The sequence below is a fragment of the Gardnerella bivia genome, assembly GCF_049262715.1.
In the GTDB taxonomy this organism is placed as follows: Bacteria; Actinomycetota; Actinomycetes; order Actinomycetales; family Bifidobacteriaceae; genus Bifidobacterium; species Bifidobacterium vaginale_A.
Genome location: NZ_CP058399.1, coordinates 346,029 through 576,714 on the forward strand (window position 1 = coordinate 346,029; position 230,686 = coordinate 576,714).

Here is a 230,686-nt window from a genome sequence, read left to right on the forward strand (position 1 = left end):
GCTGAAACAGTGAGCAAGTTGTTGCAGCACGCAACTTTAGTTGAGAATGCAAAAAATCGCGACTATAAGAAAATATTTATGCTTTTTACAAAGTATCCAACTTCTTACAATCCTCGTCATGCTAAAACAAGCATCAACTTCGTAGACGCACAAACAATGTTTTTTAACTGATTACTCAACAATAGTTACGTAACTATAGTTACACGCAATAGTTATGCGACTATATCGCGTAAACCGTAATCGCACGTTATCGTGGCAAAAATTGCAAAAATCGCAAAATCTGCCACGATAACTCGTTTTTGTATTTTATAAGTCCTGTAACGCAATTCTTTTATCTTCTGCAGACTGCTTAGATGACTTATCATCTTTCTTAAGAGAATGCGCATAGCGAATAAGACTTCTTGCAATAAATAACACTAATACGCATATAGCAAATACAATAAGAATGTCAATTATCGGACCAAATAATGCATAGCTCATGATTCATCCTTTCTTTTTCTATATTCATTTATGAGTGTTCGAGCTGTGTCAACATCGTATTTATCGTCAATAGCAAGACTCTTTACTAAAAGAACGAACGTGTCTTCTGGTTCATTGTCGCTTATGCGCAGTTTTTCAATGAGCCTGTTAAGCATGATTCTCATCGTTGGGTAAGAGACTTGATACATTTGCGACATTTCTTTTAACGATCCAGACGATAATACAAAGTTCTTTATAAACGACATGTCTTCGTCTGTGAGATTAGCCATCCATCTTGGAATATGATCCATATCACCCCTTTCTTCAGCCTATAAACTTTAATTAAATTAAACTTTTATTAAAAATATTAAAGTCACTGTATGATTTTGTCAAGAATAAGCATGAGAAATATGATACAAAGCGACATTTTTATGTCGCCAAAATTGTCGCTTTGTCGCCAGCGCAAATAATAGAGATACGCAATAAATGGCGAGAAATCAACATTTATGATAACCTCATAAAAATAACGCGACATTTTTATGTCGCCAATGGGTACAAAATTTAGTCATTTTGCTTAGCATTAAGAACGTTCAATAAGTTTATAATTTCATCGAGTACGCTTGAAAATGTTATTCCTTTCGTATAGCTATATTTTTTCGAATAATTTTGCCACTGCCGATTTTGCCTTATTCACAGTAGCACTTCCAGTGTTTGCTTAACTTTATTGGATATATTCATTTTTGTTGCATACTCATGAAGTTTTATAAGATCTTTCCCGTTATACTTACTATAAGCTTGAAGAGTTTTAACAAAGAGTTCAGAATCAATGCTGTTTCTGTTTATTATAAAATCACAAATAATACGTTCAAAATCATAGACACGTACTTCATTCCCCATTGGGGTAGCCGTTTTAGTAACGCCTAACTTGCTATACAATCTTGAAACCCAATGAATAGCTAAATTTGAGGGTGGATTATTAAAACGATATCCTCTAGGAACGCTTACTTCAAAATGTTGTGGAATTTCATCTGTAAAACCTTGAAGATAAAGAGCTGAAACATAAGAGAATACGGCCTGTGGATAACGATATTGAAAGAAGTAATATTCGTCATAATCACCATTGGAAGAGAGAAAAATCCCCCTTTCAATTCGATTAAGAACACCTTCGTCTTTCAAACGAGTTAAATATATAGTTGGAATATCTAATGTTTTACAATCCTTGTATGTAATTATTCCATGATTATTATCTAAATAGTTAAGGAGTATCTCTTTGTTTGACACAATAGCCTCACTTCTGTTGCTTTCATACTAATATTTTATATTTTTTGTAGTGTAAAAGCAACAAAGAATTGCAACGCTATATTTTTTTTAAGCACGTTATCGTGGCAAAAATTGCAAAATTAGCAAAAACTGCCACGATAACTCCATAAGTACGTCTCTACTTAAAAATAATTCCAAAACGGAAATATCCTTAAATATTGATTGTTGGAAACATACAAACTGCTAATAGTAAAAGTTTTTAAAAGTTTTCTAAAAGCACTATCGTTAAAAATAGGTACGCCTATTTGTGTAGATAAAATCTGCACGTTAGTATGTTGATAATTTACAAAACAAGAATCACGAGTAGGTGCTTATTATGACTAATCCTTTGCGCGGTATACGAGAAGAGGATATTGTTGAGTACTTTAAAGCGCATAATCTTTCAGTTGGTAAAACGTATGTGCTTACTATGAAGTACGACCCTTGGTGGAAAGATTTAATCAAACTATTTTTATTACCTCGATTATTCTATGTAGCGCAAAGCGTTGATGCGCGTATTGTTGCCGCCACTGATAATGAGTTTATTGTTGTTAATCCGAATGCCATTTTAGGCTCGGGCAATCTAGCTAAATTAGACGATAAGCATCTTCATCGCATTACGTGGAATCAACTCACTAATTTTGAAGTTATAAATAAGCCAACAACTCAAATAATTCGCTTTACTGTCAATAGTAAAACCGAAGAATGGAGTGTGCCAACGGAAAGTGCTAGCGTATGGCACTTTAATGTGTACAATCTTGATAATTTGAGAAAAACAATACAATCGCACATCTCTTGATAAGTGGATTCCCAAACAAGATACCATATATTGTATGAACACTACTTACGCAATTGTTGATAATGACACGCTTGTATTGCGATATATGCAACTTCTTCTAAAAAGTCGTTTGCCTGAAAACTTTGTTTGTGCATGGATGTGTTCTTCTGCAAAACAAGCTATTCATCGTTGCGTTACAGAAAATACTCCTGACGTACTTTTAGTAGATATGTCAATGAGGGAAATGAGTGGCGTTGATGTAATTAAAGCAATTCGCGAGCGCAATAGCAATATTGTTTTAATTGGCATTACTTCCTACATGTTAGATGAATACGTATTGCAAGTTGCTAAGTCGGGTGGTCAAGCGTTAATACATAAAGACAATTTATCAGACGTAGTTGCAGCTATACAATCGCGCACAACAAGCTATGGGTGTCCAGAATTGCCACAATATATTGACTATTTTCACACTCCGCAAGAATCATTTAATATGATTTCTCAACTTCCGAAGACTTCAGTTTTGTCTCCTCAAGAATCGGAAATTATGCGCTTGTGCAAACAGGGGTATTCTACGAAAGAGATTGCAGATCAGCTTAATGTGAAAGTTTCAACAGTCAACACGCATTTACGGCGTATTTATGGAAAACTTCACGTCCGAAGTCGAATGCAGGCGCTTGCTGCGCTCGCAAAATATTCGCATGACATATAACGTGTAAGAAATTAACGTGTAAAAGTAGGTAGTTATGAAATTATTAACGCGTATGATCAATTTTTTGCCGCATGATGCTTGGCAGAAAATTGGAATTGGTGCAATCATAAGTTGTACTTTGATTCTTGAAATTTGTTTCTATAATAATCTTCATTACTACTCTAATTGTCATGCAATTGCGGTTGAAATAGTATGGATTGTAATCTGCTTATGCATTGCAATATGGCCTCGTAAAGCATCTTTTATTGTGCTTATTTGGATGCCGTTGGTAATTATTGCGCCAAATATCAACTATTCATCTATGATGCTTACCATATTGATTTGTTTGGCAATTGCTGTAATTACTCAACCTTGGTACACAGCGCTTTCTTCTTGCGGGGTATCTTCATGGTTATTTATTATATGCGATTTTCAAAACGCTTATGTGTTGGGGTGGTGGCTTCTTATCACTCTTATTTCTAGCGCAATTGTAAAATACTATATTTCTACTATTCACCAGCAACAGGAACAGTTATTTGCACAGCGTTACAACGTTTTTCAAAAATATACCACTATTGCAGCAATTCGCATGCACGATGAAGTAACTAATGAGCTTTCCAGCATTATGATAATGGCACAACAATCTATTGAACCTCAAACAACTCATGACCAAGAGAATGAAAATTCGCGAGAGATTCTTCAACGTGCTACTACAACTGTTCATAGAGCACGTAATATTATTTCTCTTCTTGACAATGCTGCAACTGCAAGCACTGGCGATGTTATGCAATCGACTACATGTTATAAAGATTTTTGCACAGGCTTACGTGTTTTATTTGACTGTGAACAAAAGTCATTTGAAAAGCTTGGTTATATTGGTTCCATTGATTTGAGTAGTGATTTAGCTGCTGAAGATTCTAGGTCAATCCATTTGCCTTTTGAAGAATGTGCTCAAATTGAATATATTTGCAGAGAACTGCTTGCGAACGTAAAAAAGCATGCTGCAAAGCCTAAAGAATACGCTATGAATGTAATGCTTAATGACCATGAATGTCATATTACGTGTATAAATAGTGCGCAACGCGGTATTCTTGCTAACTTGCAATTAGGATATGGACTGCGTTTTCATAAGATGCTTGCGGAACAAGTTGGCGGAACTTTTAAAGTTATTGAAGATGGCGATTCGTGGATTATTAATGTACACGTTCCACTTCATGTAGAGAAATAGCCATTGTGCAAGAATAACTTATTGTACTTTCTTGCGCTTTAATCGAGTACTTAGATCTATTTCAATCGAGTATTTGGATGCGTTCTTGCGAAACAGATTCAAGCAAGCGGTTAATCTGTGATGCAAAATTCTGTTTTGTTGCTATGTTATAAGAGTTATCGTGGCAAAAATTGCAAAAATCGCAAAATCCGCCACTACAACATGCGTCATGTTTACAACGTTAATCAACTATTACAGTGCGCACATTCAATGATTAAAACCAAAATCACACATTTTAATATATTAAATATATTTGATTGATATTTACAGCAAAACAATACTCATAACAGCAAAACAACAATTCTAGATACATAAGGCATCGTTTTATGATTTTATTGACATCAATATAAATGCAATAGTAAAATTTTCAGTGTGTTGTTTAGTTGCACCGTAAAGATGCATGCAACTAGCGCTTTGCTAGTTTCTTTTATCAGTACGTGCTAAATATTAAAATTTTATGATATTTTTTATTCTTTTATGAAGGAGGTAAATAATGAATTCGTTAAAGGACATTTGTAAACGCAAGTATGCGTGGTTATTATTTATTCCACTTGACGCAATATGCATACTTACTCTTGCATATAGATATTTTATTAACACATCGAACGCGTATATTTTATATGCCGGTCTTGCATGGACGAGTGTAGTAAATCTTGTATTGTTGGCTTGTGTTATTGCATTTTGTCGCGAGCGCAAACGCTGGATAATGTCAATAATATTAGTAGCACTTTTTGTTATATCTACGCTTATTTGCATGTATGCACAATCATTAGCAGAACTACTACAAGTTCCTATGACAAATTATGCATATTATCCAGGCTCTGAAGTAAATACAATTCTCATATGCTTGAATTTTTGCGTACATAGCGTATTGGTTATGATTCTTTCTTTTGCTCAGCGCGAGCGCGTTATGTAATTATTTTGCAGAGTTAATTGAAGACTCTTTGCGCGCAACGTCAAGCGCTTTGTTGAATGCGTCACTAGTCCAACTTGCTCCAGCAACAACCGAAATATGCAAATCTTTTAGCGGCTTCCCAACGATTTTGCTAGAAATCACCTTAGAGAAAGCGTCCATATGCTTTTTTGAAACAGGCGTAAAAGGGTGAGGCGTGATTTCAACGCTGCTCACATTACCGCTTGCAATATTTAGATTCACGTCAAAACTGTCTTCTGCAACTGGACCATATGTAGCTTTGATTTTATATTCGCCATCTTTGTAATTACCAGTGTCGATTTTAGGCTGATTTTGAGGATTTTGAGGATTTTGCTGGTTCTGCTGATTTTTAGAATCAGCAGAATCCTCAATTTGCGCAGAAGATTGAGATTGTTGAGCTCCAGAATCATACTTTCCAGAAGGATTACCACCATCGTCCGCGCTTTGACCAGAATTTCCAGCAAACTCATCGTTCATTGGCACAGCATTAGGCTCACCGCAAGCAGAAAACATAGCAGATGACGCAGCTATAGCCGCAAGCGTAGCCACAGTTTTTGCAACTTTTTTAGTTTTCAACTCATTGCGTGAAACATCGTGAAACGTGTTATCTGAAACCATAAAACATCGCCTTCAAATCTTGTATATTTTAAAACTTCGCGCAACTAATCATCTAAATTCGCTAATTTAGGCGACTTAGTCGGATCATGACTTTGTAAAACTTCAGCAACACTTTCATCAACATGAGCACTTGTAAAAGCAGGCTTTCCACCAATCTCCTCGTACGTTTTGCGCGCATCATCATTATTCCAACGCTCACCAACAAGAACACCGTGATTGAGCATAATTTCTCGATCTGCACATTGAGCTACCAAAGAATCGTGAGTTACAACAATAATAGTCGTTCCCTGATTGTGTAGTTGTTTAAACAATTCGAGCACAATCTGCTCATTTTTTTCATCCAAATTACCAGTTGGCTCATCCGCAAGAAGTAACTTCGGGCAGTTGATAAGTGCGCGAGCAACACAAACACGCTGTTGCTCACCACCTGAAAGTTGGCTTGGCAAATGATGAGCGCGATCCTTCAAACCAACTCGATCCAAAGCATCCAAAGCTTCAGCTTCGTCAACAACAGAATGATAATATTGCGCAACCATAACGTTTTCAACAGCCGTTAAATGCGGAACAAGATAAAACTTTTGAAACACAAGTCCAATTACATTTTTACGAACGTCTGCAAGTTGTCCAGAATTAAGATCTTCAAGTTTTCTACCTTGTAAAGACACAGAGCCTTTAGAAGGAGAATCCATGCATCCAATAATGTTCATTAAAGTAGTTTTTCCAGATCCGCTAGATCCAACAATTGAAAGCCACTGCCCTTCCGGAACAGTAAGTGACAAATCGTCAACAGCGCGAAGAGATCCATAAATCTTGGAAATATGATCCAAAGTCAAAAGCATTTTTGGCTTAAGACAAGTACTTTCCAGCTTATTTTCTATATTCTGTGTCATATTAAATCCTTATTCTGTGTCATATTAAATCCTCAACTAAACTCACTAAAATTCTCAATTCAAACCTTGAATAATTTAAAAAGATTTTGCTTAAAACTATTCTTCTCGAAGAACAATCGCAGGATCAATTTTCGAAGCCTTCAAAACAGGAGGCAAAGCAGCAACACAAGATGCAATTACACTAAAAGTAACGGAAAACATAACTAACCACCAATTCACACTCAAATCTCTGGAGAATACCATCCTCGCAAGCAATCGCGCAAACACATAACCTACTGCAGTACCTGCAATTCCGCCAATAAAGCCATATAATCCAGACTCCATAGTGAACTCAAAGCAAATACTTCTCTCACTCGCACCCAAAGCTTTACGCAAACCAATCTCATTTCGCCTCTGCTGCACAATCGAAGATATAGTAGTGCTCACACCAACCATCATCAAAACAAGCACAACTAGCGAAACTATGCAAAACAGGCTACGAAGCATCGTAATAATTCCAGTGTCAGCAGCAGTGACTTTAGTAACTTGCTGAGCGCGCACACGCATAGAAGTCATATCGTTGATACTTCTCACAACAGCATCAACGCTAGGAGCAGAAGACGAGTAAGCAATTACATCTGCTCCGCGCTTAACACCAGTAAGAGTATTCACATCCGCATTAAGAGCATACAACATAGAATCTTCAGCTCCGCCAGTATCCAAGATGCCACAAACACGGAAAGTTGTGCCGTTAGTATCCATAATATCCGTTGAAACTCTGCCTTCAACAAGTTTTTGTTGAGATGAATTTTGCGCAGAATTATTCGCAGACTGAGTTGTAGATTGACCCGTAGATTGACCTGCAGATTTACTTGAAGACTTATCAGAAGACCTATCAGAAGACTTATCAGAAGACCTATCAGAAGACTTATCATCATGCTTGTCTGCAGGCTTATGAGAGCCAACAGTATTATCAGTAGATCTATACGCAATCGAAATACGAGATCCTATTTTCAATCCCATAGCGTGAGCTACGTCACGCCCAACCATCACATTTCCACTACTAGGCCAAGCGCCGTCAACATTCCAATGCTTATTTAATGACTTCACTAAACGAACATCAACACCAGCAAGCACATACGGAGCTGCATTGATTCGCACATTTTCATAGCGATACGTAGCAAAACGCATAACACCTTTTGCGAGAACCATATCATTCGTATGTAAAACCATTGCACGATCAATACCGTTTTTCCACTCACCATCAATTGGCGTTACGATAATATTCGCTCCATAGGCACGCATTTCGTCACTCATCTGTTGAGGTACAACCAAGCAGATTGCAGCCAAACAAAACAGAGTAGCAGCACCAACAAGAGTTGCAATAACAGCCATTAAAGCACGCGATTTACGGCGAAATACCGCGCTAAATAGCATTGTGATAAACATCGTATTATTTGACGTCATATAAGATTTACCTGCCATGAAGCACCTCCGCAGGACGCACGCTTAAAATCGAACGAATCGATGAGCCTGCAGCTACAAGAACAGTTAGCGCGAGCAACACAAACACAAGCACGAAAACCATTGGTCGGAACGAAATCGCAGAGCTAAACACAGTAAAACCAATAATCTGAGCTACTGAAAAACCAAAAATCATACCGAGCAATGCTCCGCCGAACGCAATAACAGCAGTTTCCATAAGCATAAGACGCATAACAGCACCATCTCGAGCACCCAATGCTTTGAGCAATGCAAGCTCTCCAGAACGCTCCGAGATAGAAGCTGCCATAAGATTTGCTACAGCAACTGCAGCAGCAATCAAACTTAATGCAGTCATCAAAACCATAACAGCACGAGTTTTATTAAGCACGTTTCCTTGCAACGCTGCGACTTGACGAACCTGCTTTGCTACAGCTTCCGGAATAACCTCTTCAATTTGGTAAGTAATAGAACTCGGGTAAGCCGTGCAATACCAAGTTTCCCACTCTTCCTGACTTAAAGCTGCCGGATTCTTAGCAGCTTTACGCGCTAAATCATTCTCAGGAGTAGTAAGTGCCTTTACTTCAATCGAATCAACCATATTCGGCTTATTTGCAAGGTTTTGAGCGTCAATAGAATTTGCGTAAATTGCGTTATCGTCATCATCGCCAGATTCATAAACGCCCACAACGCGCAACGAAACATGGCGCCCTGAGCGAAGCAAACGCAAACTCTGACCAAGTTTTACACGTAAACGCTCAGCTAATTTAAAACCAACCATTGCCTCAGATTGATTATCTTTTGCCCATCTGCCTGAACGTATCTTCCACCACGAGCGCAATCCTTTAACACCTACAACTGTTGTTTCACCAGAAGCGAGCGAAAGCTTGCGATTAAACCAAGTTCCAATAATCGGAATTACTAAATTAGAAGAAGATTTAGATTCCAAATCTGCATGAACTCTTATTTTCGGCGCAAAATTTGTGATATTAAATGCCCAGAAAATCATTTTAATTTTCGCAGCATCCGATTCTTTCAAAAAGCAGTTGACTCTTGGCTTTCTGCAACAGATAGACTACGTAAAGAAGAATTCGTCCGCTCTCTAGAAGCATACAAATCATTCACTACAGCGTTAGATTTTGGCTGAACAACAATATTTGAACCATATGAGCTAAGCTCTGCGTTAATTTTATCTCCAACATCGTAAACAACACTAAGCATGGCAACACTCACGCATGCGCTTAAGCAAACTACAAGCGCGATTAGAACGCGTTTTTTTAATTGTCGCACAAGAGATCGAGCAACCATGCGTATCATAAACATTTAAAGTTGCTCCTTACTTAAAATGCGAGCTAAGCGCATCTAAATCAGCAGTATGAATAGTGATTTTGCCGTGCGAAGCTTTATACGGGAAAGGAATAGGATTACAGCCACCCTTAAATCCAATTGTCGCTAAGTTAATTGCTACATCGCATTTGCGGCAAATAATTTTACCGTCTTTCTCGTAATATCCTGCATCTCCGCAATTTTCACAAGCATCCAATCCAACTCCGTACGCTCCACCATTCTTTTTAATAATAATAAAGCGCATAATAGTTCCATCTTTCGCTTTGTATTGGAAGCGATGAAGGTGGCCATCAGAAATTTGCACGAAGTTTATAGTTGCAATTCCATCATGCAATTCGTACGGTTCAGGAGGAGTCAAAGTTGGTTTAACATTCATAAGAGATACGCCAAAAGTAAGCGTAAGTATTACAGTAACAGCAGCCAGAAACGCCGCGAGCGCAGACTTTCGAGATTTCCTCTTAAATGCTCGTTTTACGCGCATCTGTGCAGCATTTTCTCCAACTGTTGCCGTCTTAAAACCGATTATGACAGAAGCAGCAGCAGGAATTAAAAACACGCAAATTTGCGCAATAATCATCATGTGAGCATTGTTAATAAGCCAAACAAGCACACTGAAAGAAAAATCATCTATGTAAAGAAGAATACTTCCTTGCATGATTTGCAAAAGTGACGTTACGTGCTGAACAAGCAAAATAATCATGCTAATCACAATTGCAATTTTGAATGAAATCGCGTTAGACGTAACTCGCAATGAACGCACCATAAGACTTAAACAAATAGCTACAATAACACCAAGAACAAATCCAAGAGCACGAAGTAGCATATCGGAAGTAAAAGGCGGAGTACTTGAATCTACGAAAATCGTAAGCTGCAAAATCACGTCTGGAAGAGCATAAAATACAGTAAATGCTAATGAAATCGCGCCAATCGCATTACTTATATGCATTACAATAGGGCGCTCACGCCAGTTTTCAACAGTTTTATGTGAGCAAACTACAACAACAATAGCTGCAACATCTATTGGAACTGCAATGCATAATGCAGGCATGTTAATAAAATTGCGCTGATTTATTACTACGCTCGCGCGAAGAATAGCAAAAATAAGTGCAGCAACTGTGCCTAAAGATAACCCATATAATCTCCATCGCGCGCTTATAGGCTTATCTTTTCCTTCTCCAACACTAAGTGAGGAATTTAATCCCATTGTAAGTAAAGCAAGAGGGAGCAGCCCAGGCAGCACTGCAACAAACAGTCTGAGCATAACTCCCTCCTTTGCTATTATTTACAATCTATAATTCAATAATTGATAACAATATAATTCAATAATTGATGACAATTACCAACTATTGCTTACTGTTACCAATAATTACTAGCAATTAGTAATTATTACTACCATTGACGAGGAGTGTACTTCCAATCATCGAATGTTGCTTTGATTGGCTCAGTCCAGAATCTACCGGTCACACCTGTAGCAGGATCAACGTGCAACATCCAACCCTTCTTTTCTGGAGATTCAATTGAAAGAACGAGCTTATAGTTACCAGCCTTGTCAAGCTTAACGTTTGCACCATAGTGAGGACCGTCAGAAGCATTCATTTGCATGAAAGTACCTTTACCTGCTGACTCTCCACTAGACTTGTCAACAATCTCATAATTCACAGTCAAATCTGGAATAAACTCGCCTTTACCGTAGCCAAGCTTAGTACCTTCCTTATTTGCGTGAATATCTGCCTCAAGATGGAAACTAGCCTCTGAAGCTTTCAAGCCCATTCCTGCAGGTACCATATCAACTGGTTGGAAATACACTGCACCGATAGTAAGAGGACCAATGTTTTGATCTTGATGAGGTCCAACTGGGACTTCTTCAAAGCCTTTATCTTCACCTTTATCGTCAGCTTTCTGCTCAGAAGACGCTGGCTTATCAGCACTCTTAGCAGAATTACCATTAGAGCCGCAACCGCAAAGCGCGAGCATACCAGCAAGCATTAAAGCTGCTATTGTAATTATCTTGCTATTTTTCATATTTAGCCTTTTCTTTTATTTTTATTTAACCAGCATCTAACCTTTTTATTTAACCTTTAATCGGATAATATTCGGCTGATTTTGATTATTAACTTTCTTATTACTTTCTTATTAACTTTTATTTTCACTATGCGTGTGATTTGCCGATAATGATCCCGTAGCATTTTGCGAAGAAACAACATGTAATGATTTCTCATCGCAAGAAGAACTGCAAGAAGAACCACGTGAAGAATCATCTTCGGACGCCTGTTTTGGATTTTTCTCCATACACTGTTTACGACTGCGCACAATAGAAGCACACAGCAACGCAATAACAACTATTGCGGCAATAACTTGTGCAACAATAGTTTCAACATATGGATAGAATCCAAGCCAATCGTTAGTTGGCAAGCCTTGAATATACATACCAGCAAGAGCGTCTCCTTCTATTAACGCATGCACTCCACCACCTGCAAAAATCACCACTAACACAGACATAAGAGCACTTGTTCCTGTGAAAAATGGTCGGATTGGAATGCGTACTGACGCGAAACGAATTAACAAGAATATTACAACTAATACCAATGCAGCAGATACGAATCCTCCCCAAATCGTAGAATCAGCTCCATTTGATACAGCAAAAATTGCTTGATAAAAAATTACAGTTTCTGCGCCTTCTCTAAATACAGCTAGAAAACTAAGCAATGCAAGAGAAATCAGACTACCAGAAGATACAGCAGATGTAGTTTGCTCACGAATATAAGAGTTCCACGCTTGTACAGAAGATCTAGAAATCATCCAATTACTTGTATAAAGCAACATGAGCATAGCAAACAAAGCCACAACGCCCTCTGTAATCTCCTGCTGTGGACCAGAACCGTTGAATAGCAAGCCAAACAAACCTGCAACGACAAGAGAAGCAACGATACCAGCAATCAAACCTAAATAAATATACTTAACCATATTTTTGTAGCCTGATTTAATTAAGTAAGCAATAATTGCTGCAACCACTAGTAAAGCTTCTAATCCTTCGCGAAGTAAAATCACGAATGCTTGTCCAAAAGGACTTGTTATGAATTGCATTAAAGAATTAGCGTTAGAAGAAGTACCGCCATCAAGTTTTGCAGAATCTTCTACAAGCATTGCTTTAAGATCTCCAACAACTTTTTTAACTTGATTAACACTAGCGCTACCGTTCATAGATTGTCGGCACTCTTTGAATTGATATTCAACTGTAGAAACGCGACTTCCGCTAATCGCATTCATCACATTTTTTTCAAATCCAAGTTTTTCGTAATACTGATAATATGCATCGTTTATTAAATCTACAGCTTTAGCGACATCAGTTTTGTTGCCTTTTGCATGATCGTAAATTTTTAAAGACTTATCAAGAATAACGTTCATTTCAGACGCAACCTGACTCCAAGTCCTGCCATTTCGACCTAAATTCTTCTTTTTTGCAGCATCAAGTTTTTTACGTTCAGCTTTGATTTGCTCACTCAATTTTTTAGCATAAACATTCGGTTTATCTAGCTTAGGATTCGCATCAAGCTTTTTCGCAGTGTCTAAAATATTTGCATTCAAAGCATTTACGATTAAATCAATCTTAGAACCCTGATTTTGTTGATAAACTAACGTTTGAAGCTGTTGAAATTGATTAGACTGAGATTGTACTTTATCTTGCCCGATTGTATCTCTAACAACTGTAATAAAGTTTGAACCAACATAAACAGAATTATAAGCTGCCTGAAACCTTGTTGAAGCACCAGATATATTTCCGTCTTTGTATTCACTTTTGCCTTTGCTTAACTCATTATCAATTGCTTGAGAAACTGAAGTCCAAGTCGCATACGAACCTCCAGAACCTTCAGAACCTTCAGAACCTTCAGCAAAAGCAAAAGACGAAACGCTGGAACATGCACATAACATTACAGATATGCACAATATAACTAGCGCGAAAACTCCAGAATACCTCTGGCGCGATGTTATTGACGCGCGCATCGCATCTCCTCTCGAAGCTTCCCCTTAAAGCTCGTACAATCTATATCACTCACTCACAAAATTTCTGCGTCTAAAAGCACATACCCCTTATATGCACAGTCCCCAAACTAAACGCACATAATTTATAATATCGACATATCATTGATATTGATATAGCTAGAGAGAAAAAATATAACTAAATTGCAAAATGATAGTGATAATGAGAATTATCTTTCGTAATTGGAATCGTATTGAGAAAAACCAATGATTCCAACAAACTCATTGAACAATTCTCTCATTCTGTCAATAATACGAGTTTTCTTTTGAGCGCGAGCGCGAGCTGCAGAACCAAATCTGCTCATACGCGGCATAAGATCATTAATATCAGTTCCAAGCTCACTAACTTCGCCTGCGTTAAAAGACTTATACATGAATCTGCGAGTTTTAGAATCATTCAATCCCTCACTTTGTATCAATTCAGATAAATCATGATCGTATTTTTGCTGAACGTATTCTCTCCATCTATCAACAACACTCAGATTATTTTCACTGTCTATAAGATTATCTCCACTGTCCATAAGATCATTCCCATGCGATGCATGAACAGAACTTTCATCATAATTTGAATATTTTTTAGACTCAGAGTCAAGATCTTCACTATCTTTTCCATCAGTACTATTGATAGAATATTCGAATTTATTTATATTAGCTTCATTCTCATTTAATTGCGCTATAAAATCTTCAATAAGTTTCCTCTTACTACGCAATTGTGGGCTAGAATCAACTGCCGACTTGATAGATGCTAAAACATTTTTATCTTTGCAATGTTTGCTATGGTAACGTTCCACTAACATCAAAATGTAGTCAATATTTACTTCTACTTGGCGCACAAGCTCCATCTCAAACACAACATCGTCAGCAATGTCTGCAATCTCGCCTTTTTCCTCTTTGTTTTTCCATTCTTCATGCAAATCCTGGTAGTGTCCCAAGTAATCTTGCATATCGCGCTCTTTGATTATTTCGTTGCCTTCAAATTGATCGAAAGCTTTTAGCATGTTACGCAAGCGCAGAATATTACCAAAAAGCGATATAAACTCTTTCTGATTATCTTCTCCAACAATGTTAAAGCCTTGCAACGGATACTTTTCCATAAGCTCATTTACTAAATCACTGTATCCGCAACGCTCAATTCCTTTAGCATCAACATAACCGTTGTAAATCTGCTCAAACGTAGGGCATAGCACAACGCCTTGCGCATCTTTATCTCCAAAAAGACTTACAGCTTCGTCAACTTGATGGCTTAAATCTCTAAAGCACACAATGTTTCCGAATGTTTTAACAGAGTTTAAAATTCGATTTGTGCGAGAGAATGCTTGAATAAGCCCGTGCATGCGAAGATTTTTATCTACCCAAAGCGTGTTCAAAGTTGTTGCATCAAAACCAGTAAGGAACATGTTGACTACAATCAAAACGTCAATTTCCTTATTTTTCATACGAATTGAAACGTCTTTGTAATAGTTTTGGAATTTGTCATTTGACGTATCATACGCAGTATTAAACATTTCATTGTAGTCTTTTATTGCGCTTTCCAAGAATTCTTGCGAAGTCGCGTCTAACTTTGCCGTACTTTCGGAATTTTCTTCTCCAAGAGAACCCATGCCGTTGCCGTACGCCGAAGAATCTGATTCGCCCTCGTTTACTGCATAGCTGAAAATAGTTACTACTTTTAATCGCTCACTTGGTGGCAAGTTTTGCTGCTGCTTTTTGAACTCGTTGTAATACACTTTTGCAAGAGGAATGTCTGCAACAGCGAAGATTGAATTAAAACCGTTTACATCAACTTCTTCAGAAGATTTTTCAGCTTTAACAGTGTTATGCTTATCTGCAGCAAGTTCTTTAACATTAAGAATGCGCTTGTATTTGTAAGTTTTCTCATTTCTATACGTTTTTTGAGTAAAATGCTCAATAATGTATTGAACAACATTGCGCACGCGATCCGGATGCATAATTATCTCAGGACGATTAATATCTGCAACCAATTCGTCTGTTGCTTTTTCAAGCTCACTTGCCGTTTTTACAGTAGACACATATTCCACGCGGAATGGCAACACGTTTTTATCGTTAATTGCATTAATGATTGTGTACGCGTGCAAGCAAGAACCGAAAGTTTGCTCGGTTGTAGAAAGATGCGTAGCATCGGAACCAACAGCGTTCGCTTCAAAAATTGGAGTGCCAGTAAACCCAAAAAGCAAGCTATTTTTAAAGTGTTTTACAATATCCGCATGCATGCCACCAAACTGGCTTCTATGGCATTCGTCAAAAATAAACACTATGCGCTTTTTGTAAATTTCATGACTTGGGTTGCTGCTTATAAATTTACTAAGTTTTTGAATAGTTGTTATAATAAGCCTGCGTTCTTCTGTATTGTCTTCTAACTGTTTTGTAAGTACAGCTGTTGAAGTGTTACTATTTGCAGCTCCCTCTTCAAACCTGTCATATTCTTTCATCGTTTGATAGTCAAGGTCTTTACGGTCAACAACAAACAAAACTTTGTCAACAAGATTCTTGCCTTCTGCATCTTTTAAAGTTTTTACTAGCTGCGATGTTTTGAAACTAGTTAGCGTTTTACCAGATCCCGTAGTATGCCAAATATAACCGCCTTTTTGGCGCTCTGCTGCCGGCATTTTGCTTGCATTAGCAAACATGTATTTTACGCGATTCACTATGTTTTCTGCTGCAGTAATCTGGTATGGTCGCATAACCATCAAGCATTTGTCTGCATTAAACACGCAATATTTCGTAAGAACGTTAAGAATTACGTGCTTTGCAAAGAAGGTTTTAGCAAAATCGCATAAGTCGGAAATTATAGTGTTTTGAGCATCGGACCAATAGTTTGTAAATTCAAAACTGTTACTTGTTGTGCTTTTGCTAGATCCTTTACTTTTCTGCTCGTTGTAAGCATTATTGCGAGTTGAGTTAGAGTAATATTTTGTTTCAGTACCATTTGAGATTACGAAAATTTGCACGTATCCAAATAAACCGCTTCCAGCCCAGAATGAGTCGCGAGCATAACGGTTAATTTGATTGAACGCTTCTCTAATAGGCACACCTCTGCGCTTTAGCTCAATGTGAACCATTGGCAAGCCGTTTACTAGAATCGTCACATCGTAACGATTACTATAAGCAGGGCTTGTTGCAGTATTGTCGTTTGCATTGTCGTTTGCGCCATCAGCAGCATTAACAGCATACTGATTTATCACTTGCACAATATTCTTGTGAATATTTTCTTTGTCAATAATAGTAATGTTCTTATCTGTGCCGTCATCTTTTTTGAGTATTTTAACGTTATCTCGCTGAATAGTATCTGTTTTATCAACTATATTTTCAGTGCTGTTTGCAATATTTTCTTTGAAAAATCTTTCCCACTCACTGTCTGAAAAATGATAGTCGTTGAGCTTTTCGATTTGCACGCGAAGATTTGCTATAAGATCTTTCTCGTTGTGAATATGAGCATACTCGTATCCTTGGGATTGCAAAATGTTAATGAACTCTTCTTCGAGTTGTGCTTCGCTTTGATAGCTTCCGTCACTTCGCACACTCGGCGTAAACGTAGACATTACAGTGCTATCTTGATTCTCTAACACGATTTTCATTCTGCTTCCTTCTTTCTTCTCTCTTACTCACATTTTTTTAATTACGCACGCTTGAAGTTCAGGAGTTGATCTCGATAGTACTCGTATTGCTTGCGTCTGGCTTCAATTTCTGCAGGCAAACCTTGAGTTAAATCATTGCACAATGCGTCAAAGCGATCCAGAATTTGTACAATTTGACGCTGTACGTCAAGAGGAGGAACGGGGATTGTTACTTTACTCATTAATGCTTTAGATACATTAAATCGCGTAACACCGTTAGCAGTTCGCTTTATTTGAGAACGCAACGCGGTTGAACGAAACAGATACTTGGAAAAATAAGGATTCATTACACTTACGTCATTGAACCTAAAAGCAAAACAAAAACTGTTTAAATATACTTCTTCATTTAGGTGACAGGTAACAGCAGACGAAAAACCACATTCATCAGGAGTCTCAGATGAGCCAGTAAAAATTACATCACCATATTGTAAAACATTTTGCTTTTCACCATCAGAAACCTTAACAAAATCATTTGCAGAGAAATCTACAGCTGCATTACAATACACGTTTTTGTAAGTTATATAACGAGCATTTCCATCAACAAAATCATTCTTATTTTTACCAGTTAATCCGCCAAAGAACGAACCTAATTCTTTAAGATTCTTATACTCCACGCCATTAGGGCAGTAGCGTGAGATAAGCGAGTGTAAAGGATTGTTGTCGTCAAATGTAAGCAGAGCATCTCGATAATATTCGTATTGCTTTTTACGACTTGTAAGCTCTGCTGTAAGCTCTGCTGTAAGCTCTGCTGTAAGCTCCGTGAACGTGTCTAAAATCCGCACAATCTCCTCTTGCACTTCAAGAGGTGGAATGGGGATTGTTACATCATATACTTGTTTTAAATATAAACCTTTTTGTGCTGCACCATGAGCATTTGTACTCATATAATTTTGAATATTAGATGAGAGTAGAGAATGATACAAAAACTTTGGGAATACGATATCTATATTAGGTTTAATTACACATACGCTTCTTTGAAATAATGCTTTAATATCACTTTCAATAACAGCAACTCTTCCAATTGCTCCAACAATAGTCAACAAAACATCATTCTTAGATACATTAGTTCTTTTGTTCTCTACATCAAAAATTTCTTTGCTAACCCACTTAGATGATTTAACTGATATAAAACCATTATTTATATTTTGAGCAGATAATACAGGATATTCGCCTTCTGAAGATATGCCTTTAGGTAAATTATGCATTCCGTCAGAAATTTTTATAGCGACATCGCCAATCTTCTTATACTCCACACCGTTCGGACACAATTTGGCGATTAACTCCTCAAGTTTGCTAGTCATTGAGCTTCCTCGCTATTATCAGAATTAACGCTGCCAGCTTCAATCTCGCTTACAATTTTCTCAATTTGTTCGCGTAACTCTTGCTCGCGAGCGCAAATCGATGCAATTTGCGAGTTAAGCTCCGTAATATCAATCTTCTCGCGAGTATCTTCCGCTTCAACATATGTGGAAACAGAAAGATTATATTTATTGGATTCCACTTCTTCCAAAGATGCCACGTGCGCAATATGCTCCACATCTTTGCGAGAAGTGTACCACTGAACAATTTGCTCAATATTCTCATCCGAAAGCTTGTTGCTATTCGTTGACTTTACAAACTCTTTACTTGCGTCAACAAACAATATGGAAGTGTCGTTTTGCTTGTTTTTACGCAAAACCATAATGCATGTAGCAATCGAAGTGCCAAAGAATAAGTTGCTCGGAAGTTGAATCACACAATCAACAGCATTATGCTCAACTAAATATTGACGAATCTTCTGCTCAGCTCCGCCTCTATACATAATTCCAGGGAAGCAAACAATAGCAGCAGCACCATCTTCTGCCAAATGCGCCAAACAGTGCAACACAAACGCCATATCTGCCTTGCTTTTTGGAGCAAGAACTCCAGCTGGAGCAAAACGAGGGTCGTTAATCATCAACGGATTAGAATCCCCCTCCCAACTCGTGGAATAAGGCGGATTGGAAACCACTAGCTCAAACTTTTTATTAGCATCGATTTGCGGATTTATAAGCGTATCTCCGCAAGTAATCTCAAACTTGTTAAAATTCACATCGTGCAAAAACATGTTCATACGGCACAAGTTATAGCTAGTAACATTCTTTTCTTGACCATAAAAACCGCCATCAATGTTTTCAACGCCGAGAACTTTTTTCGCTTTTAGAAGAAGCGAGCCAGAACCGCACGCTGGGTCATACACGTCTGAAATGCTTGATTTTCCAGTAGTTCCAAGACGCGTCAGCAGCATTGAGACTTCTGCAGGCGTAAAGTATTCACCGCCAGACTTTCCAGCGTTAGAAGCGTACAAGCCCATCAAATACTCGTAAGCATCACCAAAAGCCTCAATCACGTTGTTGCTTACACTGCCAAGTTTCATCTCACTAATCACTTGCAATAACTTCACAAAACGCTTATTGCGACCTTCAACAGTATCTGCAAGCTTAATGTTATTCACATCATAATCTGAGAATAATCCCTTAAAATCGCCAGATGAATCAGTTCCTTGAGAAGAAGCTTCAATATTGCGGAACACGCGACTCAAAGTTTCGTTTAGATTACTATCTTGAGGAGCACGCTTCAACACATTACAAAACAGTTCGCTAGGAAGTATAAAGAAACCTTTAGCAGAAATCATTTCGCTTCGAATAGACTCAGCATCTTCATCACTTATTTTCGCATAATCAAAGTTTGGATCTCCGCCTTCAGATTCATGCTCGTTTTTATTGATATAATCGCATAAATTTTCGGAGATGTAGCGATAAAACATAGTGCACAATACGTATGCTTTGAAGTCCCAGCCATCAACGGAACCTCGCAAATCATCAGCAATTTTCCAAATCGTGCGATGCAGCTCAGCGCGTTCTTCTTCTTTGCGAGTGTCCATTTTACTACTCCCCATTTGTGCAAACGTATACGCAATAATTAACATACGCAATAATTAACATGCGCAACAATTAACATACGCAATAATTAACTAAGCGTTCTTTAATATTCTACTGTAAACTCGCACAATAAACATTAATAAACATTGCTAAACAATTCAGCATAACTAAACATAATTTTCTTCACTCAAGTATTTCATTCGCTTTTTTAGAAAGCGCATACCGAATAGGGCGCTCACCCACCGAATCAACCATTTCAAGCTCAATCAAACCGTTAAGCGCGCTAACAATCTTGTTTGCGATATTTTGTTTGCGCAATTTGGCTTATATACAAATAACGCATTTATTACAAAATGATTGCTTAGCTAACGTAACAATCTATTCTATACCGACATTTTGCCAAAATGAAGGCATAGCGTGCAAAAAATATTCATCTATACTGACATTTTTGCAAAACAGCACACAAATCCCACTTCGCAAATTTGAAAATTTTTTAATTTTGCGAAGTGAAAAAATATTCACACAAGCCACAGAATGTAATAAACACAAACCACTTCGCAACGCTACTTAAGCAGCCAATCAACGATGTTTTCGACACGAATTCCATCGTAATCATCATCTAAAGCCTTACTCAAAGTAATAACCAGCTTCTCATAATTATTCTGAATCTTGCGAAGCGGCTTTAACTCTCGCTCACGCACAGACTCATCCATCATGCTTTCAGTTACTTGAATATAAAGCTTTTCGGAAGAAGAAGTAGCAACAAAATCCACCTCCAAATTATCTATTTTGCCAATAGCAACATCATATCCGCGCCTTAAAAGCTCAAAGAACACAACATTTTCTAGCGCATGCCCTCTATCTCTATCCCTAAACCCGAGCAAATAATTACGCAACCCAATGTCAACAACGTAATATTTGCCAAGAGTGCGCAAATAATCCTTTCCTTTAATATCAAAGCGCTTAACATCGTAAAACATGTAAGATTCTTTTAACGCACCAATGTAAGCGGATATGGTTTGGGTTGCAGGTTTAGTGCCACGTACGCGCAAACCGCGAGAATTACTATCCGAAGAGTCAAAAATATTTTCCGAAGAAATCAGATTTTCCGAAGAAAGCGTATTGCACATAGAATTTAAAGACGTATTGTTCCCAATATTATCCGCCAAAAACATAATGATTTTTCTAAGAAGGTCTGCGTCTGTAATCTGTCTCTGCCCGCTACGCTTTGCACGCTCGAGTATATCGCGAACTACTACAGTGGAATAAATTCCATCCAACAAAATCATTGCACTACTCTGATCAAAACCTGATTCTAAAGCAATATCGCAAATTGCAGGCATACCACCGTAACGCATATAAGCTGCAAACAAGTCACCAAGCTCTACACTACCGCCATTCGCGCTCACCGCTCTTTTTTTCAAATCGCCAAGCGGAGACTTATATTCTTCAATGGAATAATTCTGAAAATCAACGAACTCTTTGAACGAAAGCGGATACATTTTCACTTCCACATACCGACCAGATAAATACGTTGAGTACTCCGAGGAAAGCAGGTACGCATTAGAGCCAGTTATGTAAATATCACAATCAAAATCTACGCGAAACGAGTTAATTGCATCTTCCCAACGATCTATACGCTGTAGCTCATCAAAGAAAAGATACGTTTTTTTAGGAGGCTTAATACTAGAGGATTCAATCTTGCTTTTAACGTAATTGTACAAGTCTTTGTAGCTCATATCTTGAAACTCGAGTGACTCAAAGTTTATAGATATAATTTGATTTTGCTCAATTCCTGAATTAAGCAGGTACGATTGCATGAGTTTAAGCAGAGTTGACTTACCACAGCGACGAATGCCGGTCACGACTTTTACAGGCTCTGTATCTTTGAAAGCTATAAGTTGATTAAGATAAATATCGCGATTTTTAATATTTTTGCCGACTATTGAATGGCGATTACTGCGCATTGAAATATTCGCGCTTCCAAGTAGCTGATTTTGCGAATTTACCATAATAAGCCTCTACTCCACCTAAAAATAGCAATTCTTAAAACAATGCTTATCTTGATTGCAAAGTCACAAAATTGCAAAATTATGGAATTGCAAGATTGCAAAATTACAAACTTTATGAGTTTTACAATCTTACGAATCTTATAAATATTATGACCTAAACTTTTATTTTCCACAAGTTTAAGTCATCAATAACCCAAACTTTTATTTTCCACAAGTTTAAGTCATCAATAACCTAACTTTGAGTCAAATCATTGCAAAGCGTGATAACGCATTAAGCAATGAGGCGATTAGATAGCATTATTAACCAAAAAAGTGTGCTGGGAATGCGCGCGTTTTTTTAACCGTGCAATTTGGCAGTATTACAGCAAACTCAGCTCTTGTAGTTTGCGCGATTTTTTGCAAATCATTTTCGGACGAAATAAATAAAGCTGTTGCGAGCGCATCTGCATAAGCAGTTGGATACTTACATGATTTTTCTGAAACATACGACCAGCTAGCTACGAGTTTTCCGGATGGGATACCGTCAATCGCGTTTAGAATATGATGCGCTAGCAGACTTTCATTACCACATGTAACGTTCCAACGTTTTCTAGCAATAGAGGATGCACACACAGATCCACTTTTTACATGCGCTACTCCAACAGCTTGTGTTGTATCAAAAGGATTTTCAAGAGCAACTTTTAATTCTTGATTTTCATCTCTTAAACTCACTCGCATATCTCCGCCGGCATCAATCAGCACATCTGCTTTATTTTGCAACGATTCTAAAATCATGCTCATAATTAAATCCACTAAATACCCTTTGCCGATTGCTCCAAAATCTAGCTGTATAGGATGATTTGTTTTAAGAGTAGTGCTATTTTTATCTCGAAAGATATTCGACCATTTCATAGGTAATACGCGCTTATAATTATCCCAATTATGCCAATCAGCTACGCGAGATACGCCAGATACGCCAGATACACAAGATACGCCAGCAGAATCTGTTTTAGCTCGCATATCACATTTATTTCGTGAAGTTTCAGGAAGAAATTGCACTGAATTATCGTAACCAAGTTCTAACAAATCAGCGCCAACACAAGCATCAAATGCTCCGTTAGTTGCATCATAAAAATCATCATAAAGATTAAATAATTCTAATGCCCAACACGGGAATCTAAACTCTCCACCATTTTTTGATTTTGCAATGGAAGATATAATCGAATCCTCACGAAACCTAGAGAACACGCGCTCATAATCGTCAATAAACAATCGCAGTTTATGCTGCAAGCTCGGGTTAATAGGCTCAGTACTATATAAAATAATCCCCGTACCAAGCGCTCGTTCAAACGCAATAACATGATTAAACTTAGCAGAATGCGCAAACTCCGTCATACTATCCCAAACTCCTAACGTATTAACTAAGCCACACACTTAAGCAAAGCCATATACATAATTACGCGCATAGAAATAAATTCCAATACTTAAACGAAATTCCAAACTCAATTAAATTCCAACACTTAAACAAACTTATGCACTTAATTAAAACATCAAACTTTAATCTATATAGCTACTTAATAGTAACTATAGTTTAGTAATCTAACCTATATTGCAATGAAACATCCAACTATTTATATATGTAAAACATCACATATTGATACACGCAAAACATATTGTTTTACACATAAAACAAACATATAAAAAGAAGACTCCAACCAACAAGTTGAAGTCTTCTAATATTTAAAATTGCGATAGCGTTTATAACTGCATCACTACGAGAATAGCAGCCAACGCAATATACACAATTATTCTATTTTTTTGAAAAAGATATAACTAATTATTTCTTCTAATAGCATTTTTATTCAAAATAACTAATCCAGCAATCATGCAGCACAGAGCAGCTAACACGATAAACACAAAAACAGTAGAATCTCCAGTTTTTGTCAAATACGATTTTTTGTATTTAGAAGACTTAGATGTATTTGTTTTATTTTGTTTATTGTTTTGCAAATTATATCCAGCTTCATTAGAAGATTGGCAAGAGTTTTTATCGTTGCAACAAATCTTGCAATTATCAGTGCAATTTTTACCGTCTAAACCATTTTCTCCTTGCGGACCTTGAAGACCCTGAAGACCTTGTAAGCCCTGCTCACCTTTTTCACCAGGGTCACCCTTATCGCCCTTCTCTCCAGGATCACCCTTGTCACCCTTATCTCCTTTATCACCTTTTAGAACACCTAAATCAAGATCTTTACCAGTTCCATCAGCGAAAGTAATATGTAATTCTTTCTTATCGCCATCCTGCTTAACCTCTATGTTTACTACAGGAACCGGGTGATCTATTTTAAATTTGAATATATAAATAGTGTTATTAGATGTGCCATATAAAACGTAGAATTTGTAATCACCATTTTTAAATGATGCAGAATTTATTCCAACACTGTTTCCAGTGGCACTACCGTTTGTAACTTTACCATCTGAATCCTTTATACTGTAGTTAATCCAGGTCAATGTACCTTTTTTAATTTCGAATCGGCTAGGATTTACACACACATTATTTTCAACTTTTTCGCAAGCAAAATGACCTATTGTTTCATCACCAATTCCATCTACATTTTTCCTAGTATAGTTATCTGCAAAAGCAGGACTTATTCCAACAGTTAAAGAAATCAACACTAATGCAACAGACAATATAGATGAAATTAAACTTACTCTCTTACTCATCTTTTGACCTCACTACTATGATATTCAAAAAACATGCAGCGGCAGGTTAAAAAAAAAACGTAAAAAGTCAATAACGCTTTATGTATCTTCACGTTTTATACACATTCTTATACATATTTCATATATACATGTGTACGATTTATTTAAATAAATTCAATATTTTTGCCGTAATTTTTTAAAAACAGACACTCAACAGACGCCAATACTTAAACAAAATTCCAAACTCAATTAAATTCCAAACAATTCCACCACTATTAAGTAAGTGATGCAATCATAAGCTCAACGTAAATGATTATTCTTAACTGCTTTAGCTAAATCACGATTCTGCCAACGCTGATGCAATGCACAATAGCCACCAAAAAGCACAAGCCAAATAAGTCCGCCGATTGCAGATCCGCGAGTATCGTCACTAATAAACAGCGTTATATAAACAAACGCAAAGAACGCAATCGTCAAAGAATCAAGCAACTTATAGTGCGGCATCAAGAAACCATTCTTCATAAAATCAGGGGATTTACGATACTTCATATGAGTCACCATAATCAAAATGTAAATCATGATTATTACAGCAGAAGAAGCAGAAGCGAACATTATAAACGCTCCGTGAACTCCTGGAATAGAATTTATAACAGGAGAAAGCAAAATTAAAGCAGAAGAGAATAATATTGCGCGAGCCGGAACCTTAGTTTTAGAAACTTTACTAAGCTTAGAAAGCAGTTGCGTTTGCGATTCTAACGCAATCTGATACATATGACGACCAGCAGAGTAAAGCAAAGAGTTAAGCGCAGAAGCAGCAGCAGTAATAACCACAAAGAAAACAAGCGCAGAAGCCCAATGTATTCCAGCATACTGGAACACCATAATGAATGGTGACATAAAAGTGCCTTCTGCATTCGTTGCCTTAAAACGCTGCCATGGAACAATAAGCATAATTGCCACTAGAGCACCAACGTAAAAAACAAGAATACGCGTGATTATCTCGTTTATAGCTTTAGGCAAAACTTTACGAGGATTCTTAGTTTCAGAAACAGTCACGCCTACAAACTCAATAAGCTGATACGCATAGAACACCATTTGGAAGCTCATTAAGAACGCAACCCATCCATTTGGCATAAGCGAAAAATTATTGAAAATATTATCTAAACCAACATGACCAGCAGGATTTATAACGCCACCGTGAATCTTTGTTGCAGGATAATGGTACCCAATTACAACCATCACAATTGCAGTAGCTATAAGTGCCACTATAAGCGTGATTTTAATCATTGAGAACCAAAATTCTGTTTCACCAAATAGTTTCACAGCTATTAAGTTAATAGAAACTAAAATTGCCAAAAATGCGACTTCTATTAACCATTTCCAATTACTCACATCAATATTAAAAGTTTGGAAGAATGTTACGCAATATGTACTAACAGCTGTGATTTCGCTCATTCCAATTAGTACTAACACCATCCAATACGACCATCCAGCAAAATTACCCCATCCTTTTCCAAGATGACGCGTAATAAAACTGATGAAAGTGTGCTGATTAGGATCTTTATACATAAGCTCGCCGATGGCACGCATCAGCAAGAACATAATAAAACCAACAATAATATAAACAAATACAATACTTGGACCTGTTAAACTAATGGATTTTCCAGAGCCAAGGAATAAGCCAGTACCAATCGTTCCACCTATAGCAATAAATTGCACATGGCGCTTTGTAAGACTTCGCTCCATTTTGTTACTAGACTCATCGCTTGCAGATTCGCTTGCGGATTCATCGCTTGCGGATTCGCTAGAAGATCTATAAGAATTAGATGAAGTATCAGACAAATTATTAGATGAAGTACCAGATAGAGTATTAGATGGAATATTATTTGTTTGCACGGCAGAAGATTCCATATTGTTAGAACCATCTTTTAAGCCACTATCGACCATACCGCTCATCAGCATAACTCCATTCTTTATTTACTCACGAAATTTTAATTTTATCGTCACCCTTAACTATTTTCTAAGAATATTCACTAAGACTTTTTGATAAAACTTCCAACAAAGACTTTTTACAAGACTTTTGGCATGGCTTCCAACAAGACTTTTGACAAGACTTCTAAGAACTGTACTATTCGTCAAAACCATCCACCAACTCAACACCATCACTCAACACTTTTAAGCGAGCTAACTGGATCAATTCGATCTAAAGCAGGATTAGTTGACAATTGAACTATTAAAGCGAATACAAGCGTAGCAAATCCTGCAATAAAGTAACTCAATGCAGATACTTCAACTTCAAAATACAAAGACGGCATACGTAAAGCACTAGTAAGCAAACTTGCAATAACTCTGCCTAAAGGCAAACCGACTAAAATTCCAATAATAGTTAAAGTAAGCATCTCTTTATGCACATAAGCATGCACTTCTCGCTTATAAAAACCTAGAACTTTTAAAGTTGCCATTTCACGAGTACGTTCAGAAATATTAGTACTTGCAAGCGTAAACAACACAGCTAAAGCTAAACCAGCAGCAAGTGTAACTATAAGACCAACTACAGCATTCATTAAATCAAAACTAAAATCACGCTTCATTCTAGTAATATTCATTACTGAAAGAACACCATCAAAATCAGCAAACTTTTCAGCATATTTTATTTTCGTATCGTCATCTCCGCGCAAACGAAGAAGAAAAGCATTTTGATTTAATTTCTCACTATCTTTAACTCCAAATATGCGCTTGTAACAATTAGAAGTCATATACAAGTTAGAACCAATAAGATTACGAACAATAGCTCTCACTGGCACTTTTGCACGCTTAAGAGAAACATTAGTTATAGAAATAACGCTGCCGCGAGAAATATCTAATGAAGCTGCAGCACTTTGAGAAAGTAATGGAGCATCATCGTTAAGCTCAATATTTTTCAAATTATTATCAACATCTTGCAACTTCACTATTTTAGACAAAGTATTTACATCTTTGACTACAATCATTTGAACGCTCTCAGAATCTTCAACACCACGATTCTTAGATTTATCATTTGACTTATCAGAATACGATTTAGAAATTTCTCCAGAACTCACGTACGCTGGAAGCATAGTTTCAATAAGATTTTTAGAATAATCTTCATCGACTATTTTCTTCATATTTGTAAATGAATCCGGAGCAGAAATAGAAATCATATCGTACTTGTAGATTCCATCATATTGTCTAATACCTAAAGTTGCTACAGTATCGTTCAACGCTAAAGCGCACAATATGAGTGCAGTGCAACCTGCAACTCCTCCAATAGTCATGCATAAGCGACCTTTGAAACGAGCCAGATTACGTATAGCTACTTTATTTAAGAAACTAAGTCGATTCCATATGAATGGCAATCTTTCAAGCAACACGCGAGCGCCAGCTTTTGGCGATTTTGGACGCAATAAAGATGCTGGAACTTGCTTTGTTTCTCTCCAACTCACAATTATTGTGCATATTGCAACAGGCACAACGAATGCGAGCACACACAAAGAGCCATATAACCAATCGTATCTGAGAGTTACTCCTGGAACTGTATACAAGCCACGCAAAATTTTAAGCAATAACGATGGTATAGCCAAAAAGCCCACAATATCGCCAATCCCACCGCCTATAAAGCAAGCAAAAATAGCGAAGAAAGCGTGTCTAGTAACAGCAGCTGAGCGTCCGTATCCCAAACTTAAATAAGTACCAATCAATCCTCGCTCTTCTTCAACCATTCGAGCCATAGCAGTTAAGCTCATCATCATAGCAACTACGAGAAAAACAGCAGGGAAAGCGTAACCGAGAGATTGTATTGATGCCACATCGGATCTCAAACTTGCATAACTACCATTCGATATTCGAGTAATAATATGCCATCTGGCTTGAGGAACTCTTTTTTCTACTTCTTTTTTAATATTTTCACGAATCTGATTACGACTATTTTCAATTATTGAATGAGGTGCGTTTTTAAGAGCAGGAATTTTAGCTATAGCTTTATTCACTTCCGCATTCGTATACTCATCAATTACTTGCTTGCGGCGCGCGCTTTCACGCTTTGTTTTCACAAAATCGTTGATCTGCTCAGATGCCTTTTCAACAATATTCCTATAAGATTGCGAAAAAGTATTAACTTTGTGAGATTCATTTAATTTCACAAATATTGACGTATACACACAATCCTTCGAATCTTTAGGCACATTATACGTAAAAACTTTATACCTTGAAGTTACAGAGCCACGAAAAGCTTTAGATTGATATCCGTTTGGATTATTCAAATCATCACTATCAAGAACGCTGCCTACAATACGCAACTTGTAATTTTCAGAAGATTTTTCATCCTTTTTTATATTCACTTTGATCATATTGCCAATATGCAATCCGCTATCATGCAAAAAACGTTGCGTCACAACAGCTTCAAAATCGCCTTTAGGCATATTCCCTTGTAACAAATGCAAGCGATTCATATTTTTATTAGCGTGATTATATTGAATAAGATTCGTTGCATACAAAGAAGTTTCATCATGCATCGGAAAAGTAGTAGCTTTCCAAGATTTTTCTGTATCTACTTCTTTTACACTAGGCAATTTACTAACTGAATCAACATCTTCTTTCGTTAATCCTAATGTAGACACAATCTGTAAATCATAAGAATTAAGCTTGTTATACATATCGTTAGCGCCAAGAAGCATATCGTTGCACCCAGCATAGATACCAGTCATAACAGCAACGCCGAGCATAGCTATAACAGCAAGCACGCAAAATCTCCGCCACTCGTGCAACCACATACGAACAGCGCTAATAAAGACTATTGGTAAAATCGAGTGAGTTCTTTTATTTTTATTAGATTTTTTACATTCACTTTTATTAGATTTTTTACATTCACTTTCGCGACTTGTGATCTTATCTTCTGATTTCTGATTTCGTTGACTCTCGCTACACATTGCATATCACCACTCAATATCTGCAATTGCAGTAGGATTTTCTTGCACAGTTTCACTTATTACTTTTCCAGAACGAAAACGCACGACTTTATGCGCCATCGGTGCAATTGCAGCATTATGCGTAATAATCAACACAGTCATGCCTTCTGTTTTGCAAATATCTTGCAATAATTGCAAAACTGCTTTACCTGTTTCATAGTCTAAAGCGCCAGTAGGTTCATCGCACAACAATAGTTTAGGCTTTTTTGCTAAAGCGCGAGCGATAGATACTCGCTGCTGTTCACCACCTGAAAGTTGAGAAGGAAAATTATTAAGTCTATTTTCCAAACCAACATCAATAAGAGTTTGAGCTGGATCAAAATGATTCGCACAAATTTGAGATGCTAGTTCAACATTTTCTAAAGCAGTCAAGTTTGGAACAAGATTATAAAATTGAAAAACAAATCCTATATCTTCACGACGATACTTAACTAAACCTCTAGCGTCGAGCTTAGTTATATCGCGATCGCCAACCATAACTTTACCGCTTGTTGCAGTATCCATTCCACCTAAAATATTTAGTGCAGTAGTTTTGCCAGCGCCTGATGCCCCAAGTATTACAGTAAGCTGACCTGCTTCAGCTGTAAAACTAGCATCGTCAAGAGCACGAACAGCACTAGAACCAGATGGATATTCCTTAACAACATGATCAAACGTTATATAAGACAATCTACCCTCGCTACTATTTAGTTATAAGTTATAAGTTATAAGTTTCAGTTTCAATTTCAATTTCAGTTTCAATTTCAATAATTTGAAAACATATTTTGCAAACAGTCAACCCACTACAATATTACTAAAATTATTGCACAAACACACTATTATAAGAATCAAAAATACTAATAAACAGTATGTAAACAGTATGAATTGCAATACTTTTAACGGAAAAGTGAAACTCCTCTGCGAGCCATGCAATAAGCATTACCAAGCCAAGTATGACGAGAGTTAGGCCACACAGCGCCCAATCGTGGAGCACCTTGACTCATCCAAATACTAGGAACACGACCATCTGTGCTTCTAGATCCTAAAAGATTAAAACCACTTTTATCTTCTAGCCAATCCGGATGCTGCGTAACAATTGCCAATCCTTCTTCAAGAGTAAGCGGCAAACGCTCATCCGAATCAATAAGTTTACGAGCTACATCTGGCTCTCTGTTCACATAAGAAGTACCAACATGCGGATCAATAGCAACATAAAACGGCCCTTCAGGAGGCTCAAATCCATCATGAGGTAGAAAACTAGCAATATCTCGAGGAGGCATAGTTGTAAAGCCTGCCATGCGATCAATACTTGTTCTAGAAATTAGCGATTCTGGAGAAACCAGTTCACGAGTAGGGACTAAAAGTATATTAGTTCCTAAATCACTTCGCTCAAGCGCACGCAACAAAGGTTGAGCTAGAGCACTAAAAGCAGCAGCACTGATATCTGCAACATCCGGATATCCAAGTGCCACTATTCGATCAAGCTGCTGCTGTATTTCTTCAGATGCTATTGACATAATTTACAGTTTACGCAAAATCTTTCACAATCGCGAGGCAAAAAATCTCATCAATCTATAAAATTGCGTTTCTTAGCAACAATTTCCGCCAATTGAACAGCATTCAAAGCAGCGCCTTTACGCAAATTATCGTTAGTAATAAATAGAGCTAATCCGCGTTTTCCTTCTACAGCTTGATCTTGACGAATTCGCCCAACATAACTTGCAGATTTCCCAGCAGCCAATTGTGAAGTAGGAATATCGTTAAGCTCAACTCCAGATGCATCTTTCAAAACTTCACGAGCCATATCGGGTGTCACATTATGCTCAAACTCAGCATTAACGCTCATACCGTGCCCTGTAAATACTCCAACGCGCACGCACGTGCAAGACGCAACTAGTTTTGGTAAGTGTAAGATTTTGCGACTTTCATTACGCAACTTTTGCTCTTCATCTGTTTCTTCTGAACCATCATCAACTATTGCACCAATAAACGGAACTACATTAAATGCAATTGTTCGAACGACTTTATTAGGCTCTGGGAACTCAATCGCACTTCCATCAAAAACTAATTTATCTGCACCTTGATCTAATGCAGCTTGAGCTTCATTCATCAATTGCAATACGCCAGCGCGACCTGCGCCTGAAACAGCTTGATAGGAAGACACTATTAAACACTTCAAACCAAAAGAATCAGAAAGTGGCTTCAACACGGGCATTAAAGCCATAGTTGTGCAATTAGGATTTGCGACTATCCCATTTTCAATCGTATCTAAATCTTCAGGATTTACTTCAGCAACTACCAAAGGAACATCATTATGCATACGCCATTGAGAAGAATTATCTATTACAATTGCACCAGCTTTAGCGAATTTAGGTGCCCAAATTTTTGAAGTGCCACCACCTGCAGAGAAAATAGCAATATCAATTCCACTCAAATCTGCTTTCTCTACGTCTTCTACAACAACATCCTTGCCGCGATATTTCAAAACAGTGCCTGCAGAATGCGCAGAAGCAATGAAACGCAAATCTTTTATAGGAAAATCACGCTCGTCAAGCACACGACGCATTACCATACCAACTTGACCGGTAGCACCCAATATCGCTAGATTAACGCCCGTTTCATTGATAATCGTCATCTTACTTCTCCTTATATTCTTTCTCTTTTAATAATGATTATGCAAATAATTTACGGCAATATATTGAAATTCACGAAAATATTAACGGCCACTTCCACCATAAACAACAGCTTCAATTTGATTAGCATCCAAACCGTATGCCGTATGCAAAGCACGAACCGCTTCATCTAATTGATCAACAGGAACAAGTGCAGCAATGCGAATTTCTGAAGTAGAAATCATAAGCGTATTTATTCCACTCTCACTCAATGCTGTAAAGAACGTTGCAGCAAGACCGGAATGAGTTTTCATTCCAACGCCAACAACTGCAACTTTGCCAACAGTAGGATCAACATCCATAGAAGTGAATTTAAGATCATCACGAGCTGCTTGTAAAACACTACGAACCGCTTCAAGAGATGAGCTAGGCGCAGAAAGAGAAATATCAGCTGTTCCTGTAGATGCGCTTGCTTGAGCAATCATATCAATATTCGCATTCGCTTTTGCAAGAGTTGTAAACACTTTTGCAGCCATTCCAGGAACATCAGGAATACCACGAACTGTAATCATAGATTCACTTCGATCGTGAGCAACCCCCGAAATAATAGGCGTTTCAACTCCCAAATCTGGAAATAAATCGCCCATAGTAGAACGAATATCCTGATTTACCATTATTACCGTCCTTATATTTAATTTCTCTTAATGTTATCAATTATTTTTATTCAAATTAGGCAAATTATTTAAATCAACATTATTAGGAACAATCAGAGTGCCATTTCTATGCGAGAACGAACTCCTAACATGAAGAGGCATGCCAAATCGCTGAGCATACTCTACACAGCGCAATGCAAGCACACGAGAACCACAAGAAGACATTTCTAACATGGAATCATAATCAATAACAGGAATACGTTTAGCAGTTGGAACAATACGAGGATCTGCTGTAAAAACGCCATCAACATCCGTATAAATTTCGCAAATATCAGCGCCTAAAGCAACAGCAAGCGCAACAGCAGATGTATCTGATCCACCTCGTCCAAGAGTAGTATCATCACCAACTTCACTAATTCCTTGAAATCCAGCAACAATCGCCACACTACCTTTACCTAACGCTCTTCGTACGCGATCTGGCTTTACTGCACGTATATGAGCAGCACCATATTGAGTATCTGTTATAAACCCTGCTTGAGAACCTGTGAAAGAGTAAGCATGAGAACCCTGAGCGTGTATTGCCATAGCAAGTAAACTCATAGAAATTCTTTCGCCTGCTGTCATAAGCATATCCATTTCGCGTGCAGGCGGATGAGCATTAACACTTAACGCTTGATCAATTAAATCGTCTGTTGTATCTCCCATTGCTGAAACAACAACTGCAACATCATGTCCTTCAGATTTAGTGTCGAGAATACGTTTAGCCACTCTTTTTATGGCATCAGTATCTGCCACGGAAGATCCACCATATTTTTGTACGATAAGTGCCAATTTTTAACTCCTTGACCTTTACGCCTGCAAAATACAATACATCAAGCATTTTGAAACGACTCTTTGATAGTCAGACTACCAACAATGCTCTATTTATTTTTCTAAAAATAAATACTTTATTTAATAAATTTCTAAAAATAACTAGGAAAGCCAACTAAAGATATAACTATAAAAAGAAAAATATAAAAACTATAAGAAAACTATAAAAAGAAATAGAAAACTAGAAAGAGATGACTAGAAAAAACAGTTGCACAAACAAAAAACATACAGTCGCACAAACAATCACACAATCACACAATCAATCAAACAGATTGTCTACCTGCAAAAGCGCGAGACAAAGTTATTTCATCTGCGTATTCTAAATCTCCACCAACAGGCAAACCACTTGCAAGCCTAGTAACACTTATTCCAAGCGGATCAAGCAATCTAGCTAAATATGTAACTGTAGCTTCGCCTTCAATATTTGGATCTAAAGCCAAAATAACTTCTTTAACACTAGGATCTTTAAGTCGTTCTAGCAATTGCGTAATATTCAAATCAGCAGGTCCAACATTTGCCATTGGATTTATTGCTCCGCCTAACACATGATAAACTCCAGAATACTCATGCGTACGCTCGATACTCATAATATCTTTTGGCTCTTCAACAACGCAAATTTTCGTATGATCTCTACGCGGATCTTCACATATCATGCAAGGACTTTTCTCACACACATTTCCACAAACATCGCAAAATCGCACACTTTGCTTTACATCATCAATTGCTTCAATTAAAGCTTGCACTTCGGAATCTGGTTCAGAAAGTATATAAAATGCTATTCTTTGAGCGCCTTTAGGTCCGATTCCCGGCAAATGCGAAAAAGCGTCTATAAGACGACCAATCGCGCCATCATAAGACGATGCATTGCGCAATTTTATTTCTCCTTAGAACGATTATTTTTGGAGGATTTCTTTTTAAGAAGATTTATTGGATTATGCGAATCTTCAGAAGAAAATTCACGAACTTCTTTAACTTCAAACATTTTTTCTATTCCCTCTTCATCAATTCCAGAAACGCTTTCCAATTGACGATCTTCTAATGAATATTCGTATAAATCATCTAAAGAAGAACTTGAATTTTGATTAACTGTATTAGACGAATCCGATTCTGAAGATTTTGAAGACTTTAAGGATTCTGTAGACTCTTTAGACTCTGCAGAGTATGCAGCGTATGCAGAGTCTTTCCCAATAGAATCACCAAACTTCATGTTTTTTCTATAGTTATTGCTATTTTCGCGATTCGCACTATTTTCGATGTTATCGCTTATGACACGAGTTTCGCGGCTTTCGTGATAATTATCCCCGCGAGAATAATTACTCTCCCGAGAATAATTGTTATTATTTAAATCTTCATTACTTGAGGCGTTATACGCATTATCATGATTCATGCTATTTACAGTATTTACGCCCAATACAGGCATAGATGAAACATTCTCCCAAGCATCATTTGAATCTAATATAGTTCTAATTTCTGCAGTATTATTAGATTCCGCCGATGCTGCATAGCCATCAGCTCTATGAAAATTTGATTCCAACTTTTCATCTTTTTGCTTAGTGTTATCGTGAACACTAAGAGATGAAGATCCAAATCCTGTAACAGAGCCAGCTCTACGCATAAGCACTTCGCGCTTAACTTGACTGAGTCTTTCTGAAGACATCTTAGTTACGACTTCTACAGTTTCTCCATCAGATGTAACAGAATCTGGAGCAATCATGCAATTTTCGCCAAACTCGCGTTTAACAGCATTCATTACAACAACGGGAACTTTTTGACCTTCATAAGGGTCAGTCGTACATATAGCGAGCGCAAAAGCATATTGACTTATAGGCTTATTAAATGTCAATACAAGTCTTTGCTTGTTATTAGCAGATTGCACAAGACGAACTTTAGTAACAAAATCCCTAGATACGTATTCTTTTACATCTTCAGGTAAAGATGCAACAACGCTATCCCACATCTCATCTGTACTTAATTGTTTCTTAGTAGGTTGAGTTGAAGAAACTTTAGGCTCAGACGCAATTTGTTTCCGCTGCTTTTGGACGAATCCACTTGGCTTTTTCTCCTGAATTTTATGCGAGTCTTTAGAGGATGAAAGACGATCTTCTTTTTCGCACAGCAAACGCGACATAAGAATTTCCAAATTCATACGAGGAGAAACAGCACTTGACATTTCGCTTAATGCAGAATTAGTCATTTGCGCCATTCGAGATAAATCAACAAGATCCAATTTTTCAGATTGGCGCTTTAATTGCGTCAATTCATCAGGCGCTAAATCATTCAACAATGAGGAAGTAGCTTTTACTCCAGCAGAAACTACAAGTAGCAAATCGCGCATTCTCCCTAGCAAATCTTCCACAAATTTACGAGAATCAAATCCGCTAACAATTACTCTACTTACTAAATCATAAAGTTTCGCACCATCATGATCTATTAAAGCATCTATTACTTCACCAATAAGTGAGCTAGGAGTAAAACCTAATAGCGCAACAGCAGAATCCAATGAAATTTTCCCATCTACCGCGCATAACATAAGCTGATCTAGAATCGAAAGAGTATCTCGCATAGACCCTCCGCCTGCTCGCATAGCTAGACGCAATACTCCAGGCTCTGATTCTATTTTCTCTTTCTTGCAAATTTCTTCCAAATAAGGACCCATTATCTCCGGAGGAACTAGCCTAAAAGGATAATGATGTGTGCGAGAACGTATAGTACCAATAACTTTATCTGGCTCAGTAGTTGCAAATATAAACATAACATGCTCAGGAGGTTCTTCAACGATCTTAAGTAGAGCGTTAAAACCTTGCGGAGTGACCATATGAGCTTCATCGAGTATAAAAATTTTATATCTATCTCTTGCTGGAGCAAAACCTGCACGTTCACGCAATTCACGAGCATCATCAACACCGTTATGGCTTGCAGCATCGATTTCTACAACATCTACAGACCCAGATCCGCCAGTAGCTAAATCTTTACAACTCTGGCATTCTCCACAAGGATGAGATGTAGGACCTTTTTCGCAATTTATGCAACGAGCCAAGATTCGAGCGGAGCTTGTTTTTCCACATCCTCTCGGGCCTGAAAACAAATATGCATGCGTAATTTTCCCTTGATCAAGCGCTCTACACAATGGAATAGTAACTTGATCTTGCCCTATAAGACCATCAAATGTGTCTGGACGATACCGTCTATACAATGCAAGAGCCATAACTAACCTACCGCCACCTGACTTTTAATAACCTACAACTATTCAAGACTAGCAGAATCCACCACCGTAAAACTCGTATGAAAATCAGAGTCTAAACAGAATCCAATCAGAATTTTAGATATCAACTCGACTAATCATCACATGAAACTAATCCAGCTTTTACTGTATCAACAATTTTAGGTATAAACGGTATTTTAGTTTGCACGCTCACAGTTATTGTCACATCATCATTTTCAGATTTACAAGATTCCATAGTTACATTATTCGCATTAACAATATTTTTAACAACATCGCACGCATCGCCTTCTAACTTTTGTAATACTTTTACTCCAGATAACACTGCAGAGGAAGAAACTGTGTGAACTCTATGCTTTTCAATCAATATATATCCAATATTTGCCGAAAGAATAAGCATTGAGCAGACGATGATAATCAACCCTACCCCCAAAATAGTCCCCGAACCATCATCTGCTCGATGCACCCATTTACTCAAACAAAGCTTAGCTAATTTACGCAATTTTCAACACTACTCCACGCACACCTGAGCTTATTTACTCTCTAGAACAGGGATCAAATAAGCAAAACACTACTCCATGCACACCTGGACTTATGAATACTGTTATTGAATGTTTTATAACCAAAAGCTACGGAAATATATTTAACTATTTAAGTAACAATTTGCTTAATATCACTGTGCACTACTGTTGGTAAAACATGCATAGGGTCTGGAATAACAGGACAACTTACTGAAATATCAACATTGTTACCATATTTTTTTAATTTCAAACTTGCGTCTGAACCAGCAACTCTATGAACAATATCTTCAAGAGAAGTACCATCATTATATGCAACTAAATGATAAGCAACTTGTCTTGCAGCATCATGACAATTCATTGAGCATACAACAGTTCTACCGACACCTAATAATATTAAAGCAACGACTATTGCTGCAGGTAAAACTACAGAAAACTCCGCAGTAACAGCTCCATAATCATAAGATCCAAAAAACATTTTCAACTTATTTTCTGCCAATATTCCCCCAAAAATAACGAATAACAGATTTTATTTAAGAAATATGCAATGCACGTTTTATTAAGTCATTTAACATATTTCTAACAGACTCAGATTTCAAAACAATAATCAGTAAAGCAGCAAAACCAGTTGCAGCAATAAGCACAACAGCATATTCAGCAGTAATAGCACCACTATCTTTTTTACTTAATTGTTTACTAAATCTATCTGAAAAATCGCATAATAATTCTTCAAAGCTATAGAACAACAAATTCATATGCGTACATGCAATTAAAAAGCATGAACGAATTACTTGCACAACCCCAACCATAGTTATAAACCTTTCTTCCTAAGCAGAATGAAATATTCTGATATGGATATCTTTACACATAAACTTGCGCTTACAAAGCAATTTAATTCAATGTGGTCAGAAGTTCATAACCCTTGGAAAATAAGGGAAATTCAAACAAAAAATAAAATTTTAAGAAATATTTCTAAATAAATAATAAAAATTTCAATTTCAAATTTGATTAAATATTATTGAATAAAAGATGCAACCGTTGGCAATATTCCTATGCAAATAAAAGCAGGTAAGAAACACAATCCAACCGGAAGTAATAATCTTACAGATAATTTAGCAGCTTCTTGTTTTGCAGCATTTTGCATAGTATATCCATAATTTTTTAATACAGCTTTTAATATTGGAAGCGATGGAATACCGTTATACCAAGATTCACGCAATGATTTTGACAACCATTTAGCTAAGAGAGGATAATCCGTATTTTTATAACTTAATAATTTATTACGTACAAGCATTGTGAAACCAAGAATTCTACAAACACTGAAATTAGAACGATCTCTGCAAACATTATTTTGTAAAACATATGTAGAAGACCATGATTCTTCCCAAGTACTACCTTTTTTAAGAGCGAACGCAACAGCACGCATCCACTCTCCATTACTTTCGAAAACAGAGCCAACAGCTTCTATTGCAAAAGGCAAAGAACTTCCACTTTCTAAAGCAACTATAATCATATGCAATCCGAGAACTGGACTCAGTTTTATAAAACTATTATTTTTTGTATAACTCATGCGAGAAGCAGATAAATCATTACTTGCACGATTTCCTAATGAAATACAATCAGATTTATAACTTACACATTGCCAAACAATAATACTTACAAGAAAAGCTATAAAAAGTAATTGATTACTAGCATTCATAAAATTCATCTAATCACCATTTTATTTATAAGATTTTCCTATCAAATGGGGCTAAACATACGTTGCAAATTACTCTATAAATTAACTTACGCGAAATGTTCAAACGTTCACAACACACAGCAACTAAACCGCTCACAATAGTCACTAAACCACTCACAATACAGCTTAAATTACTCAAAAAATACATGAAGATATTAGTCTTCATCGCACATCATATTTTTACGAGATTGATCTAACATAGTTTTAACCCAAATCACACCAATCGCATAACTTACAAGCCCTACTGAAAGCATTATGAAACCTCGCGAAGTTGTAAGAAGCAACTTCAACGGATTCGAACCCATCAATTCACCTGCAAACAATGTCAATAACGGAAGTGCGGTAAGTAAAGTTATAGTCGCTTCAGGCATAGCAAGTACTTCATTACGAAGTGCTTCAGCTCTGCGTTTATATCTATAAGAAGACGCTACTGCATCTACACAATCCAACATAGAGCAGCCAAGATTATTACTAAGTTTATAAGCTGCCATCAAAGATTGCGAAATCTTGTTTATATCATTTTCAATCTTATTATTACTTTTACGCTCATTATTATTTTTATTGCTATCAACAACACTATTTATATCGCTATTTTTATTGATATTTTTATAAATATCGCATGATCCACAACGCCAACGCAACCAATTAGCAATAATTTCTGCACTCATGCTCGTAAATTGATAAGATTTATTAACGCTTTTACAGGATCTGCTATCTTCACTAACTTTTGAAATATATGCAGAAAAAATTACATCACGAAAACTAGCTCCTGAAGCGAGTCCAGCAGATAAACTAGCTAAAGATTCTTCAATAAAATTAACTTTATCCATAAAATCACCACTTCTTAATCTTCCACTTTTGTGCAAAAACATTCCAACACTTACTCGGAGCTAAATAATGAGCTCCCGTACTTTTATCAACAGTCATGCACATAACGGGAATACCATGCAACACAACATTTTCAGAATTATTTTGCAAACCTAAACAACGCGAATAATCATCTGAACCGTTTGTAAGAACTCCAATTTCATGAATTATTCGCTTATTATTCATTCTTTCTACATGTATAACTACATCGAAAGCACCAGCAGCTAAAGCACACAAAGCTCTAGGCTGCAATCCAGCAAGCAATCCTAAAGACATAAGCCTTGCTGGAACTTTATACACATCATCTGCGTGCAATGTAGTCATGCCACCGTGATGACCTGACGTAAAAACTCTCAACAAATCAGCTATTTCTTCACCTCTGCACTCTCCAAGAACTATACGATCTGGCCTCATTCGTAAAGTCGCTTTTACAAGTTCAGGCAAACAAATTTCACCTTTACCTTCTACATTTGATTCACGCGTGCTCAAAGATACGTAATCACCTTTAAAACCGCATAATTCTCTGGTTTCTTCAACTGAAACTATTCGATCATTACTATCTGCTTCTGAAAGCAAAGCTCTCATTAAAGTAGTTTTCCCAGATCCAGTACTCCCAGTAATCAATATGTTCGCGCGCATGCGTACAAGCAATGAAAGGATATTTTTTACACTCAACGAATACATGCCTTTTTTATATAGCATGTCTAAATTGCACACGCCTTGAGATGGAAAACGTACTGCAATCACAGCACCCATTGATACGATAGGAGCTAAAACAGCATGTATTCTTATTCCAGATGCACTAGATACGTCTGCTATAGGACGCGCATCATCAAGCCTTTTACCTAGCTGAGCACAAATCCAAACAGCATATCTACGTAATACAGATGGATTATTCATTGGTATTCTAGGAATTTTTTCCTTTAACCCATCTCCATAATCTAACCAAATACGACCGTTTTCTGTAATTACCATATCCGTTAAACGCGGATCTATTACAAATTCTTGCAATATTCCAAAATCAATATCTCGAACGCAAGAAGATTGCGAAGACCCCACGCAAGAAGACCCCACGCAAGAAGACCTCACGCAAGAATCCCCAATATCAGAATCCCCAACATCAGAAGACTCCACAAAAGAAGACTTCACATCAGAATATTTCGAAAATCGCGAAGGAAAAGAAGAAAAACTTGAATTAAAATTACTATTTGTAATCTGATTTACTCGCTTATTCTTTTCTAATGCACAATTGCACATCTTAACATTGCCCAACTTATACTCCCCCGTATTTATATTTATTATCTACTCACTTACATGTAACTCAATCACACACAGCTCACACATAAATCACGCACAACTCACGCACAACTCACTTATTTGCGTTTATATTGCACACTTCCAACACCCAATTTGATAATTGCTCAATTATAAAACGCGAAGATTTTGGAATTTTACGAATACCATACCCTTCAATAATGTCTTCATGCAAACGCGAATCATATTTAATCGGGCCAATAACAGATTTAGACAAGTATTGCGAAGCTTCATCAATATCTACAGCACATAATTTAGGCGCTAATCCATGCGGCATAATACCAACTGTAATTGAATTTTCATTTATAAAATCAATATTGTTAAAACTATCGTCAGATTGCTGAGAAGAATATCTATACAAGCAATTTAATAAATATTCTTTAACAATAGAAATCTGATAATTATACGCACGCATACGAGCCATTCCTAAAACAGAAAGTTCGCTTGCATAAATTATTGGAGAAAAAACTAAACCCATAATAGTATTAAAAACATTAAACGAGCTTATTCCGGAACCAACATCAACAATCACAACATCATTACATTGAGCTAAACCACGAATAGACGCATCTAAAAGCCACGGCTTTAAAAGTGACGAATTACGTAACTCATCTTGAATTACGTCATCTTTATTTGTTGACAAATCAGCTTTGTTAATTTCACTCTCACACATACGCCATGGCGCATACGCAAGCACACCTACACCATTGCAATAAATAAGTTCATCTTTTAGCACAGAACCATCTAATCTACTTAGCGGAGCTTCAACTTCTTGCAACCTTCTACCATCATCTGATTCCAAGCCAAGTAAAACATCTAATCCACCATGTGAAACATCTGCATCAACAAGAGCAACAGAATATCCATATGAAGCTAAATTTTGAGCAATCATTGAAAGACTAGTACTCAATCCAACTCCATCACTCGCAGAAGATCCAACTATTACGTTAGAAGGCAATAATTCAGGAGAAAAATACTTATAATTTTTACCAAAAATCGCAATACTTGCAGAAGGGCGACTAACTTCTGACAAAGCAGTACGGTGACTAACACCTGACAACGCAGCAAAGCTATTCACGTCTGAATATTCAGAGAAGTGACTAACGCCTGACAATGCAGCATGACGACCTGTAGGCTCTGCATCTTTCGCAAATTGCAAATCATAAGAATTAGCTAAAGAATTACAAGATGCTACAACAGTGCAATCATCCTTATATTCGCCATCACGAAAATCACTTGCTCGCAAATCACCAACACTAGCTTCATAAGAACGCAATTCGCCAGCACGAGATTCGCCAACATAAGCCCCACCAGCACGCGAATCACAAGCATAATCCCCACTAGAGCGCAATTTATATTCAAAACGCGATGACAGCGAGCTTGCATGAGTATCAACTAAATCATTCATGCTCTTATTACAACGCGTTAAATCACATTACACAATATTTTTTAATCAATGTGGTCAGAAGTTCTTAAAATTGCAGACTTATCCACAAAAACAGAAGGATCATTAGCATGCTCTACAAGATAACGTTCAAGCAATTCGCCATAAATAGGCTTAGTTTTCAATGCATCTGAAACTAAAAGAGCAATAAGAGCAGAAGCAGCAACCGGCAACATGTGAATTAGCGTTCCAGACATTTCAACTGTAAGCAAAATTGAAGTGATAGGAGCTTTTACAGAAGCAGACAACGTTCCAGCCATTACACACACTGCAAATATTGATATGAATTTTGCATCGATTCCAAAGTTTCCGATTATAAACCTAGAACAAAAACCACCAGCGAGAGCACCTACAGCAAGAATAGGCATAAAAATACCGCCAGGAGCACCACAACCAAAACTCGTGGAAGTAAATAGCATTTTCGCTACAAACATTATAAAAAGTAGCCCAAAGCTAATCTTTCCATATTCAGAAATACGTACTAAATTAGATCCTCCGCCTAAAACTTCTGGAATAAAAAGACCAACAGGTATAGCTATAAGACAAGCAATTATCGTAGGCATCCACTTTGGCATATGTTTATATAAAGTTTGAAAACCTAATAATGAACGATTCATTAAAGAGCCAATAAATCCTGCAAAAATACCTAAAGGCAATATCCAAAAATGCAAAGATATAGGCAAATCAGGAATATTACCGAAATCCAATACTGGCTTCAAACCCAAACAAGTTTGAGCAACAAAATCAGCACATAGCGAAGCTACAGCAGCCGTAACAAGAACAGTAGAAGACAAACTATGTCTAACTTCTTCAAGAGCAAACATCAACCCTGAAAGAGGAGCACTAAAAGCGGCAGAAAGACCAGCAGCAGCACCAGCCGTAACCATATAATGCTCTTGCTCATCTGAATAAGAATCCTTCCCACGAAAAATTCGCGAAAACATTTGAGCACCGCAAGCACCAATTTGAATAGAAGGACCTTCTCTACCCAAAGAAAGACCAAGCAAAGAGCCAATAAAACCAGACACAAACCTCACTGGAAGAATTGCGTGCCATCGCATATCTAAACCGCGATTTTCATATCCAACGACTTGAGGAATACCACTTCCAGATGCCATTGTTTCTTTACGGCTCATCCAACCAATTAAAGCACCTATTATTAAAGCGCTTACAACAAGAATCAAAAATATGATTAACGCAATATTAAAATGTTGCTTTAAAATTTGCGTATAAATACAACGAGCAATATCAGTACCATATTCAATACCAACACGATACGTTACTACCAATATGCCTGAAATAACGCCAACAGCAACACCAGCACATACCATTTTCCAACGCAACTGCTTAAACGTTGAAAAAATTCGTGCAAAAAAATTGCATGCACAAAAGTCGCGCAACAAGCTAATCATATTCTTAAATTTCACGACTACTCGATTCTTGCATAAAAATTCAAAATCACACTCACTACTTACTAGTTACTACTAGCTACAAACAAAATTTGAAAAATTATTGCAATTACATGTTTATTTTCAAATCTAATTCCCAATATTAAACGATATTAATTAACACAAACATTGAGAAAAAGTATCCAATTGAAGCAGCAGCAAATGGCATAACAAGCTCATAAGAAAGCAGAAACACACCATCTTTTATTTTTTTATTTTGAATAAGATCCACACCTTCAAAAATTGCAGTAGAAAATGTTGAAAATCCGCCTAAAAATCCAACAAACATGACGAATACAAAATTTGAAAAATAAATTGAATAAAATACAGAAAAAACATTAAAAGCAACACCTAAAACAAACGAAGCAAAACAATTGATAATTAAGGTTGCGACAGGAACTTTGCTTTTAATTATAGAGGAAATTCCTTTAGTCAATGCAAATCTACAAACAGCACCAAAACCGGCAAAAAAGCAAGACAAAATAGTAAAAACAAGAACATACGAATAGTTGTTGTAGATCATTTACTTCACCACCTTTTCATCTATATACGCAAGATTTTTAGCACGCCTTTGTTTCACGCAACGCGCAATTCCACTACCAATCCAATTGCCAATAAAAACCATTAAAATACCTAAAATAAAAGAAACAATTATTCCTAAAATAGCAAATCCTGCTCGCGTAGTCACAGACGATACAGCGCCTTCAAAAGCAAAAGTAGACATAGTAGACAATCCGCCACAAAAACCTGTTCCCAATACGCATTTGTATAGATTTTGTTTCTCACGCGATACAGCAATAACAGATACAGATGCAACAAGCGCAAAAATAAAGCACGCAAGCATATTAGATAAAAAAGTTCCTAAAGTTAGCTTGCCAAATATAAGCGACTGACCATCGAGCGGATAAATCATGCGAGATATTGAAGACATGATTGAACGAACGAGAGCACCAGCCGCGCCGCCAATAAAAACTAGATAGTACAATTTTCTACTAGATTTGGAACTTTTTACACTGGAACTACTTACATCTGCGACATTCGAGTTGGAGCTATTTAAATCTACACCATTCGAATCTGAACCATTCGAATCTAAACTATTCGAATCTAAACTATTCGAATCTGAGACATTTACATTATTTAATTCGCTCATTTTATTTACTTTCGCTCCTTAAAACCACACACAAATCCCAATTCAAAATATACACTCGTCAACTAATCAACTAATCAACTAAGAGAACTAATCAACTAAGACAACTTAAGCCTCATAGCAAATTTTCATAGCAGATTTCTAAACATAAACCAAAACGACACTCCCATTTAGAAGTGCCGTTTCGATAACAATCATCAGATTTTAATAATAAAATTAAATAATCCAATAATTAAATAATCCATATCTTAGTAAATCAGTATTAAATAATTCATATCCTGAGTCAATATATATCAGTCAATCAAAGAATGAACACTAATAATATGATCTCTTTGAGGACCAGTGCCTATAGCCGAAATACGGCAATGCGACAAATCCTCTAAACGCTTCACATAACTTTGAGTATTTTCTGGCAAATCTTCAAATTTATGAATCTGAGAAATATCTTCGCTCCAACCTGGAAGCATTTCATAAACTGGCTTAGCAGCAGCGAACAAAGATTGGTCTACAGGCATTTCGTTCAATCTCTTAACAGTGCCATCAGCCAAAGTTACATCATATGCAACGCATACTGGAATATCTTTTAATCCAGTCAAAACATCAAGCTTAGTTAGAACAATATCCGTTAAACCATTAACCCTAGAAGCATAACGAGTTACAACAGAATCAAACCAGCCACATCTACGAGGACGTCCTGTAGTCACACCATATTCATGACCATGCTCACGCAACCAATCACCTTGCTCGTCTAAAAGCTCCGTAGGGAAAGGACCTTCACCAACACGAGTGATATATGCTTTCGCAACACCAATTACTCGAGTAATACGAGTAGGTCCTACTCCAGTACCTGTGCAAGCGCCACCTGCTGTAGGATTCGAAGAAGTAACAAATGGGTACGTACCGTGATCAACGTCAAGCATTGTAGCCTGTCCGCCTTCAAAAAGCACAGTCTTTCCTTCATCTAATGCATTATTAAGCACAAGAGAAGTATCTGCTACGTAAGGCTTCAAACGCTTACCAAGTTCCACAAGCTGAGCAGTAACTTCATCAATATCAATAGGATGCTGGTTATACAGCTTGATTAGCATTTGATTTTTTTGATGTAAGCTAGATTCAACTTTATCTCGCAAATGCTCAGCATTGAACAAATCATGTACGCGGATTCCAACTCTATTGATTTTATCTGCATAAGTAGGTCCAATACCGCGACCAGTAGTACCAATCTTATGTTTACCTAAGAAACGTTCTGTTACTTTATCGATCACGCGATGATACGGCGTAATAACATGAGCTTCTTCACTAACTAAAAGTCGAGAACAATCAACACCACGAGATTGTAAAGCATCAATCTCTTCAAAAAGAACTTCTGGGTCAACAACTACACCGTTACCGATTACAGGAGTAACATTCGGGCTAATAACACCACTAGGAAGTAAATGTAATGCGTAGGATTTATCTCCAACTACAACAGTGTGACCAGCATTATTTCCACCATTGAAACGCGCTACAAAATCCACTTTAGAGCCGATTAAATCTGTCGCTTTGCCTTTACCTTCGTCACCCCATTGAGCACCGATAAGCACAATTCCAGGCATGGAACACCTCCATAATGAGCTTTATAACAGCTCAATTCGCACAAACCCTACTCGACAAGACTAGCGCAACGGGCATACTGAATAATTAGCAAACTATTTCAAAGCTTTTCCAGCAGAGCCAAGTTGCACACACGCTTCAACAACTCTACTTGCCATTGCATTTTCCGCTTCTCTACCCCACGAACGAGGATCATAAAGCTTTTTAGCGCCAACTTCTCCATCTACTTTTAACACAGCATCATAATTTTGGAACATATGACCTGCAATCGCACGAGTAAAAGCATATTGCGTATCTGTATCAATATTCATCTTAACTACTCCATAGCGAACAGCTTGCGCAATTTCTTCAGGACTAGATCCAGATCCACCGTGAAACACAAGCAAAAATGGCTTCTTAGCATCTCCAAAACTACGTGAATCACAGTCTGACTTATACTTTTGATACACAGAATCTTGAATTTCTTCAAGCAATTGCGGACGCAATTTCACTACTCCAGGTTTATAAGCTCCATGCACATTGCCAAAAGTAAATGCAGACATATAAAGCCCACGCTCGCCTAAGCCCAATCTATTAACAACTTGAATAGCATCTTCCGGAGTGGAATATAAACGCTCATCTATATCTGCTCGATGACCATCTTCTTCGCCACCAACTGCACCGATTTCAATTTCGAGTACTGTATGAGCTTTTATAGAAGAATCCAATAGCTCTTGCGCTATATCTAAATTATGATTCAACGACACAGTTGAACCATCCCACATATGAGATTGAAAAATAGGCTCTTGACCGCGATTAACCTGATCTATTTCATGTGCAAGAAGTGGACGAATCCAATCATCTAAATATTGCTCTGCACAATGATCAGTATGAAGAGCAACAGTGATATTTGGATATTTAGATGCAACTTCATGAGCAAATGCAGCAAACGCAAGAGATCCAACAACGCGATTATTAACTGTATTGCCAGAAAAATAAGCAGAACCACCAACAGAAACTTGAATAATACCGTCAGATTCAGCCTCAGCAAAACCTTGAAGAGCAGCATTTAAAGTCTGACTACTAGTTACATTGATAGCAGGATACGCATACCCACCTTTACTAGCAGCATCAAGCATTTGCTTATAACGTTCAACAGTTGCAATAGTCATAGTTTTTATTATCGCTCTTAGTGCGCATATTCAGAGCGATCTGCAATAAGTTTATGACGCTTTTTAGATTCAGAAACTACAAATTTATGATACTCTCGAGCGACTGCTTGCTCTAATCCTGCATCCTGAGCAATAGCACATAAACGAGCAATCTGTTCATTTTCACGATTAGAATCGCATGGAGCAAATCCTGCTTGTGCTTTAATGCTACCAATACGATTAGTTAGAGCAAATCTTTCAGCTAACAAATAAATAACAGCGTTATCTATATTGTCAATCGATTGACGCAGTGCAATAATTCTTTGCGCGTAATCAGCTAAATCAGAATCATCTAAAGACGCACATACGTCAATCGAAGACTTATCAAATCTATGTTGAGACATCATTGACTCAGAAGAATCACACATATCTTAATTAAAAATTCTTAACTAACTAATTTAATCAAAATACGTTTGCAAGACCATCGTAGTTTCAGTACTAACAGGAACAGTACGATGAATCATGTTAATCAATTCTTCCAACTTGCCTGGTGTTGCAACACGAACCATAAGCATAAAGCTTGGGCTTCCAGTAATAGAGTAACAAGCTTCAATTCCAGATATATCTTGTAATTTTTCTGGAACAGTTGCTTCCTGCTCAAAATCTAACGGAGTAACTGTTACGAACGCGCTAATTGGCAAACCACGACGTTCATAATCGATCAAAGCTCTATATCCGGTAATAATACCCCTACGCTCAAGTTTTTGAACACGAGATTGAACAGCAGAAACAGATAATCCAGAAGCTTTAGCAAGACGAGTAAGTGTTGCTCGTCCATCATGTTCAAGAATATCAACAATGATCGCATCAGTAGAATCCATAGCAGAACTATTTTCGATTCTGTTAGAATTAGCAGTCATACGGCCTCCTCCATACTCACTCGGACGCTGGCCGGAATCGACACTACGCCACCTTGTAGTTCTTTCAGCTTACAGTATTTTTTAAGTAAAAAGAATAAAAAATTACTAAAAAAATCTATTTTTTAATAAAAATGCCAAATGTTTATACACCTAAACCTTTGTTTAGATTGCTACAACTCACTATTTATTGAGTTTATATGCTATATTTATAGGAAAGATTACTAATAATACTTAGTAATTCCGTAATTTTCCCATCTATATGCGTTATTTTGACAAACAGCCATATACATACAGATTGCGAATAATTCACAGCTTATACTAAAAATAATTAAATAAAATCGCATAAAGCAAATCGCATTAAAATGCAAAACAAAAAATAATTATCCATACGCCAGTAGCAAAAGGAGTTTATATGTCGACTTTGGCACAAAATGCTATATCTATACCAAGATCCGGCATTAGAGATGTATTTGATCGTGTAGAACAAATTCCAGATGCAATTTCCTTATGCTTAGGCGAACCCGGAGAAACAGCGTCACAACACATCGTAATAGCTGCATGCAAATCATTAAAAGAAGGCAAAACAAAATACACAGACGTTTTAGGAATACCAGAATTTAGAAAAGCTGCATCGTCATACACAAAACGTATTAAAGGTTTGACTTATGATGCAGACACAGAAATACAAGCAGTTGACGGAGCTACAGTCGGTTTATATTTAGCTACAAAAGCTCTTATAGACCCAGGAGATGAAGTAATTATCCCATCGCCATTCTTCACATCATATGAAACAGACGTATTGATGTGCGGAGCAACTCCTGTAACAGTTGCATTAAAACCAGAACATGGCATGCGCATAAACGCACAAGACATACTAAATGCAATTACACCACGCACACGCGCAATAATCATAAATTCTCCAGGAAATCCAACAGGCGCTGTAACAACGATTGAAGAACTAGAAGAAATCGCCAAAGTTTGCATAGAACATGATTTATGGGTAATTTCCGATGAAGTTTATCATCCATTCGTATTCTCAAATAATCCAGAAAGCGAAGTGAATTCAAAAACGGTAGCACCTTCCATAGCTTCAATAAAAGGAATGCGCGAAAGAACTATAGTAGTAGAAAGTTTATCTAAAACTTTTGCTATGACAGGTTGGAGAATAGGATACATTCTAGCTCCAGCGCAAGTAATAGAACAGACAAGCAAAATCGCAGAAATGATACATTCTTCAATAAACTCCACAGCACAATATGGAGCAGTAGCAGCATTAAATGGACCTTTAAATCACGTAAAAGAAATGCGAGAAGAGTATCGTTCTAAGCGAAATCTAGTTATGAAAGAACTAGCTGATTGCGATGCAGTAAACTTAATTGAGCCACAAGGAGCTTTCTACGCGTTTGTAGATATAAGACCTACAGGACTTAGTTCTAAAGAATTCAGCGATCGCTTGTTAGAAAAAGAGAAAGTCGCAGTTGTTCCAGGAGAAGCTTTTGGACTGGAAGGCAGCGGATTTGTGCGAGTATCATATGCAGGAAAACCTGAAGATATTTCAGAAGGCGTAAAACGATTGAAAAGATTTGCAATCGAAATGAAAGCAGAAAACAATCGATAAATCAGAAAACAAACAATAAAAAATACTAAAACCAATTAAAAAATAAAAAACTAAAACCAATTAAAACCAAAATTGCCCCCTGATTTCTTAAAACCAAGGGGCAATTTCAATATAATCGCAATTTTTAAGCAGCGCTTTGTGCTGTACCACCATTTGTAGAATTATTTGCTTGCTGCACAATCGCAGAAAGGAAATCGCGATTAGACGCAGTCTTCTTCAAACGAGGAACCAGAGTCTGATACGCTTGCTCAGGCTCAAGTCCGCCAAATAGGCGGCGCAAACGATAAATAATTGGCAATTCTTGAGCAGAAGTAATTAACTCTTCACGACGAGTACCGGAAGAATTGATATCAACTGCAGGGAAAAGTCGTTTATCTGCCAAATCGCGGCTCAAACGCAATTCCATATTTCCAGTACCCTTAAATTCTTCGAAAATAACTTCATCCATCTTAGAGCCTGTTTCAACAAGCGCTGAAGAAATAATCGTCAAAGAACCACCATTTTCAATATTTCTAGCTGCACCAAAGAACTTCTTAGGAGGATACAAAGCTTGAGCATCAACACCACCTGAAAGAATACGTCCGGAAGTAGGAGCTGCAATATTGTATGCACGAGCCAAACGAGTCATAGAATCAAGCAAAACTACAACATCTTGTCCAAGCTCAACTAAACGCTTAGCACGTTCAATAGCGAGCTCTGCAACTGTAGTATGGTCTGTTGCAGGACGATCAAAAGTAGAAGAAATAACTTCACCTTGAACAGTGCGCTCCATATCCGTCACTTCTTCAGGTCGCTCATCTACAAGAACAACCATCAAATGAACTTCAGGATTATTCACAGCAATTGCATTTGCAATATTTTGCAACGTGATTGTCTTACCAGCCTTTGGAGGTGAAACAATCAAACCACGCTGACCTTTACCAATAGGAGCAACTAAATCAATAATTCTGCCAAGAATACGATTTGGCGTAGTTTCCTGCTTCAAGCGCTCTTGAGGATACAAAGGCGTAAGCTTGGCGAATTGCGGACGCGTTTGAGCAGCCTCTACACTCAAACCGTTAATCGTATCAATACTTTGCAAAGGAACAAATTTTTGACGCTGGCTGCGGCGATCACCATCGCGAGGAGCGCGAATCGAGCCTTGAACTGCATCACCTTTACGTAAACCATACTTTTTGATTTGGCTCATAGATACGTAAACGTCATTAGGACCTGGCAAATATCCAGAAGTACGTATAAAAGCGTAAGACTCTAGAACATCAACAATACCTGCTACTGGAACAAGCTCTTCTTGAGGTTCAACACGACTAGATTGGCGATCTGCTTGCTCGCGCTGATCTCTTAAATCATGAGAATCGCGAACTTCACGATCACGAAGATCTTCATCTCTCTCAGAGCTACGATCTTCATCTCTTTCAGAACTACGATCCAAATTACGATCTACGTGAATTGACTGAGTATCGTCAAAATCACGCGTTCTGGCGCGCATACGGCGCTGGAAACGATCGCCTCTAGCAGAATCTTCACGCTGAGAAGAACGTTGACGGCGACTGTCAACATCATAATTAGAATCTGTTCTACTACCAGACTGAGCTTCGTCCAGTTCGTTAGGCAAAGTAGCTAAAATTTGATCTAAATCAACGACAGAACTATCTTTAGATGAAACTGTATCATCGTTTTTCTTAGAAATTCGCGCTAAATCACGATTTTCTTCACGATTCAAATTTTTAGATTCATCTCGAGAATCTATACGTGCATCTCTAGAAAATTCACGGCGACGACGTCCTTTAGCAGCTCTATCTCTAAAACGAGATCCATCAGAGGACGAAGACTCGTCAGAGCCGCGATTCACATCGCGAGTACTTGCATCATTCGAATCATTACTATGACGTTGCATACGATGAGCAGAATCAAAAGAACGATTTTCTTCAGATTTAGTATCTTCAGACTTTGCATCAGCACCACGAGTATCGTCAACACGACTTAAATAGCTATCACGAGCAAAATCATTACTATAAGATTGCTTAGAACGAATAGGATTTGCAGGTACACGCACAGTTACACCAGCAGGTGCTTCACCCCCATTGCGCGCTGCAGTCAGAGTGGAAACTAAATCTGACTTACGCATAGTAGAAGTACCACGCAACCCCATTTGCTTCGCAAGATCTTTCAGCTCAGATAGCTTCATATCTTCAAGATTTTGGCTTATTGCCACAATTATGCCTTTCCTCTACCCCACAGTTAGACCCTGAGGAGCGTTTTTACGGAAGATTACGGAAAAATCCGTTATGAATATAACGGCAGCCACATAAACAATGTGACTGACTCGTTAATATTTGTATGCTACTACATTCGTAAGACTCAAAACATTACGGCGTGGCAAGCTAAAAATTACATTTTACGCAATAGATAAAAATATATAAATTTAAACACAAAAACAAAGAAGAAAATACACAAAAACAACGAAAAACAAAATTAAACTAAAAGACAAACACAAGAACAAGTGCATCAAAATCACAACAAGATATCAAAAAAATGGCAACAGGCGCAAAATCAGCAACTGTTGCCATTCTAAATCTATAAAAATCAAGCCTTACTTTTTCTCGTGATAAGACTTTTCAGTATTTACAGACCACACATTTTCTTTTGACTTACGACCAGTTCGAATATTATCAACAGCTTCAATAGCAGTTGCCATAGAATGATCTTGATTGTTGTAACGATGCTGTCCATTACGTCCAACACAATACAAATTACCAAAACTATTCAAATATTCAACTAACTCTGGCATCTGTGCATAAGTATCAAAATATGCAGGATAAGCCTTAGGAACGCGCTCACGATGAGCATCAAGCACATCTTCCTCGCCGTCAATTACTTGCATACGAGTAAGCTCGTCAATAGCAGATTCACGAGCTTCATCATCGCTCATATTCCAGAAATCATCGCCTTCATTGCAGAAGTATTCAAGACCAATCCAAACAGTATTATCAACGTCACTGACAAGATATGGGCTCCAGTTGTTAAAGATTTGCAAACGACCAACTTTATAACCAGGATCTTGTACATAAATCCAACAATCCGGAACAATAGGAGGATTTCCAAGAGTAGGAATCGAAGTAGTATTACGCAAACGCATGTGCTTAACAAGCAAACCAACAGTCACAAAATCTCGATAAGGCAAGCCTGAAGCCACACGCTTCATTTCAGAAGGAACTTCAGCGTTTGCATCGCCTTGCGCACCTTGCTCAAGAGCTTCAACCAAATCCTTAATTGGCATAGATGAAATAAACTGATCTGCATGAATTTCACAACGCTCGCCATCAGAATTTTCAACTGTAACACTAGAAATATGGCCATTTTCTTGTGAGATAGCAACAACTTTCGCATCCGTACGAACAGTTACACCATTTTCACGCGCTTTACGCTCTACAGTTTCCCACAATTGACCAGGACCGAGCTTAGGATACCAAAATTCTTCAATTAAAGAAGTTTCAACTTCTTTCTTCTTGCCATTCTTTTTAGGCATAAGCTTCGAAAATGCATTCTTCAAAACTTCTACAATGCTCAAGCCTTTAACACGCTGAGCGCCCCAATCTGCAGAAATCTTGCTAGGATGCCTACCCCATAACTTCTCTGTATAGCCTTCAAAGAACATAGAGTAAAGCTTTTTACCAAAACGATTGATATAAAAATTCTCAAGATTAGTTTCTGGCAATTTGTGAATCATAGACCAAAGGTAACTAAAACCAACTTTCATAGTTAGCACAAAACCCATGGAACGCAATGTAGATGCAGAAAGAGAAATAGGATAGTCAAAGAAATGATGATTCCAAAAAATCCTAGAAACACGATGACGCTTTAACATAACCTCATCTTCAACTTCAGGATCTGGACCGCCTTCTTCCAAATCGTGATGACGACCAAGTTTTTTATCGTCATAAGAAGGAGCGCCTTGCAAAGGAAGCATATCGCGCCACCATTGCATAATTCGATCATCTTTGGAGAAGAAACGATGGCCACCAATATCCATACGGTTGCCATTGTATTTTACAGTACGAGAAATGCCGCCAAATTCTGTTGTGGATTCAAGAACAGTCACATCATAACGATTAGAACCACCATCTTTTACGAGTTCCCAAGCAGCTGTTAGGCCTGCAGGACCACCGCCAATTATTACAACGGATTCTTTTTTTGATTGCGTATCTGACACTTTTCCTCCATAATCAAGTATGTGCTTATCAAGTTTTAGAAAACTAACAACAAACCTCATGTGCGCAAATTTTTAACAAACGCTCATAAAGAGTATACACACACTGTAAGATAGTGAGATTGTATAAACTTTAATAGTACCGAACACTAAGCGAACTACAACAATCGCTCTAAGTTAAGCAATTGATTCAGGAATATCAATATCTGTTTTTTGCACTTCTTCAACATTCACATCTTTGAAAGTCACTATACGCACTGTTTTTACAAAACGAGTTGGTCTATAAACATCCCACACCCACGCGTCAGTAAGTTGTACATCAAAATAAACATCCTGACCAGCAGCGCAAGCCTTAAAATCAACCTTATTCGCTAAATAAAAACGTCGCTCAGTTTCCACAACATATGTAAATAATTTTATTACATCGCGATACTCTTTATACAAAGCAAGCTCTGCATCAGTTTCATAATTGTCAAGATCTTCAGCGCTCATTCACTTCACTCCCAGTTGTAGTGTTATTTACGCGACTCAAAGCAGAATTATCAAGCTTATTGTTTTCGCTTTCACTAATTTTATTATTTCGATTATCACTACTTTTATTATTCCACTTATTGCTATTGTGATTATTGCGATCTCTTCCTAAAAATCTCCACCAAGCTCGCTTAGATTGCTTCTTCGATTTAATAGAATTGTTTCCATCATTCGAGTAGTTTCCAACATTTCCATCATTTCCAACATTCCCAACATTCAAACTAACACTGTTGCTTTTAATCGAAGAAATATTAGAACTACTTTCATCCTTAGAAGAATCATCAAAACTTTCCGAATTGTGATCCAAAACACCATTAAATTTAGATTCTCCAGGCTTTTCAAATGAAGATGAAGTTTTAATAGGGACAGCAATAGAATGTTCATGAGCACTTAAAGCTTCACGAACTCCAGGATTTTCTTCAATAACATGCAGACCAAAGGCATCAAGCGAGCGAATAGCGTCATATTCATCTGCCAAAGTATCCATAACAACAAAATCTTGATACTTTTGATTATAAGAATCCCACAACGCATCACGCGCAGTACCTGTACGCATGAAACCTAAAGATTGATAAACAGAAAGAGAACGCGTATTAGTTGCAGGAACACCTACCCAGATTCTATGCATTCCAAGACCAACAGGCAATGACGCAAAACCATATGTCATAACGCGAGGCATCGCATCACGAGAATAACCGCGACCACGATAATCACGACCAAGAACAACCTGAATTCGCGCAGAACGAGCCCATCCATCAATATCGATCAAGAAAATCATTCCAATAATAGACGCAGACTTATTTTCTTCGTCATCTAAAACATCTGGCACAATCGCCCAAGCTATAGTAGGACGCGATTGAACATCTCCAGAAAAACGGCATTCATTGCATTCATTAGAAGAATCATTTGCAAAACAACTATTTTTCGACCATTGAACAGATCTTTCAACCCAAGCGTGCACCATAGTACGTTCAGATTGTGAATCTTTCCCTGTTATTAAAGCAGCTGAATCAAAAGCGTGCAAATCATCCATTCTAGACAAATCATCAAGCGTAGCAGGGCGAAGTTTAGCCATCTCACCGCGAATTTCTGGAATATCTATACTCACAGGAAGTGCACGTGAATCAAGCGACTCGCAAGCATCACTAATACTCAAATTCATTTCTTTCATATCCATATCTTCCATCTATTCCGACTATTCCCCAAAATCCCCTATCGAATCATAATAATCTTACTCTTATTCAAAACTATCTATTTGCAACTTCTACTATTATTCCAAACAGACCACACAAAATCTAACTGCTTCATCGCACTAAATAATTCATACCAACAAATAAATATACAACAAAAGGTTCTGCACGCTTACGAAATATCAACAATTATGAATAAAACGCAAACGTACAGAACCTATAAAATCAAGCTTTGATTTTAGCCATCACAATCTTAGTAACAGCCTTAGCATCAGCCTGACCTTTAGTAGCACGCATTACTGCTCCAATAATCGCACCCATCGGCTTCATATTGCCCGACTTAAGCTTTTCAACAACTTCAGGATCAGCAGCAAGAGCTGCATCAACAGCGGCTTCCAAAGCGCCGTCATCGTTCATAACCTTAAATCCGTGCTTATTAACAACTTCATCAGGCGTGCCCTCACCAGCCAAAACGCAAGCAACAGTTTGTTTTGCAAGCTTATCGTTAAGCTTACCGTCTGCAATCAAGCGCTCAACTTCAGCTACGTCTTTCGGAGTAATAGGCAATTCTTCCAAAGTTACTCCACGAGTGTTTGCTTCACGAGCAAGCTCTCCAAGCCACCACTTCTTAGCACCAGCTGCATTTGCACCAGCCTTAACGGTTTCTTCAACCAAATCAAGAGCATCAGCATTCAAAATATCTCGCATTTCAAGATCGCTAATACCCCATTCGCTTTGCAAACGGTTACGGCGCTCGCGAGGCATTTCCGGCATCTGCGCTTTAATGCGCTCAATATGCTCTTTTGTGATGTGAAGCATAACCAAATCTGGGTCTGGGAAGTAACGATAATCATCAGCATCCGACTTTACGCGACCGCCTGCAGTAGTTTGAGTTGCTTCATCCCAGTGACGAGTTTCTTGTAAGATCTCTCCGCCTTCGCTCAAAATAGCAGCCTGACGGCGAATCTCATATTGCAACGTTTTCTCAATTCCGCGGAACGTGTTTACATTCTTTGTTTCAGAACGCGTACCAAATGGATCCGTTGGCTTTGCGCGAAGAGAAACGTTCACGTCAGCGCGCATATTGCCCTGCTCCATACGAGCATGGGAAATGTTGAGAGCGCGAACAATATCGCGAATAGCGCGCATATAAGCACCAGCAATTTCTGGAGCGCGAGCGCCTGCACCCTCGATTGGCTTAGTAACAATCTCAATCAAAGGCACGCCTGCGCGATTGTAATCAACCAAAGAATGATTTGCGCCTTCAATACGTCCATCAGCACCGCCAACGTGCGTATTCTTACCAGCATCATCCTCAATGTGTGCGCGCTCAATAGGCACACGGAACACAGTTCCATCTTCAAGCTCTACATCTAGATAGCCATTACCGTTAGTAGGCTTATCGTACTGCGAAATTTGGTAATCGCGCGGCATATCTGGGTAGAAGTAGTTCTTACGAGCAAACTGGCTCCACTCAGCAATTTCGCAATGTAAAGCCAAACCGAGTTTAATCGCGTAATCAACTGCAGTCTTATTTACAACAGGCAAAGAGCCTGGAAGACCAAGACTTACAGGAGTCAATTGAGTATTTGGCTCACCACCAAAAGACACTTCCGCTGGGCAAAATAGCTTCGTGCGCGTGCACAACTCAACGTGCGTTTCCAAACCGAATACTGGATCGAATTGCTCCACAGCATCGGCATATTTCATAAGTTTTTCAGCCATGAGATATCCTTCTTATTTAAGCTTTACTTCACTTTACTTAGCCAATGAATCGAGCCAATTAGCTTTAAGCGAGCGCCAAATTGGGCCGCCCCATTTTTCTTGCAACGCCGCTTCCAATGCTGCAGCAGGCTTGTACATCTTCTCATCGTGGCATTGAGGAGCAATAATTTGAATACCTACAGGCAAACCATCATCGCTTAAGCCAGATGGAATACTCAATGCAGGAACGCCAGCCATGTTTGCAGGAATCGTAGCAATATCATTCATATACATTGAGAGCGGATCGTTCATCTTCTCGCCGAACTTAAATGCCGTTGTAGGGCTGGTTGGAGAAACGAGAACATCTACTTTATTAAACGCTTCTTCAAAATCGCGAATAATAAGAGTACGAACCTTCTGCGCAGAACCATACCATGCATCGTAATATCCTGCAGAAAGAGCGTAAGTGCCGAGAATAATACGACGCTTTACTTCGTCACCAAAACCAGCTTCACGAGTTGCTGCCATCATATTTGCAGCTGTTTGAGGCTTATCTGCCGGCGGCATTACGCGCAAACCGTAACGCATGCCATCATAACGAGCTAAGTTGGAGCTAACTTCTGAAGGCATAATAATGTAGTAAGCAGCCAAAGAGTAAGGGAAATGAGGGCAAGAAACTTCTGTTACTTCTGCTCCCATATCTTTAAGCAACTGAACAGCTTCATTAAAGCGCGCTTCAACGCCCGGCTGGAAACCGTCACCACTAAGTTCTTTAACAAGACCGACTTTCAAACCCTTCAAATCACGGCGAGCGCCCTCGCGTGCAGCCTGAGCCATTGGAGGAACAGGAGCAGGAATAGAAGTAGAATCACGTCTATCATTTCCGCCAATAACCTCTTGCAAAAGTGCAGAATCAAGAACTGTACGAGAAACAGGTCCAATCTGATCCAAGGAGCTTGCCATAGCAATAGCGCCAAAACGGCTAACTCCACCATACGTTGGCTTTGCGCCGACTGTTCCAGTTAAAGCACCTGGCTGACGAATTGAACCGCCAGTATCTGTACCTAAAGCAATAGGAGCTTCAAATGCTGCAACAGCAGCTGCAGAACCACCGCCAGAACCACCTGGAACGCGCTCAGTATCCCAAGGATTGCAAGTAGTTTGATAAGCAGAATGCTCAGTAGATGAGCCTTGAGCAAACTCATCCAAATTTGTCTTACCGAGAATTGGCATACCAGCTGCCTTTAATTTCTCGATAACAGTAGCATCGTAAGGAGGTATCCATCCTTCAAGAATCTTAGAAGCTGCAGTAGTAGGAATACCCTTAGTAACAATCATATCTTTGATTGCAATTGGCACACCTGCAAGCTCAGGCAATCCTTCAGTTTCACCCTTTGCATTCTTTTTATCAAAAGCATCTGCTTGATCAAGCGCAATATCTGCAGAAACATGTAAAAATGCTTTGATTTCTGGCTCAGCTGATTCAATTACTTGCAAATGAGCTTCAACAAGCTCACGGCTAGAAACTTCTTTATTTTTCACTGCCTCAGCCATTTGAGCAGCAGAAAGCTTTACTAAATCTTGAGTATTAGTCATGCTTTATTCCTCCCCTAAAATGCGAGGTGCTACAAACATGCCGGACTCACTTCTAGGAGCACCGGAAAGAGCTTCCTCTTGAGTCAAAGGTGTAGCAGGCTCATCTGGTCGCAAATACGCTTCAAGAGGTACTGGATTTGCAGTAGGAGGCACATCTTCGCCAGCAACTTCCTGCACTTTATTTATAGATTCTGCAATGACGTTTAATTCGCCTTGCAAGCGGCTAATTTCTTCGTCGCTAAGCGCAATCTGGGAAAGAACACCCAGATGCTCAATTTCTTCTCGTGTGAATGTAGGCATAGCCTTAACTATATGTGTGATGCGTGACCTTTCGAAGCATAAAAATAATAAATAACAGCAATATTATTTATGATTTTCAACTCTTTAATTCTTCTGATTATTTTTGTTAAGTTTCTAAACGCAAAAGTATATATGGTGAATAAAACCCAAACAATTTGATAGCAAAAACTACGAATATTGAAAATCAATGTGGACAACTATTTATAGTGCAATTTATACCCCTACAAATCTGTATAATCAAATAAATATACGAGCATAAAAGCAAATATTTAAAGATAATGCGTGGCAATAAATTACAAAATAAAATTATTAAATTCATTTTTAATAATTATTACAAAATATTATTTTCACCTTATGATTACAGCGATATTAACAGTATCATCTAATTATGATAGAAATACAAAATATAACTAAGCTATATAATGAGAAATGTGCGTTAGACAATGTTTCTTTTGTAGCAAAAAATGGCAGAGTTACAGGATTAATAGGGCCTAATGGATCCGGAAAGTCAACGTTAATACGATGCGCATTGGGACTTACAAATTTAACCAGCGGAAAAGTTCTCTTTGATGGCGTGGTTTATAAGAATCTTCAATCTCCAATTGAAACAGTTGGTTCTGTATTAGATATGAAAATTGAGGATTACAGCAAAAGCGCGATTAGTTACCTTAATAGAATTGCGGAAACTTACGGTATAGAAAAAAGTCGCGTATTAGAAGTTATTAATCTTGCAGGAATTGCATATATAAAAAATATGAAAATTAGAGCAATGTCAACAGGCATGCGTAAACGTTTATCAGTTGCAATAGCCCTTCTAGCAGACCCTCACAATCTTATACTAGATGAACCTTTCCATGGTTTAGATTCTGATGGCATCAACTGGATGAGGGATTTGTGCAAATATTATGCAAAAACAGGCGGATCTGTATTAGTAAGTTCAAACACAATAAGCGAAATTGCAAATGTAGCAGACGATATCGTAATCATCGCTCATGGAAATATCTTGCTACAAGATAACGTGAGGAACTTTGCTGAAAACTACTCACACTATTCAGCAATTCGAGTTATTACACCAGAGCCTAAAAAGCTTCTTTATATTATGCAGTCTCAACATAGAGAGTGTACTGTTACTAGAGTTGATAACAAAAATGACGATATCCAAGAAGGTGTAGCTTTCATAATATGCAATGCAGATATTACAGCTTTATCTAGAAGTTTTGCTAATCAACAATTAATCACATATCAAATAAATAGTGAAAGTCCCTCTTTAGAAGCTGCATACATTTCTATTACTAAAAATCACATGCAATATGTTTCTATTCCTAAAAGTGAATACGAAAATATAGCAGGTAATGTTGGAAATCAACCTATATATCAACAGCCACAGTACATTCAGCAATACGAACAACAATACCAACAAGCGTTACAGCAACAGTATTCACAAGCACAGTACAATCCGCCGAAATCATATTCATCTCAACCATATTCGCAGCAATCGCAATATAACACTCAGGGAGAAGTACGATGAATGCACAAACTATGAACCAAAATGCAATGAATATTAACCAAACGCAACCAGGAATGCAGACTTCTATATCTTCAAGAGGCATCACGCGCTACCATTTAACATTCTTTAACATACTTAAAGTTGAAATAATCAAACTATTATGCACGCAATTCACATGGTGGTGTACTGCATTATTTATACTGATTCCGTTAGCTTTAACATCATTTTTTTCATTTATCGTAAACGTATTTACAATGTACATAAATAAGGGCGATGGAATTTCATTATCATCAGTAATTTTTGAAGCAAATAGACAAAGTTGTTCAACGCGAAAGGAAAAAGTAAACGGCTTTTGGCGTTACTACAGCAATTGCAATATGGACCAGTACATCAATATCCTAAAAAATACTATTTCCGGAGTGTATATAATTATATCGCTGTCTGCAGTAGTAGTTTCTATTGCCTTCGCAGCAATTGCAGCATCTCGCGATCGCGAAAAAGAAATACTAAGCGGATTAGCTGTTGCTGTTCCGAAACGTGATTCCCTTATATTTGCAAAATTAGTTGCCGTAGTACTGTACGTATTTGTCATACAGATAATTTCTATGATCCCAGTAGGCGTAATATCTGCAATGACACTTTCAAGATATTACGTTACAAGCAGACTCGGTAGTCAAAATCCTTTCAACACATCTATTACAATTGTATTTCTTTCAGCAATATGCATGGCTTTATTTGCAATTATGGGTTACGGATTGGGGCTTATATTTAAGTCTTCAAGAATCATTACACCAGTATTTATAATCCCGCAAGCTTTAATACAAATGATAGTATCTTTTTATTTAACACTTTATGTTATTACCATGATTCAAGGTGAAAAGCTTGAAACATTCTTAAACCCTTATGCTCCGCAAAACCCACTTCACGAGCCTATCTTCAAAACAATAGTTAATTTAATAGGTATGATTCCGTTAAACGCTGCAAATAATTTTATATCTGCAGTGGCACTTCATACGACAGAATCAAATATTTATATTCCGAACGCTGGTTTATCATTCGTTTCTTTAATTGCTTGGGCAGCAATTTTATACGGCATCGGACACACTATAGAAAGAATGAGAAGTATCGTAAAATAACACAAAACCAGTTTTAGTATTTCAGCTGTTTTTGTTTTATAAGCATGCTAAGAAAACGCTTGCACTTTATTGTGCGAGCGTTTTTTAATGCCAGACACCTAGCTGCGCTCGCAGGAGCTTATACGAATGCAATCACTGACACTAATACAATCACCCATACGGATACAATCGTTGCACTTGCAAAAAATTTACGCGTTACACAATTTTGCAATTTAGCATGATTATTTTGTTAAGTTTCTAATTATGAAAAAGTATATATAACAAATAAAAAACAAACATTTAAATAATGAAAAAGTAAATATTGAAAATTTGACTATGAATAAATATTCAATAGATTTAATATATACGCAATTTTAATAGATTGAATTAAGCTGAATTAAATATTGCGAAAAGTAAAATCGGAATGTTTTCTAAGCAAATGTTTAAGATTAGTAACAAATGTTGTTAATCTTTAGAAAAATATCTAAATACGACTGTCAACACGCCAATAGCAACAATATAAATAACGCAAAATAATTCATTTATCAACGTTTTAAAATATAAACTTTAGTTAAAAAGAAATTTTCTGCAATAAGAGTTGTAACAAATGAATAAATAGCATAATATACAAAATGAAATATTTGTGAATTGCACATTAAAAACTATGCCAAAAGCAAAGAAGCGAAATTGACAAATGTTTCAAAAACCAATTATCTACAATCTAACGAAGGTTCGAATATGGTGAACTCAAAGTTCTATCGCAGTGTAGCGATGATGTTGCTCGCAGGAGCAACAATTATCCCACAGGGCTTGGCTCTTCCAGCAATGGCAGCTCCAGCCGAGACCCCAGAAAATGATTCTTGCGCAGTCAAAAAAGACGCCTTGAATGATTACCTTTGGGATCTGAAATACGATAAAACTAATATTCTAGCGCGTCACGGTGAGTCAATTGACAATAAATTCTCAAGCGATAGCTTCGACAAAGGCGGAGAATTTATTGTTGTTGAACATCAAAAGAAGAACATCACAAATACTACTTCTAATTTGTCGGTGACTTCTGCAAATAATGCTCGCGTATACCCAGGTGCTTTATTCCGCGCTGACCAGAATTTGATGGACAACGTGCCAACCTTAATCTCAGCAAATCGTGGCCCATTGACCTTAAGCGTTGATTTGCCAGGATTCCATGACGGAGAAAGCGTTGCAACAGTAAAGCGCCCAACCAAGAGCACTGTGACTTCAGCAGTAAACGACCTTGTATATAAGTGGAATGCTCAATACGCAGCAAGCCATCAAGTTGCAGCAAAAATGCAATATGACTCTGCAAGCGCACAAAGCATGAATCAACTTAAAGCAAAGTTCGGTGCTGATTTCGCAAAGATTGGCGTACCTCTGAAGATTGATTTTGATGCTGTACATAGAGGTGAAAAGCAAACTCAAATTGTAAACTTCAAGCAAACTTACTACAACGTAAGCGTAGATGCTCCAGATAGCCCATCTGATTTCTTCGCACCATGCACAAGCGCAGAAAGCTTAAAGAGACGCGGTATTGACGAAAAGCATCCACCAGTATACGTTTCTAACGTTGCTTACGGTCGTTCAATGTACGTAAAGTTTGACACTCGCAGCAAGAGCACTGACTTCCAAGCTGCAGTAGAAGCTGCTATTAAGGGCGTTGAAATTAAGCCAAATACTGAATTCCATCGCATTCTTCAAAAGACTTCTGTAACTGCAGTAATTCTTGGAGGTAGCGCAGACGGCGCAGCTAAGGTTATCACTGGAAACATTGATACACTTAAGGCTTTGATTCAGGAAGGTGCAAACCTGAGCACATCTAGCCCAGCAGTGCCAATTGCATACACTACTTCTTTCGTAAAAGATAACGAAGTAGCTACACTCCAATCCAACAGTGACTACATTGAAACGAAAGTTTCCTCTTACCGCGATGGTTATCTTACATTAGATCACCGTGGAGCTTACGTAGCTCGCTACTACATCTACTGGGACGAATATGGAACTGAAGTTGACGGCACACCGTACGTGCGTTCACGCGCTTGGGAAGGCAACGGAAAGTATCGTACTGCTCACTTCAACACCACTATTCAGTTCAAGGGCAATGTACGCAATCTTAGAATCAAGCTTGTAGAGAAAACCGGCTTGCTCTGGGAACCATGGCGCACTGTGTACGACCGTTCCGATTTGCCGCTCGTTCGTCAGCGCACAATCAAGAACTGGGGTACTACATTGTGGCCACGCGTTGCAGAAACCGTGAAAAACGACTGATTTATATCCTAAGAAGTTGCAGTTAGAACTGTAAAGTAGATAGATATAAGTTAATAATAAGTGAATATTGCTTAAGGGCTTTGTCTTGTGTATAAACTTGATAAAGCCCTTAATTATTAAACACTTAACTATTAAGCATCTAACTATAAACCCCTAATTATTAAGCACTTAATTATTAGATCCCTAACTACTATTAAGCCCCAACTACTATTAAGTCCCTAACTATAAAACCCCTAACTATAAAACCTTAACTATTAAGCATTTAACTATAAAATAAAACATTTGAAAATCGCATGTTTTAGCAGTAACATTCTCAAATATAACTTTACTCACACAAACATTTCATTAGCTTTTTTAGAAAGCTCATACCGAATAGGTCGTTCACCAATAGAATCAACCATTTCAAGCTCAACCAAACCATTAAGCGCGCTCACAATCTTTCTCTCACCAATCTGCTCACCAATTGCATTTCCAACATATTCGCTTAATTGCTTGCGAGTCATTGGAGTTGGATTATACGAAAAAAGCTTATTTTGCAACAAAATGGTCAGAACTTCACGCTGCACTTTAGAAATCGCTGTTTTTTTGGAAAACTCGAATAGCTTATCCATGCAGTAAATAATCTGTTTTAATTGCACACTAATATTGTCAAATACTTCGTTCTGTGCTTTTTCAATATATTCCAACATCGTACAGCAGAACATAGTTAAATCATTGCAATTAAACAGCTCCTGAGCTTTAGAAAAAGCAGCATAGTATCCAGATTTTTCTGCATAAATTATAGAGCTTAGGCTCAAAATTGTTGGCATCGAAAGCTGCTCGTGCAATTGCAAAGCAAGCAAAAACCGCCCAGTTCTGCCGTTTCCATCGTAAAACGGGTGCACGCTCTCAAAAGCATAGTGACACATGCACGCTTTAATAAGCGTTGGGACTTTGTTGCTATTCATCAAACTCAACATCTGCGTTAAATGATCTTGAATTTCCGCTTCCGTTGCATCGCCATCGTGCACTACATTATTTGCACCATCACGAATACTTACTTTCCCGCTCCTAAAAATCTCGCCATCTGGAATGTCTTTTGATTCTAATTCACCCTGCATAATACTGTTGTAGATTTTTCGTATATCTTGCAATGTTTGCGGAATTGAAGTGCTACTCTCCTTTGAATCCGCAACTGACTTTACATTCAAATCCGCAACAGATTCCGCAACAGATTCCGCAACAGACTTTTCTTTAGAATCTGCAAGCTCAAGAAAAAGCTTAGTAAATTCACTAAAACGCGTATGCTTGTTTTGCTCGCTCGCAGCGTCAAGCGCTTTGGAAAGCTCTTTTCTAGTGCTATGCACACCTTCAATAATGTTGGTATTTTGCACTTCTTTTGCAATAAGTTGCATTAAATACTCGCGCTGAGCAAACCGTGGTAACTCATTCCACGCTTTTTCAACCGCTTTTTCAGCATACGCAATATCATTCATGTGAGTTACAAGATCCGTTACGCACGTTGCAAAGATTTCATGCTTATCAAATACAATTCCGGAACGATACGTTGCAGGATTATCAATGCGCAATCGATATTCTTCTTCCGCAATATCACAAGGTTTTGCATTACTTTTAGACATTGCAACTATCTTGCGTATTGTTTTGTAATCCATAATGCGACTCCATTTACATTATTGCGTTTACATTATTGCGTTTACGTTATTAAAGATTTTGTAGTATTGGCTTGCAATATTTTTGTTTGCGCCATTTTGTTTGCGCCATTTGGCTTATACACAAATAACGCATTTATTACAAATTGATCGCATAGCTAATGTAAAAGTCTATTCTATACCGACATTTTCCCAAAATGAAGGCATAGCGCGCGAAAAATATTCATCTATACCGACATTTTGGCAAGAACGCACTATAGAAAAAACATTTCTGCAAAAACAAACGTCACGCCACTCGTTTCGGCGTAACATGATTTACGCGTTTTAATGCCAAGCAAATACCACTTCGCAAATTTGAAAATTTTTTAATTTTGCGAAGTGAGGTGATATTCACACGAGCCTCAAAACGCAATAAACAGAACGCGTTACAACCCAAAAAGCTTCAACAGCGCGCGGAACGTATCTTGACCATCATAGCAAGTTTCAACTAGGAACCCTCGCTCATTACTGTATTCTTTGAGACCGCGATAATAGTAATATTTCTTTTGATCCTCAATAATAAACGGCACAATATTATGCTTTAAGCATTCCTTAAAAGCAATCAAACGCCCAACTCTACCATTACCATCCTGAAATGGGTGTATCCGCTCAAATCTGTAATGAAAATCAACTATATCTTCTAGCTGCAAATAAGTTTTAGCAAGGTATTCTGCCAACAACTTGCTAATCTCCTCATGCACTTTTTTCGGATCGCAAGTTTGCACACCGCCTACAACATTCGCGCGCAACTTGTAATCACCCACACGAAACCAAGGTAGAAGCTCATCACTGGTTCCACGTTTAAGCAACAAATGTAAATGCTTAATCATGTCTTCACTAAGAGGCTCTTCAGCAACGTCAATACAGTAATCAATCGCGCGAAAATGATTCACTGTTTCAACAATGTCGTCAACCTTAATACTTGTGTTCTCTACTACGCCAACACTTGAATCCGCGCCATCAACTACACCATCCGCTTTTTCTTCGGAATCAATAGTATTAGTTTCAAAAATTCGCCTAGTTTGATCTTCACTCAGCTGGCTTCCTTCAATATGATTCGAGTTGTACGTCATACGAATTTGAAGCTCGTGATAAATTCCGCCTGGAATACGATACGCCTTTTCTTCCCTCAGCCTTTGCAAAATAGGGTTACTTGAGATTACGCAATACAATTCACTCGGATTACATTGTAAATAGTTGCTAATCTTCGCGATTACTAAATTTGATAGTTTTTCACCTTTTGAGATTTTTGCAATCGTACGAGAAGAAATATGCAACTCGGCTGCTAACTGCGATTTTTTAACGCCTTTTTCACGCAGCATGTTGTTCAATCCCGTGTAATCATACATTTTTAACGCTTCTCTTTCTGCCTCTTGCCTTGCTTTATGGAGATGAATTATTACGAATCTAAATACTAACGCACTAAAATCTTTACTTATTTTCCCATAATCAACATCAAAAGTAAAGATAATTGCGATTTTACGCACGCAAAAGTAAAGATTCGAAATTTAACGAATCCAGCATCGGCAACATCACACGTTCACTATTCAAGCAACACTAACGCTTGACGTTAGTAACGCAATACGTTACCATAGTTTTATGGAGACAAGAGAAAAGGAACTTAATGATTACCTATACGGCGGTCCATACCCAAAAGGTTATCCCACAGGATTAGAAAAAATCCTAAAAAGAAAGCTACAGATACTAAAGGCTGCATACAATTTACAAGACCTTAAAGCACTGCCAGGAAATCAGCTTGAGCCACTCAAAGGCAATCTACTTGGATACTGGAGCATCAGAGTAAATAAACAATACAGACTAATTTTCAAATGGAACGACAATACGAAAGAAGCTTACGATGTCTACTTCGACGACTACCACAGATGACTACTTGAGCACTCCAGGTGAAATTTTGCGCGAAGAATTTATGGAACCGCTTAAAATCAGCTCATACAAACTTGCTCACGCTATCGGCACATCGCAAACAGCTATTGGAGAGATTCTCAACGGCAAACGTGCAATCAGCGTAGCAATGGCATACAAGCTATCTAAAGCTTTTAGAACAACACCAGATTTCTGGCTCAACCTTCAACGCGACTACGACATTCTGCGATTTGACGAATCCAGCATAGGCAAGATACAGCCACTCGTTTCGGCGTAACGCCATGCGGATTCTACCTGCTTTAAGTGTCGATTTTTAGTTTCGATTGCTCATTAAGTTCAGGAGAATCAAAAATCCGTACACAAATTACATCTGTTTGACATGCGTAAATTTTATTTTCAAAGAATACGCTTTCAATGAAAGATGCCATGATTATTGTTTTGCAAACACCAGTCGATTCAGTAAAAGGTCTAAGTAATAAAAAAAGAGGGTTATCCCCCCAAAAAAGACTTAAACAACAAACAACAAAAGGGCTTTCAAACGCGAACACAATGTGTAAAACAATGCGAGCACGTTCAAAAGCCCTTAAACTAATTGCTAAACTATAGAAACCACTAACTAGCGACCATACTAACTAGCGAATCTTACGCAACAAGCCGCCAGCAGTAAGCAAGCCACCAGCAGTAGCGAACATTAACATAACAAACAATGTTAGAACAACATTAACACCAGTAATCGGCAAAGAATGCTTCCTATCCTTCTTGGTAGTAGCATCCTTCTTAACATTATTCTTAACTGTAATATTCGTCCAAGCAAGCTGATTACCCTCTTGATCAACAAGAACAACAGTATGCTTACCAGAGTAACCATCAGGGAACTTAGCATCGAACGATATAACACCATTCGCACCAGCCTTAACAGTCACATAATCACTACCATCAGCACCGCGCAAAAGCTTAGGAGTAGAGTATATAAACGCATAAGCGCGCACAGAACCCTTCTGCTTCAACTCATTATTGAAACTCTCATTGTCAACATGAACAACAACCCTATTAGTCACACCAGCGTTAGCAACATTATTATTCCCAACAACAATCTTATTCTTAACTTCATTCTTAAGATCATTCACACTCTTAGGAGCAGCAGGGACTTTAGGCGCAGACGGCATGGAATTCGAAGTATTAACAGTACCGCCATGTGGAGTAGGAACATCACCACTACCGCCACCATTGATATGATGCTGCTTAGGCTTGCAGAAACCAGGGCAATTCTCGAACTTAATATCCAAACCACTCTTCTTCAACTCTGCTATATTAGCATCGTTTTGCGCACTACTATTAACTGACAAATGAGTAAGATTAGATAAGTCTTTTAACGGAGCATAATTTTCAATACTATTGCAACAACCTATAGACACCCATGAAAGAATCTTAAGATTACTTAATGGAGCTATATTCTTTAAACTACATGCAGTTAGGTAAATAAAGTTCAGAACGCTTAAATTCTTAATAGGTGAAAGATCTGAAAGATTGTCAGAGCTTAGGGTCAAAGTTCGTAATTTAGTAAGATCTTTCAAAGGCGTAAGATCCGAAAAATCACCGCGCGCACCCAACCTTGTTAAGTTCGTGAGAGCATGCAAAGGCGTAAGATCCGAAAAATCACCAGATATATCCAACTCTGTTAAGTTCGTAAGATTCTTCAAAGGCTCAAGACTAGACACGTAAGACTCAGATAAAAACAATCTCTTTAATTTAGTAAACTTACTCACGAAAGAAAAATCTTTGATATTTTCAGCACGACCTAGCTCTAAAAAGCTTAAGTTCGTAAAACTAGAAATTACACTAGAATCACTACCAGTATATTCACTAATATGCAATTCGTCTAAATTCTTTTCACTTAAAGGTGAAAGATCTGAGAACTTACTTCCCCATACCTCTACATTCTTTAATTTAGTAAGATCCTTCAAAGGCTCAAGACTAGTAACACTCTTAGTTACACCGATATTTAAATCTTCAAGATCTTTAAAATTAGTCAACTTCGAAATATCAGAGATCTTACACCGACCATTTCCATCTTGTAAGTATAACTCTTGTAATTTAGTAAGACTCTTAATAGGATCAAGACTAGTAACGCTCTTAGTTGGAATACGTAATTTAGTTAATTTCGTAAGATCCTTCAAAGGAGAAAGATCAGATACTGAAGTTGTAGTACCAAGATAAATATCTATAGTCAACTCTTGTAATTTAGTAAGACTCTTAAGCGAATCAAGACTAGTAATACCACTTATTGTACTACCAGAGATATTAAGCTTAGTCAATTTAGTAAGTTTCCCAATCGACTTTAAGCTGTCGTCAGAGAAGGCGCCACCATCAAATTTAAGACTTTCAAGATTTATGAAATTCTCAATACCTGAAAAATCTGTACTAGTATTACTTTTATACGTTGTAAGATCTAAACTTTTCACTTGTTTAGCTTGACCATAAGTAACTTCAGTAGCAATGGAATTTTTGATAATTCCACTGCTTTTTAGTGAGTTAAGCACAGCGTACTTAAAATCTTGATTTTTAAACACAATGTTATCGTTATCATCATGCACACTATTCTCAGTATTACCACCGCCACTCGTGCTAGCAAAAGCAACTGGAGGAAGAGATGCAAAAGCAAAACCGCTAAGCAAAGTCACGGCAGCAACAAAAGCACCTATCGCTTTCTTATTTAGCATAATTTATCCTTTCTTCTCTCGCGCAAAAGCGCAAATACTATAAGACGAAACAAACTAGTAAAACAATGAAATTAAAACCAGAATGAATCAACACTTAGTAAAAAGAGTACCCCCCCCCCGTAGCCAAAATTAACAATATTCAACGTAAAAAATAGGGTTACTTCCCCAAAATCTAGCCATTCACGACCACACCAACGACCCCATTACACCCACACCAAAAAATAACATTCCAACTATAGAGAAACCGACAAAATAACCCAAAATAAACCAACAAAGACAACAACAAAATAATAAAAAAACAAAATAAAAACAGGAGCTTGGAATAGTCCAAACTCCTGTTTTCGTACCGGCTTTCGCTTTGAAAAAGCCTAAATCACATTAGCATTCGGAAGCACATTACCATCTTTATCAACATTGCAACTATGCTCCACTGCAATCGTAATATGATCAGAGTCAACGGAGAAGAAGCCGTCAGTCACATTAAAAACATGACGTTCTCCTTTTAAATCGTCAACTTTCACTAAACCGTGATCAATTAACGCAAGCACAGCCTCATGTCCAGGAAGTATACCCATCGAGCCATTCACAGAAGGAATAACCACAAACTTAGCTTCACCTTCCCACACAGGATGCCTGGCTGCCACTACACTAACGCGCAGCGTTTTTACTTGCTTATCTACCATAATCACGCACCAAACTCTTGCTGCATATCGTGCCAACGATGCTCAAGATCATCAATGCCACCAATACCGGAGAATGCCTGCTCAGGAATCTCATCGTAAACGCCATCGCAAATGCGAGTGAACGCTTCAATGGTTTCATCAGCTGGCACGTAAGAACCTGGGCGACCAGTGAACTTTTCAGCAACATAGAAGTTCTGACCAAGGAACTGCTCAATTTTACGAGCACGGCTCACAGTAGTCTTATCTTCCTCACCAAGCTCATCAATACCAATCAAAGCGATGATATCTTGCAGCTCCTTATTACGTTGCAAAATAGCTTTCACACGATTAGCGCAATCATAATGAGCTTGACCAACATAACGCGGATCAAGAATTCTAGAAGTAGAAGCCAAAGGATCTACAGCAGGGTAAATACCTTTAGCTGCAATATCACGCGAAAGCTCTGTAGTTGCATCCAAGTGAGTGAAGGTTGTTGCAGGTGCAGGATCAGTGTAATCGTCTGCAGGCACGTAAATAGCCTGAAGTGAAGTAATAGAATGACCGCGAGTAGAAGTAATACGCTCCTGCAACGCACCCATTTCATCAGCCAAGTTTGGCTGATAACCCACTGCGGAAGGCATACGACCAAGCAACGTAGAAACCTCTGAACCAGCCTGAGTAAAGCGGAAGATGTTATCAATAAACAGCAACACATCCTGATTCTGAACATCGCGGAAATACTCAGCCATAGTCAAAGCTGTTAAAGGCACGCGAAGACGAGTCCCAGGAGGCTCATCCATCTGACCGAAGACAAGTGCAGTTTTCTCCAAAACTCCAGCTTCAGCCATTTCGCCGATTAAATCGTTACCTTCACGAGTACGTTCACCAACGCCAGCAAACACGGAAACACCACCGTGATTCTGTGCAACGCGCTGAATCATTTCCTGAATCAACACAGTTTTACCAACGCCAGCACCGCCGAACAAACCAATTTTTCCGCCTTGCACATACGGCGTAAGCAAATCGATAACCTTAATACCTGTTTCAAACATTTGAGTCTTAGACTCAAGTTGATCGAAAGCAGGTGGGTTACGGTGAATTGGCCAACGCTCAGTAACTTCAATGTGCTCACCTGGCTTAGCATTCAAGATGTTGCCAGTTACATCGAACACATGGCCTTTAGTTACATCGCCAACAGGCACTGAAATAGGACCGCCTGTATCTCTTACTAAAGCACCACGAACCAAACCATCCGTAGGTTTCAAAGCCACTGCGCGCACAGTAGAATCACCAAGATGCTGTTCAACTTCCAAAGTAATCTCGTGAACAGTATCTCCCTCAGTGTTACCAACAGTCGCAATATCAACTTTGAGAGCATTATAAATATCCGGCAGATAGCCGACAGGGAACTCAACATCAATAACAGAACCTTGTACACGCGTTACGTGACCGGCTGTTGGGTCGACTTCCTTTTTAGCCTCTGGAGGTGCTGTGGTCTGATTTTCAGCCATTGCTCCTAATCCTCCTCATTATTCAGCGCATCCGCGCTGCCGATAATCTCGGTAAGTTCCTGCGTAATAGAAGCCTGACGAGAAGCATTGAGTTTCCTCGTCAAATCTTCAACCAAATTACGTGCGTTATCTGTAGCCGTATGCATAGCATTCTGGCGACTTGCAGTTTCTGAAGCAGCAGAAGTCAAAAGACACTCATGAATACGAGATTGAATATATTTTGGCAAAACAGCGTCCAAAACTTCGTCTGGGCTAGGCTCAAAGCAATATTCAACTGCATCATGATTACTACGACTTACTGCTTCTACACGAGCGTTCACTGCACCAGTAGAAGAAAGTGATGCTGATGGACCTGAAGCTGCCTCATAATCAGGACGGTGCATAGAAAATTCTTCGCCATCCTTTAATGGAACTAATTCCACAGGCAGCATGCGCAAAGTACGCACCTTTTGTCTGACCATATTGATGAACTCAGTGAAAACAATATATAGTTCAGAAACTCCACCATCATTTTCTGGCTTCATATAAGCATCCATTAAAGTATCAGAAATTTTTTCTGCAATAGTCACATCAGGATGATCCGTAGAACCTTCCCAAGTGCCTGCAACATCTCTATTACGATACTTGTAATATGTTGCTCCACGGCGTCCGTAAACGTATAGCTCAGCATGCTTACCTTCAGAATCTAATTTTGCAAGCAATGCTTCCGTCTCTCGAATAATTGAAGACGTAAAAGCACCAGCCATACCACGATCTGAAGTTAGCGCAAGCACAGCAACACGATTACCGCCACCTGTTTTACCAAAAATAGGATGCTTAACATTTTCCTCATGATGAGCCACCAGCGCCTGCACGGCATCGAAAATCGCATCACTATATGGCTTTGCGTTCAAAGCAATATCGCGAGATTTAGCAATATGTGATGACGCAATCATTTCCTGAGCTTTGAATATTTTACCCAAAGACTGTGTGGAAATAATCCTCGATTTCAATGCAAGTTGGGAAGACATATACTACTTCTCCCCAGACTCGTTAGAATCAGATTTACGCTTTTCAGACTTCTTAGCTATAAGCTGCTCTTTTTCAACAGGAGCAGGATTTTCAGCTGGCGGCAAAGAATCCTTCACGATCAAAGGCTTACCAGCAGAAGTCTTAAATGTTCTGCGGAAATCGTCAATAGCAGCATCAAGCTTAGACTCAGTTTCCTTAGTAAAATCTTCAGTATCGTGAATTACTTGCAAAATATCAGTTCCTTTATCAAGGTAATCTAATAATTCGCTTTCAAAACGCAAAACATCTTTTACAGGAATATCATCAAGCTTGCCATGCGTACCTGCCCATACAGAAACAACCTCTTGCTCCATAGAGCGAGGAGAGAACTGCTTCTGCTTAAGTAACTCAGTCAAACGAGCACCACGAGTAAGCTGAGCCTTGGAAGCTGCATCCAAATCTGAAGCAAACATTGCAAAGGATTCCAAAGACTTATAGCGAGCCAAGGAGATCTTCAGCATGCCAGAAACTTTCTTCAAAGCCTTTGCTTGAGCAGCACCACCAACACGGGAAACGGAAATACCGACATCGACTGCAGGACGCTGACCAGCATTAAACAAATCAGACTGCAAGAAGATTTGACCATCAGTAATAGAAATCACGTTGGTTGGAATGTATGCGGAAACATCGTTTGCCTTTGTTTCAATAATTGGCAAGCCTGTCATAGAACCGCCACCCAAATCATCGGATAGCTTAGCGCAACGTTCAAGTAAACGAGAGTGAAGATAGAAAACATCACCTGGATAAGCTTCACGCCCAGGTGGACGGCGCAAAAGCAAGGAAATTGAACGGTATGCTTCTGCTTGCTTCGACAAATCATCGAATACAATCAAAACATGTTTGCCGTTATACATCCAATGCTGACCAATAGCCGAACCAGTGTAAGGCGCAATATACTTAAAACCTGCAGAATCAGAAGCTGGGCTAGCAACAATCGTTGTATACTTCATAGCTCCTGCTTCTTCAAGGCTCTGACGTACAGCAGCAATAGTTGAACCCTTTTGTCCAATTGCCACATAGATGCAACGAACTTGTTTCTTCGGATCTCCAGTTTCCCAATTTGCACGCTGATTGATAATAGTATCAATAGCAATTGCAGTCTTACCTGTCTGGCGATCACCAATAATAAGCTGACGCTGACCGCGTCCTATTGGCGTCATAGCATCAATTGCCTTCAAACCTGTTGACAATGGTTCATCAACAGGGTGACGGTGAATCACATCTGGTGCTTGAGCTTCAAGAATACGACGCTCTTTGCACTCAATCGCACCCAATCCATCAATAGGAGCACCCAAAGGATCCACAGTACGACCAAGGTAAGCATCACCCACTGGTACGGATAACACCTCACCTGTGCGATATACTTCCTGCCCTTCTTCAATGCCAGTAAAATCGCCTAGTATAACTACGCCAATTTCATGAGCATCAAGATTGAACGCAAGACCAAGAGTATCGTTCTCGAACGTAAGCAACTCATTCGCCATGCAGCCGGACAATCCAGCTACGTGAGCAATGCCATCGCCAGCCGTAACAACATATCCAACTTCTTGAGTTGGCATATCTGTTGGCTTATACGAGTCAACGAACCCATCTAGAGCCTTGCGGATCAGGGCGGGATCAATAGATAGTTCCGCCATAATTCTCCTTATGTACATTATGTACTTGCGTGAAGCTATTCGCTCCAAGCTTTGGCTTTCAGCAAATTGTGAATATCACACAAATTTGCCATAAGCATTATTTAATTGCCTGAGTCCATGCACCATTGCGCGCTGAACGCTGTAATTGTTTCAGCTGCATCAACATGGTACGATCAGTTACTTTATCTCCGATGCAAATGCGCATACCACCAAGCACATTAGGATCTACAATTGGGTTAATGTAAGCACGGTGACCCAATTTCTTACTGTAAATCTCAATCAATCGCTTGATTTGTTTCTCGCTAAGAGGCTGTGCTGTGGTTACTGTCACTAATGTTTCTCCAGCTTCACGCTCGAAACCAGACCATGCACCACCAAAGCTACCTTTCTTACCGGTATCTTCTCCGCCATGCCATGTACCAACTAAGTAATGCATGATGCGTAACACAACTGGATGCGCTTTATCTCCTATAAGATCGTCAATAAGACGAGATTTATCTTCAGAAGATCTATTCGGATCAGTAATTGCATCAGAAAGCTCAGGATACTGATTAAGAGTGTCTACTAACAAAGACAACTCGTCGGCAATACGCTGTGCCTCGTCGTGCGCGTCCGTAATGGCTTGCACAAGCGAAGTACGAGATAAGCTCTCACTCACTCGCGATGCTTTTGCCTGCATCCTTTACCTCCCACTATTCATGATCTGAATTTTCTGTATTCTCAACTTCATCAATGACGTGGTCGAGAACTTGTGCGCTCACTTTTTCATCATCCAACTTCGATGCAAGAATCTTGCCTGCCAAGGCAGCGGCCAATACTGAAACCTCTCCTTGAAGACTAGACATAGCATGCTTATGCTGAGCTTCAATAGAACGCTGCGCTTCACTAATAATCTTCGCAGCATCATGTTCAGCACGCTGGCGAGCTTCATCAATAATCTTTGAAGCTTCTGAACGAGCTTGCTCTCGTGTTTTAGCAGCATCGGCTTGAGCCTGAGCTACTTGAGATTCAATATTTTCTTTAAGCTCATCTGCTTCACGCTGTGTTTCAGCAGCTTTAGCCATTCCGCCTTCAATTTTTTCTGCACGTTCATCGAAAATTGCTTGGAACTTTGGCATAACAAACTTGTAGAAGAATACGGCAAGAATCACCAAAATGATGAGCGACCACACGAGATCGTAAGCTTCAGGCAAGAACAATGCCAATTTACTATCTCCGGCTGCAAAAGCCATGGCTTGTCCTTTCTTTTTTATTACTTATGACGTTTTCACGTCTACACATAAAGTCTTTACTCAGGCGTTCATACCCATGATGTATGAAACGAATCCGAGCAAGCCCAAAACCTCAATGAAGGCCAAGCCTACGAACATGAACAACTGTACACGATTGCCAACCGCTGGCTGACGAGCTGTGGATTCCATAGCCTTAGATACTACAAAAGACATACCTAATGCTGGAGCGATAGTTGCAATAGCAAATCCAAGAATGCTGAGGTTACCAGTCAAACCTGCGAGAGCAACGATAGTATTCATTTTTATTCCTTTCTTTATAAACTGCTTACAGTAGTTAAACTGTTATCAGTTCAAAATTTATGCAATTTAACTTGATACAAGTTATGCGATTCATATTTTGTATAACTTAGGCAGCAGCAGCTGCGTTCTTTTCTTCCTCTTCCGGATAACTTTCCGAAACATAAACCGATGCAAGAACAGTGAAAATAAACGCCTGCAATCCTGCAACCAAAATCTCAAACACTGTAAATAATATTCCGCCAAGAAGCCACAATACTCCTCCTAATGCGAGAAGTTTATTGCTTGAATCTACAACATAAAAATTAGTAAAAACTAAGCAAGTAGCAACTAGTAAATGCCCTGCAACCATATTTGCAAACAGACGTATTGTAAGAGAAAGTGGTCTGACGATTATAAGTTCTATAAGTTGCAATGGCGAAAGAATGAAGTAAATAGGCCAAGGCACTCCAGCTGGGAATAACGCTTCACGGAAGAAGCGCAAAAATCCTTTTTCTCGTATACCAACATAAAGATATTGACATACAACCCACAATGCAAAAACCAATGGAGCAGCAATTGACGCAGTTGCAGCAATATTAAAACCTGGAATAACAGCGCACAAATTAAAGCAGAATATTGTTAAAAATAGCGTAGACATCATAGGAACGTAACGCTTGCCACGTTCTTCGCCAATCATCTCATAAACAATGTTGTATCGCACAAAATCCATGAGAGTTTCAACTAAACTCTGCCAACGAGATGGAACTAACCTTGCTCGCACAGCACTGATACCAAATACAAGCATGATTATGGTCATCATCAATAATCGCACTAAAATAATGCGATTCATTGCAAATGGAGTTCCTTGGAACAAAATTTCTGGAGGCAAAAAATCCTTAATATTAGGCAACTCTGGCTGACCTGACGCTATTACCATAGCATTGGTAAAGCCTCCAACGACTCCGCTCACTGACGCCTCCTGCTAGTTTGACGCACCTTATATAAAAACAAGCTGCACTTTTTGCAAATCCGTCTTTGCCAGGCGGCATGCATAAACCGAAAATACGGCTTCTGAATTCCGATTCTACTCGTGCTTTGTACATAACTTATACTCCCTGTAGTTTATCACATTTTAGACTTATGGTTTTTATTTATTTTCCGATAAAATACAAGAAAATATATAAATTTTTATAAGGATACGGTTAATTCACGTAAAAATTACCACTATATTTTTGAAAATTATTCATGCACATATGTTCACTTCTATGCCACAAACCGTACCCCTCCACGGTAAATATTTAACTCTTAAGTAAGCTACACGCGCTAACTGCAGACTTTAAAATTGGAAAAACACTTAATTTTATTAAGCATATGTTTATTAAAATATAAGACTATGTATAATTTGGTATGTTTTTGCAAAGAAACACGCCAAAAACTTGACAAATCTTAATTTGCACCTATTGTAGATAGAGCTGTTAAAAATAGCCGACGCGGGGTGGAGCAGCTCGGTAGCTCGCTGGGCTCATAACCCAGAGGTCCATGGTTCAAATCCATGCCCCGCTACTAAAAGCCAAGAATTAAGCAATTTTCTCACGATTTGCTAATGTTCTTGGCTTTTTTACTTTACTTAAATATTCCTCATTATCTCTTTACTGCAAATCTTCCATTACGCTAAAATCAAATCGAGAAGGAAAGGAATTAAGTTAATGAGGGGATTAAATACGTTTAATTCTGAGCAAAATTTAACGTTAGATTTATTGGAAACAAAAAAAACGTTGGACGTTAATGAAACTGCAAAAAAATTATCTGTTTCTACTGCAACTATAAGAAATTGGGTAAAACTAGGAAGAATTAAGAAAATAAATACATCAGGCAAAAAATTATTATTCGAAGAACACGAAGTAGAAAAACTTTTATCAGATATAATCACAGGGAAATCTGATAAATTAACCAAACGCAGAAATAAGAAGGCTATTAAAGGACTGAACCTTTACGCTGATTACATTGAAGATGACGGAAAAAATATCTTAATCGGCTCAGAACTAGTAAAGAAAGATTCTGCTTTATATACCTCCATACATAACACCCTACATACAGATACATATCCAAATCAAGATCAATATCCCGATCCATATCCCGAAAAAAATATAAGAATTCTTATAGCAACCTTAGCTTTGAAACTTTATTTACAGTCAGCAAAACTTCCATATATTTCATTGCAAGTCTTCATAGCACAAAATAAAAATGACTGCATATCTAAGCTATTGCGAGAATTATTGCACAACATCGACATCTCGCAATTAGGAACGTATCAGAACGTACCAACACCAACTTTCATACCATATCAAGATTTCCTGGGCTTTATATACATTTCAGTTAGCAGCATTTCATATAGAAAATCTACTGGCTCTTATTTCACACCAATAAATATCGTAAATAAATTACTTGATTCAGTAAAAGCATCTACACAGTTCAATAATGGAAATATTATTGATTTATGCTGCGGAACCGGAAACTTTCTTCTTGCATCGCTCAAAAGAGGTGCGTCAATAGAGCGTTTATACGGTAACGATATAGACGAAATCTCAGTTTCTATTGCGAAATTAAACCTTTGTATAAACGGAATAAACAATATAAATACACTAAATGAACATATTAGAAAAGTTGATTCTCTATTAAATAGAGATACGAGAAAATATGATCTCGTAATTGGCAATCCGCCTTGGGGATATGTTTATTCCGAAACTGAAATTAATAAACTTCTAAATAGTTACAAAACAGCATCAAAGAAAGGCTCTGAATCTTATGACTTATTCATGGAGTTATCTTTAAATATTATCAATCAAAATGGGCTAATAGCATATGTTTTGCCAGAAGCTATCTTAAATGTAAAAGCACATCAAAAAATAAGATGTTTCATAAAAAATACATCTTCTATAAAATTTGTTAGCTATATTGGCAATCCTTTTACAGGAGTAGCCTGCCCTTGCATACTTATTGTCTTAAAAAAGGATGGCGAAGGAAGTACTATAGGCTGCAATATTGAAACGAACAATTTAAGATTCACAATAAATAAGAACCGTGATCTATCAGAAGAATATTGGAATTTTGACCTTTCTGACGAAGATGTTGATTGCTTAGAAAAACTTACTAACGTAAAAAACGGATTTACACTGAAAAATCAAGCTGACTTTGCATTAGGCATTGTTACTGGAGCAAATAAAAAATATATTTCTAATACAAAAAACCCACAAAATGAGATGATACTTAAAGGAAGCAATCTACATAAATATTATTTTGACAATAGTAATAGCTACATCCATTTCGTTCCGAACACATTTCAACAAGTAGCTCCCATTGAAATGTATCGCGCAAAAGAAAAGCTAATTTATCGCTTTATATGCGAAGCTCCAGTTTTTTCTTACGATGCAAATCAAACATTATCTCTAAATAGTGCCAACATACTAATTCCTCACGTTACGGGGATTAGCATGAAGTATATTTTAGCAATACTAAATTCTAGAACAATAACTTATTGGTGTCGTAAAAAATATAATTCAGTAAAATTACTCAGATCACATATTGAAGAAATACCATTCCCAACACCTTCAAGCGAGGAACAAAATACAATTGTGAAGCTTGTAGATAATTTACTAAGCTTAGAAAATCATTGCACATTAGATAAAACAACTCTTTATAATGAGATCGAAGAGCATGTTATGAGATTATATAATCTTAATAACTCAGAAAAGGAGATAATAAACAGTTTTTCTAGTCAATTCGATTCTTTTCTAAAGTAGTAGATTTCTTTGCTAAAGTAGTAAATATTTTGACTCAAATTGCAACAACTAACAGAATTATCACTGTGACTAAAGTTACACAGTTTCGAGTAAGGTTCCGTACTTGAGTAAAGCTCAGAACTAAACTAAATTGACGGACTTGAGTAAAGCTCAGGATTTTAATAAAGTGCCTAATTCTACTAAACTGCCGGATTTAAATTACATAGCAGATCAACTAAACTGCCAAAATGCTATTCTTCTATTTTTGAAAACAGATCATATAATTCTTCATACGTAAGAACTCGTTTTAGATGATTCTCCATATGGTAATGTAGAGTCCCTTGATTCAAATGGAACTGTCCTTCTCCTTCATTACCACGATGTTGCTTATTGGAATATCCAGGGCACTTTAAAACCTCATCTTTTGTCATTGAAAATATCCGAATGCAATCTGCAAAGAATAGACCATAATAAAGAACCTGAAATTCTTTAGTTTTTACTTGTTGAATATTGCAATCAAAAGCAAATCCCTTTTCTACATCACTACTTTTCATTGAGCGATTAGCAAGGTTTGCTTTTTTACATTGGCTAATTACATTTGTATCTAGAATTTTATCGTCATTTTCTTTCATAACGGTTGAGAACTTTACTTCAACTCGTCCTTCTGTTTGAGAATATTTATCAAATGCAGAATCATGGGATTCAGACATGTTATAAAGATACTTAATCATTATTTCTGCTACTGTACCGAACCTGCGAGTTCTAAGAGCAAAAATACCATCTCTAAATTCCTTCAATTCTTCCGACTTATCCACTTGACTTTCCAATTTATCTTCCACTTTATCTTCCACCTTACTTTACACTTTCTCGGATTTCTACTTTACGATTTGTAGATGTTAGAGTTCGATTTTTACTTTACGATTTTAGATTTTAGATTTTAGATTACGATTTTTACTTTACGATTTTAGATTCAAAATCTTTTCCAATATATTGAAAACTACAATCGAATTCATATTTATTTTTTATTTACCAATATTTTGTTCTACATATCGCGCTAATAGTCAAAATTATTTCTAAAAACAAATTAAACACTTAAAAGCGCATATATCAATAAAGCAAAATAGACAAACGACGGCGAGCACGTTTCAAACGCTCATCATCCGCTGGAAGCATTGCAAAATACTCAAGCATTCTAGAGCGAACAGTATCAAAATCATTGCGATGCGTAGCAACTAGAAAATCAAGCAATCTGTCAAAAGCATCTTCAATATGGCCATCAATCATATCTACATCCGCTACAGCAAGCTGAGCATTAACATCATCAGGATTATCACCAGCAGATTTACGAACTTCAGCAACATTTGTATTCACGTTGCGCGCAAGCAATAAGGCTTTAGCATGCTCACGAGCAGCAAGAACATCATGAGGATCAGCTTCCATAACCTTAGCATATTCGCGAGCAGAACCCTCATAATCACCTTGTGCTGCAAGCTCATGCGCTTTTTCATGAGCAGGAGGAACTTTTTCAATAGAACTAGACTCAGACTTGCTTTCGCTTTCATTACTATCATCTAAAGTAGAATCATCTGAACTCTCTATAAAGGGAGCAGTTCCAGCAACTCCAGATTGTTCTGCAACCTGAACGAGTTTTGGCAAAATTACTGTGCAAATTTGTTGCATTTCCTCATCGCTTGGTAAACCATTCACAATTGGCATTGGTCTTCCGCCAACCAAACCATATATTGAAGGAAGCTCATGAGCGCGCAATGCCTGAACAATATTAGGACTTTCATCCGCGTCAATACGAGCTAATTGCATACGACCATCAAGAGAATTTACTGCATCAGCTAATTTTTGAGCTACTTCATAATAGCTTTCATCGCTATGCTGCCAAAGAAGAAGAACAATAGGGAAGCTAACAGAAGTTTGAACCATCGATTGGAACGATTGCTCATTTACATCAATAACGTATCCGCCAGCTTTTGGAGCAGATCCAGCATTATTTACAGAAGAAGATTCCGCTGCCCTAGCAGCTTGCTTAGCTTGAGCTTCAACACGACGCTTAACTGACTCTAAGTCTACTGCTCCAGCAAGGGAAAATACTCCAGGATTCATGTTCTGCGATTGTTCATTCGCCATATTATTTGCCTCATTTTCAATTCACAGTACTTATATCACAGTACTTATATCACACACTCACGCATAAAAGCGAGATAAAGTGAGATAAAATCTGGATAAGCGCTATAAAATCTCAATAATCTCAATAGACCTCAATAAAAATTCAATAAACCTAAATAACCTCAACAAACCTCAACAATCTAAAGTGCTTCTACTTTAATCGGCTGACGTTCAGCACCAACAGGAGTAATTTTCATATTTGATCCAGCGTGAGGAATAACCAAAGCAATAACATTAACGTATGTAACGCGCATCGTTGATTTTGCAGGAGAATCTCCAAAAAGCGCTTTTTCTTCATCTGAAGCAGGTCGCGATTCTCTTCCCTCTCCAGCTTTGCGAATCCACACAGAATCAATTCTTGCAACCACTAGATCATTGCCGTCAGTAGAACGCATAACGCTAATATCACCTAAAGCAGGCGAAAAAGTTTGCTCCTGAGTACCTTTATTACGCTCCATACCTTCCTGAACTGTTTTCGAAAGCTCGTTTAACTTTTGACGTAAATAATCATTTGAAAAACGGTTAGCAAACTTACTTTTATCTCCATGTTGCAAAACATCTGCATAAGCTACAACAGCATCTCGAGGGGTCATAACTAATCCAGAATCATTATCTTTGCCCATTGAAGATCCTATAGAAGGCACTGCAAACTTAGGTAGATGCACTCCTGGGAACAATCGCGAAACAGCCCATAATTTGTAATTTGCGCGAGCGCGATCCTGACGAAAAACTAGAAGACGCTTAGACTGCTGATCTTTAGTCGTTGTTGTAATAGTCATAATATCTCGCGGCCAAGCAGGATCTACAGGAATGATTGTTTGAGCGACTTCACGAGGAATAGTTGTTTTAGGATCTAATTTTCCTGTTTTACTAGCAACAGTAAGCTCACTGGTTCGCACAGCCAACTCAGGACCACTCAAATATGAATCTAAACCTTCTACTTTTTTCTCATCATTTGCACGCTCTAGAGCACGCAAAATTCCAAGACGTATGTCTTTCTCTTTAATCATCGTAACGTCAGGCTGCTCTTTTAAGACTTGACTTTCAACAGGCTTAGGAACTTGACCGTCACAAGCAGAAAGACTTAAAGTAACGCCAAAAACTAAAGAAGAAGTAATAATAGAAATAAAAGTTCTAATAATTGATTTACGCATAATATTTTTATCTATCTGCTTATTCTTGTGTTTATTATTATGCATATTCAACTACTCCCCATCATTTTCTGATGAATTGCGGTTTTTGAAGTTATTTTTACGAATCTTACGATATCTATCGTTGACTTGAGCCTTCTCTTGACGTGAACGCTTACGACCGTGCTCATTCTTATTTCCAATATTTCCGCCATTGCCGCGCAATCCGCTCAGCTGACGTTTTCTTCCGCGCGAACGCGAACTGCGAGATTTACCAGAATCATAATCGCTTATATCTTCACTAGTAGCATCACTAATTTCAGAATCAAAGTCACCATTGATCTGAGAATTGTGAGCATCTGAAGAATCCGAAATGTCACTAGAAACATCGCTATCATACGCATCTGACTCATACTCACCTAAATCACTAGCCTCCCGCACATTAGCATCTTCGCGATTTTCGCCATCAGAATCATTGATAACGCTACTACTACTTGACATAACACTTAAATCAGCATTATCAACTAATTTGCGAACAGCTTTATTACTTGAATCTCCATATGATTCCTGTGCTAAGCGAGCAAAATAAGATTGCAATTCATCTCTACTTATTACTGCTGTTTCATCTGTAAAATCAGAAGATTTAATATTTTCATAGCTTTCTTTTGACTTGCTTGTTGAAGACGAATTATCATCTCGAATAACTACTGAATACTTCTGCTCATTATTCTGATTTGAAATATTCTCTTTATTCTTCTTACGAGCATGAACACCATGACGAGCATGAGTTGAAGAAGACTTACGCTTATGATGCGAGCCAAATAATTCCGCGAACGTTCCAGCAAACGCTTCAATAATACTCACTTCTACACGTTTATTATTAGATTCTGCTTCCAAAAGCATAGAACGGCTTGCAATCAACCGCTTATTACGACGACGATGAGGCGACATAGCAAACACTGTTGCAGAAAGAGCCGCCATAATCAGCAACAACGCTCCTACGAAATAAAGAGGAGTGGCAAAATCTGGAATGGTATGCCTACGCCAACGCATTTCAACATATGCATTCTTCGCATTATCACCTAAATCAATAAGAAAAACTCGCCTAGCTAATTGCGAGCGCAACGCTGTAGACTGAGAGGAACTGCTGCCGGCATCATTTTTAGTTCCTTCTGAAATATTCAATCCATTCTCATCACGCTTACCAGATTCCGTATGCATATAAGCATCAGGGTGAGTTTGCACAAAATCAGAAAGATTAACAGATAATCGAGCCAACCCCAATTGACAAGTGCTTGAAGCCCATAAATCTGATTTATTAAAAGGCACACTTTGATTTGAATTAGTGTCAGAATTTACACCAGAATTAGAAGAACCGTCAGAATTAGAAGAACCGTTCAAAGAATTTTTATTCTCAGCAGAATCTTCTTTATCCAAAACAGGATCCTTTTTACCTTCTGCTTCTTGAGATACAGACGAAAGTCTATTCCAATCTTTCAAACCGGTAATTCTCGCAACAGGATATCCAGAAACCCATCCGTGCGCATCTTTAGCTAACGCAAGCGCAATACAAACTGGTTTCCTAGAACCTTCTACAGCAACGTCAATACGAACATGATTATCTACCATATTCATAACGCCAGGATCAGTTATAATATAACGCTTATCAATTATATGATCGTAAGCATTTATGATTGAATCTGGCTTCCAAATAGTTGAATTAAGCACTCCTAAAGCAATACTTATTATGGCAAGTATTACGAAAAGAGGAGTCACAATCCCACGCATAATTTTAGCGCGCATTGTTGTTCTTTGCATAGATCTCTTTTCTTTCATAAATAATCCCATAATTGCATATCGCTTCTATTAAATTGCATATCACTTCTATTCTACTAGCTTTTCTTATTAAGTGCATTTCTAGTTTTTTATATATCAAATCAACATAAATCAACATAAAACCAGAATAAAATCAACATCACGCGGTAGTCTGAACCTTATGAAAAAAACTAGTTTTATAAAAAAATCTTTTCTAGTACGCGCAACAGCAATTTTAAGCGCTATTATTATGTGCGCTGGATTAGCATCATGTGGCGATGAAGAAGGAAGTCAGTCTGACCCTAAAGCAGACGCAGCTGGAATGCACGTAATGTCCGGAGTGAGCGCAGAAGGCGAATTAGGCAAGATGCCTAAAGTAACATTTAATACTCCTTTTAATGTTGAGAAAAATTCATATGCAATTTTGCAACAAGGAAACGGCGCAAAAATTGAAGAAGGCGACCGAGTTTGCACTCAAGGAACAATTTATTCAGCAAAAGACGGCAAAGAATTGATGAGCACTTGGAAGAAAAAAGATTCTCAAGATTGCTCATTGGTAGTAAATAAAAACCAAACAAATCCTCAATATTATGCTCTTCTAAAGGGAAGAAAATTAAATAGCACAATCGCATTCGGCGTTAAAAGCGAGGGCAAAAATCCTTCTTATCTTATAGTTCTTACACTCGTCTCTAAGAGTAAACTATTAACTAAGGCTTCAGGTAAAAAAGTCACTGATATACCTAGCAATTTACCAAAAGTAACTCTTGATAAATCTGGAGCTCCATCATTAGATAAAAATAACTACGTTCCAGATGGCAAGCTTGTTTCTCAAACTTTGATTGAAGGAACTGGAAAAACAGTGACTGATAAAAGCACTGTCACTGCTCATTACAGCGGTTGGACTACAGACAAAGACGGCAAGCTAGTTCAGTTTGATTCATCTTGGAAACGAGGGGCACCTGCAGATTTCTCTTTAAATGGTCAAGTGATTTCTGGATGGACAAAAGGCTTAGCAGGAAAGAAAGTCGGATCGCAAGTGCTTCTTATCGTTCCTCCAGATGAAGGCTATGGAAAAGAAGATAAAAAGGATGCGAACGGAAAAGTAACAATTCCTGCAAACTCCACTCTTTACTTCGTTGTGGATATTCTTTACGCTTCCTGATTTTGTGACTTTAGATATTAAAGTAAATAAGTAAATAAGTAAAAAAGTAAATAATTAAATAAAAAATAAATTGAGGTACCTTAAAAGTTTTTGGTCTATAGATCAAAGTTTTTAAGATACCTCAATTTTTAACAATTAACAAACAATTAACGATTTAAATATCGCGATGCTTTTCAATTACGTAGCCAATTGCGTACATGATTACAGCCCAAGCAAGAACCACTAAACCGGACTGCCACCATGTGAAAACATATGCATTTGGTGGAAGCTGTACTCTCGTTCCTAAGAATTGATTCACAGCATTGGCTGGTAAAATCTGAATAAGTATTGAAGTCCACTTCGCGAAATTGCTTGTGAGCATAACGATGCTAACAACAGAAGGCAAAATCATCACGGCTCCAATAACGCACATAATTCCGCCAGCAGTTGACTTGCAAATCATGCCGAAACCGTACGCCATTGCTGCCACAAAAACCATGATTGCAGGAGAGCCGAGGAATAGCGTGATAGGCAATTCCCACGCGTTGCTTCCAGATAATCCAGAAACATTATCTCCTACAAAAGCTAATTCTGCAGCAGCCAAAGAAACTGTCATTGCAATAAGTTGCACTACAAAAACGTAGATTGCAACAGCAATAAACTTAGCAGTAAAGAACATACCCCTTTTAGGTACAGCAGTAAGAGAAGCCTGAATTGAAGTCGTAGAATGTTCCGCAGTTACAGCAAGCACTGCAAAAATTGCCAAAACAATCAAAGATACAGAAGCAAAGCTAATAACTAAGTGGAAAATGCTTTCTTGCGATGTAATAAGGTCACTTTTATCGCTTGGTCCAACAGTAACTACAGCGCTTGATCTGCTTTGACTTGTTCCATTTCTACCAGCGTCAACATTAGACAGTGATTTTTGCACAAGCGCGATAATAAAGCTAAAAATTACTGGCAAAGCAACTGTTAATGCCATGCACCACCACGTAGATGCAAGACCACGCAACTTAACAATCTCAGATTTAAGCGTGTGCATAAATGTAAGATGCAAGTGCTGAGCGTTCATACTACGGCCAGTTCTGTAAGAATTGTTCGTTTGATATTCAACAGCTTGTCCAATTTGCTCACTCATTTTGCGCTCCTTCCATTTACATATTGCATTCCAGATGAATATGTTGCATTTGGTAATGCTCTAGTCACATACTGTTCTTGACCGTGCGTAAGAGCTAAATATGCTTCCTCAAGCGATGCATGCTCTTGATTTAGCTGATATACCAAAATTTGATTATCTGCAATTTCGCGCGCAATCTGACTTAGCTCACATCCTGTTATTCTAAAAAGTTCGCCTTCTTGAACGTCTTGAGGCGTGCGATTATCTTGCAAAATCCTACATTCTGGATGATTTTGTGTAAGTACTTGCACTAGTTTTTCACCTTCTGGAGTCACAAGTCGCACAGCGTGCTGCGAATGTGCATCAACAAAATCTTGAACTGTTGTACGCTCCAAAATTTCGCCATGCGCAATAATCACAAGGTTATCTGCAGTAAGCGCGACTTCGCTCATTAAGTGCGAGCTAAGAAGTATTGCGCGACCTTGACTTGCGTAATACTTGCATAATTCACGAACCCACTTAACGCCTTCCGGATCTAATCCGTTAATTGGCTCATCCAAAATGAGATTGTGCGGATCAGCTAAAAGCGCTGCAGCAATCGAAAGACGTTGGCTCATGCCTAGCGAGAAAGATCCTGCTTTGCGGGTTTTTACGCTAGTTAAACCAGTAATATCAATCACTTCATCAACGCGCTTTTTTGATATCCCGTGAGTTAAAGCCAGTGAATACAGGTGATTGTAAGCAGTGCGACCCCTATGAGCAGACTTTGCGTCAAGAACTGCTCCGACTTCTGTCATCGGGGACGCGAGTTTTGTATAAGGTATGCCATCAATAAGAGAAGTTCCACTATTGGCATGAATAAGATTTAAAGCACAACGCATCGTTGTAGATTTACCAGCACCATTAGGACCTAAAAAGCCTGTAACTTTGCCATCTTCAGCTACGAAAGAAATGTCGTTAAGCGCTGTTTTCGCACCGAAACGCTTTGTAATATGTTGAAATTCTAACATAAATTAACAATACCACAAATAAAAAAAAAATACACATTTTATGCAAGCGTTTACAAGTACAGTCTATTGCATTTTGTAATGCGATTGTTTATTTGCGATTGTTTATTTATATTCGCTTGTTGTATCAGCAATTTATTGCTGCATGCTGTGCAATCCACGCGTGCATGGAAACTGCTGCAGCAGCGCCCGCATTTAGCGAGCGCACAGAACCGAATTGCGAAATATAAACAACGTCATCTGCCATTTCTAGCGCTTTTTTAGAAAGACCTGGACCTTCAGCGCCAAAAAGCATAAGGCAACGTTTAGGGAACTTGTAAGTTTCCATAGCAACAGCACCTGGAATAATATCGAGCGCTATAACACGCGCATCTTTAGCGTCTTGTTCCTGCAACCTTGCGATTTCTTCGGCTTCTTTATTGCCATCTGCTTGTGCAAGAAGCAAAAGTTGATGCGCTTCTTCTGCTTCTTTAAGAATGTTTTCTCGCCAATTATTTACTAGAGTTTCAATCGTTGGGCAACACTCAACATACTGATATAACTCTGTCATTAACGAGCCTTTACGATTCCATTTATGAGGACCTACTATATACACTTTTCGCGCGCTAAAAGCGTTTGCAGCGCGAACCATAGAACCAATATTGAAATCGTGAGTCCAATTTTCTACTGCTACTTCAAACTCGTTTCGACCTTTAGCGTCTAAGTCTGATTTAATTGCTTCCACTTTCCAGTATCGATAGCAATCTAAAACGTTACGCTGGTCACCTTCGTTTAATAATTCAGTGCTAAATCGCGCATCATAATTTGGCGATTCTGGATTATCTGGACGAGGCTCATCTGGATGCTCTTGAACCCATGGGCCAACACCTATAGGACGGAAAACTGGCTCATCTGAAGCTTTTGCAGCCAAAGTAATTGGGTTTGGTTCGTGCATGTAAAATTTCTGCTCCGTACTTACAACTAAAAACTAGTGGATTAGCGATTGTAATTCAATGTTTAACAATGCTTAACAACTACTCTTGGCAACCGTCTGTTGCACAATCTCCTGTACAACCTGCTTTGCAATGGCCGCCACAGCAATTATCTTTGCAACAAGGCTCAGTGCAACCATCATGCTCACAATCACCAGTGCACTTAACCTCACAATGGCCACCACAGCAATTATCGTTGCAGCAATCTTCATGAGCTGCATTTTCACGTAGTTCTTCTTCATCGAAAGCTTGAACAAATGCCATTTTAGTATTCTCCTCACTTATTGGATTTAGTAATTGAAGATGTCTATTGCCTTGATTATCCGCATCTACACCACCAATCAATGCAACTATAGCAAGAATTTGAGCACCTTGCTGCTTAACAATGCTAAAATCAAGACTTAATTCATTTCCGTGCCTTAAAGTCACAAGAGACGAAGTTTGAACATACGATTTTTCAGAAAGCCAAGAGTCAAGTAAAAGTACTCGTTTGCCTTTAATCGATGGACCTTTTGTTGAAGGGAAAACGAAATCCATAACAAATCCGTCTAGTTCAATTCCCTTACGTTCAGCCGCATGAATAAGAGCGAAAACCATTGGGACAGCAGCAGCTGTCAATGCGCCAACAGAGTCAACATCTTTGTCTAGCGAATATCCAGCACGCTCAATCGCATCAAAAAGAACATCTCCAACAAGCTTAGAGGCATGCTGAGCAAATGTAACAGAAAACAGCTCACTAAAAGGCTTTGCGCTCATATCTGCGCAAAGCATGCGTTTAAGTTCAGAACGTTCTTCCTGCAATTCCAACATCGTCACACTCCTTAGCTTTTTACTTAATAATATCTTAACGATCTTCTACCGATACTTCCGGTGCACTCAGCTCTTTAACATCAGCTTTATCTGAATCTATAAGATCTATTGAAGAAATCACTTTACTTTGATCTAATTTCTGAAGTTTACGAGCAGTTACTAACACTCTCGATTCCAGAGAAGAAGCAAATTTGTTATACGCTGCAACTGTTCTTGATAAAGATGTGCCAAGCTTTGAAGCATTTTCTCCAAGAACAGCAAAACGATCATATAACTCTCGAGATAAGTCAAATAACTCTTTCGCATCGTCTGTAAGACTCTGCTGCTGCCAAGCGTAAGCAACAGACTTAAGCACAGCCCACAAAGTAACAGGGGAAGTCAACGCTACTTTTTGAGCAAAAGCATCATCCATAAGAGTTGGATCTGCTTCAAGAGCAGCCTGAAGTAAAGCCTCATTAGGTATGAATGCAACTACAAAATCAGGTGCTGTTTCAAAAGCCTGCCAATATGCTTTAGCTCCTAATACCCTAACGTGCTCTCTCAAAGCCTTTGCATGTGCTTTCAATAACTCATTTCTACGAGCTAATTCTTCATCACTTGCGCTATCTGGAATTTCACATGCGCGCTGATACTCCGCATAAGGAACTTTTGCATCAACTGGAATTGTTTTTCCACCAGGCAAATACACAACCATATCTGGTCGCTGTGGTTCGCCATTCGCACCAGCAACAGCAACTTGCGTATCGAAATCAACATGCTCAAGCAAGCCTGCAGACTCAACAATATTCTTAAGCTGAGCTTCTCCCCAAGCACCACGCACTTTATTATTCCTCAAAGCAGCAGAAAGAGAACTTGTTTCACGGTCCAGTCTTATTTGCTGATCACTCAAGCCCTTAAGCTGAGTGTTCAGCGCACCCATTTCTTGTTTGCGTCCTTCTTCAATTTGAGTAACTTTATTTTTTAACGCTTCAAGATTTTCTTTTACAGGAGCCAACGCCTCTAAAACTTTGCCTTGTTCTTTCAAAGTCTTTTCTCGATTTAATCTTTCGCGTTCTTCTCGCTCTGCTCGCAATTGATCTTCACGATTAACGCGCACTTGTTCTGCTTGCTGAGCTTTAACAAGTTCAGACTCAACAAATTTCAATCTCTCTGCAAGCTGCTCTGCTTGAGTGCGATATTGTATAGCCTGATTGCCATTTTCTTGAGCTTGAGCACGCGCTTGATCCAGTTGCGCACGCAACTGATTAAATTCATTCTGGTTTATACCGCCTGAGTTTTGCGTTCCAGAGCCGTGCTTAACAATAGCAAGCACAATAACAGCAGTTATTGCAACAACAACTACCATTAAAATAAACATCACAATTATATCGAACATACGTTCTATTATGCACCTTGAGGTTGACTTCTAAACTTACCTCAACACGCTCCAACAACCACACGTAATCTACGTCATAAAGAAATAACGGATTTATTTAACAAGGTATTTCAACAACTTTATGGAAAATTACTTCTATTTACTGTTAGCGTTCAGCAAAACTCGAAAAATTAAGGGGGAAATCCACCTTTTTATTTCAAGTTATTTTTTAGTTCATTCTAAAAATATTTTTGAAAATAACCCAATATCTTTGTGTTTCAATTATTTTAGATATAAAAATAGCGTGCTGAATACTGGAAAATAATCCAATAAACAGCACGCTTTGTTCGATTTGACTACATTATTTGACTACATTAAATAATGCAGGCACTACGCAATTTTGAGAGCCACATGGTCGTCACTATCTACACAATCCGCAACTACGCGTGCACCATCATGCACTTTTCCAGAAAGCAGCAATCGAGCAAGCTGATCACCAATTTCCATTTGAACCAATCTACGCAACGGACGAGCACCGTAAACTGGATCATAGCCATGCTCTGCAAGCCAAGCGCGAGCAGAATCGCTCACATCCAAGCTAATACGGCGATCACTCAAGCGCGCAGCCACTTGACGAACTTGAATATCCACAATTCCACCAAGCTCTTCGCGGCTCAACGGATGGAACATAACAAGCTCATCCAAACGGTTAATGAACTCTGGCTTAAACTCAGCATGTACAGCATCCATAACAGCCTTACGCTTAGCTGCTTCATCCAAGCCTTCTTGCACAAGGAATTGCGAACCCAAGTTAGAAGTCATAATAAGAATCGTATTCTTAAAATCAACCGTTCTACCCTGTCCGTCAGTCAAACGACCATCGTCCAAAACCTGCAACAAAACGTCAAATACTTCCGGATGTGCCTTCTCAACTTCGTCAAAAAGCACTACAGAATACGGACGTCTACGCACAGCTTCAGTAAGCTGGCCGCCTTCCTCATAGCCAATGTAACCAGGAGCAGCACCGATAAGTCGCGAAACAGAAGACTTCTCCATATACTCGCTCATATCAATGCGAACCATTGCACGCTCGTCATCAAACAAGAAGTCAGCAAGAGCTTTCGCAAGCTCCGTCTTACCAACGCCAGTAGGACCCAAGAACAAGAACGAACCAGTCGGACGATTTGGATCTGCAATTCCAGCACGACTTCTGCGCACAGCATCCGATATAGCCTGAATTGCTTCACTTTGGCCAACCACACGCTTAGAAAGCTCCTTTTCCATGTTGAGCAGCTTCTCATTTTCGCCTTGCATCAAGCGACCAACAGGAATGCCAGTCCATTCGCTAACAACTCCAGCAATAGAATCAGAATCAACCTGATCTGGAACCATCGGCTCTTTCGCTTCACTCTTAGCATTAGCAGCCTCAGACTCCGCTTCTTCCAAAGCTTTTTGAATGCTTGGAATCTCACCATACAAAATACGGCTCGCTTGCTCCAAATTGCCTTCACGCGTAAACTTGTCTGCTTCTACGCGCTTAGCATCGAGTTGCGCACGCAAATCACCAACCTTGTTATGGCCAGCCTTTTCCGCATCCCAACGCGCTTTCAAACCAGAAAGCTTTTCACGAGAGTTAGCTAATTCTTCCTGCAACTTTTCTAAGCGTTCGCGCGCAGCAGCATCTTCCGCCTTCTTTAATTGCATTTCTTCCATTTCAAGACGCGTGACCTTGCGCTGCAATTCATCGATTTCTTCTGGCTGTGAATCAAGCTCCATACGCAAGTGAGCTGCCGCTTCATCCACCAAATCAATCGCCTTATCTGGAAGCTGTCTGCCAGTAATATAGCGGTTTGAAAGCGTTGCTGCAGCTACGATTGCATCGTCACTAATCGTCACCTTGTGGTGCGCTTCGTAACGTTGCTTAAGTCCACGCAAAATCGTCACCGTATCTTCAACAGACGGCTCGCCAACAAACACTTGCTGGAATCTGCGTTCAAGCGCCGAATCCTTTTCAATATGCTCGCGATACTCGTTAAGAGTAGTTGCTCCAACCAAGCGCAGCTCACCACGCGCAAGCATTGGCTTAAGCATATTTCCAGCATCCATTGAACCTTCTGCAGATCCTGCTCCAACAACAGTGTGAATTTCGTCAATAAACGTAATAATTTGACCGTCTGATTGCTGGATTTCCTTCAATACTGCCTTTAAACGTTCCTCAAACTCGCCACGATACTTCGAACCTGCAACCATCGAAGCTAAGTCAAGGCTTATAAGACGCTTGTTTTGCAAAGTCGTAGGCACATCTCCTGCAACAATTCGCTGAGCCAATCCTTCCACAACTGCAGTTTTGCCAACGCCCGGCTCGCCAATTAGCACAGGATTATTCTTCGTACGGCGAGAAAGAATCTGAATCACACGGCGAATCTCCTGGTCTCGTCCAATTACTGGGTCGAGCTTTCCTTCGCGAGCGCGCGCAGTCATATCAACCGAATACTTTTCAAGCGCTTTGTAGTTTCCTTCAGCATCCGTACTAGTGACTTTCGCACCACCACGCACAGTTGGCACAGCCTTTCGCAACGCATCTGCAGAAACGTTATACTTTTTGAAAATATCAGCAACAGCGTTTGGCGCACTCGCAACAATTCCAATAAGCATATGCTCAGTGGAAACGTATTCATCTGCCATTGCGTGCATTTCTTTTTCAGCCTGGCTTAGCGCAGCCAAAAGCTGGCGACTTGCATCTGGCTTAGTTGTAGTTGAGCCAGTAGATGAAGGCAATGCAACTAATGCGTTACGAATTTCAGCACCAATTTGTTGCGCATCCGCACCCGTTTGAGCAATAAGCGCGCGCACAACGCCTTGCTCTTGGCGAAGTAATGCATCTGCCAAATGCAAAGTGTCAACTTGCACATTGCCAGCTGCAGCCGCGCTTTGTACAGCATCGCTTAATGCATCTTGCGCTAAGGTTGTAAACTTTTGTTCCATATTTACCCCCCATTTACACCGCTATTCTGCGGATTTTAGGTGATTCTTATGCAATTTTTTCAATTACACTCAAATCACATTCTGTCAATTTCTAAAACTTGAGTCTACTACACTCAAGTTTTGAAATCAAGGGATAAATTAACATCACACACCTCAAACACACGTTGCACACTTAAGGTGAGATTACGACTTGTACGAATTTTTAATAGAATAACGACTGCAAATAATATATGATAGAAGCATGTTTTAGACATGTTACAGTCAAGATTATCCACAATAACAATGAGGCTATTATGAATAAGAAACTTTTCAAAACAATTACGAAGAAGATAATTATTGTCTTACTATGCTTTTCTGCTGTCATCACTGCATCAGTTACATTGTTTCTACTGTTTTGGCAACAGATGCCTAAGGAAATTAGTTATAAAGAAGCAAATTTTTCACATACCGTTGGAGCTGTTGCAATAAGCGACATGACTGACGGCAAAAAGACGAAAAAACGAGATGGATTCATAGTATTACTCAACAACGATGGCACTTCTCAAACTATTGCCACTTCTGCCATTGACTCTCCTGCAATATTGTGGAATACCGATGGTTTATATTTCGTAGACGCTAAATTTGACTATTTTCTTGCACAAAAAAGCAACGCGCGGATTGCAATTAAGCATCGCAAAAAAACGCCTGCACAAGCTGGCATTTTTGAAAATAATCAGCATGAAGTTATTAGCGTTCTTGATCGCGGTTTTACTCGCAGTCGTAAAAATAAACTCGAATTCAATAGTATTACACTTGGCAAACCGCAAAATACAGATATTATGCAATCACGTATATATGATGTATCTAGCGCTTGCGAGAGTGGCACGTACACCATTAGCCCCAGTGACAATGGAACCAATAGTTTTAATGGAACAAATGGATTTGTAATCAAAAAACTACAAGATTCAATGCCTGTCAAGCATATACTCAAAAATTCTAAAACTAAGGTACATAATTTTTCTACGATAAGAAACGACACATCTCCTTGCATTAACAACACCATCATTTCACTTGGGGACACAACTAAATATAAAAAAGACGATCCCGATTTCGCTTTCACCACATACGGCATCAATCAGTGGAATACACAATCAGGAAAATTCGATTTTATACCACTCACCTTGCAAAATAAGCGTATTGCCTATAACTATGGCGAGAAACACGATTTTGAAAATATTTCGTATGGGAATAGGACAATGCTCAATGATCACGAGCTCTTAGCACTCGACCAAGGCACAGGCGTATTGTACAAAATTAATATAACGACTGGTGAAACGCAAATTATATTCACAACTCCAGTAAATAATTCAAACAATTTCAATCCAACAAGATATTGGATGCAAGCTACTAAAAATACTATAGCAATTTTAGATAACGCAAATAGCGAAAAGACGCCACACGCTACGTTGTATTTTCTTAACAAAAAGAATTTCAAACTACAACAAACTGTGCATTTTGATAACACAACAAGCAATCTTCTTGCTGGAAAAGTAAGTGGCTGCAATTTCGGCGATTTTGCAATTAACCCACAAATGTAGAAGATTTAACGAACTACAGCAAACTACAATAAACTACAGTTTATGGAAAAACTTAGGGGTGTCTTACAAATAAGACACCCTTTCCTTTAACTCTTATTCACTTATTCACTTATTCGCTTATTCGCTCACAACAACGTTTCGCAAAGAACCAATGCCATCAACCGTAACTATTGCCTCATCTCCCGGCTGTAAAGAACCTGCAGCATACGGCGTTCCAGTCAAAATCACATCTCCAGGAAGCAAAGTTGTAAAGCTTGAAATAGCTGCGATTTGCTCAGGAATATTGTGAATCAATCTAGCAGTTGTACCTTGAGCTTCAGGAACATTCTCACCATTTAACTTAAACGAAATGCGCGCATCATTCCATGAAAGTTCCGTTGTAATCCAAGGCCCCAACGGGCAAGAAGTGTCAAATCCTTTTGCACGCGTCCACATGGGATCCTCTCCTGCGCAATCAGTAAGAGTAACGTCATTTACACAAGTAAAGCCAAGCACGTATTCCATTGCATGGTCAACGCTTACTCGGCGCGCAATTTTGCCAATCACGACTGCCACTTCTGGCTCAAAATTCATATTGTGATCGCCAGCAGGGATAACAATTGGATCGTCTGGACCAATCACGCTTGTACTCGGCTTCGAGAAAATCACCATATCTTGAGCGCTATGCAACACTTCAGAAGATGCAGACAATTCTTCATCAGAACGATTGTCATAATTTTTTGCCAATCCGAGCACTTTTGAAGGAATTACTGGTGAAAGTAAGCGTATTCCATCCGCATCCAGCGCGTAACGTTTACCTGTAGGCTTTACTCCTTGAGGACTTAACGGATGACCCTCGAGAGCTACTAAATAATCTTTACCATCAGTTTCGTCTTTTTGAACGAAAGCGTATTGCGGAACTTCATTATACGAAAAACGTGCAATTCTCATAGTTCAAGATTACGCAACACACTACACATTTCGCATCGCAATAACTCACTTGCATTCAACGTCACACATTCCACGTCACAAAAACGCGTCACAAAAACGCACGCTACAACAACTCACTATACAAAAGCGCGCGGGCCAAAAATTGCAGAACCAATTCTAACCATAGTTGAACCTTCGGCAATCGCCCACTCAAAATCGCCGGACATTCCCATTGAAAGCTCTAATTTTGTGTTGTCTTGCACAATATTTTCAATAGAATCCTGCGTAAGTTGTTCGCATACGCAATCTCGAATTTCTCGCAATTTTGCAAAACCGCTTCTCACTATTTTTTCATCGTCCACACGCGCTCCAAGCGTCATAAATCCGCGCAACTTAAGTGCTTGCAGGCTAGATATAGCGAGAGCTTCATCAATCGCACGTTCTGGCACACACCCCGATTTTGTAACTTCTCCAGAAACGTTCACTTCCAGCATAACATCTGTGCAAAGTCCCAAATTTTGTGCGCGAGTAGATATTTTTTGCGCAAGTTCTACACTATCAACCGACTGAATCCCATTTGCAAGTGGCAAGACTTTGTTTATTTTATTGCTTTGCAACTGACCGATTAAGTAGAGTGGAATCTCGCCATTCACACCAACATTTAATCCTTCTAAAGCAGCCACCGAGCGTAAGATTTCAGCTTTCGCAACTATTTCTTGCGGACGATTTTCCCCAATTACTCGCACTCCTGCTCTGAGCGCTGCCATAATCTCCCCAACATCTCGCGTTTTAGTTGCAGCAAGTAGCGTAACCGACTCAGATTTGCGCCCATAGTGCGATTCTGCTTGAGCGATAGCGTCTTGCACATTGTGCACACAATCGGCAATTTGACGCGCACGAACACAATCAACCTTAGTATTCGCTAAATCTTTTTGCGTCATATATGCCATTTATTGCCCCAATCTATATATCGTAAAAACAGTCACACTAATTGAGGAATTTTATCACTATATTTACGACGTGCAGCTTCTGCAGTAACTCCAAGTGCGCGACCTATCGTATTCCACGATTGACCATTTTTGCGACTTTTATATACAGCGTCATTTATTTCTTTTTCAATTGCATGACGGCGATAATTCAATCTGCTCAATTCGCGAGATGGATCCCAGCGAGAATCCGAAGTTGGATCTCCTGGATTTGGTTCCGATTTTGCTTCCATTTCCTTTGATATGAGTTCGCCATACTCAGCAAGATCTTTTTGCTCTTCTTTACTCAGTTCACTAAATTTCATTTCAACCCTTCCTTTTCTAAATAACCTTTTCTTGCTTTCATCGCATGAACTATAAGTTCTTGCGGAAATCCACGTCTTCTTGCTGTGCCAATCTCGTACCAAACTGCTCCAGAAACTCCCGGACCAACATACATTATTGTTGGTGGATCTCTATCATAATTAACATATACTGGTCCTCTGGATTCTCGATATGCATGAAGTATATCGTTTTCTGAAACTCCATGCTTCAAAGCTGATGGCAAAATAATTGGCTCTTCATATTGATCCATATACACAACATTACATGCCAATATATGTTGCCGTCAAATATTGGCAAATACTATCTGCAATCATATGTAGTGGAATATATTAGTCGAGGAAGGGCACGTATTTGTCATCTAAGTTTGCGCGAACAGAATCCCATGGCGTTTTTTCGCTTTTAAACAACGCGAGCGCATCCGATGCACTCATATCTACTGGCTGATTTTGGCGCGAAATTTTGTATCCCAAAAGATACATACAATAACCAATCATGCGCTCGGCACTCCAACCAGATTCTCTAAGAGCACCCACATCTAATGAATGCTTACTTTTTGCGAGTCGCTCACCTTGCGCGTTGTCAATAAGTGGCAAATGCGCAAATTGCGGACGCACGTAATGCATGCCTTGAGCAGCAAAGAATCCCGACTTTTCAAGCAACTCGCCAATCCAAATCTGCAACGCTGCAGAACGCAACAAATCGCGACCGCGCACAATATTATTTACTCCGCTCAAAACATCGTCAACAACAACAGCAAGCTGATAAGAAAAAACGCCATCCGCGCGGCGAATCACCATATCACCTAAATCACGCGCAATATTAAAGGATTGCGATCCAAAAATCGCATCTTCAAAATCAATATTTGCTTGGCTCGAATCATCCTGAGGCGCTGCAAGCCTTAAAGAATGTTGCTGATTATTTTGCAAACGCTTCTCGATTTGCGCCAAACCTTTCGCAGTTTTGCGAAGATTTCTGCACGTACCTGGATATCGTATAAATCCATCTCCTTCTTGAGGAGCAGCAATTGCACGAATATCGGAACGCGAGCAAAAACAAGGGTAGATTAACAAGTCACCATCACTATCGCGCAAAGATTCTAGCACTTCAAGAGCTTCTTGGTAGATTGCAGTTCGCTCATGCTGATACTCAGGCTCGCCAACCCAATCAAAACCAGCCCATTTTAGATCTTCAATAATTTGCTCACTCGCGCCTTCCGGCATTCGCGCAATATCAAGATCTTCCAAACGCAAAATCATGTGTCCACCTTGCGATTTTGCACAAAGCCACGCAGCCAACATTGCTACCATATTCCCAATATGCATACGCCCGGAAGGAGTCGGTGCGAAACGACCAATTGCAATAGTTGACTTAGAAAACATGATTTCGTCTTTCCTGATATCTTTCCTAATACCCTTCTTAATAAGCATAAACTTGCAAAATAAAAAGCGCGCAACGCATTCATACTAGCATTACGCGCTTCTTACAATCGCAATCAAAAACAATCAAAAACAAATGTTTTATACAAACAAGACCTTGTACATAAGCACACCCAGGATTGCGCCAGCAGTAGGAGCAACAACTGGAATCCACGCTTCACCCCAGCGAGAAGAGCCCTTGTGCGGGATTGGCAAAATTGCATGAAGCAAACGCGGCATAAGATCACGCGCAGGATTCAAAGCAGGACCAGTTGGGCCACCCATAGAAGTCACCAAACCCCAAACAACGAAGCCAACAACGATTGAAGCGCCAGCTAAATTCTTCTCACCCCATGGAGACTTAAGGCAACAAAGAGCTGCCAAAACAAGCACAAGCGTGCCAAAGAATTCGTTAAGGAAGTAATTAAGCTTGTTGTTATAAGCGTCCGTAGTGCAGAACGTACCAAGAATAGCTCCCGGCTCCTCAGTTTCGTTGTAGTGCGGCAAATAAGTTACGTACACAATAAGCTGGCCAACCAACGCACCCAGAAGCTGAGCTACAATATAAGGCGCAACATTTTGCCAAGGGAACATGCCATTTGCAGCCTGAGCAATTGTCATAGCAGGATTGATATGCGCTTCGGAAATTCCTCCGAACATTAGCACTGGGAACATCACGCCAAAACCATATCCCATGGCAATATTTAACCAACCAGCATGGTGTCCTTTAGTATTTTTTAATTCAACGTTTGCAACAGCACCGTTTCCAAAAATCATAAGAATAGCAGTGCCAATAAACTCTGCAGCCAACTTCGTCATAAACGAATATTGCATGGTCCTTCGATCCTTCTTACCTGTTTCAAACTCCGCACACGTAATCGCTCGCCAAAACTTAACGACTCATCGCTTAAGTATTGCTTAATAGCTTGTCGCTTAGCAACTCGCAATTGCGATTAGCACAGCATGGAACACAATACATCCTCATTTTCAAAGAAGCTAAGAAAATGAATTCCAACAATTATTCTTTGATAGTTTCCCTTATGCGCGCGACAGTCTGCACAAGCAGTAAAATCGCCCTCACATCAAAAGAGGCCCGCCATTTCGGCGAGCCTCTCATTCACAAAAACAATATCAGCGGTTTCATCTTCACAACAACATCGTTGCAACGGTTAAAGTCTAATGTTCCGTTCAACGTTCACGGATATTTTATCCATACACCTTTGTGGGTTTACCGCTCTATTTATTTGTTCTTGTATTTATTATTATGCTTTGCGTAGGGCACTTTGACAAGAACAAATAGCAATAAAATTTTATTTGTTAGATTATTGTCATAACTGTTAATTTTCATTCACAAAAATGACTTTATTGAATCATTTTGTTCATATAAAAGAGCACTATTGTTAAGTTGCGTTCACATTGAATAATTACCGGCGTGTCGCGCGAAGATAAATTACCTTCAATCCATCACATTTAAAGCGACACTCATTCGCATACATCCCTTCTAACGCATACAATTACGGATTATGGTACAGATTTTTGACGCTCCCTCGAAGGCGATTCTGCGCGGCCAAATTGCAGAACATATCGCCGAAGACGAAAAGGCAGAAAAACGTGAAGCTCGTGAGGGCGAGTTACCGTTGCCAAAAGATCGTTTCTTTGACCGCGAATTAAGCTGGTTAAAGTTCAATCGCCGCGTGCTTGAGTTAGCTCAAAACACTGATTTACCACTCCTTGAACGCGCAAACTTTGCCGCTATCTTCGCATCCAATCTTGATGAATTCTTTATGGTTAGAGTTGCCGGCTTAAAAAGGCGCATTGATTCCGGAATTGCTGTAACAGCTGCAAGTGGTTTAAGCCCTCGTCAGCAGTTGCGCGCGATTAGCGAAGTCACCCACCGCCGTCAAGATGAACATGCTCACTATGTAATCGACCACATTTTACCCGAGCTTGCTAAGCAGCGCATAGTTATGCTCAGTTGGGATAAGTTGACTAAGTCAGAGCAAGAAAGACTTTCAGATTACTACAAAAAGCAAGTATTCCCAGTCCTTACGCCACTTGCCGTTGACCCTGCACACCCATTCCCATACATTTCAGGTAAATCCATTAACTTGGCCGTTATTGTCGAAAATCCAAATTCTGGAAAATCACATTTTGCGCGCGTAAAAATTCCAGATAATTTAAACCGTCTTGTACCAGTTGACGATTTAACTGACGAAGAAGGCCGCGAAGAGCGCTACGGATTTATTACTATGGAGAAGCTGATTGCAGCACACTTGGAATCACTTTTCCCAGGCATGATTATTAAAGAAGCTCGTTCATTCCGCGTTACTCGCAATGAAGATATTGACGTTGAGGAAGACGATGCAGAAAATCTATTAAACGCAATGGAGAAGGAGCTCCTACGTAGACGATTCGGACCGCCTATTCGCTTGGAAATTTCAGATGAAGCTAGCCCATTCCTCTCTCAACTTCTTGCAAACCAATTGCGCGTAAGTCCTGAAGAAGTGTATCGCTTGCCTTCACCTCTTGACATGACAGTTCTTTTTGAATTACAGGCACTTGACCGACCAGATTTGAAGTATCGTCCGTTTATTCCAACTACAAATCGACAGATTGCAGAAGTTGAAACTAGCCACGCTCAAGATATTTTTGCTTCAATTCGCGAACATGATATTTTGCTACATCACCCATATGATTCCTTCTCTACGTCTGTGCAAGCGTTCTTAGCTCAAGCTGCAGCAGATCCGAAGGTTTTGGCAATTAAGCAGACTTTGTATCGCACATCTAGCAATTCTCCAATTATTGATGCACTAGTTGACGCAGCTCATGCTGGAAAGCAAGTACTTGCATTAGTTGAGATTAAGGCACGATTTGATGAGGACGCAAATATTGCTTGGGCTCGCAAGCTCGAACGCGCAGGCGTTCACGTTGTATACGGCATTGTTGGTTTGAAGACTCACTGCAAGCTTTCGCTTGTTGTCCGTCAAGAAGCAGAAGGATTACGCCGCTACTGCCACGTTGGTACAGGTAATTACAATCCTAAGACTGCTCGCCTTTACACAGATTTGGGATTGCTTACTTGCGATCCTGTAGTTGGTCAAGATTTAACTCGCTTGTTTAACCAGCTTTCAGGATATGCTCCAAAGTCAAGCTTCCATCGCTTGCTTGTTGCTCCTCGTACAGTTCGCACGGGTATTATTGCGCGAATTCAGCGCGAGGAAGCTGCAGCTCTTGCAGGCAAAGAAGCATGGATTAAGATTAAAGTCAATTCTGTAGTCGATGAGCAGACTATTGACGCGTTGTATCGCGCTTCACAAGCTGGAGTAAAAATCGATATTGTTGAACGAGGAATTTGCTCTCTTAAGCCTGGAATTGAAGGTTTGAGTGAGAATATTCGCGTTCGCTCCATTCTTGGAAGATTCCTTGAGCACAGCCGCATTTACGCGTTCGCTAATTCTTGCGGCCCTCAGATTGGTGATGGTCCTGCAAGTGGCCCAGAAGTGTGGATTGGCTCGGCTGATTTGATGCACCGCAATCTTGACCGCCGCGTTGAAACTTTGGTTCGAATTAGCGCACCAGATCAAGTTGAAGCATTGATTCAATACATTGATTTACAAATGGCTGATTCTACTGTTTCATGGTGGATGGATGGCGATGGCACATATACATTACATTCACGCGACAAAGAAGGCCGTCCGCTAGTAGACAGTCAAGCTTACTTGATTCGCACTCACACTCGTAAGCCTCGCGGTTCAAACTGAGCACAATAAACTAATAAACAATAAGCAAGAGTCAGATTCAGTAACATGTTTCTGGCTCTTGTTGTTTTTACTGCACCTTCTAATCTGGCTAAATATCAAGCGTTACAGCAATAGCCGAAATCTTTTACGTCACCATTTGCCAGTTTTAGGATGTTTTTTACGTCATTATTTGCCAGTTTTGGGAAGTTTTACACTGTGATCTTAGTGAAAATTTTAGGAAGTTTGGGTTATATAACAGAAATATCCGATTGACTCAGAGCACCAGCATCACAGTCATAAATGAAATCATCACAGTCACAGAAGTCAAAATGACTGTCATAAGTAGACACATCTCGGTCAAAATACGTAAAATCACCGTCAAAATATAGCCAATCACGTTCAAAATAGAAAAAATGACAGTCATACATACAAAAATCACTGTCATAGACGAGAAAAATGACAGTCACAGCACTTTTATCACAGTCATGACCGTGATATAATGACAGTGACGTATGGCAGAGGAAACAAACCAGCTAACAAAATATCAGCAAAACAATTACTAAAGAAACTTCCGAACCTAACTACAAAAACAAATTTAAGCATTAGAAAATCACGACTAACCACACATAACCACAGCTAATCAAGGAGCAAACAATGGCAATCGTAAACGAACAAATTAAAGACGCCATCGAACGCTTGCGCCTACAAAAAACAGATGACTCCAATTATGAAGCAAAAAGCTGTGACGTAAAGCTCAGCGTAAGTGTATGGGAAACAGTAAGCGCTTTTGCGAATACAAATGGCGGCACACTACTACTAGGACTAGATGAAAGCAATAATTTTTCTCCAACAAAAAACTTTGATATTAACAAAGTTCGCGATCAATTTATTGAAGGAATAGGCGATGGTGGCGCAAACGGAGCACGGCTAACATATCCTCCAAGATACAACTTAGAAAGAGTAATCGTAGACGATAATTCTCAAATTCTAGCCATAAAAATCTACGAAAACCCTGCCGATAAAAAGCCTTGCTACATTACAGCTAAAGGAGATAAAGGCGGGAGTTACAAGCGCGTTGACGATAAAGACATTCGAATGTCGAATGATGAAGTTTACGAAATAGAAAACGCGTTACGTCCAAGCGATATAGATTTGTCGATTGTTAAAGAAGCTACAAAATCTGATTTAAACAAAGATTTAGTCGAAAATCTTATAGCAAGACGAGCGAACTCCAAAGCTTTGCGCGGAACTACAACAGAAGATGAAAAACTTGCGCGTCTTAATATTACAGATAAGCAAGGGCGCGTACGAATGGCAGGACTTTTAACTCTTGGAAATTATCCACAGCAATTTTTCCCGCGATTATTTATTGACGTAACAGCTCACGCTGGAACAGAAAAATCTTCGACTGGAGTGCAACGTTTTATAGACCGCGAAGAATGCAGCGGAGCAATATCAGAAATGATTGAGGATGCAGTAAACGCGGTCATTAAAAATCTTCGAGTTAGCACATTTATTAACGGCGTTGAACGCATAGAAGAATCGGAGATTCCGCGCGAAGTTCTACGTGAAGCTATAGCTAATGCAGTAATTCACAGAGAATATCACGAATATTTTCAAGGTCAGCCTGTAAGCGTTGACATTTTCCCAGACAGGGTTGTTGTGACAAATCCTGGAGGATTATGGGGAGGAAAAACGCTTGATAACATTGACGATGGCGAATCGAAGTGCCGAAATGCCGCACTTATGCAATTGGCACAATACGCACCAATCGAAGCAAATAGAATTGGAGCAGGTGTAGTCGAAGGTCAAGGTAGCGGAATTGCGTTTATGATTAACGAAATGAAAGCGTGGTCGCTGCCAAAACCACAATTCATACCTAAACTTGGATCTTTTAGTGTGATTTTGCAACGCGCAAAAGCAAAACTTCCTAGCAACATAAATTACATAAATCAAGTAAATCGCTCTCAAATAACGGATTCTAACAAAAACTATGTTGACGAACACAATGGCACTGAACAAACAGTAGAAAATTACACACAAGTTGAACACACGCAATCGGAAAGCAAAAGGAATCCATTAAATGACGATATTTTGCTAACGCTTATACCTGTTGACTCTACAATAACAACTCCAGAATTAGCTGAACTAACTAAAAAGTCTCCAGAAACAATCAGACGACATTTGCGTAAGCTAATTGCAGAAAATAAAGTAAAAGCACTAGGAAAAGTAACAAGTAAGCAGCGTAAATATGCGAAAATCAGCAACTAATTTGCTCTAAGTCAATACTAAACTCCGCGCGCCCGCACGTCCACACGCGCCACTCACTTACACTAAATCTCAAGCGTTCCAGCTGCCAAATCGCCAGCCACAAACGGCATGAAATAAAATGGCATAGTCGCAATTTTCTGATTTGCGTCATAACCATAATTATTTTTAGAAACTTTTATTGCGAACTCAAACTTGTTATGCGTTGCAAACTTATTTAAAGAATTAAGTGTTCCTCTGCCTTTTTTAACATCAATCGGGAAAAGTTTGTTATTTGATTCAACTATAAATTCCAATTCTGAATCTGATTTTCCACGCCAATAAAACAGTTTTAAACCATTTGCGCTAAGTTCGTTTGCAACGTAATTTTCAAAGAAAATACCAGATAGTGTATTATCTCTTTCGTTTGAAATAAAAGATGCTGCATTCACTCCGCTTTGATACGAGAACATGCCAATATCGCACAAAAATAGTCGGAAATTGCTTTCATTCTCTTGCATAAGTGGCATAGTTACATGCTCTTTGAGTTGGAACGACTGATTAACAATATGAGTCATAAGCAGCCACTGAATAGACGTTGCAAAATCTCTAGTTCTACCGTCTTTTTTAATAAGACCAGCTGAAAAGTTTTTTGACTCCTTATTAAGCTCCCTAAAAATATTTTCAAATAGAAGCCGAGATCTTAAAATTGACTCACTGCTTGCCTGATACAATTCCATGTCCGCAAGATAATTGTCATACAGCGAGCGCAAAATCTCACGCGTTTCTAGTAAATCTTTGCGCTCAATATATGCTTCTACCGCTTCTGGCATGCCCCCAATTAGCAGATATTTATACACTTCATTTAACGCAAGATTGTGAATTTCTGTAGGCAGCGCTTGTTTAGAATCATAAGATTCACGCACCTTTGAATATAGAAGGCTGTTGTTATTTAGTAGAAATTCTCCAAAGGTCATTGGATAGATTGTTATCTGGTCGATTTTTCCTACAGGAAAAAGGAATTGGTCTTTTGCTGTTTTTTCAGCATTCTGCTTGCGAGATTCGCGATGCAATTTAATACGTACCATTGAGCCTGTTGCAATTACGCGAATTTTTCTAAAATCTTGGCAAAAATATTTAAGCGACGAAATAATGTTTGGACATTCTTGAATCTCGTCAAAAATCAGCAACGTGCTTTCATCTATAGGCTTTGAAAATCGCAAAGACAAATATTCTATAATCTTTTCTGCGTTTGCTGTGCTTTCGCAAAAGTTACGAACCTCATCTTCTTTTTTAAGATCGATGTAAATATAACTATTTTTATAATATTTTTCCGCAAACAGCTCTTTTACTAGATATGTTTTACCAACCTGGCGCGCACCCCATATAATTAGCGGCTTACGATTCGGCTTTATGTTCCAGGCGATTAATTTTTGTAATGCTAGTCGTTCCATGGCTTACTCTTTTTATTGTTGATATTACAACGATTATACCATTATTTGCCAGTTTTAGGATGTTTTTTACGTCATTATTTGCCAGTTTTGGGATGTTTTTTACGTCACCATTTGCCAGTTTTAGGATGTTTTTACACTGTGATTTTAGTGAAAATTTTAGGAAGTTTGGGTTATATAACAGAAATATCTGATTAGCCCAGAGTACCTGCATCACAGTCATGCCAATGATAAACGTAAAAGATTACGGCAAAACTAAAAGTTGCGAAAGAAAACAGCTAAAATAGTGAACATGAGTGCAGTAGCAACGCGATACGTTGAAGCAGCAGGCGGAATCATTTACCGCAAGCGCAATATAGATAGCGCAAACACGTGTGACTTCAAAAAAACAGGCAATCAAATAAGTGACGATGACTTTGAGCTTTGCCTAGTTTATCGTCCTAAATACGATGATTGGAGTTGGCCAAAAGGGAAAAACGAAGAAAACGAATCATATCGTCATACAGCAGTGCGCGAAGTTGGCGAAGAAACAGGCTATGCAGTAACACTTGGCCCTCATATTGCTCAAATCGAGTATCCTCTTGACCACGAAGGCAAGAAGCAATCTACCTCTAAAAGCAACAAAAACAGTAGCTCATCGCAGAATAATCAACCAACAGTAATTAAGCGAATTCACTACTGGATGATGCACGAAATAAACGAATCTACAGCATCAAAGAGATTGCCAGCATTCGGACCAATAAAGCCAGCAAAACGCACAGAAATCAGCAATGTTTTATGGCTAACTCCTTCAAAAGCTCGCAAAAAACTTACTCATGACAGTGACAGAGAAGTATTGGATGCTTTCTTAGAACGACTTCACACATGCAAAGCAAGATATAGCACTTTAATACTAGTAAGACACGGAAAAGCAGAATCTCGAAAGACTTGGCAAGGCAGCGAAGCAACTCGCCCAATTACACCTCTTGGATCAGCAGCATCTTACGCACTTGCGCGAGAGCTTGCTTGCTACGCGCCAAATAAGATACTTTCATCACCTTGGAAACGTTGCGTAGAAACAATTGGATTTTTTGCCAGCGATTGCTCAATGAAAATTGAAGAAATACCGGAGCTTACTGAAGATTATCACGAAAAAAATCCTCAAGATACACTTAACGTGCTTATAGACACAATAGCTCAACTTGTTCATTGTGATAAAAATGATAATTACGCAACAACAAACACAACAAGTACAACAAACACAGCTAACACAACAAGTACAACTGCAATGTGCCTGCACCGACCTATTATCGGCTCATTCTTTGAATATTTGCGAAAAATTACAAATCCTAAAGCACATAAGCGCATTCTAAGTATGCGATCTCCATACATGCCTACAGGAAGTGCAATAGTTTTGCATATTATCAACACTCCTAAAGGTGCTCGAATTATTGATATTGAAAGCGTGATGCCAATTGTCTACTAGCCTTCATTCACAATCAAGTTCCATTCATTCTAGCCGTTGCGCTTTTATGCCAAATCCAATAGGCGAAAATCGCCCAAGCAGACCTGCACAAATAGATCCTGCAATGCTTTCACAAATTGAAGGTGGCGCAGATCCACAAATCATCAATGAGATTAGCCATACTTCTGCTGCTGTTTTACTTAATCGCGTGCACAAAACTCAATCTCAAGAAATCGTTGAACGCGTGCTGAATTTGGTTGAAAATGAAGGTATTGACGTTATCGCAGATTTGTGGAGTAGCTGCGAAGCAGAGTCACTACCTGGAATGTTGTATAGACTATATTTATTGCGTATGTCACTTAGAAAACAGCGTGAATCGTATGCTGAATATTGGCATATAGGAGAACCTGAAACCACGAGTGCTTCTGCTATTACAGGTATAGATGAAACACCTACAGGAGAAGATATTGCTCGCCTTGCTGATTCCATTCTTTCAGGTGCATTTACAGGTGATTTCGCAATAGCGCTGCATCGAGCTTCTGCATTTACTTCGATCATTTCGCGTGGAATGCATAAATATGCAGAAAAACTATCAAATAATACAAAAAACTATCAATCTTCTAATAAAAATACGCAAAAAATAGCAAAAATTCTACATATCTCAGCAAATCTTCATACGCTTTCATGCAATTTCAAAAATGGCGCTGCGTTATGGAAAGCTGGAAAACTTGATTAAACTCACTCGGCGCGCTGAATAATAAAAACAGGTATACTCGAAATTGACGCTGGCTTGCGTTTAAGCCCCGGGCTCCATTTTTTGCCGCTACGAGCGGCGTTTGCGCCGACAGGCGCTTTCGTAAGTCAGCGTTTTAACTATTACTTTGTTTATATTTTCTTGAAAATTTCACGGCACGCCGATAGCTAACATGCCTAGCTTGTTTTAATCTAGAAGGTATGGATCTTCATGTTTTACATCATCCGCTGGTGGACCACAAGCTCACCGTTTTGCGTGATAAAAATACACCATCTAATATTTTCCGCGAGTTAGTTTCAGAGTTAGTAACTCTTGAAGCTTACGAAGCGACTCGTAATTTGGAAGTTAGCGATTACGAGATTGAAACTCCTATTTGCAAGATGACTGGCAAGCATTTAAATCGACCACGCCCAATGGTTGTGCCGGTTTTGAGAGCCGGACTTGGCATGCTCGATGGTATGACTCGCCTTCTTCCAACCGCTGAAGTTGGATTCCTCGGAATGAAGCGCGATGAGCAAACACTCGACATAATTACTTATGCAAATCGTTTGCCAGAAGACTTAACAGGTCGTCAATGCTTCCTTCTTGACCCAATGCTTGCAACCGGCGGTACTCTTATTGCCGCTACACATTACTTAGCAGAGCGCGGCGCTAAGGATGTTACTGCTATTAACATTTTGGCAGCTCCAGAAGGCTTAAAGCGTTTAGAGAAGGAGATTGATCCTTCTATTGACTTTAAGGTTGTTGTTTGCGCTGTTGACGAGAGTTTAAATGATAAAGCTTACATAGTTCCAGGCCTTGGAGATGCAGGCGATCGCTTATATGGCTTAATTGATTAATATTTGATACGTGTATAAAACGAAATCAAATCAAAACTAGTCAAAACAAATCAAAACTAGTCAGACGCTAAGCAAATTTATCAAAAACTAAAAACTAAAAAAACTAGTCAAAACTAGAAATAGCCTGCTGATTATCGCAATAATTTTGCAAAATTCAGCAGGCTTTTATATTAAGCATCAATGTTAAGCGAACACTCCGCAATGTTTCTCAAAACTCACACAAACAAACTCACACAAACAAACTCACATATGCAAACTCACATAGGCTGAGATTGCTCTTGAGCCATATCTTCAAACTTAGAGTTAATTCCACGAAAAGCAAGTTTAAATGTGTCTGTAGGGCCGTTACGATGCTTTGCCATAATAATATCGGCCTCACCTGGGCGTTCTTCCTTATTATAAAAATCAGGACGGTGTACTAAAAACACAACGTCTGCATCCTGCTCAATAGACCCAGATTCGCGCAAATCTGAAAGTTGAGGTTTTTTATCATTTCTCATTTCAGGTCCACGATTCAGCTGACTTAACGCAACAACCGGCACTTCAAGCTCTTTTGCTAATAACTTTAACGCTCGAGAAAAATCAGAAACCTCTTGCTGGCGGCTTTCCACGCGCTTGCCAGAACTCATCAGCTGCAAGTAGTCAATTACAACTAATTTCAAATCATTAGTCTGCTTTAGACGACGACATTTTGCACGAATTTCCATTAAACTCATATTAGGACTATCGTCAATAAATAATGGCGAATCCTTCATCATATCCCAAAAACTATTAAGCTTTGCCCATCGATCAGAAGTAATTTCTTCAGGATGACGTAAAGCAGTTAACGGTATATTTGTTTCAGCAGCAATAATACGTTGAGCTAACTCAATTTTGCTCATTTCCAAAGAGAAAATAATAGATGTCATATTATGATGCAACGCAGCAGAACGAGCAAAATCGACTCCGAGCGTAGACTTACCCATAGCAGGCCTACCAGCTACAACAATCATCTGCCCAGGTTGCAAACCTTGAGTTACGTTATCGATATCTCTAAACCCTGTAGGAATACCGCTAGATATGCCATTAGTTTGAAGATCATCAATCTGATTTAACGTAGTTTCTAACACAGAACCGATAGACACATAATCTTGATGAACTCGCCCAGTACTCATCTCATATACTTCTGCCTGAGCAAGATTAACAATATCTTCAGCAACAGAACCATTCGCAGAATAACCCATTTGAGCTATTTTTGTACCTGCTGTAATTACGTTACGCAAAATAGCGTTTTGATGCACTATATTCGCATAATATGTGGCGTTTGCAGCAGTAGGAACTGAAGCGACTAAACTGTGCAAATAATCTGCACCGCCAACCTTTTCCAAATCACCATTTTTCAGTAGTTCGTTGGCAACAAGAACGGAATCCACAGGCTGAGATGCAGAAAAAAGAGTGATAATCGCATCATAAATAGTCTGATGTTGAGGAAGATAAAAATCAGAAGTTTCTAGATCTTGCGAAACTTCACCTATAGCATCTTTACTCATAAGCATGCCGCCGAGAACAGCCATTTCAGCATCTGCATCGTGCGGAGGAATACGATCAAATACATTACGATTATCTGAGGATGAAGAATCCTGACTCATACTACTAACATACCTCACAATGCTGTTATTGAAAGCGATAGACACTTATTCGCAATTTACATTGCATATAAAGATACTATGCATTACTTTTTATAAAAACGAGTATAAACGTGTGCAAGTATTACGCGCGAGAAGCAAGCTATACATTTATTGACAAATAAAGATGTCTGAAATGCATAACACAAATTCCTGAAAAATACAAATAGAAGAAAAATTGAAAAAAGTTATTCGCAAGTTATACACACTTTTATCCCCAATATGTGGATAACTTCATTAGATATCCACATAGAAACGCCCAATATGTGGATAACTTCATTTTTTATCCACATTACACACTCCGTGCGTGTCGAAAAATTAAAACATATAAGACTTCCAATTAAAAACATTGAAAAATAAAAGCCACCGACTTCAACAAGAAATCGATGGCTATAACTTAATCTAATTAGATCTTTTATGCGCTTTGGCTTATATTCCAGACTATTTGCGCTTTCGACGACGACTGCGCGTCGAGCTCTCAGAACCAGCCCCAGAACCAGAGTTATCCGAATTATTAGAGCTATCAGATCTATTCGCATCAGAATCACTCACAGAAGAATCAACATCTTCACTAACTTCGTCATGCTTATCTGAGCTATCATCTAACGAATCAAGATTTACTGAATCCACACTATTAGCTGAAGAATCAACAGACGAATCAACAGACGAATCAACAGACGGATCTTCATCTAATTTGTTAGCAAAGTCAGATTCAAATTCACCAGATTCCAATTCACCAGATTCTATTGCATCTTCATTTGCTTTATTAGCATCAATATTTAACTCACTGATATCAGAATCAAGCACAGAATCCACTTTAGATTGCTCAAGTTCCGTAGAAGAACTTTCAGATGAAACATCATCCACGTCCAAAGAAACAGGCGTTAAAACCGCCATTTGAGTTTTGCCTTGAGTAGCATCTGAAACTTCAACAACAGCACCAGAACGAGCTTGAACTATAGAAGAAAAATCATAAGCGCGCTCGCCTTGATCTGCCAAATCAACACCTTTACGTTCTTTAGCTTCAGATATACGCCAACCAAATAGTTTTTCCAAAGCAAAAGCCAGTACTGCCGTAATAACTCCAGCATATAAAATTACAATGCAAATTAAGCAAATTTGCGCAACAAGCTGATGCCAATCTCCAACAACAAGAAGACCTTTGCCATCAGCAAACAATCCGACTGCAAGCAAACCAATAATTGCAGCAACGCCATTAACACTAACTACATGCAAAGCACCATCATAACGAGCAAAAACATGCGAGTAGGAAACTAATGACGTTACAACACCAACTAACACACCAAGTAAAAGCGCCCATAAAGGAGCAATAACATTAGCAGATGCAGAACTTGCAGCAAGACCAGCCATAACGCCAGAAGCCGAACCTAAAGCTGTAAAGCGCCCAAAACGTAAACGCTCAGTAACTCCCCATGCAAGCATTGAAGCAGAAGCTGTAATAGTTGAACTAATCCAAGAATAAACTGCAGCTCCAGGAACTCCCATAGAAGAACCAATCATTAAGCCAAGCCAGCCAAACCAAATGATAAAAATTCCAAGCATAATAAAAGGAACATTGTGAGGCTGTCGCGCTCCAACTAAAGACTCTTCACTCATAGAATTAGCATCAGATAACGAACCTTCAGAAATATCTTTTGTAAAGCTATCATGGGCAGCATGATTGCCATTAGAACGAGCAACATCATTCCACAATGCTTGCTCTAATTTTCCTTTACTATGATTTTTACTATTTGCTTCACTCTTTGCAGCAGAACTTGCATGAGAAGAAACAGAAAATACACCTTTTGCGTGAAGAATAAAACGCTTCAAAGGGAACTTCGCATGACCGCCAATAATAAACACGATTGCTAAAGCTGAAACAGCAGCAGCTAAATTAAGAGTTGAACCACCAGCAAAATCATGGATAGAAACTCCTAAAGCTTGCGAAATAGCGCCCTTAGCAGAAAGCAAACCACCGCCATACACCATATGCATAAGAGGAGAGAATACTAGTGTAATCCAGACTGCCACAAATATAAGCCAAATCGCATAACGAACACGACCTGCGAGCGCTCCAGTAATCAAAGAAACAGCTACAATAGCACACGCCAATCTAAAAGCTGCAGGGAGTTCATTTGCAATACCAGAGCCAACATCCATAGATGTAAATATCCCACTGTCTGACACCATGGAATCACGGAATAGCAGACCGCTCATAGGATCTCCAAAAATCCCACCCAACATATCTTTTCCCGCAAACGCAAGTGACCAACCCCATAACGTCCATACAATAGTTGTTACAGCGACTGCTCCAGCAGAAAGCATCATCATGTTAATCATAGAAGTTGCTTTCTCGCGCCCTCCGTAGAAAAGCGCAATACCAGGAGTAATAATAAATACCAATGCTGCAGCCAATAACGCTAACTGCGGATCTATTGCGGTCATATATCACCTCAATTATTTGATTTTATGCAACTTACAATTTTGTATTTAACATCTATATTTATTGTACCCGTAAAACAAACAGACAACTAAAATCTGAACATATTCACATATTCATGCAATAGTAACTTTGTCAAATTTGTCAAATTCGCCAAATTCATTACATTCGCAATACTCGTTATAGTCAGCAAATGCGCTAAATCGCCATACGCGTACAAAAATCGTTAATTCACAAAAGTATGCTCATGAAAAAATTTTATACTTAAAGCTACATAACAACATAAATATTACGAAAGTATTCCGTCTACAAAACTTTCTGGTTCAAACGGAGCTAAATCATCCGGTCCTTCACCTAAACCAACGAGTTTTACAGGCACACCAAGTTCTTTTTGAACGGAAATCACAATTCCACCTTTAGCAGAACCATCAAGTTTAGTTAAAACTACACCTGTTATACCGATAGCTTCAGCAAATACTTTGGCTTGAGCCATTCCATTTTGACCAGTAGTTGCATCAAGGACAAGCAATACTTCATCAACAGGAACAGTCTTCTCTATAACTCTGCGAATCTTCCCAAGCTCATCCATCAAGTTTGACTTATTTTGCAAACGACCAGCAGTATCCACTATCAACACGTCAACATTAGATTTACTAGCTTGCTCAGCTGCATCAAAAGCTACGGAAGCAGGGTCAGCACCATCTTTATAAGAACGAACAACAGGTACATTAACAGCACTTGCCCAAGTTGAAAGCTGATCTGCAGCAGCAGCACGGAACGTATCTGCAGCAGCGAGAATTACGGAATGATTCTCAGACACAAATAAACGAGCCAACTTCCCAGCTGTCGTAGTTTTACCCGTGCCATTAACTCCAACCATCATGATTACACTCGGATGATTAGAATCTGATTTATCAACATTCAAACGCCGATCAGTTTTCTCACCTACAAGTTCTAAAAGCCTTGAACGCAAAGATGACCGCACGTCATCAGGATTCGAAACTCCGGTAATCCGCGCATCTTTTCGCAAAGATTCCACAAGTTCTTCACTTGCTTGAGCTCCAACATCTGCTAAAAGTAAAGTATCTTCAACTTCTTCCCAATCAGATTCTGCAATATGATCTTTACTTAAAATCGTAAATAACGCGCGTCCAAAAGGATTTTTACTATTTGAAAGCCTAGCGCGCAAACGCTGAATACGAGAAGAAAGAGATTGAGGAAGATCCTTAGGCTTTTCCTCTATTTCATCACTTTCATCACTCGCGTAAGCTATACCTGATTCGTCACTTTCTTGAGGTTCACTAGATGCATTTAGAGTTTGGTATACATTGGATACATTGGATACACTAGATACATTGGATTCCTCAGACACCTGAGATTCACTAGTTACATTGGATTCCTCAGCTACATCAGTTTCGCTGCTAGAATCAGTTTCTTCAGGTTCACTAGGTTCTTCAGATTCACTACTAGAGCTACATAAATCGGATTCAGGAATAGATTGCGATTCGATGCTATCACGAACACTCTTGTTACTCACATTCTTTTTATTCTTCGAATAAAGTACATAAATAACAAAAATTACAATAAAAAGTGCTACTAAAATTGCAGGAATTACAAATTCACTAGAAAAAAGTGCAAACAAACTAACCAAATTAAACATATATTAAGCATATGAAACTAGAAGTGCATAGACAACATAAAATAATAATTTTTTTATTACTTTTTCACATTATAAACAATAATTTACTATATTAAACATTTGCTTAAAACGAATCATTTTGAGATTAAACAAGACTTAAACAGGATTAAAACAAGACTCAAACAAGACTCAAAACTTCACCTAGTTAAATGAGTTTTCTAAAATTAACTACTTATATACACTTATACGCTTATATACACTTATTGCTTAAAATAATTCACAGCATTAAAACAGTAAGGAGAAAAAATGGATTTTTGCACGAGCGACTTCGAGAAGAACAACACCGCAAAAACATATGACACAGACGCGTCAAGCCAAGCAAACAAATTACAAATTCACGTATATGGAGCAGATTGGTGTGGAGATTGCATCAGAGCTAAAGCTGCTCTTAACAGATATGGCGCTGAATTTGTATGGCACGATATTGAATCTGAAGAAGGTGCAGAAGAAAAAGCAATAGAAATTAGTGGTCAAAAACATATTCCTGTAGTAACTTTTCCAGATAACTCGTTTATGATTGAACCATCTGCAATACAAATTAAAGAAAAATTGGATTCCCTAAAATAAATGAAATAAACACAAAAACAGTAATAATCAAAGATTAAGTTTATAAGTTATATGTATTTTCAAATCAACACGCGGAAATTTTCTACATTTACTTAGTCTTTCAAATATAGTATACTTTTCATTTGTTGCCCCTTTAGCTCAATTGGCAGAGCAGCGTCCTTTTAAGTCGTGGGTTGTGGGTTCGAGTCCCACAGGGGGCACTTTGTGGAATCTTAAGCAAACATTTCATCGTGTTTCGCTTAAGATTTTTTGCTTATAATCACAAGTTTCATGCTATTTCACGGGCTATTTCACATCAGAACTAATAAAATTCTGCTTCACACGATCAAGCAATTATAAACACTTGAACAACACTACACTGTGAGCACAAAACAGTAAGCAATACGCAAAACACTAATCAATACACAAAAACACGCATAATAAAAATATTGACTTGCAATACCTGACTAAATATTTATCTAAATACTTAGTCAAATCAATTGCAAGCCAATATTGTCTATAAAACTTTAATTATTACAATGGTTAATTATTACAATGGTTAATTATTTACTTACTAACCTACTAACCGATCCACTTATTACTTATTGCGCAAGTTATACCACCACAACATGCCAATAATTCCCAACAAGCCAATCAGCTCTAAGCAAAGATTAAACCATCCTATTTTTCCTACACCAATAATTGTTAGTACAACAAATACCAAATATAGGATTATTTTACCTGCAATAATTAGAGCATTTTTCAATTTCTCACTCATTTGATACCTCCCATATTTGAGGTTTCAAGCAAACGCTTTTGCACGATTGCATAGAATATAAGAACAGGAACCATCACAATAACCATGCCAGCATATAAACGACCATAATTCGTAGATGCCTTCTGAGTTTGCATAAGATTTAACAAACCAACCTGAACAGTACGATTCTTACCAGTCATCAAAGTCATAGCAATAATATAATCATTCCAATAGCTTAAGAAGTTGAACAACATAGACATTGCGATTGCAGGCTTTGCCATAGGGAAGAATACACGAACCATAATCTTAAATTGTGAAGCACCATCAATCATTGCAGCTTCTTCATAAGCTTTAGGGATTGACGCAAAGTAATCTTGCAAAAGGAATATTGTAAACGGCAAAGACATTACAGCGTATACAAGAGCCAACACAAATATGTTGTCTAAGAAAATACCCTCTGGCAAAAATTCCATAACAAGCTTATCTGCTCCAACAAGCATTAAGAATATAGGAACAATGATGTAATTCGCGTTAATAAACAATCCGCATTGGACAGCTATTTTTAGCAAACGCTTACCAGGAAAGTTAAATCTAGCTAAAGCATACGAACATGGTAATGCAATAATCAAAACTAATATCATCGCTAATACTGTTACGATTACCGAAGTACCAAAGTACTGTCCTAAATGAGCATCTACGAAAGCATCCACATAATTTTGCCAATGTATACTTTTTGGCAAATCCCAAGGGCTTCCATAAAATTCACTTTTATCTTTGAACGAAGCAATAAACACCCAAATAGTTGGTATAGCAATACTTAACGCAGCTATAGTTAAAACTATTTGCCCAACAATTCGACTAAATCCCCACTTACTACCATTACCGCGACTTGCACGACTAATAAAAGACTTCATAATCCACACCTTCTTTAATGCTGGAGCACTTCACTCTTCGTAACCATGTTCACAATCATCGATACAACAAAGCTAAACACGAAGATAACTACTCCAATTGCCATACCGTAACCGTATGCAGAATTGCTATATGCTTGCGAATACATATACCCAAGCAAAACTTGCGATGCGTTATCAGGACCGCCATTGGTCAAAGCCATCACAAGAACGAAGCTCAAATTAACAGAGCTTAAGATAAAGAACGTCAGCGTTGTACGCAAATTCTGCCAAATAAGAGGAATTGTAATCGAGAATAATTGCCTTGTTTTACTAGCGCCATCAATACGCGCAGCCTCGTATACTTGCGGATCAATTCCAGCCATTGAAGACATATACATAACCATGTAATAGCCTAATGACTGCCACAACATAGCGAATCCAATAGAATAAATTACAATCCTCTGATTACCTAACCATACTTGTTGCAAAGAATCCAAATGGAACAAGCCAAGCAAACCATTTAATAAGCCATATTTCTGATCATAAATTGATGAGAAGATAGCTGCTACAACTACGATTGAAAGAACTGCAGGCACATATAAGATAAAGCGTATAAGACTACTACCTATAATACGATTTTGCATAAGTATTGCCGCAAAAATAACAGCTAACGGCAACGTAATCGAAGTGACTACCACCAATAGCAAAACCGTATTTTGGAATACGTGTACAAAATTCATATCTGTAAAAAGTTTTTGGAAATTGGCAAAACCAACAAATTTTTTATCGTCAGAGTACCCACTCCACTTATATACAGACATTCGGAAAATATTTATTGCAGGTATAAAAATGAATATTAACAATAGAATTGCTGTAGGCAACGAGCACAAAAGACCAAACCGCGCGCGTTTTTTGTCCAAATCAGTGGTCACACCTTTTTTAGTCAAGCTCCCCAACGATTGCTTAAGACTTAACATCATACGTTCCTTTTTTGTAAAAAATAGATAAAACTTTACTACACATACTGACAAGCAATCACAACAACTTTGTTATCCTTTGTAAGTCACTATTTATAAAGTCTGAATAATCAACATTATAAACGCATGAATCTAATCAATTTTCAAGTAAAGGCGAGCACCCACAGCGGTAACTGCCGAGTGCCCGCCTTATACTAGGTGAATTAAATTCACATGCTTAAACGGACGAACTTACTACTTTGCAGCAGCATTCAAAGCATTACTTGTATCATTAATTTGATCAATCCACTGCTTCAAAGTCTTTTGCTTGGATGCAATAGAATCAACCGTGTTATACAAATCTTCCTTAATGTTCTTACCTTCTACAGAAGCTGTAGTAGAGAATGAACCGGAAACAGCCTTAACATTAGGCTCATTGTATGCATCATAGAAGAGCTTCATATCTTCACTGACCTTTTCTGGCATACCCTTAATTGGCTGTACAGCACCGGTCTTAACGAAGATATCAGCAGCCTTGTCGGAATACAAGAACGCCATGAACTTCTTAGCTTCTTCCTTATGCTTTGCCTTAGAAGGAATCCAAACAGCTTCAATAGTGGTATTGATATAACGAGTTGCATCCTTGCTTAAGGTTGGAACTGGAGCGAAGCCCCACTTGAATCCATCCATACGAGGAGCATCCTTCATCTCATTAACAATCCAAGTTCCATTTGGCATGAACAGTGACTTTCCATCCAAAATAGACTGCTGATTCTTAGTGAAATCTTGTGCATTTGCATAACCTACGGTATTTGGATTCAAGTACTCAGTAACAAGCTTGTTGGCAATAGAAAGTACTTTCTGTGCCTTATCTGTCTTCCAAACATCCTTCTTATAAGTCATAACATCCTTGAAGAAGTCTGGACCGCCAACATCAGCGATGAGAGCGTTGAAGAATGCATCAAAGTATCCAGCTGTAGGATATGTGAACAGCGAGATACCCTTTGCTTTAGCTTCGTCACCAAGCTTGAACATTTCATCCCAAGTTGTTGGAACTTTCCAACCATTCTTTTCAAGCAAAGCCTTGTTGTACACTAAGCCAGATGGCGAGTAATACATAGGCATAAGGTACGTATCAGAATTTCCATAAGGGTTTGTATACAAACCAATCACACCATCAACAAGCTTCTCTTTAACAGTTTTGCTTTCTCCAGGAACTTTGATATCCAGAACGTCATTCAACTTCTCAAGAGCCTTATCCTTTAACAAAGTTTCTGTTAATCCAGAAGTAGAACCTTGACCAAGCTCAACGATATCAGGATAATTTCCAGCCTTCATACCTGGAGTGATTTCGTCTTCAATCTTCTTAGAAGTGACTAAATCAATCTTTACATTTGGATTAAGCTTCTCATATTCCTTTACAACATCTTTGTAAATCTGAGAACCGTATCCGCCTTCAAAAGCAGCGAACTTAAGTGTTACTTTACCGTTGGCACCAGTTGAACTACCGCCACCGCAAGCACCAACACCAAGTAACATCGCGCCAGCGCCCAATGCTGCAACAAGACGCGTTAGTTTGTTAAAACAAGACATTCTTGTAACCTCCTATTTATGCCGAAACGGTCTAGCAACCTTGCTTCAACTGATCGACGTTTTGTTATGTGCTTCCTCACACATCTTTAATTGTACACTATGTTTCCAAAAAAACAAATAAAATTTTCAAAAGTTTTAATAATCTTTAATATAAGGGCAAAAATAAGCATTCATAAAGGATGCCATTCGCGTACTAAATACGAAAAATACAAGATGTTATTCACAGCTTATGTATCCAATTATAAAAACGTATATAGTGTTGACCTATACTAAATATGGACATTATAGAATTTCTAAAACTACATATACGAAAAATAGTACAATGGACTGCTCGTTGATTATGTAAGCAGCCCATTATGTTATAAATATTTTTGCAAAAACAAGTAATAAAAACTACTAGTATTTTTTGCAACACGCTTAGATAAAGTTTAACTAAGTTTTATATAAATTTTAGATGATAGTCAGCTAAGTTTTATATAAGATTCACGTGAAACTTAGCTAAGACACACCTAAAGCTACCTAAGATTTAGCTAAAGCTCACATAAAACGAACCTAATATTTAGCTAAAACAGGATAGCAAGATTTAAGAGCAAAATATTGACGAATATCAGTTATACGAACTCGCAATGATGCAGCATAAATCGCACTGAAGCGAATAATTCTGCGATACCCTACAGACTCAACTTCACTAACGCAATGTTCTACACCATCTACATCAGTAATACTAATCTTTACTTTTTCAATATGCTGACCTCTTCTTATATCTTCTTCAAGAACAAGAGCATCTATTATTAAAGGATTAGAAAATTCAATAAACAACCCTATTGGCTTATTACAACAAAAAACTTCTTCTTGATTGCGATTAAGTAAAGCTTGAAGATCACCTTCGTAATCTGTAGGATTTTCTACACTAATCTTTACTTCTTTACTATCGCGCAAAGCTCGTTTATTAAAATCAGAAATCTTCTGACCAAACTCTTGTAAAACTTTAACATCAACGTCAGCAATCAATCCATGAGAATTTGGCGGAACATTCAACAAAAGTGTAGAATTACCTCCTACCGACTTACACCATATATCGAATAGTTCGTCAGCACTACGAACAGTATCATCATCACTTTCGTGATAAAACCATCCTTTACGAATAGATGTATCAACTTCTGCAGGATACCAACATAATGATCCTTCATAAGAATCCAACACTTTTATAGAACCTAAATCCTCATCAGTAGAAGAAAACTGTCGAGAAAACTCACCATCATCAGCTTTTTGAGATTTTGACGCAACTGTTTCAGCACTGCGCAATTCAGTAGGCAACACACTCCACTCATTAGCTCTAGCATGACCAGCCTCATTACCACACCATCTAACATCTGGCCCGCAAACGCTAATAACAGCTTCAGGTTGAAGCGCGCGAATAGTGTCATAAATACGCTGCCAATCATAAGCCTGCGTTTTGCCATTTTCACCTTCACCACAAGCACCATCAAGCCAAACAGAGAAAATAGGTCCATAACTAGTTAATAACTCTACAAGCTGATTTATGTAAAAATCGTTATACGCTTTACCAGTTCCATATGATTTTTCAGTTCTATCCCATGGTGAAAGATATATTCCAAATTTCATATGATGTTTGCGAGCAGATTCACTAACTTCACGAACTATATCACCTTTACCATTCTTAAATGGAGAATACTGTAACGTATGTTTTGTATATGCAGATGGCCACAAGCAGAATCCGTCATGATGTTTGCATGTAAGTATCACTCCTGTCATTCCAGCAGATTTCAAAGCATCAAGCCACTGATCTACATTGATCTTATCTGGATTAAATAAAGATGGATCCTCATGACCTAATCCCCATTCTCGATTAGTCATAGTATTCATGCCAAAATGTATAAAACCATACATTTCCATGCTCTGCCAAGCAATCTGTCGCGCAGTAGGTTTCACGTTTGCAAGATAATTTTTATTCATAATTACACCATTCTTATTCACATCAACGCAACATTACATTGAATAACAAATTGTACATATGTTAGCAAAGAGTAAATAAAAGTACACATTTTTAATTTTCAACTTTGATAAATGATAATAAGGGGCAGAAGACTGCTATAAGAGCAAATCTTCCACCCCTAGTAATCGCAAACTGATATTACGAAATATCAATTATTCAGTTATATCAGTTGTATTGCTTATGTTTAGTTTGCGCGAAGCTTACGCAGAGCACACGCAACAGCAAACGCTAACAAGCTAACAACAAGAACGCTCAAAACATTCACGCCAGTGTTAGTGAGGTTGCGTTTGGCTCTCTTAGACTCACTATTATTCTTAACTTGTTTCTTAACAGTATTCTTAACAGTGATATTAGTCCAAGCGATCTGTTTACCAGTTTCATCAACCAACACAACAGTATGCTTACCCGAATAATCAGATGGGAACAAAGCGTTAAACTCAGGCTTACCATCAACCATTCGAACAGTCACATACTTAGAACCATCAGTACTCTTAAGCAAACGAGGATTAGAGTAAATATACGCATAAGCGTAAACCACTCCATCACTCTTAAGTTTTTCAATAAACTCGTTATCTGAAATATTCAATATAACTTTGTTTGCAACACCTGCAGTAGCAACATTATTGTTACCAACAGTAAGAGTATTCTTCAACTCAGGTTCAAGACTTTTAACAGAGGAAGGCGCTGGAGCTGCTGGAGCAGAAGCCGCAGGAGCTGGAGCTGGAACTGGTGCCGGTGCTGGAGCTGGAGCCGGTGCCGGTGCTGGAGCTGGAACTGGTGCAGGAGCCGGAGTTACAGGACCAGGCTTAGGAGTCACAGGACCAGGCTTAGGAGCTGGAGGCACTACTGGAGCTGGAGGCACTACTGGCACTGGAGTCTTAGGAGCAGTAAGACGCAACTCAGCTGCAGAAGCAAAGGTATTCGCAGGATTTCCAGCAGAAGTAAGAACTGTTATGCGAACTTTCTTAACATTCTGAATATCTTCACCAAAATCAGCTTTCTGCCAAGAACCACCAGTCTTAAACTCGCCAGACTTTTCGACTATCGTATTATCAGCTTTAGTAATAGTGATCTTATATGACTTAATCTTTCCGTTAACACCACCACCAGTACGTGGCAAATAACGCAAACCATTGATAGTCATAGGCTTATTTAGCGTAAACTCAAACCAAGCAGTACCATCTTTAACAGCATTGCCACCCCAGACAGTGTGCCACCAGGTGCCAGGATCATCGTCATTCGCTAATTCTGCTGGACCTTCATTATCAGATCGCGGTTGATAGCTTCCAACTTCTATGCTATAAGCATTGCGAGCAACATCGTACTTATCGCTTGCATTATCAACTGGAGCATTAGACATAAATGTATCTAGAACATCAAGCATATTTACAGCTTGAGCAAAATCGTCAGAAGTTGCATCGCTCTTCTCGATAATTGCATGAATACGACTTAGTTGTTCAGCATAAGATTTTTGCACTTGAGCAATAAATTTCTCACACTTAGCATCCCACTTTTGCTTAATAGCATCGTACTTAGCTTTAGCTTGCTCGCGCGTTACAGCGTCAAGCTTCTCTTCTCTAATCTTGAGGTTATCGAGTATGAAATCTCTATAACCGCCAAAATTAGCTTCATCATTACTAGTAACACCGCTAGGCAAAGTCGCGTCTTTATCAGTAGAATAAATTCCAAACCACGTATCGCCATTTGCTCCACCAATAACAGTGAACGTATGGTGCTTCGTAGTTCCTTCTGCTTTTTCAAGAGAATTGCTACTCAATACACTTCCGTTGAACTCTCCTTCACCTGTAACAACAGCATATGTGCCTTTGCTTCCAGCTTGATAATCAAATTCAACTGTGTATTTATGGCCTGGCTTGAACTCAAAGTTTTGCGGAATCGTTCGATATAGCAAATTATCTCTGCCAACTAAACCATTGACTTTAACAGACCAATCGCCACCCAATACGTCATCAACTTTCTTTACATCCCATCCATGTTGAGTAAATGGTGCATGCTTTTCAGAAAGATGAATACGATTATCTTCAACACCTTCTGTGCCACCGATAACAAACGGCCAAATACCTTGCGCATTATGCTCAAAGTCATTGTCAAGTCCAGTTACTTCGCCTTTGTTATTGAACTTCAAACCAGTGTATTCATTTTCAACAACGCGAACATCATCGAAATAAGTATCTCCTTCGCCACTATGCTCAAGTTCCAAAGTAGTTTCACCACTTGCTGGAGCAGTAAAGAACACATACATGTTCTGGAAATAGCTGCTGCCATCAACCGTTGAAGAATTAGTATTATGAGAGTAAGCCTTCACATAATTCTTTGCAATACTGCGCATAGTTTCATTAGTCGCTAATACTTTATCTCCAGATCGCACAGTCATACGCGCAGCAGCAGAAGATCGATTATCAACACCAACATACAATGCGTAATGTTTTCCAGGCTTCAAATCAGTAATCTTCTGACTTACTTTTACTTTCCCACTAAGCTTAAGCATTGGATTACTAAATTGACTCTTAGCAATACTTGCTTTGCCAGCACCAACAGAGTTCCAATTCTTGCTTAATGATTCTTCACCGCCATTGAAGCCAGCATCTACAACATGCATGCCTTCACTCCAAGTTACATTCAATCGTTTTGCGTCCACAGAACCTTTGTAAATAACATATGGAGTTTCAGCTTTAGCGTTCAAAGTAACTTTACCGTTAGCAACATTCACAACAGTTCGATCAGTCTTACCAAGATCTGTCAACTTGTAAACAGTAACGTTTTGAAGATTCTCCCAGCCCTTAGGCAAAATCCAAGTAGTTGAACCACCCTTGGTATTCCAGTGATAAAGCTTTTGATCACTATCTTTTACAAGCTTTCCAGAATTTACATCCCAAAGCCATGGCAAAAGATAAGATTCTGTACCACCTTGACCGCTATCACCAGCAGAAACAGCTCCAGATGCAACTATCTTGTCGTTTAATTTGATAGTGCGATTGCGATACTCACTCGACTTTGAATTATTAGATTCACGAGAGATAACAAGCTTATTGCCATGAGCATCAGCAAGATCAATTTGCTCATTACTGTTATTAGTCTTAGGATCGCGCACGGAAGAAGCATCTAATGGGCTATTTACCCAACGAACTACTTTGAAATGCTGAATAAACTTAGTAGACAAATCATGCGTAAATAGATTCCGAATGTAAGCATCGTAATCATTACGACCTTGCCAGCCTTCGAAATCCTTCATATTGTAGCCGCCAAGCAACGGAGCATTAGCTGCGCCTTTATAGCTCGGGAAGTCACCTACCCAGCTATCTTTTTGATGGTTACGAAGGAAGCGCATAACTTGAGAGTTTTCTCCCTTCATCGTAGAGTTACCGTAAGTTAAATCAGCAGCCCAATGTTGGAATGTTGAATCATATTCGTTTCCAGCACCCCATTCTGTAGTCATTCGCCATTTGTTGTCGTTAATCATCTTCGACATCTTGCGAGTTTCCCAAGAATCTTCAGCACCGCTTGTTTGATTACCCCAAACGTCAAGATAAATGAAGTCCATATTATCTTTGACTTCTTTTTTCAGATCCCCAAAGCGATTCTTTCGAGAGTTGGAAGCCAAATCATAAATACCATCTATGCCAATACCTTGATCAAGCCAATTCCAGCCGTAACGAAGACTTCCACTTTTACCATTACGACGCACCATCTGCTCGCTAAAGGCTTTAGCTTCCGGATACATTTCTGAAGCATTAACATGCACGCCGAAACGAGCGCCATACTTCTTACCTTTTTCCATTAAGGTGTTCATATCCGAAGCGCCGCCAGCACGCTTGTTGATATCACCATAATCTGGGTGACCAGAATCATGGCCTTCATTGCCGTAACCCTTTAAGAGCACAGACTGACCAAGACCATCGGTATTAAGAGCAACTTTCTTAACATTATCAAGAGTTGTAAGGAATGGATTTTGTGCTTGGCTACCAAAGTTCATAGCAATTCGCCAAGCAACTAATTCAGGAACTTCTTCACACTTGTAAGGATTGTTCATAATATCGCGGTAAGCAATAGCGCCATCCTGCCAAGTGATTACACCATCGTTATTTTCATCGCCACTAATAACTACAGCAGACTTTGGCATATCCGTTTCGCCAACAGTGTACTTATTTCCTTTGCTATCAGAAACAATGCGATGATAATACCAAGGAGCGCTTGTTAAGCCAAACTGCGTTCCTTTAGATTCTTGCTTTGCAGATGCAATTACTCGAGTATTCTTAGAACCACCTTCAATTCCAGAATAAGCAACAGTTCCATTATGTTCAGAATTACTCCACAAACCAGCGCTTAGCTGATTATTAGAAACAAAGCCATACGTGTAATCGCCATTGTCTTTAAGAGTATACCCATCTGTAATTGCAAAAGTTTTATCTCCAGGAATCTGCGTATTTGACGACATACGAGCTCCTGTAAATGTAGCTCCTTCTTGAGAGCTGTTTACAGAAACTAGATTATTCTCAGGGAAGTAAAGCGTTTGAACTGGATTTTGTTCACCAGCTTTATTTTCAATCTTTGTAACATCAAAACGTAGCTGATTTTTCTCAACAGTTATTGTAACGCTAATTTTTGCATCAATATTATGACCTTCATCTTTAACGCTAAGAACATATTGAGCTTTAGTGTCGTTTACTTTCGTAAACTGAACATCTGAATCCTTTAACTTAACATTTGTACCGTTAATAGAAACAGTATGAATATTATTACTCTGAGCATCCATTACATGATTCTCAAGCTTTTTCATAGTGTAATAAGATACAGCAGGGAAATTCTTATGGAGCACAACGTCCATATCTTCAGTTTGCAATTTTTCAGTTTCAAATACTGAAGACTTTTTCAAAGTTATATTATTTAATTTAACATCTAAGCCATCGAGTTTAATCTCTTGCTTGAATTCATCATAGCCAGCTGCAACAATAGACAGCTTGTGTTTACCAAGCTCTAAACCAGAGAATTCAAATGCGCCATCGCTTTTAGTGCGAATAATTTTATCGTCTAATTGAACTCTTGCATCGCTGATTGCAGAAGAATTATCCCCAATGACTTTTCCGGAAATCTTATATGTTTGGCTAGGAGCATCTGGATCTTTAATTTCAACATCAGTTAGCTCACTCGACCAAGCACCAGCTTTCATAGCGAGTTTTTTAGAAAGATTATTTTTAATGCCGCTATAGTCAACAGTGAATGCAATTTGTTTATTAACAAGGAGAATAGCTTTACCTTCAGCCCAGTGAATGTTTATCTCAGTTTTCTCACCAGCTTTTGGAGCAGGTAATCTATTACCTTTAAACCAATCGCCGTTGCCGTTAGAATACGTCTGCCAGAACCATCCGCCAGAATCAAAACCTATAAATAAGCCATTTCCAGGATCTTTATAACCAAGATAGAATCCAAATCTATTCTTAGTTCCATCTTCTTTAGTTCTAATAGTTGTAGCAAAATTACCGGAATCTGCAAAATTGTATTCCTTATTGTTAATAGCTACAGCAGGGTATTTACTAGGGTTATTAGCAGCGTTACCATTCTTATCACTAGCTTTGAAGTGATACCACCCAGAATCCTTTTCTAAAACTTCGCCGCCTTTTTTCGTTTGAGGGTCTAATGACCACGCTAAAGCGGTTTGAGGTGTTTCAGAACTTGCAACAACCGCTTGCGAAGCAACAGAGTCATTAGCCCATGCAGGAATAGCAAAAGCAAAACTACCTGCCAACGGCATTATTGACAGTGTAGCTGCTACTGTGCCAGCCACCAATCGTTTCATACTTTTCCTTTTCTCAACTGTGAGAATTTTTGGGGATTAACCCAAATCTTGAACTCAAACTAACTTATAACTTTGCGCGCTCACCGCTGGGCGCGCTGTAATGACCAATAAAATATGACGAATATCAAAAATAGAAAAACCAATTATCTACTCGGAACTAACACCTCCTTTTGCTTTCTTGTATACACAACTAGCGCGCTACATTACGCTCTAAATCGAGTACACGAAACAGTGTAAAAGTAATTATATACCTAGTTTGCAAAAAGTAAAACGAAAATTAGTAATTATTTATATATATAGGAGGCATAGGTTTATTTTTCCTTGAAATATCAAGCATATTAAAATGATGCCCCCCCCCCCGTGAAAAAATAGTTATATCTGTTTTATTTACAATTTTTTGTAGAAAAACCAACATTTAACTATTATTTAATTGATACTACAAATATCCAATTCTTGTGTCACGTGACTTTACATTTTATAGCAATAAAAATATCTATTATATTCCCTTAAAATAAGGGCTTACACTAGTTGAAAATGCTTATCCTTTATGCTAATCTTACGAATCGTAAATTTATTTTACAAAAGCATGACAAATAATATAGTTAGCTTGACAACGCTGTTTTTAAAGCTAACCGTATCAAATAATCACGCTTAAAAGTTGCAATGCAGCAACTCGCAAAAAGGAAGAATATGAAAAACTCTATATGCAACAAGCGCCACGCTTACCGCATAAAAGCAATAATGGCAAGCTGCGTAACAATAGGATTGCTTGGCACATTCTTACAATCAACGAACGCAATCGCAAGCGAAATAATAAACCAAAAATCACCTGAAGAATCAACAATTCAAGCTTCAGCAGATTCGTCATTACAAACATGGCAAAATGAAAAAATAACGAATATGCAAGCTCGTAGCTACATAGCGGCATTACAACCACAAGGCTACGGTGACTTTGGAGAAAAATTCGAATCTACTGATGTAAACGATGGAACTGACGCAAAAATGGGATTGATAACATTCGACCTTTCTCATTACAGCAAAGCTCCAAAAAATGCACGCATCAGTCTCACATATTTAGGTACAGCAGGTCCAGCGAAACACAATGGAACCGATACTGTAAAAATCACTGCCGTTGACGACACTCAATGCACAAATAATGCAAGTTCTTGTTCAACATCTGAAGCAACATGGGCAAATAGACCACGATTTGATTCTTCAGATGGAAGAATTGTAATAGAATCCGCACCTTTTGAACTAAAAGAGCTACAATACAAAGACAATATGTCTGTGACATCTAGCGAAAACGTTCAACTAGATGTAACAAAAATAGTGCGTGATCAATTTGCTAAAAACAACAAGAAAATAACTTTTGCGCTTGGCGAAAGTAAGCATATTGACGTTCGATTTGCAAGCACAGAGTCAATCTCTCAGCTTAAAGGAATAACACAGTCCATGCAGCCAAATATGACTATTACACCTTCTCCAGAAGACTACACTCTCAGCGTAACTCTTCCTACAAAAACACACTACAAGCAAGGAGAAAAGCTAAATCTTGACGGATTAGAAGTTAGAAGAGTTAAAACTTCAGATCAAACTTCTAAAATACTTAGCAAAAATGACTACGAAATAATTGGCGCCGGCTTTGACGCGAATGATATTGGCGCGCATGAGATTACAATAATCGATAAAAATTACCCACAATCGCATATAAGCTTCAATATTTACACAACATATTCAAACGATAATCAAGATAAAAACACTGAACTTATATCAAAAAATGATGATCGCTTATGGTACAAACAGCCAGCGTCACAAACAAAGCTCTACCATGGGGAAGGCAGAGTTTCACAAGAAACAAACCTCTGGCAACAAACTACACTACCAGTTGGAAATGGTCGCATTGGCGGAAGTATCTACGGTGAAGTAGGTAAAGAAAGAATTACTTTTAACGAAGAAACTTTATGGACAGGCGGCCCAGGTTCGCACGGAACTTACATCGGTGGAAACGATGAATCAAAAGGTAAAAATGGCAAAACTCTACGCGATTTAAACAAACAGCTTGAAAATGGCGCACAAACAGTTAATCCAAGCTCATTAACAGGCGGATTTGACTCGCTACAGCAAGGAGCATACCAGAATTTTGGAAATATTTTTGTGGATTATGGATTTGAGAATAATACGTCATACAAAAATTACGAACGTGATTTGAACATATCTCAAGCGATAGCAAATGTAAAATTCACGCGCTCAAACACTGTGTATACAAGACAATATTTCGCATCACACTCAAATAATGTATTAGTTTCCCGTTTCAACGCTAGTGGCGAAAATAAGCTTAATCTGACTATTTCTTTCAACCCTAATAATGGATACAGTAAAAAAGATTCTTCTGTTAGCGCAAAAGGCGACACTATTATCGTTAAAGGCAGATTGGGAAATAACGGTCTTATTTACAACGCTCAAGCGAAAGTAGTTGTTGATTCCGGAACTATAAAAACAAGCAATGACGGTAAGCTAATTGTTTCCGGCGCAAATACTGTAACTATGTACACTTCAGCTGCAACAGATTACAAACAAGAGTATCCAAATTATCGCACTAAGGAAACTCCTGAACAAGTTGATTTAAGAGTGCATAACGCTGTGCAACTTGCAGCGAATAAAGGATTTGCCGAAATCAAGAAAGATCATATTAAGGATTATCAATCGTTCTATAATCGCTTAACTCTTAATATAAACAATCAAAAAAATAGCAAAGAATTCGGAACAATTCCTACAGATAAACTACTGGAAGCATATTCCAACAACATTGCAACTAAAGAGCAAAAAAGCGAATTAGAAGCCTTAATATACCAATATGGAAGATATTTAGCAATCGGATCTTCTCGCGAAGATAGCCAATTACCTGCAAATTTGCAAGGAATATGGTCGAGTTCTGCAATAGATAGTTCTCACAATACAGTTATTCCTTGGGGATCTGACTTCCATATGAACGTAAATTTGCAAATGAATTATTGGCCAACATATTCAGGTAATTTAGCTGAACTTTCTAAACCGCTAATAACTTATATCAAAGGCCTTGTTAAGCCAGGAAGACTAACTGCAAAAATTTACGCTGGAGCAGAAACCAAGAACGAAAACACTCCTATTGGTGACGGCGAAGGATTCATGGCACACACTGAAAACACTCCATACGGGTGGACTACGCCAGGCGAAGCTTTCTCATGGGGATGGAGCCCTGCAGCAGTACCTTGGATTTTGCAAAACGTGTATGACGCTTATGCATACAGCGGAAATCTTAATCAACTTAAAAACGACATATATCCTCTATTGAAAGAGGAATCGCATTTGTACTTGAACTACATGCTTCACAAATCTTCTCACAAAGCAAGCGATGGTAGTTTTAGACTCACAACAGGCGTTGCATATTCACCTGAACATGGGCCTGAAGGCACAGATGGAAACACGTACGAAAGTTCCCTAGTATGGCAGATGCTTAAAGACACAATTGACGCAGCTAATGCATTAAACGTAGATAAAGATTTAGTTGGAAATCTTGACGGTTGCTCTCCAGATAACTGGAAAAAGAATGATGACGGATCTTTTGTAAATGCTAATGCAAATCGCTCATGGTCATGCGCAAAAAGCCTACTGAAACCTATTGAAATTGGCAAGAGTGGTCAAATCAAAGAATGGTATAACGAAGGGGAAATTGGTAAGACTGAGGATGGAAGAAATATACCTGGATATCAAAATAATCACAGGCATATGTCACACATGCTCGGATTATTCCCTGGAGATCTTATAACAATTGACAACTCCCAATATATGCAAGCAGCCAAAAAGTCTATGACTTTGCGCGGAGATGACGCAACAGGCTGGGGAGTTGGACAAAGAATCAACTCTTGGGCTCGCACAGGAGATGGAAACCACGCTTATCGTCTTATTGAAAATCAAATTAGAAATGCGATGTATGCAAATCTTTTCGACGTTCACCCACCTTTCCAGATAGACGGTAATTTTGGAAATACTTCAGGTGTTAATGAGATGCTTATGCAATCAAACTCGACTTTCATTGACACTAACGGAAAATCTTATTCACGCTATGTAAATATTCTTCCTGCATTACCAGATGCTTGGGAAAATGGTAGCGTTAAAGGCTTAATTGCACGAGGAAACTTCCAAATTGATATTGCATGGTCTAATGGAAAAGCAGATTTAGTTTCCATAGTTTCACGCAATGGCGGTACTGTTGCAATAAAAATCACGAAGAGCAGTAGCGATATTGATAAGCTAGAAGTTCGTGAAATTGATTCAAAGAATGCTGACTCAATTTCACAAGGAACGAAAATTCCTTCCAAGATTGTTACTAACAAAAATGGAGAAAAACTTATAGTATTTTCTACCCTTAAAGGCAAAAAATATACAATTTCTAAAGGAAACGATGGTAAAAGAACTGAGCCTGTGACTCCTGCTCCTGAGCCTGGTCCTGTAACGCCTGAGCCACCTGCTCCGATTGTTCCTGCGCCAGCACCTCAACCACCAGCTCCAGCTCCAGTAGTACCACCAGCTCCAGCTCCGGTTGTTCCAGCTCCAGCTCCGGTTGTTCCAACGCCAACTCCAACTCCTGCTCCAGATAAGACTCCGGCTCCTGTTGCTCCTGCGGCTTCTGCTCCAGCAGCTCCAGCGCCTAAGTCTGTTAAAAGTCTTGAACCTGAGTTGAAGAATACTCTTACTGTTGGTAACAATAATGTTGCTACTGCAGGTGTTGCAAACAAAGTTATATTGAATATTTCAGATAACGAGTTTATTGAAAAACTTAAGAGCGATGGAGTGGTTTACGCTTATGCGTATATTTACTCTAATCCTCGTTTGCTTAAGAGTGCTGATGGTTCTAAGTATGTGACTGTTCGAATGGTTGATGGTAAGCCTGAGTTTGATGCTTTGTTCCCATCTGATTATTCGGGTAAGCATACTGTTGTGTTGGTTGATGAAACTGGTAAACAGATTGCTTGGACTAATATCACTGTTAAGAACACTGTTAAGAAACAAGTTAAGAATAATAGTGAGTCTAAGAGAGCCAAACGCAACCTCACTAACACTGGCGTGAATGTTGCAATTATGACATTATGCGCAACATTTATTTGCCTAATAGCTATAGGAATAAAAGCTTTACGATTAAAACAAAATCTATAAGCAAATATAAGCAAATATATAAAGAATATGGCGTAGTGCTTGGTTACAAAACATTACGCCATATTTATTTTTCATAAAATTATTTCAAAAACACACAAATATAGATTTCACATTATAAGCAAATTTCAACTTGCCCACACACTCGCATCTTGATCATCTTCATCAGGATTATAAGCAGCTTTAGAATACGTGTATTCGTCATCAACTACACCCGAATCAGCATCCGCGTTAATAGCAGCAAGAACGCCTTTATCTATCTTGTATTGTGGCAACACATTTTTGATGTAACTTGTTACAGCATCTTGCATAGAAACGTCATGCCCAACTCGTTCTGCCATAAACCAACGATGATCCAGCACTTCATGGAAGAATTGAGCAGGCTGGATTTGTGAACGAAACTCAGGCGGAATCATGCGAACTGTTGGCTCAAAAACTTCACGCATCCAATCAGTCGCAACAATTTCCAGTTCTTCTCCTTGCCTCCAAGTAGAAGTTCTGTAAGCATCTAAATCATTAAGCAAACGACGAGCTTGATTTTCTTGCACATCTAAGCCAGTCAATCGCAAAAGTTTACGAGATGCGTATCCTGCATCCACAACACGAGGACGAACTAATACACGTCTACCGTCTTCAGACGTTTTCATCTCAAGCTCATCAACATCGAAGCCTAATTCATTCAAACGATTAACACGTCTTTCAATACGCCACATTTCATCAGGACTAAATTTATCAACGTCCGTAAGCGTGCTCCAAAGAGAATGATACCTATCTACTAAACGATTTCCAATGCTAATTTCATCAACTTCCCCAGGCAACAACTGTCCGGAGCTCAAATCCATTAACTCACCAATAATATTTGTACGAGCTAAATCAATATCATATTCTCGTTGACCCGGAGTCAAACTACTGTGCAAGTCACCAGTTTCAGCATCAACCAAGAATGCAGAAAAAGCATCTGCATCTCTCAAGAACAAAACGTTAGAAAGTGAAACATCGCCCCAATAAAAGCCTGAAAGATGCAAACGAACCATCAAAACAGCGAGCGCATCAATAAGTCTTTCTGCAGTATCTGGACGCAAAGTTCTTGCAAACAGAGCGCGGTATGGAAGAGAAAACTTTAAGTGTCTTGTAACAAGCATTGCCTCAAGTGGTTCACCATTAGAATCTCTACGACCTGCAACCACAGCAATAGGCGTTACGGTTGGCAATTCAAGTTTACGTAAACGGCGGAGAAGCTCATATTCTCTTTCTGCTACTTGTCTTGTTATTTCCTTCATCGCGTAAACTTCATCGCCTACGTGCACAAATCTTACAACGTGTCTAGATATACCTCGAGGAAGATTTACAAATAAATCTTTTGGCCATTGAGAAAGCGGAAGTTCCCAAGGCAACATAAACATTCTAGGATTTGACACTGCAGAAGTAATTTTTAACGCTGAAGGCTCGCGTCTTGTAGGCTCTTCATCTTGAGCCGAAACCGAGGTTGCTTGAGCAGCACGCGGATCAATATAAGCAGCTTCGTTCCATTCCATATTGTCTAATCTACCCGTCAGTGTGAATGATAATGATACTTTATTTTGATTATTTACCAATAATCAACACAACTGCAATAATTTTCTAATGCTTAATATGATTTGCAAAGAAAATATCACTCTAAGAAGTGATGCGAAATGCGGGGTAGCGTTATGCAAACCCCGCATTAATCGCATTACATCAAACCGTGCAAGTTATGAGAATAACAATTAGTTCAAGCGCAACTCAGTAGATGGTGCAAACAAATGCATCTTTGCTGGGTCAATCTTAATCTTGACTGTATCTCCAACCTTTGGAAGAGCACGAGGATTAACGCGAATAGTCGTGAGCTTATTCTGATCAGACATCATCGTAGCTGCTTCAGCAGCAGATCCGTCAGTTACAATGTTTCCATAAATGTAGCCATCAGAACCGAGATCTTCAACGTTTACAACATTCAAGGAGAATGCGTTTGGATCATCGAATGTAGCCAAGCTTGCATCTTCTGGGCGGAAGCCAACTATAATTTGATTATTATCTTCCGGAGTAAGCTTTGCAACAGCTTCTTGAGGCAAAATAATTGAATCTTCACCAATTTGAGCACGACCATTAAGTACTGGATGCTGATTGAGATTCATAGATGGAGAGCCAATGAATCCTGCAACGAACACGTTTGCTGGACGATCATAAAGTTCTGTTGGAGCACCAACCTGCTGCAAAACACCAAGCTTAATAACAGCAATACGATCACCCATAGTTAAAGCTTCAGTCTGATCGTGCGTCACGTAAAGAGTAGTGACATTGAGCTGGCGCTGCAATGCGGCAATCTGGGTACGAGTCTGAACGCGAAGCTTTGCATCAAGGTTAGAAAGAGGTTCGTCCATAAGGAAGACCTTTGGATTACGAACAATTGCACGACCCATTGCAACACGCTGACGCTGACCACCAGACAAAGCCTTTGGCTTACGATCCAAATACTCAGTCAAATCCAAAACTTGAGCAGCTTTATGAACTCGCTTCTCAATTTCTTCTGCAGGTACACCAGCAATCTTCAACGCAAAGCCCATGTTCTGCTTAACGGTCATATGTGGGTACAATGCATAATTCTGGAAGACCATTGCAATATCGCGATCCTTTGGCTGCATTGTAGTCACATCTCGACCGCCAATAAGAATACGACCGCGGTTGACTTCTTCAAGACCAGCCAACATTCGCAAAGTAGTAGACTTACCGCAACCAGATGGACCAACGAGCACAAGGAACTCGCCATCCTTAATAGTCATGTTCAAATCATCAACCGATGGCTTATCATTGCCCGGGTAAATGCGAGTCACATGATCAAATACAACTTCTGCCATGATATGTTCCTTTCATCGGCAGGTACGTGCCGAACGATCCGTTGTGAAGGGTGTGCACTCACAAGTCCGTTTCCGACTTCGGCTGGACTTACACGCACACATTACTTATCTGGTCCATTGAAGGTTCTCTTCGTTGAGCCATAATCAAATATAACATGCTTTCACTAACAAAACACTAAATCTGCAATTAGCTTTCATCGGCGTGTCGTCAGCAATGCATAGAAAGGCAAAAAAATCAATACACTAACTACGCTTAATAATCTAGATTTAACACTCTATTGAGTTACCATAAAAACATGAACGATATTAGCATGTTCGATTTAAGCCAAGGCAGCAATATTGGCGGATACACACTTATAAAAAGGCTGGGCGGCGGCGCTATGGGCTCTGTGTGGAAAGTTCGCGATGACGGAGGTCAAGAATATGCTATGAAGATTTTACGTGAAAACGCGAGCGAAGATGACTACGCAACACAAAACGAACAAAATCTCGCAAGAACTCGCTTACGAAGAGAAGCACTTGCATTACAACGTATAAATCACATTGGCGTTTGTTCAATAGTCGACATGGAACTTGACGCATCTATAGCTTTCATAGTCACTGAACTTATTGAAGGCTTAAATTTGAAGGAAGATGTTGCAGAAAATGGTCCGTATATTCGAGATGATTTAGAACGACTTGCGCACAAACTAATTGATGCTATTAAAGCAGTTCATTCTGCTGGAATAGTCCACAGAGATATAAAACCTACAAATGTAATGATTTCTGCAACAGGACCAGTACTTGTAGATTTTGGAATCGCAATGGGAGAAGGCGAAAGTCACGTGACTAGAACCGGCTTAGTTATGGGAACTCCAGGATTTATAGCGCCAGAAATAATAGAAGGCTCAGATTCTGACGAGCTTACAGATTGGTGGTCTTTAGCAGCAGTTCTTGCATTTGCAGCAACAGGGAAGCCTGTTTTTGGAACAAAGCCTATGATGGCAGTTTTGGAACGCGCGGCTTCCGGAAATGCGAATCTTAATGGCATTCCGCCTAGAACTATGGATGCTTTAAGATCTGCTCTAAATCCAAATCGTAATCAAAGATGCACTCCAGAAGAGCTTGAGGAAGCGATTGCAAAAGATGCAGAAAATCCTCTTGCTTGGCAAGGGGCGATGCTCCCTTTTGAGTTAAATATTTCTGAATCTAAATTAGATGATGAGAATACGAGTAAACCTTATATTCAGCAAACCTCTAAATTCTCTAGCGATATGAACTATCAAGATAGTGAAAACACGTCACAAACTATCAATGTTTCACATGAAACAGAAGAAGATTCAGAAACGATATCATTTAACAGTGTAAGAAATATCGAAAATAACTACACTGATATAACTGATACATACGAATCTAACTACAAAAATAATAAAAGAAAAGAAAACGAAAACTACTTCAATAACAGTCAAGCTGACACTAGCTCTAAGACTTTGAACGTTAGAAAAATGTGGGCAGATGACGTTTTACCAACTTCTGTTCTAGATCACACAACACACATTGGCACTGGCACAACGCCCATTGGCACAATTCCGGCATATACAACTACAATTGCAGCTCCAATAATAGAAAATCAATTTAATCCAATTCAGAACACAAACCAGAACCCTATAAACGAGAGCAAATCAATTCGAAAAATAGAAAATATCGAAGTAGGGAACACAAATCAAAAGTCGGAGAAAGCACAAGAAATAGCCACACAAGTAGTAAATCCACCGACAGAAAACTCAGTTACGCGAGTAGAAAACACAAATCCAACACAGCAAGCAAATCTTTCGCAAACGCAAGATGATTATGATTCAAAAGAAGAAAATCTGAACCAAAAAGCACGACCGTATCTACTTAGAGGTACGTTATTTCTACTTATTTTTATGCCAATACTTCTTGCAACAACATGCATATCTACTTCAGCATCTCTATTCTTACACGCGATATTCATGATTATTTGCGCAACAACGGGATACAATGTTTCATCACATATACATCGACAAAAAATAAATGACGGAATAGGAAAAGATAGATTATTACGCATATTTTTTATACCATGGCATTTTCTAAAAGCGATTCTATATACTATTCCGTCTTTACTAATACTTTCCATCACATCAATTTCATTCGCATATATTTATCCACTTTTAATTAAAGCGACTTGCCAACTTATGGAATTCCCTATATATCTTCCAGAGTGGCTATTTGTAAAAAAATGGGTGATTCTACTTCCTTCTTATACTCCAGAAATCTTTTCGCCTACATCAATAGGATACGCCGTAGGAGTATTGATTGGATGGATTATAGTATCTTTATTCGGCAGATCTAGAATGATTAGATTAGGTTTGGGAGCTATATTCGGCGCAGGAAGAAATTAAAGGAAAACACTAACTAGGAAGACATTAACTAGGAAGACATTAACTGAAAGCATTAAATTTGCAAAAATCAAGTTTTACGCAAAATCATTCCAAATCATTCCGTATCATTCCATAGTATTCCGCATCATTCCGCAGAATTCAAAATCATCGAAAATCATTACGCATAATTCCGTTGATACCGTACATTAGACTATGTTTATCACAGTAACTAAATTCTATAAAATACAAATTCATCACAACTACGTTAAACACGACTGCGTTAAACACGACTGCGTTATGCGCAAAAGTGATACGAAAGGATAGGCATGATAAAACCAGCCGAAAAGAGAGAATCTAATAGCGCATTAAAAGAAAAAGAACGCCGCCAACAGACAATTATTGGAATTGTTGTTGTTCTCGTAATTATAGCGATGATCACTGGCATAATCATCACAACATATAATGCGCAAAACGCAGATACTAAAAATAAAATAGAAAAAACAATTAAAGCCAAAAAATCTCTCAAGGCCGTCAAAACTGCAGAAAAACCAAAAAATATGAATAATTACGGCGGCATTGCAATAAGCAAAAACGGGTATAACAATCCTGTCAAGGGAGTACCAACCATAGCTGTGTATTTTGATCCTATGTGCCCAGGATGCGCTAACTTCAACCAAAATATCGATCCGTATCTAGTCCAAATGATGGAAGCAGGGCAAATCAACATGGAAATTTACCCAATGTCATTCCTTGATCCACTATCTACGGATCACTATTCTTCTAGGGTTACAGGAGGAATTTATTACATTGCAGATAACAGCAACAATCCAAAATCTCTTTTGGAATTTATAAGTAATATTTTTGACAAAGACTTCCAACCAGATGAAGGCGATAGATACACGCCTGTAAGCAATAAAACACTTGCTGAAAAAGCAATAAAGTCAGGAATCAAAAAAGAAGTTGCAGAAAACGCATTCCAACGTCATTACATAAAATGGCAGAAGACTATGAATACAGCAACTCCTGATAGAAAAGAACTTTGGAATATAAGTGGCTCTAATGCAGGTTCTATGACTACACCAACAGTGACGATTAACGGACATATTTTCGACATGAGTAAAGTCAATGCCAATAATTTGAATATACTTAATGAAATTTTGAAATCTATTGGATTAGACGAAAAAGATTTAGGATCTGCAACCGTGCGTCCAAAACTAGATGATAAAGGAACACCTGCTGCTATATAGAATAATTGCAAAACGTAGCTTTTAAGCACATTTGCAAACAACTATTAAAGCATTGTTTTCAATCCAAAAACATGACAAAAATTGATTAGCAAATAAAAGTAACAAAATATGACACGTGCACACTTGCCACAAACAATAGTTGCTGGTACACTAATCAATGTTTTGTTAGCGCATATGTTTATGCGCACTGCCTCCTTAGCTCAGATGGCCAGAGCGGCCGCCTTGTAAGCGGCAGGTCGCCGGTTCGATCCCGGCAGGAGGCTCTGTTTATTCTTCGAAGTTTTGTATCCACAATCAAAAAACATTTTCTGTCTTGATACTGCGATATTTTGCAAATATGCGTTTATGTAACAAACATAAATTGTAAATACATTTCAATAGTGCAAATGATGATTCAACAACTGTAAATATTTATTGTTCATAGTTAGGTACTCGTATTATTGTTGAAATGTGTTTCTGTTTAAATAACATGCATAACTAACAACGTATAATAATAAAAATACATATTCTTTTTGCGAGTAAGTTCTCAGAAACCTTCCCCCAACTCAGGGTTTCTGAGAAACTGAGTGTGGAGCGTCCCCCAACCTGCTCCACCTCACAGGGGCGGGAAAATCCCCTTCTCTCCCGCCCCTTTTTCATGCATACAGAAAAATTCGTGAATATCAGCAAAAATTTGTGTAATTATGTGTGATTAGATTTGATTCGATTTGATTCCAAAAACTTCGAATTGCATGATATGTGCAAAACGACATTGTCGATGAAACTATAGGATTTTTTACAACGTATGCTTTGCTATTAGTTAGGCAGAGATTTAAGATTTTTCGCCCTGAATGAGATGAACCTCAGCATCTTTGATGGTGATTCATCGAATGAAGAAGAAAAATCGAAAAATCTCGGTGATTAACCGAAGATTAAAAGACTAAACATGCAAAGAGCTATCGGAGTTTCTCTTAGAGCAATGTAAAAATCTTGCGATGAGAGAAACTCCGAGAGCTCAGCCCCATTTGATAGGAAAATCCTGTAAATGAAACTATAGGATTATTCACAAAGCCATCCTATTTACTGTTTCTGAGAATAAATGATATCGCATTAACATAAATAATTAGTTATAATGAAAGTCTGATTTCGGGAAGCGAGGTTACATGATACGTCGATGGACGCCAAGACGTTTTGTTGTATTAAGACGCGCTAGAATAATTGCAAGCGCATTAAGTATTGCACTTATTTGTACAGCGTTTTTTGCCTTCTCAACTAGAAAAGCAGTCGCACTTACAGTTAATGGCAAATCAAAAATTGTAACAACTTACGCAATGAGCGCACAACGACTTCTCGAAGAACAAAATATAAAGATAAAAACACACGATCAAGTACTAACATCTTCTGGAGAAATACTCACAAATCACAGTACAGTTACTGTACGAAGCGCATATCAGACTTCAGTTACAGTTAATGGAGTTACAATACCATTCTGGACAGTTGCAACAAGCGTAGATCAGCTTATTGGATTCTTTAAAGCAAATGAAAAAAGAGCTGTAAAAATCACAGTTAATCTTCGTAATATATACGACAAACTTTCAGGAGGATTATCGATCAATAAAGAAGGTCCTGTTAGCGTTATATGCGATGGAAAAACGCGAATTGCTCCAGATGGGAAACTTCCAGCAAGTTCTATTCTTGATTCACAAGGAATAGTTTTAGGAAAAGAAGATCGAGTAACAGTTGAAAATGATGGCAATAAAACAATTCTTAGAATATTGCGAGTTACACACGGTCAAGAAAAACGCGTTGTGCAAGTACCATTTACAACGCAAACCATTACTGACAATAATCTTCCAGAAGGCACACGCATTGTGCAAAAAGCAGGAATTAACGGCGAAAGAGAAGATGTTTATAACGTTACATACGTTGACGGAAAGCCAGAATCTGCAACTCTTGTTTCTCAAACAGTTACTAAACCAGTTATTGATGCAGTAGTGGCTATCGGGCGTAAATCTGTGCCACAAAAACAAGATAAACCAGAAATAAAACATGAAAGTGACACAAATACAAAACCAAAGAATAATAAACAAAATAAATCTAAAAAAGTAGCACCTTCACCTAAACCTAAATCTGAAAATAAACCGAAACCAAAGTCTGAGCAGAAACCAAAACCACAAACCCCTGCTCCAGCCCCTGCTCCTGCTCCAGCCCCTGCACCAGCTCCAGCTCCGGCACCAGCACCAACTGACGACGATACAGATAGCATGGTTCACGCAACTCCAGAACAAGCAAAACTGTACGCTAAAGCAGCATGCGCAGAATTCGGATGGGTCGGCGAAGAATGGGACGCTCTCGTATGGTTGTGGAATCGCGAATCACATTGGAGATGGAATGCTGAAAACCCAAGCTCTGGAGCATATGGAATCCCACAAGCACTACCTGCAAGTAAACTAGGAGATGTATCGCGAGGAGGCGGTCCTAATTGGCATGAAGATGCTGGAGTTCAAATCAACTGGGGATTAAATTACATAAAAAATCGTTACGGAAGCCCTACAGCAGCAGTTCAACATTCTCATGATGTCGGATGGTACTAAATCACATTAAATCAACACAAAACTAGAAAACTTTGGATGGTACTAAAGTGACTAAATTAAATAGCGACAACGATAGCTTTGACGGAAAACTTCTTGGAGCAGCAGATATAAGAAGAATTGCGGCAGAAGAAGGTATTACGCCTAGTAAAAAATTTGGACAAAATTTCGTAATAGATCCTGGAACAGTACGAAAAATTGTAAGCATTTCTGGAATTACAGAAAAAGATACAGTTCTCGAAGTAGGTCCTGGATTAGGCTCTCTTTCATTAGCAATTTTAGAAACTGGAGCAAATCTTACAGCTATAGAAATTGATCCACCTCTAGCAAAACGACTGCCAAATACAGTATTAGAATTCATGCCTCAAGCATTTGAACGATTTAATGTTGTATTAAAAGACGCTCTAAATATTACTAAACAGGATTTGCCTAGAATTGCAAGCGCAAAGAATTTTACTCTCGTAGCAAATCTACCTTATAACGTTGCTACGCCTATTATTTTAACGCTTTTAGAAAAATTTGATAATTTGCAAAACTTCGTAGTAATGGTTCAAAAAGAAGTTGCAGATAGGCTATGCGCGCATCCTGGTAATAAAGTCTATGGAACTCCAAGCGTAAAACTCGCTTGGTATGGGCATGCGCAACGCGCTGGGATTATTGGAAGAAATGTTTTTTGGCCATCACCTAACGTTGATTCTGCATTAGTTTCTTTCACTAGAGATTGCGTAAGTAAAGGTAATGAAATTCAGCGCGCTGAAGTATTTTCTCTAGTCGATGCCGCATTCCAACAACGTAGAAAAACACTTAATGCAGCTCTAAAAAATCATGTTGAAAAAGCTGCATTTGAAATTTCTAAAATAGATCCAACTCGAAGAGGCGAAACTCTTACATGCGAAGAATTTTTGGCGTTAGCAAGAGCACAATATAACTTTTAAAAGCATTAGCGAACTCTCGTATTCTAAAATTAAAAATTAAAAACAGTAAGAATAATTAAGCATTTGGCAAACGATAGATCTAGAACGCCTTTAGGTCATACATAGTCAGTAAAATGCGTGTAAAGTAATACTTCGCGCCTAATTTCAAAATACCTAGTATGCTATTTGAAAAATTAGAATACGGTGAATTTAGGGATTTTAGGCGTAATCGCAACAAATTAAGTGTATGGATAGATTTGGAGTATCATGGCGCAAGAATACGATGAGCGCACCGCTCGCAAAGAGTTCATGTATCAAAAGACTAAATCCATATTACTTACTGTTGGAATTGCACTAGTGGTTGCAACTTTGTTATCTTTCATGATCCAATTCCATGTTTTCGGATTAAATTCTCCAAAAACTAAAAAAGATAACAATAATTACGGAATAGTTGCCCCATGCCCTATAAAAGATAAAGATGGCGATAAAATATCGTATCTTGATGCGCGCACAGTTTCTATTCGAATCTTGAATGGAACTAAATTCAGAGGTTTTGCTAATGCTGTAGGCGAGGCTTTGAGAATTCGCGGATTTAATTTAATTGAAGTTGGAAACAATAAAACACAGGGCGTTAAGCGTACAACTATTTATTTTGGCAAAAATTCAATAAATTCTGCTTATACACTAAGCTCTCAATTCGATGAAGTCGCTTTGCAAATGGACGATCGCAAAGACAAACTGGTTGACATAGTTCTTGGAACAGATTTTAGAAATTTGCGACCAAAAACAGATGTTCCTGCTTCTGGAGCAGAAATCACTCCTATTAAAAATTGTCAGGATGCTAATAATATAAAGAATCTTCCTAAAGCTGAAAAGCACAAAGAAGTAAAATAATTTACATTATTTTCCATCTCAAACTAACTACGCTTACCTGGCAATCAAGCTAACCTGGCTAACCAATCTAAGAAAGCTAATCAGGCTTACCACGCTATGAAAGCTAACCAGGCTTAAACTACAACGCAATTGAATTTCTTTTAGATACTATTTGGAAGAAACTTTGCAATATTCGTTTTCATACCAACGCATCAACTCTGCTACAGCTTCATCATGCTCAACTGGACCATAATCCAAACGATAATTAAGCATATGCTTATAAGCTGCTCCTACTACAGGCCCAGGCTTTACATTAAGCAAATCCATAATTTCATTTCCATCCAAATCTGGACGAATAGCATTCAAATCTTCCTGCTTCTTAAGCTCTTTTACTCGCTCTTCCATCTCATCCATAGCATGTTCAAACATTAAGGATTTACGGCGATTCTGCGTAGTAGCATCAGCTCTTGTTAAACGATTCAATCTCTCATATAAATGACCTGAATCTTTAACATATCGCCTTACTGCAGAATCCGTCCAAGGCTCATCTACGTAACCGTGGAATCGCAAATGAAGATTCACTAATTCGCTAACATCTTCAATAAGACGATGATCGCAATGTAAAGCTTTAAGTCTTTTAGCAGTCATTTTTGCGCCAACAACATCATGATGGTGGAAACTCACTTTCTCACCCTCTTCAAACTTACGCGTACGTGGCTTACCAATATCGTGTAAAAGAGCAGCCAGACGAAGAGTCAAATCAGGAGCAGGCACAGCACCGTTTTCATCTGTTTCTAAAGCAATCGCACGCTCAAGAACCATCATCGTATGTTCAAAAACATCCTTATGGCGATGATGCTCATCTATTTCTAAACGCAATGCTGGAATTTCAGGCAAAACGTATTGCGCAAGCCCAGAATCAACAAGAGCTTCTACGCCTTTACGAGGACGTTCAGAAAGCAACATTTTTTGAAGCTCATCTCTAATGCGTTCTGCAGAAACAATATTCAAACGACTTGACATATCTGAAATCGCTTCAGCCGTTCGCGCTTCAATAGTAAAACCAAGTTGCGCTACAAATCTCACTGCACGCATCATGCGAAGAGGATCATCGTCAAAAGACTGACGCGGATCTACAGGAGTACGTAAAACACCTTTTGCTAAATCATTTGCGCCTGCAAAAGGATCTACAAATTCCATATCTGGAACTCTTAATGCCATTGCATTTACAGTAAAATCTCTACGAGAAAGATCGCCTTCTAAAGTATCTCCGTATTGAACTTCCGGCTTACGAGAATCAGGATTATAAACGTCTGAACGATACGTTGTAACTTCAACTTTTACCTCTGTGCCATCTTTTCGACGTCTAACAGCTCCTAAAGTGCCAAACTTCCTACCCATATCCCAAAATCCGTCATGTCCCCAATGACGCAAAATCGGCTCAAATTCTTCCGGCTTGGCAGAAGTGCAAAAATCAAGATCATGCGAAGTCCTATGCAATAACATGTCTCGCACTGGTCCACCTACTAACGCAAGCTCATAATTGCGCTCAGCAAACAAACGTCCCAATTCTATGGCTTCAGGCCAAACTTCAAAATTTCCAGACACTCTACGCGACACCCTTTCAGCGTAACAACAAACCTATTTCCAGCATACAGTTACCCCAATGCACAGCGGATTGAGTATGGTGGATTGTATGGTTACTCCCGAAGACTTAAGACGCATGCTCGCCAGAGCTTCGAATAACCATACCCAAACACGTGCTAAAGCATCTATAACCCCACTCGATTTAGCTAAGAGAATATCATCTCATAAACAAAAAATCACAAGCGAAGAATCCTCTATTTTCATTGATATACCTGTATTTTCGTCAGGTGAAGACGTTGAAGAAAACGTAATTCACATAGAAGAATCTTTCATCAATGAGCAGATTTCTTTTGCACCTTCTCCTGCAATAATGCCACAGCGTAGAAATGCAGAAGTGCCAAAAACTTTCGCTTCTTTAGACACACAGGATTTGCCAATAGTACGCGAATATTCTGCTGGAGGACTTGTTTTTGACTCGCTCGGGCGTGTCGCAATTATTGCTAGACATTCACGTAGTGGACACCTGGAATGGTGCTTACCAAAAGGACATATAGAAAAAGGCGAAACACCACAACAGACTGCCGTAAGAGAAATACACGAAGAAACAGGCATATTAGGTGAAATTGTGGAATCAATCGCAACTATTGATTATTGGTTTACAGGCACAAGCCAACGAGTGCATAAATTAGTTCACCATTTTGCTTTAAGATATTTAAGCGGCGAAATATCAGTGTTAGGAGATCCCGATCATGAAGCTGAAGAAGCTCGTTGGGTTGATTTTTCCGAGCTTAATAATATTCTTAGTTATCCTAACGAACGCAAAATAGCGTGGCTGTATGCTAGAAAGTCAAACAGGCGGTCTAACAGATATGAAAATTGCGAATAATAAAACAACTTCACTTAAACGTTTTTACAATAATGCGTGCATAGTGATTTTGTGTTTCGCATTATGCATAGCATGTGTTGCAAGCTCACTATTCTTCAGTTTTGACTCCTCAAACGTTGCTAAAGCTGAAGAATTACATAAAAAACATTTAATAGCAAATCCAAAAGGACACGCTTATAAACACGTTAATCCTCTTAGCAAAGGTCTTTCTTTAAAAATAACTGATTCTACTGCAATAGTTACAGATAAAAGCGGATATCATTTATCAATATCTATAAACACCGCTAAAAATCAAACACTTCCGGAAGGAACTATAAGCGTATTCGTAAATCCTTATTACACTTTCACGTCTAGAACAGATATACAAAAATGGGCAGAAGGAGAATCACACATACCCACACGGCAATTACTTGGAAAATCGCAAGTAGATACCATGGCTGCTAAAAGTAATCGAATTGTTAACGTAGATGTTCCCTCAGACTCGCCTAATCTTGCAACCATAAAGCAATGGGGTCCAAAGCCTTTATTAGTTTTATACACTTCAACAGACGAAAAACACATCATTTCTGTGCAAACTTTCTTAACTCGTTCTAACGATGGTCTTTCTAATACCAATACTCCTCCTATCGGCATGACTGCTATTATGCCAATACTTGCAAATCCTGATTCTTGGAAAACAACTATTGACACTCAACAGTCAGACGAAATTGTAAATAATAATCATCCTAATAATGCACAAAATAATCCAAAAAATAGTAGTAAAACTAATTCACAACATTCTGAGGAAAACAGCAACAATCACGGAAAAACCAGCGATTCCGCAGCTCAAGCAAATAATTCGAATAATTCAAATAACACAAATAATTCAAATAACACAAAAAAACTTAATAAGAAAAATACGTTAAAAAAAGAAAAAATTATTAGCTTCCCATATAGCATACGCGCGAAAGTATCGCTGAATAACAACGAACTAAATCGCATTACTAAACAAGTTGATCTTGCAGAAAAACATAATCTTTTGCAAACTATAGCTGACCCTTACACGCTAAAAGCAGCAAGAATACTTTATAGACCTAGTGCGTTCATGCAAAAAGCAGGTTTTGATATAAGTTCTTATGCGGATGATTCTAATTTTGAACTTTATAAATCTGCTGGAATCACTCCAAATGAATGGTCACTCAAAGAAACTTGTTCAATATATTCATCGTTAGAACCTTCACAAAAACTTTCTCAAAACGATAGCGAGTGCGTAAACGGAAAAACTCCTGTATTCGCATGGCAAACGAATGGTAAGTGGACTCTTAACGCGCTCGTACAAGCTAAAAATAGCGGATACAACACTGTTATTGCAACACACGGATTCGATCCTAATGCAAATCGTTTTGCAACAAATACAGGCGTGTATAACATACAAACAAATTCTGGAGAAATCAACGTTCTTGCTTCTCAAAATGTATTAACACACTTAGCTAATGGGCAAGCTAGTAGCGATTATGCATCAGCAGAATCCACTGAAGCAGGACGCATAAGTAGATTAGTTGCGCAAAGTGCTTTTTATCAAATGGAGCAACCGTATGCTTCTAGAAATCTTCTTATAACTTTTGCAACAAATACAAGCGCAAAATCAATCGACAATGTGATGAACGCTCTCGAAAAATCGCCTTGGATTGATCTAAAAAATCTTCAATCATTAACTTCATCCGAACCTTTTAATAACGAAAATTCAAGAAAGGTTATTCCACTCAATAGCGGTCTAAGCAGCGAGAGTGCAAAATCAAGAAATGATAAATTACGCGAATTAGCAAAATCTCGAGAGAATTTAATAAGTTTTACGAATGACATTTTAGATAATAATGCAATTCAAAAAGAAAAAAGTGATGCTGGAGATGCTCAATCTTTAGCAAAACAGCATGCAAAAATGGGTGCTCTGAGCAAAACAAGTAACTCAAAAATATGGAGCAAAAAGCTTATTGATATTTTCGATTCGATGGCATTCAAAGAAATACTCCATTATGACGGAAAACCGTATTTTGATGCAAAAACACATTCGTCTTCATTCGGTTCAATAGCAAATCAAAGCAACGAAGAAAAAACCAACTCAACACAAGCTAACGAAGAAAAAACTAACACAGAAAAAACTAACGAACCAAAATCAAACGCTTCTCAAAGCAAAAACAAAAAACCACAACAACCTACAAACAATGCGAGCGCAACACAAAAATTCACAACTCAAACTCTCGTAAATAGCTTATTATCTGGAATTCGCATAGTTCCTCCGCCACACATAACAGTATTTAGCGAAACAGCATCCTTGCCTGTAACAATCAGCAACGCACATCCATACCCTATTCGCGTATATCTCACTGCAACAACTAAATCTATGGAAATTGTTTTGGGTAGAACACAAATAGTGAGCATTCCAGCAGACAGTGAAATTCAAGTGACTTTACCTGTACGCGTTACTACATCAGCACAAGTAAAGGCTTTGTTTAGGCTAGAAGATAGGAAACATCACACTTTTTCAACAACTAACTCAACTACTATTACTAGCACACTGCAAATTAGTGATAAAAGCGGTACGATTATCATAATATTTGCTTTCGCTCTCGGAGTATGGGGGCTTTACAGACAATTCCATCGTAAAAAGGATCCAGACGAATGAGTTCAGTAGGTCGCAATTCAATTATTATGGCAAGTGGCACTGCGGCTTCGCGAATCACAGGTCAAATTCGCACAATCCTACTTGCAGCAGCACTAGGCACAACAGGACTAGCTGCTAATGCTTATCAAGCTGGATCAACTATCCCTCAACTCATATATGCGCTCGTTTCTGGAGGTATTTTTAACGCTGTACTAGTACCGCAAATCGTACGCACTCTTGAGAAGAAAGATGCAAAAGATAGACTTAACAAGCTAATTACTTTTGCTATAACAATGCTATTAGCAGTCACACTTCTAATGGGTGTTTCAACTCCTGTAATAACGTGGCTTTATGCTGGCGGTGGACCAGAAATGTTAGCTCTAACTAACGCTTTCACTTTATGGTGCATACCACAGATATTTTTCTATGGATTATATACAGTTTTAGGGCAGATTCTTGCAGCAAAAGGCAAATTTGCAATGTATGCGTGGAGCTCAGTTGCAGCAAACATTGTAAGTTGCATTGGATTTGGCACTTTTATAGTTCTTTTCGGCAGAGCCACAACTCAACCGTTATCGTTCTGGAGCAATAGCAGACTTTTACTAACTGCAGGATTCTGGACTTTAGGAGTTGCAATTCAAGCATTACTACTTTTTATACCTCTTACAAAAATCGGAATCGTATATAAACCTAGCTGGGGTATAAAGGGTATTGGATTGCGTTCTATGGGACCTGTTGCAGCATGGAGCATAGGGATTGTCATAGTAAATCAATTGTCTGTTATGGTTACAACACACACAATTACTAGTGCCCCTCAACTTGCCGAAACAACTATGGGAATTAACCAATTTGACGTAGCAGGTAACGCAACATTCCAAAACGCATATACGATTTACTTACTTCCTTACTCGCTGATAGCAGTATCGGTAGCAACTGCAATTTTCCCGAAAATTTCAAAGGCTGTTGCAACGCATAATATAGCTATAGCACGGCAAGATTTAAGTGATTCTTTAAGGCACGTAAGCATACTTATGTGTTTCTTCCTCATAGCGTTCGTAACAATGCCAACGCCAATTTCTTTAGCTTTATTACCATCGATTAGCCTTAAAGAAGCTTATTTCATGTCTACTCCTTTAATGCTACTTTCTTTTAGCCTGCCATTTGCTAGTGCGTATTTGATTATTCAGCGCACTTTCTACGCTTTTGAAGACGGTAAGCAGCCATTCATATTTACTTTAGCTGGAGTTGTAACAGAGTTAGTAGTACTTATTGTTTGCATACAATTCTTCCCTCCAACACAATGGGTAGCTGTTTTAAGCTCGTCAGTAACTATAGAATTTTTGCTCACATTCCCTGCTCTTATATGGATGCTAAGAAGACGCTTCAATAATAATTTAGACGATTCAAGACTTTTATCTACGCATATTAAAATTGCTATCGCTACTGCTGTTTCAATTTGCATAACACTATTAGCTCGCATACCTGTTATGAAAATAATTAACGTTGAAATGCCTCAACTTCACGGAGCAGTAAGATGGATTCGCGCAATTTTAGTTTGCGTTATTTTAACTGTTATTATTATTGTTTCATACGTTGGTACTCTTGTTTTACTTAAAACTCAAGAATTAACTACTTTATACAATTCGTTTGTATTGAAAGTTGCAACAAAAATTCCTGCACTATCTTCATTAAAATTTGTTCAAAAAGTTATTAGTAAAGCTAACAAAAATGCCGATAGCACTGAAATTGCTCTTGATGAAACTAGTGACAAAAGCAATGACGAAAAAGCTTTCACAGGCGCAAATATAGAAAATAAAAAATCATATTTACGCACTTCTTCCAATAATCAAAAGAATCATCGTAAGCCGCGAATTGTTACATCAACTCGTAAAAAATAGTTTACTTTGACTACAAATACGTCATATAAGAAAATATTTACAATATCCACAAAAAGTATGACGCGCATATGACATAAGTACCACTAGAATATTGGTAATAGCATATGAATTTACTATTTTGACAATTAGGAAGAGGAATAGATGAAACCTCGTTTAGGAGATATAATTCTCAATCGTTATGCGCTCGTATCACCATTGCGTAACGAAGAGGAACTCCAAGTTTGGCAAGCTAGCGACAATATTTTGGAACGCGATTGCCAACTTTTCATCGTACGCGATTCCAGATTCCTAACAGATGTGAACACTATTGCATCAACCCTCGCTTTAGCGCGTAGCCGCAAGTTCACACAAGTACTGCAATTACAGCATATTGACGATATCTCAATTATTATTACAGCTTTAGATTCCGGATTAAGCATAAGTGATTATCTTGCAGACAATAATTCAAAAGAAAGAAGACAATCTAAGCCAATAAGTCCTATCAATCCTCTTAGCTACGAGGCAATACGAACTATTGTTGCAGAAACAGCTGGAATTGTAAGTAAAATGATCGCTAATGGCATTACACATCACGCAATTTCAACAGATACAGTTCGTATTACAACAAATGGCATTGAGCTAGCAGATACTCCAATTAGCCCAATGATTGAAGACTTAACTTTACTGAATAATGCTAAGGATGATACCTCTTCCAAAGATTTAGAAAAGTCTTCGCCATCTCAAGAATCCTATGAGCGAATTGCAACAAGACAATTATCTGCATTGCTTTACTCTCTTCTCACACGCACTATTTCAAAGAACTTACACGATTTTTCATTATCACGCATTAGCGAAAATGTTCCTTCAGAATTTCGTATGATCTGTAAACGTGGATTATGCGAATCACAAGTAGCAGATTCAAACAAGAATCCTAATATAATACCAATGGCATCTATTGCTGAGCTTTCTGCGCTATTAGGTAAATACACGCCACTTAGATCGCTTTGTGCTCAAGATATCTTGCTGCCAAGGTTAGAAGGAGCTGCTTCAGTTAGCTTGATTGAATTGAAAGCAGAAGATAAGAATTCTATATTGCCTTTCCCTGAAGATCTTGTACAAAGTGAAGATCAGTTTAACGATGGCTTTAACTCTGCTATGCAACAAGCAGAAAATCCTGATTTATTAAATTATGATTTTTCATCAGATTTACGCGATTCTTCACGAGATGAAACAAATGACGATTTAAATGAGAATTCACGTAAAGATTTAAGTAAGGATGAGAACGATATTCCATCTATGCTAAAAGATGAATCTTCACAAATATCTAGTAGTTCTCCGACATCATCTGACAACAAGCAAAAAAACGCTGAGAGTGCACACAATTCTTCTAAAAACGGGAAGAACTCATCTGACTTACAAGCTTCAAACGTAAATAAAGTAACTAAAGCCGATAAAAATACTGCTATTGGATCTATTGGGACTAAAGCAGATAAAGGGGCAAAAGCTGCTATTGGAGCTTTATCTTTTGCCAGCAGCATCATCAAATCATCACAAGCTGCTTCATCCGTTGCACCAGTTGCGTCAAGCGAAACTAGCGCGACAAATATGTCTATTTCTGGATTTGCTGCTGCAAGCACAAGCATACGAAAAGCTGGCAAAACACTTGGAACACTATTCAAGCGCAATTCTCGTAAAAATTCTAAAAATAAGTCTAAAGAAAAATACGAAAATTATAATAGCGATGAAAATAATATTGATTCATCAGAACTTGAAAACACAAACACAAATGTAGATATAGATTTTCATGATATTGCTGCTGCAGAAATGGCTAATATACTTGCTCCAACTGAATTAGATGCAGACGATTCTATTTTCCCTATGTCTGAACGAAATATACATGTTATAAAAAATGATGATGAAATAGCTCAAGATAATTCAGAAAAAAACTTAGAAGATAATAATTCTAATAGTTCATTAAATAATCGCTCGAATAATTACAAGCAGAATATAAGCAATATTTCTAGAAATAAAAGTCGTTTGAAGTCGAAATCCGATGATTCCGACTTGTATGATTCTTCTATCTCTAACAATTCATACGATTCTGAGAACTTTAGCGATTCTGAGAACGCGAATGCACAATTTTCTAACGAAGAAGGCGAAACATTCGATCACATTCCAGCAATAGCTTCTTCCACTTTTGATTTTGAGGATTTGCTTATTCAAAACTCGCGCCACACAGAGCCTATAGCCCGTGCAAACGCATTCTTAAGTGAGGAATCAGAGTTTACAGGGCGCGTACCTGTTGTAGATAATCAAAGTCGTTTTATAGCTCCTGGAGAAGAATCAGCGCGCGCTTTGCGTGAAGAAGAACTTGAAGATACAGATATGGATTTGCATACAGTTTCTTCACTTTCATCTCTTCCACCAAGTTTTGAGCCTAGAGAGCATGCAGCTAGTATTAAAAAGCAGCAAATACGCAAAAACGGTGAAGATATTGCAGATGCAAAGATTTTCGTAGGTCTTTCTACTAAATTTATAGCAATTAGCATAATGCTGCTATTGATTATTGTTGGATCATTCTTTGCAATACATGGATTGTTGTCATCTCATGAATCATCATCTTCGTTCAACAATTCTAATCCGTGGGATTCTGAAAATATAAATAACGTTCCTTTTGGAAGTCGCGGAATCCTCCCAGAAGAAAAAGCTAAAGGACACAAAGTACCTGAAGGTCATAAAACTGTTAAGGCTGTTCCTGCGCCTAATATTCCTGTAAACAATACTCCTTTTGAAATTGATATACGTCAGTTCTTAAGCAAACCATCTCATCAAAATGGATATGGATATTATATGCATTTGACTCAGCCTCAAGAAGCGTATAGATTTGTTATCTCAATTCGTTCTTCAGGTGGTCATGGATATCTTTTTGCAAACACTAAGAATGACCCTACTAAAGGCGATCAGGTTGCAGAATTTACATTTGATGAAAGCGGCACAACTGAAGTTAAATTCAATAAGCCAATTAAAGCTCAAGACTTTCTACTTTGGGTTCCGGCAAATAGTTTACCGAATAACAGCTTATACATAAATTCTGCAAGGATTTATTAAAGTTTAGAATAAAGGGGAATTTATATGGAAGCGCAATTACGCAAGGCTATTATTATCGGCTCAGGTCCTGCAGGATACACTGCTGCAATTTATTTAGGGCGTGCCGGTTACAATCCGTTAGTTATTGCTGGAGCACTTACCCCTGGTGGGCAGCTAGTAAATACCACAGAAGTAGAGAATTATCCTGGATTCCCAGATGGTATTTTAGGTCCAGATCTTATGGACGCGATGCAAAAACAAGCAGAAAAATTTGGTGCAGAAATTATTTTTGACGATGTCACAAACGTGGACTTTTTAAAGCCTGTAAAAAGCGTAACGTTAAGTGATGGCTCAATATACGAATCACACGCTGTTATTGTTTCTACGGGCTCACAAGTGCGCAAATTGGGCGTTCCTGGCGAGCAACAATACTCTGGTCGCGGAGTATCTTATTGCGCTACTTGCGATGGATTCTTCTTCCGCGGTAAACCAATTGTTGTTGTTGGAGGAGGAGATAGCGCTTTTGAAGAAGCTCAATTCTTGACTCGTTTTGGATCTTCCGTTACTTTAATTCACAGACGTAACGAGTTTCGCGCTTCGAAAATTATGGTCGATCGCGCTAAAGAAAATGAAAAAATTAAGTTTGTTTTAGATAGTGTTGTTGAATCCGTAAATGGATCTGATTCAGACGCGCAATCTGTTACTGTAAGAAACGTAAAAACAAACGAAACTCAAGAAATCGAAGCATCTGGAATATTTGTTGCTATTGGACATACTCCTTCGACTGAATTCTTGAATGGAGCTTTGGAACTTAATAGCGATGGAACTATTAAAGTAGAAGGCACTTCAACCAAAACTTCAGTTTCTGGAGTATTTGCAGCAGGAGATGTTGTAGATAACGTATACCGTCAAGCTGTATCAGCTGCTGGAATGGGATGTCATGCAGCTCTTGACGCACAAGCATATTTAAACGAATTAGATGAAAACTAATCGCGTTTTATCGCGTTATTGCGTTATTGCGTCTTTATCTGCTTTAGCGTAGTGATTCTATGCGAGTCTATTCTGCTTGATTTGGCATAAGCATTTGCACGATTCTCTTCATATCTTCAGGAGAAGAAAATACTATTTCAATATGCCCATGCTGAGGAGTTCCTTTAATAGAAACTTTCGTAGAAAAATGCTTTTCCAATTGGCTACGAATAGGAGATGAAGACCATCTATCATTACGCGCTCTACGAGTCGGAGTAGATCTACGACCTGCTTCGACTCCTTTTAGTGAAACAATTTCTTCAGTAGTTCTCACAGATAAGCCTTCGTCAATAATTCGCTGAGCTACTGATTCCATTTCTTCAGAACTCTCTAAACCTAATAATGCTCTTGCATGACCAGAAGAAAGCAATCCGGAAGCTACTTGCTTTTGAACGGAAGCTGGCAAATTAAGTAAGCGCAAAGTGTTTGCAATTTGAGGTCTAGATTTAGATACGGATTGAGAAAGCTGAGCTTGTGTTAAGCCAAAATCATCAATCATTTGCGCATAAGCAGCTGCTTCTTCTAGTGGATTCAAAGCGACTCTGTGCAAATTCTCCAGCAAGGCATCACGGAGCATATTTTCATCAGGAGTAGTGCGAACAATTGCAGGAACAACATCTAAACCAGCTAATTGAGAAGCGCGCCAACGCCTTTCACCCATTATTAACTCATAGTGAGCTGACTCATTTTTATAAGAAGAGTTAGAAGATGATTCATTGTTTTGAGAATTATCTAAACTTTCGCTATTTTCACGTGAAACTACATTTATTTCACTGTTTGAAGAATCACTTTCTTCTATTTTTCGCACAACAATAGGCTGAAGAACTCCAACTTCCTTGATAGAAGCAGCAAGTTCTTTGAGTTCATCTTCATCAAAAATCAATCTTGGTTGTTGCGCATTAGGAACAATATCTGAAGGCTTAATATACGCTAAATATCCACCTTCAACAGGCTTTAATCCTTGATTTTGCGCGGTTTCTGTATTATTTTTATCTTCAGCAGAACCATTGTAATTATTGTTCGTTTCATGTGAAACACTCTTATTTTTATCACTTACAAATGTTCTTTCAGCGGAATCTCCGAAGAAGAAATCAATAGGTCTTGTAACATCTTCAAGAGATGGCATTGAAGATCTTTTAGAAGGTTTAGGATTCTTTTTACTTTGAACAGTATTTTTTAATATTGTCGATTCATTATTATTAAATCCAATATTGCGCGATTCATCGCTGTGAGGAGCAATAGAGCGATTCATACTAGGAACTTTAGTTTCATGTGAAACGCTTAATTTAGATGAATAGATGTGAGCATTGCTTTCACTTTTTGTATAACTTTGCTCTACGTCTGCGTTCAAATTAACTTTTTCGTCAGTATTCTCCCCATTCTCCCCGCTGTTTTGAACACTGCTATCAGAATCACCTATTTTGCGAGAGTCTTTCTTTGAATCTAATAAAGAACTATCGCTTGTTTCACGAGAAACATTTTGATTTTCCACTTGAGGAGATACTAAGTCATCTTCACCTGGCAATGCTGGGAATAATGCGCCTAATCCTTTACCTAAACGAGATTTCATGCCACTCATCGTTTATTATTCTCCTCTTCTTTTGCAGAGATAACCGACAATACTGTTTCTGAACGTTGCGCAATTTCTAAAGCAGCTTCACGATAAGAAACAGCGCCTGTTCCACGTGAATCATATGTAATAACAGTTTGAGCAAAACTTGGAGCTTCAGAAATCTTCACAGTCCTAGGAATAGTTGTATTAAGAACAATATTAGGATAATGATTTTTCACTTCCTGATATACTTCACGACCAAGCAGAGTACGCTTATCAAACATTGTCACAAGCATTGTAGAAACCACTAAAACAGGATTGTAATGTTTCTGAACCAATCCAATAGTACGAATCAACTGCCCTAACCCTTCGAGAGCATAATATTCAGCTTGAATTGGAATAAGCATTTCTTGTGCTGCGCACATAGCATTTATAACAAGCAATCCTAGTGAAGGTGGGCAATCAATAAATACATAATCGTAATGTTCTTCACTATTTTTCATGAATTCACTAAGAGCATCTTTAAGTAGATTATTGCGATTATCCATATCTGCAAGCTCTAACTCAGCGCCACTTAGATCAATTGATGCAGGAACTACGTCTACACCTGGAACATCTTTACAAGTTTGCTTTACTTCACTAATAGTCTTGCGCCCCTCAATAACATCATATACAGAAACATCTCCTGAAGCATGAGGAATGTTGAACGCTGTTGATGCATTACCTTGAGGATCCATATCTATTACAAGAACGCGTAAACCACCTACGGCAATAGCAGCAGCAAGATTAACAGTTGAACTTGTTTTACCAACTCCGCCTTTTTGATTTGCAACAGCAATAAAACGAGTTTTTGAAGGATGAGGGTATGTTACTCCTTCAAGCGCATGATATCGAGAAACTACGTCTGCTAATTCGCTACCAAGCGAAGACCCAGAATCTCCAAAAATACGCTTAATTGTTTCTGATGCAGACTCCACCACTACGTATCACCCCCACCCTCTTTTTACAAACATGTAGTGTTAAGTTTCTATTCTTCTATGGACATAAAACACGTAAAAATCGAATATCGTTTCATGTGAAACACAACAAATCTACATAATAAAACGAATGAAACATCGCAAACAACTGTTGTAAAACCTTGAAAAATAAGGGAAATTCCAAAATGTTCATATATTAAAATGCAATTGTTTTCACATGAAACAAAATAAAATTAGACAAAACAATAACTAACAATTTTTCTCAATACTTTCACGTGAAACACAACAGCTCCACGTGAAACAAGGTATTTTTACGCATTCTTTAAGATTTATTTTGTTAATTACCTAGAAAATAAAATTCGATGATGAAAGAGGAACAATACTTACGCGAAACTTACATATAAATTACGTGGAACGTAAATATAACTCACGAATAAGCTACGCATAACTTGCGCATTGAAAAAATGTTTTTGATTTTAGAGCACTGTTATATAGTTAAATCATTGAGTATTTTAACTTATTTTGAAAGGGTGCGATTTATGAGCAAACTTGAGGATCTAATTGCCAAATTGTGCCCAAACGGTGTGGAGTATAAGAAGATTGGCGAGATTGCGTATTATGAGCAGCCAACGAAATATATTGTAAAAAGTACAAAATATGATAATTCTTTCGCTACTCCGGTATTGACTGCTGGGCAGAGTTTTATACTTGGTTATACAGATGAATTAGATAATATTTATTTAGCATCAAAAGATAATCCTGTAATTATTTTTGATGATTTTACTGGTGCAATTCAATGGGTTGATTTTCCATTTAAAGTTAAATCATCTGCTATGAAAATGATTACAGCGAAACCAAATGTGTTAATACGATATTTATACCATTGGATGTCACTGCTTGGATTTTCTTCTTCGGAACACAAACGTCTTTGGATTGGCACATATTCTAATTTTGAAATTCCCGTTCCACCTCTCGAAGTGCAAGCGGAGATTGTGCGGATTTTAGACACGTTCACAGAGCTTACAGCAGAGCTTACAGCAGAGCTTACAGCAGAGCTTACAGCTCGAAGCAAGCAATACGAGTACTATCGAGATCAACTCCTGAACTTCAAACACATATAATCTTCAGGATTAAAAAGCAGATTTTGTTAATATGCAATTTCAAACACAATGCAATTCCCACACCTCACAACAACAGTCATATTTTGTAAATAATCCTATAGGTTTGTTTACAACGCACGCTTTGCTATTAGTTAGGCAGAGATTTAAGATTTTTCGCACATGTATTTTCATATGTGTTTATGCCTACATACTAGTGAGTAATGGCTGTTACTTGTCTCACAGACGTTACGCTTTTATGAGGTACATTGTCATTATGCTTGTGTTACTAGTCTTTAGATTTTTAATTTAAATTTTTATTCCCAATAGGATTGGATTATGTTGTAGTTTATTTAGAATCGCTCCACTTTTATATTGTTCGACCAAGCAACACCCATCCCTCACTAGTATTTTATGTGTGAATTTATTTGCCAGACGCGCTTTGCTATTAGTTAGGCAGAGATTTAAGATTTTTCGCAGCGAAAGAGGCGAGCCTCAGCATCGCTAGATGGTGACTCGCCGAGAGAGCAAGAAAAATCGAAAAATCTCAGTGATTAACCGAAGATTAAAAGACTAAACATGCAAAGAGATCTCGGAGTTTCTCTTAGAGCAATGTAAAAATCTTGCGATGAGAGAAACTCCGAGAGCTCAGCCCCATTTGATAGGAAAATCCTGTAAATAAACCTATACTTTATTCACAAAATTAGGCTTTATCGACTATCACAACAGTCGTTGATTGTAATCCGCGTGCAACAGGAGCTTCAACAACACGAGGATCGACTCCACCTGCTTTGCGAATCATTTTTGAAGCCTTTTCAATTTCAGCTTGAGCAGATTTGCCTTTAAGCGCAACAAGACTGCCATGTTGGCGTAAAAGAGGTATTGTCCAACCAGCTAACTTAGTCATAGGCGCTACTGCTCTGCATGTTACAGCATCAAACGGTTGAATCTTATGCTCTTTGACTTGAGAAATAACTTCATCAGAACGACCATGAAAAATAGTCACATTTTTAAGATCCATTAAAGACACGCATTCTTCTAACCAAACTACGCGTCTTTCCATTGGCTCAATCAAAGTTATATTTACGTCTGGCAAACATGCAGCTATAACCAAACCTGGAAATCCTCCGCCACTGCCAACGTCCGCAATTCTTTTTTGCTTACTATTTACAACAATTTTCTCAATAAACGGAACTGCAGCAGCAGAATTTAATATGTGCCTTTCCCAAAGTATGCTCATATCGCGTGGTCCAACTAAACCGCGAATCAACCCCTCTTTGCAAAGTTTCACATGAAACAATCTGCATTTAGGTAGTGCATAGCCAAGCACTTCACATAATAATGGCGAAGAATCTAATTCATCTAGAATATTCTCATCGCAAGTATTCTCAAGACTAGCATTCACAACTCCTTCAGAATCTTTAGCGTTTTCATCACTGCCAACACCTTCAGAATTCACAACGCCTTCAGAATTTTCCACGCGCAAACCATCTTCCATAACTGCACACAACTTTTATATTTTATACTTTAATATTCTAAAATTTCAGCACTTTAAAACTTTAAAACTTAAGCACTTTAGTACTGTAAATTTTAAAACTTTTATATGTTCGCTCAAATATCAGCAAAAGTTACACAACAAAAACATTTTTGTTTTATCGTGTAACTTTCGTTTTACTGACTTATTTTATATTTATTTACAATAAATTTTTACTCATCAACGTATTCAACATCTTCATCGAAATTATCTGAATCTTCATCTTCAGAAAGACTTGCAGGCATATAAACAGTCACATATCTGCGAGGTTCTTCACCATGAGAACGCGAACGCAATCCCTCATCTCGAACCGTATCGTGTATAACTTTACGCTCAAAAGAATTCATAGGTCTTAAGCTCACAGATTCACCGGTTTCACGAACCTCATCAACAGCATCTAAAGCCATATCGCGCAAATGTTGGCGTTTTCTCTTTAAGAAACCATCAACATCAACAATTAGATGAGAGCGCTCACCAGTTTTCTGTTGCACAGCAAGTCTGCTCAACTGTTGTAAAGCATCAACAACTTCACCATTACGACCAATCAAATTTTTAATGTCAGTATCATCATCTGCAACAATCTGAATCATAGGGCGATTATTACGAACTCCCATCTCAATATCGCCTTCATAATCAGCAATATCAAGTAATCCTTCTAAATAATCAGCAGCAATATCAGCTTCTTCATTGAGCTGCTCTACTGTTTTACTTTCTTCCTGTACCATACTCACTCCTTAGCACGACTGTAAATCGCTTTTATAAGTCTACTTAAAAAATAACGTCACATTAACAATTACATTATCACTTATAACAGTATTATCACTCATAACAGCACGATTATGCATCTTATACAACATAACAATGCAACATAACAATATCAGTAATATCACTTTAAACAATAAGTAATAATTATTTATTAAATTATGAATTTTTACTTATAAATTTCATACAATACTCGAGCAAAGATTCTACAAACTCGCGCACTATACTCAAAAACTTAAATTAAGAGCGCTTACGCTTGCGTTGAGGCTGTTTCCTTTGGAAACCTTCAACCTCTCGCCTTTCAGCTTCTTCACGCGCTTTTTGCAATGCTTCTTCTTCTAATGTAGGCAATCCTTCACGCTCTCTGCGCTTAACTTCCCTATCGTGATCTCGCTTTTCTTTTTCGCTAGCTGCCGGAGAACCAGGAGTTGGGAAAGCATAAACCTGCCAAATTGAGCGGAGCATATTCATAATATTGTTTACAAGCCAATATATCAACATTGCAAATGGAAGTGCAAAAGCAGAGAAAACGTAAATCAGAGGGAATCCCCACATCATAAGTTTCTGCATCGTATATTGACTGCCTTGCTTAGCTTCAGGAGGCAAATTTTTACGAACGTTATTAAATTGCATGTACCACATTGCAGCACACATAAGAATCACAACTAAAACAATGATGATTTTACCGGTTAATTGAACAGTAATGAATGTATCGGAAAGACCTACACCAAAAACATGTGTTTTTACAAATTGTTTTGCAACTGTAACATCAAAAGCGCCAAGCGGAGCATGCTTACCGTTTGCAATAAAAGGAATTACTGAAAGCGTATACCACATACTCATAAAAGCGGGACCTTGAATCATCATAGGTAAGCAAGAACCAGCAGGATTAGCATTATTATCCTGATAAAGCTTCATCATCTCACGTTGCATAGCTTCTTTGCTTGCAGGATCATTTTTCCCTTTATATTTTTGCTGAATTTTCTTAATTTGAGGGGAAATAGCCTGCATTTGGCGCATTCCTTTAATGCTTTTAATAAACGCAGGGAAAATGCATGCATGAACAACCAATAGCAAAAATACTATTGAAAGCACCCAAGATAATCCTATTTCATTCATTCCTATAAGGGTTAAGAACTTGTGGAACAACACCATAATTTGAGTCATAATCCACTCAACTGGCGTTAGGATTTTATAAAACCATCCGAAGAATCCATTATCAAGTACGAAATGATCTTGATTAAACATTAGTTTTCCTTGTCTTCTTCAGCCAAGGGAGTTAGCCGTGGCTCTTCATGCGCTTTAGACCAAGCACAACGATAAAAAATAGAATATTTTCGCGGAACATCGTCAATACTACAACTAGTCCATGGTCGGCATCTTAATAATCTCAAAAAAGCTAACAATCCGCCACGAAATGCTCCATAACGCTCAATAGCTTCAATTGCATATCTGGAACAAGTAGGGTAGTAGCGACAGCATGCAGGATTATTGGAAGATATTACTCTCTGATACCAGCGAATAGAATTAATCATTATTAAGGAACATGAAATATGCGATTTGGCTTTATTTGCTTTATTATCAAAAGCAGATTTGCTATACATATTTTTCACCTTCCTCTTTAAAAATCCTCGCATTGTATAACTTTATGAAATCTTAAAAGTCTTTAGAAAAATCTAATAAACTTTTAACAACCTTCTTAACAACACTTTTAGCAACATCTATTCATCGCAATAATACTCTTCAATCATATAGACTCTGTTTCAGAACTATTTGAAGTACGAGAATCTACTCCGCGAGAATCTACTTCGCGAGAATCTTGTGAAAAATCGTATAAACATTTTTTAGAATCATTTGCGAAATCTTCATATGAGTCTTTCTTAAAATCTTCATACAAAGATTCGCTAGATTCATCGCTTTTATGTTCATTAGATTGATCCACTATCTCGCGATTGAAAGATGTGTTGCTTTTTTGCTCATGAATCTTAGCATTATTGGTTATATTGATAAACAATTTTTCAACTTGCTGATTCAATGAAGCAAACGTTGCATTTGCAGCACTAGGTTTTGCTCGTAACACAACATCACAATAACAAGGCAATAAAGATTCGTATTTACTTGCAAGCACACGAAAGCGTCTTTTAACTAAATTACGCACTACTGCTTTGCCAACTGATTTAGATACTGCAAGACCAAGTCTTTTACATTTTTCCTTTTCCGCGCATTTAACTCCAAAAGAATAATTTTTCGCGAAATCGTTGGAATTATAAGACTTTTCAGGCTGTTTTAAGGTATCAAAAAATTCCGCGGGACTACTATCAAATCCCGTGGTTTCATTATTCGTAAAATCATTTACCTGATTAAGTGCGCTACATACGGTTGTATCGTCACGCATCAAATAATGCGCGACGATATCCCGCGAACTCACTTTGCGCCGTTTTTTGAGTACCGCAACAAAGTCACGATGGCTTTTCAGCCTTTCCATATTTACGACGCTATCTCAACTCAGGCAGACAGCGACTTACGACCTTTAGCGCGACGACGATTGATTACTGCGCGACCAGCACGCGTACGCATGCGAACGCGGAAGCCGTGCTTCATGTGACGACGACGATTATTTGGCTGGAATGTCCTTTTCATAAATAATGCTCCTATATTCAGTCATGTAAAAACGTGACCAATTTTACGTCAAGCTCTACTAAATTACTATTACCCCTCACCAAAAGGCAAAAAACTCAATCAATTATTACACAAATTATTCATATTTCAAACAGAATTTATATAAATTAACTTAGATATTTTCTATTAAATAAAATAACTAAATTACTTGTAAATAAATACGAAAGCCCTAGAAAACTTTAGAAATTCGATAATTTAAGCATTCAAAAAATTATCCACAAATTACACGCATGTTATTAACAATCCAATATTTTCAACACGCGAGGCTGTGGATAACTTCACAGGGTGGTAGTAAACATGTTCTATTGAAGTTCTTTTTCTTACGCGCAAAAATGTTATACACGCAATGAATTTAGGATTTCTTAATTAGGCGTTTTGGATTGGAGTGGTATGTCTGATGCATTCAGCGACCCAGTAGCACAAGCTGCTATTGTATGGGCCAATACGCTTAGTGTATTAAAACATAATGCTTTACTAAGTGCTAGAGATAAAAGCTGGTTTGAAGGTGTTCATCCTGAGGCAATTTATGGCACTACTATTGTTTTATGCGTTACAAGTGCCACTGCTCAGCAAGCACTTCAAAATGAGCTTAATGAGCCATTACTAGTGGCATTAAAGATCTGCACAGGAAAAGATATGTTTCCTGCTTTTAAGATTGTAAAGCCTTACGATAGTTTTTCTGAAGATAACAATAATTTTTCTGAAAATAATAATCAAACTAATACAAATAACAGGAATTTGAACGTTCAAAACGCTCAAAACAATCAAAATATACAGAATAATCTAAACGTTCAAGACGCTCAAATCTTTAATCAAAATAATCGAAGCATTGACCAATATGGCAAAGATATCACAAAAAACAGCGTTAGTAATGCAAACAACTCATTAACAGGTTCAAAATCAAACTTTTCTTCAACTATTTACACTTCTGAATCCGGAACTACAGAAGTAAGAAAGTACACATTTGATGAATCTGAAGCAAAACGATATATTTTAGACCCATACTATGGCTATTCTGAGTTAGATGATTATGGCAGAAAACCTGTTGATGAAATTCCAAACTTCGCAGATTTAAAAGAAACTGATTTTACTGTTACTGAAGTCAAAGACGATAGATATAGCGAAAACGATGTCTATAACAGAAACAATAGATATAACAAAAAAGACAGCAATAGCGAAAATAAAGATGCTAGTGTAAACGAAGAAGATATAAATAACAAAAACGAAAACTATAGCGAAAATAAAGATATTATCGAAATCGATAGCGCTAACGTTAGCGAAAACGTTAGCGAAAACGAAGACGATAATTCTATACCAATACAGCCACCTTTTCCTTTATCTACTGGATTTTCTGTTTTTAAACCAGAAATCATTGGTTCTTCAATAACTAACAATAAGGGTAATGGAAAAATATCTGTTTCTGTAAAAACAGATCCTAAAACTCATTTAAATGTTTGCGCTACTTTTGATAATTTTGTTCCGGGAGATTCAAATCGTTTTGCGCGAACTGTTGCTCTGGCTGTTGCAGAAGGTTCCGGAAAAGATTTCAATCCTTTGTGTATTTATGGAGGATCCGGATTAGGTAAAACTCATTTGCTTAATGCTATTGGAAATTATGCTTTAGTAAAAGATTCTTCACTAAAAGTTAGATATGTAACAAGTGAGGAATTTACAAATGATTTTATTGATGCTTTGCGAGTTCCTAATGAAAGTCAAAATAAAATCTCCGAGTTTAATAGAAAATATCGAGAGGTTGATTTTTTGCTTATTGACGATATTCAATTTTTAGGCGGTAAAGAAGCCACATTAGAGCAATTCTTCCATACTTTTAATGCTCTTTATCAAGCTAATAAGCGCATTGTTATTGCTTCTGATGTTGCTCCTAAACGTTTGCGAGGATTTGAATCTAGACTTATTACAAGATTTGAATCTGGTTTAACTGTTGATATTAAGCCACCTGATTTAGAAACTCGAATTGCTATTTTAAAAATGATGGCTTCAACAAATTCTGTAAAAATTCCTGCTGAAGTTTTCGATCTTATAGCTGAACGTTTTACTCAAAATATTCGAGAGCTTGAAGGAGCTTTAACTAGAGTTACTGCTGTTGCATCATTAAGTAATCAACCTGTTAGTAGAGTTCTTGCTGAAAGAGCTTTACAGGATTTTTTTGCATCAGATATTGAAATTCGTCCTACTGATATTATTGGTCAAGTTGCGAAATATTTTCATCTTACTTTTGACGAAATAGTTGGTCGCACACGCACTAAAAATGTAGCTTTATCTCGTCAAATCGCAATGTATCTTGCTAGAGAAATGACTAGCATGAGCTTAGTCGATATTGGTGAAGTTTTTGGCGGTAGAGATCATACTACTGTAATGCATGCTTATACGAGAATTAGTGATGAAATGAAGCAAAAACAGGAAATTTATAACTATGTTATTGATTTAACTGTTCGTTTAAAGCAACATAATGCTCCTGATGAAGACGGGAAAAATAGCGAAGAAAATTCGGAGCAAAACAATTAGAATTTTATTAAAATCGAATTTATACGATTATTCGCGATTATTTTAGCGAGATTATTCGATAGAATATTAGCTAAATTATTCGCAAAAATATTCGAGAGAATAATCGAGAGAATTTTGTTCAATAATTTTTACGAATTTTTCTTTTTACGCTGAATTTTTGATTTATTTTTAACTATAAAAAGCGGTTTTCCACAAACTTATTATTGGGTAGTTAATAAAAAAATAAAAAGTTATCCACATATTTATTAACAAATGTGGGTAAACCCTGGGTATAAGTCGTGGAAAACGCCGCTAAAAAATGTGGATAACAAGTTAATAAAAGCCTTTAAAATGTGGATACGCCAAGAAATAGCTTCGAATGTGGATAAGTCGCCAAGTTATGCACATTGACTTCCACAAGTTATGCACATTCTCTTTTTGTGGATAAGCCTTCTTATTTCTTGATTTTTATTAGTTATCCACATATCCACGATGCTTAATATGAATATTATTTTTATTTTATTTAATAACTAAAGTAATAACCAACCATTTTTTATATCAGCTTTTGAAAAGATTTCGGGTAACACCTTACGCTAAACTAAATTAAGATTTTAAGAAACGAGGAAGTATGCAAGTAGAAGTTAATTCCGAAGCCTTTGCAGACGCAGTAGCTTGGACCACAAGAATCATAGATTCTAGACCAGCAAACCCTATTCTTGCTGGATTAAAAATTGAAGCATCAAATGGTACTCTAAACCTTTCTGCTTTCAATTATCAAGTTTCAAGCAAAAACCATATTGAAGCTGAAGTTGAAGAAGATGGAAGCATACTAGTTCTTGGTCGCCTATTAGCCGAAATAACTAAACTTCTACCTAACGAAAAAACAACATTATCCTCAAATGAAACTACTTTGACTATTACTTCTGGAAAATCAACTTTTAATTTGCAACTAATGCCTGAAAGTGAATATCCAGATCTTCCTACAATGCCTGAAAAATTAGGTCAAGTTGATGCACCTACTTTTATTCAAGCAGTTAATCAAGCTTCTGTAGCTATTTCACGTGACGATGAAAGACCTGTTCTTAGAGGAATTCATGTTCGCTTTGAAAATGATTCTGTTATTATGACTTCAACTGATAGATATAGGCTATCTAGAGCATCTTTTAAGTGGACTCCAGAAAAACAAGATATAAACACTGAAGCTCTTATTATGGGCACTTTACTTAAAGATATATCTAGATCTTTAAACGATAATAGCAATGTTTTAATAAATCTTAATGCTGAAGATCCTAATCTCTTAGGATTTGAAAATTCATATCATTCCACTACAGCTCAACTTATTGATAGCGAATTTCCTTCTTTAGATCTCTTATTCTCAGAAGAATATTCTATTCACGCTGTTATTGATAAACAAAATCTTATTAACGCAATTAAAAGAGTTTCACTAGTCGTAGGTAGAGATCCTTCTATTACTCTTTCATTTGAAGGTCAAGAGCTAACTCTTTTCGCTGGAGATTCAAATGAATCACAAGCAAAAGAGAGCATTAACATTGACATGGATGGAGAAGATATTCAAGTTAAATTTAATCCTAATTTCTTAATTGAAGGATTAAATAATATTACTGAGCCATACGTTCATGTGAAGATAAAAACAGCTGTTAAACCAGTAGAATTTAATGGACAACAAGAAATAGATGGAGATGAATCTCTAACTTATCGTTATCTTGTTGTTCCAATGCTTCCACGATAAAAATAGCAATAAAAATATTAGATTCTTAGCCTTTGAATGATGTTTTAATAGATTATTTATAATCTTAAATTTTCTGCTAAATATCATTCAAAGGTAAATATTTTTATTTAGAAAACAAATAAGAATAAATAAATCATTAAATAATAAAATAAAAATATTAGAATATAAAAAAACATTAGTTTTAAAAGATTTTGATTAGCAATTTTTTTTAGGAGGAATAATGCATATTTCGCTTATTGCTCTAGATAATTTTAGATCATGGAATCATTGTGTAATTGATTGCAATCCTGATATTAATGTTTTTTATGGTAATAACGGTCTAGGTAAAACAAATATTGTTGAAGCTATTGAAGTTATTTCAACTGGAGTAAGTCATAGAACTTCTTTAACAACTCCACTTATTAAAAAAGGAAATTCTTCTGCAACTATTCGTTTTAATGTTAATAATTTAAATAGTTTAAGTGATTTAAATAATACTTTTAAAAATAAGAATTTATTAGACAATGAAAAATTAAACGATTCTTGTAACGAAATTTATACTTATGAAGTTACTTTGAATTCTAGAGGAGCTAATCGCGCTCGTATAAATTCTGGAAAATCTATCTATATGCGAGATGTTGTTGGCTTAATACCATCTGTTTCTTTTACTCCAAGAGATCAGTTTTTAGTATTAGGAGATCCTTCTAATCGTAGAACTTTTTTAGATCAAGCTGGAGTTTTACTGATATCTGGATACTCTAGACTTATTCAAGAATATAAGCATATTGCTAAGCAAAGAACTGCTTTATTAAAACAATTATCAAATAATTCTGTAAATGTTTCTCTTTCAAGTTTGGAAATTTGGACTGGAAGATTGATTGAAGTTGGTATTTCCATAACTAAAAATCGCATAAAAATTATCAAAGAACTTTCAAAATATTTTTCATCTATTATAAGTGAAATAACTAGCTGTAAGCAAAATGCAAATATAATTTATAATCCTTCTTTTGAAGAAGTTTTTGATGTTTTTAGCGATGCTAATGGTGAAAATAACTGTAATCTTGATTATAATGTTGATGGCGTTTTTTGCCGTGATACAAATGGTGAAGTTTCTGTTGGCGAAAAAAATAGTGATTATTTATTTAAAAGTTGTGCTTCAAAAATAAGTGAGCATTTTCAACGTATCTATGCTGGTGAAGTTGCTAGAGGATGTAATCTTATTGGCCCTCATCGTGATGATTTTTCTATAGAACTTGACGGATTTGATGCTAGAGATTTTGCATCTAATGGAGAGTCTTGGACTATTGCTTTAGCTCTGAAAATGTCTTTATTTAAGGCTTTAGAAGATAAAAATAATCAAAAACCTATTATTATTTTAGATGATGTTTTTTCTCAATTAGATGAGTCGCGTAGATTGCAAATAGTCAATTTTATTCGTAATAAAGGTCAAGTTTTTATTACTGTTGCTTCATTAAGTGATATACCGAAAAATGATGTTATAAAAAGTGATTCTTTTATTGATGTTTCTAAATTAGTTTTTTGTGAAAATAATTTTAATAATACTATTCAAAACATTGATTCTAGTCATAAAAGTATTATCGATGAAGTTATTTCTAAGCGAAATTTAAGTGGTTCGAGTAGTAGTGATTCAAGTAGTGGTTCGAGTAGTAGTGATTCAAATGATGTAAGCAGTAAAGAAAACAATGGTGAGAGAATATGAAGAAGCCTGTACATTTAATTTTGAATCTTGATACTAGAGTTTTACCATCACTTATTTTTGAACCTATTAAAAATAAGGGAGAAAAATTAGAAAAGCGAGATCAAAAGCAAGAGGATTCTTGGGAAAGTTTTGGTAAGCCTGGAAGAGATCCTAGCAAATTAAATTCTGTTTTAGACTTATTTGCTCATAATCATAATTGGGACAAATTCCTTACAATTTCTAAATTAAATAAGCTATGGCCAAATATTATTGGTGAATATAATGCAAAATTTAGCAAAGTTGAAGATTTAGATAAAGAAACTTTAATTATCAGCGCTTATAATCAGTCTGCTTATACAATTACAAAATTTTTAGTTAATTCATCTAAAAAAATTATTCTTAAAAAAATAGAGGAAAAGAGTATAAAAAATATTAAAAATATAAAGTTAGTTATTTCAACTGATAAAAAACATTAGTTTTTAGTTTTAGTTTTTGTTTTTAGTTTTTAGTTCTTAGTTTTTTGGTTTCTAGTTTTATTTTTTAATATTGTTATTTAGTATTTTAATCTTTATATTTCGCTATATAAAGCCAAATCTTTACAATGGCTCTTATTCTTAAGCCGTCAGGGTATATGTGTAGAATGTCGTATGTTATAGTTCAATCGCTAGAACCCCCTTTTATGTGCTTTCTAGCGTGTATCGACCTTGTGAATAGCATATTTTGCGAGGCAATACGGGAAGGGATCGAAGTTGTCAAATATGGAAGACGATTCGATAGAGAAAATCAATGATGAGCATAAGTTAGATGATGCTCAACTTGATGATTCGCTTGCTCCTGAACATTACGATGCTAGTGATCTTCGTGTGCTCGAAGGTTTGGAAGCAGTGCGTATTCGTCCAGGTATGTACATTGGTTCAACAGGTCCTCGAGGATTACACCATTTGGTTTATGAAATCGTAGATAACTCTGTTGATGAAGCTTTAGCTGGTTATGCTTCTCACATTGAAGTGACGATTTTGCCAGATAATGCAATTAGAGTTGTTGATGATGGACGTGGTATTCCAGTTGATGAAGTACCTGGAGAAGGTGTTTCTGGTGTAGAAACAGTTATGACTAAGCTTCACGCAGGTGGTAAGTTTGGCGGCGGCGGTTATGCTGTTTCAGGTGGTCTTCACGGTGTTGGTATTTCTGTAGTTAATGCACTTTCTACAAGAGTAGATATTGAAGTTAGACGTCAAGGATTCCATTGGACTCAAACTTATATAAATCAGCATCCAACTGCTCCTTTAGCTAAAGGTGAGCCAATGGCAGAAGGTGAATCAACTGGTACTTCTGTTACATTCTGGCCAGATGCTGCAATTTTTGAAACTACTATTTATGATTTTGAAACATTACGTTCTAGATTCCAGCAAATGGCATTTCTTAATAAGGGATTAAAAATTTCCTTAACTGATTTGCGAAAGCCTGATGAAGCAGGTGATGAAGTAGCAGGGGATGCTGAATCTAGTAATGAAGATAAACATAGAAGTGTGAGTTATAGATACGAGCATGGTATTAAAGATTACGTTGACTATTTAGTTAAATCTCGTAAAGCTGTTCCAGTAGAGCCAGATGTTATTGATTTTGAGGCTGAAGATCTTGAAATTGGTATTTCTGCAGAAATTGCTATGCAATGGACTGTTGCTTATTCTGAAGCAGTTCATACTTTTGCTAATACAATTTCAACTACTGAAGGTGGAACTCACGAAGAAGGTTTCCGTGCAGCTCTTACTACTTTAGTAAATCGTTATGCGCGTGAAAAGAATATATTAAAAGAAAAAGATACTAATCTTTCTGGTGACGATGTTCGCGAAGGCTTAACTGCTGTTGTTTCAGTAAAACTTACCACTCCTCAATTTGAAGGTCAGACAAAAACTAAGCTTGGAAATTCCGAAGCTAAGACTTTTGTGCAGCGAGTTATGACTGAAAAACTCGGTGATTGGTTTGATGCTCATCCAAGTGAAGCAAAGAATATTATTCAAAAATCAATTGAAGCATCTCGTGCACGTTTAGCTGCAAAGAAAGCTCGCGAGAATACTAGACGAAAGTCTATTTTTGAAACTGCTGGAATGCCAGATAAATTGAAGGATTGCCAATCAAATAATCCTGAAGAGTGCGAATTATTCATAGTAGAGGGTGATTCTGCAGGTGGCTCAGCAATTCAAGGTAGAGATCCTATTACTCAAGCAATTTTGCCTTTACGTGGTAAGATCCTTAACACTGAGCGTGCTTCAATAGACAGAATGATGAAATCAGAAACGATTGAATCCTTAATTACTGCTGTTGGCGGTGGTTACGGTGAAGACTTTGATTTAAGCAAAGTTAGATATCACAAAGTTATTATTATGGCTGATGCTGATGTCGATGGTGCTCATATTGCTACATTGAATTTGACTTTGTTCTTCAGATACATGCGTCCTATGATTACTGCCGGATACGTTTACGTAGCTATGCCTCCGCTTTATCGTTTAAAGTGGAGTAAGGGAGCACATGATTTTGTTTATACTGATGCTGAGCGAGATAGAGTTTTAGCAGAAGGTAAAGCTGCTGGTCGTCAACTTCCTAAGGGTGAAGGTATTCAGAGATACAAGGGCTTAGGTGAGATGAGCTATCAGGAATTGTGGGAAACTACTATGGATCCTGATCATAGAATCTTAAAGCAAATTCATATTGAAGATGCTGCTCGTGCTGATGAAACGTTCTCAATGCTTATGGGTGATGAAGTAGAGCCTCGTAGACTTTTCATTCAGCGAAATGCTCATGATGCACGTTTCATTGATGCTTAAATCTTAAAAATATTTGTAAATATTTTATAAGTGCAAAAATACTTCGAATCGTAAGAAAAAGGAATTACATTGGTAGATGAAATGAACTCCGTCAATAATGATGGTGAAGAGCAGCTGCCGGACGAATCAATGGAGCCACAAAGCCCACAAGAAGCAGATAATACTGATTATGGCTTAATGAAGGGTGCTCGCGTAAAGCATATGGATTTGCAACAAGAAATGCGTGAATCTTATTTAGCTTACGCATTATCTGTTATTGTTGAGCGCGCTTTACCTGATGTTCGTGATGGTTTGAAGCCTGTTCATCGCCGCGTTATTTACGCTATGTATGATGGCGGTTATAGACCGGATCGTGGATATAATAAGTGCTCTCGCGTTGTGGGTGACGTTATGGGTAAGTATCACCCTCATGGTGATTCTGCTATTTACGACACTTTAGTTCGTATGGCTCAATCTTGGTCTATGCGATACATGCTTGTTGATGGTCAAGGTAACTTTGGTTCTCCTGGTGACGATCCTGCAGCAGCAATGCGTTATACAGAATGTCGTATGGCACCTTTAGCCATGGAAATGGTTAGAGATATTGATAAAGACACTGTTGATTTCTTGCCTAATTATGATGGTAAAACTCAAGAACCTACAGTTCTTCCAGCACGTTTTCCAAATCTTTTAGTTAACGGTTCTGCTGGTATTGCTGTTGGTATGGCAACAAATATTCCACCTCATAATATGCGTGAAGTGGCTGATGGTGTGCACTGGGCTTTGAATCATCCTGAAGCAAGTAAAGAAGAATTACTTGAAGCTTTAATTCAGCGTATTAAAGGACCTGATTTCCCTACTGGAGCAACTATCTTAGGTCATAAGGGAATTGAGCAAGCGTACAGAACTGGACGCGGCTTAATTACAATGCGCGCAGTAGTTAATACTGAGGAAATTAAGGGAAGAATGTGCTTGGTTGTTACTGAGCTACCATATCAAGTTAATCCTGATCGCTTAGCTGCTTCTATTCGTGAAGCTGTTCGTGATGGCAAAATTCAAGGCATTGCGGATATGCGAGATGAAACATCTGGTCGTACAGGTCAGCGTTTAGTTCTTGTTCTTAAGCGAGATGCTGTACCAAAAGTTGTTTTAAATAACTTGTATAAGCATTCACAATTGCAGCAGACTTTCGGCGCAAATATGCTTGCTTTGGTTGACGGCGTTCCTAGAACTTTGAGTTTAGATGCTTTTATTCGTCATTGGGTAACTCATCAGCTTGAAGTAATTGATCGTCGTACTCGTTATTTGAAGCGCGAAGCCGAAGAAAGAGATCATATTTTACAAGGCTATTTGAAAGCCCTAGATATGATTGACGAAGTAGTTGCCTTAATTCGTCAATCTAAAGATGTTGATACTGCTCGCACAGGCTTAATGAATTTGCTTGATGTCGATGATGTACAAGCTGACGCTATTCTTGCTATGCAACTTCGTAGACTTGCAGCTTTGGAACGTCAAAAGATTTTAGATGAGCATGAAGAATTGATGCGTAGAATTGCTGATTATAACGATATTTTGGCAAGCCCAGAACGTCAACGCAAAATTGTTGGCGATGAACTTGATGAAATAGTTGCAAAATATGGCGATGAACGCAGAACTAAGATTCTCCCATTCTCTGGTGAAATGAATGTTGAAGATCTTATTGCTGAAGAAAACGTTGTTGTAACAGTAACTCGAGCAGGTTATATCAAGCGAACTAAGGCTGATGAGTATCGTGCTCAGCATCGCGGTGGTAAAGGCATTAAAGGTGCAAAGCTTCGTGAAGATGATGTTGTTGATCATTTCTTCTTAACATCTACTCACAATTGGTTGCTTTTCTTTACTAATCGTGGTCGAGTCTATCGTTTGAAAGCTTATGAATTGCCAGAAGGTTCACGCGATTCTAAGGGTCAGCATGTTGCTAACCTATTGCAATTCACTCCAGGAGAAACTATTCAAACAGTTCTTTCAATTCCAAATTATGATGTTGCTAAATATTTGGTTTTGGCAACTCGTTCTGGAAAAGTTAAGAAAACTTCTTTGCAAGAATATGATTCACCTCGTCAAGGTGGTTTAATTGCAGTTCGCTTAATGTCTAATGAAGAAACTGGTGAACCAATAGATGAACTTATTGGTGCAGCACTTTGCAATTCAGAAGATGACATTATTCTCGTTTCTAAGCTTGGAATGAGTTTGAAGTTTAGAGCTGATGATGTGCAACTTCGCCCAATGGGACGTCAGACTGCTGGTGTTCAAGGTATGCGATTTAGAGATGGCGATGAATTACTTGATATGGATGTAGTTGCTGCTGAAACAAGTAAAGATCTTCTTGTTGTTACAAATGAAGGTTTTGCTAAGAGGACTGCTATTGAAGAATATCGTTTGCAAGGTAGAAATGGTTATGGTGTTAAAGCTGTACAGCTTGCAGAGGGACGCGGTTCTTTGGTTGGTGCTTTGATTGTTGAACAAACAGATCAAGTAATGGCAATTATGAAATCTGGAAAAGTAATTCGTTCAGATGTGAATGAAGTTAAGCGCACTGGAAGAACTACTCAAGGTGTCACACTTGCTAAGCCAGATAAAGGTGATGAGATTATTTCTATAGCTCGTAATGAAGAAAAAGATGAAGAAAATCCTGAGATAGTTGAAAATCAAGAATCTTCTGAATTTGATTCAAAAGAAGTAAAAGAGAGTCAAGAAATAAATGAATCTCACACTATGAACGAATCTAGCGAAGATACAGATAATAATAGTATTTAATAATTAAAAATATTTAATACTTAATTAAATAATTATTATTAAACACTTAAATAAAGAATAATAAACTTTAATAAAGTGTGAAAATTAAAGAGTATCAGTCTAATGGCACGTCCTTTTCGACTGATACTCTTTTTTATTAGAAATAAGCAATAAATAGGCTTAATCAGCACATTATAGAGTTATTAAAACTTCTTGTACTGACTAAACAAATATAAGAGAAGGAATAATTCATGAGCGAGGATTATGAACCAGTGCGTACAGCTTCTTCTGGAGCGTATTCATCTGAAAATAGTGGTGGTGCAATGCCTCGTACTATTGGAGGAGTGGCTTCTTCTCAGACTAAAAAAAGAGCGCATTCTTCGCATCGTCCACGAGCACGTAGAATGAGCCTTTCTTTAGTTAGGGTTGATCCTTGGTCTATAGCTAAAGTAGCATTTTTGCTGAGTGTTGCTGTAGGAATTATTCAAGTTATTGCTGCAGGTTTAGTATGGGTGTTCTTGAACATGGTTGGTGTTTTTGATCAAGTAACGCAGATTGTATCTTCTACCGGTTTAGACACTAATGGTTTTAATCTTGCAGACGTATTCTCACTTCCTGCTGTTTTAAGCGCGACAACTATATTTTCAGTTGTTGAAATATTAGTTGCTACTGTTCTTTCTGTGATTGTTTCTTTGCTTTATAACGTTGTTGGAGCATTAGTTGGAGGAGTTCATCTCACTTTGGGAGATGACTGATAGAGTTTAGAACATTATGTTAAAGGGATTTAAGAAGTTTATTTCTCGCGGCAGCGTTATTGATATGGCTGTTGGTGTTGTTATGGGTAGCGCTGTTACTTCAGTTGTAACAGCAATTGTTAAACACATAATTAACCCTTTAATTGCTATGATTTGTGGAAAACCAGAGCTTAATGGTGTTCTTACAATTACGTTTAACAGAGCAACAATATCTTTTGGAGCTGTTATAGGTGCTTTATTGAACTTCATTATTGTTGCTGCAGCTGTATATTTTTGTATAGTTCTTCCTATAAATAAATTAAGAGAAGTTAGCGCGAATTTGTTGCAAATAGATAAAGAAAAAACTGAAGAAGAGAAACGAGAGATTCGCGAAAAAGAAATAATTTCACTATTGAAAGATATTCGTAGTGAGTTAGCGAATAAGTAGTTTAGATTTAGTTTAGATTTAGTAAAGAAAAATATCCTCTCTAACACAAAAAGATGTTCAAAAGTTAGAGAGGATATTTACTTTTATTGTTATTTTGTTATTTCTATTTTTCGCTAGTGTTTTCTATTTCAGTGTTTTCTACTTTATTCAATATATCTGATCCATTTATTTTATTGATTTTAATTGATTCATATAAACCACGTTTTTGAAACATGTAGAAAATAGTTGTTGCTAATAGCGGATAAATAATAGCTGAAGTTAGAACATCTGTAGGGAAGTGTGCTGCAACAATAAGTCTGGATATTGCAACAATAATCACAACAAATCCACTTATAAACAATCCTGATTGAAGGAAAGTAGGTTTTTTAAGATAAACAATTAACATGATCATCGTGCAAATTGCTACAGCTGCAGCAGTGTGACCACTAGGAAAGCTTGGATCTGGAGGTAATTGAACGGATATTCCTATATTTGGCCTATTTCTATGAACAGCAAATTTAACTGCAAAAACGTATATCATCGGAAGTAATGATATAAGGAGTTGAACAATAGTAATTTTATAATTTTTATGTATATAAAGAGATGCTAATGCTAATAAAACTAATATAAGAATGCAACATTTAGTTGAGAAAATTATTGCTATAACATGAGAAATTGAATACAAAAAATGTGGAGAATTATTATGGAATAAAGCGACTATAGAATTTTCATAAGCAATTTCTTTTGGATTTGTCAATATTGCTTTACCTATAATAGGAAAAGCAACAGCTAGTAAAAACGTTATAGAATACAAAAAGCATTGCATAACTTTTTTAAAATTCGAATTTTCATTATTATAAGTATTCATATTATTTAAGAGTACTACATTAACTATGCTAAAAGGTGAATAAGCTATAACTAATAATGAATACTTTGATAAGGCTTTAATATTGATATATAAACCTTAATATTTGTTTTTGAGAGTTAAAAATTATTATAAAAATTATTATAAAAATATGGAATGTTGAATACCGTACCCGGTGACGAGTACTATGTTGAAAAGATAGAAAGGGTTTATAATGAGCGTGCTTGACCGACTTGAGAAAAGCGTTGAAGGTGCAATGAACGGTGTCTTCGCCAAATTTGGCTCTAAAGATTTACAACCTGTAGATCTTTCTAGTGCTTTGGAGCGAGAAATTGATTCTGAAGCCATGCCAATTGGTCATGATCATACGGTTGCTCCTAATGAGTATCGTTTTAAGTTGAGTACACCTGATTTTGATCATATTGAGCAATGGGGAAGTGAAGCATTGGCAAATGAACTTGCCGATAATCTTACTCAATATGCTAAAAGTCAGCATTATGCTTTTGTCGGTCCTGTTGTGGTTATTTTTGAGGAAGATTTGGAATTAACAAAAGGCAATTTCCAATTATCTTCTGAATCTGTTCAAGGTAATGCTGTTCCTGTTACTACAGAAGATCAATCTCAAAATCATCCTATGCTGGAAATCAATGGAAATCAGTATTTGTTGACTAAAGATAACACTATTTTAGGTCGTGGATCTGGATGCGATATTGTTATTGATGATCCTGGTATTTCTCGCCGTCACCTTAATATCAATATAACTCCAGATGGTGTGATTGCTAGGGATCTTGGTTCTACGAATGGTACTTTTGTTGAAGGTCATCAAGTTCCAGCAGCTACTTTAGTTGATGGCAATACGATTACCATTGGTAGAACTCGCATACTCTATTGGGCTTCCTCGCAAGATCAGGAGTAAGAGAACTTCTAAGAGACGAGCACGCGCATGATTTTTACTGAACTTACATTTGCAATACTGAAGTATGGTTTATTAGCTTTACTTTGGATTTTTGTGTGGTGTGCTATTCGGTCTTTGCATAAGGATATTGAAATTTTTAGTCCTCGTAAAAAGAAGTTGATGGACAAAAATAAGCGTTCTAATTACGCTTCCGAGTCTAATAATAAGGTTCGTAACAATATTTCGCAAAATGATGAGCAGCATAACAAGTCACCTCATAATAATGGTCCTACACTTTTAGTTATTATTGACGGGCCTTTAGCAGGATCTTCATTCCCATTAAATGCGTCTGGAGTTACATTAGGAAGATCTGCATCTAATACTGTTGTATTAAATGACGAATTTGTTTCATCTCATCATGCTCGTGTTTATTTCAACAATAGTGTTCAATCATGGGTTCTTGAAGATTTGGGAAGTACTAATGGAACTATGATTGGTCATGCTCGTGTAACAGAGCCAGTTGTACTAAAGCCTAGGACTTCTGTGCGTATTGGCGCGACCATGTTTGAATTGAGGTGATACATATGGCTCATTCTGATTCAAATATGACCAATAATAATATAGATGATTCTGATTATAAAAATATCGAAGATTCATTTAAAAATAAATCTGATGAAATAAAAGAAGCTAAATCAGAAAATTATAATAATTCTTTTTCTATAGATAAGACTTTATTCATGTATGCTACAGCTGTAAGTGATGTTGGTACAGTTCGTAGTAATAATCAAGATTCAGCATTTGCTGGTGAACATCTTGCTGCAATTTGCGATGGTATGGGTGGTCATGCTGGTGGAGATACTGCTTCTACTATTGCTATTAGATCTTTAGCTCATATAGAACAAGATTCTCGCCCAAATGATGTTAAAAAAGTTTCTGATATGTTGGAAACTTCTATTATGGCAGCTCACGATGCAATAGTGGGTAAAGCTAAGCGAGAACGTAAATTAGCAGGAATGGGTACAACTGTTACTGCATTATCTCTTGTAAGTAGTTATTGGGTTTTAGCTCATTTGGGGGATTCTAGAGCATACTTATTGAGAGATAATCATCTTATGAGAATAACTTCAGATCATAGTTATGTTCAACATTTGATTGATATGGGTCATATAACTCCTGAAGAAGCTCGAAATCACCCTCAAAGAAATGTTGTTATGAGAGTATTGGGTGATTTTGATATTGATCCTCGTCCAGATATTTCAATACGTGTTGCGCATCCTTCTGATCGTTGGCTTTTATGCTCAGATGGTTTATGTGGAGTTTTAGAGGATTCTACTATTCAAGAGGTTATGAGCACTATTTCTAACCAGGAAGAATGTGCTCAAAAACTTGTTTCTATGGCACTTCGTGCAGGCAGCACTGATAATGTTACTGCTGTTATTGCGGATGCTACTTTGGCTTTAGATGCTGATGCTTTTGATTTACCTCATCAAACTCCTCTTATTGGTGGAGCTGCTAGTTTAGATTTGGAATCTATTGCAGATATTGTTAATAAAGCTGTTGCTTCTACTCCTGCATTGCGTGATGATAATTCGCCTGCTAAAAGAGCTGCAGCTTTAGCTCAAAATAGCGATCAATCTTCTGATAATTCTAATATTGAGCAGGCAACTCGTCTAGTTCAGCCATCGCATATTCGTGAAGATTCTAGTGATTTGTATACTCCAGATACTAATGAAATACCTGTTGTTGCTAAGAAAAATGGGAAAATTTCCACAGATCCTCGAGATCCTGATGTTGCGCGTGCTGTAAAGCGTGAACAGGACGAAGCGCATAAAGCAAATCATTTACGTCGACGTTGGACTAGAATAGGAGTCGCTTTAGCGTCACTATTTGTTGTAATTATTGTATGTGCATGTGGATATGGAGTTTATGCTTGGACTCAAATGCAATATTACGTTGGTAGCAACAATAATCGTGTTGCTATTTATCAAGGTGTACCAACGAATATATTCGGTTTAGCTTTATCTCATGAAGTTGAATCAACTGACATAATCGTAAGTAATCTTGATAAATCTTGGCAAGAGCAACTCAAAACTGGTATTACTGTTAGTAGTCTTTCTGAAGCTAGAGGTCATGCTGCTTTAATTCGTCGTGAAATGCACGCTAGAGAAATAGAAAAATTGCGTGATAGCGGTAAAAATACTAAATCTAATAATTCTGAAGATTCAGATAAGAAAGATAATTCAGATAAGAAAGATAATTCAGATAGTAATAGTGGCAGTAAGTCTTCTTCCAATAATCAAGAGTCACAAAAATCTGATGGCGATTCAGATAAAGATAATGATCATAAAAGTGACAGTACTAGTCAGGAGGATCACAACTCATGACTTTTACTCGTATTAGACAAGTAGCGTTATTAGTATTTTCAATGTTAATCGCAAGCATTATATTCATTCAAATGTTCTTGCGAATAGATGGCTATATAACAACTCAATTCGCTTCAATGCTTTTATTAGTTGCGATTCTTTACTTGATTCTATGGGGAGTTTTATTAGTTAAAAAGCCATTTGCAAGTCAAGTTATATTACCTTGCATGTTGATTTTGACTGCTATTGGTACAGCGATGATAGCTCGTATTGATAAGCAACTTGGTACGCATGTGGCGCTTAAACAACTAATATGGGTTTGTGTTGCATTAGTTCTTTCGATTTTATTAGTGATTTTTATTGATGATTATCGTATTTTAAGAAGATTCTCGTATGTAAGCATGGTTATAGGTATTGTGCTTCTTTTATCTCCTATGATTCCTGGTTTTGGAAAAGAAATCGGTGGAGCGAGAATTTGGGTTGGTTTTGGTCAACATACTCTTCAACCTAGTGAATTTGCGAAATTATTCTTATCGTTCTTCTTTGCAGCGTATCTTTTTAATCACAGAGATCGTCTTGCTGTTGGTGGTATGAAGATTTTTAAAGTTCATCTTCCTAGATTGAAAGATACAGGACCTATAGCTATAGTTTGGGCAATTTCTATGGGCGTGTTAGTTATTCAACACGATTTAGGAACTTCCTTAATGTTCTTTGCTATGTTCGTATCGATGTTGTATGTGTCAACAGGAAGAAAAAGTTGGCTTGCAATTGGCGTAATAGCATTCATGATAGGATGTTTTGCTGCTGTAAAACTATTTGCGCATGTTCAATATAGAGTTGATGCGTGGTTACATCCATTTGATTCGCAAATTTACAATAGGTTCCCTGGAGGTTCTGCTCAAATTGTAAGTGGTCTTTTTGGACTTGCATCTGGTGGAACAATGGGTACAGGTTTAGGTAAAGGACATCCTTCTCTTACTCCTTTAGCTAATTCAGATTTTATTTATGCTTCTGTTGGAGAAGAATTAGGACTTACTGGATTATTAGCTATATTGATGCTTTATTTGATAATTATTACTTCTGGCATTATTACAGCTATGAAAATTAAAGATGGATTTGGAAAATTATTAGCGTCTGGCTTAGTTTTTACAATGGCTTTCCAAGTTTTCACTGTTGTTGGAGGTATTACATTAGTTATTCCATTAACTGGTTTAACAATGCCTTATATGGCTGCTGGAGGATCTTCGCTAGTAGCTAATTATATTCTTGTTGCAATTCTTGTTGTGATTTCTAACGCTGCTAATAAGCCTGAAGCTGCTGTGATGTCTGATACGTTCCAATATGAAGCTTTAGCTGCGTTAAGAGAGCGCGAATTACAAGAGCGTGCTGATGCTGCTCAAAATAGAGAACAAGAAAACGAAGATTATGATGATTTAGATAGCGATGAGAGTTCATCTTATTCGGATTCTGGTTCTTCGGATTCGGATTCTGGTTCTTCGGATTTGTATGAAAATAGGCAATTAGATGATGACTTATGGCCTGAATTAGTAGTTCCATCTCTTAATATAAACAATCACTCTGCAAATAGGGGTGATAGTGATGAATAAATGCTTAAAACAACTTTTTGCTACAGTAGTGATTTTGTTTGTTATTCTTGGAATATCAAGTATGACAATCACTTCTATAAGAGCGAACGCGTTAAATTCAGATCCTCGTAATAGGCGTGCTTTATATAACGAATTTGGAGCGCCTAGAGGTTCAATATTGGCATCTGATGGGACTATTTTGGCTAAATCAGAGCCTTCTAAAGATGCTTTTGCGTATCAAAGATATTATACTCAAGGAACACTTTACGCTCCTATAACTGGATATTTTTCTATCAGTCAACGTGCAGATAGAGGTATTGAAGCTTCACGCAATGAGCTATTGAGTGGTGATTCTCATGCTTTGTTCTGGCAAAAATTTAAGTCGTTATTTACTGGTGTAGCAAATAAAGGTGCTTCGATAGAAACTTCAATAGATCCTAAACTACAAAAACTAGCCTACGAATTACTTAAAGATAAAGATGGAGCTTTGGTTGCGATAGAGCCTAAAACTGGCAAGATTAGAGCAATGGTAAGCACTCCAAGTTATGATCCGAGTAATTTAGCTCTTCATAATATAGGTTCAGTTAATAGTTCTTATAATAAGTTGACTTCAGATGTTAATAATCCAATGCTTAATCGAGCAATATCTGAATTATATGCTCCTGGTTCAATATTCAAAACTGTTGTTGCAGCAGCTGCATTAGAGTCTGGAAAATATCAGCCAGACAGTATTATTCCTGCAGGCTCAAGTTATATTCTTCCTGGAACTAAAACCTCGTTAATGAATGTTGTATATCAAGCAAATGGAAATGATGGGAAAATTTCTTTAGAAGATGCTTTAGCTTATTCATCTAATACTGCTTTTGCTCAGCTTGGAGTGAGTTTAGGTGCTGATGCTATAACGCAACAAGCTAAAAAATTTGGATTCTTCAGTTCTATTACAGTTGATGGTTCAGATTCTACTGGTTTCCCTATGCGCGCAGTAACATCTAGGATACCAATTAAGCCAACGCCTGATAAGTTAGCTATTGAGTCAATTGGACAAGGAGATGTAGTAGTTACACCTTTGCAAGCTGCAATGGTTGCGTCTGCAATTGCGAATAAAGGTGTGTTAATGAAACCTACGTTAGTGGATTGTGTAAGGTCTAGTGATTTATCGGTTCTTTCTCAAACAAAGCCAACTGTTATGAGTGAAGTTATGAGTGCTGATAATGCTGTAAAATTAACAAATATGATGCAGTCTGTTGTAACTAAGGGTAATCCTCACTTATCTTTGCCAAATATTCCTGTGGCGTCAAAAACAGGTACTGCTCAAATTGGTGTTCATAAAGAATCATTAAATGGTTGGGTTATTGGATTTGCTCCGGCTCAAGACCCTAAAATAGCTATAGCAGTTGTTATTCATAATTCTCACTCATTTGGAACTGTAACAGCAGGACCAATTATGCAAAAGGTGATGAAGGAGGCGCTTACGAAATGAAACTTATAGAAGGACAATTAGTTCATCATAGGTATCGCCTTGATCATCGCTTAGCACAAGGTGGCATGGGAGAAGTTTGGAAAGGCTTTGATATACAACTTGGTCGTGTTGTTGCTATTAAAGCTTTAAGAACAGATACTTCTAATGTTGAAGCTAAATTAAGACGTTTACGCGCTGAAGCTCATAACTCTGCTAATCTTGCGCATCCTAATATTGCTGCTTTATTTGATTATTATGAGCATGATGGAATTGGATTCCTTATTATGGAATACGTTCCAAGTAAATCTCTTGCTGATTTGTATCGTAAAGAAAAAGTTGTTGAGCCAACTAGATTGTTGCCAATTCTTATTCAGACTGCTAGAGGACTTTTTATAGCTCATTCGCATGGAGTTATTCATAGAGATGTTAAACCTGCAAATATTATGGTTTCTAAAACTGGTAGTGTGAAAATCACTGATTTTGGCGTTTCTTATTCTAATGATCAAGAACAAATAACCCAAGATGGAATGGTTGTTGGTACTGCACAATATATTTCTCCTGAACAAGCACAAGGTGAACAAGCTACTGCTCAGTCAGACATTTATTCTCTTGGAGTTGTAGCTTACGAAGGATTGTGTGGCCATAGGCCTTTTACTGGAGCTACTCCAGTTGATATTGCAGCTGCACATGTAAATGATCCTGTACCGCCTTTACCTGAAACTATTGATTTGCAATTAAGACAATTTGTAATGTCAATGCTTTCAAAAGATCCTAAAGATCGTCCTCAAGACGCTCTTATAGTTGCAAAAGTTCTTTCTAAAATTGAACGAAGATTGTTAGATCAACAGACGGCTTTTGAAGATAAGACGTCGGTGCTTAATTCGCAGAATTCAAGACCGCCCCGTCGAATAAAAAGTTTACCTCAAACAAAAATAAATATAATCGATATTTTTGATACCAATAATCGCAAGGAGCAGCAATGAGTAGTACAATGCCAACTTCATTGGCGAATGGCCGATATCAATTAGGAGAACTCATTGGTCGCGGCGGTATGGCTGAAGTTAGAATAGCGCAAGATAGTAGGCTGGGTAGAACTGTTGCTGTAAAGATAATGCGTTCTGATTTAGCTACAGATGAGATTTTCTTATCTAGATTTAGAAGAGAAGCACATTCTATTGCTCAAATGAACAATCCAAATATTGTGAATATTTATGATTCTGGAGAAGAGTCAGTTGTAACCGATAATGGCGTTGAAGAATGTTTGCCATATTTAGTAATGGAATATGTAAAAGGAAAAACACTTCGAGATATTCTTAAAATGAATGGAGCGTTGAGCCAACGTGATTCTGAGCAAATCATGTTGGGCGTTCTAAATGCTTTAGAATATTCTCATAGAATGGGAATCATTCATAGGGATATTAAGCCTGGAAATATAATGATTTCCGAACAAGGGATTGTTAAAGTCATGGACTTTGGCATTGCTCGTGTTCTAGATGATTCTGCAACTACTATGACGCAATCTCAAGGTGTTGTTGGTACTGCACAATATTTATCTCCTGAACAAGCTCGCGGAGAGCAAGTTGATATGCGATCTGACTTGTATTCAGCAGGATGCGTGTTATATGAGATGCTCACTGGAAGGCCGCCTTTTATAGGCGATTCTGCTGTTGCAATCGCTTACCAGCATGTTTCTGAAGTTGCAACACCTGTTAGTACCTTAGTGCCAGGTTTACCTGTTATGTGGGATAAAATTTGCGCTAAGGCAATGGCTAAAGATCGTCAAAATCGTTATGCTACTGCTGCAGAATTTAAGAATGATATTCTTGCTTTTATGAATGGTGGTGTGCCCGCTGCAGCAGCATTTAATCCTCTAACAGATCTCGCGAATATAAAATCTCGTAAGCAAGCGGAAATGTCTGCTACTCAAACTATGAGTGCAATAGACACAGCATCAACTCAGAGTTTTAATCCTATAGAACAATATGGAGAGGATTCAAATAATACAGGAACATTTACTACTAGAGCAGCTCAGCGTGCAGCCGTTCAAGCTAAGCATAGAAAGAAGGTAGTGCTTGGCTCTATAATCGGCGTGTTTGTAGCTCTTGCAGTTATACTCGGTTTGGTAATTGTGCTCATACAGGGGCGTAATACTGGAGAAGTTACTGTTCCTACTTTTAGAGAATCTACTACTCAAGATGCTGCTAGAGAAAAACTTCGTGCGCTTGGCTTGATAGCAGATATTCGTGAAGATACTAAGTCTATTCAGCCTGAAGGAACTCTTACAAAGCAATCTCCTAAAGGAGGGGAGCGTGTTGCTGTTGGATCGAAGGTAATTCTTTGGTTCTCTGTTGGTCCGCAATCTACTAAGATTCCTGATGTAACTAATGAAAGTCAAGAAGATGCTCGTAAAGCATTGACTAAAGCAGGATTTAAGGTATCTAGTGTTTGTGTGGAAGATAGTTCTGATGTTAAGAAGAATCATGTAACTCGAACTGATCCAGTTGGAGGATCGTTTGCAGATAAAGGTTCTTCTATAACACTTTATATTTCTTCTGGAATGACTAAAGTTCCTGACAATATGGTTGGTCATCCTAAAGATAGTGTTATTAGCCAATTGCAGAGTCTTGGTTTTAGCACAGACACTACAACTGAGGAATCAGATTCTGTTCCTGAAGGTTCAGTAATACGTTTAGATCCTTCTTCTGGTAGCGTTGTAGAGCCGCATAGTTCTATTAAGTTGTATGTTTCTTCAGGAAGTTCAAAAGTTGAAGTTCCTCATATTGCGTTTGGAACAACTACAGTTAAACAGGCAAAGATGATTCTTGGATCTAGAGGATTTAAGGTTATTTTAAGTGCCGGTGCGACTGATGATGACATTGTTACTGAAATGTCTGTAGCTGAAGGAACTAAGCTAGAAAAGGGTTCTCAGATTACTCTTACTACTACGCCGTCTGCTTCAACTACTCCTACTGATCCGAACGGAAATCATTCCGGATCTCAAACGCCTTCTGGCAATGGAAATTAGATTGTGTGAATTTGAGTAAAACTTAAAGGAGATATTTACGCAAGAATAAATTATGTTTTTAGAGTTAAAGAAACCTCAAAAAATAGTTCAAACTAATCCTCATACGCTTAAATTTATTGAGGATAATTTGAGCTTGCCTGCTGATGTTGCTGCTCTAAAAGCATCAAAAAATTCTAAAGTAGATACTGTTTTTGCTGTTAATCAAATCGCAGGGCGGAAAATCGCATCAGAAAAGCTGCCGCTATGGGCGTCTTTAGAAAATGTGATATATCCAGTTCATCTTTCTTTAGAGCAATGTTCGTCACAATTTACTGCAGAATATAAGAAATCTTTAACTAGAGAATTACTTAAATCAATACCAGAAAATCATTCAACGTTTGTGGATTTAACTGGAGGATTTGGAGTAGATTTCACTATACTTTCTCAGTTGTTTGATGAATCTATTTATATTGAACAACAGAGTGAATTAGCTAGTATTGCTCAACATAATATTAGTGTTATGTGCAAAAATATTGTGCATTGCTTTAATGAAGATAGTGTTATTGCTCTTAATGCGATTCATAAAGCAACTATGATTTATATAGACCCTGCAAGACGTGATTCGCATGGTTCTCGAACTTATGCTATTGAGGATTGTACGCCAAATGTATTGTTACTAAAACATAAATTACTTGATGTATCTGATTTTGTTATAGTTAAACTTTCTCCAATGTTAGATTGGCGTAAGACTATATCTGATTTTGAAGGTAACGTTTCGCAAGTTCATATTGTTTCTTGCAATAATGAATGTAAAGAATTACTTGTTGTTTTAGATAATAATATACATACTAATATTCGTGTTCATTGTGTGAATGATGATCAGCACACTATTTTTTGCGCGAAATATGATTTAAAGTCTGCTCGCATAGAAGTTTTCTTAGACGATTCAATTGATGCGAGTGAATCTGATTGTGAATCTGCTAGTGAATCTGAAACTAGCGAGTTCGGTCTGTCTGCTGTTGAATCGTCAATTTCAACTTGTGTGGGAAAATCAAAAAACTTTTTAAAAGAATACGCAAATTACGTTTATGAGCCAAATGCATCTATTATGAAATCTGGATGTTTTGAACTTTTAACGCATATGTATTCAGTTAATCAAATAGCACAAAATAGTCATGTTTTTGTTTCTAAAAATCCTGTAAAACAATTTCCTGGGAAAATGTTAGCTGTTACAAATATTTGTACTATGAATAAACTTGATTTAAAGCAAGCTTTAAATGGAATAACTCATGCGAGTATTGTAGTACGTAATTTTCCTATGTCTGTAGATTCTTTGCGTAAGAAATTACGAATTAAAGATGGTATGCAAATGCGTATTATTGCAACAACTGATTCGCAAAATAATCATATTTTAATTTTTGCAAAACCAGAAAATGAAAAATAAGAAATAAATAACAAAGAAATCAATAACAAATAACAAAGAAATAAGAAATATTTCTAAATATAAAAATATAGCGTTGAAGCAATCTCATAAATTTATAAGAAATACTTCAACGCTAAAACTATCTATGAAATAACATAAATAGTTATTTAAGTATCAGTGCCAATGCATCATCATGAAGAATCCTGCAAGTGCAATAACTCCAGCAATAAGCAGGTTCCAAGCGCCAATACCAGGAATTGGATAAGATGCAGTCAAGTAAAAAATAACTGCCCACAATAATCCAATTATCATTAAGCTGCAGAAAAGAGGCACAAACCAGCCTGCGTTAGCTTTAGTACCTTTAATGCTCTCTTCAACGCGGCGCGTATTTTCAGCTTGGCGCTGCATCATACGTTGCATCTGTGGAGTTAAAGTAGATTTATCTGCAGTAGTATTTAATACTGCTTCTACCTTATCCATAGGGACGCCATAAAAATCGTCATGAGATTCCTCATCACTATTATCGCTTGCTACGGCAGCGTCGTTAGCTGCAGTCGTGTTTAACGTATCTAATTTTTCGTCAGCCATAACTGTAACTCTCCAATCAATAGGCTACACGCTATAATAATAGTTACACTCGAACGCAGAAAGAAACAAGTCATTATGTCAAAGCAAACAGGAAAACATATAGCAAAAAAACACTTGCTAAGCAGCGTTGCTATTGCTCTTGCATTAACGGGTTTCTTATTCGTCACAAATCAACGAGTGAATCGCACAGCCTTTGTAACTTCAGATACTAGTCAAATGGTTGAGCGAAATTCTCAACGAGCGAAAGAACTTAGAGAAGAAGTTAAAAAATTAGATTCGAAGGTCACTCTTTTAAATAAGACGTTAGATAATAATAATGAAAATAATCCTTCTAATTCAAATATAAGCAGCACTGTATTGCCTGAAATACAAGGTCCTGGTATTACTGTTACTCTTAATGATTCGCCTTTATGGAAATCAACAGTGAATGGATCTGGAAGTTCTCCAAATATAAATGATTACGTAATACACCAACAAGATATTGAAGCAGTTGTGAATGCTTTATGGCGTGGTGGTGCTGAAGCAATGACAATTCAAGGACAGCGAGTTTTATTTAATTCCGCTGTTATTTGCATTGGAAATGTTCTAATGTTGCAGGGTCATCAGTACTCACCACCATATAAAATATCTGCTATTGGTTCTACTGAAGATATGTTAGAAGCGTTGGATAATTCTCCGGCAATTCTTACATATAAGGACTACGTAAATGCTTTTGGATTAGGGTGGAAAGTAGAAAAAAAGGAGAATTTGCATTTCTCTGAATCTTCTGCTTTGCTGCAACCGCTTAGGTATGCACGAGTTCCACGCGGAACGAATATGGATACTTTTGGTTCACAGCATCATTCTCATAGCAATAAAGGGGTGGCATGAAGCACTATCGCACTGATGAAGAAAATCCTCAGGCTAAAGTTCAGAAAAGCACAGGATTTTTCTGGCAAGCCATAAACGTATTAGGAGAACTTCTAATTGCTTTTGCTGTAATTTGCATACTTTATATTGTTTGGCAATTATGGTGGACTGGAGTGCAAGCTGAACACGCTCAAGTTGCTGTGCGTACATCAGTTTCTTGGACTAACCCTAATAAAGGGAATAATACGAAAATTGCAATGCGCCAATCTGGTGAGCCTCCTGTAGAAGGAAAAGTCAAAGTAGGCGAATTGCTTGCTCGCGCGTATGTTCCTAGATTTGGAAATCAGTGGGAACGAAATATTATTGAAGGATCAACTGTTCAGATTCTTAATAGATTGGGCTTAGGCCATTATGAGGGCACTCAATTGCCTGGTCAAATTGGCAATTTTGCTGTTGCTGGTCACCGTGAGGGTTACGGACAAGCATTGATTGATGTCGATAAACTTGTTCCAGGAGATCCAATAATAATACGTACAAAAAATTATTGGTTTGTGTATAGGTATACTACTCATAAAATTGTAACTCCTGATCACACTGAGGTTATTGCTCCGAATCCTGAAAATCCAGATAAAGAGCCAGTCAAGCGTATGATTACTCTCACAACGTGTGAGCCAAAGTATGCAACACCGATTTACCGTTGGATTAGTTATGGAGAATTTGATTATTGGGCTAAGGTTTCTGACGGTATACCTAAAGAGCTTTCAACAGTTGATGAAAGTGGCCATGTCCGTTTTATAAACAATGAGCAGCAATCTCTTATTTCTCATCTCGATTCATTGGTTAATCCAATGATTGTTGTTTCTGTGTTATATGTGATTGTTTTTATAGCAGGCGCTGCCGCTTGGCGTTGGCCTTTGCGCAAAAAGATTCGTGAAGGAGTTGTTAAAAAGCCTGATGCTAGTATTTTTGGAGGCATAGCTAGGCTTCAGCCTGGAATCTTATTTATTCGTTTAGTGCTTCAAGTTCTGCTCTATTTGCTTATTATAATGATTTTGATGCAATGGATATTCCCGTGGCTTTCAGCAAATATACCATTCTTGCAGAGAATGTCTAATTACACTCCAATTTAAAAAATTTAATGTATTTAACGCATTGGCTATGATTGAAGTTACATAGTCAATGCGTATTTGTTTAATTATTGTTTTTTAGAAGAGAGAAAAGATGAATTTCTGTGATAATTGCGGATCTAAGCTAGAAGAAAATAGTAAATTCTGTGATAATTGCGGCGTTGCAATTGAAGATAGTGTTAATGAAAATTTAGATTCACAAAATAATTCTGATAATGTACAAAATAATTCTGATAATTCAAAAAAGCGTAAACCATTTGGAATATGGAAATTTATTGTTATAGGAATTGTTGTAGTAGCACTTATAGTTTGCGCAGTTGCGTATGTAGTTTTCCAAAAATCTGTGATTCCTGCCCTAAAAGCTGATAGCGCGAAAGAAATGGCGGATAAGTTATCGTCATATGGTCTTCCTGTAAAGGTAGTTAAAAAAGTTTCTCCTCTTAAAAAAGGCGATCTTGTTGAAGTAAAAGGAGTAAAAGAGGGCGAAAAAGTAGATCGTTCGCGCAAAGTTACAGTAGTTGAATCTCTTGGACCTGGTGTGCCTGAAGGCGTTAATAAAATGTCTTTAAATAAAGCTTTAAAAGTCTTAAAGAGTATGAAAGTTCCTGTAAAAGTTCATAAAGCTATTGCTACAAAACCAGGTAAAATCGTTGGATCTTATCCAATGCCGGGAAACCCAATTATCGAGCATTCGGAACGTGTTATAAACGTGTTGGTTGGCTCAGAGGGTAGGGGAGTTCCAGCAGATTTATATGGAATGGATTCTAATAAAGCAAAAGATATATTGAGTAAATATGGATTTAAGAATATATCTTTAGTTCCAAAATTATCTTCTCGTAAAAATATTGGTAAGATTATAGGCTCAAATCCTTCTCTTGGCTCTCAAACTAATAGTGACACTGTTACGCTTTATTTTGGCGCAGGTGTTGATAAGAAAATGTTTATAAGAGAAGATAAAGATTTTGGCGGCGAAACAGTATATTTGGCTGAGAATCCTGATCCTTTTGATGGTTTGTGGTGTACCAATTCAGGTGATTGTCTTGATTTTGTTTCAAAAATTAAGTATCCGGGAACTAATATGAAAATGCTTGAATTGCATGGTTCTCATGAACGAGATTATTTGAATTTACGTAAAGCAGATAATGTTGCTAGTTTTGAAGGTCTTGGCCTAAATAATGAATTGAATATGTGTGTTACAAATCAGACGTTTATGGGCTGTGATTTGAATCCTGCTCTTGGAGAAAAGAGTTGGATGAAGAATCATCTCATATTCGGAGATACTGGAGCTGTAGAGCTTTATCGAGGCGGATTTGAAGAATTCTGTGGTAATTCTATGTTTGATTCAATTACTGGCTATTCTTGCGTTGGTGGAAAGATTGACAAAAATTACGAGAACGAGGAAGAAAATAAAAAGAATCCAGAATATAACCATAAAATGAGTTTTAGAATGGCTGATTTTTATGTGATTTTTCCTGTTGGAGCGGATTTGAAGAAATTGGAAGCTGACGGTTATTTCCAAGGTGTTGGCAAACATGAGCCGGATATGAATAGACCGTTTATTCTACGAAGAGATCCTAAGTTATATAAGAAAACTCAAATAAATATTCCTCCGAAGGATGTATATAGTATGCCTAATCCATTTATTCCAACTAGAGAAAGTAAGCCTGTGAAGTTTGCTCCAGCTCCAGATGACGACAATGCTTACTATTTGGTTGAAAAGCCTTTTGATATGAGCAAATTGCCTATAGAAAATTAGTAGTTTAAAATTCACTGAAAAGCGCGCTGCGTTTGTCATATGCTCATCTTTATGTGAGTTAAGTGGTTCTCGTGGCGCGCTTTTTATATTTTAGGTTTATTGTGCTTTTGGGAAATGGCTCAAATGCCTCTAAATAACTCGAAATAACCCGCTTTGGGCTGTAACGCTGCTTTTATTTTTGTTGTTTCTTGGCTATTTTTGGATATTTTTATTATTTTGGGGGATATTTTTAACTGTAGCTGAGCGTATTCTAGAGCGCTATAAAAAGTAATCCACCAATTCGTTAAAATGTGGATAACTTTTTATCCACATGCGCACAGCGCTAAAAAGTGCTAGTTATCAACGTTTGTGCATAACTTTGTGGATAACTTTTGGGCATTTTGTGGATTTATACCCAACTTATGCCCAAGTTATCCACATTTTTGTGCACATCTGTGGAAAACTACATGCGTGTAATTTGTTTGATATCGAATTAAAAAACAAATAAGCACAACATAGATATTGCCAACAGAATAATTAGCAATGCTGAAGAATAAATAGTGAATCGTTTATTAAAAGAACAATTTTTCAAAATAGGATTATGTGTTACTAAAAGCATTGATAAAACAATTCCAACAACAAGTCCTCCAAGATGTGCTTGCCATGCAATGCGAGGAATAATAATAGGTAAAGCTAAAGTAATAGCAATCCAAATAAGCGTTCCTTTAATATTTTGACCTAACTTCCATTGTGCAACTAGAAGTGCTCCTATAAGCCCCATAATCGCCCCTGAAGCGCCGTAAGCTGCCATATTCCAGTCGTTGGTAATGGAACAATATAAAATCGTTGCTGCGCTGCCGCCTAATCCGCATAAAGCGTATAAGAAAAAGAACTTTAATCTACCAAAAAATCTCTCAAGTTCCAAGCCTAGAGAATATAAGCAAAGCATATTGAAAAATATATGTTCTATAGAAATGGAATGAACGAACATAGAAGTGAACCAAGTCCAGCTCGTTTTGAAAGCGAGTGAAGGCACGAAAGCAGTGTTTTCTATAAATAATTGATAAGAATCTTTCGAAAAAACGTATAAAATAATTTCAATTGCCCACACTAAGACACATGCGTAAATAAGCATGTATGTTGTACTTTTGCTATCAGCTTTTAATTTTTTTAATAAATTTTTAACAGAGAAATTGCCCATAAAATAAACATTAACTAGTTGACTGCACAAATGTAAAAAAATATTGAAAAATTTATACTAGTGTCACGGAAAGTTACTATTATTAGACATAAGCGAAAAATCGTGGTAGAAATCGTTGACTTGGACGAGCAGGTCAGCATAAACCGGAAGGAGTCATCATGGAGAACAAATCCTCTGGCGGTTGGAAGTTCTTTGCACTGCTCTTCGGAGCACTGCTCGCAGGTGTTGCCGCATATTATGTTTATAAGCGTCATAATCCTGATTATGATCCTTGGGAAGAGCCATGGGAGAATAGCTCTTCGCCAATTGATTTAGGTACTTCACCTAAGAAAGTAGCTTCAGAAACAACAAGTGAAGAAGCTGCTACTGAAGAGTAAATTCAATATCGTATGAAATATAAGATAACGGTAGATGTCAGTGGATGTCTACCGTTATTTGTTTGTGCATAATAAAAACTTAAATATTTCGACACTTAAAACTTATAAACTTATAAACTTATATAAAACATATAACGTTTCAAAATTCACAAAAGGGCAGCAGAATATTAAATTCCACTGCCCTTAAGTTATCTAGTAGTTTTCTAGTAGCTCAATAAATCTGAGTTACAGCGCTATATGCACTTACTCAGCTGTTGGAAGAGCTCCAGTATGCCAGATGCGATCGAGGTAATCTTCGATAGAGCGGTCAGAAGAGAAGTAACCAGAGTTGGCTACGTTCAACACAGCCATACGAGCCCACTTCATTGGATCGCGGTAAGTTTCCTCAATCTGAGCCTGAATATCCATGTAAGAGCTGAAGTCAGCCATTGCCATGAAGTAATCGTGTGTAAGCCAATCATTGACGAGTGGCTCATACACGCTCTTGTCGCCATTGGAGAAAGTGCCGTCAGCAACCATGTCAACAGCAGTCTTCAAGCGAGGATCAGACTCGTAGTACTTGCGGGATCCGCCGTGATCGTAGCCTTCAGCGTAGAGCTTATCAACTTCTTCAACGGTCATGCCGAAGAGGAAGAAGTTCTCAGCGCCAACGCGCTCGCGAATCTCAACGTTTGCACCATCGAGAGTACCAACAGTCAAAGCGCCATTCAAAGCGAACTTCATGTTACCGGTGCCGCTTGCTTCCTTACCAGCTTGAGAAATCTGCTCATCCAAATCGGTGGCAGGAATCAAGTTCATAGCCAACTCGATGTTGTAGTTTGGTGGGAAGAATACAGCAAGCTTGCCCTTGCATGCTGGATCATTGTTCACAACGCGAGCAACATTATTGATGAGCTGAATTGTGAGCTTTGCCATAGCATAGCCTGGAGCAGACTTAGCGCCGAAGAACACGGTGCGTGGAAGCATCTTATCGACATCGATTGTGCCGTTCTTAATTCCAGCATACATGGAGATAACCTGAAGGATCTTCATGGACTGACGCTTGTATTCGTGCAAACGCTTGATGATGGTGTTGAACATTGTGTCTGGGTTGATTTCGAAGCCATACTTTTGCTTTGCAAAATCAACGAAGGCAAGCTTGTTCTGCTTCTTTACCTCAGCAAACTTCTTAACGAATGCCTTGTCGTCAGCCAATGGCTTCAAACCTTCAAGAAGTTCCAAATCGCCTTGCCATGCGTCAGTGCCCAAGCCCTCAGTAATAAGAGCAGACATACGTGGGTTGCTCAAGCGCACGAAACGACGAGGGGTTACGCCGTTAGTGACGTTCTTGAACTTATCTGGATAAACGCTAGAGAAGTCCTTCAAAGTGACGTCCTTCAAAAGCTCAGAGTGAAGTTCAGCAACGCCGTTGACGTAAGAGCCACCATAGGTTGCTAAGTAAGCCATGCGAACTACAGCACCTTCGCCATTTTCGTCAGCGTCTGTAGCGATACGCATGCGCTCAACCTGATCTTCAGCAACACCCTTACCGCGAAGCTCGTTGCGGAATTGCTCGCTAATGCCCTGAATAATCTCAAGGTGGCGTGGCAAAAGTTCGCCAATAAGCTTGGCTGGCCATACTTCCAAAGCTTCTGGAAGCAAAGTGTGGCAAGTGTAGTTGAAGGTCTTTGTGGTAATACCCCAAGCGGTGTTCCAATCGTAGTCGTACTCGTCCATAAGAACGCGCATAAGCTCTGGAATACCAATAACTGGGTGAGTATCGTTAAGCTGGAAGTTAATCTTGCTTGGGAAGGTTGTAAGATCCGGCTTATCTTGACCTGGGTAGAATACGCGGATTGCATCGTGAATAGAAGCAGCTACGAAGAAGTATTGCTGCTCAAGACGCAAAGCTTTACCTTCTGGAGTTGAATCTTCTGGGTAAAGAATCTTAGAAATATTTTCTGCTGCAACCTGTGGCTTAACAGCGTCTAAATAATCAGACTTGTTAAATGTGAGCAAATCAAATTCGTCATAAGACTTAGCGGTCCACAAGCGAAGAGTGTTCACGCGGCCAGAATTGTATCCTGGAACCATGTAATCAACTGGTACTGCGCGAACAGACCAAGCTGGCTTCCACACGCGCTTGCCGTTTTCTTCTACAACTTCACCACCGAAGTTGACGCGCTGGTCACGACCATAATCAATGTGGCCCCATGGCTCTTCATTGTTTAGCCAATAATCAGGTGTTTCTACCTGCTTGCCTTCTTCGTCAAAGCGCTGCTTGAAGATGCCGTAACGATATTGGATGCCGTAGCCGAATGCTGGAACGCCAATAGAAGCGAGCGAGTCGATGAAGCAGGCCGCGAGACGACCCAAACCGCCGTTACCTAAACCTGGCTCATACTCAGCATCGATAACAGCCTTTGGATCGAATCCAAGCTTTGTAACAGCTTTGTTGAACTGATCTGTAAGGCCAGCGTTAAGTAAAGCGTTTTCAAGTTGCTTACCCATCAAGAACTCAGCGCTTAAATAGCCTACAGCCTTGGTGTTGCCATTAACCATGTCATGCTGTGTCTGCATCCAAGAGTCCATCAAATGGCGACGAACTGCTACCGATGCGGCAACATACACATCTGCCGTAGTTGCCTGCTCTGGCGTAACACCCTGAGTGTACTTGAGATGCTCTTGAATTTCTTTGGCAAATGCCGTCGCAGTAGTCTTGGCTTTCGGCGCGACGTGTTTAGTCATATTTGACTCCTTGTGCCGTTTGTTTATTTACTAAAGTGTGTGCTCGGTTTTGATAGCCGCCGCATCTGAGTGTGCTCTCTTTGAATGAGTACAAAATCAAAGGAATACGGTAATGCACACGTTTTCATTGTCAGATGATAGCACAACCCCAAACCCTTACTAAGAATAATTCACAATAAAACTAGCTAAAACTTAATTTTCAGTGAGATAATTCAAATATGACTGTTATACGTGAAAAAGATATAAGTCGTGGCAAAAAATCCTTTAAATTATGGGAAGATAAAGCAAAGTCTTATATGCAAACTTCTTCAAATTTGCAATCTATTAACAGCAATGCGATTGGAATTTCTAAAAACGATGAAGCGATGGCAGTTAGGTACTCTTTATATGTTCTTGAAAATAACGTGCCGGGAGGATCTGTAGAAGTTAGAGTAGCTCCGTGGGGAGCTGTGAAAATTCTGAAAGGTCCTATTTCAGATCCGCATAATTTAACTCCTCCAGATGTTATTGAACTTAATCCGGATGTGTGGTTGCGTTTAGCTTGTGGCATAACTTTTTGGGAAGATGAAAAAGAGTTTGGGAATATAAGTGCAGTTGGAGAGCGAGATAATCTAAGCGACTTTTTACCTTTAGATACTGGCATATAGGTTTTGGACTATATCTCAAGTTTTTGTGTGCTATATCCCAAGTTTTTCGTGTGATATATCCCAAAAGTAATTAGGTTTATGTCTTTTGTAATTAGTTTTATGTCTTTAGCAGTAAGCGTAAATATTAAATATCTGGTAAGCGTAAATATCTGTAAAGCCGTCACTATCTAGTAAGCTGTCAATATGTTAGTAAGCGTAAATATTTAATGAGGGCAAGTATATTGGGAATTAACCCTGTTTACATACTTACCCTCAAAATTTAATTGCATAAGCTATTTGCAATATTAGCAAATTTGCAATATTAGCGACTTATTATTTTAATCTACTTATATTTGCTATGCTACTTATCTTCACTGTGCTTGTGCATGAAATCAGGCACAGGCATAGGAATATGGTGGTGAATAGGAGAGTGTGCGTTTGAAGACGATGAAGTCTTCTCATTGCTCATCGCTTTCGCTGCTGATTCTGCAGCCCACTTAGCATACTCATCTAAATCATCATCTGTTTCATCTTGATTGGAAGATGAAGTATCTTCATTTAGATACTCGCTATTGCCTTCATAGCTTTCAGTAGATTCTTGTGGATCGACAGATTCTTGTTCGAGCTCATGAGCATTAAGTTCTTTAGCGAGCTCGTCATAATCCGTATCGGTCGTCAGGTATTTGAGCTTACGGGCAATTTTCTGTTGCTTTGCCTTCTGTCGTCCGCGGCCCATCTGACCCCCTCTAAAAATTCTGTAACAATCAATTCATCACACAAGAGCGTACCACTGTGCCACAACTGAATATATTGTCTGAGCAAACTTTTACGATAAAAGCCATATTTTAAGCGTAAAATCTGCATGCGCAAGGAGTCGTATATGTCGCAAGAAGCACAAGTAACTGCTGTAGGTAATGAGATGAGTGCAAGCTTTGTGGCTGCTAGAAAACGCTCGGATGCAACATTAGAAAAATTGGAAGCTAATCCTTCTTCATTTACAATGCTGACCGGCGATCGTCCTACAGGTAGATTGCATTTAGGACATTATTTCGGTTCTATTCGTGAGCGTGTTGCGATGCAAGAGCGTGGCGTTAATACGAATATTATTATTGCAGATTATCAAGTGATTACAGATCGCGATACAACAGAACACATTAAAGATAATGTATTAAATCTTGTTCTCGATTATATGGCTGCTGGGATTGATCCTGAAAAAACTATGATTTTCACGCATTCCGCTGTTAGCGCAGAAAATCAGCTTATGTTGCCATTTTTGTCTTTGGTTACAGAAGCAGAATTGCACAGGAATCCTACTGTAAAGTCTGAAATGGAGTCCTCTGGTCACGCTTTAACTGGATTATTGCTAACTTACCCTGTGCATCAAGCATGTGATATTTTGTTCTGCAAAGCTAATGTAGTTCCAATAGGCAAGGATAATTTGCCTCATATTGAAATTACGCGAACAATTGCTCGTCGTTTTAATGAGAGGTATGCAAAAAAGAATCCAGTATTTCCAGAGCCTGCAGCAATTCTTTCAGATGCTCCAGAAATACCAGGATTGGATGGTCGTAAGATGAGTAAGTCTTATGGGAATTCGATTATGCTGGGAGCGACTGCAGAAGAAACTGCTAAGTTGATTAAGAAGAGCCCTACGGATTCTGAAAGAATGATTACTTTTGATCCAGTTTCTCGTCCGCAAGTTTCGGCACTTTTGACTACTGCTGGCTTAGTTACAGGTAGGAATCCTAAAGATATTGCAGAAGAGATTGGTAATTCTGGTGCTGGAGCATTAAAAGCTTACGTGATTGAAAATGTAAATAATTTCTTAGCACCTCATCGCGAACGCCGTAGTGAATTGGCGAAAGATATGGATACTATTCGCGATATTTTGCACGATGGGAATAAGAGAGCTAATGCAATTGCAGAGGAAACTCTTGATCAAGTTCGCGAAGCAATGGGAATGAAGTACTAAAATAGCGCAAAATTTTTTCTAACTTATTTTCGTAGCGTACTTCTGTTTCTGCAACATTAAAGCGTTAAATTCTTCTCAGTTTTGTAGTGATTTGAGCGATAATAGTAAATAATTTATAAAGTGAGAGAACAACGAAAGAACAATGAACAAGTAGAGAACAAGGAGAGAATATGGTACGTCAAGTGAGAATTGTAAATGCTAATAATTCGCAAGTGCAAAGTTCTGCAAATCGATTTTCTTTTCAGGTTCCTCAAGAAAAAGATAGTCAATTTAAGGATGCTGGAACTGAGCTAAAAACTTCTACTTGGGAACTTGAAAATAGGCATGCAATTCGTTCTAAGCAGATTCTTGAAGCTGTTCGCAAACTTGATACTACAACTAATGAAGCTTATAAGCAGCAACTTATTGAATATATTGATGAATTATATAAGCAACGTTTTGGCGGTCAACTTGTTGCATTATTTGCAAAATGTTATATCGGTTATCCTTATGTAGATCACTATGTTTCGTTAGATGGAAACATTGTTGAACACTATAAGAATAGTGATACAGTTCCGCCGCTATTTCAACCTGCTAGAAGCTTAGCGTCTTCTCCTCAATACGCTTATATAGAGATTTATTCCGATGGAGAAGTAGTTCCTGTTGCTGAAGATGGGACTGAAAGATAAATAAGTTTTTCATAAAATATTTAATTTATTATTTAATAATAATTTATTAGTTAATAATCACTGAATTGATATAATTTATGAGATTGCTGCTTTTTGTGCAGGCTAATATTGCCTTTTGAGAGAAGGAGATGAATATGGAGGAAGTTGTAGATCCTCGCGCGCTAGAACGCTATTTGGATAATATAGCTGGTTCTATCAATGAAGTCGGTTATAGGGTTGACTCAGTAAGTGATGCTGTAGTTCAAGTAGGTCAAGATCTTGATGAAACTCGCTCAGATTTGAAAAATCTTAGCAAGGCATTTTATGAATATGTTGAATCTGCTAAGCGTGCTGTCAATGCTCAGCGTGCTGAAACAAAGTTGGGTAATCTTAAAAGCGAACTCGATCGCCAATATGGTCATTACGATAAAGTTCGTCGTACTTCTGTAGGCGTATTGCAAGCTTTTGATGTTGCAAATGTAAGTGATGCTGTAGTTTCTCACGTTTCAGAAGAATTGATGATTCAAAGTCCAAGATATTGGCTTGCTCCTGCACTTGTTGCTATAGCTGCTTGGAGTCGTGATGATAAAGATATAGTTAATAAATCTATAGACGAAGCATTTAAGAGAAATGCATCGAAAACATCTTTGTTCTTTGCTTTAATATTGCGCCGAATGGGAAGAAATGATTCTGCTTTACGCTGGTTGAAGCATTATTTGCAAAGTTGTGATTCTAAAGCTCTTACTCGTGAATTTGCAATAATTCTTGAAGCTGCTGCACAAGGAGCATTTGGCAAGAATGGTGCAAATATGCTTTCTGAGCAAATTAAAAAATGGAATGATGATTTGCGCCTTAATGACGATATTGTGCAATCTCAGGTTCAAGAATGGGTGGAAGAACTTGGAAATAATAGCTCGATGCTTGCTCCTGAAGAGTATAGCGAATTGCGGGATTGCTGCCCAGATTTTGGCAGATTGAAGTATATGCTTGAATCTGCTACGGCGCTTGGAAATACGAGAGATAAGTATCAAGCTGTAAAAGATAATATGGATACTACTCTTCAAGCATCTGCTGATATGCTTGATGATTTGCTTGAGCAACTAGTTACAGAGTATGACGATGAAGAATTGCCATTAAGACGTGAAGTAGCGTATAACGAAGCTATTGTTGAAACTGATGGCGATATGGATAAGGCTGAAAAGAAAGCGGATCAATATAAAAGAGCGTTGGAAGAAACAGTTGATGCTGTTACTTTGCAAACTCGAACTGCTATATCTCCTGATTTAATGGGCGTTTCTGTGCAAACACAGAAGGTTTCAGTTGGCTCAAGTCAGCAAGATTTCTTAGCTGCTTTAAATGAATATACTAGAAATTATCGCTCTCAAACTTTGAATTCAGCTCGAATTGTTTTAGATCAAAGCCATTCTAAACTAGCTGAAGTACACCATTTCTATGGTTATGAAGGTTATACTAGCGATAATGAAACAGTTGCTTTTAATCAACTTCACGATGCTTGGGATAAAACTTTTGAAGATTATATAAAAACACTTAAGTTTGATAACAGTATGCTGATTAAACCGATTGTTTTTTCTGTTATTGCTGTCGTAATTCTTTTCTTAATTCATGCTACTATGTTTGCTTTTGTCGTTGCTGTTTGCGCAATCGCCGGTATAGCAATATGGGCTAGTAACAAACAGAAAAAATCCGAGGAAGCAATTGCGAAAGCTTTACAAGATAAAGAGAAAGCTTTTGAAGTTTCAAGGCTTCATCTTGCTGCTGCTCGCGCTGCATTTGCTGATATTCAATTTGAATATCAAGAACTTAATGAAGATGAAGAGAGTTTAAGAAATCTAATTGAAACGTGGCCTACTGCAATGCCTAAATTAGATGAATCTCAAGAGGGAGAGAAATAACGATGGACAACAATAATAGCAAAGATTACCAGTATAATCTGGGATCTGAAACGCAAAATGCGAAATCTTCTGACAATAATCAAGAATCTGCAGAAAATAATTCTCAGAATGTAGCAGGAAACGATAATTATTATTCTCATTATTCTCAATCGACATATGGTGTCCAATCATCTTATGTGTCTAATGCTAATGATGTGTCTAACGCATCTAGTGCATATGATGTGTCTAATGTGTCTAATGCTAATGGCAATGGGAATGCATATCCTACAGGAATGAATGCGAATAGTAACGGCTTTTCGAGCGTTCCTACACAGAGCGATGATGCTAATAATTCGTACGCATATGGATCATATTCTCAGTATGGTTCTGCCAATCAGTATGGGAATTCTCAGTACGGGAATTCTAATCAGTATGGTCAGCAGAGTAATCAGTATGGTTTTGGTAATCAGTATGGATCTGTTAATCAGTACGGTCAGCAGAATAATCAATACGGTTCTTCTCAACAGCCATATGGTACACAATATGATAATTCGCAATCTAGTTATTCTCAGTATAATAACTCTTCTTCAACGTATGAATCTAATGCATATGGATCTAATTATTCGCAATCTAATTATGCGTCAAATGATTCTTCTTCAACATATGGTTCATATTCAAATTATGGTGCGCTCGCTTCAAATTATGGTCAAAGTGATTCAAACTATGATTCAACAGTGCAAACTGATTCTAATAGTGCTAGCACTAGCGTAACTACTTCTGAAGAAGATACTAAAACAAGTAATGCAGATGATTTTTCGCGCATTGATACTCAATCTCAAAGTGAATCTTCATCTCAAAATAATTTTGATAGTCAGTCATCTGAAGAGCAGTCTTATTCCAATATTGAAACTCCTGCAGTGGGTAATTCTGCAATGAGTGATTCTTCTGCTTACGCTTCTGCTGATGATGCAACGAATAATCCTGTTTCTGATTCGGTTGCTGATTCTTCTTTGAATCCTTCTGTTGACACTTCAGCGCAATCTAATTATGCGATGGCTAATAATTCTTATGATAATTCTCAATATAGCTATCAAAATAATGTACCTATGAATGCTGTTCCTGGCGCATTTGGAGAACCTAATGCTATGCCTGGTGTAAATAATATGGTTCAGCGCCCAAGTTCTCGTAGGCGTCCGCGATTTGTTCCTAGACCCAAAAATGACGATAATGCATCTTTTGTAGAGCGTAGGAATCTTCTAACTTCAGTTGCAACTAGCGCAAAGCATCAGATTACGCGCGAACGTAAAATTGCTGGTAATTTACCTGATTGGGATCCATTGCCACCTGGAGAAATCTTAATCAACAGATGAGCGTGAGGTGAATGATGTCTGAAGATGTTTATGTTTCTTGGGTGAATAGGCTTAGTGCTTTTGGTAATGATCCAAATACTTCTCTTAGTGGTTTGCCAGAAATCACTGTTGAGATGTTTCCTTCTTCAACATTTCAGCGATTGATGAAACATATTGAGCGCGCGGAAAACAAGATTATGGAACGTTGGCGTTCTGAATTGACAAGAGATTTAGAACATGTAACTGATTTGCATGAGTTGTCGAATGTTATACTTCATTCTCGGAAACTATTATCTAGAAGAATATATCTTGATAGCTGTCCGACATTACCTCAGGAAGTTCGTTCGGTACTTATGAAAAATGCAACAGAAGATATAAATAATCTTCAGAAGCAGCTAGAAAAAGAAGTTACTGAAAACAAGAATTCTTGGGCTGTAAATTCACATGATCAGCTTCTTGAAATAGTCAGAACTTCGCCACTTAATGCCGTTCTTAATGAAAATTATCAGAATAATAATGAAATTATGAATGTAATCGATCAGGCTGAACAGCGTGCTCAACAGTCAAATATGCGTGAAAAAGAAGCTAACAAAACTAATACGGGTTTGAAAGCTTTCTTTGGTCGATTATTTGGTAATTCAAGGTAGGTAATATGCCAAATTATGTTGGTACAAGGAATATAGTTGAGCAATTTTTGAAAGCTAGAGTTCCTTTAATCGTTATTAACTCAGTAGAACCAAGCCGTGTAACTGGGTTACTTAGTGATATTGCAAGGGAATTGCGTTCTCTGCCATTTTTTGAATTTTCTGCAACAGAAGGTTTGGTTGACTTGCTGTCTAGAAAGCAAATGTCTGACGATTATTCGTTGGTTGGAGCTTTAGATACAGCAAAGCAAACATTTAAAACTCGTCAAAATGTTAATTATATTTTCAGTGATCTTGACGGTATTGAAAGTGATACAACAACCGCTCGCCATTTTGCTCAAATGGTTCGACTTGCAGAACCTCATCAGGGTTCAATGATTTTAATTGTTGACAAGCCTGTTTGGAGTGGGTTATCTCGTTTGGGTATGACTACTTCGTTGGATTTGCCAGATATTGACGAATTGTATGATGTTTTGTCGGAAACTATAGATGCTAATCGCGGCCCTAATGTTCGTATTGACTGGGATCATGATGAAATTCGTAGAGCTGCAGAAATCTTGCTTGGTGTTACTGAAGCAGAAGCAGTTAATGTTCTTGCAACTTTGATTGCTAAAGGAACTATTACCAATGATGATATTCCTGAATTATCTAAATTCAAGGATCGTATTTTCGGTAATATGACTGGAATAGAGCGAATTAAGTTACGTGAAGATTATCAAGTTGGTGGTCTTTCTAACCTTAAAGCTTGGCTTAATAAGCGTGAAGCTCTTATTAAATCCGATTTAACTAATTCTCCTCTGCATCCTCCTAAAGGCGTTTTGCTATGCGGTGTTCCAGGTTGTGGTAAATCGCTTTCAGCTAAAGCAATAGCGCATGAATGGAAACTTCCGTTGTACAGACTTGATATGGGATCTGTTCTTGGAATGTATGTTGGTGAATCTGAGTCTAATCTTCGTGAAGCGTTAGCTGCAGCGGATCGAGTAGCTCCATGTGTGCTGTGGATTGACGAGATTGAAAAAGGTCTTTCAGGTTCAAATGGCGACAGTGGCGGCGGAGTTGCAAAAAGGCTTGTTGGTCAATTCTTGTTCTGGTTGCAAGAATCTACTTCTAAAGTTTTTCTTGTTGCAACAGCTAATGATGTTTCATCTTTGCCTCCAGAGTTACTTCGTAAAGGTCGTTTTGACGAAATATTCTTTGTTGATTTGCCAACTCCGCAAGAGCGCGAAGAAATTCTTAGACTTTGCTTCACAAAGTATGCAAAAGTATGCCCGAATCCTTCGCTTATTAACGAATTGGTAGAGCTTTCTGATGGTTTTGCTGGTTCTGATATTGATGCAGTTGTGCACGATATAGCTTCAGATATGTTTGCTAATCATTCGCTTGCTTTGCCAAATGAAAGCTACATAATTGACGTTTTCAGGAATGTAGTGCCGTTCTCTAAGTCTAATCCTGAGGAGATCGCATATATTCGTGAATGGGGTAATAATCGCGCAGTACCTGCAGGTCAAAAGTGTCAAGATGTTCAACAGCCGACTCTCAGTACTGGACGAAGAGTGATTATGTGATTGGTTATGTAAGTTTGATTATTTAAGCTTGCACAACAAAATAAAACGATTATGTGATTGGTTATTTTTGTTATTTTATTGCAAATTTAACTAATCACACATCGTAACGCCAATTCTTGTCTGTAATTACGCGAGCTACAGCAAGTCCTATTGGCAAGCACACTATTACCATAAAGGCGCGGAAAGTCCAATTTAGAGCTGGCAAAGTGTTAAATTGACCAAGATAAAACATTGCGCGATACATATATAAGCCTGGAACCATAATCACGATTGAAGGCACAGTTAGACTTATTCGAGGATATCCTAAGTATTGAGGTGCCCATCCGTGACGCACGATAGACCTCCAAGTAGAAGCAAGAAGCCCTGCAAGAAGCGCTCCTGTAAATGCTGCTATTTCTGCGCTAACACCGAAATCAACCATAGTAAGACGAAGTGTATCTGTAATTGCGCCTATAACTCCAGCAACAACACACATTCGTTGTGGTGAATTAAATAGCACGGAGAAGCCCCACACGCCAGCAAATGCTGTAATCATGCGTAAGATGCCATTTAGCCAAGGGTTTAAGCCTAAAGGAGTGAATCCTTGCGGATTTAACTGTACTAGGCTTGCGACCATCCAGCCTGCTAAAGTTCCCATCAAAATTATTGCAAGCGTATAAGAAAGACGTTGTATTCCAGATGGAAAATCTATTTTTGCAATATCTAAACCGCCTGTAATCAGTGGAAAACCAGGAATTACGAATAATACTGAACCTATATACGCTGTATTATGCAAAGGTGCAGTAGGATCAAATAATCCTATAAGTTGAAGTGAAGCAATACATGATAATGCGCCAACTGCTACAGCTATGAATGTCACAACGAATTGATTTAGATGATGCATAAACATTCGTCTACGAACCCAGTGTCCTATTCCAGCTCCAATAAATGCGCCTATCATATCGTAAATTCCGCCTCCAAGTAGGAATGCGAATGATGCGCATGCTGTAGCTGAAGCAAGTCCTGCAAACCAAGGTTTATAAAGAGGTTTGCGGTTTTTAATTAGGTCAAGCCTATCGTGAACTTCTCGAACTGTGAGAGGTTTATGTTTTTTATTAGAAAGATCTTGTGAATTTTCTAAATGCTCAAAATGTTCCTCATAAGTGTTCTCAGGTTTTAACGCAAAGATTCCGCGAGGTTTTTCTTCCGATATTGCTTTCTCTATTGCTTCATCTTCAGCGCGTTTAGTAGCGTTTATTTCAGATTTTTTAGCAGTGTTAATAATTGCATTTTCGTCATCTGAAACTTGCAAAGTATCGACTAGTTCTTTTGAAACAGATGCTTTTGAGTGATATAAGGAATCGTTTCCGAGTTTTACATTAAACCAGTCTGCAAAATGTTCAAGAAGCCAAATTCGTTCTGTATTTACTCCAGTTGTTGGTAAGTCAACTACCTCTGTTATTCGTGAATGTTTATCAGTGCATGTGGCTTCAATATCTGTGAGGTTTACGTCTGCTCTTACGCTTACACCCATAGGTTCGCCAACGCTATGCATAAGTTCTCTAACTCTGTAGCTTCCAGTTCCTGCACCTAAACCAAGAGAGCCGACTCGAATAATAATGCTAGATTTTGCGGCTATTCCAGCTTCGCAAACAGGTTTATCCCAATCGCGTTCAACATCTTCCATATCCAGAGGGATAGCGTGAGTGAAAAATCTACCAGAAGGTTTTCCAACAACGTGTCCGTTAGGAAGAATTTCCTGCTTGCTTTTGTTGCTGTTAATGTAACTTTCTCTATCGATAAAAATATTATCGTTTTCGTCGTTTTCGCTATTTTCTTCGCTATAGTCGCTACTGTCAGTTGGTGTGTTATTCTCTGCTATACTCACAATTTTTTAGTATACGCACCCCTGTTGCCTAGTTGTTTTATTTAGTTTGGAAGATGTTTTTTGTTTATAAATGAATATTCGGTGTTACGTCCTGTGGTAGTTTCAAAATTAACGTGGTATCTCGCTGTATCAAAGGCTGTGGGCTTGCAACTTCTAACCCAATAACCGTGGAGGAGCCGCGGAAGTTAGATGACCAAGCAACCTTAAAACGGCGTAAGGAGGTCTGATGACAACTCATAATCAACAGGTAACTCCAGCAGACGCCACTATTGTGACGTCTGGTTTAGGACGAAAAGGTCCTGAGGAGCGTGAACTTCCAGCATCGCTTCAGCAAGACATGGATTTGTGCTTGCATATTCTTCGCGATGTTTTGGGCGAATTTGATGAAAAATTATTAGCAGTATTTGATGAAGTGCGTTTGAATGCAGTTGAAGCTAGTGCAGCTCATTTTGCTCAAATGGTAGATGCTCAAGAAACTGCTGATGATGGATTAAGTAAGGCTGTTGAGAAAATCAATGGTATGGATTTGGCTGATACTCAGCTTTTAGCTCGTGCATTCGCTACTTATTTCCATTTAGCAAATCTTTGTGAGGAAAATTACCGAGTTTCAGTATTGCATCAGCGTGAGTGTGATGTTGCTGATTCTAATCCGGTAGATCCAGTAAATGAGCTGACTTGTGCATATCACAAGTTGCTAACTGAAATGAGTCCTGCTGAAGCTAAGGAATTGTTGGCAAAACTTGAATTCCATCCTGTTTTTACAGCTCATCCAACAGAAGCTCGCCGTAAAGCTGTTGCTGGAAAAATCCGCAGAATTTCCAAACTTTTAAGTGAACATCATCGTTTAGGCGGATCAGATAAACGAGAAAATTATCGCCGTCTTTATAATGAGATTGATGCGCTACTTCGCACTTCGCCTATAGCTTTGAAAAAGCCAACGCCGGTTGAAGAAGCAGATACAATTCTTGAGATTTTTGATGCAACTTTATTCGATACTATTCCACTTGTTTATCGTAGATTTGACGATTGGCTGCTTGGTAAAAAAGCTGGTTTAGTTCCTCCGCGTTGTCCTGCATTCTTCCATCCAGGTAGTTGGATTGGATCTGATCGCGATGGAAATCCAAATGTTACAGCTAAAGTAAGTCGTCAAGTTGCGCGTAAGTTTAGTGATCACGTTTTGGCAGCTTTAGAAGAGCGCACACGTGAAGTTGGCAAATGTCTAACAATGGAAACTCGCACAACTCCGCCAAGCGTTGAATTGCTAGAGCTTTGGAATCGTCAGCGCGAAATGAGTGAGCAGCTTACAGAGAGCGCGTCTGATGTATCTAATAGTGAACCTCATCGTGCTGTAATGCTAGTAATGGCAGATCGTTTGAATAGAACTATTCGAAGAGATACTGATTTAATGTATCATTCTTGCGAAGATTTTATTGAAGATTTGCATATAGTTCAGCGTTCTCTTGCGCAAGCAGGTGATGCACGTGCTGCTTATGGACCGTTGCAGGATTTGATTTGGCAGGCTCAAACATTTGGATTCCATATGGTGGAAATGGAATTCCGTCAGCATTCTCTTGTACATTCTCGCGCTCTAGAAGATATTCGTGAGCACGGTTTGCATGGTGAGAGAGGTCCGTTGCAACCGATGACGCGTGAGGTTCTTGATACTTTCCGCGCTTTGGGAGCAATTCAGAAACGTAATGGTATGCGTGCTGCTCGCCGATATATTATTTCATTTGCAAAATCAGCTCAACATGTTCGTGATGTATTTGAGTTGAACCGTCTTGCGTTTGCTCATCCTCAGGATGCTCCGACTATTGACGTGATTCCATTATTTGAACAACTTGAAGATTTGCAAAATTCTGTGAATGTTCTTGAAGAAATTATTAAGATTCCTGAGGTTCAAGCTAGATTAAAGGCAACCGGTCGCAAGATGGAGGTTATGCTTGGATACTCTGATTCTTCTAAGGATGCTGGACCTACTTCTGCAACTCTTGCATTGCATAGCGCTCAAGAGAGAATTGCTCAGTGGGCTAAGAAGCACGATATTGATTTGACTTTGTTCCATGGCCGTGGCGGTGCTGTTGGTCGTGGTGGCGGTCCTGCTAACCGTGCTGTGCTTGCGCAGCCTGTTGGATCTGTAAATTGCCGATTTAAGCTTACTGAGCAAGGAGAGGTTATTTTTGCTCGTTACGGCAATCCTATTTTAGCAATTCGCCATGTTGAGTCTGTTGCAGCTGCAACATTGTTGCAGTCTTCGCCAAGCGTTGAGAAGACTAATACAGATATGACTCATAAGTATGCGAATATGGCTCAAAAGCTTGATGTTGTAGCTCATGAAAGATTCCTTGATTTGCTGCAGACTTCAGATTTTGCGCCGTGGTTCTCAACTGTCACTCCTTTGAGTGAAATTGGATTATTGCCTATAGGCTCTCGTCCTGCAAAACGTGGTTTAGGTGCGAAATCTTTGGATGATTTGCGAACAATCCCATGGGTCTTCTCTTGGGCTCAAGCTCGAATCAACTTGGCTGCTTGGTATGGATTAGGTACAGCATGTGAAAAGTTTGGCGATTTACAAACATTACGCACAGCATATGAAGAGTGGCCGTTATTTAGTACTTTTATTGACAATATTGAGATGTCTTTAGCTAAAACAGATGAGCGTATTGCTCGTATGTATTTAAGCTTGGGAGATCGTGAAGATTTGAGCGATAAAGTGCTTTCAGAAATGCAATTGACTCGTAAGTGGGTTTTGCAAATTGTAGATGATAAGTGGCCTTTGCAACATCGACACGTGCTCGGTCAAGCAATTCGCGTGCGCTCGCCTTATGTGGATGTTTTGTCTGTAATTCAGTCGCTTGCATTGCATAAGTTGCGCAATAAAGTTGATAAAGAAGAGCTGAGTCAAAGTCAGCAAGCTGAGTTCATCTACCTTATTTTGTGCACTGTTTCCGGTGTGGCTGCCGGTTTGCAAAATACTGGATGATTTCACTGTTTGTTTAGTAAAGAAAGCCTTCACATTGCTATTTGCTTAGCTTGTGAAGGTTTTCTTATATTTGGTTTGTTGCTGTTTATATTTTTGGGGAATAACCCGTATTTTGTTTGTCGCTGTTTGTTGCTGTTTATCGTAACTTTTTGTGTAATCGCCTTGTTGTAGTGAATTTGTAGTCTTGTTGTAGTGAATTTCAACGTCTTAATATCTTTTGTGAAAAGCATTTGTGAATATACAATATTGTTGGTAATGAAAGCTTGTTTTGATTTACGTTTTAGAGGTGATTATGCAAGATAGTTTTATTGAGCAAAATAGTTTTATTGAGCAAAATTCTGTGTTAAAAACATCAATATTGACTTCACTTCTCGAAGGTAATCGCAGATTTGCGGAAGGTAAATCGCTACATTCTGGCGTGGATATCGAAACTCGCAAATCACTTATTGACGGTCAAAATCCTAATGTTGTTGTGCTTTCTTGTGCTGATTCTAGAGTTGCTCCTGAATTTATTTTTGACGCTGGTTTAGGAGATATATTTTCTGTTCGAAGTGCTGGCGAAGTTGTTGATGATGCAGTTTTAGCTTCTTTGGAATATGCCGTGAGTGATTTGCACGTTAAATTGCTTGTTGTGCTAGGTCATGAGAATTGCGGTGCTGTAAAAGCTGTTTTGCCAGAAGTTTCTAAGATTATTAAAGATATTGATGAAGATGATGTATACGAAGCTATTGAGTCTTCAAAATCAATATTATTGCGCGCTTTAGGCCCTGCTGTAGTTTCTGGAATTGAGGATTCTTTGGAAACTGATGATATTGAGCGTATTCACGTTAGTAATGTACTTATGAGTATTTGTGATAAATCTGAAGTTATTCGTGAAGCTATGAATAGTGAGAAGCTCATGATTGTTGGAGCTAGATATCGAATGAGTGACGGATTAGTTGAAATATTATCTTGCTGATATTGAAAGTATTGTCTTACTGAGATTTAAGAATATTTTCGCGTTTGGCTGGTTTTTCGGTTCAGTTCGGTTTTTCGGTTCAGTTCGGTTTGTTGGCTTGGTTTAGTCTGGTTCATCGGTTTAGTTTAGTTCGTTGGCTTATTAGTTTATTTGTGAAAATGGTTTAGACATGAAACAGGATATGCAAAAAACAAGTTCTGCGCATTATTTATATGTGATTCTTGGCATACCTATAATAGCCATACTTATTGCAATTGCGCCTGCTTTACAAGCTAGATTTACGGGATTTGCAATAAACACTACAATTCGCGCAATAGCAGGTTTACTTTTGCAAGCTGTGCCTTTTACGCTTATTGGAGTATTGGTTTCTGCAGCAGTTGAAACTTTCGTTACGACTCAATTTATAGAAAAGCATATGCCTAAATCTACTTCAGACGGATTTTTGGTAGCGATTATAGCAGGATTTTGCATGCCTGTTTGCGATTGTGTTATTGTGCCGACTTTTTCTAGATTGGTTGCTAAAAAGCTGCCTTTGCCTGCTGCTGTAACGTTTTTATGTGCTGTGCCTGTTGTGAACCCTGTATCTGTTTTAGCTACTTGGTACGCTTTTTCTGACGCTCCAGCTGTTGTTGTTATTCGAGTTGCATTGGGGATTGTTGTCGCTCTACTTGTTGGAATGAGTTTTGTAATATTCCCGTATAAAGGCACAATTCTTAAACAGCGTCTACTAGGTGATAAAAGTACTTTATGTGTTTGTAAAGATTCAGATTCTTCAAATAGTTGTTGTTCTTGCGATGGGTCTTGTTGTTCTCGCGATGAGTCTTCTATGCAAAATTCATTTGGATCGAAATTATTAACATATGCTAATCATATTTATGAAGATTTTGTTCATTTAATGCCAATAATTTTATTTGGTTCAATTATTGCATCAATAATACGAGCTTGGTTAGGTAATGATCCGGCATCCCATATAAATACAACTGTTGCGCTTATATCTATACCTGCAATGATGTTAATTGCTTATGCAAGTTCTTTGTGTTCAAGTTCCGATGCTGTAATTGCAAGAAGTTTAGCTGCATCTTTGCCAATATCTTCAGTCCTAGCTTTTCTGCTTTTTGGACCTATGCTAGACGTTAAAAATACACTTATGCTTATTAGTGATTGTAAAGGTAAATTTGTTTTACGTTTTACTTTAACTGTTGTTTTATTGTGCTTAGTTGCATCTTTGCTTGTTCATTTTGCTTGGGGAGGTGTGCTATGAATCGTGTGAATCGTGCGAATTGTGCGAATCAGATGAGTTGGATGAATCGGACGAGTTGGACGAGTTGGACGAATTGGACGAATCGGATTTTAGTAATTAGCATAAGTTTTCTTAAATTTTTCAATCTGAATCTAGAAACTTTAGAAAAGGTGAGTGAAAGATGAGTAAAATCACGCAGAATTCGTCTTTGCGCAATCCTTTGTTTTCTAGGATTGTGCTTTGTTTGTCTTTGTCTTTTCTTTCTGTATCAATAGCTTGGTCTGCTTTTAGTGGAAGTTATACTTTTCTTACAACGCCTCGCGTTTTTCCGTATTTAATAATTGCGTCAATAATGCTTATTTTGTTGGCTTTTTGTGCGCTTTTCAACGTTTGTAAAGTATCTTCACGTGAGTCTTTTCGTATATTAGTTGCAATATGCATCCCTGCTTTACTTATTGTGATTCCTTTGCAAAATCGCGATTATGCAAATTTTGGATTCGATAAATATGCTGGCGGAAGAGCTATAGCAATTAAGGATTTTCAAGGATATAAAAATTTTAGAGGTCTTGATCAAGCTAGTAGCACTATTTCTGTTTCTAATGATGATTTTGGAACTTGGTATGACGAAATCGATCACAATGTGAATCGTTATAAGGGATATAAAATAATAGTTAATGGATTCGTAAGTAAATCTAGATCTCTTGGCTCTAACCAATTTTATGTTGCTCGTCATTTTATGTCTTGCTGTATTTTAGATATGTCACCATTTGGGTTTGTTGGAGAGATTTCTTCTTCTAGCAAGAATGATTTTTCGTTAGTTAAAGAACATCAATGGATTCATGTTATTGCACATATTGATGTTGGAAATGTTGGGAATGATAATAATCGGCGTTCGGGTGTGATTTTGCGAATTGACAAAATATCTGAAGCTGCTCCTCCTAGCGGATATTTTTACAGGCAGTAAAGCATGGGCAGTAAATCGGCATAAAGGATTAAAAATGTTGAGGATGTTATTCTAGTGAATCCAGAAGCAAAAGTAAGGAAAGCGTAAAAGTAGTAAAAGTCATGAAAAATTAAAGATAAAATATAAAATTTACTTATTTAAAAATCGATTTTTATTGTATATGTGTTGATATCGTAGCGAAGTTCACTAATATAACAAGTATGGCGCTGGCTTTTAACGTTTTGCTTATTGTAATTTTTTTGTTATGCGGTTCTATTTTTGCTGCTACTGAATTAGCTCTTGTAAGTTTGAGAGCTTCACAAATTGATCGCATGGAGTTGCAAGATGCGCGTGGGGCGCGTGTGGCGCGAATTGCACGAGATCCTAATACTTTTCTTTCAACATTGCAAATTGGCGTAACTCTTTCAGGTTTTCTTTCTGCTTCTTTTGGTGAATCTGCAATAGCTCCATATATTGTTCCTCAAGTCAAATCATGGGGTGTGCCAGCTCATATTGCATCTCCTTTAACAACGATAGTTTTAACATTGGTAATATCTTATTTTTCGATTGTTATTTCGGAGCTTGTTCCTAAAAGAATTGCAATGCAAAGATCTGAGCAAATCGCTAGAGCTGTGGTTCCTGCTGTAGATATTGTTTCTATGATTTGCAGACCTTTGATTTGGCTTATAGCAAAGAATACCAATGGTTTAGTGCGACTTTTAGGATTTGATCCAAATGAGAAAGAAAGCGAAGTTTCTGACGAAGAATTGCGTGTACTCGTAAATTCCAATAAACGCTTAAGTCAAGATGAGAGAACTATTCTCGATGATGTTTTTGATGCTTCAGAAACGATTGTAGCTGAAGTTATGCGTCCTCGTGCTGATGTTGAGTTCTTAGAGGGTTCACTAAGCCTTAAAGATGCTGCTGATAAGATTCGTGAGCTTCCTTATTCTCGTTATCCTGTTACTGGAAAAGATTTTGATGATGTTATTGGCTTTGTGCATGTGCGTGATTTGTTGGATGTTAAGGATCCTAATGCAAAAACAGTTGCAGATGTAACAAGGGAGGGTATTAGTCTTCCTGGAACTTCAAAATTATTACCTAGTTTGTCGTTGTTGCGTAAGCGCGGAATACATTTAGCTGTAGTGATTGATGAATATGGTGGAACTGATGGAATTGTTACTTTAGAAGATATGACAGAGGAGTTAGTTGGTGATATTCGTGATGAATACGATTTACCGCCTGAAACGAATCAAGGTCATGATAATAAGGTAACTGCTTTTGTGAACGGTGTTGCCACTATTGATGGTGGTATGACTATTGAAGATTTTGCAGATATAACCGGTATTGAGCTTGAAGATGGTCCTTATGAAACTGTAGCTGGATATTTTTTGGCTCATACTGGTGCGATGGGCAAAGTTGGCGCTGTTTTGCATGATGCTGACGGTTACGATATGACTGTTACTGAGGTTGATGGAAGGCGTATTGCTACTCTTGAAGTACGCCGTAGAGCTCAGCCTGAGTCTTAGCTGTAAAATAAAGATGTTATAGCAAAGGTTTATTAACAACAGCTATTATATATTACGAAGGTTGTATTAACGAAGGTTATGGAGGATAAAATGACTTTGTTACATATAGTTCCAGGTCTTGATGAAGATGCTAGTGAGAAAGCTATAGAGATTTTGCAAAATCGCTTAAGCCATGAGCAAGAGGCTGCGTTAGTGTTGAAACATGCTCATTGGAATGTTACTGGGGCTGATTTTATTGCAGTTCATGAAATGCTTGATCCGCAAGTTGATGAGGTTTTGAATCAAGCTGATGAAACTGCTGAGCGTATTGCGACTTTAGGTGGTTCTCCACTTGGACGCGCTGATGACGTTATTTCTTCTCGTACTTGGAAGCGTTTTGCTTTGACTGGGCGTAAGTCAACTAAGGAATATTTGCAAGCTTTAATTGATTATTATAGCGATATGATTTTAGATGATCGTAAGGCTATTTCTGAGCTTGATGAATTAGATGTTGTTAGCTCAAACATTATTCAGGATCACGTTCAGCAGCTTGAGAAATTCCAATGGTTTATGCGTAGTCATCTTGAATAATCGATTGCGACACGCCAGCGCGCCAGCTTTGACTATTTAATTTGACTTTTTTCTTTCCTGTGCTAATCTATCTATTTGTATGTTTTCGACATACGTTGGGCCCGTAGCTCAGGTGGTTAGAGCGCATCCCTGATAAGGATGAGGTCGGAGGTTCAAGTCCTCCCGGGCCCACGATAGAATGTTTAGCGTTCTTTCAAATGGGGCTATGGCGCAGCTGGTAGCGCATCTGCTTTGCAAGCAGAGGGTCAGGAGTTCGAGTCTCCTTAGCTCCACAAACAGGGTTTCTAGCCAATCGCTAGAAGCCCTTTTTTCATGCCGAAAACCCTTGAAATATCAACGTTTTTGGGAAATAACCCCCAAATAGCCCCCAATTACTCGTTTTTGGTTGTAGACTTATATCGCTTTATATGAGAATGTTTCTCATCAAGGGCTTTTGTTACAATGACAAAACAACTTTTAAAACTGAAAATAATATTAAATAATAATTAAATAATATTAAATAATTAAATAAACATAAGTATCTTTACGCCGTGTATTGATAGTGAGTTTAAATCTTCTGGTTTAAGTTATTGCTCATTTTGGATGATTTTTTTTGATCGTGTCTTGAGCTTGGCTGTCAATGGGTTAACAAGGCGTGAAATCGTGTTGACAACGTTTTACGTAGTTGACTTGATCAGCGTAAGGAAAGTGTATGCGTAAACTTTTAGCGTATTTCAATCGTCTACCTCAATTAACAGTAGTTGTAGTACTATTTCCAATAATTTTTGCTTCCTATTCATTAGATCTTCGCATATTTTCAGAATTTTGGATTGAGGTAAATCATATTATTCATAATGCATTTCTTCTTGTGAATATTGATTGCTACTTAAATATGAATCCAACTATTGGGCAAATTATTATAGTTTTCTTGGTTTTATATACGTGTGCCGTATCTTTAGTTAGCATGTTTAAGGATTTGCGTAATGGAACTTTAGGCATTGATTTACTTGCATTCGTAGCTCTACTTTCTACTCTTTTAATTGGCGAATTTTGGGCAAGCTATTTAATAGTTGTGATGGTGTGGACGGGAGCTGGCATTGAAGATTTCGCTAATATGAAAGCGCAAAAGAATCTAGAACTTTTAGTCAGTGCTGCTCCTAAAAAAGCTCATTTAATGACTTTATTAGGTATTGAGCATGAGTTTAATCTAGCTCACAAATCAAGCAAGTCGCGTGAATCCTATGAGCCTCCATGTTTAGTTGATAATAAATGTAAGCCTGAATCATGCAAATTATGCAATTGTGATGAGTTTAGGAAAGTAAATTCTGTTAAGTCGCATAATTGTAGCTCTTGCCCATTTTTGCAAAGTGTTCAAGATTCTTCTAAATTACAGCGTTATACTACAGTCCCTGTTGAGGATGTGCGTGTTGGTAATGTGATTATTGTACTTCCTGGAGAAACTGTTCCAGTTGACGGTGAATTGTTAAGTGGTTCTGCTGTTGTAGACACAAGCGCTATCAATGGTGAATCTGTGCCTCGTGAATTGTATGCAGGTGCAAAAGTGTTATCTGGATGCGTTAATGGTGGCGTTGTACTTATTATGCGCGTTACTAAATTATCTTCGCAATCTCAATATCAAAAAATTATGACTTTAGTAGAGTCAGCAAGATCTTCTAAAGCAGCAGTTGTAAGATTTGCAGATATGCTTTCAGTGCCGTTTACTGTAATTTCTTTTGTGATTGCAGGTGTGGCTTGGGCATTTTCTGGTGAAGCTCTTAGATTTGCGCAAGTTTTAGTATTAGCAACTCCGTGTCCATTGCTTATTGCTGTTCCAGTTGCGTTAATGGCTGGTACTGGTCGCGCGGCAAAAATGGGAATTGTTGTTAAAAGTCAGGATGTGCTTGAGCAATTAAGTCGTGTTACAGATGTTTTCTTCGATAAAACTGGTACTTTAACAAAAAAGACACCTCAAGTGATTCGCGTTGATGTAGTTAATAAATCATACGATAAAAATCGCATTGTTATGTTAGCTGGAGTGCTTGAAACGTATTCTCAGCATATTTTAGCTGGCGGAATTGCAAAAGCAGGGTCTTTGCTATGGGAAAAATCTCATCCTACTCAAAATCCTGAACTACCTAGTATACGTGAGTATCCTGTAGTTCATAGTGTTAAAGAAACAGCGGGAATGGGTATTCAAGGTGTTGTAGATGAGATTTTTGTAAGAGTAGGTCGTAAAAAGTATGTAATAGATAATTCTGATTTCAATTCGAGCCTAGATATGCATAATTCTTCTGAATCGCAAAAGTGCTCTGTACAAAACAATTCAGGTGAACAAAACAATTCTTTTGATCAAATAGTTGATTTTAGTGCGCTCGCTTCAGATGAAATGTCTACTTATGTTTCTTTTGATGGCGTTCTTGTAGGTAGAATTGTTTTGAAAGATGTTCCTAGAGATAATGCTAAGGCAACTGTTGAAACTTTACGCAAACTAGGCGTGAAATCTATTTCAATGCTTACTGGAGATGGTATTAAATCCGCATTATCTATAGCAAATAGCGTAGGTATTGATTGTGTACATGCGAGCTTGCTTCCTGAAGATAAATTGTCATATGTAAAACAGCATAATATGAAATCTGATTTAATTGAAACTCGGAAGTCATCTACGAAATTCTCTTTGCTCTCTTTGCTCTTTTCTAAATTACTTCCAGATTTCTCTTCTAAATTACTTACTGGATATAATTCTAAGAAATCTTCTTCTATTACGATGATGGTTGGGGATGGAGTGAACGATGCTCCGGTGTTGTCTGCTGCAGATATTGGTGTAGCTATAACAGATGGAACAGATACAGCGGCTTCTGAATGTGCTCAAGTAGTTATTATGAATAATGATATTTTTGCAGTATCGAATGCTGTTGGAATTGCCAAACGTACTAAGCGTATTATGATCCAATCTGTTTTTATTGGTATTGGATTGGCAATAATTAGCATGCTTTTTGCTGCATTTGGATTTATTCCTGCTGTAATTGGAGCAATGATGCAAGAAATTATTGATGTAATTTCTATTATGTGGGCATTGACAGCATTGCGTTCTTCGTGACAATATTCAGCTGTGGCTTTTATTAAACGAGTGAAAAGCCTGTTGCCATAGCGCTCTTAAATTATTATGTGAGCGTTATGAAAGAAAACGGAATAACCGTAGGGGATATTTATGTTGAAAATTGATAGTGAGAGTGTTTCACATGAAACGTCTGAATTGCGAATTGCTGTAATAGGTGCAGGGCCTGCTGGAGTATATTCTTCGGATATATTTTTGCGCCAGTTAGCGAAACGAAGTGACGAATTAGGCTTGTGTGATAGTGCTAGAATCGACCTCTTTGAAAAATTGCCAGTTCCGTTTGGATTGGTACGCTATGGTGTTGCTCCGGATCATCCAAGTATTAAATTTATTGCAGACGCTTTGGAAAAAACTCTTGATAATCCAAATATTCATTTATATGCGAATGTTGAATTTGGTAAAGATATAAATCTTGAAGAGATTCTTCAACATTACGATGCTGTACTTTTTGCTACTGGTGCAATAGCTGATCGCCCACTTAAAGATGTTCCTGGTGCTGATTTAGACGGTGTAAAAGGTGCAGCAAAATTTGTTGAATGGTATGACGGGTATCCAAATAGTGATCGGCAATGGCATCTTAACGCTAAAGAAGTTGCTGTTATTGGTGGCGGTAATGTAGCTATGGATATTGCTCGTGAATTACTACGCAATCCTGATTATTTGCGTAATAATACAGATATTCCAGACTATGTGTACGAGGGCTTGAAGCAGAATCAAATACAAACTTTGCACTTATTTGTTCGTAGAGGGGTTGCACAAGCAAAATTCTCAGTGCAAGAATTACGTGAGATGGAAAAATTGCCTGGAGTGCAAATCGTTATAGACGAAGATGATTTTGATCTTGATGAAGAAACTATAGAAGTCGCTGGTTCAGACAAAATTACTCGCCAAATGGTTGAAGAATTATTTGCTATACGAGATATGGCTGAAGACATGGAAGATGGGGGGAATGTTGATTTTGAAGGCAATCCTGCAAATCTTCGTTATGTTATTCATTTCAACTGCGCTCCTGTAGAGATTCTCGGTGAAGATGGACGAGTGTCTGCGATTCGTATTGAACGCACTGTTACAAGTGCAGATGGAAAAATGACTCGTACAGGCGAATTCGAGGAATATCCAGTGCAAGCTGTGTACCATGCGATTGGGTATCTTCCTTCTCAAATTTCTGGAATTGCTTATGATTTTGAGCGTACAGTTCTAGCTAATAATGAGGGACGCGTATTAACTTCTGCGCTTGATGGAGATGTGCGCAATCGCCTATACGTTACAGGTTGGGCTAAGCGTGGTCCTGTTGGATTGATTGGTTCTACAAAATCTGATGCCCTTCTTATTGTGAACCACATGCTTGAAGATTTATCTAAAGCTGGGAATTGTGGCTGCATTGCGCTTAATCGTGACTCTAAAGCTATAGATAAATTGTTGGAAGAAAAAGGCGTTAAACCAATTGATTATTCTGGATGGAAACGTGTTGATGCTTATGAGCGTGAGATTGGATCTAAAGAAAATAGGACTCGTAAGAAAGTAGTTTCTGCTGAAGATCTATGCGCTATTGCTTTAGGAGAATAATAAATTTCAGATTTTCTTTAAGTAATACTCAGTTTGCATTCAGTAAAATTCCAGACATTCTAATTATCATGATAACTATGTTTGGCAGCGAAAGTGCAAAATATTGCAACAGTATGAGGACAGCATTACTTTTTGCAGTAATGTGGATTCCTTTAGTGCTGCTATGGCTTGTTTTGGGAGCGAAATTAAGCTTATTGATTTGGTTCGTGATTATTGGGATTGTTATTAACGCAATATCGTATTGGTTTGCAGACAAGCTTGTAATTAGTGTTATTAAAGCTCGTGAAGTAACAGAGGAAGAAGAGCCTGTACTTTATGGAATTGTGCGTGAAATCTCTGCTAGATTAGAAAAACCGATGCCAAAGATTTATGTTGCTCCGTATGCGAGCCCTAATTCTTTTGCAACTGGTCGTAGTGAGCGTCATGCTTGCTTATGTTGCACGCGTGGTCTTTTAAACATATTGAATGAGCGAGAGTTACGTAGTGTAGTTTCTCATGAATTGATGCATGTATATAATCATGATATCTTCACTGCTGCTCTCGCTTCTCTTATGGCTGCTGCCGTATCTTATTTTGGATATTGGCTCATGTATTTTGGTGAGAAATATTTTCAAAAATATAAGAATAACGAGATTGAATCTAAATCAAAGTTACAAAATCTTCTTAAGATTTGCGTTTTTAGCGTAGTTACTTTTATTGGTAAAGGATTGAGTTTTGTATTTGGGCCAATTGGCGCGTTATTTGTTAAGTTAGCTTTATCTAGTGATCGTGAATTTAGTGCAGATAAATATGCAAGTAATGTTACTAAAGATCCTGCTGCTCTAGCGTCAGCGTTAAATAAGATTTCTTATGGTGCTCAATTGCATAAAATGGAGCTTATTGCAGGCGTGCGTATAGTTTCTGCTCTTATGATTGTTGATCCGTATGAAAAGCATTCTACGTTGTTTTCTAGATTATTCTCGATTCACCCACCTGTTGATGATCGCATTGAAAAATTGATGCATATAGCTAATGAGGTTCGCGTGCGAGCGAAGGTAAATATTATTATTCCAAATAAAAAAAGTGTTGTAACAGTAAGCGGCGCATGATATTGTTAAGTGGTTTGCTTAAGTTAAAACTTGAATTAAGATTTGTAATACTAGTTTTTGCTGTTTTGCTGTTTTGCTGTTTTGCTTAAGTTAAAACTTGCGGACATAGTTCATCGGTAGAATGGAAGCTTCCCAAGCTTCAGAGGCGGGTTCGATTCCCGTTGTCCGCTCCACGTGGACGCTCATTTTGATACAAAAGTGTGAGTGCAAACAGGACCCCTCGTGTTACGAGTTTTACTAGGTAAAACAAGGAATTCGAGGGTTATTTCCAAAAAGTGTGTACAGAATCGGCGTGTCATTAGTGTGTTCTTATCTTCCTGCCCGCCCCCTTCAGTATAAAAAGGTATGAATCTTCCCATGGCTGTACGGGATTGATTGCGTTATCGTACCCCCGTTATTTCTTCTTCTTTTTTCTCGTGAGGAGTATTCATAGTTTCTTTTTTGAAAAACTTAACTGCTTCATCCCATGTGTCTACAGGATATTCAGTAAGAGAATTAAGATACCATTAGACCGCACGCCGTGCGTTATTTTCACTCATTACTTTATGCGCTCTAAGTAAATCTTTTATCCCTCTATTTACTCATTATTCTAAAGGTGAAGTAGTACGGTTGATAGGAGAATCAGTTTTCATTTCTATAAAAGTAAATAATGAATTATCGCTAATAATTCTTCTATATAAGGCTCGCACTGTGCGTAAATCTCGATGCGTATACAACCAGGCTCTTTTTCTTGGTTTTTTAGTGTGAGGATTGATAAAAGTTTGTTCTTTTAAGAAATCTTCCCATTCCTATTCTCAATTATCATATTTTTCTTTCCATTGTTCAGCTTGTTGTTTACTTCTTACCTTCATGAGTTCATTGGTAAGATTAAGTATTTCTTCGCCTGCTTCAAGATTTGGATGTTTAGTCGTATATCTAATAACATTCTGTTGAATATGAAAAAAGCAACGTTGAATTCGTGCGTGTGGCCATAATTCACTCAATGCTGAACGAAGACCTGTACCACCATCAGTTACTACTATAGCAGATTCGGCAACGCGTTGTAGTAAAGCTTTCCAAGATGCTTTTGATTACCGATTGCACCACTGCCAAGCTAATACATGTTTACTATCGTAAGCAACAAGTAAACACCATCCCTGGAAATAGGTTCCATAAACCATGATTTGCGCGCTTCTAACACCGGTTCTAGAAGGTTGTGGTAATGGTATTCTCCAACACCAGTCACATTGATAATAAAACGAACTAGAAGGTATTGCTAATTGTTTGAGGGAATAATTTTCTAACAGCCATTTCATAAATAAGCGTAATTGTTTTTTACGTGTTATATCTTGGCGATATTGTATTGAAGAAGCGCCGCATGATTTACATCTCCATCGTGTCTTCTTCGCGCTAGTTTTACCATTCTTAACCATCTTGTTTCCACATACACTACAAACGGGATTATTGCAAGACTTGTTCTTCATACATGCTTTTTAAGCATGTAGTAGGCATAACACGCCTCAAATAAGAACAAAAACAAGAAATTCTGTACACACTTTTTTGGAAATAACCCCAAGATGTCGCTTGTCCTTTTGAGCTATCGGATCCTAACCAAATGAAAGCCAATGCACTCGCCGTCAGCGCTGTGGGCACCTGAGTTGCGGCTGTCGTAAACTCATACGCTGGATTCTGGGTGCCATCGTTTGGCAGATTGGCGATCCTCTCTATGCTAGGTACGCTTGTTTTCCCTAGTCTCAAGGTTGCAAAAATTCCTGCCTTCCGTTTGAAATATTGAATCGACATTGGCGGCTGCTTCTACTCCGCTAGAGCCTGCAGTTATTTTGAGATGATGCATTGTCGTCGGATTAGTAGGTGAGTAATTCGATAGTTCACACTTCTCTTTTATCATGACAACCACCTCATGATGGTATTTGTGGTTGTTGGTTAATCAAACGTTTAGACGGAATAGTTTCAAACATATCCTCGACTCGGCATTCAAGTGTGGCGCGATTTTCATGAGGCTGCTATGCTTACTGGTTCGTTTTTGCCGAGTTTGGCTAACTAGTTTGTGCTGATTCCGGCGGTTTCACGTAGCTGGACTTTGTTCATATTTTTGTCTATGAGTATTTTCCAGAGTTTGTTGTACTTGAGTTTCAGGTGCGTTCCTTTCGGCTCCACTTTTCACCGAAGAGGGCTTGCTCGTTGTTGTCGAGTTTGAGCACGGTGGTCTCTCGCAGAATGTGCTGGGCCTCTTGGGTGCATTCGCTGGTTTTGTCAACGGCGATGAAGATCTGTTTTTCGATTTGGTCGTTGTAGACGCGGATGAGGTTACTGAGATCAGGTCGAGGCATAGAGTCAAACATGACGGAGTCATGTGCCAGTGCGGGTAACACTGTGTTCTGAAGAACAGCAAGGTCATAGATAATCATGCTGCGATGATTCGTGCCAGTGCCTTTATCCTTAGGGGTCTCAAACGTGTAGCTGTTATATGCGCTCAGCGTGAGCTTTGGAGCGTTGTACTCCCCGCCGGTTACCTCGTCGTTGATCGCTTCCATTTGGGTGTTTATAGAGATTTCGATGTCTTCGAGAACGGTTGCTACTTGGTTGTGGTAGTGCTCGCTGGCATCTTTCTTTTCGATTCCAAGTCTGTTGCGGATATCGAATGCTTCGTTCTCGTCTTTAAGTTTGTTGATTCGTCGGTCGAGTGAGGTGTATGCATCGAGGAACTCGTCAGTGAATGCTTTGGATGCTGGGATTGAGTCCATATGTGAGAGCAATTTTGCTTCAACTTCTTGAAGTTCACTAATGTCGGCTTCAACAGCTGTTTTGGCTTGTCTGAGTTCTTCGCTGAGGATGGTTTGGATCCTTGAATGGAATTTTTCGACCTTGACGAGCGCTTCAAGGTCGGCTTCGGGAAAGAACTCGTGGAGAGCCTGTAAATCGGCTTCTGTTGGGTAAGCGCCGTGTTGGAGGTTCAGGTTCAGTAAGTGGAGTTCATCTTGTCTAGCTTTGATTTCGCGGCGAGTGTCATCAAGTGAGCGTTTGAGAACGTTTCGTTCATTTGCTTTCTCCACTTCGGCTGGTTGAACGTCAGCTTCATCGAGGTTTGCGAGTTTTCGGCGCTCCAATTCGAGCGAAGCGATCTCAACGACATTGGCCTTGTACTTGGTCAGCCCGTCAACAGCGGAAGGGATGAATTCGTAGCGGCGCGCTGTGCGAAATGCTTTGATGCGCTCATCTGCGTATTGGAGCTGCTTTTTGAAGTCCTCGATGGATTCGTAGTACTGGAAAAGTGAAATCAGGACGTTGATTGCGTCGCGTTTTGGTTCTTCCCCGCCACGTGTCTGTAGGGGTTTGAGTTCGTTGTGGTTGTTCTTCCCGTAGATGCGGAAGAAACGACTGATGGTGTTACGGAACGAAGCGCCGGGCAGATTCATGTTGTATTGCTGGGCTAGCCATTGTGTGTACTTCTTGATGCCCCACGATTCGAGTGCATTACGATTTTCGTCAACCACAACGATGACGTCCGCTTCTTCAGTGTTCCGAGAGAAGCGGTATTCAGTGTTATCAAATTCGAATGAGAAGTAGATGGTGTGGGGGTCGAGTTCATTTACGGCGTCGCTCTGGGTGTACGTGTTTCCGCCGAATACGAAGTCAATGATGAGCATCATCGTGGACTTACCGATGGAACCTGCGGCACCCGTGACCGAACCCAGAATCGTGTTGAGCCCCATGTGGAATCGTACGGGTGGGCGTGGCTGGTCACCGATTTTGAATGCGTCGCAGCTTATTTCTTTGAGCATCTGTGGAGCATCCCTTCTTCGTTGAGGTCAATGCGGCCAAGCGCGTATAGACAGTCCAAAGCATCGATGATCTTGAGCAGATCCACTGTTGTCGGGTGTAATCGCGTGGCGAGGTCTTTGGGGGACATGGGTTCACTGAGTTGGGTGAGGATTTCAGGAAGGAGTGGTAGCCCTGTGGCTTGATAGGAGAAGAGTTTGTTAGGCAGTAACATCGAAAACCTCGCAAGACTGAATGAAGTAGGAAACGACGAAAGCGCAGTAACGAACATCCTGTTTCGTGATTTGGCTTAACCGATCGCTTAGGTCAGAGTGGACACGCATCTTCGGGTATCCCTTCTCAACCAGCTTCTTGGATAGGGCCTTGATTTGTGCTCGTAAGAGGTTGTCGTCAAAGGTTTTGAGCCGGGCTTCTTCCTGCATTTGCCCTTCGATGAACCGGTAATACTTTGTCACGTGTCTCATCACCTCGTCGTATAGAAAGAAGTCGATACTCTCGTCGATCTTTGCTTTTACTGCAACAGGGTCGAATGACAATGGTTCGAAATCTTGGAGTTTCGCATTACCGAGTTTCTCGATCACTTTGGTGATGCCACGCTCAATGTCGACTGTTGAGGCTACCTCTCGCGCCTCGGCGATACGGGTCTGGATCTGCTTGTTCTTCTTCAGCTCGGTTTCGGCAGCCTTCTTGTGACCGAGTGTGTAGTCGTGAAAACAGGTGGGACACAATGCAATCAGATTCGGATAGTCACGCGAATCTCCGGTGATTCTTGTGATCTCATACAGCGGTTCTGCGCGGTTGTTAGTTGCGGTTAGTTGCAGGTGTTGTCCGCACCCATTTCGTGAGCAGGTGTATTTGCATTCTTCGAGCAATCGCGACCCGAAACGACCCTTGGCAGTAGTTGAAATAGTGCTGGCTTGCTGCAGCTTCCGATCGTTTTCAAGATCTGGGTTGACGATGAATTCAAATGATTGCTGAAACAGGTCAAAGAGAATCTCGCCAACGTTATCCTCATCGACATTTGCATCCGTGAACGAGGCAATGTTCAATGCGAGCGCGGCTTTGACTTCGTCAGCCGATTGAGTCTCGATGTCGTTGACGTAGTTTAGTGAGTCGATGAAGTTGTCTCGGGTTGGGTTCGCTAGCATTCGGCGTGCCAATGTCTTTGGTAGACCGCGATTGAACCACTTGCGTAACGTCTCGTCTGAGTGATCTTCGCCCGGTGTTTTCCCTCGCGTTGTGAACCATTGTTCCTCAGGTACGGCAGAGAGTCTTTCGAGTATGTCGCGCATGAATGCTGCCGTGTTGCGCTCGCTTCCAAGATGGGTATAGGCGGCGCGTGTCAGTTCAGTGAATAGCAATCTCTTACCTCCTTCACGCCAGTTTTTGTCCCACTTGTCCCAGGCTGTCCCAAAGTATCCAATCCCGCGATGGTTTGTTTTATAACCTGAAATCAGCTCGCGAGAGATGGACAAAATTCTATCACGATTGTGTTTTCGCAACCAGATTTTTTCTTTTGCGCATCTTTCGTTGGTTTCGTCGAGCCGGTGGCAAGGCTCGACGAGCAGGTCAATTAGGGATTGTGCACAGCCCTTGTCGACCTTGAGTACCAGTGGAAATCCAACGGTGCTCGCCCTTCGGTCACGATCACACACCGAAGGTAATGCCATACAACTGAGCTCAGGTTTCTACTCGTCCCAAGTCGGAACGATCTGCAGGAGCGCTGGGGGCGGGCATCCATCCGGGTGTCCGCCCATAGCCATGCCTATGCAGACCATTTCACCGACTTCATACGAGTAGCAGCGTCTCTTGTGGGTCTTTCCGCATCTAGCAGAAGGAGCCCACCGTGGCTATATCTACTTCTCAACCACAACCTCGCCCGTATGCCAGCCGCTGCAAGACTGACTCGAACGGGCAGGAACATTGGCACCTGTATGTGCCGTCCGCCAAAGGCTGGGCATGGATCGAACTATTTGACCTGCCCGCACCCGACGAAGCACTCCGGGATGTTGATCCCGAGGCTTATGCCCGCAGTTGCGTCCAGGCGAAGCAGCTGCGTGACCGGCTTCTCGATCCTGACTGCGTCGAGCCGTGGAAAGTTGAATGGTGCCGAGTAGCGTACCTGCTGTATCGGCAGCAGTGTAACGCATCTAAACGTGCCGACATCTCGTATTCGGACTGGCAAGAAGTATTACCAGCAGGCGGAGAGCTCTACGCCGACCAGGTCGTCGACCCAGAGCAGGCCTATCTCGCCGCCGAGGAAGGTGAGCAGTCACGGCGAGTACTTGCCGAGGTCCTGCTGCCGTTGACAAATCAACAACGCAAGTACCTCACCTTGTCGCTGGGTAACGACATGTCGTACGCAGATATCGCTCGATTAGAGCACCCCGACGCAGACCAGGCACAGATCAACAATCTGGCTGACGCGGTGCGTAACTCCGTGAACCGTGCCAAGAAGCGAATCCATAAGATGTTCGGCACGACCCGTCCGGATTTGGGTTTCCCAGGGACGTACAGGTGAGGTTGGAAAACTCCAGGTCAGTTAAACCGGTGTTGTACTCCCTCTGTGTCAGGCATTTGCCTGCCACGTGTTAACAAAAGGATTTCTTAAAGGAGGAATCATGACAGATCAAATGGTGCTGAAAACACAGCAATGGCTCAATCGTACTTATAAGGGAAGGACTGGTTTTGGTTCCGTTCCAGAGGATGGTCATACCGGATGGGATACAATTAACGGTCTGATTCGAGCTTTACAGATTGAATTGGGAATTACGGCCACCGCGAATAACTTCGGCCCTGGCACGCAATCTCGATTCAACTCCCGCTGGCCTAATGGTATCAGTAAGAACCCTGGATCTAGTAATGTTCACGGGATTATTCAAGGCGCGTTGTGGTGCAAAGGGTACCCGGCCGAGTATGGCGGTCTTACCACTAAGTTCACTGACAACATGGCTTCATCTATTAGCAAGATGAAAGCTGATATCGGCTTGTCAGATACGTCTTCTACCGTTGACGTGGAGTTGATGATGGCCTTGCTGTCAATGAAACAGTTCAGATTGCTATCAGCCTATGGAGGAAAGGCTTCTATCCGGGCGATCCAGCAAAGGATTAACCATGACTACAAGGCATACACCGGTATCCTTCCCACCGATGGTATCTACGGGCGTGAAATGAATACTGGTCTGATTCAAGTGCTTCAGGCTCTCGAAGGATTCACTCCCGAGCAGGCGAC

The 230,686-nt window shown here is 38.3% G+C and carries 170 protein-coding genes, 6 tRNA genes and 7 pseudogenes (2 of these 183 only partly in view); 78 read left to right on the plus strand and 105 right to left on the minus strand.

Going from position 1 to position 230,686, the window contains the following annotated elements; genetic code table 11:
• Positions 1-171, plus strand: partial view of an ATP-binding protein gene (locus tag HXT27_RS01620; RefSeq protein ID WP_103043414.1) — the 3' portion only. The gene continues 1,281 nt to the left of window position 1, outside the view; the window shows 171 of its 1,452 coding nt (coding positions 1,282-1,452); its start codon lies beyond the left edge, outside the window; its stop codon occupies positions 169-171.
• 135 nt (positions 172-306) lie between these two features.
• On the opposite strand, the gene HXT27_RS01625 is transcribed toward HXT27_RS01620, so the two are convergent.
• From HXT27_RS01625 to HXT27_RS01635, 3 genes are all read right to left on the minus strand, one after another.
• Entirely contained in the window at positions 307-480 is a 174-nt protein-coding gene (locus HXT27_RS01625) for a hypothetical protein (RefSeq protein ID WP_103043413.1), read from the minus strand.
• Positions 477-770, minus strand: a complete 294-nt coding sequence (locus tag HXT27_RS01630; protein ID WP_075523844.1) for a DUF2089 family protein — start codon at positions 768-770, stop codon at positions 477-479. The genes HXT27_RS01625 and HXT27_RS01630 overlap by 4 nt, the downstream gene beginning before the upstream one ends.
• A 379-nt stretch (positions 771-1,149) precedes the next feature.
• Complete coding sequence (locus HXT27_RS01635; RefSeq protein WP_075523846.1) at positions 1,150-1,740, minus strand: type IV toxin-antitoxin system AbiEi family antitoxin domain-containing protein; 591 nt, start codon at positions 1,738-1,740, stop codon at positions 1,150-1,152.
• Positions 1,741-2,095: 355 nt separating this feature from the next.
• Here HXT27_RS01635 and HXT27_RS01640 point away from each other — a divergent pair, with 355 nt between their 5' ends.
• The 4 genes from HXT27_RS01640 to HXT27_RS01655 all read left to right on the plus strand — a co-directional run bounded on the left by HXT27_RS01640 (position 2,096) and on the right by HXT27_RS01655 (position 5,407).
• Positions 2,096-2,557, plus strand: a complete 462-nt coding sequence (locus tag HXT27_RS01640; RefSeq protein ID WP_075523847.1) for a hypothetical protein — start codon at positions 2,096-2,098, stop codon at positions 2,555-2,557.
• 34 nt (positions 2,558-2,591) lie between these two features.
• A complete protein-coding gene (locus tag HXT27_RS01645; RefSeq protein WP_103043412.1) occupies positions 2,592-3,245 on the plus strand; it encodes a response regulator transcription factor in 654 nt (217 codons plus the stop codon).
• A 34-nt stretch (positions 3,246-3,279) separates the two neighbouring features.
• Positions 3,280-4,452 (plus strand): exodeoxyribonuclease V, encoded by a 1,173-nt coding sequence (locus HXT27_RS01650; RefSeq protein WP_075523849.1) that lies wholly within the window; start codon positions 3,280-3,282, stop codon positions 4,450-4,452.
• 532 nt (positions 4,453-4,984) lie between these two features.
• Positions 4,985-5,407, plus strand: a complete 423-nt coding sequence (locus HXT27_RS01655; RefSeq protein WP_075523850.1) for a hypothetical protein — start codon at positions 4,985-4,987, stop codon at positions 5,405-5,407.
• On the opposite strand, the gene HXT27_RS01660 is transcribed toward HXT27_RS01655, so the two are convergent.
• From HXT27_RS01660 to HXT27_RS01815, 32 genes and pseudogenes are all read right to left on the minus strand, one after another.
• The gene (locus HXT27_RS01660) at positions 5,408-6,043 is read right to left on the minus strand and encodes an FMN-binding protein (RefSeq protein WP_103043411.1); all 636 of its coding nucleotides are present in this window, start codon (positions 6,041-6,043) and stop codon (positions 5,408-5,410) included.
• 44 nt (positions 6,044-6,087) lie between these two features.
• Positions 6,088-6,933: an ABC transporter ATP-binding protein gene (locus HXT27_RS01665; RefSeq protein ID WP_103043410.1), complete on the minus strand. Its 846-nt coding sequence runs from the start codon at positions 6,931-6,933 to the stop codon at positions 6,088-6,090.
• Between the two features lie 96 nt (positions 6,934-7,029).
• Positions 7,030-8,397, minus strand: a complete 1,368-nt coding sequence (locus HXT27_RS01670; protein ID WP_103043409.1) for an ABC transporter permease — start codon at positions 8,395-8,397, stop codon at positions 7,030-7,032.
• Positions 8,387-9,717 (minus strand): annotated as a pseudogene (locus HXT27_RS01675) (ABC transporter permease). The gene HXT27_RS01670 and the pseudogene HXT27_RS01675 overlap by 11 nt, the downstream one beginning before the upstream one ends.
• Positions 9,718-9,730: 13 nt before the next feature.
• The gene (locus HXT27_RS01680; RefSeq protein ID WP_103043407.1) at positions 9,731-11,002 is read right to left on the minus strand and encodes a DUF2318 domain-containing protein; all 1,272 of its coding nucleotides are present in this window, start codon (positions 11,000-11,002) and stop codon (positions 9,731-9,733) included.
• Between the two features lie 128 nt (positions 11,003-11,130).
• Entirely contained in the window at positions 11,131-11,763 is a 633-nt protein-coding gene (locus HXT27_RS01685; RefSeq protein ID WP_075523855.1) for an iron transporter, read from the minus strand.
• Positions 11,764-12,036: 273 nt separating this feature from the next.
• Positions 12,037-13,743, minus strand: a pseudogene (locus tag HXT27_RS01690) (FTR1 family iron permease); the annotation flags it as partial.
• A 206-nt stretch (positions 13,744-13,949) separates the two neighbouring features.
• Positions 13,950-17,375 (minus strand): type I restriction endonuclease subunit R, encoded by a 3,426-nt coding sequence (locus HXT27_RS01695; RefSeq protein WP_422113185.1) that lies wholly within the window; start codon positions 17,373-17,375, stop codon positions 13,950-13,952.
• A 41-nt stretch (positions 17,376-17,416) separates the two neighbouring features.
• Positions 17,417-18,715: a restriction endonuclease subunit S gene (locus tag HXT27_RS01700; RefSeq protein WP_422113186.1), complete on the minus strand. Its 1,299-nt coding sequence runs from the start codon at positions 18,713-18,715 to the stop codon at positions 17,417-17,419.
• Entirely contained in the window at positions 18,712-20,316 is a 1,605-nt protein-coding gene (locus tag HXT27_RS01705; RefSeq protein ID WP_422113187.1) for a type I restriction-modification system subunit M, read from the minus strand. Before HXT27_RS01705 ends, HXT27_RS01700 begins: the two co-directional genes overlap by 4 nt.
• A gap of 561 nt (positions 20,317-20,877) precedes the next feature.
• The gene (locus tag HXT27_RS01710; protein WP_199172741.1) at positions 20,878-22,326 is read right to left on the minus strand and encodes an ATP-binding protein; all 1,449 of its coding nucleotides are present in this window, start codon (positions 22,324-22,326) and stop codon (positions 20,878-20,880) included.
• Between the two features lie 300 nt (positions 22,327-22,626).
• Complete coding sequence (locus HXT27_RS01715) at positions 22,627-23,700, minus strand: FAD:protein FMN transferase (RefSeq protein ID WP_103043402.1); 1,074 nt, start codon at positions 23,698-23,700, stop codon at positions 22,627-22,629.
• A gap of 438 nt (positions 23,701-24,138) precedes the next feature.
• A complete protein-coding gene (locus HXT27_RS01720) occupies positions 24,139-25,029 on the minus strand; it encodes a hypothetical protein (RefSeq protein WP_422113188.1) in 891 nt (296 codons plus the stop codon).
• A gap of 279 nt (positions 25,030-25,308) precedes the next feature.
• Positions 25,309-26,754 carry an amino acid permease gene (locus tag HXT27_RS01725; protein WP_075523936.1) on the minus strand — a complete coding sequence of 482 codons (1,446 nt, stop codon included), beginning with the start codon at positions 26,752-26,754 and terminating at the stop codon, positions 25,309-25,311.
• Between the two features lie 416 nt (positions 26,755-27,170).
• The gene (locus HXT27_RS01730) at positions 27,171-29,951 is read right to left on the minus strand and encodes an FtsX-like permease family protein (protein WP_422113189.1); all 2,781 of its coding nucleotides are present in this window, start codon (positions 29,949-29,951) and stop codon (positions 27,171-27,173) included.
• Between the two features lie 6 nt (positions 29,952-29,957).
• A complete protein-coding gene (locus tag HXT27_RS01735; protein WP_075523859.1) occupies positions 29,958-30,659 on the minus strand; it encodes an ABC transporter ATP-binding protein in 702 nt (233 codons plus the stop codon).
• A gap of 206 nt (positions 30,660-30,865) precedes the next feature.
• Entirely contained in the window at positions 30,866-31,486 is a 621-nt protein-coding gene (locus tag HXT27_RS01740; protein WP_297642555.1) for a DUF5701 family protein, read from the minus strand.
• A 50-nt stretch (positions 31,487-31,536) separates the two neighbouring features.
• Positions 31,537-32,604 (minus strand): aspartate-semialdehyde dehydrogenase, encoded by a 1,068-nt coding sequence (locus HXT27_RS01745; protein ID WP_422113190.1) that lies wholly within the window; start codon positions 32,602-32,604, stop codon positions 31,537-31,539.
• 81 nt (positions 32,605-32,685) lie between these two features.
• Positions 32,686-33,255, minus strand: coding sequence for an ACT domain-containing protein (locus HXT27_RS01750; protein ID WP_075523862.1), 570 nt, complete (start codon positions 33,253-33,255; stop codon positions 32,686-32,688).
• Positions 33,256-33,291: 36 nt separating this feature from the next.
• Positions 33,292-34,065, minus strand: coding sequence for an aspartate kinase (locus HXT27_RS01755; RefSeq protein ID WP_103043397.1), 774 nt, complete (start codon positions 34,063-34,065; stop codon positions 33,292-33,294).
• A gap of 302 nt (positions 34,066-34,367) precedes the next feature.
• The gene (gene recR / locus HXT27_RS01760; protein ID WP_075523864.1) at positions 34,368-34,976 is read right to left on the minus strand and encodes a recombination mediator RecR; all 609 of its coding nucleotides are present in this window, start codon (positions 34,974-34,976) and stop codon (positions 34,368-34,370) included.
• Between the two features lie 2 nt (positions 34,977-34,978).
• The gene (gene dnaX, locus HXT27_RS01765) at positions 34,979-37,309 is read right to left on the minus strand and encodes a DNA polymerase III subunit gamma/tau (protein WP_103043396.1); all 2,331 of its coding nucleotides are present in this window, start codon (positions 37,307-37,309) and stop codon (positions 34,979-34,981) included.
• Between the two features lie 130 nt (positions 37,310-37,439).
• Positions 37,440-37,802, minus strand: a complete 363-nt coding sequence (locus tag HXT27_RS01770) for an Rv3654c family TadE-like protein (RefSeq protein ID WP_230955931.1) — start codon at positions 37,800-37,802, stop codon at positions 37,440-37,442.
• Between the two features lie 173 nt (positions 37,803-37,975).
• A complete protein-coding gene (locus HXT27_RS01775; protein WP_230955932.1) occupies positions 37,976-38,341 on the minus strand; it encodes a TadE family protein in 366 nt (121 codons plus the stop codon).
• A 34-nt stretch (positions 38,342-38,375) separates the two neighbouring features.
• Complete coding sequence (locus HXT27_RS01780) at positions 38,376-38,597, minus strand: DUF4244 domain-containing protein (protein ID WP_075523939.1); 222 nt, start codon at positions 38,595-38,597, stop codon at positions 38,376-38,378.
• Between the two features lie 260 nt (positions 38,598-38,857).
• A complete protein-coding gene (locus HXT27_RS01785) occupies positions 38,858-39,550 on the minus strand; it encodes a pilus assembly protein (protein WP_103043395.1) in 693 nt (230 codons plus the stop codon).
• Positions 39,551-39,735: 185 nt separating this feature from the next.
• The gene (locus HXT27_RS01790; RefSeq protein ID WP_146024452.1) at positions 39,736-40,410 is read right to left on the minus strand and encodes a pilus assembly protein; all 675 of its coding nucleotides are present in this window, start codon (positions 40,408-40,410) and stop codon (positions 39,736-39,738) included.
• A gap of 4 nt (positions 40,411-40,414) precedes the next feature.
• Positions 40,415-41,719: a CpaF family protein gene (locus tag HXT27_RS01795; RefSeq protein WP_255408293.1), complete on the minus strand. Its 1,305-nt coding sequence runs from the start codon at positions 41,717-41,719 to the stop codon at positions 40,415-40,417.
• Positions 41,720-41,816: 97 nt separating this feature from the next.
• Positions 41,817-43,169: a hypothetical protein gene (locus HXT27_RS01800; RefSeq protein WP_103043393.1), complete on the minus strand. Its 1,353-nt coding sequence runs from the start codon at positions 43,167-43,169 to the stop codon at positions 41,817-41,819.
• A 41-nt stretch (positions 43,170-43,210) separates the two neighbouring features.
• On the minus strand, positions 43,211-44,617 hold the full coding sequence (locus HXT27_RS01805; RefSeq protein ID WP_103043525.1) for a ClC family H(+)/Cl(-) exchange transporter: 1,407 nt from the start codon (positions 44,615-44,617) through the stop codon (positions 43,211-43,213).
• Between the two features lie 139 nt (positions 44,618-44,756).
• Entirely contained in the window at positions 44,757-45,176 is a 420-nt protein-coding gene (locus HXT27_RS01810; RefSeq protein ID WP_103043392.1) for a fluoride efflux transporter FluC, read from the minus strand.
• A complete protein-coding gene (locus HXT27_RS01815; RefSeq protein WP_199172749.1) occupies positions 45,177-45,638 on the minus strand; it encodes a fluoride efflux transporter FluC in 462 nt (153 codons plus the stop codon). It lies immediately after the preceding gene.
• Between the two features lie 89 nt (positions 45,639-45,727).
• Between HXT27_RS01815 and HXT27_RS01820 the strand changes: the two genes are divergently transcribed.
• Entirely contained in the window at positions 45,728-45,877 is a 150-nt protein-coding gene (locus HXT27_RS01820) for a hypothetical protein (RefSeq protein WP_419471028.1), read from the plus strand.
• A 216-nt stretch (positions 45,878-46,093) separates the two neighbouring features.
• Here HXT27_RS01820 and HXT27_RS01825 read toward each other — a convergent pair whose 3' ends face one another.
• The 4 genes from HXT27_RS01825 to HXT27_RS01840 all read right to left on the minus strand — a co-directional run bounded on the left by HXT27_RS01825 (position 46,094) and on the right by HXT27_RS01840 (position 49,443).
• Complete coding sequence (locus HXT27_RS01825) at positions 46,094-47,395, minus strand: adenylosuccinate synthase (RefSeq protein WP_075523871.1); 1,302 nt, start codon at positions 47,393-47,395, stop codon at positions 46,094-46,096.
• 93 nt (positions 47,396-47,488) lie between these two features.
• Complete coding sequence (gene fbaA / locus HXT27_RS01830; RefSeq protein ID WP_103043390.1) at positions 47,489-48,544, minus strand: class II fructose-bisphosphate aldolase; 1,056 nt, start codon at positions 48,542-48,544, stop codon at positions 47,489-47,491.
• 17 nt (positions 48,545-48,561) lie between these two features.
• A complete protein-coding gene (locus HXT27_RS01835; RefSeq protein WP_369803162.1) occupies positions 48,562-48,951 on the minus strand; it encodes a chorismate mutase in 390 nt (129 codons plus the stop codon).
• Positions 48,952-48,981: 30 nt separating this feature from the next.
• Positions 48,982-49,443 carry an Lrp/AsnC family transcriptional regulator gene (locus HXT27_RS01840; protein ID WP_075523873.1) on the minus strand — a complete coding sequence of 154 codons (462 nt, stop codon included), beginning with the start codon at positions 49,441-49,443 and terminating at the stop codon, positions 48,982-48,984.
• A 412-nt stretch (positions 49,444-49,855) separates the two neighbouring features.
• Between HXT27_RS01840 and HXT27_RS01845 the strand changes: the two genes are divergently transcribed.
• Positions 49,856-51,061, plus strand: coding sequence for a pyridoxal phosphate-dependent aminotransferase (locus HXT27_RS01845; RefSeq protein ID WP_103043389.1), 1,206 nt, complete (start codon positions 49,856-49,858; stop codon positions 51,059-51,061).
• Positions 51,062-51,185: 124 nt separating this feature from the next.
• Here the strand turns inward: HXT27_RS01845 and rho are convergent, their stop codons facing one another.
• From rho to gatC, 7 genes and pseudogenes are all read right to left on the minus strand, one after another.
• Complete coding sequence (rho, locus tag HXT27_RS01850) at positions 51,186-53,276, minus strand: transcription termination factor Rho (RefSeq protein WP_422113191.1); 2,091 nt, start codon at positions 53,274-53,276, stop codon at positions 51,186-51,188.
• A gap of 378 nt (positions 53,277-53,654) precedes the next feature.
• The gene (locus HXT27_RS01855; RefSeq protein WP_075523944.1) at positions 53,655-55,274 is read right to left on the minus strand and encodes an NAD(P)/FAD-dependent oxidoreductase; all 1,620 of its coding nucleotides are present in this window, start codon (positions 55,272-55,274) and stop codon (positions 53,655-53,657) included.
• A 174-nt stretch (positions 55,275-55,448) separates the two neighbouring features.
• Positions 55,449-55,763: a DUF2469 domain-containing protein gene (locus HXT27_RS01860; RefSeq protein WP_075523876.1), complete on the minus strand. Its 315-nt coding sequence runs from the start codon at positions 55,761-55,763 to the stop codon at positions 55,449-55,451.
• Positions 55,764-56,157: 394 nt separating this feature from the next.
• Positions 56,158-56,973 (minus strand): annotated as a pseudogene (locus HXT27_RS01865) (GNAT family N-acetyltransferase); the annotation flags it as partial.
• A 244-nt stretch (positions 56,974-57,217) separates the two neighbouring features.
• On the minus strand, positions 57,218-58,717 hold the full coding sequence (gene gatB / locus HXT27_RS01870) for an Asp-tRNA(Asn)/Glu-tRNA(Gln) amidotransferase subunit GatB (protein ID WP_103043386.1): 1,500 nt from the start codon (positions 58,715-58,717) through the stop codon (positions 57,218-57,220).
• 33 nt (positions 58,718-58,750) lie between these two features.
• Positions 58,751-60,292 (minus strand): Asp-tRNA(Asn)/Glu-tRNA(Gln) amidotransferase subunit GatA, encoded by a 1,542-nt coding sequence (gene gatA / locus HXT27_RS01875; RefSeq protein ID WP_103043385.1) that lies wholly within the window; start codon positions 60,290-60,292, stop codon positions 58,751-58,753.
• Positions 60,293-60,295: 3 nt separating this feature from the next.
• Complete coding sequence (gatC, locus tag HXT27_RS01880; RefSeq protein ID WP_004114131.1) at positions 60,296-60,592, minus strand: Asp-tRNA(Asn)/Glu-tRNA(Gln) amidotransferase subunit GatC; 297 nt, start codon at positions 60,590-60,592, stop codon at positions 60,296-60,298.
• Positions 60,593-60,980: 388 nt separating this feature from the next.
• Between gatC and HXT27_RS01885 the strand changes: the two genes are divergently transcribed.
• From HXT27_RS01885 to HXT27_RS01895, 3 genes are all read left to right on the plus strand, one after another.
• Positions 60,981-62,120: an ABC transporter ATP-binding protein gene (locus HXT27_RS01885; RefSeq protein ID WP_075523879.1), complete on the plus strand. Its 1,140-nt coding sequence runs from the start codon at positions 60,981-60,983 to the stop codon at positions 62,118-62,120.
• Positions 62,117-63,235, plus strand: coding sequence for a hypothetical protein (locus HXT27_RS01890; protein WP_075523880.1), 1,119 nt, complete (start codon positions 62,117-62,119; stop codon positions 63,233-63,235). The genes HXT27_RS01885 and HXT27_RS01890 overlap by 4 nt, the downstream gene beginning before the upstream one ends.
• Before the next feature lie 717 nt (positions 63,236-63,952).
• The gene (locus HXT27_RS01895; RefSeq protein ID WP_103043384.1) at positions 63,953-65,497 is read left to right on the plus strand and encodes a thiol-activated cytolysin family protein; all 1,545 of its coding nucleotides are present in this window, start codon (positions 63,953-63,955) and stop codon (positions 65,495-65,497) included.
• A 329-nt stretch (positions 65,498-65,826) separates the two neighbouring features.
• On the opposite strand, the gene HXT27_RS01900 is transcribed toward HXT27_RS01895, so the two are convergent.
• Positions 65,827-67,149 carry a Fic family protein gene (locus HXT27_RS01900; protein ID WP_103043383.1) on the minus strand — a complete coding sequence of 441 codons (1,323 nt, stop codon included), beginning with the start codon at positions 67,147-67,149 and terminating at the stop codon, positions 65,827-65,829.
• 422 nt (positions 67,150-67,571) lie between these two features.
• Positions 67,572-68,534 carry a Fic family protein gene (locus HXT27_RS01905; RefSeq protein WP_103043382.1) on the minus strand — a complete coding sequence of 321 codons (963 nt, stop codon included), beginning with the start codon at positions 68,532-68,534 and terminating at the stop codon, positions 67,572-67,574.
• A gap of 250 nt (positions 68,535-68,784) precedes the next feature.
• Here HXT27_RS01905 and HXT27_RS01910 point away from each other — a divergent pair, with 250 nt between their 5' ends.
• The 3 genes from HXT27_RS01910 (at position 68,785) to HXT27_RS01920 (ending at position 69,675) form a co-directional block, all read left to right on the plus strand.
• Positions 68,785-69,072, plus strand: a complete 288-nt coding sequence (locus tag HXT27_RS01910) for a type II toxin-antitoxin system RelE/ParE family toxin (RefSeq protein ID WP_103043381.1) — start codon at positions 68,785-68,787, stop codon at positions 69,070-69,072.
• Entirely contained in the window at positions 69,044-69,346 is a 303-nt protein-coding gene (locus HXT27_RS01915; protein ID WP_103043380.1) for a HigA family addiction module antitoxin, read from the plus strand. Before HXT27_RS01910 ends, HXT27_RS01915 begins: the two co-directional genes overlap by 29 nt.
• Positions 69,347-69,483: 137 nt before the next feature.
• Positions 69,484-69,675, plus strand: a complete 192-nt coding sequence (locus tag HXT27_RS01920) for a hypothetical protein (protein ID WP_158245142.1) — start codon at positions 69,484-69,486, stop codon at positions 69,673-69,675.
• 26 nt (positions 69,676-69,701) lie between these two features.
• Here the strand turns inward: HXT27_RS01920 and HXT27_RS01925 are convergent, their stop codons facing one another.
• The 9 genes from HXT27_RS01925 to atpB form a co-directional block, all read right to left on the minus strand.
• Positions 69,702-71,789, minus strand: a complete 2,088-nt coding sequence (locus HXT27_RS01925) for a leucine-rich repeat domain-containing protein (RefSeq protein ID WP_103043378.1) — start codon at positions 71,787-71,789, stop codon at positions 69,702-69,704.
• 368 nt (positions 71,790-72,157) lie between these two features.
• Entirely contained in the window at positions 72,158-72,472 is a 315-nt protein-coding gene (locus HXT27_RS01930) for a F0F1 ATP synthase subunit epsilon (protein WP_075523887.1), read from the minus strand.
• A 2-nt stretch (positions 72,473-72,474) separates the two neighbouring features.
• A complete protein-coding gene (gene atpD, locus HXT27_RS01935) occupies positions 72,475-73,962 on the minus strand; it encodes a F0F1 ATP synthase subunit beta (protein WP_103043377.1) in 1,488 nt (495 codons plus the stop codon).
• A gap of 5 nt (positions 73,963-73,967) precedes the next feature.
• The gene (locus HXT27_RS01940; RefSeq protein ID WP_075523889.1) at positions 73,968-74,972 is read right to left on the minus strand and encodes a F0F1 ATP synthase subunit gamma; all 1,005 of its coding nucleotides are present in this window, start codon (positions 74,970-74,972) and stop codon (positions 73,968-73,970) included.
• 3 nt (positions 74,973-74,975) lie between these two features.
• Positions 74,976-76,649, minus strand: a complete 1,674-nt coding sequence (atpA, locus tag HXT27_RS01945; protein ID WP_075523890.1) for a F0F1 ATP synthase subunit alpha — start codon at positions 76,647-76,649, stop codon at positions 74,976-74,978.
• A 97-nt stretch (positions 76,650-76,746) separates the two neighbouring features.
• A complete protein-coding gene (locus HXT27_RS01950) occupies positions 76,747-77,328 on the minus strand; it encodes a F0F1 ATP synthase subunit delta (RefSeq protein ID WP_075523891.1) in 582 nt (193 codons plus the stop codon).
• 13 nt (positions 77,329-77,341) lie between these two features.
• Positions 77,342-77,881: a F0F1 ATP synthase subunit B gene (locus HXT27_RS01955; RefSeq protein WP_075523892.1), complete on the minus strand. Its 540-nt coding sequence runs from the start codon at positions 77,879-77,881 to the stop codon at positions 77,342-77,344.
• Between the two features lie 60 nt (positions 77,882-77,941).
• Entirely contained in the window at positions 77,942-78,181 is a 240-nt protein-coding gene (locus HXT27_RS01960; RefSeq protein ID WP_075523893.1) for an ATP synthase F0 subunit C, read from the minus strand.
• 106 nt (positions 78,182-78,287) lie between these two features.
• A complete protein-coding gene (gene atpB, locus HXT27_RS01965) occupies positions 78,288-79,097 on the minus strand; it encodes a F0F1 ATP synthase subunit A (RefSeq protein ID WP_103043522.1) in 810 nt (269 codons plus the stop codon).
• Between the two features lie 552 nt (positions 79,098-79,649).
• On the opposite strand from atpB, the gene HXT27_RS01970 reads away from it, so the two are divergent.
• Together HXT27_RS01970 and HXT27_RS01975 are read left to right on the plus strand one after the other, a co-directional pair.
• A tRNA-Met gene (locus HXT27_RS01970) sits at positions 79,650-79,723 on the plus strand.
• Positions 79,724-79,866: 143 nt separating this feature from the next.
• Positions 79,867-81,960, plus strand: a complete 2,094-nt coding sequence (locus HXT27_RS01975) for an N-6 DNA methylase (RefSeq protein WP_103043376.1) — start codon at positions 79,867-79,869, stop codon at positions 81,958-81,960.
• A 230-nt stretch (positions 81,961-82,190) separates the two neighbouring features.
• Here the strand turns inward: HXT27_RS01975 and HXT27_RS01980 are convergent, their stop codons facing one another.
• The 4 genes from HXT27_RS01980 to HXT27_RS01995 form a co-directional block, all read right to left on the minus strand.
• Complete coding sequence (locus tag HXT27_RS01980) at positions 82,191-82,778, minus strand: hypothetical protein (RefSeq protein ID WP_155642921.1); 588 nt, start codon at positions 82,776-82,778, stop codon at positions 82,191-82,193.
• A gap of 268 nt (positions 82,779-83,046) precedes the next feature.
• Positions 83,047-84,078: a tetratricopeptide repeat protein gene (locus tag HXT27_RS01985; RefSeq protein WP_103043375.1), complete on the minus strand. Its 1,032-nt coding sequence runs from the start codon at positions 84,076-84,078 to the stop codon at positions 83,047-83,049.
• Between the two features lie 179 nt (positions 84,079-84,257).
• The gene (locus HXT27_RS01990) at positions 84,258-85,271 is read right to left on the minus strand and encodes a hypothetical protein (protein WP_103043521.1); all 1,014 of its coding nucleotides are present in this window, start codon (positions 85,269-85,271) and stop codon (positions 84,258-84,260) included.
• A gap of 51 nt (positions 85,272-85,322) precedes the next feature.
• Positions 85,323-87,083: a hypothetical protein gene (locus HXT27_RS01995; RefSeq protein ID WP_103043374.1), complete on the minus strand. Its 1,761-nt coding sequence runs from the start codon at positions 87,081-87,083 to the stop codon at positions 85,323-85,325.
• Between the two features lie 160 nt (positions 87,084-87,243).
• On the opposite strand from HXT27_RS01995, the gene HXT27_RS02000 reads away from it, so the two are divergent.
• Positions 87,244-88,224, plus strand: a complete 981-nt coding sequence (locus HXT27_RS02000; protein WP_075523897.1) for an FKBP-type peptidyl-prolyl cis-trans isomerase — start codon at positions 87,244-87,246, stop codon at positions 88,222-88,224.
• A 154-nt stretch (positions 88,225-88,378) separates the two neighbouring features.
• On the opposite strand, the gene HXT27_RS02005 is transcribed toward HXT27_RS02000, so the two are convergent.
• From HXT27_RS02005 to clpB, 6 genes are all read right to left on the minus strand, one after another.
• Positions 88,379-89,341, minus strand: coding sequence for an ABC transporter permease subunit (locus HXT27_RS02005; protein ID WP_103043373.1), 963 nt, complete (start codon positions 89,339-89,341; stop codon positions 88,379-88,381).
• Positions 89,338-90,330 (minus strand): ATP-binding cassette domain-containing protein, encoded by a 993-nt coding sequence (locus tag HXT27_RS02010; RefSeq protein ID WP_103043372.1) that lies wholly within the window; start codon positions 90,328-90,330, stop codon positions 89,338-89,340. Before HXT27_RS02010 ends, HXT27_RS02005 begins: the two co-directional genes overlap by 4 nt.
• A 124-nt stretch (positions 90,331-90,454) precedes the next feature.
• Positions 90,455-91,261 (minus strand): TrmH family RNA methyltransferase, encoded by an 807-nt coding sequence (locus HXT27_RS02015; protein WP_103043371.1) that lies wholly within the window; start codon positions 91,259-91,261, stop codon positions 90,455-90,457.
• A 79-nt stretch (positions 91,262-91,340) separates the two neighbouring features.
• Positions 91,341-92,108 carry a hypothetical protein gene (locus tag HXT27_RS02020; protein ID WP_103043370.1) on the minus strand — a complete coding sequence of 256 codons (768 nt, stop codon included), beginning with the start codon at positions 92,106-92,108 and terminating at the stop codon, positions 91,341-91,343.
• A gap of 34 nt (positions 92,109-92,142) precedes the next feature.
• Positions 92,143-93,483 (minus strand): DNA recombination protein RmuC, encoded by a 1,341-nt coding sequence (gene rmuC, locus HXT27_RS02025; RefSeq protein ID WP_103043369.1) that lies wholly within the window; start codon positions 93,481-93,483, stop codon positions 92,143-92,145.
• A 369-nt stretch (positions 93,484-93,852) separates the two neighbouring features.
• Positions 93,853-96,447, minus strand: coding sequence for an ATP-dependent chaperone ClpB (gene clpB / locus HXT27_RS02030; RefSeq protein WP_103043368.1), 2,595 nt, complete (start codon positions 96,445-96,447; stop codon positions 93,853-93,855).
• A 293-nt stretch (positions 96,448-96,740) separates the two neighbouring features.
• Between clpB and HXT27_RS02035 the strand changes: the two genes are divergently transcribed.
• On the plus strand, positions 96,741-98,024 hold the full coding sequence (locus tag HXT27_RS02035) for a hypothetical protein (protein WP_103043367.1): 1,284 nt from the start codon (positions 96,741-96,743) through the stop codon (positions 98,022-98,024).
• 117 nt (positions 98,025-98,141) lie between these two features.
• Here HXT27_RS02035 and HXT27_RS02040 read toward each other — a convergent pair whose 3' ends face one another.
• The 6 genes from HXT27_RS02040 to HXT27_RS02065 all read right to left on the minus strand — a co-directional run bounded on the left by HXT27_RS02040 (position 98,142) and on the right by HXT27_RS02065 (position 102,492).
• The gene (locus tag HXT27_RS02040) at positions 98,142-98,954 is read right to left on the minus strand and encodes a fumarylacetoacetate hydrolase family protein (protein ID WP_103043366.1); all 813 of its coding nucleotides are present in this window, start codon (positions 98,952-98,954) and stop codon (positions 98,142-98,144) included.
• Positions 98,955-99,070: 116 nt separating this feature from the next.
• The gene (locus HXT27_RS02045) at positions 99,071-99,883 is read right to left on the minus strand and encodes a YggS family pyridoxal phosphate-dependent enzyme (RefSeq protein ID WP_103043365.1); all 813 of its coding nucleotides are present in this window, start codon (positions 99,881-99,883) and stop codon (positions 99,071-99,073) included.
• A gap of 32 nt (positions 99,884-99,915) precedes the next feature.
• Entirely contained in the window at positions 99,916-100,224 is a 309-nt protein-coding gene (locus HXT27_RS02050; RefSeq protein WP_075523910.1) for a hypothetical protein, read from the minus strand.
• Positions 100,221-100,493: a hypothetical protein gene (locus HXT27_RS02055; protein ID WP_075523911.1), complete on the minus strand. Its 273-nt coding sequence runs from the start codon at positions 100,491-100,493 to the stop codon at positions 100,221-100,223. The genes HXT27_RS02050 and HXT27_RS02055 overlap by 4 nt, the downstream gene beginning before the upstream one ends.
• 79 nt (positions 100,494-100,572) lie before the next feature.
• On the minus strand, positions 100,573-101,622 hold the full coding sequence (locus HXT27_RS02060) for a glutamyl-Q tRNA(Asp) synthetase (RefSeq protein WP_103043364.1): 1,050 nt from the start codon (positions 101,620-101,622) through the stop codon (positions 100,573-100,575).
• 138 nt (positions 101,623-101,760) lie between these two features.
• Positions 101,761-102,492: an MIP/aquaporin family protein gene (locus HXT27_RS02065; RefSeq protein WP_075523913.1), complete on the minus strand. Its 732-nt coding sequence runs from the start codon at positions 102,490-102,492 to the stop codon at positions 101,761-101,763.
• Positions 102,493-103,181: 689 nt separating this feature from the next.
• On the opposite strand from HXT27_RS02065, the gene HXT27_RS02070 reads away from it, so the two are divergent.
• Positions 103,182-105,419, plus strand: a complete 2,238-nt coding sequence (locus tag HXT27_RS02070; RefSeq protein ID WP_075523914.1) for an RNA degradosome polyphosphate kinase — start codon at positions 103,182-103,184, stop codon at positions 105,417-105,419.
• A gap of 633 nt (positions 105,420-106,052) precedes the next feature.
• On the plus strand, positions 106,053-107,669 hold the full coding sequence (locus tag HXT27_RS02075) for an ATP-binding protein (protein ID WP_103043362.1): 1,617 nt from the start codon (positions 106,053-106,055) through the stop codon (positions 107,667-107,669).
• A gap of 62 nt (positions 107,670-107,731) precedes the next feature.
• Here HXT27_RS02075 and HXT27_RS02080 read toward each other — a convergent pair whose 3' ends face one another.
• Entirely contained in the window at positions 107,732-109,099 is a 1,368-nt protein-coding gene (locus tag HXT27_RS02080; protein ID WP_103043361.1) for an ATP-binding protein, read from the minus strand.
• A gap of 289 nt (positions 109,100-109,388) precedes the next feature.
• Between HXT27_RS02080 and HXT27_RS02085 the strand changes: the two genes are divergently transcribed.
• The 3 genes from HXT27_RS02085 to upp all read left to right on the plus strand — a co-directional run bounded on the left by HXT27_RS02085 (position 109,389) and on the right by upp (position 112,133).
• The gene (locus HXT27_RS02085) at positions 109,389-110,561 is read left to right on the plus strand and encodes an NUDIX hydrolase (protein ID WP_199172739.1); all 1,173 of its coding nucleotides are present in this window, start codon (positions 109,389-109,391) and stop codon (positions 110,559-110,561) included.
• 46 nt (positions 110,562-110,607) lie between these two features.
• Entirely contained in the window at positions 110,608-111,276 is a 669-nt protein-coding gene (locus HXT27_RS02090; protein ID WP_103043520.1) for a thymidine phosphorylase, read from the plus strand.
• Between the two features lie 218 nt (positions 111,277-111,494).
• Positions 111,495-112,133, plus strand: coding sequence for a uracil phosphoribosyltransferase (upp, locus tag HXT27_RS02095; protein ID WP_075523918.1), 639 nt, complete (start codon positions 111,495-111,497; stop codon positions 112,131-112,133).
• Positions 112,134-112,390: 257 nt separating this feature from the next.
• Here upp and dnaB read toward each other — a convergent pair whose 3' ends face one another.
• The 3 genes and pseudogenes from dnaB to ftsY form a co-directional block, all read right to left on the minus strand.
• Complete coding sequence (gene dnaB, locus HXT27_RS02100; protein WP_075523919.1) at positions 112,391-113,761, minus strand: replicative DNA helicase; 1,371 nt, start codon at positions 113,759-113,761, stop codon at positions 112,391-112,393.
• Between the two features lie 896 nt (positions 113,762-114,657).
• Positions 114,658-116,242, minus strand: a pseudogene (locus HXT27_RS02105) (ammonium transporter); the annotation flags it as partial.
• A gap of 284 nt (positions 116,243-116,526) precedes the next feature.
• Positions 116,527-117,447: pseudogene (gene ftsY / locus HXT27_RS02110) on the minus strand (signal recognition particle-docking protein FtsY); the annotation flags it as partial.
• An 822-nt stretch (positions 117,448-118,269) separates the two neighbouring features.
• Here ftsY and HXT27_RS02115 point away from each other — a divergent pair.
• Together HXT27_RS02115 and HXT27_RS02120 are read left to right on the plus strand one after the other, a co-directional pair.
• Positions 118,270-118,503: a glutaredoxin domain-containing protein gene (locus tag HXT27_RS02115; RefSeq protein ID WP_233186149.1), complete on the plus strand. Its 234-nt coding sequence runs from the start codon at positions 118,270-118,272 to the stop codon at positions 118,501-118,503.
• A 127-nt stretch (positions 118,504-118,630) separates the two neighbouring features.
• Positions 118,631-118,703 (plus strand) — tRNA-Lys (locus HXT27_RS02120).
• A 377-nt stretch (positions 118,704-119,080) separates the two neighbouring features.
• Here HXT27_RS02120 and HXT27_RS02125 read toward each other — a convergent pair.
• From HXT27_RS02125 to HXT27_RS02150, 6 genes are all read right to left on the minus strand, one after another.
• Positions 119,081-119,260: a DUF6903 family protein gene (locus HXT27_RS02125; RefSeq protein WP_075523920.1), complete on the minus strand. Its 180-nt coding sequence runs from the start codon at positions 119,258-119,260 to the stop codon at positions 119,081-119,083.
• Positions 119,257-120,153, minus strand: a complete 897-nt coding sequence (locus HXT27_RS02130) for a carbohydrate ABC transporter permease (RefSeq protein WP_082266310.1) — start codon at positions 120,151-120,153, stop codon at positions 119,257-119,259. The genes HXT27_RS02125 and HXT27_RS02130 overlap by 4 nt, the downstream gene beginning before the upstream one ends.
• Before the next feature lie 14 nt (positions 120,154-120,167).
• Positions 120,168-120,953 carry a carbohydrate ABC transporter permease gene (locus HXT27_RS02135; protein WP_233186136.1) on the minus strand — a complete coding sequence of 262 codons (786 nt, stop codon included), beginning with the start codon at positions 120,951-120,953 and terminating at the stop codon, positions 120,168-120,170.
• 390 nt (positions 120,954-121,343) lie between these two features.
• Positions 121,344-122,681 carry a carbohydrate ABC transporter substrate-binding protein gene (locus HXT27_RS02140; RefSeq protein WP_075523921.1) on the minus strand — a complete coding sequence of 446 codons (1,338 nt, stop codon included), beginning with the start codon at positions 122,679-122,681 and terminating at the stop codon, positions 121,344-121,346.
• Positions 122,682-123,233: 552 nt separating this feature from the next.
• Positions 123,234-124,658, minus strand: a complete 1,425-nt coding sequence (locus tag HXT27_RS02145) for an alpha-L-fucosidase (RefSeq protein ID WP_075523922.1) — start codon at positions 124,656-124,658, stop codon at positions 123,234-123,236.
• A gap of 224 nt (positions 124,659-124,882) precedes the next feature.
• Entirely contained in the window at positions 124,883-130,513 is a 5,631-nt protein-coding gene (locus HXT27_RS02150; RefSeq protein WP_369803157.1) for an endo-alpha-N-acetylgalactosaminidase family protein, read from the minus strand.
• 690 nt (positions 130,514-131,203) lie between these two features.
• On the opposite strand from HXT27_RS02150, the gene HXT27_RS02155 reads away from it, so the two are divergent.
• Positions 131,204-135,706, plus strand: a complete 4,503-nt coding sequence (locus tag HXT27_RS02155; RefSeq protein WP_158245141.1) for a glycoside hydrolase family 95 protein — start codon at positions 131,204-131,206, stop codon at positions 135,704-135,706.
• A 125-nt stretch (positions 135,707-135,831) separates the two neighbouring features.
• Here HXT27_RS02155 and HXT27_RS02160 read toward each other — a convergent pair whose 3' ends face one another.
• Positions 135,832-137,238 (minus strand): DUF4032 domain-containing protein, encoded by a 1,407-nt coding sequence (locus HXT27_RS02160; protein ID WP_103043355.1) that lies wholly within the window; start codon positions 137,236-137,238, stop codon positions 135,832-135,834.
• A gap of 210 nt (positions 137,239-137,448) precedes the next feature.
• Complete coding sequence (locus HXT27_RS02165; RefSeq protein WP_075523593.1) at positions 137,449-138,576, minus strand: ABC transporter ATP-binding protein; 1,128 nt, start codon at positions 138,574-138,576, stop codon at positions 137,449-137,451.
• A 296-nt stretch (positions 138,577-138,872) separates the two neighbouring features.
• On the opposite strand from HXT27_RS02165, the gene HXT27_RS02170 reads away from it, so the two are divergent.
• From HXT27_RS02170 to HXT27_RS02195, 6 genes are all read left to right on the plus strand, one after another.
• Positions 138,873-140,978 carry a serine/threonine-protein kinase gene (locus tag HXT27_RS02170; protein ID WP_233186135.1) on the plus strand — a complete coding sequence of 702 codons (2,106 nt, stop codon included), beginning with the start codon at positions 138,873-138,875 and terminating at the stop codon, positions 140,976-140,978.
• Between the two features lie 305 nt (positions 140,979-141,283).
• On the plus strand, positions 141,284-142,204 hold the full coding sequence (locus HXT27_RS02175; protein ID WP_075523595.1) for a DsbA family protein: 921 nt from the start codon (positions 141,284-141,286) through the stop codon (positions 142,202-142,204).
• Positions 142,205-142,393: 189 nt separating this feature from the next.
• Positions 142,394-142,467 (plus strand) — tRNA-Thr (locus tag HXT27_RS02180).
• Between the two features lie 879 nt (positions 142,468-143,346).
• Positions 143,347-144,777 carry a G5 domain-containing protein gene (locus HXT27_RS02185; protein ID WP_103043354.1) on the plus strand — a complete coding sequence of 477 codons (1,431 nt, stop codon included), beginning with the start codon at positions 143,347-143,349 and terminating at the stop codon, positions 144,775-144,777.
• A 32-nt stretch (positions 144,778-144,809) separates the two neighbouring features.
• Positions 144,810-145,709, plus strand: coding sequence for a 16S rRNA (adenine(1518)-N(6)/adenine(1519)-N(6))-dimethyltransferase RsmA (gene rsmA, locus HXT27_RS02190; RefSeq protein WP_103043353.1), 900 nt, complete (start codon positions 144,810-144,812; stop codon positions 145,707-145,709).
• Between the two features lie 246 nt (positions 145,710-145,955).
• Positions 145,956-146,582 carry a LytR C-terminal domain-containing protein gene (locus HXT27_RS02195; protein WP_103043352.1) on the plus strand — a complete coding sequence of 209 codons (627 nt, stop codon included), beginning with the start codon at positions 145,956-145,958 and terminating at the stop codon, positions 146,580-146,582.
• 147 nt (positions 146,583-146,729) lie between these two features.
• Here HXT27_RS02195 and HXT27_RS02200 read toward each other — a convergent pair whose 3' ends face one another.
• Complete coding sequence (locus HXT27_RS02200) at positions 146,730-148,169, minus strand: CCA tRNA nucleotidyltransferase (RefSeq protein ID WP_103043351.1); 1,440 nt, start codon at positions 148,167-148,169, stop codon at positions 146,730-146,732.
• 88 nt (positions 148,170-148,257) lie between these two features.
• On the opposite strand from HXT27_RS02200, the gene HXT27_RS02205 reads away from it, so the two are divergent.
• The 5 genes from HXT27_RS02205 (at position 148,258) to trxB (ending at position 157,629) form a co-directional block, all read left to right on the plus strand.
• A complete protein-coding gene (locus tag HXT27_RS02205; protein WP_075523600.1) occupies positions 148,258-149,034 on the plus strand; it encodes an NUDIX hydrolase in 777 nt (258 codons plus the stop codon).
• Entirely contained in the window at positions 148,985-151,696 is a 2,712-nt protein-coding gene (locus HXT27_RS02210) for a DUF6049 family protein (RefSeq protein WP_146024451.1), read from the plus strand. The genes HXT27_RS02205 and HXT27_RS02210 overlap by 50 nt, the downstream gene beginning before the upstream one ends.
• Positions 151,693-153,573, plus strand: coding sequence for a murein biosynthesis integral membrane protein MurJ (murJ, locus tag HXT27_RS02215; protein ID WP_103043348.1), 1,881 nt, complete (start codon positions 151,693-151,695; stop codon positions 153,571-153,573). The genes HXT27_RS02210 and murJ overlap by 4 nt, the downstream gene beginning before the upstream one ends.
• 141 nt (positions 153,574-153,714) lie before the next feature.
• A complete protein-coding gene (locus tag HXT27_RS02220) occupies positions 153,715-156,660 on the plus strand; it encodes a kinase (RefSeq protein ID WP_103043347.1) in 2,946 nt (981 codons plus the stop codon).
• 24 nt (positions 156,661-156,684) lie between these two features.
• On the plus strand, positions 156,685-157,629 hold the full coding sequence (gene trxB / locus HXT27_RS02225) for a thioredoxin-disulfide reductase (RefSeq protein WP_103043346.1): 945 nt from the start codon (positions 156,685-156,687) through the stop codon (positions 157,627-157,629).
• A gap of 67 nt (positions 157,630-157,696) precedes the next feature.
• On the opposite strand, the gene HXT27_RS02230 is transcribed toward trxB, so the two are convergent.
• The gene (locus HXT27_RS02230) at positions 157,697-159,247 is read right to left on the minus strand and encodes a ParB/RepB/Spo0J family partition protein (protein WP_103043345.1); all 1,551 of its coding nucleotides are present in this window, start codon (positions 159,245-159,247) and stop codon (positions 157,697-157,699) included.
• Positions 159,244-160,197, minus strand: a complete 954-nt coding sequence (locus HXT27_RS02235; protein ID WP_103043344.1) for a ParA family protein — start codon at positions 160,195-160,197, stop codon at positions 159,244-159,246. The genes HXT27_RS02230 and HXT27_RS02235 overlap by 4 nt, the downstream gene beginning before the upstream one ends.
• A 539-nt stretch (positions 160,198-160,736) precedes the next feature.
• Between HXT27_RS02235 and HXT27_RS02240 the strand changes: the two are divergent.
• Positions 160,737-161,306: pseudogene (locus HXT27_RS02240) on the plus strand (restriction endonuclease subunit S); the annotation flags it as partial.
• Between the two features lie 691 nt (positions 161,307-161,997).
• On the opposite strand, the gene rsmG reads toward HXT27_RS02240, so the two are convergent.
• The 6 genes from rsmG to rpmH all read right to left on the minus strand — a co-directional run bounded on the left by rsmG (position 161,998) and on the right by rpmH (position 166,230).
• On the minus strand, positions 161,998-162,792 hold the full coding sequence (gene rsmG / locus HXT27_RS02245) for a 16S rRNA (guanine(527)-N(7))-methyltransferase RsmG (protein ID WP_103043342.1): 795 nt from the start codon (positions 162,790-162,792) through the stop codon (positions 161,998-162,000).
• Between the two features lie 209 nt (positions 162,793-163,001).
• On the minus strand, positions 163,002-163,553 hold the full coding sequence (locus HXT27_RS02250; protein ID WP_075523608.1) for a protein jag: 552 nt from the start codon (positions 163,551-163,553) through the stop codon (positions 163,002-163,004).
• 277 nt (positions 163,554-163,830) lie between these two features.
• The gene (gene yidC, locus HXT27_RS02255; RefSeq protein ID WP_103043341.1) at positions 163,831-164,838 is read right to left on the minus strand and encodes a membrane protein insertase YidC; all 1,008 of its coding nucleotides are present in this window, start codon (positions 164,836-164,838) and stop codon (positions 163,831-163,833) included.
• The gene (gene yidD / locus HXT27_RS02260) at positions 164,838-165,125 is read right to left on the minus strand and encodes a membrane protein insertion efficiency factor YidD (RefSeq protein ID WP_075523681.1); all 288 of its coding nucleotides are present in this window, start codon (positions 165,123-165,125) and stop codon (positions 164,838-164,840) included. The genes yidC and yidD overlap by 1 nt, the downstream gene beginning before the upstream one ends.
• 212 nt (positions 165,126-165,337) lie before the next feature.
• Positions 165,338-166,075 (minus strand): ribonuclease P protein component, encoded by a 738-nt coding sequence (gene rnpA / locus HXT27_RS02265; RefSeq protein ID WP_103043339.1) that lies wholly within the window; start codon positions 166,073-166,075, stop codon positions 165,338-165,340.
• 20 nt (positions 166,076-166,095) lie between these two features.
• Positions 166,096-166,230: a 50S ribosomal protein L34 gene (rpmH, locus tag HXT27_RS02270; protein WP_004106067.1), complete on the minus strand. Its 135-nt coding sequence runs from the start codon at positions 166,228-166,230 to the stop codon at positions 166,096-166,098.
• Between the two features lie 429 nt (positions 166,231-166,659).
• On the opposite strand from rpmH, the gene dnaA reads away from it, so the two are divergent.
• The 8 genes from dnaA (at position 166,660) to mscL (ending at position 178,963) form a co-directional block, all read left to right on the plus strand.
• Positions 166,660-168,795: a chromosomal replication initiator protein DnaA gene (gene dnaA / locus HXT27_RS02275; RefSeq protein WP_233186134.1), complete on the plus strand. Its 2,136-nt coding sequence runs from the start codon at positions 166,660-166,662 to the stop codon at positions 168,793-168,795.
• Positions 168,796-169,402: 607 nt separating this feature from the next.
• Positions 169,403-170,524, plus strand: a complete 1,122-nt coding sequence (gene dnaN, locus HXT27_RS02280; RefSeq protein WP_103043338.1) for a DNA polymerase III subunit beta — start codon at positions 169,403-169,405, stop codon at positions 170,522-170,524.
• A gap of 220 nt (positions 170,525-170,744) precedes the next feature.
• The gene (gene recF / locus HXT27_RS02285) at positions 170,745-172,223 is read left to right on the plus strand and encodes a DNA replication/repair protein RecF (RefSeq protein ID WP_103043337.1); all 1,479 of its coding nucleotides are present in this window, start codon (positions 170,745-170,747) and stop codon (positions 172,221-172,223) included.
• Positions 172,220-172,678 carry a DciA family protein gene (locus HXT27_RS02290; protein ID WP_103043336.1) on the plus strand — a complete coding sequence of 153 codons (459 nt, stop codon included), beginning with the start codon at positions 172,220-172,222 and terminating at the stop codon, positions 172,676-172,678. Before recF ends, HXT27_RS02290 begins: the two co-directional genes overlap by 4 nt.
• 273 nt (positions 172,679-172,951) lie before the next feature.
• Entirely contained in the window at positions 172,952-175,027 is a 2,076-nt protein-coding gene (gene gyrB, locus HXT27_RS02295; protein WP_103043335.1) for a DNA topoisomerase (ATP-hydrolyzing) subunit B, read from the plus strand.
• Positions 175,028-175,096: 69 nt separating this feature from the next.
• Positions 175,097-177,802: a DNA gyrase subunit A gene (gene gyrA, locus HXT27_RS02300; protein ID WP_233186133.1), complete on the plus strand. Its 2,706-nt coding sequence runs from the start codon at positions 175,097-175,099 to the stop codon at positions 177,800-177,802.
• A gap of 230 nt (positions 177,803-178,032) precedes the next feature.
• Positions 178,033-178,536 (plus strand): DUF3566 domain-containing protein, encoded by a 504-nt coding sequence (locus HXT27_RS02305; RefSeq protein ID WP_103043334.1) that lies wholly within the window; start codon positions 178,033-178,035, stop codon positions 178,534-178,536.
• Between the two features lie 16 nt (positions 178,537-178,552).
• Positions 178,553-178,963 (plus strand): large conductance mechanosensitive channel protein MscL, encoded by a 411-nt coding sequence (gene mscL, locus HXT27_RS02310; RefSeq protein WP_075523616.1) that lies wholly within the window; start codon positions 178,553-178,555, stop codon positions 178,961-178,963.
• Between the two features lie 103 nt (positions 178,964-179,066).
• Here the strand turns inward: mscL and HXT27_RS02315 are convergent, their stop codons facing one another.
• Entirely contained in the window at positions 179,067-179,810 is a 744-nt protein-coding gene (locus tag HXT27_RS02315; protein WP_103043333.1) for a phosphatase PAP2 family protein, read from the minus strand.
• A 211-nt stretch (positions 179,811-180,021) separates the two neighbouring features.
• Between HXT27_RS02315 and HXT27_RS02320 the strand changes: the two genes are divergently transcribed.
• From HXT27_RS02320 to HXT27_RS02355, 8 genes are read left to right on the plus strand one after another with little or no spacing between them, the layout of a single operon-like run.
• Entirely contained in the window at positions 180,022-180,723 is a 702-nt protein-coding gene (locus tag HXT27_RS02320) for an FhaA domain-containing protein (protein ID WP_075523618.1), read from the plus strand.
• Positions 180,724-180,750: 27 nt separating this feature from the next.
• Positions 180,751-181,281 carry an FHA domain-containing protein FhaB/FipA gene (locus tag HXT27_RS02325; protein WP_075523619.1) on the plus strand — a complete coding sequence of 177 codons (531 nt, stop codon included), beginning with the start codon at positions 180,751-180,753 and terminating at the stop codon, positions 181,279-181,281.
• A 5-nt stretch (positions 181,282-181,286) separates the two neighbouring features.
• Positions 181,287-183,086, plus strand: a complete 1,800-nt coding sequence (locus HXT27_RS02330; protein WP_103043332.1) for a PP2C family protein-serine/threonine phosphatase — start codon at positions 181,287-181,289, stop codon at positions 183,084-183,086.
• On the plus strand, positions 183,083-184,672 hold the full coding sequence (locus HXT27_RS02335) for an FtsW/RodA/SpoVE family cell cycle protein (RefSeq protein ID WP_103043331.1): 1,590 nt from the start codon (positions 183,083-183,085) through the stop codon (positions 184,670-184,672). Before HXT27_RS02330 ends, HXT27_RS02335 begins: the two co-directional genes overlap by 4 nt.
• A complete protein-coding gene (locus tag HXT27_RS02340; RefSeq protein ID WP_075523620.1) occupies positions 184,665-186,131 on the plus strand; it encodes a peptidoglycan D,D-transpeptidase FtsI family protein in 1,467 nt (488 codons plus the stop codon). Before HXT27_RS02335 ends, HXT27_RS02340 begins: the two co-directional genes overlap by 8 nt.
• Complete coding sequence (locus HXT27_RS02345; protein WP_103043330.1) at positions 186,128-187,093, plus strand: serine/threonine-protein kinase; 966 nt, start codon at positions 186,128-186,130, stop codon at positions 187,091-187,093. The genes HXT27_RS02340 and HXT27_RS02345 overlap by 4 nt, the downstream gene beginning before the upstream one ends.
• Positions 187,090-189,135 (plus strand): Stk1 family PASTA domain-containing Ser/Thr kinase, encoded by a 2,046-nt coding sequence (gene pknB, locus HXT27_RS02350; protein WP_075523622.1) that lies wholly within the window; start codon positions 187,090-187,092, stop codon positions 189,133-189,135. The genes HXT27_RS02345 and pknB overlap by 4 nt, the downstream gene beginning before the upstream one ends.
• A 52-nt stretch (positions 189,136-189,187) precedes the next feature.
• Entirely contained in the window at positions 189,188-190,558 is a 1,371-nt protein-coding gene (locus tag HXT27_RS02355; protein WP_103043329.1) for a THUMP-like domain-containing protein, read from the plus strand.
• Between the two features lie 153 nt (positions 190,559-190,711).
• Here the strand turns inward: HXT27_RS02355 and crgA are convergent, their stop codons facing one another.
• Positions 190,712-191,125: a cell division protein CrgA gene (gene crgA / locus HXT27_RS02360; RefSeq protein WP_075523624.1), complete on the minus strand. Its 414-nt coding sequence runs from the start codon at positions 191,123-191,125 to the stop codon at positions 190,712-190,714.
• A gap of 75 nt (positions 191,126-191,200) precedes the next feature.
• Here crgA and HXT27_RS02365 point away from each other — a divergent pair, with 75 nt between their 5' ends.
• From HXT27_RS02365 to HXT27_RS02375, 3 genes are all read left to right on the plus strand, one after another.
• Positions 191,201-191,995 (plus strand): DUF881 domain-containing protein, encoded by a 795-nt coding sequence (locus HXT27_RS02365; protein ID WP_075523625.1) that lies wholly within the window; start codon positions 191,201-191,203, stop codon positions 191,993-191,995.
• Positions 191,992-193,104: a class E sortase gene (locus HXT27_RS02370; protein ID WP_075523626.1), complete on the plus strand. Its 1,113-nt coding sequence runs from the start codon at positions 191,992-191,994 to the stop codon at positions 193,102-193,104. The genes HXT27_RS02365 and HXT27_RS02370 overlap by 4 nt, the downstream gene beginning before the upstream one ends.
• Positions 193,105-193,195: 91 nt before the next feature.
• Complete coding sequence (locus HXT27_RS02375) at positions 193,196-194,857, plus strand: PASTA domain-containing protein (protein WP_103043328.1); 1,662 nt, start codon at positions 193,196-193,198, stop codon at positions 194,855-194,857.
• A 472-nt stretch (positions 194,858-195,329) separates the two neighbouring features.
• Here the strand turns inward: HXT27_RS02375 and HXT27_RS02380 are convergent, their stop codons facing one another.
• Positions 195,330-196,037: a rhomboid family intramembrane serine protease gene (locus HXT27_RS02380; RefSeq protein ID WP_075523628.1), complete on the minus strand. Its 708-nt coding sequence runs from the start codon at positions 196,035-196,037 to the stop codon at positions 195,330-195,332.
• A 158-nt stretch (positions 196,038-196,195) separates the two neighbouring features.
• Here HXT27_RS02380 and HXT27_RS02385 point away from each other — a divergent pair, with 158 nt between their 5' ends.
• A complete protein-coding gene (locus tag HXT27_RS02385) occupies positions 196,196-196,414 on the plus strand; it encodes a hypothetical protein (RefSeq protein ID WP_075523629.1) in 219 nt (72 codons plus the stop codon).
• Positions 196,415-196,657: 243 nt separating this feature from the next.
• Here HXT27_RS02385 and HXT27_RS02390 read toward each other — a convergent pair whose 3' ends face one another.
• Positions 196,658-199,141 (minus strand): glycogen/starch/alpha-glucan phosphorylase, encoded by a 2,484-nt coding sequence (locus HXT27_RS02390; RefSeq protein ID WP_075523630.1) that lies wholly within the window; start codon positions 199,139-199,141, stop codon positions 196,658-196,660.
• 218 nt (positions 199,142-199,359) lie between these two features.
• On the opposite strand from HXT27_RS02390, the gene HXT27_RS02395 reads away from it, so the two are divergent.
• On the plus strand, positions 199,360-199,788 hold the full coding sequence (locus tag HXT27_RS02395; RefSeq protein ID WP_075523631.1) for a sterol carrier family protein: 429 nt from the start codon (positions 199,360-199,362) through the stop codon (positions 199,786-199,788).
• A 340-nt stretch (positions 199,789-200,128) separates the two neighbouring features.
• Here the strand turns inward: HXT27_RS02395 and HXT27_RS02400 are convergent, their stop codons facing one another.
• Positions 200,129-200,503, minus strand: coding sequence for a DUF3073 domain-containing protein (locus HXT27_RS02400; protein ID WP_075523632.1), 375 nt, complete (start codon positions 200,501-200,503; stop codon positions 200,129-200,131).
• 144 nt (positions 200,504-200,647) lie between these two features.
• Here HXT27_RS02400 and trpS point away from each other — a divergent pair, with 144 nt between their 5' ends.
• The 6 genes from trpS to HXT27_RS02430 all read left to right on the plus strand — a co-directional run bounded on the left by trpS (position 200,648) and on the right by HXT27_RS02430 (position 207,836).
• Positions 200,648-201,739, plus strand: coding sequence for a tryptophan--tRNA ligase (gene trpS, locus HXT27_RS02405; protein ID WP_075523633.1), 1,092 nt, complete (start codon positions 200,648-200,650; stop codon positions 201,737-201,739).
• A 170-nt stretch (positions 201,740-201,909) separates the two neighbouring features.
• Complete coding sequence (locus HXT27_RS02410; protein ID WP_103043327.1) at positions 201,910-202,407, plus strand: hypothetical protein; 498 nt, start codon at positions 201,910-201,912, stop codon at positions 202,405-202,407.
• Between the two features lie 134 nt (positions 202,408-202,541).
• On the plus strand, positions 202,542-204,299 hold the full coding sequence (locus HXT27_RS02415) for a hypothetical protein (RefSeq protein ID WP_103043326.1): 1,758 nt from the start codon (positions 202,542-202,544) through the stop codon (positions 204,297-204,299).
• 2 nt (positions 204,300-204,301) lie between these two features.
• A complete protein-coding gene (locus HXT27_RS02420) occupies positions 204,302-205,648 on the plus strand; it encodes a hypothetical protein (RefSeq protein ID WP_103043325.1) in 1,347 nt (448 codons plus the stop codon).
• An 11-nt stretch (positions 205,649-205,659) separates the two neighbouring features.
• Positions 205,660-206,274 (plus strand): hypothetical protein, encoded by a 615-nt coding sequence (locus tag HXT27_RS02425; protein WP_422113192.1) that lies wholly within the window; start codon positions 205,660-205,662, stop codon positions 206,272-206,274.
• A 5-nt stretch (positions 206,275-206,279) separates the two neighbouring features.
• A complete protein-coding gene (locus tag HXT27_RS02430) occupies positions 206,280-207,836 on the plus strand; it encodes an AAA family ATPase (RefSeq protein WP_075523638.1) in 1,557 nt (518 codons plus the stop codon).
• A gap of 94 nt (positions 207,837-207,930) precedes the next feature.
• Here the strand turns inward: HXT27_RS02430 and HXT27_RS02435 are convergent, their stop codons facing one another.
• A complete protein-coding gene (locus tag HXT27_RS02435) occupies positions 207,931-209,703 on the minus strand; it encodes a threonine/serine ThrE exporter family protein (RefSeq protein WP_199172738.1) in 1,773 nt (590 codons plus the stop codon).
• A 226-nt stretch (positions 209,704-209,929) separates the two neighbouring features.
• On the opposite strand from HXT27_RS02435, the gene HXT27_RS02440 reads away from it, so the two are divergent.
• From HXT27_RS02440 to HXT27_RS02495, 12 genes are all read left to right on the plus strand, one after another.
• Positions 209,930-212,686: a phosphoenolpyruvate carboxylase gene (locus tag HXT27_RS02440; RefSeq protein WP_103043324.1), complete on the plus strand. Its 2,757-nt coding sequence runs from the start codon at positions 209,930-209,932 to the stop codon at positions 212,684-212,686.
• A gap of 292 nt (positions 212,687-212,978) precedes the next feature.
• Positions 212,979-213,644: a carbonic anhydrase gene (locus tag HXT27_RS02445; RefSeq protein WP_103043323.1), complete on the plus strand. Its 666-nt coding sequence runs from the start codon at positions 212,979-212,981 to the stop codon at positions 213,642-213,644.
• Positions 213,645-213,813: 169 nt separating this feature from the next.
• Positions 213,814-214,905 (plus strand): permease, encoded by a 1,092-nt coding sequence (locus HXT27_RS02450; RefSeq protein ID WP_103043322.1) that lies wholly within the window; start codon positions 213,814-213,816, stop codon positions 214,903-214,905.
• A gap of 160 nt (positions 214,906-215,065) precedes the next feature.
• Positions 215,066-215,848: a TIGR03943 family putative permease subunit gene (locus HXT27_RS02455; RefSeq protein ID WP_103043321.1), complete on the plus strand. Its 783-nt coding sequence runs from the start codon at positions 215,066-215,068 to the stop codon at positions 215,846-215,848.
• A gap of 200 nt (positions 215,849-216,048) precedes the next feature.
• Complete coding sequence (locus HXT27_RS02460; RefSeq protein ID WP_103043320.1) at positions 216,049-217,356, plus strand: hemolysin family protein; 1,308 nt, start codon at positions 216,049-216,051, stop codon at positions 217,354-217,356.
• A 90-nt stretch (positions 217,357-217,446) separates the two neighbouring features.
• On the plus strand, positions 217,447-217,926 hold the full coding sequence (locus tag HXT27_RS02465) for a Dps family protein (protein ID WP_103043319.1): 480 nt from the start codon (positions 217,447-217,449) through the stop codon (positions 217,924-217,926).
• A 97-nt stretch (positions 217,927-218,023) separates the two neighbouring features.
• A tRNA-Ile gene (locus HXT27_RS02470) sits at positions 218,024-218,097 on the plus strand.
• Between the two features lie 28 nt (positions 218,098-218,125).
• A tRNA-Ala gene (locus HXT27_RS02475) sits at positions 218,126-218,198 on the plus strand.
• A gap of 419 nt (positions 218,199-218,617) precedes the next feature.
• Positions 218,618-221,002, plus strand: a complete 2,385-nt coding sequence (locus HXT27_RS02480) for an HAD-IC family P-type ATPase (protein WP_103043318.1) — start codon at positions 218,618-218,620, stop codon at positions 221,000-221,002.
• Between the two features lie 111 nt (positions 221,003-221,113).
• The gene (locus HXT27_RS02485; RefSeq protein WP_103043317.1) at positions 221,114-222,586 is read left to right on the plus strand and encodes an FAD-dependent oxidoreductase; all 1,473 of its coding nucleotides are present in this window, start codon (positions 221,114-221,116) and stop codon (positions 222,584-222,586) included.
• Positions 222,587-222,699: 113 nt separating this feature from the next.
• On the plus strand, positions 222,700-223,674 hold the full coding sequence (locus HXT27_RS02490; protein WP_233186132.1) for a M48 family metalloprotease: 975 nt from the start codon (positions 222,700-222,702) through the stop codon (positions 223,672-223,674).
• Between the two features lie 99 nt (positions 223,675-223,773).
• A tRNA-Gly gene (locus HXT27_RS02495) sits at positions 223,774-223,847 on the plus strand.
• Between the two features lie 621 nt (positions 223,848-224,468).
• On the opposite strand, the pseudogene HXT27_RS02500 reads toward HXT27_RS02495, so the two are convergent.
• The 5 genes and pseudogenes from HXT27_RS02500 to HXT27_RS02520 form a co-directional block, all read right to left on the minus strand.
• Positions 224,469-224,729: pseudogene (locus HXT27_RS02500) on the minus strand (transposase); the annotation flags it as partial.
• Between the two features lie 15 nt (positions 224,730-224,744).
• A complete protein-coding gene (locus tag HXT27_RS02505) occupies positions 224,745-225,137 on the minus strand; it encodes a transposase-like zinc-binding domain-containing protein (RefSeq protein WP_158245140.1) in 393 nt (130 codons plus the stop codon).
• A 669-nt stretch (positions 225,138-225,806) separates the two neighbouring features.
• The gene (locus HXT27_RS02510) at positions 225,807-227,456 is read right to left on the minus strand and encodes a DUF2326 domain-containing protein (protein ID WP_103043306.1); all 1,650 of its coding nucleotides are present in this window, start codon (positions 227,454-227,456) and stop codon (positions 225,807-225,809) included.
• Entirely contained in the window at positions 227,441-227,725 is a 285-nt protein-coding gene (locus HXT27_RS02515) for an ABC-three component system middle component 7 (RefSeq protein ID WP_422113193.1), read from the minus strand. The genes HXT27_RS02510 and HXT27_RS02515 overlap by 16 nt, the downstream gene beginning before the upstream one ends.
• Positions 227,655-229,124: an ABC-three component system protein gene (locus HXT27_RS02520; protein WP_199172736.1), complete on the minus strand. Its 1,470-nt coding sequence runs from the start codon at positions 229,122-229,124 to the stop codon at positions 227,655-227,657. Before HXT27_RS02520 ends, HXT27_RS02515 begins: the two co-directional genes overlap by 71 nt.
• A 176-nt stretch (positions 229,125-229,300) precedes the next feature.
• On the opposite strand from HXT27_RS02520, the gene HXT27_RS02525 reads away from it, so the two are divergent.
• Both HXT27_RS02525 and HXT27_RS02530 read left to right on the plus strand, forming a co-directional pair.
• On the plus strand, positions 229,301-229,975 hold the full coding sequence (locus HXT27_RS02525) for a hypothetical protein (RefSeq protein ID WP_199172735.1): 675 nt from the start codon (positions 229,301-229,303) through the stop codon (positions 229,973-229,975).
• Between the two features lie 100 nt (positions 229,976-230,075).
• Positions 230,076-230,686, plus strand: the beginning of a protein-coding gene (locus HXT27_RS02530; RefSeq protein ID WP_103043304.1) for a glycoside hydrolase domain-containing protein. 1,594 nt of this gene lie beyond the right edge of the window; 611 of the gene's 2,205 nt are visible here — the first part of the coding sequence; the start codon lies at positions 230,076-230,078; its stop codon lies beyond the right edge, outside the window.

What these genes read in the sequence shown, in the direction of transcription:
- HXT27_RS01885 (WP_075523879.1), top strand. Translation starts at nt 60,981, where the DNA reads ATGATAGAAATACAAAATATAACTAAGCTATATAATGAGAAATGTGCG.
- HXT27_RS01720 (WP_422113188.1), bottom strand. Translation starts at nt 25,029, where the DNA reads ATGAGTAAGAGAGTAAGTTTAATTTCATCTATATTGTCTGTTGCATTA.
- HXT27_RS01900 (WP_103043383.1), bottom strand. Translation starts at nt 67,149, where the DNA reads ATGGATTACAAAACAATACGCAAGATAGTTGCAATGTCTAAAAGTAAT.
- recF (WP_103043337.1), top strand. Translation starts at nt 170,745, where the DNA reads ATGCATATTTCGCTTATTGCTCTAGATAATTTTAGATCATGGAATCAT.
- HXT27_RS02130 (WP_082266310.1), bottom strand. Translation starts at nt 120,153, where the DNA reads ATGAAGTCTTTTATTAGTCGTGCAAGTCGCGGTAATGGTAGTAAGTGG.
- atpD (WP_103043377.1), bottom strand. Translation starts at nt 73,962, where the DNA reads ATGGCTGAAAATCAGACCACAGCACCTCCAGAGGCTAAAAAGGAAGTC.
- HXT27_RS01640 (WP_075523847.1), top strand. Translation starts at nt 2,096, where the DNA reads ATGACTAATCCTTTGCGCGGTATACGAGAAGAGGATATTGTTGAGTAC.
- HXT27_RS01655 (WP_075523850.1), top strand. Translation starts at nt 4,985, where the DNA reads ATGAATTCGTTAAAGGACATTTGTAAACGCAAGTATGCGTGGTTATTA.
- HXT27_RS02010 (WP_103043372.1), bottom strand. Translation starts at nt 90,330, where the DNA reads ATGTTAGAATTTCAACATATTACAAAGCGTTTCGGTGCGAAAACAGCG.
- HXT27_RS01915 (WP_103043380.1), top strand. Translation starts at nt 69,044, where the DNA reads ATGTCTACTTCGACGACTACCACAGATGACTACTTGAGCACTCCAGGT.
- HXT27_RS01680 (WP_103043407.1), bottom strand. Translation starts at nt 11,002, where the DNA reads ATGCTCAGACTGTTTGTTGCAGTGCTGCCTGGGCTGCTCCCTCTTGCT.
- yidC (WP_103043341.1), bottom strand. Translation starts at nt 164,838, where the DNA reads ATGTTTAATCAAGATCATTTCGTACTTGATAATGGATTCTTCGGATGG.
- HXT27_RS01730 (WP_422113189.1), bottom strand. Translation starts at nt 29,951, where the DNA reads ATGTGTAGCGAGAGTCAACGAAATCAGAAATCAGAAGATAAGATCACA.
- pknB (WP_075523622.1), top strand. Translation starts at nt 187,090, where the DNA reads ATGAGTAGTACAATGCCAACTTCATTGGCGAATGGCCGATATCAATTA.
- HXT27_RS01920 (WP_158245142.1), top strand. Translation starts at nt 69,484, where the DNA reads ATGAAAGATGCCATGATTATTGTTTTGCAAACACCAGTCGATTCAGTA.
- HXT27_RS01995 (WP_103043374.1), bottom strand. Translation starts at nt 87,083, where the DNA reads ATGAAAGAAAAGAGATCTATGCAAAGAACAACAATGCGCGCTAAAATT.
- HXT27_RS01790 (WP_146024452.1), bottom strand. Translation starts at nt 40,410, where the DNA reads ATGGATAAAGTTAATTTTATTGAAGAATCTTTAGCTAGTTTATCTGCT.
- HXT27_RS02055 (WP_075523911.1), bottom strand. Translation starts at nt 100,493, where the DNA reads ATGGATCAATATGAAGAGCCAATTATTTTGCCATCAGCTTTGAAGCAT.
- HXT27_RS02185 (WP_103043354.1), top strand. Translation starts at nt 143,347, where the DNA reads ATGATACGTCGATGGACGCCAAGACGTTTTGTTGTATTAAGACGCGCT.
- HXT27_RS01665 (WP_103043410.1), bottom strand. Translation starts at nt 6,933, where the DNA reads ATGACACAGAATATAGAAAATAAGCTGGAAAGTACTTGTCTTAAGCCA.
- rmuC (WP_103043369.1), bottom strand. Translation starts at nt 93,483, where the DNA reads ATGTTCGATATAATTGTGATGTTTATTTTAATGGTAGTTGTTGTTGCA.
- HXT27_RS02080 (WP_103043361.1), bottom strand. Translation starts at nt 109,099, where the DNA reads ATGGAACGACTAGCATTACAAAAATTAATCGCCTGGAACATAAAGCCG.
- HXT27_RS01890 (WP_075523880.1), top strand. Translation starts at nt 62,117, where the DNA reads ATGAATGCACAAACTATGAACCAAAATGCAATGAATATTAACCAAACG.
- HXT27_RS02135 (WP_233186136.1), bottom strand. Translation starts at nt 120,953, where the DNA reads ATGTCTGTATATAAGTGGAGTGGGTACTCTGACGATAAAAAATTTGTT.
- crgA (WP_075523624.1), bottom strand. Translation starts at nt 191,125, where the DNA reads ATGGCTGACGAAAAATTAGATACGTTAAACACGACTGCAGCTAACGAC.
- HXT27_RS02375 (WP_103043328.1), top strand. Translation starts at nt 193,196, where the DNA reads ATGAATTTCTGTGATAATTGCGGATCTAAGCTAGAAGAAAATAGTAAA.
- HXT27_RS02165 (WP_075523593.1), bottom strand. Translation starts at nt 138,576, where the DNA reads ATGGCAGAAGTTGTATTTGATCATGTGACTCGCATTTACCCGGGCAAT.
- HXT27_RS01990 (WP_103043521.1), bottom strand. Translation starts at nt 85,271, where the DNA reads ATGCGTAAATCAATTATTAGAACTTTTATTTCTATTATTACTTCTTCT.
- HXT27_RS02065 (WP_075523913.1), bottom strand. Translation starts at nt 102,492, where the DNA reads ATGCAATATTCGTTTATGACGAAGTTGGCTGCAGAGTTTATTGGCACT.
- HXT27_RS02305 (WP_103043334.1), top strand. Translation starts at nt 178,033, where the DNA reads ATGAGCGAGGATTATGAACCAGTGCGTACAGCTTCTTCTGGAGCGTAT.
- HXT27_RS02155 (WP_158245141.1), top strand. Translation starts at nt 131,204, where the DNA reads ATGAAAAACTCTATATGCAACAAGCGCCACGCTTACCGCATAAAAGCA.
- trxB (WP_103043346.1), top strand. Translation starts at nt 156,685, where the DNA reads ATGGAAGCGCAATTACGCAAGGCTATTATTATCGGCTCAGGTCCTGCA.
- HXT27_RS01645 (WP_103043412.1), top strand. Translation starts at nt 2,592, where the DNA reads ATGAACACTACTTACGCAATTGTTGATAATGACACGCTTGTATTGCGA.
- HXT27_RS01780 (WP_075523939.1), bottom strand. Translation starts at nt 38,597, where the DNA reads ATGAATTTGTTGTTCTATAGCTTTGAAGAATTATTATGCGATTTTTCA.
- HXT27_RS02380 (WP_075523628.1), bottom strand. Translation starts at nt 196,037, where the DNA reads ATGGGCAATTTCTCTGTTAAAAATTTATTAAAAAAATTAAAAGCTGAT.
- HXT27_RS01625 (WP_103043413.1), bottom strand. Translation starts at nt 480, where the DNA reads ATGAGCTATGCATTATTTGGTCCGATAATTGACATTCTTATTGTATTT.
- HXT27_RS02145 (WP_075523922.1), bottom strand. Translation starts at nt 124,658, where the DNA reads ATGAATAAAAATTATCTTGCAAACGTGAAACCTACTGCGCGACAGATT.
- HXT27_RS02485 (WP_103043317.1), top strand. Translation starts at nt 221,114, where the DNA reads ATGTTGAAAATTGATAGTGAGAGTGTTTCACATGAAACGTCTGAATTG.
- HXT27_RS02365 (WP_075523625.1), top strand. Translation starts at nt 191,201, where the DNA reads ATGTCAAAGCAAACAGGAAAACATATAGCAAAAAAACACTTGCTAAGC.
- HXT27_RS01660 (WP_103043411.1), bottom strand. Translation starts at nt 6,043, where the DNA reads ATGGTTTCAGATAACACGTTTCACGATGTTTCACGCAATGAGTTGAAA.
- HXT27_RS02515 (WP_422113193.1), bottom strand. Translation starts at nt 227,725, where the DNA reads ATGTTCGTTACTGCGCTTTCGTCGTTTCCTACTTCATTCAGTCTTGCG.
- HXT27_RS01860 (WP_075523876.1), bottom strand. Translation starts at nt 55,763, where the DNA reads ATGAGCGCTGAAGATCTTGACAATTATGAAACTGATGCAGAGCTTGCT.
- HXT27_RS02410 (WP_103043327.1), top strand. Translation starts at nt 201,910, where the DNA reads ATGGTACGTCAAGTGAGAATTGTAAATGCTAATAATTCGCAAGTGCAA.
- atpB (WP_103043522.1), bottom strand. Translation starts at nt 79,097, where the DNA reads ATGGTAATAGCGTCAGGTCAGCCAGAGTTGCCTAATATTAAGGATTTT.
- HXT27_RS02325 (WP_075523619.1), top strand. Translation starts at nt 180,751, where the DNA reads ATGATTTTTACTGAACTTACATTTGCAATACTGAAGTATGGTTTATTA.
- HXT27_RS01725 (WP_075523936.1), bottom strand. Translation starts at nt 26,754, where the DNA reads ATGGAGCGAAGTCTTACAAAGCGCCATGTGCAATTTATTGCTATAGGT.
- HXT27_RS01705 (WP_422113187.1), bottom strand. Translation starts at nt 20,316, where the DNA reads ATGGACACTCGCAAAGAAGAAGAACGCGCTGAGCTGCATCGCACGATT.
- HXT27_RS02460 (WP_103043320.1), top strand. Translation starts at nt 216,049, where the DNA reads ATGGCGCTGGCTTTTAACGTTTTGCTTATTGTAATTTTTTTGTTATGC.
- HXT27_RS02340 (WP_075523620.1), top strand. Translation starts at nt 184,665, where the DNA reads ATGAATAAATGCTTAAAACAACTTTTTGCTACAGTAGTGATTTTGTTT.
- HXT27_RS02510 (WP_103043306.1), bottom strand. Translation starts at nt 227,456, where the DNA reads ATGCTCAAAGAAATAAGCTGCGACGCATTCAAAATCGGTGACCAGCCA.
- HXT27_RS01960 (WP_075523893.1), bottom strand. Translation starts at nt 78,181, where the DNA reads ATGAATACTATCGTTGCTCTCGCAGGTTTGACTGGTAACCTCAGCATT.
- HXT27_RS02070 (WP_075523914.1), top strand. Translation starts at nt 103,182, where the DNA reads ATGGTACAGATTTTTGACGCTCCCTCGAAGGCGATTCTGCGCGGCCAA.
- HXT27_RS02445 (WP_103043323.1), top strand. Translation starts at nt 212,979, where the DNA reads ATGCAAGATAGTTTTATTGAGCAAAATAGTTTTATTGAGCAAAATTCT.
- atpA (WP_075523890.1), bottom strand. Translation starts at nt 76,649, where the DNA reads ATGGCGGAACTATCTATTGATCCCGCCCTGATCCGCAAGGCTCTAGAT.
- yidD (WP_075523681.1), bottom strand. Translation starts at nt 165,125, where the DNA reads ATGATTAATTCTATTCGCTGGTATCAGAGAGTAATATCTTCCAATAAT.
- dnaN (WP_103043338.1), top strand. Translation starts at nt 169,403, where the DNA reads ATGCAAGTAGAAGTTAATTCCGAAGCCTTTGCAGACGCAGTAGCTTGG.
- dnaA (WP_233186134.1), top strand. Translation starts at nt 166,660, where the DNA reads ATGTCTGATGCATTCAGCGACCCAGTAGCACAAGCTGCTATTGTATGG.
- HXT27_RS02085 (WP_199172739.1), top strand. Translation starts at nt 109,389, where the DNA reads ATGAGTGCAGTAGCAACGCGATACGTTGAAGCAGCAGGCGGAATCATT.
- HXT27_RS01745 (WP_422113190.1), bottom strand. Translation starts at nt 32,604, where the DNA reads ATGACGATTATCAATGAAACGGGCGTTAATCTAGCGATATTGGGTGCT.
- HXT27_RS01845 (WP_103043389.1), top strand. Translation starts at nt 49,856, where the DNA reads ATGTCGACTTTGGCACAAAATGCTATATCTATACCAAGATCCGGCATT.
- rsmG (WP_103043342.1), bottom strand. Translation starts at nt 162,792, where the DNA reads ATGGAAGATGGTTTGCGCGTGGAAAATTCTGAAGGCGTTGTGAATTCT.
- HXT27_RS02450 (WP_103043322.1), top strand. Translation starts at nt 213,814, where the DNA reads ATGAAACAGGATATGCAAAAAACAAGTTCTGCGCATTATTTATATGTG.
- HXT27_RS02040 (WP_103043366.1), bottom strand. Translation starts at nt 98,954, where the DNA reads ATGAGAATTGCACGTTTTTCGTATAATGAAGTTCCGCAATACGCTTTC.
- HXT27_RS01895 (WP_103043384.1), top strand. Translation starts at nt 63,953, where the DNA reads ATGGTGAACTCAAAGTTCTATCGCAGTGTAGCGATGATGTTGCTCGCA.
- HXT27_RS02330 (WP_103043332.1), top strand. Translation starts at nt 181,287, where the DNA reads ATGGCTCATTCTGATTCAAATATGACCAATAATAATATAGATGATTCT.
- HXT27_RS01835 (WP_369803162.1), bottom strand. Translation starts at nt 48,951, where the DNA reads ATGTGTGATTCTTCTGAGTCAATGATGTCTCAACATAGATTTGATAAG.
- HXT27_RS02400 (WP_075523632.1), bottom strand. Translation starts at nt 200,503, where the DNA reads ATGGGCCGCGGACGACAGAAGGCAAAGCAACAGAAAATTGCCCGTAAG.
- HXT27_RS01750 (WP_075523862.1), bottom strand. Translation starts at nt 33,255, where the DNA reads ATGGTAAATCAGGATATTCGTTCTACTATGGGCGATTTATTTCCAGAT.
- clpB (WP_103043368.1), bottom strand. Translation starts at nt 96,447, where the DNA reads ATGGAACAAAAGTTTACAACCTTAGCGCAAGATGCATTAAGCGATGCT.
- rnpA (WP_103043339.1), bottom strand. Translation starts at nt 166,075, where the DNA reads ATGGAAAGGCTGAAAAGCCATCGTGACTTTGTTGCGGTACTCAAAAAA.
- gatA (WP_103043385.1), bottom strand. Translation starts at nt 60,292, where the DNA reads ATGACTAATACTCAAGATTTAGTAAAGCTTTCTGCTGCTCAAATGGCT.
- HXT27_RS02075 (WP_103043362.1), top strand. Translation starts at nt 106,053, where the DNA reads ATGGCAATCGTAAACGAACAAATTAAAGACGCCATCGAACGCTTGCGC.
- HXT27_RS01840 (WP_075523873.1), bottom strand. Translation starts at nt 49,443, where the DNA reads ATGACTGCTAATTCTAACAGAATCGAAAATAGTTCTGCTATGGATTCT.
- HXT27_RS02315 (WP_103043333.1), bottom strand. Translation starts at nt 179,810, where the DNA reads ATGAATACTTATAATAATGAAAATTCGAATTTTAAAAAAGTTATGCAA.
- HXT27_RS01785 (WP_103043395.1), bottom strand. Translation starts at nt 39,550, where the DNA reads ATGAATTTTATGAATGCTAGTAATCAATTACTTTTTATAGCTTTTCTT.
- HXT27_RS02480 (WP_103043318.1), top strand. Translation starts at nt 218,618, where the DNA reads ATGCGTAAACTTTTAGCGTATTTCAATCGTCTACCTCAATTAACAGTA.
- murJ (WP_103043348.1), top strand. Translation starts at nt 151,693, where the DNA reads ATGAGTTCAGTAGGTCGCAATTCAATTATTATGGCAAGTGGCACTGCG.
- dnaB (WP_075523919.1), bottom strand. Translation starts at nt 113,761, where the DNA reads ATGAGTCAGGATTCTTCATCCTCAGATAATCGTAATGTATTTGATCGT.
- HXT27_RS02140 (WP_075523921.1), bottom strand. Translation starts at nt 122,681, where the DNA reads ATGTCTTGTTTTAACAAACTAACGCGTCTTGTTGCAGCATTGGGCGCT.
- HXT27_RS02230 (WP_103043345.1), bottom strand. Translation starts at nt 159,247, where the DNA reads ATGAGTGGCATGAAATCTCGTTTAGGTAAAGGATTAGGCGCATTATTC.
- HXT27_RS02390 (WP_075523630.1), bottom strand. Translation starts at nt 199,141, where the DNA reads ATGACTAAACACGTCGCGCCGAAAGCCAAGACTACTGCGACGGCATTT.
- HXT27_RS02355 (WP_103043329.1), top strand. Translation starts at nt 189,188, where the DNA reads ATGTTTTTAGAGTTAAAGAAACCTCAAAAAATAGTTCAAACTAATCCT.
- HXT27_RS02425 (WP_422113192.1), top strand. Translation starts at nt 205,660, where the DNA reads ATGATGTCTGAAGATGTTTATGTTTCTTGGGTGAATAGGCTTAGTGCT.
- HXT27_RS01930 (WP_075523887.1), bottom strand. Translation starts at nt 72,472, where the DNA reads ATGGTAGATAAGCAAGTAAAAACGCTGCGCGTTAGTGTAGTGGCAGCC.
- HXT27_RS01810 (WP_103043392.1), bottom strand. Translation starts at nt 45,176, where the DNA reads ATGATCTACAACAACTATTCGTATGTTCTTGTTTTTACTATTTTGTCT.
- HXT27_RS02440 (WP_103043324.1), top strand. Translation starts at nt 209,930, where the DNA reads ATGACAACTCATAATCAACAGGTAACTCCAGCAGACGCCACTATTGTG.
- HXT27_RS01985 (WP_103043375.1), bottom strand. Translation starts at nt 84,078, where the DNA reads ATGGCGAATGAACAATCGCAGAACATGAATCCTGGAGTATTTTCCCTT.
- upp (WP_075523918.1), top strand. Translation starts at nt 111,495, where the DNA reads ATGGATCTTCATGTTTTACATCATCCGCTGGTGGACCACAAGCTCACC.
- HXT27_RS02195 (WP_103043352.1), top strand. Translation starts at nt 145,956, where the DNA reads ATGGCGCAAGAATACGATGAGCGCACCGCTCGCAAAGAGTTCATGTAT.
- HXT27_RS02015 (WP_103043371.1), bottom strand. Translation starts at nt 91,261, where the DNA reads ATGCACGAACCAAACCCAATTACTTTGGCTGCAAAAGCTTCAGATGAG.
- HXT27_RS02205 (WP_075523600.1), top strand. Translation starts at nt 148,258, where the DNA reads ATGGTTACTCCCGAAGACTTAAGACGCATGCTCGCCAGAGCTTCGAAT.
- HXT27_RS02210 (WP_146024451.1), top strand. Translation starts at nt 148,985, where the DNA reads ATGCTAGAAAGTCAAACAGGCGGTCTAACAGATATGAAAATTGCGAAT.
- HXT27_RS02000 (WP_075523897.1), top strand. Translation starts at nt 87,244, where the DNA reads ATGAAAAAAACTAGTTTTATAAAAAAATCTTTTCTAGTACGCGCAACA.
- HXT27_RS01710 (WP_199172741.1), bottom strand. Translation starts at nt 22,326, where the DNA reads ATGGTAAATTCGCAAAATCAGCTACTTGGAAGCGCGAATATTTCAATG.
- HXT27_RS01975 (WP_103043376.1), top strand. Translation starts at nt 79,867, where the DNA reads ATGAGGGGATTAAATACGTTTAATTCTGAGCAAAATTTAACGTTAGAT.
- gatC (WP_004114131.1), bottom strand. Translation starts at nt 60,592, where the DNA reads ATGCCTACATTCACACGAGAAGAAATTGAGCATCTGGGTGTTCTTTCC.
- mscL (WP_075523616.1), top strand. Translation starts at nt 178,553, where the DNA reads ATGTTAAAGGGATTTAAGAAGTTTATTTCTCGCGGCAGCGTTATTGAT.
- HXT27_RS02150 (WP_369803157.1), bottom strand. Translation starts at nt 130,513, where the DNA reads ATGAAACGATTGGTGGCTGGCACAGTAGCAGCTACACTGTCAATAATG.
- HXT27_RS02465 (WP_103043319.1), top strand. Translation starts at nt 217,447, where the DNA reads ATGACTTTGTTACATATAGTTCCAGGTCTTGATGAAGATGCTAGTGAG.
- fbaA (WP_103043390.1), bottom strand. Translation starts at nt 48,544, where the DNA reads ATGACTATTGCAACTGTTGAACGTTATAAGCAAATGCTTGATGCTGCT.
- HXT27_RS02175 (WP_075523595.1), top strand. Translation starts at nt 141,284, where the DNA reads ATGATAAAACCAGCCGAAAAGAGAGAATCTAATAGCGCATTAAAAGAA.
- HXT27_RS02170 (WP_233186135.1), top strand. Translation starts at nt 138,873, where the DNA reads ATGAACGATATTAGCATGTTCGATTTAAGCCAAGGCAGCAATATTGGC.
- HXT27_RS02520 (WP_199172736.1), bottom strand. Translation starts at nt 229,124, where the DNA reads ATGGCATTACCTTCGGTGTGTGATCGTGACCGAAGGGCGAGCACCGTT.
- HXT27_RS02160 (WP_103043355.1), bottom strand. Translation starts at nt 137,238, where the DNA reads ATGGAATGGAACGAAGCTGCTTATATTGATCCGCGTGCTGCTCAAGCA.
- HXT27_RS02455 (WP_103043321.1), top strand. Translation starts at nt 215,066, where the DNA reads ATGAGTAAAATCACGCAGAATTCGTCTTTGCGCAATCCTTTGTTTTCT.
- HXT27_RS01910 (WP_103043381.1), top strand. Translation starts at nt 68,785, where the DNA reads ATGGAGACAAGAGAAAAGGAACTTAATGATTACCTATACGGCGGTCCA.
- HXT27_RS01715 (WP_103043402.1), bottom strand. Translation starts at nt 23,700, where the DNA reads ATGACGGAGTTTGCGCATTCTGCTAAGTTTAATCATGTTATTGCGTTT.
- HXT27_RS01925 (WP_103043378.1), bottom strand. Translation starts at nt 71,789, where the DNA reads ATGCTAAATAAGAAAGCGATAGGTGCTTTTGTTGCTGCCGTGACTTTG.
- HXT27_RS01825 (WP_075523871.1), bottom strand. Translation starts at nt 47,395, where the DNA reads ATGCCTGGAATTGTGCTTATCGGTGCTCAATGGGGTGACGAAGGTAAA.
- dnaX (WP_103043396.1), bottom strand. Translation starts at nt 37,309, where the DNA reads ATGGCTCTTGCATTGTATAGACGGTATCGTCCAGACACATTTGATGGT.
- trpS (WP_075523633.1), top strand. Translation starts at nt 200,648, where the DNA reads ATGTCGCAAGAAGCACAAGTAACTGCTGTAGGTAATGAGATGAGTGCA.
- HXT27_RS01700 (WP_422113186.1), bottom strand. Translation starts at nt 18,715, where the DNA reads ATGACTAGCAAACTTGAGGAGTTAATCGCCAAATTGTGTCCGAACGGT.
- HXT27_RS01905 (WP_103043382.1), bottom strand. Translation starts at nt 68,534, where the DNA reads ATGTATGATTACACGGGATTGAACAACATGCTGCGTGAAAAAGGCGTT.
- HXT27_RS02220 (WP_103043347.1), top strand. Translation starts at nt 153,715, where the DNA reads ATGAAACCTCGTTTAGGAGATATAATTCTCAATCGTTATGCGCTCGTA.
- HXT27_RS02420 (WP_103043325.1), top strand. Translation starts at nt 204,302, where the DNA reads ATGGACAACAATAATAGCAAAGATTACCAGTATAATCTGGGATCTGAA.
- HXT27_RS01695 (WP_422113185.1), bottom strand. Translation starts at nt 17,375, where the DNA reads ATGAAAATCGTGTTAGAGAATCAAGATAGCACTGTAATGTCTACGTTT.
- HXT27_RS02060 (WP_103043364.1), bottom strand. Translation starts at nt 101,622, where the DNA reads ATGTTTTCTAAGTCAACTATTGCAATTGGTCGTTTCGCACCGACTCCT.
- HXT27_RS01950 (WP_075523891.1), bottom strand. Translation starts at nt 77,328, where the DNA reads ATGCAGGCAAAAGCATCGCGAGTGAGTGAGAGCTTATCTCGTACTTCG.
- HXT27_RS01740 (WP_297642555.1), bottom strand. Translation starts at nt 31,486, where the DNA reads ATGTCAATAGCATCTGAAGAAATACAGCAGCAGCTTGATCGAATAGTG.
- HXT27_RS01940 (WP_075523889.1), bottom strand. Translation starts at nt 74,972, where the DNA reads ATGTCTTCCCAACTTGCATTGAAATCGAGGATTATTTCCACACAGTCT.
- HXT27_RS02050 (WP_075523910.1), bottom strand. Translation starts at nt 100,224, where the DNA reads ATGAAATTTAGTGAACTGAGTAAAGAAGAGCAAAAAGATCTTGCTGAG.
- HXT27_RS01805 (WP_103043525.1), bottom strand. Translation starts at nt 44,617, where the DNA reads ATGATTAGCTTGTTGCGCGACTTTTGTGCATGCAATTTTTTTGCACGA.
- HXT27_RS02250 (WP_075523608.1), bottom strand. Translation starts at nt 163,553, where the DNA reads ATGGTACAGGAAGAAAGTAAAACAGTAGAGCAGCTCAATGAAGAAGCT.
- rpmH (WP_004106067.1), bottom strand. Translation starts at nt 166,230, where the DNA reads ATGAAAAGGACATTCCAGCCAAATAATCGTCGTCGTCACATGAAGCAC.
- HXT27_RS02035 (WP_103043367.1), top strand. Translation starts at nt 96,741, where the DNA reads ATGAATAAGAAACTTTTCAAAACAATTACGAAGAAGATAATTATTGTC.
- HXT27_RS02490 (WP_233186132.1), top strand. Translation starts at nt 222,700, where the DNA reads ATGAGGACAGCATTACTTTTTGCAGTAATGTGGATTCCTTTAGTGCTG.
- HXT27_RS02335 (WP_103043331.1), top strand. Translation starts at nt 183,083, where the DNA reads ATGACTTTTACTCGTATTAGACAAGTAGCGTTATTAGTATTTTCAATG.
- HXT27_RS02345 (WP_103043330.1), top strand. Translation starts at nt 186,128, where the DNA reads ATGAAACTTATAGAAGGACAATTAGTTCATCATAGGTATCGCCTTGAT.
- HXT27_RS02370 (WP_075523626.1), top strand. Translation starts at nt 191,992, where the DNA reads ATGAAGCACTATCGCACTGATGAAGAAAATCCTCAGGCTAAAGTTCAG.
- HXT27_RS02020 (WP_103043370.1), bottom strand. Translation starts at nt 92,108, where the DNA reads ATGTTGGAATTGCAGGAAGAACGTTCTGAACTTAAACGCATGCTTTGC.
- HXT27_RS02290 (WP_103043336.1), top strand. Translation starts at nt 172,220, where the DNA reads ATGAAGAAGCCTGTACATTTAATTTTGAATCTTGATACTAGAGTTTTA.
- HXT27_RS02385 (WP_075523629.1), top strand. Translation starts at nt 196,196, where the DNA reads ATGGAGAACAAATCCTCTGGCGGTTGGAAGTTCTTTGCACTGCTCTTC.
- HXT27_RS01630 (WP_075523844.1), bottom strand. Translation starts at nt 770, where the DNA reads ATGGATCATATTCCAAGATGGATGGCTAATCTCACAGACGAAGACATG.
- HXT27_RS01800 (WP_103043393.1), bottom strand. Translation starts at nt 43,169, where the DNA reads ATGAATGATTTAGTTGATACTCATGCAAGCTCGCTGTCATCGCGTTTT.
- HXT27_RS01650 (WP_075523849.1), top strand. Translation starts at nt 3,280, where the DNA reads ATGAAATTATTAACGCGTATGATCAATTTTTTGCCGCATGATGCTTGG.
- HXT27_RS02505 (WP_158245140.1), bottom strand. Translation starts at nt 225,137, where the DNA reads ATGAAGAACAAGTCTTGCAATAATCCCGTTTGTAGTGTATGTGGAAAC.
- HXT27_RS02415 (WP_103043326.1), top strand. Translation starts at nt 202,542, where the DNA reads ATGGAGGAAGTTGTAGATCCTCGCGCGCTAGAACGCTATTTGGATAAT.
- HXT27_RS02045 (WP_103043365.1), bottom strand. Translation starts at nt 99,883, where the DNA reads ATGGCATATATGACGCAAAAAGATTTAGCGAATACTAAGGTTGATTGT.
- HXT27_RS01955 (WP_075523892.1), bottom strand. Translation starts at nt 77,881, where the DNA reads ATGGCTTTTGCAGCCGGAGATAGTAAATTGGCATTGTTCTTGCCTGAA.
- HXT27_RS02125 (WP_075523920.1), bottom strand. Translation starts at nt 119,260, where the DNA reads ATGAGTGAGAAATTGAAAAATGCTCTAATTATTGCAGGTAAAATAATC.
- HXT27_RS02090 (WP_103043520.1), top strand. Translation starts at nt 110,608, where the DNA reads ATGCCAAATCCAATAGGCGAAAATCGCCCAAGCAGACCTGCACAAATA.
- HXT27_RS01670 (WP_103043409.1), bottom strand. Translation starts at nt 8,397, where the DNA reads ATGGCAGGTAAATCTTATATGACGTCAAATAATACGATGTTTATCACA.
- HXT27_RS02395 (WP_075523631.1), top strand. Translation starts at nt 199,360, where the DNA reads ATGACTGTTATACGTGAAAAAGATATAAGTCGTGGCAAAAAATCCTTT.
- gatB (WP_103043386.1), bottom strand. Translation starts at nt 58,717, where the DNA reads ATGGCTGAAAAACTTATGAAATATGCCGATGCTGTGGAGCAATTCGAT.
- HXT27_RS01685 (WP_075523855.1), bottom strand. Translation starts at nt 11,763, where the DNA reads ATGAAAAATAGCAAGATAATTACAATAGCAGCTTTAATGCTTGCTGGT.
- HXT27_RS02320 (WP_075523618.1), top strand. Translation starts at nt 180,022, where the DNA reads ATGAGCGTGCTTGACCGACTTGAGAAAAGCGTTGAAGGTGCAATGAAC.
- HXT27_RS02005 (WP_103043373.1), bottom strand. Translation starts at nt 89,341, where the DNA reads ATGAGTGAGCAAATTGGACAAGCTGTTGAATATCAAACGAACAATTCT.
- HXT27_RS02430 (WP_075523638.1), top strand. Translation starts at nt 206,280, where the DNA reads ATGCCAAATTATGTTGGTACAAGGAATATAGTTGAGCAATTTTTGAAA.